Genomic DNA, 226,561 nt, shown 5'->3' on the forward strand with positions numbered 1-226,561 from the left:
AGAAAGAACTTTCTTATGTTATTACGCATGGACAAGCAAATGGCAATTTAGGGATTGAATTAGGTGACTATAGCGATCTTATTATGGAAAAGATGGAACGAAAAATTAAACATATGTTAGTTATCATTCAGCCTATTTTATTTACATGTATTGGAGGAATCGTTGTCCTTATGTATTTAGCGATGATTATGCCGATGTTTCAAATGATGAATTCTATTTAGGGGGCATTTGTATGCAGAATGAGGAAGGATTTACTCTGTTAGAGATGCTATTAGTAATGGTTGTCATAACTATATTATTACTATTAATTATTCCAAATGTAGTTACACAGCGTTCATCGGTCCAAGGAAAAGGGTGTGCAGCTTACGTGAAATCTATAGAAGCACAAATACAAGTATATCAATTACAACATAATAAAATTCCATCGTTAAAAGAACTGGCAGATGAAAAGTATATTACAACTGATAAGTGTCCGAATGGCGAATCTATTCATATATCAGATGATGGCACAGTATCAATTAGGGCATTGTGAAACAACAAGGGTTTACTTTTTTAGAAATGTTACTCGTTTTATTTGTTATTTCTGTATTAAGTATAGTTACGTATTTTAGTGTTCATTCCTTATACGAGCGACAAAAAGTTGAACAATTTTTGAGACAGTTTTCAAATGATATTTTGTATATGCAGCAATTAGCGATAAACCATCAAAAGCACTACACATTACGTTGGCATAAAGATAGAAATATGTATGCTATAAAAGAGTCAGGTACAAAGTATTATATCGTCAAGCGAGAGTATGAAGAAGATATACAAATTGATTTGCATACGTTTCCAAATCCGATGACATATAACCCAAGTGGAAATATTAATAGAGGTGGTACGATTATAATTTCGTATAGAAATTATAAATATGAAATTGTATTTCAGCTTGGAAGAGGGAGATTTACGTATCGTGAAATGTCAAAAAGGATCCATAATGGCTGAAATGATTGTATCGTTAAGTGTTTTAATGATGGCTGTATCGTTACTACTACCGCAAACAGTATTAGTTATGCAAGAAAGAAAAAATATACAAATTCGTTATAAGGCAACTGGATTATTAAAAAAAGAAGCAGCTATATATATGTATGGAAATGAAGAAAAGCGAATAATAGAAAAGAATATAAATGGAATTGTGTATTACACATATTGGGGAGGCAATGAAGTTTGTACCATGTGGAAAGATGTGAAAGACAGAATGATGGAACAATGCTTTTATGTAGGAGAAAAAATAAATTAGAATTTGGTTTTTCATTAATAGAAATGATTGTATGTCTGTTTCTATTATCAATATTTTTTTTGCTCTTTCCCCGCCTACATTTCATTGAAATGGAAAATAAACAGTCGAAAGGGTTAAATGATTGGGAGTGGGATGTGTATTTAGGGCAAATGCAATTGGAGTTTCGTGAAGTATCATCTGGAGAACAGCTAGCATTTGAAAATGGAGAAAGTATTTTACAATTCCGATCGCGTAATGGGAGTGAAGTATCGTATGAAAAAGAGAATAGTCGTCTTATAAGAAAGGTAAATAGGCGCGGGAGGGAAGTTGTTTTACAAAATATTGGAACGGTTTCTTACAAACTAACACCTCATGTACTCATTATAAATGTGAAAGATACTAGTGGGAAAATATATGAAGGTGTAGTTATGCGATATAGCGAAATAGGAATAAACGTATGAGAAAGCAAAAGGGATTTACAATGCCTGGAACGATTATCTTTCTTATTTTATTAACTTCTTTTTTTATATACGAAACAAATATGTTGTTTACAGATAAAAATTTTTATATAGGAATAGAACAAAAATTTTTATTGGATGAATTACTTAACCGATCTATTACAGATATAAAAAAAGACTTACAGCAAAAAGAAAAAGAAGGTACATTTTTCTTTCAGTATGAAAAGGGAGAAGCGAGTGGAAATTATGTCTTTGAAAATGATTTAATTCTCGTTGCTTTGCAGTGTACACTCAAACAGGAAGCTTTCTATACGGTGAGTTTTCGGTATAGAAAAAAGGATGGGAAAATAGTCGATTGGATAGAAGGATAATATGTAAAATATATATATAGATAAACCAGGATTTCCTATTGTAAATTGAATTGATTTTTTAGAAGAAATGGATAAATATAATGATTAAAAGTTTAAATTTTCTCAAAAAAGAGAAAGGTAGAAAGAATATGATATATTCATGCTATCCAATCATTATTTTTAGGGAGAATAGGGAAATGACAAACAACAATCAAATAGGTGAAAATAAGGAACAAACTATTTTTGATCATAAAGGAAATACGATTATGACAGAAGATAGAGAAATACACATTATTTCAAAATTCGAAGAACCTCTTATTGTCGTATTAGCAAATGTACTAAGTGATGAAGAGTGTGATGAATTAATTGAAATGTCTAAAAATAAAATGAAACGTTCTAAAGTTGGTTCAGCACGTGATGTAAATGATATTCGAACAAGTAGCGGTGCATTTTTGGAAGACAATGAACTTACTTCAAAGATTGAAAAACGAATTTCATCTATCATGAATGTTCCTGCGTCGCATGGTGAAGGATTGCACATTTTAAATTATGAAGTGGATCAACAATATAAAGCACACTATGATTATTTTGCGGAACATAGTAGATCAGCTGCTAACAATCGTATTAGTACGCTTGTAATGTATTTAAATGATGTAGAAGAAGGCGGAGAAACGTACTTCCCAAAATTAAATCTTTCTGTACACCCTAGAAAGGGAATGGCAGTATACTTTGAGTATTTTTATCAAGATCAATCATTAAACGAGCTTACGTTACACGGAGGGGCACCTGTAACGAAAGGCGAGAAATGGATTGCAACGCAGTGGGTGAGAAGAGGCACTTATAAGTAAAAGCGAGTGTTACGTTTTGTTCTTCATAGTATAAGAACAAAACGTTTTTTTATTAAACAAAGTAGCATCTTTCGTTATAATAACAATTAATAAATGACGATTGAGAGGACAAGAAATGAAATCTATATACATAACCGGCTACATGGGAGCAGGGAAAACAACAATTGGAAAAGCGTTAAGTAAAGAACTTCAAATGGATGTTGTAGATACTGATCAAAAAATCGAAGAGAAGCAAGAGAAGGCAATTCGAAAAATTTTTGCCGAAGAAGGCGAAATGGCTTTTCGGGAATATGAAAGCGAAATGTTACGTGCGCTACCAGTCCATAATGTTATTATTACAACTGGTGGGGGAATTATTGAACGAGCGGAAAATCGCAAGTGGATGAAAGAGAACGGAACTGTCGTGTATTTATATTGTGATCCGCATGTAATTGCAGAAAGGCTTCGTGAAGATACGACACGTCCACTATTTCAAAAGAAAGATATAGATGCATTCGTAAAGAAATTTGAATCACGCCGAGCTTATTATGAAGAGGCTCATATTCATATCGATACGACAAATAAGTCTGTAAAGCAAATTATGAATGAATTAAAGGAAAAGATTAATGTATAAAAAAGTGGACATACTAATCAAGTAGAGGTGATGATAATATGTCTACTAATGATTATGTTCGCTTTGTGACGCAGCAGTTTGTGTCGTATATGGATGCTCCAAAAGAAGATCGAAAACAAAAGAAAGAACAACGCCGTGCTGAAAAAGAGCCATTTATGAATAAGTGGTTTGGTGTTATGCCGCTGAGTGCTGCTTTGTTTTACCGAAATGTAAAAAGTAAAAGAAAAAAATCAAGTTAAATTTTAGTCATATGTTTAACAAACCAAAAATCCCCTAGTGTCGTATTACACTAGGGGATTTTTATTTACTGCACGGATTCTTGTTCTTCCGTAACGGCATGTATTTTATTATTTACCCAAACAAATCCAATTCCGATACAAATGGAAATGCCCCATCCAACAGCGGTCATAATCGCTCTCATTTCACCATAGCCATCTACACCGAAAACAGAGATGAAATAAATTTTTAAGAAGCTTTTTAATATGAATTGTAGACCGAAAAATAGCGTTAAATATTGTAGTGCTGGATAAATACGACTATCACGATAAAGCTCACGACTTTTATCACGGTCATGGCCTTGCAGTGCGGCAATATCCGCAGCGAAATATAACATAAGTGGTTTCTTTATAAAAATTGTACATATGACGATAATACCGAGTACGATGTGATAATATGCATCATTCCACAACATTCGTTCAGCTGACCCAGATAATAAATCTACCGTTGTATTAGAAATGAGTGTAATTAAAATAAAGAACCCTGTCACGTTAAACTGTTTTTCTTTTTTAAAGGTATACAGTGTATAAATAATCCCCGGAACAGAGGAAAGTAACATCGCGTAATAAGGATCGATATAAGGTTTTGCAAATTTCCAAATGAGGAATGGGATTACGAGATAAAAGACAAGATCTAATATAGCTTTTTTATTTTGATTCATACAAAGCCTCCTTAAGTCATACATATATTTTATAATATAATTTCTGAAAATTGTATAAGGTTTAATGGGAAAAGAAAAAATATATCAATTTTCGAGGGGAGAGTAGATTGAAAAAAATTGCCCCTAGCGTAGTAAGTTTTTTTAGTATATAATAAAGGAAACGCTTTCATTTTTAATTTGTTCACAAAATGGACGGAAAATCACATATTTACTATCGATATGTTGCTTTATAATGAAACTAATTAAATATACATGCATACAATATTGTGAAATAAATAACATAAATAATCTATATAAATGTAAACGTTATCAAAATAGAGAGGTGGAGACAATGAGTAAATTTTTCTTCAATCATAATCCAGCAACAGTAGAGGATGGAAGGCTTGTTAAATATGCTGAAATTATTTATGGAGAAGGTGGCCGTTCTGTATTAGAAAATTTAATGGTGAAGGCATCTATCAGATTGCGTGATCGTTATCCGAATAAATCTGACGAGCAGATCTCGAACCTAGTAAATAAAGGCATCCATGATATGTTTCAAAAATATGTGAGCGAGTAAGAGTGGCCAATGGCTGCTCTTATTTTTTTGTATAAGGATTGTAACTCTAGCTGAAAATAAACATGTATTCTGAAAAACGTAAAAAGGAGTGGGAAAGATGAGCAATGGAATTGGACGTTCGAAAGAAAATCTTCCAACTGATGCAAATCATGTGAGCGCGAAGGATCGTGCGTATCAAAAACGCATGGCAAAGCAAAAACAACAAGAGCGTAATGAGGATAGAGAATAACTCGAAATAAAGCTCCTTCTAAAGCAGAAGGAGCTTTATTTCGATAGAAAATGATTCGCGGTAACATAAAAGAGTCCACCGTTAATAATTTGCACTGTAATACGTGGTTCATACTGTTCTTGCAGAGCTTGTTTTTCAATTTCATAGCTCTCAGGAAGTTCGTCACTTTCTTCATAAAAACGGTTTAAAAGGTCTAAATCATGATTCCAACGCACTCTTGCTTCTTTTGCCCACGTATGGTCATCTTCTGCAATTATATTTTTTAAAGCGTCTTCTATGCGTTGTAAACCACTTTGAGGTTTAATGATGGGCGAGAGCGTAAAACAAAAATCAGGTATTTTTGGTGTAAGTTTAATGTTTGTTAATGTTTCATGAAAGTTTGCCATCATTGTTCCAGAAATGAGATGAATACCAATCGAGTGAAGGATGTCTTTTTTTCGATCACATTGATAGGAAACTTTTATATTAATACCGAGCCAAGGGTGGAGCGGTGTATGTGTTGACCCATTATGTCTTACATCCTCATATAAACGTATGTATGAGCCTAATTCTTTTGTCGTTTGGAAAATTTGATGTAGACGTGGTGAACCGTAGTGAATAAGCTCACCATCATTTTCTTCATTTTCTGGATTTGTAATAAGAGTAAGGCGCATCGGATTCGGTACGCCTCCTGTTTTCTCAAGATAGTGCCAATAAAAAGGGCGATTCATTAATAATTTATCCATCTCAATTGTTAACTGTACATCTAATAAATGAGGAGAACGTTCTAAAATTTCACAGTTATTCGCCTCAAAGAAATTGTATAAGTAATTATGAATTTCATGTTGCTGCATAGCCTTGCACCTCAGCTTCATTTCGTTTCGCAAAGTCGATAATAGATGTTAAGTTTTCCATCTTAATTCTAATTTCACCTTCGCTCTTTGATTGCGCGAAAATTTCTTGAATGTGCGCGTCGATGTTTTTCATATTAATTCTCGTTAAAATTTCATCGAGTTCACCAATAACACGCTCGAATAAGTTGATTTTTTCATATAACAGTTTCAGAATATGTTCTTCAACAGTATGCTTTGTAGCTAAGTTATAAATATGAACATCATTTTTTTGACCGAGACGGTGAATACGTCCGATTCTTTGCTCAAGACGCATTGGATTCCATGGCAAATCATAATTGATCATATGGCTACAAAACTGTAAGTTAATCCCTTCACCACCAGCTTCAGTTGCAATTAATACTTGTGCGTGGTTTTGGAAAAGCTCCTTCATCCAATCTTTCTTCCCGCGTTTAAACCCGCCGCGGAATGGAACGGAAGAAATACCGTGTTGTTGTAAAAACCATTGTAAGTACATTTGTGACGCTCGATATTCTGTGAAGATAACGACTTTATCGTCAATTTCTTTTATAAGCTCAAGAGCTTTATTTGCTTTTGAGTTGAAAGGAATATGATTAATTTTGTCCATTAGCACATCGATATGTGGATCTTTTATATAATGTTCGTTTTCTTTCTGTTTTTTTTCTACATGCTTTTTCAATGAATAGTAAACAGCCTCACGACTACTACACGCTTCCCGTTTTAAAGTTAACGATGAGAAAGCAGATGTGAAGGCGTCTTGTCCTCGCCAATTTTCGATATCATTATATAGAGCTTGTTCTTGTTCATTAAACTCAACAAAAATTGTACGTACATGTCTCTTCGGCCAATCGATACCGGTATTATGTCGTCTATTTCGCACCATTACTTTATTAATGAGAGCTTTTAAGTCTTCATCTGATTCGGCTGAGCGATTTTTGGAAGCGTAATATTCTTCAAAGTTGGATTGATTGCCTAAATGTCCTGGTTTTAATAAAGAAACAAGGTTAAAAATTTCATCAATCTTATTTTGAACAGGAGTAGCGGTTAGTAATAAACAAAACTTCTTTTTTAATCGTTGTGCAAATTCATAGTTTTTTGTTTTATTATTTTTCAGTTTATGTGCTTCATCGATAATAATAAGGTCATATTCCAAGTTCAACACGATATCGCGATGTGGTGAACGTTTCGCAGTATCAATTGATGATACGATTACGTCAGCTTGTTCCCATGAGTAGCTTTTCTTTTGTGCTACAGCGGGAATGAAAAACTTTGTATTCAGTTCGTATGCCCATTGTGATACGAGAGAAGCTGGGACAAGTATAAGTACCTTTTTCACAAGCCCGCGGACCATGTATTCTTTCAAAATAAGTCCAGCTTCGATTGTTTTTCCAAGGCCTACTTCATCTGCTAGAATCGCTTTACCGTTCATTTGTTCAATCACATTTTGAGCGACTTCTAATTGATGCGGAAGCGGTGTGAAATGGGATAAATGTTTCGGTGCTTGTAGTCCATCAAAAGTAGGAACAAGTAACGATTTTTCTGTTTCATAAGCTAAGTGATATAAATCCCAGTTTGTCCAAGGACCATCTTCGTCAATTCTATTTAAAAAATTGTTTTGCCATGTCCGATCTACGGAAATATCGACATTCATTACAACTCTCCCACCTTTTATAAACTAAAGTAATTATTTTTTAATGTATGATGATTTGCCTTAAAAGAAGGCATAATTATCGTTATTAAAGGCTATATGATAGACAATAATAAAGTATTAAATCTCAAAAGCTGTATTTATTGTGTTTTAACATAAAAAATTCTAAATTATTTTTTATGCTAGAATATTGATGAAATATAGCGAATGATGTTAGGATAATGGTGTGAAATGTGTGGAATCTTTCGTATTTTATCCAAGAAAGTGATTTTTTATTTACGCTTTCATAAAAAAATATAATGAGATTCCGTATATCCTATCTTTTCAGAATGAAAATGTTTAGAAAAGGGAAGCAACTTTTATTGATTTGTCAAAGCATAAGGGGGAGAGAGCATGATTACATTACAACGTACACCGTTATTTGATGTATACGCGAAGTATGGTGGAAAAACAATCGACTTCGGTGGTTGGGAATTACCAGTTCAATTTTCAAGCATTAAAGAAGAACACGAAGCTGTACGTACAGCTGCAGGTTTGTTCGATGTGTCTCATATGGGAGAAGTTGAAGTAAAAGGTGTAGATAGTTTAGCATTTTTACAACGTGTTGTTACAAATGACGTATCTACCTTAAAGGTAGGGGGCGCACAATATACAGCTATGTGCTACGAAAATGGTGGTACAGTAGATGATTTATTAATCTACAAACGTGGTGAAGAAGACTATTTATTAGTAATCAATGCATCAAATATCGAGAAAGATTACGAATGGTTAGCAAGTCATGTAATTGGCGATGCGACAGTAGTCAATGTTTCTAGTGAAGTTGCACAGCTTGCAATTCAAGGACCAAAAGCAGAAGGCATTTTACAAAAAGTTGTGTCAGAAGATTTGAAAGAAATTAAGTTCTTTAAATTTAAAAACGATATTCTTGTAGATGGAATTCCAGCACTTGTATCTCGTACAGGTTACACAGGTGAAGATGGATTCGAAATTTACTGTAAGAGTGAAGATGCTGCAAAACTTTGGGAGAAACTTCTTGAAGTTGGAGCAGAAGAGGGCTTAAAAGCATGTGGTTTAGGTGCTCGTGATACACTTCGATTCGAAGCAACATTACCACTTTATGGACAAGAATTATCAAAAGATATTACACCGATTGAGGCTGGAATTGGCTTTGCGGTAAAAACAAATAAAGAAGCAGACTTCTTTGGAAAAGCAACGTTAAAAGAGCAAAAAGAAAACGGTGCGCCTCGTAAATTAGTCGGCATCGAAGTAATCGAACGTGGAATTCCTCGTACGCATTACCCTGTATTTATTGGTGAAGAAAAAATTGGGGAAGTAACGAGTGGTACACAATCTCCAACGTTAAAGAAAAGCATTGGTTTAGCACTAATTGATGTAAAATACGCAGCAGTTGATACAGAAGTAGAAATTGAAATTCGTAATAAACGCGTCAAAGCAGTAGTTGTTCCAACACCATTTTACAAACGTTCAAAGTAACGGGGAGAGGGGTAGATTTCATGTTGCATCGTTATCTTCCAATGACAGAAGAAGACAAAAAAGAAATGTTACAAACGATCGGCGTTCAAACGATCGATGAATTATTCTCTGATATTCCAGAGAGTGTTCGTTTTAAAGGGGATTTAAAAATTAAAGAAGCAAAATCAGAGCCAGAGCTTTTAAAAGAGCTATCTCAAATGGCTAGTAAAAATGCTAACTTAAAAGAATACGCTTCTTTCTTAGGAGCAGGCGTATACGATCATTATGCTCCAGTAATTGTAGATCATGTTATTTCTCGCTCAGAATTTTATACAGCTTACACACCATACCAACCGGAAATTTCACAAGGGGAATTACAAGCAATCTTTGAATTCCAAACAATGATTTGTGAATTAACAGGAATGGATGTAGCAAACTCTTCTATGTATGACGGGGGGACAGCTTTAGCTGAAGCGGCAATGTTAGCAGCTGGCCATACTCGCAAAAAGAAAATTCTTGTATCTAGCGCGGTTCATCCAGAATCAAGAGCAGTACTTGAAACGTATGCAAAAGGTCAAAATCTTGAAGTTGTTGAAATTAATCATAAAGATGGTGTAACAGATTTAGACGTATTACAAAGTGAAGTAGATGATACAGTTGCTTGTGTAATCGTTCAATATCCAAACTTCTTCGGACAAGTTGAAAAATTAGCTGATATTGAAAAAATCGTTCATCAACAAAAATCATTATTTATCGTTTCTTCAAATCCATTATCATTAGGCGCATTAACACCACCAGGGAAATTTGGTGCTGATATTGTAATCGGTGATGCACAACCATTCGGTATTCCAACGCAGTTTGGTGGACCGCACTGTGGTTACTTTGCAACAACGAAAGCATTTATGCGTAAAATTCCAGGACGTCTTGTTGGACAAACTGTAGATTCAGATGGTAAACGTGGATTTGTATTAACGTTACAAGCACGTGAACAGCATATTCGTCGTGATAAAGCGACATCTAACATTTGTTCAAACCAAGCGTTAAATGCACTAGCAGCTTCTGTTGCAATGACGGCACTTGGCAAACAAGGTGTGAAAGAAATGGCACGTCAAAACATTTCTAAAGCACAATATGCAAAACGTCAATTTGAAGCGAAAGGCTTCACAGTAACATTTGCTGGACCATTCTTCAATGAGTTTGTTGTAGATTGCAAACGTCCAGTGAAAGAAGTAAACGATGCATTATTACAAAAGAATATTATCGGTGGTTACGATCTAGGCCGTGATTATAAAGAGCATGAAAACCATATGCTTGTAGCAGTAACTGAGCTTCGTACAAAAGAGGAAATTGACACACTTGTAAACGAAATGGGGGCTATCCAATGAAGAACCAAGACCAAGCACTTATCTTTGAAGTGAGTAAAGAAGGACGCATAGGATATAGCTTACCCAAATTAGATGTAGAAGAAGTGAAACTAGAAGATGTGTTTGAGAGCGATTATATTCGAGTAGAAGATGCAGAGCTACCAGAAGTATCTGAACTTGATATTATGCGCCACTATACAGCACTTTCAAACCGTAACCACGGTGTGGATTCTGGATTCTATCCACTTGGATCTTGTACGATGAAATATAATCCGAAAATTAATGAGAGTGTAGCTCGTTTCGCAGGATTTGCAAATATTCATCCGTTGCAAGATGAAAAGACAGTACAAGGTGCAATGGAATTAATGTACGACTTACAAGAGCATTTAATTGAAATTACAGGTATGGATACTGTTACTTTACAACCAGCAGCTGGTGCACACGGAGAATGGACAGGTTTAATGTTAATTCGTGCATACCATGAAGCGAATGGTGACTTTAAACGTACGAAAGTAATTGTGCCTGACTCTGCTCACGGAACGAACCCAGCATCTGCAACTGTAGCTGGTTTTGAAACAATTACAGTAAAATCAAATGAAAATGGCCTTGTTGACTTAGAAGACTTAAAACGTGTTGTAAACGAAGAAACAGCAGCACTTATGTTAACAAATCCTAATACATTAGGTCTATTCGAAGAAAATATTTTAGAAATGGCAGAAATCGTCCATAATGCAGGCGGTAAATTATACTATGATGGTGCAAACTTAAATGCGGTATTAAGCCAAGCACGCCCAGGAGATATGGGATTTGACGTTGTGCATTTAAACCTTCATAAAACATTTACAGGTCCTCACGGCGGTGGTGGCCCAGGTTCTGGTCCAGTAGGTGTGAAAGCTGATTTAATTCCGTACTTACCAAAACCGATTTTAGAGAAAACCGAAAATGGTTATCACTTCAACTACGACCGTCCAGAAGCAATTGGTCGTGTGAAACCATTCTATGGTAACTTCGGAATTAACGTTCGTGCATACACGTATATTCGCTCTATGGGTCCAGATGGATTGCGTGCAGTAACTGAGTATGCTGTATTAAATGCGAACTATATGATGAGAAGATTAGCGCCATTCTACGATCTTCCATTCGATAGACATTGTAAACATGAATTTGTATTATCAGGTCGTCGTCAAAAGAAACTTGGTGTACGTACATTAGATATTGCAAAACGTCTGCTTGATTTCGGTTATCATCCACCAACAATTTACTTCCCATTAAATGTGGAAGAATGTATTATGATTGAGCCGACAGAAACAGAATCAAAAGAAACATTAGATGGTTTCATTGATAAGATGATTCAAATCGCTAAAGAAGTAGAAGAAAATCCAGAAGTTGTACAAGAAGCACCGCATACGACAGTCATTAAACGTTTAGACGAAACGATGGCTGCACGTAAACCAGTTTTACGTTATGCGAAGCCAGCTCCTGTACAAGTTTGATTAAAATAACAAAAGAAGAACTCGCTGAGGCGGGTTCTTTTTTTGTATGGATAATTTGTCCCGCATTAACGGACAGTAAACTCTCAACTCAAAACTTAGCTGGTGCAAAGAAGCCAGGTGGGAGATAAACTGTCCGTAAATGCCCGATTGGTTCAACTAATAATCAGTGGGAATGAACAAAAATCCCCACTGATTAAAGTTTCACTTTATGCAGAAATAGTGAAGAAAATGTTAAAAAAATATGTTTTTTGTTTCCTAATGGTGTAAAGGTGTAGTTTTATAGGTAGTTTTGTTGAAAAAGTCGGTTTGATAAAAGTATTTATTTTTGTTAGAATTTTATTGAAATTAAGAAGATGTGATGAGGCAAAGATTACTCATTTTTATGTATATGTGAAAAAACGAACAAGACGGGGGTGAAATTTTGGGATATCGATGTTATAGAATGGTATACCATTTAGAAAATGGAGAAACAATTAAAGATGTAAAAGAATTTTGCTATCGAGACCAAGGAAAAGTGTTAGAAAGAGTAGCAAATCGTGTAATGGATAATAGAGAAGTGACGGCGATTGATAAACAAGGAACAATCATTTCAATAGCATGTGAGGACATTGTAAAGGTGGAACTTGATTACATAACAGAAAGTTAACCTTGAGTCATATCGAATTATTCGATAAAATAAACTGTTGAATGGTGAAGTGAGAAGAGAGGAGTTTATCATGGGTAGTACAAGACACTTTTATATGTTTATCTTAGCGTTTGTTCTTGTTGTGGCATTAACGATTTACTTAATCGTTGACAGCAGCTGGTACAACACAGTTCATCCGGCATTCCTTCTGTTTATGTATATAGGAATTGCAGTAGTAAGTTTCGGAATGAGAGACGAGATGTTAGATCGCTTTGAAAAGTGATACATATACGAAAGACCAACAGGAAAATGTTGGTCTTTTTTTCTTGGGGAAATTTCAAAAAGGCACCTTCTTCAATAACGACAATACGAGAGCAGTAGTTTATAAAAAGAAACGCTATTTGGCACATCTTTCGGAGTATGTAATATAAAGCTGAAAACGATGATGAGAATAAGAAATAGGAAAAATAAAAATAGGATTTGCTTATGTATAGAATTTTGCATATTATCCACTCCTTTTTTTGGGTAGTATGTCCAAAAGAAAGGAATGTATGAAAAAAATTGGAGGGGGAACAATGGGGAAACGAAAATTGTTATTTGAAATAGGAGTATTATTTTTGGCAATAGGTCTTTTGTTATCAAATTTTTATTCAGACATACCATCACCGTTTCCTAATTTGCATAAAGGAATTGGTATAAGTATTGTTATAATTGGTCTGTTTTGTCTTATCACATCTAACTTCTACAGAAAGTCTGAATGAATATAAAAAAGGACAGTTACTCTTTTTCAGAAGTACTGTCCTTTTTAAATAACTTATTCCATAGTTTGGCGATACTCCATATAATGACGATTGCAATGGAGGCGATAATGGACCAAACAATCGATATAATTTCAAGTGTCATGTTAGGAAGGAATGTGAGAATGGATAATACTTTATGAAACAATGATTCTATTATATGAAAACTTATTTGTAATAGAATGACGATACAAAGTGTGATCCATGCTAATATTTTCTTTCCTTGTTCTTTCCACATGACATTCACCTCATGTTAGCTTAATAGTTTTAAGCCAACAGCGCCGCATAAAATGCAGCTTAAGAAAGCAAGACGACGCCAATCCGCTGATTCTCGGAAAATGAGAATGCCTAGAAGTGCACTTCCAGCAGTTCCGATTCCAGTCCAAATTGCGTAAGCAGTTCCCATCGGTAATGTGTTCATCGCAAGAGATAAGAAGAAGAAGCTTACGCCGAAGTTAGCGATTAAAATAACTTTTGGTGCCCAGCCTTTCTTTTCAGTGGCTACTTTCATAAAGAGTACACCAATAATTTCACAAATACCAGCTAGAATTAAAAATACCCAAGCCATTTTATGCGGCCTCCTTCGCTTCTTTTTCTTCTGTTACTCGTTTTAAACCAATTACTCCGAAGAAGATTAAACCGATTAATAAAACTTTTACGATAGAGAAAGGTTCTCCGAAGATGAAAATCTCTGTAAGAACGATTCCACCAGCTCCGATTCCTGTAAAGACTGCGTATACAGTGCCGACAGGTAAATCTTTATAAGCTCTAAATAATAAGACGAAACTAATTGTAATTAATAGAGCAACACCAGCCCATTCAAGTGGTGCCTCTGCTTTTTTTAGTCCAATCACCCAAAAGATTTCAATAATACCAGCGATGATTACATAAATCCATGCCATATGTCATTTCTCCTTCCTACCAGTCGTTAGGTAAAGGGCTTAAAAACGACGCATTGCAAAGGGCAATCCGTCAGTTTGAAAGTCCGCGCCAAAATACTTTCCAAGAAGCGTCTAAACGTGTCTCAAAACGATTTAAACCTGCGTATAATAGTTCAACCATAAGACCGTCGAGTAAGCATAGAAAAGCCTCTAAGGCGTCTTTTACTTCAATGTTATGCAGCTCATCTTGTTCGCTTGCTCTTTTAAATACAGGGAATAAAAGTTTTCCGACGTTTTCAATGTGTACATTTGCTTTATTAATAATTTGTTCGCGAAATGCATCAGGCGGAAAATAAGAAGTTCGTAACCAAAACATTGATTCTTCACTTTCACCAAATCGTTTTGCATACCCTTTTAATAATTTTAAAAGCAATTCTTCAGTGGACGAATTGGAAAAGCTTTCGATATCGCCTGTGAAGCTCTGCAAATCTTTTTGAAGAGCAGATTCTAAGCATATGAAATATAGCTCTTCTTTTCCTTTAAAGTGTGCGTAAATCGATGGTTTTTTAATCCCAACTTCTTGAGCAATATTTGCCAATGAAGTTCCTTCATAGCCGTAGCGTGCGAAATGAGAAAGTGCTACAGCTTTAATGCGGTTTGCTGTCATTTTCATCCCCTACCTACCGTTCGTTAGGTTCATTATATGAGATGAAAAATATAATGTCAATAGGTGAAGAGCTGAAAAAGAGCGTTATAGGTAACGCTCTTTTTAGACAGTCTCTCGCTCAATTAAATGGAATGAAAGTTCTTTTGCACTGCCGACAATTTGCTCGCTTTGGATCTGCTTATGGAATAAAGAAAAAGCATGTGAGCCCATTGCGAGACCGGGATGTTCAATTGTGGAAATTTCTAATGCCTTTGAAATTTCATGATTATCAAATCCAAGGATAGCAAGGTCTTCAGGTACTCGAATACCATGTTTTCGAGCCTCTGTTAATAAACCAGCTGCAACTTGATCGTTCGCTGTGAAAATAGCAGTTGGACGATTTTTCATATTTAAAATACGATGGAGTATTTGTGCTCCGTCCTGCATTGTATAGCATTGGTGGAAAATCCATTCAGGATGCAACGTTTTCCCTTCGTTACGAAGTGTATCGGCGAACGCTTTTTCGCGCTCCATGGAATTTACACTTGTTTTTCTTGCTAAACAAATTCCGATTTTTTCATGGCCTCTACTTAGTAAATAGGCAGTACCGAGACGGAAACCTTCATAATGATCTACGTAGATGGATGAAATGAGGGGATGCTTCATTTTTTCACATGAAATAATAGGGGCAAATTTTGCAAAAGGTTCGATTTGTTCCCAAGAGCTCGTTCGGGAGCAAATAATCATCCCATCAAATTGTTTCATTTTCATCATTTCAAGAACACGAATTTCTTCAATGCTATCGTAATTCGTTTGACATAAATTAATGTGATATCCGGCAGCTAACGCTTCGTTTCCGATTCCTTCAATAATCGTACTGAAGTAGGGGAGGTTAATGAAAGGAAGCATAACGCCAATTGTATATGTTTTCCCTCTTATTAAATGGACAGCATTTATATTTTTTGCGTAGTTTAATTCTTCAACAGCATCTAGAACACGCTTACGCTTTTCTTCTTTTACGTAAGGGTGATTATTCAGGACACGAGAAACAGTTGATATCGATACACCAGCAGTTTTAGCAATTTGTTTTATATTGGCCATATGTATCACCTCTTTCCCTTATTATAAAGGGAAAATAATAAGAAAGAAAAAATCTTGACCTGAAAAGCTTTTCACAAACTATGGTATTAATAAGACTTCTTTTTATTCGCGTAACCTTTTCACTTGGGCGTAAGAATGATAGGGGTCTTTTTTGTTTGCAAAAAGTGTTGTCAAAATGTGTGAGAATAACGTGGAAAGTTTTCAAAGGTGGAGTTTGGTGACAAAGCGAATATGAAGAGAATATCAACGCTTCGTTCGTTAAGAGAGCGGTATGAAAGGGCGGAAACAAATTGAAAAAAAGAATCATTTGTTTCGTGTTTTCTAGTTTCATGCTTAGTTCGTGTTCGTTTCAGCAAACGATGCAAGAAGAAAAACACTTTGTGGGAACAACAGGAGGAGCTATGGATCGTGTTACGGATCCTATTCCGCTAAAGGAACTTCCAAAATATTTTCCGGTGAAGTTTAAAGTTCCAACGTTTTTACCGTACGACATTACAAGTGATGTGAAGGGGGAAGTAAGAACGCTTGGGAAAAAGAACACTGTCTTAACGATTAAATATAAACAGAAGGAGTCAGGTAGAAATGAGTATATTGAGTTAAATGTCGCGAACTTTCCTTATAGTTTTCCGGATCTTGTGGAAGAGAAGCGATTTCAAGAACAAATGAAACTGAATAATGGAACGTCTGCTTATTTTAAAAATAAAGATGATTATGAACGTGGTGACGAATTTGCTACGCTTATATGGAAAGAGAAAGGAATTGAATATCAACTGCTGTATCGGAATGTAGAAGAGAACGATGAAAAGGTAATCAAGCAGAATTTATTATACATTGCGAATAAGATGAAATGAAAAAACTAGCTGATTTATTCAGCTAGTTTTTTGTATGTTATTATTTCTTTTTAATTTTGCCTGTCCAAGATTTAAATCCACCTTGTAATTGGTAGAAATCTTTGTAGCCTTGTTTTTTTAAGTATTGCGCTGCACGACCTGTACGGAATCCGCTTTGGCAATATAAGTAAACAGGTTGATCTTGACGAAGTTCTTTATGGCGAAGGCGAATTTGTGATAACGGAATGTTACGTGCACCTAAAATATGCCCTGCGTTATATTCGTCTGCTTCACGAATATCGATAAGCTGTGCTTTACGGTAGCCAGCGCGAAATTCTTCTTCTGTAAGAGTTTTAATTAATTTTTTCTGATAGAAGTACATCCATACAGTGTAGCCGATAAATGCTACGATTACGGCTAATAAAATAATCCAAGTTGTTGACACGATTCTATCGCTCCCTTTTTTCTTATCCTACTTTCAATATTATAATGCCCTTATGTATTTATGCAACAGATTCATTTGCATATAAGAAGAAATTTCGTATTCTTTCACAAATTTTGTCGAATTTGGTAGACTAGAGAATGTGAAAAATAATTGGTTATATGAGGTGCAGGATGGGAAAAGAAAAATGGTGTTATATTAACTCTGGTCAATGTTCACCGGCATTTAATATGGCGTTAGATGAATGTTTATTAAATTGGCAAAGTGAAAAGAAAATGCCACCAACAATTCGTTTTTATGAATGGGAAGTACCAACATTAACAGTTGGGTATTTTCAACGTGTTGAAAAAGATATTAATATGGATGTAGTTAACGAAAAGAAATATGGATTCGTTCGTCGTCAAACAGGCGGCAGGGGTGTACTACATGACAAAGAGCTAACGTATAGTGTTATTGTGTCTGAAGATCATCCGAATATGCCGAAAACAGTTACAGAAGCGTATCGTGTTATTTCGCAAGGTTTATTAGATGGTTTTAAGGCATTAGGGTTAGAAGCATATTATGCAGTTCCAAAAACAGAAGCAGATCGTGAAAATTTAAAAAATCCACGTTCAGGCGTATGTTTTGATGCACCATCTTGGTATGAAATTGTAGTGGAAGGACGAAAAATTGCTGGTAGTGCTCAAACACGTCAAAAAGGTGTTATTTTACAGCATGGATCGATTCCATTAGAAATTGATTTAGATGAACTATATGATCTATTTTTATTCCCAAATGAACGTGTGAAGGAACGTATGAAGAGTATGTTCTCTTCTAAAGCAGTAGCAATTAATGAATTAACAGACCGTACATTTACGATAGAACAGTTAATTAAAGCGTTTGAAGTTGGCTTTGAAAAAGGATTGGATGTAGAACTTGTTCCATATGAATTAACAGAAGAACAGTTACATGAAGTTCAAACGTTAGCGAAAGAAAAGTATGAAAGTAATGAGTGGAATTATAAAAAATAAGAGGTGGCGATAGCCATCTCTTATTTTTTTATAGTAAATTAAGTACTTTTTCTACTTTGATTCCTTTATCTTGTAAAGAACGAAGGCGACTTACAACGTCCATAATTTCTTTGTCAAATGTAACGCTAATACCTTGGCTTTGTAGTTCTTCTTTTAAGCTTTCAATAGAATCATCTATGTCGATGCCAAGCTCGTAATCTTGACAAACTTCAATTGTCTTTTTCACGAGTTTAACATAATTTTCTTGTAGTTTTGAATTTGTTTCAGTCAAAGCAGGCTGCTTCGGTTTTGCAGGAGCAACCGGTGCTGTCTCTTGCTTTGTAACTGGAGTAGGGACTGCTTTTTTCACAGGCGCTGGAGTAACTAGTTCTACAGCTGCTTCTACGCTTACTGGCTTCGGTGTCGGTACCGGAGTAGGCTTAGGTGCCATAGCAGGTGTTTCCACACGCGTAACAGGCTTAGGAGCAGGCGTAATTGCTTTTGGAGCTTCTACAACTACTTCTTTTTTCGGTGCTGCTTCTACCTGTGTTTCTTCTTGCTCGGCAGCTTCTTTATTTTCTTTACTCCACATAACGCGTTCAATTTCTAGAGAAACATTGTTTTTGTTCATCGCTGTTAATGTAACTTTACCAACTTCAGCGTTTCCAGTGAAATCAACAATTTTATAAATAACACTCTTGTTCCAATCCACGTTTCCGCTCAAAAATAATTCTTCGTTACATTTCGGCGTTAAGCCCTCGATTTTAATTTCTGCGTTTACACCGTTTTCACTATATACCATAATTAGCGAAGCATTTACATCTTCGTCTGCTAACATTAGTTCACGTACCATTTTGCCGGTGCGTACTTGCGTTTTCTTCTTAACTGACATCTAATTTCTCCTCTCAAAAATTCAGTAATAATAAAAAAATCGTATAACGAAAAATAATTGCTCACGAAGATTTATGATACCGATAATAAAAGCATCACGTCAACAATTAACTTTAATTATTTTGCATTTTTCTTATTTTCTTTATGAAATTTTTCAATTTGTAAAATTAGACAGAAGAAAAAACAGCCTTTTGAAGGGCTGTTAAAATTTAGATGTTTTATATAAAAATTTGTACAAAATATAAAAAGAAAGTGTAATAAGAGCACCTTGCAAAATAGACAAATTATAAAATAAGTATGGTTTTGTTTTGAAAAATACGTTTGCAAAAACTGATAAGACAAAAGGTATAAATACCGATAATAAGAGAAGTGCTTTTTGTTTCCAGGAAACTAATATTGTAAAAGAGAAACGTCTAAATAAAGAAAAAGTTATGAAAGCACCAATTGTTAAAACAATAGCAGATAATATTGTTCCGGGAATACTAAATGGAATTCCTGAAGTGTTTGTATTTGAAAATAGTTTTTGCATAAGAGTAGTGAATGTATCGTATCCAATTTGAACAGCTAATAATAAACTAACTGCAAACCCAATAACGGCAGCTTGTTGGAAAGAATTTTGATGTTCCGAAGAGTTAATTAATTCATCGCAGTAAGCTTTTAAATCCTCTCCGAAAATATCATGCGCAGTTTTACCGTCTTCTTGCGCTTCTAAAAGATGATCCAATATTTCTAAAAGTAATTCTTCCATTTGTTTTTGTGGAACGCTAGTAAGGCGTAAATAAATAAGCATATCACCATAAGCAGCTTCGTTTTCAGGTGTTAATAACTTTCTTTTTTTATTGTTTAACTGAACCATTTCTTTTTCAGTCATGACCTCGTCACTCCTTTTTAAAGTCCAAGCATTCTTTTTTGAAGAAAAGTTTATATAGTACATAGCAAGAGATGGCAAGCAAAGTACCGGTCCAAGGTGAAACTTGTAATGTAGTATAGGGATTTTTTATAAATAAAAAGGAAATACCGATTAATAGCATCCATAGGCTATGACGTATTAAAAAGCTTCCTATATGCCTCCAAATAGTTGTTTTATTTTTAAATAAATCAGTGTTAATAAAATCGAAGACAAAACGTATCATAAGATGTACGGATAATGTAAATACAAGCAGATAAATGAAATCAATGTGTACAAATTTAAAACGTGCTTTATCTGCAAATAAGGGTAATACAAATGCAATTACGGACGAAATAGCAAAGTATATTGCTAGCAGGTAACAAGTTATAAATAAAGGAATTGATAATTGTTCCCATAAACTTTGCTTCGGTAGGGCGGCAATTAACTCGTCACAGTACGCCTGTAAGTCGTCTCCAAAAATATCATAAGCATTTTTTTCTTCTTGCTGGGCTTCAATAAGGTGATCTAGAATTTCAATTAGCAGTTCTTCTGCGTGGTATTCTGGCACTTTAGCTAAGCGGATGTATATTAACATGTCACTATAGGCGATTTCATTTTCTGTAGTTAATAATTTACGCTTTTGGTTATTTAATTCGATTAAATCTTTCGCCTTCATCCCCATCACTCTCCTTGTAATAAATTGTTTACGGTCGTTGAAACCATCCCCCAGCTTTGTTTAAATTCTTCAAGCTGTTCTAATCCTTTATCGGTTACGTGATAATATTTTCGCTTTGGACCGAGTGAGGAAGCTTTTAATGTTCCTTCAATCAATTTTTCTTTTTGCATACGTAACAATAATGGATATATGCTTCCTTCGCTTACAAATGTAAATCCGTGTTTATTTAATTTTGTACTCAGTTCATATCCGTACACTTCTTCTTGTGAAATGATGTATAGGATGCACCCTTCGAGCACGCCTTTTAACATTTGGCTGTGCATGATTTCACCACCTTTTATTCAGGTAACTTGCGTTGCAAGGTAGCTGGTATCCAAATTATAACATTCAGTAACTTGCAATGCAAGTTACTGGGGTGGAAAACTTTAATGTCCCCCATACTAACGAGAGGGCGAAAATTATATGAGACCGTTTATGCCAAAGCTCGTTTACTTTGAACGAAAGGCACTTGAATATCCACTTGGTTTTATAGTTGCGCCAATTTAAATGCATGAAGAATGGGAAGAAGGATACCGTAAACTATTTGAACGACAAAGATATGACGATACCAAATTTAACGTTTGAATTGATTCAGCATTGTTTTCCGAAACCATCGGAAAATATGTATATAAAAAAGATGATGCAGCAGTATTAAAAGAAACGATAAGAGGTTATAGAAATGAGTTTTTTCTTAATGCAGAAATACAATATTTTACTTAAGGGGAGTCTGTATGCAAATACAGATTCTTTTTTGTTTTATATATTTAGGCTCGTTTTCAACTTGTCACGTTATTCTTTCTGGTGTATCATTTTATTGATTGCTTCGTACGGAATAAGCAAAATGAACTTGGATGGAGGAAACCGATGCCTACCCCTAGTATGGAAGATTATATTGAACAAATTTATTTGTTGATTGATGAAAAGGGTTACGCCCGCGTATCTGATATTGCTGAAGCGCTTAGTGTACATCCATCCTCTGTAACAAAAATGGTGCAAAAATTAGACAAAGATGAATATCTAATTTATGAAAAATATAGAGGGCTTGTATTAACAACAAAAGGTAAAAAAATCGGAGAACGTCTCGTATATCGTCATGACTTGCTAGAGCAATTTATGCGTATTATCGGTGTGGATGAAAGTAAAATTTACAATGATGTAGAAGGAATTGAACATCATTTAAGTTGGGAAGCAATTGATCGCATTGGTGATTTAGTGGAATACTTTGAACAAGATGCAGTCCGAGTGGAAACACTTCGTGGTGTTCAAAGAGCAAATGAAGAGAAAAGTAATTAAGGGGAACGTATGGCGTTTCCTTTTTTATTTCAATTCGAAAAGGATGGGAGAATTATGAAAGCAATTATTTTTGATTTTGATGGATTAATTGTGGACACAGAAACGATATGGTTTCACTCTTTCAGAGATGCTGTTCGTGAATACGGCGGGGAACTACCTTTAGAGGAATTTGCGAAATGCATTGGAACAACAGATGAGGTACTTTATACATATTTAAATGATCAATTAAAAGAGAAGTTTAACAAAAGTGCATTAAAAGAAAAAGTGGCAACTTTACATAAAGAAAAAATGAGAATACCAGAAGCTCGTGACGGGGTAAAAGAATATTTAGAAGAAGCGAAAGAAATGGGATTAAAAATCGCACTGGCTTCTAGTTCTTCTAGAGAATGGGTTATTCATTTTTTAGAAGAGCTACAAATTAGAGAATATTTTGAAGTGATTAAAACGAGAGAAGATGTTGAGAAGGTAAAACCAGATCCAGCTCTTTATCGAGTTGCAATAGAAGAATTAGGAATTAAGCCGTCTGAAGCTGTTGTATTTGAAGATTCATTAAATGGATTGAGAGCAGCAGTTGCAGCGGGATTAACGTGCGTTGTGGTACCTAATGATGTGACACGGAATTTACCATTTGAAAATCATCATCTTCGAATTGAAAGTATGAGAGAGAAAAGTTTAAAAGAAGTGCTTCAAAGTATAAAAAAAGACCGTATTTCCTAAAAGGAAGCACGGTCTTTCTTTTTGCTTTTTTTGCCTTCAATGACAGTTAAATGAGACTGTTTTCTTTTTCGTTTCAAAGTGGAAGAATTCCCTTTTTTACTTTTGTCATTAGAAGTATTTGACTTAAAGAAAGAATTGCCTAGGGGTGCTACATTTTGTTTCCCATGTTTGCGGTTCGATTGTTTTGCCGCACGCTTATATGAGCTTTGTGAATTTGCAGAACCACTGGAATTTGTAAACATCTTGTATAGCAAGTAAAAGATACCAACAACAAGTAACATGTACCCGATATTTCTTAATACACCCATGGGATTTGTAATAACAGATGAAACAAGGCCGAATATTGCCAATCCGATAATAAGCACAAATATAGCGAAAGTAAACGAACGACCGTTCATAAGGGACACCTCCTAAAAACGTATATTAAAATTAGTATATTAACGATGAGGAAAGGAGTTGAACACCATTTTTAAATAATTATTGTTTGTTCTCTAAACGTAATAATTCTTCAAACGATGCAATTGCTACTTCCACTTGATCATCTGTTGGTTCTTTCGTTGTTAATAGTTGTAGCCATAATCCAGGATATCCAAGTACGCGTAATACGGGAATATCTCGTAATCGATTTGTAAATTGTAATACTTCAAAAGAAATACCAAGTACAACTGGAATTAATAAAATTCGGTTTATAACTCGTGCCCAAAGAGGATCTGTAGGGACTAGGAAATAAACGAACATTCCAATAATGACTGTAAATATAATAAAGCTACTGCCACATCTATAATGGAGACGAGTTTGCTTTTGAACGTTTTCTACAGTCAGAGGAAGGTTATTCTCGTAAGCATTGATTACCTTATGCTCTGCACCGTGATACTGAAATACCCGCTTAATAAGTGGGGTTAAAGAAATAAAGTATATATAGCTCAATAATAGCATGAGCTTAATGACACTTTCGACAATGATTTGCCCAGTATGAGACGGGAAAATCGGTCTTGTTAATTCAGCTAATAGTGCAGGAACTGCTGTGAAAATGACTTTACCGAATATAAAAGATAAAACGCCAACAGCTGCAACTCCTAATACCATCGTTAATTTTGATTGTTCTTCTTTTTTATTTGCAATTTGTTCATCATCTTCTGGGTGGACGTCAAATCGTTCTGAAGCGAAGTTTAAATGCTTTGCTCCATTCGCACTTGCATCCACAATAGCGGCAATCCCTCGTAAAAATGGAATTTTTTTTAGGGTAGATAGTACTTTATTACGAACGCGTGGTAATCGATAAAATTCAATCGATTTATCTTTACGACGAACCGCTGTAACAGTATATTCTCTACCGCCAAACATAACTCCTTCTATGACCGCTTGCCCGCCATATATTTGTTTTGACTCTTCTGCCATGTTAACACCAACCTGTATTTGTTTCTCTCTTATGTAGAAAAAGAGGCAATTGTCATACTGGGTTCTGTCGTTTTGAAATAAGACAATCACCGAGTTTCCTTTATTTTATCGGCAAATACAAGTAGATGACAAGGGAAAATGTTATGAGAGTCGGACATTTCTTATTCTTTTTATAGACAAATTTCGCAGGATTTAAACATGCTTCAAAATAGTTTCGGGCATACTATTGAGCGGAGGTGTCGATGTGAGTCAAGAACAATTAGGAACAAGGAATTTTGTGCAGATTGGTTTGTTTGGTGGAATCTTTTGGGGCGGGGTATGGTATTTCCTTCATATATTTTCATTCACGGAGGCGGGCCCGAATTATTTCCTTTTACCATTTGCGTTTGGAAGTTGGAAAGAGGGTGTATGGGGCAATGTGTTCGGAATAGTGTGTATGGGACTTCTTTCAATTTTGATTGCCTTTTTGTATAAAGCATTTTTTGCAAAGTTTGAAGGGATTATAGCGGGAATTATTTATGGGCTATTTTGGTGGGCACTACTGTTTTTGGGGATGGGTTTAATGGCTCCTGTTATTAAAAGTGCGCTCCATTTACCAAAAGAGACAATTGTGACGACAATATGTATTTTTATATTGTATGGTGTGTTTATAGCATATTCTGTTTCTTACGCAGTAAATAGCAATAAAGCAGAACAAGAAGGGTAAGAGAAGACGAACTATTCAAATAAGTAACTCCTATGTTAAAATATTGTATAGATATTTAATATTAAGGAGTTTTAAGAATATGAAAAAGTTACTCCTCGTAAACGGTCCTAACCTAAATCGCCTCGGTGTTCGTGAGGTAAATGTATATGGAAAGGGCACGCTAACGACACTTGAAGCAGATATGAAGCAAGAAGCAGAAACAATGGGAGTGGAGTTAGAATGTTTCCAATCGAATCATGAAGGTGCCATTATCGACATTATTCATGAAGCGGAAGATATATATGAAGGGATCATTTTAAATCCGGGAGCATTTACGCATTATAGCTATGCGATTCGTGATGCCATTGCGAGCATTTCGATTCCTGTTATTGAAGTACATATTTCTAACATTCATCAGCGTGAATCGTTCCGTCATGAATCTGTGACGGCAGCTGTTTGTGCAGGTCAAATTGTAGGATTTGGTTTTTATGGCTATAAGTTAGCGTTATTTGCATTAATGGAGAAATTGAGGGAGGCATAAAGTAATGGAGAAAATTGAAAGATTACGAAGTGCATTTGATGAGGCTGATATTGACGGTATTTTGTTAACAAATGAACATAGTCGTAGATATATGGCTAACTTCACAGGAACAGCAGGCGTTGTTCTTATTTCAAAAGATCGTGCTCAATTTATTACAGATTTCCGTTACGTCGAGCAGGCAAGTAAACAAGCGGTTGGATATGAGGTTGTACAGCACGCAGGATTGATCATTGATGAAGTGGCAAAGCAAGTGAAAGAGCTTGGAATTCAAAAGCTTGGTTTTGAGCAAGATACTCTTACATATAGTTCTTATTCAGTGCATAAGGAAGCGATTGATGCTGAATTTATCCCGACTTCTGGACTTGTAGAAAAGTTACGCTTGATAAAGACTGATTCAGAGATTAAGATATTAAAGGAAGCTGCACAGATTGCAGATGCTGCCTTTGAGCATATTCTATCATTCATTCGCCCGGGAGTATCTGAAATTGAAGTGTCAAATGAACTTGAATTTTTCATGAGAAAACAAGGAGCAACATCTTCTTCGTTTGATATTATCGTTGCTTCAGGTCTTCGTTCGGCATTACCGCACGGCGTGGCATCTGAAAAAGTGATAGAAACAGGAGATTTCGTTACATTAGACTTCGGCGCTTATTACAAAGGATATTGCTCTGATATTACTCGTACGATTGCAGTCGGTGAACCATCTGATAAATTAAAAGAAATTTATAATATCGTTTTAGAAGCACAACTACGTGGTGTGAACGGTATTAAAGCTGGTTTAACAGGTCGCGAGGCTGATGCGCTAACGCGTGACTACATAACGGAAAAAGGATATGGTGAATACTTTGGACACTCTACTGGTCATGGAATAGGTCTTGAAATCCATGAAGCACCAGGTTTAGCGTTCCGTTCTCATACAGTACTTGAACCAGGTATGGCTGTAACAGTAGAACCAGGTATTTATATTCCAGGTATTGGCGGCGTACGTATTGAAGATGATATCATTGTGACAAGTGAAGGTAATGAAGTAATTACGAAATCACCAAAAGAACTTATTATTTTGTAATACACAGGAGGATTTTTTTACATGATTTCAGTAAACGATTTTCGTACAGGTTTAACAATTTCAGTGGACAATGCCCTTTGGCAAGTACTTGATTTCCAACACGTAAAGCCAGGTAAAGGTGCTGCATTCGTTCGTTCTAAACTACGTAATCTTCGCACAGGTTCTGTTCAAGAGAAAACATTCCGTGCAGGTGAGAAAGTAGAAAAAGCACACATCGAAAACCGTCGTATGCAATACTTATACGCAAGCGGTGAGGCTCACGTATTTATGGATAACGGAACTTATGAGCAAATCGAACTTGGTGAAAAACAAATCGAGCGCGAGCTTAAATTCCTAAAAGAAAACATGGAAGTAGCAATCATGACTTACCAAGGCGAAGTACTTGGTGTTGAACTTCCAAACACAGTTGAATTACAAGTTACAGAAACAGAGCCTGGTATTAAAGGTGATACTGCTTCTAACGTAACAAAACCAGCTACATTAGAAACTGGTCTTGTTGTACAAGTACCAATCTTCATTAACGAAGGCGAAATGCTTATCATCAACACTGGTGAAGGTAAATACGTTTCTCGTGCATAGTAGAAAAGCACTCGTGATAATTCACGAGTGCTTTTTTTATAGGAAATAGGGTAGATAGTAAATAGCTGTTATTATAAAACTGACTAAAACAAGTGAAAGAGTACCCATAATAGATGGAGTCAAAACAATTTGAAATGGTTTTATTTCGCCAGTCTCAACGCCAGTTAATGTTTTACTTATTGCGTGATCTGTAATGTTATTTCTATGGTTACTCATAATAATTAACCACATAATTGCAAATATTGCTAAACTACCAAGGAAAAAGGTCTCTATAAATGACCAACCGACCAATAATGAAAAAAGATAAATAAGAGCTAATTCTACTACAACGGTTAAACTAACTTTCAATGCCTTCATATTTTTCCCCCTCATTCTGTAATTTCAACCAGTTTAAAAAATTTTCACGTGACACGACATGCAGAGAGCAAGGTGACTTTACTTCTTTCTCTAGTGCAGCGTGTTCGTCTGGAAACTTGTTTTCCACATGCAATGAAATATAAGGTAGTTTTTCTTGTGCTTTTAAAGAGCGGATATTATTCGTTTTAGCACCAGCAAATACGTAGGAAAGTTGTAAGTCTAAAAAGGCGATTTTAAAGATTTCTTTTTTAGCAGCCTCGTTATAGCCTTTTCCCCAGTACGGATAGCCGAGCCAACTACCAATGTGAGATTGCTTTTTCTCATTATTAATATGTTTAAGTGTGGTGAGGCCAATTATTTCATTTTCTTCATTCACAATCATTCTCGATAAGGATTTCTTTTGACGCTCTTCGTCTATTGCGAAAAGAAGAAATGTTTTCGTGTCTTCGATGTTTTCTACCGTTATCCCCAATGCATTTTTTATATGTGGATCACTTGATAGCTCGAAAATCACATTTGTATAGCATAAATCTAGTGGTAATAAAGTGACGTGCTGCATGGTTTAAACCTCTTTTAAACTAAATATACCATAATATACCATTAAATAATATGAATATTCAGATTGTAATTCGGAATTTAGAGAAAAATTATGTTTTTACTTCTGAAATAGACAACCTCTGCATATGGTTGTACAAATATATTCTTTTTTAGAATACGAAGTTAGTAACTGTTACGGGAGAAGGTGGAAGAATGAAACAGTGGCTAGCGGCAATGGAAACATCCGTGCTTGTTATGGGGGCACTTCGATTATTTTCAGGTAGTGCGGAGATATTTGCTGCTTTGCTTATGCTTTATGTGAATGATGCGAAGAAAGCGTTGTTTATAAATGGTATGTTGGCGTTTGTTGGACCTACCGTATTAATTTTAACAATGACAATTGGGATAGCGAGTGTAGCAAGTGAAATTTCTTTCTTGAAGCTCTTTTTTCTAGCGCTTGGAATTTGCTGTATTTTTATCGCATTACTGAAATAGTAAGTCGAGTATAGTGGGGAGAAGCCGATGAAAGAGGTATTAGAAGTTTTACCAAAAACGATGAAGTACTTAATTGAAGAATGTAAGCAATACGATGCTTTAGAGGAAATTCGTGTTCGAATTGGAAGGCCGCTAGAGTGTATTGCACACGGAAAGGTGTTTTTTTATGACTATATCACTACTGCAGAGGATGCTATTTACTTATTGAATAAGTTAAGTCAATTCTCAATTTATACGATGGAAGAGGAATTAAAACGTGGGTATGTGACGCTTCGCGGAGGGCATAGAATCGGGTTAGCAGGAAAAGTCATTACAGAAAAAAGCGCAGTGAAAATGATTCGTGATGTCTCTTCCTTTAATATTCGTATTGCTCGTCAAAAAATAGGGATTGCTGAACCGCTTTTGCCATATTTGTATGAAAAAAGGTGGTTAAACACGATGGTAATTGGCCCTCCCCAAACGGGTAAAACGACACTCTTAAGAGATGTAGCACGTTGCATGAGTCAAGGGGTAAGTGCTTCGGAAATTCCTTCCTGTAAAGTGGGGATCGTTGATGAACGGTCAGAAATTGCTGGTTGTGTGAAAGGGATCCCGCAATATGATTTTGGTACCCGAGTCGATGTGTTAGACGCATGTCCAAAGGCAGAAGGAATGATGATGATGATTCGTTCTATGAGTCCTGATATTTTGATCGTAGATGAAATTGGCCGTAAAGAAGATAGTGAAGCAATTATGGAGGCAGTGCATGCAGGTGTCCAGCTTTTTATAAGCGCACACGGATTTTCCTATGAGGATGTTGTGAGACGTCCATCGCTCAAGGCAGTGCTAGAGCTTGGTATATTTGATAGGTTTGTGGAGTTGTCAAAAGCGAGGGGTCCAGGAACGGTTATGCAGGTGAAAGATAAATATGGAAAATCAGTGTTATCAAATAGAAAGGCTGAGGGCGTATGGTGAAAATATTTGGTGCAGTGTTAATCGTTGCGGTCAGCACCTTTTTCGGGTTTTCGTACGCTAAAAGATACAGTGAGAGACCGAGGCAACTTAGGTTATTAAAATCAGCACTTCAATCATTAGAGGCAGAAATTATGTATGGACACACACCTTTATCTGAGGCTGCCGAGCGATTAGTTAAACAAATGCCAAAGCCATTAAATTGGATATTTCAAAGTTTCGCTAAAAAACTAGAAAGTGGAGAACAAACAGTAAGGGAAGCTTGGATAGATAGTTTGAAAGAGAATTGGAAGTTGACGGCTTTTCAACAAACCGAGTATGAAATACTGCAGCAATTTGGTGAAACGCTCGGGCAACATGATCGTGAATCACAACAAAAACATATTCGCTTATGTATTACACATTTGGAGAGAGAAGAAGAGGAAGCGAAAGCTTTACAACTGCAATACGAAAAAATGATTAAGAGCTTAGGGGTACTAGCAGGGCTACTTATTGTAATTTTACTGCTATAGGGGGGAGAAAGGCGATGTCCATTGATGTTGGATTAATATTTCAAATCGCCGGAATCGGCATTGTTTTAGCTTTCATTCATACTGTACTAAAAGAATTGAAGCGTGAGGATATTGCAAATTGGGTTATCCTTGTCGGTTTTGTCGTCATTTTATTTCATGTTGCATTTTTAATTAATACGCTATTCGACAAGATTAAAAGTGTCTTTCTCTTCCAGTAAAGGAGGCGGTTCGAATCGAAATTATACAAATTGTCGGATTAGGCCTCGTTGCTACGTTTTTAGCTGCTGTTTTGAACCAGCATAAATCTAGTATTACATCTTTATTTATTGTGTTCGTAGGTAGCGTGATGTTTCTTATTTTAATCGATCAAATTCATTCTATTTTACAAATGATTGAGAGAGTAGCGAGTGAAGCGAAAGTTAGCAACGTCTACGTGGAAACGTTACTAAAAATTATTGGAATTGCTTATATTGCCGAGTTTGGAGCTCAAATTACAAAAGATGCTGGTCAAGGTGCCATCGCTTCGAAAATTGAACTTGCTGGGAAAATCTTAATTCTCGTTATGGCAATTCCTATTTTGACGGTTGTAATTGAAACTATTCTCGGATTTTTACCGACGGGATAAGGGGGAGTGAATGTTGAGGAGGTTTGGAGCTAAGCTGCTATTTGCTTGCTTCCTTTTCTTTTCTTTACCGGTTGTTGTACAAGCTTCTCCTGTAGAAACAAACGTCGTTGATCAACAATTGGATAAGCTCGGAATTGAAGATGTGAAGCAATTTTGGGACGGGCTTGTTACAAAATATGGTGGCTATTTGCCAGAGAGTCAAAAAGGGAGTTTTATGGAGTTTGTAAAGGGAGAAAAAGAATTCTCTCTAAAAGAGTGGATGATAGGGTTATTAAAATATTTATTTCATGAGCTTGCAGCTAATGGAAAACTGCTTGGCACACTCATTATGCTCACAATCTTTAGTGCATTGTTGCAATCACTGCAATCCGCTTTTTCAAAAAGTAGTGTAAGTAAAATTGCTGATGCTGTTGTATATATGGTACTTATTATTTTTGCTTTAAATAGTTTTTATGTCGTTATGACATATGCAAGAGAAACGATACAAACAATGGTAGATTTCATATTAGCGCTATTGCCAATTTTATTGGCGCTTATAGCGACTGGTGGCGGGGTTGTATCTGTATCTTTCTTTCATCCGATTATCATTTTCTTAATGAATACAAGCGGGCTTCTTATGAATTATATCGTTCTACCGCTTTTATTACTGGCAACGATATTAAGTATTGTAAGTACAATGAGTGATCAATATAAAGTTACAAAATTGTCCAAGCTTCTGCAAAACGTTAGCGTTGGGATTATCGGTATCTTCTTAACGATTTTTTTAGGGGTATTATCTGTACAAGGAACAGCGACAGCCGTTGCTGATGGCATAGCTGTGAAAACTGCTAAATTTGTAACAGGAAACTTCATTCCAGTAGTTGGAAGGATGTTTACGGAAGCGGCAGATACTGTTATTAGCGCATCAGGATTATTGAAAAACACAGTCGGAATTATTGGGCTCGTCATTTTATGCTTAATTGTTGCTTTTCCTGCGATTCAAATTTTCTGTATTGCATTTATTTATAAATTCGCAGCAGCAGTATTACAACCGGTTGGCGGCGGAGCAATTATTCAATGTTTAGACATTATTGGAAGAAGCATCATTTACGTATTTGCTTGCTTAGCTATCGTATCATTTATGTTCTTTTTAAGTATTACAATTATTATTGCTGCGGGGAATATTACACTTATGATGCGGTAGGAGGTGAAGAGTATGCAATTTGTTACAGAGTGGATCAGAAATATTATCGTTTTTTTGCTCTTAGCGACAATGCTTCATCTTATTCTTCCAAATTCGAATTTGCAAAAATACGTTAAATTTGTTGTAAGTCTTTTGTTAGTCGTATTAATTTTAACACCCCTTTTTAAACTATTGCAGACAGATGTAAATGAAGTAATTGCAAATTTTAATGAAGAAAAGTACGTAGCAGAAGGATCTGTAAAAAATTCAATAGATTCGAAGAAAAAAGAAATACAAGCTCTAACACGTGCATATAGTTTAGAAGAGATGGCTACCAAAATGAAAAAAGAAGTAGGAAAAGAGTTTGAGAAAAAGTATGGTATGGCTGTCTCTGAAATACAAATAGTCGCAGCAGAAAATATAGAAGAAGTAAAGTCAGCGAAAGATATTCAATCTGTTGTTGTGACGTTGAAAGAAAAAGAACGTAGTAAAAATGATGCAATCGAAACAGTAAAGCCAATTGAAATTAACACGAAAGAGCCTCCAAAAAAAGTGGAAGAAACGAATGTAGAAATGAAAGATTTCTTTTCAAGCAGGTGGCAACTAGAGGGTAAACAAATCCAAGTTCAAATGGAAGGGAGGACAGGTAGAGTAAATGGACAATAAAGATAAAAATTCGAAGTTCTCATTTTTTCGAAACTTATTGAATGGGGATCAAAAAGAAAGCAACGAGAAGGGTAAAAAGGTAACACCTAAGTTTTTACTTGTCCTACTCATACTTGGAATTTTGCTTATGTTTTCTAGTAGTCTCTTTTCAAGTAAAAAAGAAGAAGTACCTGTATTTAAAGAACAAAAAACTCAAAACCAAGAAAAAGACGTACCAACTTTCGGACAAAAAAGTAATGATAGTATGTCAAATGTAGAAAAATATGAAAAAGCGTATGAACAAGAATTAAAAACTGCTTTAGAAGAAATAGCAGGAGTAAAAGACGTAACGATTAAAGTGAATTTAGATTCATCTGAAGAAAAAATTTTAGAAAAAAATACAGTGAAACGCTCACAAACAACAGGTGAAACAGATAAAACAGGCGGTAAGAGAGAAGTAGAGGACGAGTCTCTTGATGAAAAGACTGTCATTATACGTGAAGGGGATAAAGAAACTCCTGTTGTTTTACGAACAGAGAAGCCGAAAGTACGTGGTGTTCTTGTCGTAGCAAAGGGAGTGGATAATATACAAGTTAAAGCAATGGTAAAAGAAGCTGTGATAAGGCTGCTAGATGTACCGGCCCATCGCGTTTCAGTTTCACCGAAAAATTGATAGGGAGGAAATAAAGTGTTAAAAAAACAAACAGTTTGGTTATTAACGATGTTAAGTTTAGTTGTTGTACTATCTGTGTATTACGTGACAACTCCTGACAAAATGAATACAGCATCGCCAGCAACAGGTGAAAAGATTGGACAAGAAAAACAAGGTACTGATAAAGCAGTAACAAACGAAGCACCTAAAGAAACTCCGAAAAAAGAAAATACAAGCAAAGAAACAACAAATAAAGAAACAGACAAAAAAGAAAATGCAAAAAAAGAAACAAGTAAAAAAGAGGGCAATGTATCAGTTCAATCAAGTGATGAGAATTTCACAGCTTTACGTATGCAAATGGAAGATCAGCGTAGTGAACAAAAAGCAAAATTACAAGAAGTGATGAGTTCAACAAAAGCTTCAGCAACAGAAAAGAATAAAGCGAAAGAAAATTTTGATGCCATTACGACAATGGAAACGAAGCAAGAATTACTTGAGACAGTAATTAAATCTCAAGGAGGATATCCAGATGCTCTTGTAAGAGCTGATGGTACTGATATTAGAGTAACGGTTAAAGCGGCAAAACATTCACAGAAAGAAGCAAATAAAATTATTCAACTTGTAAGAAGTGAAGGCGGATCAAAAGATGTAGGTGTGAAATTTGATCCACCAGCGAAATAAGTGAAACTTTAATCCGTAGGGATTTCCCTACGGATTATTATCTTTTACTAAGCAAAGGGTATGCAAATAGTAAAAAGAGTATGTAAGTACGTGTGAATAGAAAAAAGCTATCATTTTCGATAGCTTTTTTCTATTGCGTCTTTGTAATTATTTTTACTATGTTCAGCTCGGAATGGAGAAACACGTTGTGAGTAAAAGATTAATGGTTCATGGTACTGATGATTACTTTTTCCGGATTTGACGTGGATGCAAAGAACGCATGCCCAAACGATTACAGCAGGTAAAAAGAGAATGAGCCATATCATATTTCCACACCTCGACACAATATATTTTCTACACTTTGAACATACTATTCTTATATGAAGGAATGATGAACGGTGTGTAAACAAAAAAAATATTTGGTAAAAATATGTTATTGACTATAGGTGTGGTGAAGAGGGAATGGCATGTTTGCTGTGTAACGTTTTGAAAAAGTAGTGAATGTTTTTTAAGAAGTGGTCTTGCCAATTTCGTGTGAAACTTGGTATTATTACTAGGTATTAAATTTTTATTGGAATAATATTTTTACAGGAGTTTCGATTTATTATAAAGAAATATAAATTGGAATGTTTAAAAAATTTATCGTAAGATGGAAATAGTAAATATTTCTATTAGTTAATGAAATATATTTTCTAATAGAATACATCGTATTTTTACAGTCAATCTAGTTTTCGTGACGAGAATCTGTAAAAACGGGACAAACAAGAGTATGGGAGTGGATTTTACATGTTTAAAATTCAAGAAGTTCGCGAATTAATTAAATTAATTGATAGCTCTAATATTGATGAATTTGAATACAAAAAAGACGGTACAACAATCAAAATGAAAAAGCGTGGTAATGAAGTTGTTGCTGTGCAAGCACCTGCAGCAAAACAAGCTATGCAACCAGTAGCGCCTGTTGAAGTTGAAACGAAAGTAGCAGCAGCACAAGCAGAAGCGCCAAAACAAGAAGAGAAGAAGGCTGTTCAAAATGAAAACCTACATAAAATCACATCACCGATGGTAGGTACATTCTATTCTTCTTCTTCGCCTGATACACCTCCATATGTAAGTGTTGGGGATAGAGTATCGAAAGATTCTATCGTGTGTATTGTCGAGGCTATGAAGTTATTTAACGAAATTGATGCTGATGTAGAGGGCGAAATTGTTGAAATTCTTGTTAATAACGGACAGCTTGTTGAGTATGGACAACCGCTATTTCTTGTAAAAGCGTAATAAGGGAGTCTTTGTGATGATAAAAAAAGTATTAATAGCCAATCGTGGGGAAATTGCTGTACGAATTATTCGTGCTTGTAAAGAAATGGATATTGAAACAGTTGCAATTTATTCAGAAGCAGATAAAGAGTCACTTCACGTACAGATTGCAGACGAGGCGTATTGTGTAGGACCAACGATTTCGAAAGAAAGCTATTTAAATTTGACGAACATTATTAGCGTTGCGAAGTTAACAGGCTGCGATGCTATTCATCCGGGATACGGATTTTTAGCAGAGAATGCAGATTTCGCAGAATTATGCCGTGAATGTAACTTGATTTTTATCGGTCCAAGTCCAGAAGCTATTTCAAAGATGGGCACAAAAGACGTTGCTCGTGATACAATGAAAGAAGCAGGGGTTCCGATTGTACCAGGTTCACAAGGGATTATTAAAAATACCGAAGAAGCGATCGAGCTTGCTAATCAAATTGGATATCCAGTTATTATTAAAGCGACTGCAGGTGGCGGTGGAAAAGGTATTCGTGTTGCACGCCATGAAGAAGAGCTTATAAAAGGAATTCAAATTACACAGCAAGAAGCTAGTACCGCTTTTGGGAACCCTGGTGTATACTTAGAAAAGTACGTTGAAGATTTCCGCCATGTTGAGATTCAAATAATGGCAGATACACACGGAAATGCCATTCATTTAGGAGAGCGTGATTGTACAATTCAGCGCCGTTTGCAAAAACTACTAGAAGAAAGTCCATCACCTGCACTTGATGAAGATATTCGCAAGCAGATGGGTGAAGCGGCAGTTAAAGCGGCGGTAGCGGTTGATTATACAGGTGCTGGTACGGTTGAGTTTATTTATGAATATAAAACGAAAACCTTTTATTTCATGGAGATGAATACGAGAATTCAGGTTGAGCATCCGGTTACTGAAATGGTAACGGGAATGGACTTAATTAAAGAGCAAATTCTTGTTGCTTCAGGAGAAAAGTTATCGTTACAGCAAGAAGAAGTACAATTTAATGGTTGGGCAATTGAATGTCGAATTAATGCGGAAAACCCTGCCAAAAAATTTATGCCATCTCCAGGTAAAGTAGAAATGTACTTACCACCAGGAGGATTTGGTATTCGCGTCGATTCAGCTGTATATCCGGGATATTCAATCCCACCTTTCTATGATTCGATGGTTGCTAAATTAATTGTTCACGGAAAAACACGTGAAGAGGCAATTGCAAAAATGAAGCGCGCACTTAGTGAATTTGTCATTGAAGGCGTACATACAACAATCCCGTTCCATTTGCAATTGCTAGATCATCCTGATTTTGTAAAAGGTGAGTTTAATACGAAATTTTTGGAAGAGCATGAACTTGTGACGCAGTGATACATTAAAGGAGGTTTTTTTCATGGCTGAACATATGTTAGATATGGGTCAAGATACAACTCTTGGTAAAGTAGAAATTGCACCAGAAGTAATTGAAGTAATTGCAGGTATTGCAGCTGCTGAAGTAGAAGGTGTAGCGGCAATGCGCGGTAATTTTGCTACAGATGTTGTTGAGAAGTTAGGTAAGAAAAATCATGGTAAAGGTGTAAAGGTTGAATTAGCAAACGAAGATATTATCGTTGACCTTTATGTTGTAATGTATTTTGGTGTAGCAATTCCAGTTGTTGCACAAAAGATTCAAGACAATATTCGCCAAGCACTCTTTACAATGACAGGACTTGAGCCAAAAGAAGTGAATGTTCACATCGTTGGCGTAACATTCGAAACACAAAAAACAGAAATCGAACCAGTGTAAGAATGAAAAGGTGCCTAGTAACATAGGCATCTTTTTTATCGTTTCATTTCTTCACAAATTACAACCCTCTAATTATTATACTATTTCAAAAAATAAGAAATAAACAAGAAAATGTGTCGTTTTTCCAAAAAACGTACATTGTGATAAGATATGGAACTTGAAGTTAATCTTTTTATTATTTTTCAGCCTTGTAACCCGTGTGTGAAACGATAAATTGTGTTATTATCATTGTATTATAAGGTTGGAAAATCAATGAAAACTGTAAGAGTAAGTGAATTGACGGCTTATAAATTATAATAATATAACAAAGTATAAGGAAAGACTTGAAGCATAAAGGAGAGTTACAATGAAACGTAGGACGGCTAGAGAAAGAGCAATGCAAGCATTATACCAAATGGATATTACAGGTGAATTAGAACCGAAAGTAGCAGTGGAAAACACGCTGGATGAAGGCGAAGAAACAAATGAGTTTCTAGAGTCACTTGTAGTAGGTTTTGTAGAAAATAAAGAAGCAATCGATGAAGCGATTCGTCAAAACTTAAAAAAGTGGAAGCTTGAGCGTATTAGTATTGTTGATCGCAGTATTTTACGTGTAGCTGTGTATGAAATGAAGTACATGGAAGAAATTCCACACAACGTAACAATTAACGAAGCAATTGAAATTGCAAAAACATTTGGGGATGAGGAATCTCGTCGTTTTATTAACGGCGTTTTATCTAATATAAAAGATACACTGTAAATTCTTTAAGGGGGAATCTTAAAATGGTAGCAGTAATCATCAAAGGAAATGAAGTTGCGGAGAAAAAACGAGCACAATTAACAGAAGAAGTTGTGAAGTTGAAAGAGCAAGGTATTGTACCAGGATTAGCAGTTATTTTAGTTGGAGAAGATCCAGCATCTCGTTCTTATGTGAAAGGAAAAGAAAAAGGCTGTGAACAAGTAGGGATTTACTCAGAGCTAATTGAACTTCCTGAAACAATTACTGAGGAACGTTTGCTTGCTGAAATCGATCGCTTAAATGGCGATGACCGTATTAATGGCATATTAGTGCAATTACCTTTACCAAAACATATTGAAGAAAAAGCTATCATTGAAAGAATTTCACCAGAAAAGGATGTAGACGGATTTCACCCAATCAGCGTGGGACGTATGATGACGGGACAAGATACATTCCTTCCATGTACACCGCATGGTATTGTAGAATTAGTAAAAGAAACAAATCTTGATATTTCTGGAAAACATGTAGTAGTAATTGGAAGAAGTAATATTGTCGGTAAACCAGTGGGACAATTGTTTTTAAATGAAAATGCCACTGTAACATATTGTCATTCTAAGACGCAAAATATGAAAGAGTTATCGAAGTTAGCTGATATTTTAATCGTAGCTGTTGGACGACCTAAAATGATAACAGCGGATTATATTAAAGAAGGAGCGGTTGTAATTGACGTTGGTGTTAACCGTTTAGAAACAGGAAAACTTTGTGGTGATGTTGACTTTGACAACGTGTTAGATGTTGCGGGTTACATTACACCTGTGCCAAAGGGTGTTGGTCCAATGACAATCACAATGCTTCTTCATAATACTGTTGAATCTGCCAAACGTGCAGGTGTCGTTTGTAAATAATTTGAGTCGGCTATGAGGAGAGAGAAATGGAGAAGCAATATTTAACCGTTACAGCGTTAACACGCTATATAAAAACAAAAATAGAATATGATCCGCATTTGCAGTCTGTTTGGTTAAAAGGTGAAATTTCCAACTTTAAAAATCATAGCCGTGGCCACATGTATTTTACATTGAAAGATGAAAATGCAAGAATCGCAGCGGTTATGTTTGCGGGCCATAATCGTAATATTAAATTCAAACCTGAAAATGGGATGAAGGTACTCGTGAAAGGGAAAATCTCTGTTTACGAGGCGAGTGGTTCTTATCAAATTTATATTCAAGACATGCAGCCTGACGGAGTCGGGAATTTACATTTAGCGTACGAACAGTTAAAAGTTCGTTTAGAAGAAGAAGGACTTTTTTCTCAAGTTTATAAAAAAGCGATTCCTTCTTACGCTAAAACAATAGGTGTGATTACGTCGCCAACAGGAGCAGCGATTCGTGATATTATAACAACGATTAAACGTCGTTATCCAATTGGGAATGTTATTGTATTTCCGGTACTTGTACAAGGGGAGTCAGCGGCTCCCTCGATTGTACAAGCGATTCGTACAGCGAATGAAATGGGAGAGATAGATGTACTAATCGTTGGTCGTGGTGGAGGTTCTATTGAGGAATTATGGGCTTTCAATGAGGAAATGGTTGCAAGAGCAATCTTTAAGAGTGAAATTCCTATTATTTCGGCAGTAGGCCATGAAACGGATTTTACAATCGCAGATTTTGTTGCAGATTTACGCGCGCCAACACCGACTGCAGCAGCTGAGCTGGCAGCACCTAACATTATAGAGTTACAAGAAAAGGTATTACAAAGAACTCTGAGATTGCAAAGAGCAATGAGAGAGTTAGTACATAAAAAAGAAGAAAAACTACAAGTGTTGCAAAAATCGTATGCGTTCCGTTATCCAAGACAAGTATATGAGCAAAAGGAAGAGCAATTAGATAGAGCGCTAGAACAGCTTGTTTTAGCGAAAGAGCGCTATATTGATAAAAAGGTGAATCAGTTAAAGCAACTTTCATTTTATTTAGAGAAGCACCACCCATCTCAAAAAATTATGCAAACGAAGGTAGCTGTTGAAACGTTGCAAAAGCAATTACAACGTGAAATGCAAACGTTACTTCAAACGAAAGAATTTGCCTTTGTAAGAGCTGCTCAAAAACTTGAAGCGTTAAGTCCGCTTAAAGTAATGATGAGGGGGTACGGGCTTGTATATGATGAAGAGAAGCAAGTGTTAAAAAGTGTGAAAGATGTAAGCCTTGGAGATGCTGTTTCAGTTCAATTACAAGATGGAATACTAGATTGTAGCGTATCAGGCATAGAGGAGCGTGAATTGAATAATGGAAAATAAATTAAGCTTTGAAGAGGCAATTTCGCAACTTGAGCATCTTGTTTCTAAGCTAGAACAAGGTGACGTACCTTTAGAAGAAGCGATTTCTTATTTTAAAGAAGGTATGGAATTATCTAAGTTTTGTGATGAGAAGCTGAAGAATGTACAAGAACAAATGGCAGTTATTCTTGGGGAAGATGGAGAGCTTGAACCGTTTACTGCTTTAGGAGATGAAGCATAGTGACGATTGCTTTTGATACTTTTTTGAAAGAAAGTAAAACTTTCGTAGAAGAAAAACTTGTAAGCTATGCAAATGAATTACAATGTCCAAATGTACTTCGTGAAGCGATGGCATATTCTTTGGAAGCGGGTGGAAAACGTCTCCGCCCGTTACTTTTGTTTGCAACATTACAAGCGTTTGGGAAAGAAAGAAATCTTGGAGTAGGTGCAGCTTGTGCTCTTGAAATGATTCATACATATTCATTAGTTCATGATGATTTACCTTGTATGGATGATGATGATTTAAGAAGAGGAAAGCCCACAAATCACAAAGTATTTGGTGAAGCGATGGCAGTTTTAGCTGGAGATGGCTTATTGACGTATGCTTTTCAAGTTATTATGGCATATGAGCAAAAAGAAATTTCTGCCGAAAAAAAAGTAAGACTTGTACTTGAACTTGCAAAAGCAGCAGGACCAGAAGGAATGGTTGGCGGACAAGTGGCAGATATGGAAGCTGAAGGGAAACGCCTTACGATTGATGAATTGGAGTACATCCATAAACATAAGACCGGAAAACTGCTTGAATTTGCTGTACTTGCGGGTGCGATACTTTCTGATGCGACAGAAGAGCAAGAAGAAAAGTTGCTTACGTTTGCCAAATATATCGGTCTAGCTTTCCAAATTCGAGATGATATTTTAGATGTCGAAGGAACTGAAGAAGAGATTGGAAAACCGATTGGTAGCGATCTTTCTAATGAAAAGAGCACATATACAACGTTGTTTACTGTAGATAGAGCAAAGGATATTTTAGAAGAAACAATTGCAGAAGCAAAAGGTGCGATTAGTTCCTTGCAATTACAAGATGAATATTTACTATCTATTTGTGATTTGATTGCAAAACGTAATAACTAATATAACAGCGTTTTCATTTGTTGAGTCATTCATCATTTTATGATATAAATGTAGGAAAAGGTTTTTCTTTTCTTGTTATTGGCAAAAATATATGTAGATTACATTGCCGTTATCACTTCGTGTTAGCGGCTATTTTTTTCATCGCCTAAAGAAATATGGTTTATAATAGGATTAGGGCGCAATAGACTGGTTAATAGCGGGACAAGACGAAAAATAGAAAAGAGAATTTCTTGTTTTGTGTAAATGTTTTTTATAATATTTGACATGTTGACAGATTATGAAATGAAAGTGAGTGATCCATGTGGATCTAACGCAAATTCAAAACCCTAGTTTTTTGAAAGATATGTCTATCAGTGAACTAGAGGGATTGAGTGAGGATATTCGTAAGTTTTTAATTGAAGAGCTCTCTCAAACAGGTGGACATATTGCACCTAATTTAGGTGTAGTAGAACTCACAATTGCTCTGCACAAATTATTTGATAGCCCGCAAGATAAATTTTTATGGGATGTAGGACATCAATCCTATGTACATAAAATTTTAACTGGACGTGCGAAAGAGTTTGGTACATTAAGGCAATATCAAGGTCTATGTGGTTTCCCGAAACGTTGCGAGAGTGAGCACGATGTATGGGAAACTGGTCATAGCTCGACTTCGTTATCGGCTGCAATGGGAATGGCTCTGGCACGTGATTTAAAGAAAACGAAAGAATATGTTATACCAATTATTGGAGATGGTGCTTTAACAGGCGGAATGGCTTTAGAGGCATTGAACCATATTGGACATGAAAAAACAGACATGATTGTTATTTTGAATGATAATGAAATGTCAATTGCACCAAACGTTGGTGCGCTTCATAATGTGCTCGGTCGTTTACGTACCGCAGGAAAATATCACTGGGTAAAAGATGAATTAGAGTATATATTAAAGAAAATCCCAGCAGTTGGCGGGAAAGTGGCTGCGACAGCAGAGAAAATAAAAGATAGTCTTAAATATTTACTAGTATCTGGTGTCTTTTTCGAAGAGTTAGGCTTTACATATTTAGGTCCAGTCGATGGGCATGATTATGAAAAGTTATTCGAAACGTTGCAATATGCAAAGAAAACAAAAGGCCCAGTGCTTGTTCACGTTATTACGAAAAAAGGAAAAGGTTATAAACCGGCTGAGAGTGACGTTATTGGAACTTGGCATGGAACAGGACCTTATAAAATTGAATCAGGTGACTTCGTTAAGCCGAAAGAAGTTGCACCAGCATGGAGTGCTGTCGTTAGTGAAACAGTACTTAAGCTAGCGAGAGCGGATGAGCGTATCGTAGCAATTACACCTGCAATGCCTGTTGGATCAAAACTTGAGAAATTCCAAAAAGAATTCCCAGATCGTATGATTGATGTAGGTATTGCAGAACAGCATGCTACAACAATGGCAGCAGGTATGGCAACGCAAGGAATGAAGCCATTCTTAGCGATTTATTCAACGTTTTTACAAAGAGCATATGACCAAGTTGTTCATGATATATGCCGCCAAAATTTAAATGTTTTCATCGGAATAGATCGCTCGGGATTAGTAGGAGCAGATGGTGAAACGCATCAAGGCGTATTTGATATCTCATTCTTACGTCACTTGCCGAATATGGTGCTTATGATGCCGAAAGATGAAAATGAAGGGCAACATTTAGTTTATACGGCGATGCAATATGAAGATGGACCAATCGCATTGCGTTATGCTCGCGGTAATGGACTTGGCGTTCATATGGATAAAGAATTAAAGGCGATTCCAATCGGTACGTGGGAGACGTTAAAAGAGGGTACACAAGCAGCTATTTTAACATTTGGTACGACAATACCAATGGCAATGGAAGCAGCTGAGCGTCTTGAAAAAGCTGGGGTTTCAGTGAAAGTAGTGAATGCTCGCTTTATTAAACCAATGGATGAAGCATATTTACATGATCTTCTAGGAAAGAATATACCGATTTTAACGATTGAAGAAGCTTGTTTAATCGGTGGTTTTGGAACAGGAGTAGTTGAATTTGCATCTGAAAATGGTTACCATAGTGCATTAGTTGAACGAATGGGTATTCCAGACCGCTTCATAGAGCACGGAAGTGTAACAAAATTATTAGAAGAAATTGGTTTAACGACAGATGCTGTTGTAGACCGTATTCATACAATGATTCCATCAAAACAAAAAAGGGCGTAACAAATGAGCGTAAAAAAAGAAAGAGTAGATGTACTATTAGTAGAGCGAGGACTTATAGAAACGCGTGAGAAAGCAAAGCGCGCCATTATGGCCGGACTCGTATATGCAAATGAGATGAGACTTGATAAGCCAGGAGAGAAAATCTCGCAAGATACTGAGATTACGGTGAAGGGACAAGTTATGCCGTATGTAAGTCGTGGTGGTTATAAACTTGAAAAGGCATTAGAGACATTTCATCTTGATTTACAAGATAAAGTTATGATAGATATTGGTTCATCAACTGGTGGCTTTACAGATTGCGCGCTTCAAAATGGAGCGAAATTATCTTATGCATTAGATGTAGGATACAATCAACTAGCGTGGAAATTACGTCAAGATGAGCGTGTTGTTGTAATGGAACGAACAAACTTCCGTTACGTGACACCAGCAGACTTAGAACGTGGTTTACCTCAATTTGCAAGTATTGATGTTTCATTTATATCATTAAAGCTTATACTGCCAGTTTTAAAAACAATGCTTATGCCTAACGGAGATGTAGCAGCGTTAATTAAACCGCAGTTTGAAGCTGGAAGAGAGCAAGTTGGGAAAAAAGGTATCGTTCGTGATAGAAAAGTACATGAAGCTGTTGTAGAAATGATTGTCGAGTTTGCTTTAAAAGAAGGCTATGATGTGGAAGGTTTAACATTCTCACCAATTACGGGTGGGGATGGTAATATTGAATTTTTAATTCATCTGAAATGGCATGGTGAACGTGAGAATGGCGAAAATCATTCTCCGATTTCTATAGAGCAAGTTGTTACAGAAGCGCATGACGTTCTAAAACAAAAAGGGAAAGGGGAATAACATATGTTGTTCCTCTTTTTGCTGTAATTGTATAATGATTGTAAAAACAATTGTGTACAAGAAACGAATTATAAGTTAACATAAATAAGTGAAGTATACCAATGTTTAAACTATGGTAAGAGATAGTGTGAGGTGCAAATGTATGAATAAAGGTCAGCGCCATATTAAAATCAGGGAAATTATTGCAAACAAAGAAATTGAAACACAAGATGAATTAGTTGATATTTTACGTAATGAGGGATTTAATGTAACGCAAGCAACAGTATCGCGCGATATTAAAGAACTGCACTTAGTGAAGGTGCCATTACATGATGGGCGCTATAAATATAGCTTGCCAGCAGATCAACGATTTAACCCGTTACAAAAATTAAAACGAAATCTAGTGGATTCATTTGTGAAATTAGACACAGCAGGACATATGCTTGTGCTAAAAACATTGCCTGGTAACGCTCATTCACTTGGAGCACTTATTGATCATTTAGAGTGGGATGAGATCATCGGAACCATCTGTGGTGATGATACTTGCTTAATTATTTGCCGTACACCTGACGATACAGGTGTTGTCTCTGATCGTTTCTTAAATATGTTGTAACAAAAAATCTTGTTTGCTTTCCATCGTAAAGTGGAAAGTGAACAAGATATTTTTATTGGTTAAAAATATGAATTTTCAATTGTAATATAATATTTTGTTTGCGTAAAGTTAAAAAATAGATGGATTGACCCGTAAAACAAATGTTTGGTACAATGAAGCGGGTTAGAAGAGTATATACATACAAATATATAGCATGATTATTTGAATGAAGAACTGAGAAAATCCTTTAGTAAGGGATTATTTTATAACGAGGTGAATGGGGCATTGTTATCGGAATTATCGATTAGAAACTTTGCTATTATTGAAGCATTAAATATTTCTTTTCAAAAAGGTTTAACGGTTTTAAGCGGTGAAACAGGGGCCGGAAAATCGATTATTATTGATGCAATTAGTTTACTTGTAGGTGGCCGTGGGTCAGCAGAATTTGTTCGATATGGAACAGAAAAGGCTGAGATTGAAGGGCTATTTTATGTTGAAGATGAGAAGCATCCATGTATTGAAAAGGCAGAAGAGTTAGATATAGAAATAGAAGATGGTATGATTATTTTAAAGCGTGATATTGCTGCGAACGGGAAGAGTGTATGTCGTGTAAATGGGAAGCTTGTTACACTTAGCATATTAAAAGAAATTGGGAAAACACTTGTTGATATTCACGGACAGCACGAAACGCAAGATTTAATGAATGAAGAACGACATCTGTTTATGCTTGATCACTTTGATGGGGATCGAATCGTTAAACAATTAGACATATATCAAAACGTATACGCTGACTATGAAAAATTAAAAAAACAATTGAAATCGTTAAGTGAAAATGAGCAACAAATGGCACATCGCTTAGATTTAATTCAATTTCAGCACGAGGAAATTCGCAAGGCGGATTTAAAGATGGATGAAGAAAATGAATTAACTGAGGAACGATTGCAAATTTCTAATTTTGAAAAGATTTATAAAGCGTTAGGTGATGCATATCGTTCTTTAAGTGCCGACGGACAAGGATTAGATAATGTAAGAAGTGCAATGGGGCAAATGGAAAGTATTACACATTTAGATGAAGTGTATCAAGAGAATCATGATTCAATTGCAAATAGCTATTACTTATTAGAAGAGGTTGCCTATCAACTGAGGGAAAAGCTCGATATGATGGAATATGATCCAAATCGTTTAGATGAAATCGAAACACGTTTGAATGAAATTCGTATGCTAAAGAGAAAATATGGAAATAATGTAGAAGAGATTTTAGCGTATGCTGATAAAATTGAACAGGAAATTTTTACGATTGAAAATAAAGACGTTCATATTGAAACGACGAAGAAACAGTTGAAGGAATTAGAAAGTGTTATTATGAAAGAAGCAACGTTGTTAAGTAATATGCGTCATGAGCTTGCAGAACACCTTACAAATGCAATTCATCAGGAATTAAAAGAATTATATATGGAAAAAACGAAATTTGAAGTGAGAATTATGAAGAGAGAAGGAAATGCAGAAGAGCCCCTTGTGGAAGGTGCGCCGGTAAGACTTACGGCGGATGGTTACGATCATGTGGAATTTTATATTTCAACGAACCCAGGAGAGCCGCTAAAACCACTTTCAAAGGTTGCTTCTGGCGGAGAGTTATCTCGTATCATTTTAGCTTTAAAAAGCATTTTTTCTAAGCATCAAGGGGTTGCATCTGTTATTTTTGATGAAGTGGATACGGGTGTAAGTGGCCGGGTCGCACAGGCTATTGCGGAAAAAATTTATCGAGTATCAGTAAACTCGCAAGTACTTTGTATTACGCACTTACCTCAAGTAGCTTCAATGGCAGATTCACATTTATTTATTCGAAAACAAGTAGCGAATGATCGGACAATTACATCAGTTACTGTTTTAACTATGGAGGATAAAGTAACAGAAATAGCTCGAATGATTTCTGGTGTGGAAATCACAGATTTAACGACAGAGCATGCGAAAGAATTACTTACGCAAGCGCATCATTTTAAACAGACAGCAGAGGCTATCCAGTAATGGATAGCTTTTTTTCTCAAATGACGATTTCTTAATTCTTCCGGTTATAAATAAAGCACTGCAAGGAGAGATTAAAAAGTGAAGCCAAGAGGCTGAATGTGGGGTAGGAGCGAGGAGAGTGAACAAGTTGAAATTAGAAAAATTTCGAAAAATAATAGGTCTTTGTCTCCTTGTTTCTTTAGTTTTTATTGGATGTTTTAAACCGCTTCGAACGTTTATTTCATCACCGAAACAACTTGTTGTTTTTGAAGGACAACAATCAGAAATATCATCATTACCAGTTTTCAAAGCTTCATCCACAAATCGTCATGTATTTACAGTGAGTTCGAATGAACAAAAACAAGGACTTATGGTAAATTCTCATCAAAATGGTGAAGCTGATATGGTATTTCAGCTTGCTGGTTTTCCAGTGAAAAAAGTAAATGTGAAAGTGTTAAAAGATTTTAAAGTGATTCCAGGTGGACAATCAATTGGTGTGAAATTAAATACAAAAGGTGTACTTGTTGTAGGCCATCATTTAATTCAAACTGAAAAAGGTAAAATATCTCCTGGTGAAACAGCAGGTGTACAAATTGGAGATATGATTACTGAAATTAATGGTAAAACAATTGAAAGAATGAGTGATGTAGCACCGTTTATTCATAATAGTGGAGAAACAGGTGAACCGCTTAATCTTGTATTGTTAAGAGATGGAAAATATATTCGTACGAAGCTAACTCCACAAAAAGACAACGGTGAATCGTCTTATCGAATTGGCTTGTATATCCGTGATTCGGCAGCTGGAATTGGAACGATGACATTTGTTCATCCAGATTCTATGAAATATGGGGCACTTGGTCATGTTATTTCTGATAATGATACGAAAAAGCCGATTCAAGTCGAAGATGGACAAATTATGCGCTCGACAGTTACATCAATTGAAAGAGGTAGTCATGGGAATCCAGGGGAGAAATTAGCAAGATTCTCACCAGACCGTGAAGTGATTGGCAATATTACAATTAATAGTCCATATGGTATTTTTGGAAAATTAAATACGAATATGAAAAACGGTATAATGGATAAAGCAATGCCTATCGCATTATCTCATCAAGTAAAAGAAGGACCGGCAAAAATATTAACAGTTATTGATCAAGATAAAGTAGAAGCGTTTGATATTGAAGTTGTTAGTACAGTGCAGCAAAAATTCCCAGCCACAAAGGGTATGGTAATAAAAGTAACAGATAAACGTCTATTAGCGAAAACGGGCGGTATCGTACAAGGAATGAGCGGAAGTCCAATTGTACAAAATGGAAAAGTAATTGGTGCTGTTACACATGTATTTGTAAATGATCCAACATCAGGATATGGTGTTCATATTGAATGGATGTTACATCAAGCTGGAATTAATATTTATGATCAAGAGAAAAAAGCGAGCTAATATATATTATTAGCTCGCTTTTTCTGTTGAAAAATTCGTTGAAATTTTGTAAAAGCTCCGCAAGAGGTGTTTTTTGTTGTAAAATAAAAGGAAAGGGTTGAACGTTTCGTTGTATTTCTATGATGGAATGTGTTGCGAAAGGGAATAAATGAACGATAAACATATTTTTTTGTGATTTTATCGGAAAGTAAGAAACTTTAAAAGGGAATTTTCACACAATTGTCGAACAATTCATGTAGCCTAGAAGGATACACATGTCGGAGAATCGATTCGGTAAGGGAGGAAAAGCTGTGGAGAAAATTAAAGTATGTCTTGTGGATGATAATAAAGAACTAGTATCAATGTTAGAGAGCTATGTAGCCGCTCAAGATGATATGGAAGTAATCGGTACTGCTTATAATGGTCAAGAGTGTTTAAACTTATTAACAGATAAGCAACCTGATGTACTCGTTTTAGACATTATTATGCCACACTTAGATGGTTTAGCTGTATTGGAGAAAATGCGACATATTGAAAGGTTAAAACAGCCTAGCGTAATTATGTTGACAGCATTTGGCCAAGAAGATGTGACGAAAAAAGCAGTTGACTTAGGTGCCTCATATTTCATATTAAAACCATTTGATATGGAGAATTTAACGAGTCATATTCGTCAAGTGAGTGGTAAAGCAAACACTATGATTAAGCGTCCACTACCATCATTCCGATCAGCCACAACAGTAGATGGAAAACCGAAAAACTTAGATGCGAGTATTACGAGTATCATTCATGAAATTGGTGTACCCGCTCATATTAAAGGATATATGTATTTACGAGAAGCAATCTCCATGGTATACAATGATATCGAATTATTAGGATCGATTACGAAAGTATTGTATCCAGATATCGCAAAGAAATATAATACAACAGCAAGCCGTGTGGAGCGCGCAATTCGTCACGCAATTGAAGTAGCTTGGAGCCGTGGGAATATTGATTCTATTTCGTCCTTATTCGGTTATACAGTATCCATGTCAAAAGCAAAACCTACGAATTCTGAGTTTATCGCAATGGTTGCGGATAAGCTGAGACTTGAACATAAAGCTAGTTGAGAGTAAAAGTAGTAAGGGATTTAAGCTTTAGTAAAGCTTAATAATTCTTGAAATTGATACTCGATATCAAATTTAAAACCAATGAACTTTTTATTTAAAGACCAATGAATGTTATAATTCGTTGGTCTTTTTATTTTGTTGAGAAAAAGAGATTATTTGATAGTATGGAAAATAAAACCTATTTTTAGTAATATTACATGTAAGTGAGTTTTTTATAAGGCAATAAAATAGATATAGATAGGGAGAAGGGGAATGGAAAATAAAATTTCAACTTGGCTAGGAATAGTAGCAGCTATGGGAGTTCTTGCTATTGCAGTTACATTTGGAATGTTAGAACTTGCAGATAATCCCGTAGATAAAGAAGTGAGTGCTCAAATAGATAAAAAAGAAGACCAAACAATAGTAGGTAGAGAGGTAGATGGGGTCGTTGTTGATGTGTATGTTACTGAAAATTCTACTGAAAGCGAAGTCATTACAGCGATGCATCGCATGACTCATCAAAAAGTGGTGGCAGAACGAAAATCGGGCTCTATCCCAATGATTCAAAGTAATACTAAAAAATTAAAAGAAATTATAAATAAGAGTAGCTTTGCGAAGAAAAATGAACTTTTAGCAATTGCTGATAGATGGGCGAAAAAAGATTTTAGTAAAATTGTAGAAGATCACAATTATTTCTCAGATGCTCAAGAAGATAGCGTTTGTAAAGCAACTAGAGCAATGGATGCGTTAGAAGAGCAACATTATATTTTAACTACATTCGGGGAGGAAAAAGCGAAAGAACTATACGAATCAGGGGATGCTCCGCACGTTCAATAAAAAACAATATAAAGGGCTTCTAGTTTTTTATGATCGTGTTTTTAGGACGCAATGGGGACTTATAAATAAATGGTCTGCTTTCTTTATGACGTGTAACAAAAAAGAAAAGATGTGATTCATTATTAAATGATGAAGGAACGGCTAAATCACATCGTAGTACATCTGTTAAAGGATTTTAGTAGGAAAGGCATCCGTGATATAATAGAAAATAATAAAAAGTCCTGCAAAAAACAGGACTGTATTATTCTTCGTCTTTATTTTGTTTTTCTAATTCAACTAGTTTTTGAATTAAAATGTGCTGCGGCATATGCATGAGTTGTTCAAGTGGAACACCTAGTGCTTTTGATAAGCGGACTGCAGTATCTGGAGAGATTTGTAATGGTCTCATAGAAGTACCTCCTTTTTCGTATAGTATAGCATAAGATTGGGGGAGTGAGGATGACTCTTATATTTGCACATCGTGGTGCGGCTGGAACGTACCCAGAAAATACAATGATTTCATTTGAAGCAGCTGAGTCTTTTAGAGCGGATGGAATTGAACTTGATGTTCAATTAACGAAAGATGGAAAAGTTGTCGTCATTCACGATGAAACGGTGGACCGGACAACAAATGGAAAAGGTGCGGTTCGGAATTATGTATATGAGGACTTATGCAAGTTAGATGCAAGTTATAAATTTGGTGATAAAGTAGGTTTTTGTAAAATACCACTTTTAGAAGAGGTATTAGAATGGCTTGAACAAACGAGTTTGCTACTTAATATTGAACTTAAAAATAATAAAATTCCATACAGAGGTTTAGAGGAAGAAGTTATAACGCTTGTACGGAAATTTAGTCTAGAGGATCGTGTTATATTTTCTTCGTTTAATCACTACAGTATGAAACGGTGCCATATGATGGCTCCTGATATTCAAACAGCAATTTTATATCGCGAAGGTTTGCATAGTCCGTGGGCATACGCGAAAAAAATGGGGGCTACAGCAGTACATCCGAATTATCGTTATCTTCAAGATGCTATTGCCGAACTAACGATGGAAAGTGGTGTAGAAGTTCGCCCTTATACAATTAATGAAGAAACGCTTATGCGTAAATATTTTGATATGAATATATCGGCGATTATTACTGATTACCCTGAAACGGCAAGAACGTTATTGCCAATAAAAAAATGAGACCGCGTGTAACGGTCTCATTTTTTTATTTATAAATAGTGGGGCATTCCTATCTTCTAAAGCGAGCTTGTACTTTATTTCGTTTGCGATCTCGGTGCAAGACGAAGCCACCAAAGATATAAAACCCGAGCGCGAAGCAGAGAGCGCCGATTAAAAATTGTAACCACAGTATGGAAATTGGTGGAAATGGAATCCCGAATACAGTATCTCTCATTAACTTTATACCAAACACAGCTAATGAAATAGGGATGAGTGCTAATAGTAGAGCAACGTAACGCTGCATACATAACGCTCCTTTTCAGATTATTTCGTATATTTTAATGATGTTATACGGAAAGGGGGTTTGTCAAGAGGGTGCTGAACGAGTAAGATAAGGGTGTGAAAAAAATTGCAGAGTTACTTCGAGAGGAAGTGTAATATATGAAACAAAAAGTATTAATTGTTGGTGCAGGTGAAGGCGGGAGCGCGCTGCTGAATCTGTTACAAAGTTCGAATATATTTCAAATTATAGGGATTATTGATATAAATCCGTTGGCAAAAGGACTACAAATTGCTAAGGAATACGGGATTACAATTGGAGAAAGTGTAACTCCATTTCTTTCTATGCATATCGATGTAATATTTGATATGACAGGTGAAGATGATGTACATAAAGTTTTATTAGAAAAAAAGAAAAAAGACACTCTTCTTATACCAGGTGATATCGCAAAAATTGTTACAGGATTAGCGCATGAGAAGGAAGGGCTAATTGGGCGGTTAGAGGAACAGACGCAACAAGGAGAATTAATTTTAAATTCTACACATGACGGCATGATTGTAATTGATCGAGAGGGACAAGTTCGTCTTTTTAATAAAAGTGCAGAGCGTATTATCGGATATAAAAAAGAAGAGGCGATAGGAAAGTATATTTTAGAAGTCATTCCAACTAGTAAATTACTTCGCATTATACGTACGAAACAAATAGAAGTAAATTATGAACTGACATTAGAGAATGGAAAGAAAATTATTACAACGCGTATTCCGATATTAAAAGAAGGAGGAGAGGTACAAGGGGCATTTGCAATTTTTAAAGATATAACAGAAGTTGTAGATCTTGCGGAAGAAGTTACAGACTTAAAAGAAATTCAAACACTATTAGAGGCAATTATTAACTCATCTGAAGAAGCGATTTCGGTTGTGGATGAAAAAGGAAGAGGTTTAGTCATTAACCCAGCATATACGAAATTAACGGGTTTAACAGAAGAAGATATTATTGGGAAGCCTGCTACAACTGATATTGTAGAAGGCGAAAGTATGCATATGAAAGTACTTCGAACGCGTCGTGCGGTGCGCGGAATACATATGAAGATTGGGCAAAAAAAGCGAGATGTAATTGTAAACGTAGCACCAGTTATTGTGGATGGAATATTGAAAGGAAGCGTCGGTGTTATCCGTGACGTGTCGGAAATTCAAAAATTAACAAATGAATTGAATAGAGCAAGGCAAATTATTCGTACATTAGAAGCGAAATATTCATTTGATGATATTGTCGGAAATTCAGATGAAACAACGGCAGCTATCGAACAGGCGAAGCTAGGAGCGAATACACCAGCAACAGTACTGTTACGCGGGGAATCTGGGACTGGTAAAGAATTGTTTGCACATGCAATCCATAATGGAAGTAATCGAAAATACAATAAGTTCGTCCGTGTAAACTGTGCGGCCATTTCGGAGACGTTGTTAGAAAGTGAATTATTTGGTTATGAGGAAGGGGCGTTTTCTGGAGCGAAAAGAGGCGGGAAACGTGGGTTCTTTGAGGAAGCGAATAACGGTAGTATTTTTTTAGATGAAATAGGGGAGTTGTCTGCAAATACACAAGCGAAACTCCTTCGTGTATTGCAGGAAAAAGAAATTGTAAAAGTTGGTGGAACGAAAGCGATACCTATTAATGTTCGAGTAATTGCAGCGACACATGTGAATTTAGAAAAGGCTATTCTAGAAGGGAAGTTTAGGGAGGATTTATATTATCGATTAAATAAAATTCCAATTCAAATTCCATCTCTTCGTCAACGTAAAGGAGATATACCGACAATTGCGGACAGATTGATTCAAAAAATTAATCAAGATTACGGTCGTAATGTAGAAGGGCTCACTGATTCAGCCGTTTTATATTTACAATCATACGAATGGCCAGGAAATGTGAGGGAACTTGAAAATATTTTGGGGAGAGCTATTATCTTTATGAATTATAACGAGACCTATATTGATGTACACCATTTACCGCCATTACATAACGAAGAGCAGGTGGAGTCAAAGCAATCTCATTTATTACCTGAATTAGAAGAAAAGCCACTTGAACATTTAGTGACAGAGTTTGAAGGGAATATTATTTATGAATATTTGGAGAGATTTGATGGGAATAAAACACAAACTGCAAAAGCGTTAGGAATTTCCGTTCGAAATTTATATTACAAGCTAGAAAAGTATGACCATGCAAAAAATAGCATGCAATAAATTGCGTACCGCGCAATTTATTGCATGGTATACAAAAAGCGACAAAATAAGACAGAATCTTTCGTTATTTTCCAAAGTATTGATTTTACTGCATTTTGAATGCGTTTTCATTATTGGTAAGACCACTTTTAAAAGTTGGCACGGTATTTGCTTTATAAATAGACGAGGGACGACGGAAAGGGTTGATTACAAAATATGAAGTTAGAATACTTAATTGATCAAGCAGCAGGAAAGCCTAAAAAAACTGTGGCTGTAGCAGTAGCTGAAGATCATGAAGTAATTGAAGCTGTAGCGAAAGCAATTAAATTACAGCTAGCTCAATTTCGTCTATATGGAAATCAAGAAAAAATAATGGGGATGCTACAAGAACATGGTTTACAAACTTCAGAACATGTTGAAGTGATTGCAGCAATGTCTAGTGCTGAAGCTGCAGAACTTTCTGTTAAAGCTGTGAGAAATGGTGAAGCAGATGTGCTTATGAAGGGGAACATCCCAACAGCGAATATTTTGAAGGCTGTGTTAAACAAAGAGTGGGGCCTACGTAAAGGTAGCGTACTTTCACATGTAGCAGCATTTGAAGTTCAAAATTACGACCGTCTTATTTTCGTTACAGATGCAGCGATGAACATCGCACCTGACGTAACACAAAAAGCTGCTATTATACAAAATACTGTAGAAGTTGCCCAGGCAATAGGAATCGACTTGCCCAAAGTGGCACCAATCGCAGCAGTAGAAGTTGTGAATCCAGCGATGCAGGCGACAATTGATGCAGCGATGTTAACACAAATGAATCGTCGCGGACAAATTAAAGATTGTATCGTTGATGGACCACTTGCTTTAGATAATGCAGTATCACAAATTGCAGCAGAGCATAAAGGCATAGTAAGTGATGTAGCAGGTAAGGCAGATATTTTACTCGTCCCAACGATTGAAGCTGGAAATGTGCTATATAAATCACTCGTATACTTTGCGGATGCAAAAGTAGGAGCAATGATTGCTGGCGCAAAAGCACCGATTGTTTTAACATCTCGTGCTGATTCAGCAGAAACAAAAGTATATTCATTAGCATTGGCAGTTGCGACTGCTTCAAAATAAACCAAAAAGGGTAAAACATTAGGGGGAAACGACAATGACATTAGAAATCTTCGAATACTTAGAAAAATATGATTATGAGCAAGTAGTATTTTGTCAAGATAAAGAATCTGGTTTAAAAGCAATTATTGCAATTCATGATACAACACTTGGACCGGCTCTTGGTGGAACAAGAATGTGGACATATGATTCTGAAGAAGCGGCGATTGAAGATGCATTGCGTCTTGCAAAAGGGATGACATACAAAAACGCAGCAGCTGGTTTAAACTTAGGTGGTGCGAAAACAGTAATTATCGGTGATCCTCGTAAAGATAAGAGCGAAGCAATGTTCCGTGCACTAGGACGTTATATCCAAGGACTAAACGGACGTTACATTACAGCTGAAGATGTTGGTACAACAGTAGATGATATGGATATTATCCATGAAGAAACTGACTTTGTAACAGGTATCTCACCATCATTCGGTTCTTCTGGTAACCCATCTCCAGTAACTGCATACGGTGTTTACCGTGGTATGAAAGCAGCTGCAAAAGAAGCTTTCGGTACTGACAATTTAGAAGGAAAAGTAATTGCTGTTCAAGGCGTTGGTAACGTAGCATATCACCTATGCAAACATTTACACGCTGAAGGAGCAAAATTAATCGTTACAGATATTAATAAAGAAGCTGTACAACGTGCTGTAGAAGAATTCGGTGCATCAGCAGTTGAACCAAATGAAATTTACGGTGTTGAATGCGATATTTACGCACCATGTGCATTAGGCGCAACAGTTAATGATGAAACTATTCCACAACTTAAAGCAAAAGTAATCGCAGGTTCTGCAAATAACCAATTAAAAGAAAATCGTCACGGTGACATCATTCATGAAATGGGTATTGTATACGCACCAGATTATGTAATTAATGCAGGTGGCGTAATTAACGTAGCAGACGAATTATATGGATACAATAGAGAACGTGCACTAAAACGTGTTGAGTCTATTTATGACACAATTGCAAAAGTAATCGAAATTTCAAAACGCGATGGCATAGCAACTTATGTAGCGGCAGATCGTCTAGCTGAAGAGCGCATTGCAAGCTTGAAAAATTCTCGTAGCACTTACTTACGCAACGGTCACGATATTATTAGCCGTCGCTAATCATTCATATATAACTTTTACAAAAGGCGTGGTTACCTCTTATGAGGTTTCCACTTCCTTTTGAATTTATTAGTGGAGGTAGCAACATTGTCTGTAAATCGAATTCTTGTTATTAACCCAGGTAGTACATCCACAAAAATTGGTGTTTTTGATAATGAAAGACCCGTTTTAGAAGAAACGATTCGTCATGACGTAGAACAGATTGGGAAATACAAGCGAATTATCGACCAATATGAGTTTCGAAAAGAAACGATTTTAGAAGTTCTACATTCTCATGGTATTAACATTTCAAAATTAAACGCTGTTTGTGGACGTGGTGGATTACTTCGTCCAATCGAAGGCGGTACGTATACAGTAAACGATGCGATGTTAGAAGATTTAAAAAATGGGTTTAGCGGTCATCACGCTTCAAACCTTGGAGGCATTTTAGCATATGAAATTGCTTCTGGATTAAACATTCCTGCATTTATTGTGGATCCTGTCGTTGTAGATGAGATGGAGCCAGTTGCTCGTATAAGTGGTATTGCTGGTATGGAACGTAAAAGTATCTTCCATGCATTAAATCAAAAAGCAGTTGCTCGTAAAGTAGCCGAACAGTTAAACCACAAATATGAGGATTTAAATTTATTAGTTACACATATGGGCGGTGGTATTACAGTTGGTGCTCATAAAAAAGGAAGAGTAATCGATGTGAATAACGGTTTAAACGGAGAAGGACCATTTAGTCCAGAGCGTGCTGGTACAGTACCAGTAGGGCAACTAGTAGAAATGTGTTTCTCTGGTGAGTATTACCGAGATGAAATGATTAAAAAGCTTGTCGGACAAGGTGGACTTGTAAGTTTAATCGGTACAAATGATGCGATTAAAGTAGAGAAAATGGTTGAAAAAGGTGATCCTGAAGCAACTCTTATTTATAAAGCAATGGCATATCAAGTTGCAAAAGAGATTGGCGGAGCTAGCGCTGTACTTCACGGGAAAATCGATGCAATCGTATTAACTGGTGGACTGGCATACAGTAAAATTCTTGTCGATGAAATAAAAGAGCGAGTGGACTGGATTGCAGATGTTATCGTACATCCAGGCGAAGATGAGTTAGAAGCGTTAGCAGAAGGAGCACTTCGTGTATTACGTGAAGAAGAAGCTCCAAAAGAATATGTTGTACGTGAAAAAGAAACGGTAGCTAGGGGTTGAGATAATGGCAAAAGAATATGATTTAGTCATCGTTGGCGGCGGTACTGGTGGATATGTTGCTGCAATTCGTGCATCACAACTAGGGTTAAAAACTGCACTAGTCGAAAAAGAAAATCTTGGTGGTACTTGTTTACACAAAGGATGTATCCCTAGTAAAGCTCTTTTACGTAGTGCGGAAGTATATGCAACTGCTAAAAAAAGCGAAGAGTTCGGAGTTATTGCAAGCAATGTAGAACTAAACTTTGCGAAAGTACAAGAGCGTAAAGAGAAGATTGTAACGCAGCTTCATAAAGGCGTTCAACACTTAATGAAACAAGGTAAAATTGATGTGTTTGAAGGTATTGGCCGTATTCTTGGCCCATCTATTTTCTCTCCGATGCCAGGGACAATTTCAGTTGAACTTGCAAGTGGAGAAGAGAATGAAATGTTAATTCCAAAAAATGTACTTATTGCAACAGGTTCTCGTCCAAATTCATTACCAGGTTTAGAATTAGACGGAGAGTACGTAATGTCTTCAGATCATGCCCTAAAAATGGAAACGCTTCCTAGTTCGATTATTATCGTTGGTGGCGGTGTAATCGGTATTGAGTGGGCATCTATGCTTGCTGACTTCGGTGTAGAAGTTACAGTATTAGAGTATGCAAAAACAATATTACCACTAGAAGATCAAGACGTTTCAAAAGAAATGCAACGTCTATTCAAGAAAAAAGGTATTAAAGTGGTAACTGGTGCAAAAGTATTACCAGAAACATTGGTAAAAGATAATGGAGTAACAATCCAAGCTGAACACAACGGTGAAAATAAAGAATTTAAAGCAGAAAAAATGCTTGTATCTGTAGGAAGACAAGCGAATACGCAAAATATTGGCTTAGAGAACACAGATATCGTTGTGGAAAAAGGATACATTCAAACAAATGAGTTTTATCAAACGAAAGAATCGCATATTTACGCAATTGGAGATGTAATCGGTGGCCTGCAACTTGCTCACGTTGCTTCTCATGAAGGAATTGCTGCAGTAGAACATATTGCAGGGAAAGAAGTTACACCAATTGATTACTCTATGGTATCAAAATGCGTATATAGCAGTCCAGAAGTTGCTTCTGTCGGTTTAACAGAACAAGAAGCGAAAGAAAAAGGCTATAAGTTAAAAGTAGGTAAGTTCTCATTCCGCGCAATCGGAAAAGCACTTGTATACGGAGAATCAGATGGTTTCGTAAAACTTGTAGTTGATGAAGAGACAAATGACATTCTTGGTGTTCATATGATTGGACCACATGTAACAGATATGATTTCTGAAGCGGGTCTTGCAAGAGTACTTGATGCAACACCTTGGGAAGTAGCACATACAATTCATCCGCATCCATCATTATCTGAGGCGATTGGTGAAGCAGCACTTGCTGTAGATGGAAGAGCGTTACACGCATAAAAATGTGGATTTAGGAGGTTATGAAAAATGGCAGAAGTAAAAGAAAAGCGCCATGAAGAGCTTGGCTTAAGTGATGAGCAAGTATTAGAAATGTTCCGTACGATGTTACTTGCACGTAAAATTGACGAACGTATGTGGTTATTAAACCGCGCTGGTAAAATTCCATTCGTAATTTCTTGTCAAGGACAAGAGGCTGCACAAGTTGGAGCGGCGTTCGCTCTTGATAGAGAGAAAGATTATGCATTACCATACTACCGTGATATGGGTGTTGTACTAGCATTTGGTATGACAGCTAAAGAGCTTATGTTGTCTGCTTTTGCGAAAGCTGGAGATCCAAACTCTGGTGGTCGTCAAATGCCTGGTCACTTCGGTCAAAAGAAAAATCGTATTGTTACAGGTTCATCTCCAGTAACAACACAAGTACCACATGCAGTTGGTATTGCACTAGCTGGAAAAATGGAGAAGAAAGATTTAGTAACGTTCGTTACATTTGGAGAAGGCTCTTCAAACCAAGGTGACTTCCATGAAGGGGCAAACTTTGCTGGTGTACACAAACTACCTGTTATTTTTATGTGTGAAAATAACAAATATGCAATCTCTATTCCAGTTGAAAAACAATTAGCATGTAAAAACGTATCAGATCGTGCGATTGGTTACGGTATGCCTGGATATACAATAGACGGAAACGATCCACTTGCAGTATATAAAGCTGTAAAAGAAGCAGCAGATCGCGGTCGTCGTGGTGAAGGACCAACTTTAATTGAAACAGTATCATATCGTTTAACAGCACATTCTAGTGACGATGATGATCGTGTTTATCGTGATAAAGAAGAAGTAGAAGAAGCAAAGAAAAAAGATTCAATTATAACATTCGCAGCTTATTTAAAAGAAGCTGGTGTGTTAACTGAGGAATCCGAAAAACAAATGTTAGACGAAATTATGCATATCGTAAATGAAGCAACAGAATATGCAGAAAATGCTCCGTATGCAGCACCTGAAGATGCATTGAAGCACGTATACGCAGAATAGGGGGGAACGTTTCATGGCTGTAATGTCTTATATTGATGCTATTACATTAGCAATGCGCGAAGAAATGGAACGCGATGAGAAAGTATTCGTTTTAGGAGAAGATGTTGGTAAAAAAGGTGGCGTGTTTAAAGCGACACACGGTTTGTATGATCAATTTGGTGAAGATCGTGCGCTTGATGCACCGCTTGCAGAATCTGCAATTGCTGGGGTAGCAATTGGTGCAGCAATGTATGGTATGCGTCCAATCGCTGAAATGCAGTTTGCTGATTTCATCATGCCAGCAGTAAACCAAATTGTTTCTGAGGCAGCAAAAATTCGTTATCGTTCTAATAATGATTGGACTTGTCCAGTTACAATCCGTGCACCATTTGGCGGGGGGGTTCACGGTGCATTGTATCATTCACAATCTGTAGAAGCGATGTTTGCAAACCAACCAGGTTTAAAAATCGTTATCCCTTCTACACCATATGATGCAAAAGGCTTATTAAAAGCAGCCATTCGTGATGAAGATCCAGTATTATTCTTCGAACATAAACGTGCATATCGTTTAATTAAAGGTGAAGTACCAGAGGATGACTACGTATTACCAATCGGAAAAGCAGATGTAAAACGTGAAGGTGATGATATTACAGTTATCACGTACGGATTATGTGTTCATTTTGCTCTTCAAGCGGCTGAAAAGTTAGCACAAGATGGCATCTCTGCACACATTCTTGATTTACGTACTGTATATCCATTAGATAAAGAAGCAATCATTGAAGCAGCTTCTAAAACAGGTAAAGTTCTTCTTGTAACAGAAGACAATAAAGAAGGAAGCATTATGAGTGAAGTGGCAGCAATTATCGCTGAAAACTGTCTATTTGATTTAGATGCGCCAATCGCACGTCTTGCAGGTCCAGACGTTCCAGCAATGCCATATGCACCAACAATGGAAAAATTCTTTATGGTAAATCCAGATAAAGTTGAAAAAGCAATGCGTGAACTTGCGGAATTTTAATCGGGGGGACTATACATGGCTGTAGAAAATATTACAATGCCTCAGCTCGGGGAGAGCGTTACAGAGGGCACAATTAGTAAATGGCTCGTTAATGTTGGCGATCACGTAAATAAGTATGATCCGCTTGCAGAAGTAATGACTGATAAAGTAAATGCTGAAGTACCATCTTCTTTCACGGGTGTTGTGAAAGAGTTAATCGCTGGTGAAGGTGATACGTTAGCTGTAGGTGAAGTAGTTTGTGTTATTCAAGTAGAAGGCGCAGATGAAGTAGCAGCAACAGCTGTTGAGGAAAAAACTAAAGAAGAATCAAAGGCAGAAGTAGCTACGTCTGAAAAAGCACCGAAAGTAAAACAACCAACTGATGGAAAACCACGTTTTTCACCAGCTGTGTTAAAGCTTGCGGGTGAGCATAACGTTGATTTAGATCTAGTAGAAGGTACGGGAGCAAACGGCCGTATCACTCGTAAAGATATTTTAAAGCTGGTGGAATCTGGAAATATCCCACAAGCAGGTGCGGCGAAGAAAGAGGAAGCTGTAGCGGCAGTAGTAGAAGCTCGCCCAGAAGCACCAAAAGCAGCACCAGTAGCGCAAAAAGTAGAAGCTGCGAAACCAGTTTCTGTACCTACAATGCCTGGAGATATCGAAATTCCAGTAACAGGTGTGCGTAAAGCAATCGCAGCAAACATGTTACGTAGTAAACACGAAGCACCACATGCTTGGATGATGATTGAAGTAGATGTGACAAACCTTGTGTCATACCGTAACTCAATTAAAGGTGACTTTAAGAAGCGTGAAGGCTTTAACTTAACGTTCTTTGCTTTCTTCGTAAAAGCAGTAGCACAAGCGTTAAAAGAGTATCCTCAAATTAATTCAATGTGGGCTGGCGATAAAATTGTTCAGAAGAAAGATATTAACCTTTCTATCGCTGTTGCAACAGAGGAAGAACTATTTGTACCAGTAATTAAGCAAGCGGACGAGAAAACAATTAAAGGCATCGCTCGTGAAATTACAGAACTTGCAGGAAAAGTACGTACGAAATCGTTAAAAGCAGACGAAATGCAAGGTGGAACATTTACAATTAATAACACAGGATCATTCGGTTCTGTTCAATCTATGGGTATTATTAATTACCCACAAGCAGCTATTTTACAAGTTGAATCAATTGTAAAACGCCCAGTAATTATGGATAACGGTATGTTCGGTGCTCGTGATATGGTTAACTTATGTTTATCACTTGATCACCGAGTACTTGATGGTTTAATTTGTGGTAAGTTCTTAGGACGTGTTAAAGAAATTTTAGAAAACATGTCAGAAAATAATACATCTGTATATTAATAAAAAGCTCGCTTATGCGAGCTTTTTATTATCTTATTTCTTCATCTACATCCTACTATATGTATAAATATCTTTCCCAGTAATCTTACAATAAACGATTATGTATTAGGAATTTACGAAAATACATTGCTGATATATGGTATATGGATATAAAATAAGAAAAGAATAATTTTTTTGGCAAATCTTACTGATGAAACTGTAGTATAATATATTGTATTGTATGAAAAAGAGAGTTATTCTATATAAGTGTTTTATAGATAATGTGTAATCAGTCGTCAAAACATGAAGAATGTTGACTCCTGGTTTTTTATTTTTGCCGTAACAATGTTTCAGGAGGATGTCATGAAAAGAAGTACCGAGTTTCTAAAAAGTTTAGATGTAAAATTAATTTTAATTTTGTGTGCACTATGTGTGACGAGTATAGCTGCTATATATAGCAGTCAGCAAACGGGACAGTATGGAGCTGCAAACTTTGCTATGAAACAAGGTGTTAACTACATAATTGGGGTTGTATTGTTACTTCTTGTTGCAAGCATCGACTTAGATCAATTGCAAAAATTATCTTGGCCGCTTTATATTGCTGGATTTGCTTCACTTATTCTTTTGAAAGTATTACCACCATCAGGTTTTACACCTGAAAAATTAGGTGCAAAAAGATGGTTTGTTTTCCCAGTATTTGGGCAAATTCAGCCGTCTGAGTTTTTCAAAATTGCATTGCTACTTGTAGTAGCGAGTATAGCAGTGAAACATAATGCACAGTATATGGCAAGGACATTCCAAACAGATTTAAAGCTAGTAGGTAAAATTATGCTAGTGTCACTTCCACCTATGGCGGTTGTATATAGTCAACCTGATACAGGTATGGTGTTCTTATATGCTGCTGCTATTGCATGTATTTTATTTATGTCAGGTATTCAAAAGAAATTGATAGCATTATGTACAGTTATTCCGTTGACCATATTATCTGCTTTAATATTTATTTTCTTTAAGTATCAAGACTTTTTCTATAATAATTTAGTTACTTTACTAAAGCCTCACCAACAGTCGCGTATTGTAGGTTGGTTAAATCCATTTGAAAATGCAGATCAAGGTTATCAAACACAGCAATCGATTTTAGCTGTAGGTAGTGGAGGAATGGAAGGTAAAGGGTTTGGGGGAGGAAGCGTCTATATTCCAGAGAAGCATACTGACTTTATTTTCGCTACAATTGCCGAAGAAGGTGGATTTATCGTAGCAGCCTTAGTTGTCTTCTTGTTCCTATTACTACTATATCGAACAATTATTATTGGTTATTCCGCTGATAATTTATTTGGTACATTATTATGCGCTGGATCAATCGGTATATTAACAGTTCAAATATTCCAAAACATCGGTATGATCGTTGGATTAATGCCTGTAAAAGGTATTGCATTACCTTTCTTATCGTATGGGGGAAGTTCCTTATTCTCAAATATGATTATGATGGGGCTCATATTATCGGTACGGAAAACGTATAAAAAATATATGTTTTCAGTTAAGTAAAAAAAGCTGGTTCGTTTTTAAACGAACCAGCTTTTTTACATATATGCTCATAAACGTTGCAAACTAAAACAGGATAGCAGTTTGAGACGGGTAAGGAGTGCAAAGTGATGCATATGCATATTTTTGAAGGAGCACGACATCTTTCTAATAGTGAATGGGTTATTCGGGCTATTATAGCATACATATTTTTAATATTAGTTGCGAAAGCGATGGGGCAAAGGTCTATCGCACAACTTCGTTTTTTAGATGTTGTATTAGTGTTATTGCTTGGTGGGAATATTTCTAACGCATTGTCTGATGAAAAAGTAGGGTTACTGGGATCGATGATTACAACGTTCATACTTGTTGTACTTCATATTATAAGCTCAGTTTTAATGCTGAAATGGGATAGATGGAGACGTTTTTTAGAGCCTGCACCTATTATTCTTATACACAATGGTTCCATTAATTTTAGCAATTTGAAAAAGGCGAGAATTACCTTGGAATATTTGTTTTCGGAACTTCGTATGCGAAATGTGAGCGATATTCAAACGATTAAATTAGCATTATGGGAAGCAAACGGTGTCGTTTCTATATTTCGGTATCCAGAATATGAAGCAGTTTCGCGGCTTGATCTTAAAGTGGCGGGAAAAAAATCTCCAGTTTCTTTTGTATTAGTAAAGGATGGGAGGATACAGAAAGATGTTCTTGCATTATTAGGAAAAACAGAAGCGTGGGCGAGAGAATTTCTAGAGGAGAGTACAGAAGTCGAATCTATTATGTTAGCTACAGTAGATGAATCACATAAAATAAATATTTTGTTAAAAAAATGAAAAATATACGCATTTTGTCGTTTCGTACATATGATACAATAGTGTGGACAACGAAAAAGGAGGCGATACGGTGGGATATGTAGAAGAATTACGAAAAATAGTTGGTCATCGCCCTTTAATTTTAGTTGGTGCTGTTGTACTCGTTATAAATGAAAATGGATATGTTTTATTGCAGCAGCGGACAGAGCCGTACGGAAAATGGGGGCTACCTGGCGGGCTAATGGAGCTTAGTGAATCACCAGAAGAAACAGCTTATCGTGAAGTATATGAAGAGACAGGAATAAAAGTGAAGAACTTGCGACTAATCAATGTATTTTCTGGAGCGAACTACTTTACAAAATTAGAAAACGGTGATGAATTTCAATCTGTAACAACCGCCTATTATACGGATGAATACGAAGGGGATTTTGTTATGAATAAAGAAGAAGCAGTTCAGCTTAAATTCTTTTCAGTAACAGAACTACCTGACTATATTGTAGGATCGCATAAAAAAATGATTGCTGAATATATGAAGATTATGGAAAAAAAGATATAATAATAGTGAAAGAAATACAAAAACACAGCTCTGGTTGGTAGTCCAGACGCATGATTTCATGTCAGTAACCTTCCCCTCCGGGATGTCCCGTATTTCTAATCTTTTAAAGGAGGGGCTGTCAATGGATTTGACAGTATATCACGATGGCCAATTTTTTGTTGGAATCATTACATGTAAAGAAAAAGGGAAATTGTATGGGGCGAGGTATATTTTTGGGGCGGAACCGTCAGATGAAGAAGTGCTTATGTTTGTGAATGGTTCACTTTTAGAGCATTTTCAGCACTTTGCAAAATGTGGTGTAGAAGTTAAAGAAAAACAGCGTCCTAAAAACATAAAGCGTATCATACGACAAGCAGCAAAAGAAACAACTATTAAACGTTTTACTAAGGCGCAAGAGGCGATTAGTTTATCTTATGAATTGCATAAACAAGAAAAGAAACTGCAGTCTAAAGAGAAGCGAGAAGCTGAAAAAGAAAGAAGACGTTTAATGAAAGTACAAAAAGCAAAGCAAAAACATCGTGGTCATTAAAGAAAAGGTGTTAGAGCAAGAGCTCTAACACCTTTTCTATACTTAAATACAAGTAAACTTACTTGTATTTCATAAACATTAACTGGTAAGATACAAATAGGTAGTTTTAGAGGAGGGAAAAGAGTGATTAATTTTAACTTTTTTATGAATGATGTTGTCCGCCAAGCGCGTGAAGAGATTGTCTCTGCTGGATATACAGAATTGACGACGCCGGAAGCGGTAGAAGAAGCGTTTAAAAGAAATGGAACAACACTTGTAATGGTAAACTCTGTATGTGGTTGTGCAGGTGGTATTGCTCGTCCTGCTGCTGCGCATTCCGTACATTATGATAAACGTCCTAACCACCTTGTAACGGTGTTTGCAGGTCAAGATAAAGAAGCGACAGCAAGAGCTCGTGAATATTTCGAAGGGTACCCACCTTCTTCTCCATCATTTGCTTTATTAAAAGATGGAAAAATTGTAACGATGGTAGAGCGTCATGAAATTGAAGGTCATGAACCGATGCAAGTTATTGCGAAACTACAATCATATTTCGAAGAGAATTGTGAAGAACTATAAAAAATAAGAGAAAAGGCGGCACGTCCACAATCAAGTGGATGTGCCGCCTTTTTTATTTATTATTAAAATTTCTGAGATATGCATAGTTATGTTATTTTATGCATCATTTTATACATAACAAACAGCGTTTATATTGTTTCGTTATTTATTTTTATTTTATATATTGCATAAAAATAAAAGTGCTGATACAATACAAACATCGAATAAATATTCTATTAAACTTTTAAATATACATTATTAGGGGGAAGAAAGATGAAGAAGTTAGTATCAATATCGTTTGCACTTATTTTAATTGTAAGTATATTCAGCGCTTGTAGTAATGGGGAATCGAAAGAAACAAAAGGAAATAAAAAAGTACTCGTAATGGGAACTTCAGCAGATTATAAACCTTATGAATATGTAGATGCGTCAAAGAGCGATGAAATTATTGGCTTTGATGTTGATGTTGCTAAATATATCGGAAAAGAACTTGGGTATGAAGTGAAAGTGAAAGATATGGATTTTGGTGGTTTATTAGCATCTCTTAGTTCAGGAAAAGTTGATTTCGTAATGGCAGGTATGACGCCAACTGCAGAGCGTAAAAATAATGTTGATTTTACAGATATTTATTTTGTTGCGAAAAATATGGTCGTTTCTAAAAAGGATTCTAACATTAAATCTGTAGAGGATTTAAAAGGGAAAAAAGTAGGGGTACAAACAGGGTCTATTCAAGAAGAGAAAGCTTCAGAATTTAAAAAACAAGTAGATTTCCAAGTTGAGGGACGTGACCGTATACCAGAAATCGTACAAGAAATTAAAGCTGGTCGTTTTGACGCTGCAATTATAGAAGATACAGTTGCTAAAAATTATTTAGAGAAAATGAAAGATTTACAAGGAATTGAAATTAAAGAAGCACCAGAAGAAGTTGGAGCAGCAATTGCCCTTCCGAAAAACAGTGATAAAACAGCTGAATTTAATAAAGTAATTAAAAAAATGCAAGAAAATGGAGAAATGGATAAATTAGTGAAGAAATGGTTTGGCAGCGGAAAATAAGCTGCCTTTCACTTTTCTGTGAGGGGAATGAAAAGAATGAACTTAGATTTTTCGGCGATTACGCCTTCGATACCATATATACTAAAAGGTTTAGAAGTTACTTTGAAAATTGTAGCAGTATCAGCTTTAGCAGGATTTATTTTAGGAACGCTATTAGCACTTTGTAAAATTGCTAGAATACGAGCATTAAATATAGCAGCAGATTTTTATACATCAATTTTTCGTGGTACACCCCTTGTATTGCAATTAATGATTATTTATTTCGGCGTCCCACAAATAATTGGTTATGAAATACCAGCATTCTTAGCTGCTGTACTTGCATTTAGCTTGAATTCAGGTGCATACATGTCAGAAGTAATTCGTGCTGGTATTCAAGCGGTTGATAAAGGACAAACAGAAGCAGCAATGGCTTTAGGGATACCGTACGGAAAAATGATGAGAAATATTATTTTCCCTCAAGCATTAAAAAATATATTACCAGCGCTTGTGAACGAATTTGCGACACTTACGAAAGAATCGGCTGTAGTAACAGTAATAGGCGCGACTGATTTAATGCGTCGTGCTTACATTGTAGGCGGTGAGACATTTAAATATCTTGAACCATTACTTTTTGTTGGACTGATTTATTATATGTTAGTCATTATTCTTACATTAGTCGGGAAGGCAATTGAAGGGAGAATGAAGAAAAGTGATTAAAATTGAAAACCTTCATAAATCATTTGGTAAAAACGAAGTATTAAAAGGAATTACAACAACAATTGAAAAAGGGGAAGTAGTCGCAATTATAGGGCCTTCTGGATCAGGAAAATCAACATTTTTACGTTGTATGAATATGTTAGAAGCACCAACGGATGGTCACATTTGGATTGGGACGGAAGAAGTAACGAATCCGAAAACGAATGTTATGCATGTTCGTGAAAATGTCGGTATGGTATTTCAACATTTTCACTTATTTCCTCATATGACTGTATTAGAAAATATTACGTATGCCCCTATCAATGTAAAAGGGGTAACGAAGCAAGAAGCTGAAAAGAAAGCTGAGAAACTTTTAGAAAAGGTTGGATTAGTAGATAAAAAAGATACGTATCCAAATCGTCTTTCGGGAGGACAAAAGCAACGTGTAGCAATTGCAAGAGCGTTAGCGATGGAACCGGAAGTTATGTTATTTGATGAACCGACATCGGCGCTAGATCCAGAGATGGTGAAAGAAGTGTTAGAAGTTATGAAATCGTTAGTTACGACAGGAATGACGATGGCTATCGTTACACATGAAATGGGCTTTGCAAAAGAAGTGGCAGATCGTGTTCTTTTCTTGGACGGAGGAAAGCTTGTAGAAGATAGTGCGCCAGAAGAATTTTTTGCAGCGCCGAAAAGTGAACGTGCGCAACAATTTTTACAAAAAATATTGTAATATGAAAAGGTTATGTGAATAATAAGTAGAAAAGGATGACATTGTGTCATCCTTTTTTTATACTAGCTGTAAATACGTTTATACATATAGGAGTAATGATATGTTTAAAATTGGATATCGTACAGTAAAAACAGCAATAGGGACAGGTGCGGCAGTTTTTATTGCTCAGTTATTAGGGTTAGAATTTTATAGTTCAGCAGGCATTTTAGTTATTTTATGTGTACAAAATACGAAGCGCAAATCACTTCAAGTGTCGTTACATCGTTTTCTAGCGTGTGTATTATCAATGGCATTCGCGTTTTGTATTTTTGAAACGATTGGCTATACACCACTTGCAATTAGCATATTGTTACTTACATTTATTCCGACTGCAGTAATGCTTAAAATTCAAGAAGGTATTGTCACGAGTTCAGTTATTGTTATGCATCTATATTCATTGAAGCAAATTACATGGCTTATAGTTGGAAATGAAATTGCTATATTAACGATAGGGATTAGCGTGGCGTTATTAGTAAATATGTATATGCCGAGTAGTGAAAATAAGCTAAAAGAGTATCAGGATAAAATAGAGAATAATTTTAAAACGATTTTGTTTGAAATGGTTGTGTATTTACGAAATCGAGAAAGTAGTTGGAGTGGAGCAGAACTCATTGAAACCGAGAATATGTTAAATGAAGCAAGAGATTTATCGTTTAAAAAACTTGAGAATGCATTTATGCGAGAAGATGATTATTACTATCGTTATTTTAATATGCGTATGCAACAATTCGAAATTTTAGAGCGAATGATACCACTAGCAGCTTCTTTATCGTGGACATATGAACAAGCTGACATGATTGCAGATGTTGTTGAAAACATTGGTAATGCTATTAGCCCTGAAAGTACTGGCGTTATTTCCTTAAGGCAGCTTCAAGAAATGAGGGAATTATTTAGAGACATGCCATTGCCAGCTACACGCGAAGAATTTGAGATACGTGCGAAACTTGTTCAACTTGTGTATGAAATGGAACAATATTTACTCATTAAAAGTCGCTTTAAGGGAAAGGATAATATAAAAGAACTTATATAGAAGGTAGGAATTATCTATGCCGTATCTTCTCTCTATCATATTATGTCTTTCTTTATCACCGATTTGGCCTCTTGGGGATAATCCACGTGCCGGAGATCCTTTTATTATTGTAAATAAAGCAACGAATAAATTAGCTTACATTGACGATGGAAAGATTCAAAAGGTTTTTCCGGTAGCGACAGGGAAAACGAATGAATTAACTCCAGAAGGAACTTTTGATGTTGTAATGAAAGCAAAGGATCCGTATTACATTGCGAAGGATATTCCAGGTGGATCGCCAAAAAATCCACTTGGGTCAAGGTGGATTGGATTTAATGCAAGAGGAACTGATGGAAGTAAATATGGAATACATGGAACAAACCAACCGAGTTCAATTGGAAAGTATATTTCACAAGGGTGTATAAGAATGAAGAAAAACGATGTGGAATATTTGTTTGATCGCATTCCAATTGGAACGAAAGTATGGATTGTGAAATCGAAAAAATCATTTCAGCAATTGGCAAAAGAAAAAGGAGCCGTTGCATATGAAAAAGCCAACGAAAAGGGTGGCTTTTTCTATTATAATAAGTTGTCTTGACATGTGTACATAACCGTGCGTTAATGAGAGTATAGAAAGATAAAATTAGATAAAGGGGTTGCTCATATGTACTTGAATCCAAAACTTTCGTATATGCAGTTTTTTATGGGATTTCTATTTGTTATTACATTCATATTGGCAACTTTTAATATATGTTCTTATCTTGTAGCGATTGTATGTATGGCATTACTTAATCTCACTTTTGTTATCGGGGCATTTCAGCAGAAACAATATACAAGTTTTGTAATAGCGCTTGTAATGTCATTTTCCTTTAGTATTGTAGCGATTGTGTTTTATATAAAATAAACCATCTCGATGTCGAGATGGTTTATTTTGTTATGTGTAAAAAGTAAAAAAAGGACGAACACATCGCCCTTTTTACCAAAACATACTCGCGCCAGCAAGTAATGTTGTTACAAGCATAGAAATTAGCATCACATAAACCATAACTTTTTGAGCTTTTTTATGCATCGTTATACCTCCTTGCAAATCAGTACAATTTCATTGTAACGAGAAATGAAATTATGGACAAGGGGAGAGTGAGGACAAAATTCGGGAGGGGATTGCAAAATATAACAGGAAATTTGAGAGTGTGTAGAGAATATAGTAAAAGGGTATATTGTTAATTTTTAGTTGGGCAAGCTGAAGAATGGAGATACGATGATGAAAATATACGAAACAGATCGTTTATACTTAAGGGAAATTGATGAGTCGTATGCTGAAACAGTTCTTCAATATTACGACAGAAATCGTGAATTTTTAAAAGCTTGGGAAGAGTATAGACCGGATGATTTTTTTACGCTAGATTATCAAAAGAAAAAGTTGCAAAAGGATAGAAAAGAGTTCGAAGAAGGGAAAATCATCAGACTATGGATTTTTAAAAAGGGTGATGATACGAAAATAATTGGGTGTATTTCATTTAATTTAATCGTTCGTGGCATTTATCAATCTTGTGTACTCAGTTATAAATTAGATAAAGCAGAGTTAAACAAAGGGTATACGACAGAAGCGCTTAGAAAAGCAATTCAAGTTGCTTTTGGGGAATTTCAGTTACATCGTATAGAAGCTCCGATTATGCCTCGTAATTTAGCATCTATACAAGTAGTAACGAAGATAGGTTTTCAATATGAAGGCGTATCTAGGAAGATGTTAATGGTAAATGGCGTGTGGGAAGATCATATGCGCTGGGTATTGTTAAATGAGTAATAGAAAGCAGATGGTTATCTAGACATGTAAACCATCTGTTTTTTGTCTTGTATTTCGAAACTTTTGCGAAATTCTGTTATAATTAATAGTGTTACATACATAATGGTAGTGCAGGAGGCGCAGTCTTATGATTAATCAAGAACGTTTAGTAAATGAATTTATGGAATTAGTACAAGTAGATTCTGAAACGAAATTTGAAGCAGAAATCTGCAAAGTATTAACGAAGAAATTTACAGATTTAGGTGTAGAAGTATTTGAAGATGACACAATGGCTGTAACTGGTCATGGTGCAGGTAACTTAATTTGTACTTTACCAGCAACAAAAGATGCTGTTGATACAATTTACTTTACTTCTCATATGGATACAGTAGTTCCTGGTAATGGAATTAAGCCTTCTATTAAAGATGGATATATCGTATCAGATGGTACAACAATTTTAGGTGCGGATGATAAAGCTGGATTAGCATCAATGTTCGAAGCAATCCGTGTTTTAAAAGAGAAAAATATCCCTCATGGTAAAATTGAATTTATTATTACAGTCGGAGAAGAATCAGGTCTTGTTGGTGCAAAAGCATTAGACCGTGAGCGTATTACAGCGAAATATGGCTACGCATTAGATAGCGATGGAAAAGTTGGTGAAATCGTTGTTGCAGCTCCAACACAAGCGAAAGTGAACGCAATTATTCGCGGGAAAACAGCTCACGCTGGTGTAGCGCCGGAGAAAGGTGTATCTGCAATTACTATCGCAGCGAAAGCAATTGCGAAGATGCCACTTGGTCGCATTGACTCTGAAACGACTGCAAATATTGGACGTTTTGAAGGTGGTACACAAACGAATATCGTTTGCGATCATGTACAAATCTTTGCAGAAGCTCGTTCTTTAATCAATGAGAAAATGGAAGCACAAGTTGCGAAAATGAAAGAAGCATTTGAAACAACTGCAAAAGAAATGGGCGGGCATGCAGACGTTGAAGTAAACGTTATGTACCCAGGATTTAAATTTGCTGATGGTGATCATGTTGTAGAAGTTGCAAAACGTGCAGCTGAAAAAATTGGTCGTACACCTTCTCTTCACCAAAGTGGTGGCGGAAGTGATGCAAACGTAATTGCAGGACATGGTATCCCAACAGTTAACTTAGCAGTTGGTTATGAAGAAATTCATACAACAAACGAGAAGATTCCTGTTGAAGAATTAGCAAAAACAGCAGAATTAGTTGTTGCAATTATTGAAGAAGTAGCGAAGTAATGGAATAGAAAAAGCGTGTAAATCAATTGTGATTTACACGCTTTTTATTTTGATTCGATTGCTTTGACAAGACGTATAAGCCAATATAAGAAAACCTATGGAAGTATATACGTTGTTGCTACATGTACTAGACGAAGGAATAATCCTAACGTATTCATATTGAAAATCGGAAGTAGTAAATAATTAATTGCAATGATTAATATAACTACAAGGAATGTATAATTGAGTTTATCCCGCTATTTGCCGGACAGTAAGCCCCCCCACCTCAAAATTCAGCGAAAGTAAAGAATTTAGGTGAGGGCTGATTAAAGTTTCACTTTATTAGTTGATCTCATCATAATCAGACCCTTTCACATATATATCCTCTTTATATCGATTATAAAAAAGAACAAGTAATTATTATAACTATTGTGCAAAATTTGATATAATGAAAGAACGAACGTTCTGATTAGGGAGTGAGTACTATGCGAGAAATGTATCCGAAAAATGGTCGTGTTATTTTACATGTAGATATGAATTGCTTTTTCGCATCTGTTGAAATTGCTCATGATCCATCATTACAAGGAAAGCCATTAGCGGTTGCTGGAAATGAAAAAGAGAGAAAAGGAATTATTATAACATGTAGTTATGAGGCGAGAGAATACGGAATACGTACGACGATGCCCCTTTGGGAAGCGAAAAGGTTATGCCCGCAATTAGTTGTAAGGCGTCCTAATTTCACATTATATCGCGAAGCTTCATTTCAAATGTTTCAAGTCCTTTCCCGTTTTACAGAAAAGATACAACCAGTCTCAATAGATGAAGGATATTTAGATATTACAGATTGCTACGCACTTGGTTCGCCTCTTGAAATAGCAAAGATGATTCAACAAGCACTATTAACAGAGTTGCAGCTTCCGTGTAGTATCGGAATTGCTCCAAATCTTTTCCTAGCAAAAACAGCTTCTGATATGAAAAAACCTCTCGGTATTACCGTACTTCGAAAACGTGATATTCCAGAAATGATTTGGCCACTTCCAGTTGAAGCAATGCATGGGATTGGAGAAAAAACAGCTGAAAAATTAAATGAAATTCATATACATACAATTGAACAGTTAGCGAAGGGAGACGAGCATATCATTCGCGCTAAAATTGGGAAGCACGGTATTGATTTGCAAAAGCGTGCAAAAGGTACGGATGATAGGGAAGTGGATCCGAGTCAAATGGGCCAACATAAAAGTGTCGGTAACTCGATGACTTTTTCAAAGGATATGGATGAAGAGAAAGAATTGCTTGATATGTTAGAACGTTTATCAAAATCAGTGAGTAAAAGATTACAAAAGCGAACCCTTGTCAGCTATAATATTCAAATTATGATTAAATACCATGATAGGCGAACAGTAACACGGAGTAAGCAATTGAAAAATGCAATTTGGGAAGAACGCGATATTTTTCAAGCAGCATCCCGTTTATGGAAGCAACATTGGGATGGTGATTCCGTTCGTTTACTAGGTGTTACAGCTACTGAAATAGAGTGGAAGACAGAATCGGTGAAACAATTAGATTTGTTTTCATTTGAAGAGGATGCGAAAAAAGAGCCACTACTTGCTGTCATTGATCAAATTAATGATAAGTATGGAACACCGATTTTACAACGAGGTAGTCAACTACTACGTAAGCAAGAGAAGTCGTTTCAACAAAAGTTAGAAAATAAGTTTATGTAGAAGGTGTCATGAAGTAGTAAAATCATGACACCTTTCCTATTATACAGGCACCAAGTGATACGAGAGCATTTGTCCGTAACCCAGCCATTCGGTGTCTCCATTGTCTTTCCATTCCAATGCAAGCTCCTACAATAATTGCGATAACTAATCTGAATACAATGTCGTACCATACCATCATGGTCACCTCCATATATAAATATGTGTTATGTTTTTTAGAATGAGCGGGGAATACCCACTCATTCTTATTTTTACAACCAGCTATGAAACTTTTTAATATAAAGCTTTTTTAGGAACTGTGTTAAAAAAGCGTAGCCTAATAGTATTCCTACTAACCAAGGGAAGTAGTTAAGTGGCAATGCTTGCAAACCAACGGCTGCACCAAGTGGTGAGAATGGAATATAAATCCCGATTGCCATAATAAGAGCGGTTAATAAAACGACTGGTGTTGATGCAGTGCTTTGAATAAATGGAATCTTTTGTGTTCTTATCATGTGAACAATTAAAGTTTGTGTTAACAATCCAACGACAAACCAACCGGACTGGAATAATGATTGCTCGCTCGGTGTATTTGCACCAAATACATTCCACATGACTACGTATGTGATAATATCAAATACGGAACTAATTGGGCCGATACAAATAATGAAGCTTCGTAAGTTTGCAGTATCCCATTTTCGTGGTTTTTCTAGAAACTCTTTATCCATTTTGTCCCATGGAATAGAAAGTTGTGAAATATCATAAAGTAAGTTTTGAATTAAAAGATGAATGGCAAGCATCGGTAAAAAAGGAATGAAAGCACTTGCTACTAACACGCTAAACACATTACCGAAGTTAGAGCTAGCTGTCATCTTAATATATTTTAAAATATTTCCGAATGTAGTACGTCCTTCTAAAATACCTGCTTCTAATATAGTTAAACTTTTTTCGAGTAGAATAATATCGGAAGCTTCTTTCGCAATATCAGTAGCAGTATTAACAGATATTCCGACATCAGCTTCACGTAATGCTACAGCATCGTTAATGCCGTCTCCCATGTAACCTACAGTGTGTCCATTTCCTTGTAATGCGTGTATAATACGAGATTTTTGCATTGGATTAAGCTTCGCAAATACAGTCGTTTCTTCAGCAAGTTTTGCTAATGCTTTATCTGGTAAAGAATCAATCTCGTAACCGAGGATTGGTTCGCCGATATCTAATCCAACTTCTTTACAAACCTTTCTTGTAACAATTTCGTTATCGCCAGTTAAAATTTTCACTTGTACACCATGTTTTTGTAATGCTTGAATTGCAGCTGCTGCAGATGGTTTCGGTGGATCTAAAAAGCCGATATATCCACTGAGAATCATATCAGTTTCGTCTTTTACTGCGTACTCTGTATCATTTATTCTTCTATCTTTTTTATAAGCCACAGCAATAACCCGCATACCTTCACTATTTAGTGTCTCACTTAGTTTTTTGACATTTGAACGTATTTCCTCGGTGAGTGGAACGATTTTTTCATCCACTTCAGTGTAGTTACAAATTGATAAAATTTCTTCTACGGCACCTTTACAAACCATTGTATGTTCACCTGAAATATCCTTTACGATAACTGACATACGCCGGCGGGCGAAATCGAATGGAATTTCATCTAGCTTTTGAAAAGCTGATGGATTAAATTTATTGTTTTCCTCTGTATGCTTAATAACAGCTTTATCTATTAAATTTTTCAATCCAGTTTGATAGAAACTATTTAAATAGGCAAATTGCAAGACGCGATTGCATTCATTTCCCTTGGGATCTAAGTGACGAACAAGGACCACTTTATCTTCTGTTAAAGTTCCGGTTTTATCTGTACAAAGAATGTTCATAGCACCTAAGTTTTGAATAGAATTTAGCTGTTTTACAATTACTTTTTGTTTAGACATGTTAACGGCACCTTTAGCTAAATTAGCAGTTACAATCATTGGTAACATTTCAGGTGTAAGGCCAACAGCAACGGCAATAGCGAAGAAGAAAGCTTCTTGCCAATCTCCTTTTGTGAATCCATTAATGAGAAGGACAATAGGTGCCATAATAAGCATGAATGTAATTAAGAGCCAGCTTACTTTGTTTACACCTTTATCAAAGCTTGTTTCTACACGCTTTCCAATTACCTTATTTGCTAAAGAGCCGAAATACGTATCGGTACTTGTTGAGATGACAACAGCTTTTGCGCTGCCACTTACAATATTTGTTCCCATGAAACAAAGGTTTTCCATATCGAGTGGATTGTAATTTTTTTTCATGTTTTTCGGTAAGATATGCTTATTTTCTATATGGTAGCAGTGTTCGTATTTTTCTACAGGAAGTGCTTCCCCTGTCAAAGAAGATTGATTAACAAATAAATCTTTAGCGGATACAACACGCACATCAGCTGGAACGATATCACCAGCTGAAAGGGAAATAATATCGCCAGGTACAAGTTCCTCAATTGGAATTTCTGTTGTGTAATTTCGGTTTAAATTCTTTACATTTTTTGTTTCATGTACAAATCCATTTATTCTAAATACGCTCGCAGTTGTTCGAACCATAGCTTTTAACTTATCGGCAGCTTTTTGAGAACGAAATTCTTGGGAAAACCGAATCGTTGCACTAAGTAGGACCATTACAGATACGACAATCGTTCCTTGCATATCATCTGTGAAAAAGGAGAGTGCTCCAAGAGCTAATAAAACGAAAATAAATGGATTTTTAAATGCCAATAGAAATTGAATGTACCACGGCGCCATTTTATTATGAGCTATTTCATTCGGACCATATAAAGAAAGTCTACGAGACGCTTCTTGTTTAGATAATCCATCTTGTGTTGTTTCTAAAAGTTTTAACGCAGAGCTTACATCTTGTGTTGCAACCTCCACTAATAATTCGTTATTTGTTTTCATGCTATCTTGCTCATAAGCATGCTTTGTTTCTTGTCTTTGTAAATTAAACATCGGTAGTTCCTCCTCTGTCATGAAGGAGGAAACAATCTGTTACCTAACTATTTGAAATGGTGAGGAACAGTTTCTTTCCTACCTACATGATGAAATATGAATGTAAAACGTATGGGTATCTGGGCCGAATCATCAATTGCCAACTGTTCCTCACCTCCGTACAATTTAGTAATTTCTGAATATGCTATGTTTGTTTCATAGTAAGGTGCATATAGACGTAAAAAGACCTTTACTCAAAACGAGTAAAGGTCTGAATTCGCAGTTAAAAGAGTCCACAACAAAGACTGTTAGTAGACATAAATAAAAACAGTTTTTGTGTATGACAAAATACATGCACCTCTCCCTCGTTGAGTTTTAGCACTGTATAGCATAGGTACTGAAACCAGCTACGTTAAAAAAGGCCTTCATTCCGACCTTTCCTGTTGACCCATTGGCGTCTCTCGACATTTTTGGGCAGCAGCGTTTCTCTATACAGGAGCCTCACCTAACAGAGACCATATTCAATTACATGTTGATGTTAGCACTGTAAAATCGTAGTGTCAATATCTTTTTTATCTGTGTTTTTAAAATATTAAATGGATTTATAATAGATATATGGGATGAAATGCATGATATTGATTATAAATAATATGGAAAATAAATATTTTTATAAAAGGGGAATTTGTAATGGTACCACAAAATTTTATTATAAATATTGAGAATCAAAAATGGTTGTTTAATGAGCAGGAAGATTTATGTTCTCATGGAGAAATATATTTAAATATGGCTGGAACGATTATTACGCAGGCAGGTATGGATGAGGAATGGGGAATAAGTGAATCAGCTTTAGCTTTGTTACGAACTTTAGATAAAGAATATATTTGTGATATTGAAAATGAAGAGGGGCTTATTTTGCACGGATGTGGCACTATGCTAATGTTAGGATGCCCAATTTCAATTCATTGGACTATAAACCATATAGGTAAAAACGTGATTTTAAAGGACTTTGTCAAAGTTATTTCTACTGATCAAAAGGCTATCTACTATGAAGGGCTTCATATAGAATTGAATGAAAATGAATATAGAAGACAAATTGTTTCTTTTGCATTACAAGCAAAAGAATTATTTAATAAATCAAGTGACAAGATAATTTTAGATGAGTTTGATCAAAGGATGTATACAAACTTTTGGACGGAATATGACGATTTACTAAATAAGTATAAATAAAAAAGCACTGTAACCAGTGCTTTTTTATTTATAGATTACGAGATTGTAGGGTTTTCAAAAATAACAATCTCTGAACTGTTTGTAGTTGAAACACGTTGGGCGTAATATGTTAAAGCTGAAGAAATATATGCTGGTAACGTATCATTTGTATGTGATGTTGTATATTCATGGATTAATTCCTTTAAAGTTGTCCATTCTAATTGTGCTGGGTGATCAGACACGAAAGAACTTACCCAGCGATCAAATGAAGATGAAAAATCAGTTTGTAAACGAAATACTTCTTTCATAATAAAACGCTCCCTTAAAATGTAGTATAATCATTTTACCATAAAACACGAACGATAGCTAATTTTTTTAAGTATAATGTTCGTGTTATATAGTTGTCTAGATGATTGGTTATGTAAATTCAATTTGCCATTTGAAATAACATTCCGTAAGATGAGAGATAGAGTATATTTAGAGCTGGAGGAAAGAAAGTGGAATTTGTATTTTTAGGAACTGGTGCAGGTGTTCCTTCAAAAGGAAGGAACGTTTCAGCAATTGCTTTACAATTGTTAGAAGAACGAGGACAAACTTGGTTATTTGATTGTGGCGAGGCCACGCAACATCAAATATTACATACATCTGTACGTCCGCGCCGCATTGAAAAAATATTTATTACGCATTTACATGGCGATCATATTTTTGGATTGCCTGGTTTATTAGGTAGCCGTTCATTTCAAGGAGGAACTACGCCTTTAACGGTGTATGGACCGAAAGGAATTAAACAATTTATTGAAGTGGCATTATCGGTAAGTACGACACATGTGAAATATCCACTTGAAGTTGTGGAGATAACAGAAGAAGGTACCGTATTTGAAGATAATGAATTTTATGTAGAAACGAAAAGATTGTCACACGGTATAGAATGTTTTGGATATCGTATTGTAGAGAAAGATATACAAGGTGCTCTTTTAGTTGATAAGTTACTTGAGATGGGTGTGAAACCAGGTCCAATCTTTAAACGTTTAAAAGATGGTGAAGCAGTTGAATTAGAGGATGGCACGATATTAAATGGAAATGAGTTTATCGGCCCACCTCAAAAAGGAAGAATTATTACTATCTTAGGTGATACGCGATATTGCGAAGCGAGTAGGGAGCTTGCGCAAGATGCAGATGTACTTGTCCATGAAGCGACTTTCGCAGCAGAAGATGAGCAACAAGCGTATGATTATTTTCATTCTACATCTAAGCAAGCTGCGAGCATTGCACTTCAGGCAAATGCGAAGCGACTAATATTAACTCACATTAGTTCTCGCTATCAAGGAGATACATATAAGGAATTATTGAAAGAGGCTAGAGAGTTGTTTTCTAATACAGAAATAGCAACGGATTTGAAATCATTCCCAGTAGAAAAATGATAATTTTATAAAAAATGGTAACGGCGGGTTACCATTTTTTTTTGTCTAAAAAAATTTAAAAATAAAACTGTTATTATTTTATACTTATACTTGGATGATACAGAAAATTAGGATGGTTTGAATATATAGGATAAAAATACGAAATAATGATTATTTAGAAAAACTGTTATATAAGTCAGATGACATACAAGTGATACAAATAGCAGAAACGGACTTTTATTCAGAACTTTTAAAATTCAACAAAAGTAAGCGTTTTATAAAAAACAAGCTATAATGAGGGCAGATTATAATTTATGATAAGTCACATGTATTTTAGTCATTATCGTAACAAGTGAAGTTGACTAAATCATGAGAGAGTAACACGAGAATTATAATAGGAAAGATATTACTATTATTTGTCATAAGTCTTTTTCACTTTTTAGCTAAACGATATGATTAGCGAGTGTATCTATTGCAAGTTCCTTAGTTGAAGCTTTTTATTAATAAGGTGGTGGAGATTTAATTGGTATACCACTCTTTAAAAGAGTTCAGAACATCAGCAGGTAGTCTAGGTGGAATAGCAGGTGCAAATTTAGTTGCATTAGCAATGGTTATATCACTTGTTTATGCTATGCTTGCAATGGCTTCTGTGTTAAACTTTGGATTGCTACCAGACTTTATTGTGGATTATCTTGTATCATTTTTAAATGAAAATAATGCTAAGATTCTTATGTATTATGATAACTGGTATTATTTCAGGTTATATTGGATTACTTTTATTCAAAAACTATCCAATTCGTATAGCAGAACAAATTCGTGGTACAACTGGAAAAGCGACAGATGTAGCAGCTTAATAGAATAGTAGAATAAATTTTTTTCATAGAGGTTTAGGGGGAGTTATGATGAAGTATCGCTCAGTATTTGATATTATCGGTCCAGTTATGATTGGACCATCAAGTTCACATACAGCAGGCGCGGCAAGAATGGGGCAAGTTGCTCGCCAGCTGTTTCGTCATGAACCAGAAAGAGTAAGCATTTCGTTATATGGATCATTTGCAAAGACGTATCGAGGGCATGGTACGGATGTAGCACTAATCGGTGGAATATTAGGATTTGAAACAGATGACTTACGTATTCCAGAGGCGCTAGAAATAGCAAAAGAGCGCGAAATTGAAGTGGAATTCATTGAAGAAGATGCCAATGCACCTCATCCAAATACAGCGAGAATTCGTTTGTATAAAGGTGAAGATGAAATTGAAGTTGTTGCTTGCTCAATTGGTGGCGGTAAAATTGAAGTTGTAGAATTAAACGGATTCGATCTTCAATTATCAGGCACGAGCCCAGCACTACTTATTGTAAATAACGATCGCTTTGGTGCTATTGCAGCGGTAGCTTCAATCCTTGCGAAACATGAGATTAACATTAGTACGATGAGTGTATCTCGTAAAGAAAAAGGAAGAAGAGCGCTTATGGTCATCGAAACAGATGAATTATTAGCAGATGAAGTAATTGAAGAAATAAAAGCGCAACAAAATATTTGTCAAGTAACTATTATGGAATAATTGCAGGGGGGACACACCATGTTTCGGAACGCAGCGGAACTAGTGGCGCAAGCTAAAGAACAAAATGTAAAAATCGCAGAAATTATGATTCAATGTGAAATGGAAACAAGAAGTATTTCACGTGAAGAAGTAATTGCTGGTATGGAAAAGAACTTAGTAGTGATGGAGCAAGCAGTAGAACGTGGTATTCGCGGCGTGAAATCACCAACTGGTTTAACTGGTGGAGATGCTGTAAAAGTTCAAGCGTATATGAAGAGTGGAAAAGGCTTATCTGGAGATACGATTTTGGATGCAGTAAGCAAAGCTGTTGCAACAAATGAAGTAAACGCAGCGATGGGAATTATTTGTGCAACACCAACAGCAGGGTCTGCTGGAACAGTGCCAGGTGTACTATTTGCACTAAGAGAAAAATTGCAGCCTACACGTGAAGAAATGATTGAATTCTTATTTACAGCAGGAGCTTTCGGTATGGTTGTTGCGAATAACGCTTGTATTTCTGGTGCGGCAGGAGGATGCCAAGCTGAAGTTGGTTCAGCAAGTGGAATGGCGGCTGCAGCTGCAGTTGAGATGGCTGGTGGAACACAAGATCAAGCAGCTACAGCGATGGCAATTTCATTAAAGAACATGCTTGGTTTAGTGTGTGATCCTGTTGCAGGACTTGTAGAAGTACCTTGTGTAAAACGTAATGCAGCAGGAGCTGCAAATGCGATGATCTCAGCAGATTTAGCATTAGCTGGTGTAACGAGTACAATTCCATGTGATGAAGTAATTGAGGCAATGTTTAGAATCGGACAAACGATGCCAGTAGCACTTCGTGAAACAGCAGAAGGTGGACTTGCAGCAACGCCGACTGGTCGTCGCCTGCAAGAAGAGATTTTTGGGAAGAACAATAACTAAGTGTAATTATAGAAAAAGGAGCTCAAATAAACTTGAGCTCCTTTTTCTATTTTTCTTTTGTTAGTTGTTCTAATGTTTTTCCAAGATTATGTGATCGTTTCGTTGCCTGTGTAATACAAGAAACAAGTGCTTGTTGAAATTTATGTTCTTGTAATACTTCAATACCTGCCTCAGTAGTTCCACCAGGAGAAGTAATTTCCTTTCGCAAAATAGAAGGGTGTTTGTCACTTGCTTTTAACATTTCAGCAGCACCAATCATCGTTTGAAGAATAAGTGATTTTGCAATATCTTCTTTTAAACCAATTTTTGTTGCAGCTTCTTCCATAGCTTCCACTACGTAATAAATATAAGCAGGTCCACTTCCGGATAATGCAGTGACAGCATGCATATCTTCTTCCTCTACAACAGAGACGAGACCAATCGTTTCAAATAAAGATGTTGCAGTGTGAATATGTTCCGCTGTTGCATGTTTTGAAGGGGAGATAGCGGTAGCTGATTTTAAAATGGCTGCGGATGTATTTGGCATTGCACGAATAATTGGAACGTCTTTTTGAAGTAGTTTTCTAATTGAGTGAGTAGAAACACCTGCTAGTAATGAAATAATAAGCACGTTATTATTTATGTATTCTTTAAAAGGGGTAAGCGCCTCTGCAACATCCTTTGGTTTCATTGCTAGAAAAAGAATATTTGCATCAGTAAGTAATTCTTTTTTATTATGAGTACCTTTGACACCGTATTTTTTATGTAGCTCTTGTAATCTTATCTCGTTAGAACGATTACTTACAGTAATTTGTTCACCTTTAACGACATTTGCATGTAACAAGCCACCAATAATAGCTTCGGCAATAGAGCCTGCACCGAGAAAGGAAATGTTTTGAATAGACATGATGTTCCTCCTTTAATTTTGGTTAGAAATTCTTATAAATGTACATACATTCGTTTTTTTATAGGAAACACCTCTTTTTATCTGAAAATAATGACAAATATATATAGAAGTTGTAAACTGAAGAAGTATTCATTTTTGAACCGGAAAGAGACAGGGGGGCTAAGCATGACGGCGATTCACCGAATGGAGATTCCTGTACCATTTGCAGTGGAAACTGTGAATGTGTTTTTAGTTGAGGGGGAGACATTAACATTAATTGATACAGGGACGAATACAGAAGAGGCAAGGAATGCGTTAGAAAGTCAATTAGGTGCATTAGGACATACGATAGAAGATATTGAAACAGTAGTCATTACGCATCATCATGCAGATCATTGTGGACTTTTAAATATATTTTCTGAGAAGACGAATATTATTGGACATCCTTGGAATGAGCCTTGGATCACACAAAATCCAAAATTTTTAAAGCGGTATCATGAATTTTTTAGAGAGACGGCCTTACAGTTTGGTGTGCCAGCAGCATTTTTGAAAGACGAGTCGTTATTGACGACGAGGACACTTAAATATTCTTGTAATAGATCGTTAACGCATACTGTGAGAGAAGGAGATCGTATTGATTCTTTGCCTGGATTTATAGTAATTGAAACACCAGGTCATGCTTCTACTCATATTTCTTTATATAGAGAATCTGATGGAATATTAATTGGTGGAGATGCTCTCATCAGTCATATTTCTTCGAATCCAATACTAGAACCACCATATGAAGGGCAAACAGAACGGGCACGCCCATTACTACAATATAATCAAACATTACAGCGTTTAAGCGAAATGAATATTTCACGCATTTTATCAGGGCATGGGGAAGATGTTCTAAATGTGAAACAACTTATTGAAACGAGATTACAAAAGCAAGAAACACGTGCTTTTAAAGTACTTGAGTTATTAAAGGAAAAACCAATGACAGCATTTGAAGTATGTGTAAAACTATTTCCGGTATTATATAAAGAACAATTACCACTTACTATTTCAGAAACGGTTGGACAATTGGACTATTTAGCATATAATCAACAAGTGATGATTGATGAGTCATCGCAACAATTGATTTATTATGCAAAGTAGGTGACAGCAATGACAGGACGTTTACAAAATAAAGTAATCGTCATTACAGGTGCTTCTAGTGGGATTGGTGAGCAAGTTGCAATGCAAGTTGCAGCACAGGGAGCGACTCCAGTATTAATGGCTCGAACAGAAGAGAAACTACAAGCGTTAGTAGACAAAATTAAAGAAACTTATAATACGCCTTGCTATTATTATGTATTAGATGTAAGTGAAGAGATGGAAGTACAGTCTGTTTTTTCAAAGGTATTACAAGAAGTAGGACGTATTGATATATTAGTAAACAATGCGGGATTTGGTATTTTTAAAACGTTTGAAGATGCGTCAATGGATGAAGTGAAAGATATGTTCCAAGTAAATGTATTTGGATTAGTAGCATGTACGAAAGCGGTACTACCTTATATGGTAAACAAGAACGAAGGACATATTATTAATATTGCTTCCCTTGCCGGAAAAATTGCAACTCCGAAATCAAGTGCGTATGCAGCAACGAAACATGCTGTATTAGGATTTACGAATAGTTTACGCATGGAATTAGCGAATACAGATATTTATGTTACAGCAATTAATCCAGGTCCGATAGATACAAACTTTTTTGAAATAGCGGATCAATCTGGTACATATGTAAAGAATATGGGACGTTACATGTTAAAACCAACATACGTAGCAGAACAAATCGTAAAGTCGATGCACACGAAAAAACGTGAAGTAAACTTACCGAAGTGGATGGGAATTGGCCCGAAACTTTATGCTTTATTTCCAGGTTTATTTGAACGTGTAGCAGGTAAATCATTAAGTAAAAAATAGGAGATTTCCACATGGAAATCTCCTATTTTTTATTGTTTTCCAGTCACATAATCATAAACAATATCCTCAATCTCCTCGTATAAATCAATTTCAATATTTGAATGAGTCATCGTTTGAATATGTTTCACTAGCATTTCCTGATCTTCTTTTGATATTGGACTGCATTGATATTGCTGAAAACTTTTTATAATCATTTTCTCAATTAATTTTTCGTTCATATTTTTTCCCGCCTGTATGTACGTATGTATTGTTTTATTGTACTTGAAGTGAAATAAAAAAACTACCATGCACTATTTTTGTATAAAAATTCGGTTGTGTGTAATATTTTTCTAGTAAAATTAAGTTTTTTTACTTTTAAAAATTTATAAATATTTAATTGACTCTATAAATATACAATATTATAATCATACTTAATTTAAAGAATCGATTTGAGGAGGAACTTATGAAAGTCGCAATTATTGGAGCCACTGGATATGGGGGCATTGAGTTAATTCGTTTATTAGAACAACATCCATATTTTTCTATAGCATCTCTTCATTCTTTTTCACAAGTTGGTGAGTGTATAACAAATGTATATCCGCATCTTCGGAATGTCCTCGTTCATACGTTACAAGAAATTGATGTGGAGACAATAGGGAAAGAAGCAGAAATCGTATTTCTAGCAACACCAGCAGGAGTATCGGCGGAGTTAACTCCCAAGTTATTAGCAGAAGGTTTAAAAGTAATTGACCTATCTGGAGACTTTCGTATGATAGATCCTTCGTCATATGAACTGTGGTATAAAAGGCCAGCAGCGAAAGAAGAAATTCTTAGAAAAGCAGTGTATGGGTTAAGTGAATGGAAAAGGACTAAGATTCAAAAGGCAAATTTAATTGCAAACCCAGGATGTTTTGCTACAGCCACATTGCTAGCGATAGCACCGTTAGTACGTAGTAGCAGGATTGAAGAAGATTCGATTATTATTGACGCGAAATCAGGGGTATCAGGAGCAGGTAAAACACCAACAACAATGACTCATTTTCCTGAGCTATACGATAACTTACACATCTATAAAGTAAACCAGCATCAGCACGTTCCAGAGATTGAGCAAATGCTTACAGAATGGAATAGTGAATTACAGCCAATTACATTTAGCACACATTTAATACCGATATCACGAGGAATCATGATTACACTTTATGCAAAAGTAAAACAAAAGATGGAAATAAAGCAACTTCAAAAATTGTATGAAGAAACGTATGAACAATCGCCTTTCATCCGAATTTGTACGCAAGGGAAATTTCCAAGTCCAAAAGAAGTGAGAGGCTCAAATTATTGTGATATTGGCATAGCTTACGATGAAAGAACAGAAAGAGTTACGGTCGTTTCTGTTATAGACAATATGATGAAAGGCGCGGCTGGGCAAGCGATTCAAAATGCAAACATAATAGCGGGACTAGAAGAGACAACAGGTTTACAACATATGCCGCTTTATCTATAAGGGGGACATGATGATTAAAGTAGCGTCTATTACAAAATTAGAAAATGGTTCAATTGTAACGCCGAAAGGCTTTTCGGCAATTGGTACTGCAAATGGTCTGAAAAAGGAGAAAAAGGATTTAGGGGCAATCGTTTGTGACGTACCAGCATCATGTGCCGCTGTGTATACAACGAATCAAATACAAGCAGCCCCTTTGCAAGTAACGAAGGATAGTATAACGGCAGAAGGGAAGTTACAAGCAATTATCGTTAATAGTGGAAATGCAAATGCTTGTACTGGAATGAAAGGATTACAAGACGCATACGAGATGCGCACATTAGGGGCGGAACATTTTGGATTGAAAGAAAATTACGTTGCAGTAGCTTCAACAGGTGTAATTGGTGTTCCGCTGCCGATGGATATAATCCGAAAGGGAGTTGCAACTCTTATACCGACGAAGGAAGAAAGTGAAGCATATTCTTTTTCTGAAGCAATTTTAACGACGGATCTCATAACGAAAGAAACTTGCTATGAAATGATTATTGATGGGAAGAAAGTGACGATTGCGGGTGTTGCAAAAGGTTCAGGGATGATTCATCCGAATATGGCAACGATGCTTAGTTTTATTACGACAGATGCTCATATAGAGCATGACGTATTGCAAACGGCATTATCCCAAATTACGAATCATACATTTAATCAAATTACGGTAGATGGAGATACTTCTACGAATGATATGGTCATCGTTATGGCAAGTGGATTATCAGAAACAAGGCCGATAAATATGGAACATACAGATTGGGAAACTTTCGTATGTGCTTTACAGAAGGTATGTGAAGATTTAGCAAAAAAAATTGCGCAAGATGGTGAAGGCGCTACGAAGTTAATAGAAGTAAATGTGCTAGGAGCTCAAACGAATGAAGAGGCAAAAAAAATTGCAAAGCAAATAGTCGGTTCGAGTCTTGTGAAAACAGCAATACATGGTGAAGACCCAAACTGGGGACGAATTATTAGCAGTATTGGACAAAGTGAAGTAGCTATTAGTCCGAATACAATTGACATTACTCTTCAATCTATATTGGTATTAAAAAATAGTGAGCCTCAAACATTTTCTGAAGAAGAAATGAAAGAGAGATTACAAGAAGATGAAATAGTCATTAATGTGTACTTACACTTAGGAGAAGAGACAGGATCAGCTTGGGGCTGTGACTTAAGCTATGAATATGTGAAAATAAACGCTTGTTATCGTACATAAGGAGAGAGAAGATGAGCGAATATATTGTAGTGAAATGCGGCGGTAGTATGTTGAATCAATTAAAAGCTGTGTTTTTTGAATGTATAAAGAAATTGCAACAGAAGTATAAAGTAGTGATTGTTCATGGTGGTGGGCCAGAAATTGATGCCAAATTAAAAGATTGTAACATCAACGTAGAAAAAAGAGATGGATTACGCGTAACACCAAAAGAAGTTATGGATGTTGTTCAAATGGTGCTATGCGGAAGTACGAATAAAAAACTCGTAATGAATTTACAAAAGCATAATTTACTTGCGGTAGGTTGTTCAGGATGTGACGGCAATTTACTTCAAGTTCAACCTGTCAGTGAAGAGATAGGATATGTGGGGGAAGTAAGTTATGTAGAAACAGCCTTATTAAAAGGATTAATGAATATGGAGTATATTCCTGTTATTGCTCCAATCGGGGTAAATGGTAATGAAGTTTATAACATAAATGCGGACAATGCTGCAGCTGGGATTGCGGCTGCGTTAGGGGCAAAAGAGCTTATTTTTATTACGGATGTAGATGGAATATTACATGAAGGGAATTTGGTAAAGGAAACGGATGAATCTGAAATTGCTACTTTTATAGAAACAGGTGTTATTACAGGTGGGATGATTCCGAAAGTACAGGCGGCACTAGCATCATTAAAAATGGGAGTGCAAAAGATAAGTATTGTGAATGGTACAAAAGATTTTACTGAGGTTACGGGAGAGTGTATTGGAACGACGGTAACGAAAGGTGTGAGTATTGCATGACGAGTCATCTTTTTCAAACGTATGGCAGAAGAACTATTGAGTTTGTAAAGGGAACTGGAACGAAAGTTATTGATAATAACGGTAAGGAATATTTAGATTTCACATCAGGAATTGGCGTATGTAATTTAGGACATTGTCACCCTACTGTTCTCAAAGGTGTACAAGAGCAACTTGATGATATATGGCATATATCTAACCTGTTTACAAACAGCTTGCAAGAAGAAGTTGCGTCATTATTAACAGAAAATAGAGAATTAGATTATGTGTTTTTCTGTAATAGTGGGGCAGAGGCAAATGAAGCGGCTTTAAAGTTAGCACGTAAGCATACTGGAAAATCTCTCGTCGTAACATGCCAGCAGTCTTTTCACGGTAGAACATTTGGAACGATGAGTGCAACGGGCCAAGATAAGGTAAAAGAAGGATTTGGTCCATTACTTCCATCTTTTTTACATATCCCTTTTAACGATATTAAAGCATTAGAGGAAGTAATGAATGAAGAAGTTGCGGCGGTAATGGTAGAAGTTGTTCAAGGAGAGGGAGGAGTAATACCTGCTGATCTATCTTTTTTGAAAGAGATTGAAATATTATGTAATAAGTTCGGTTCCTTATTTATTATAGACGAAGTACAAACGGGGATAGGAAGAACTGGAACACTATTCGCTTATGAACAAGTGGGAATAGAGCCTGATATCGTTACCGTTGCAAAGGCGCTTGGGAATGGGATTCCTGTCGGAGCGATGATTGGCCGGAAAGAGCTCGGAGCGTCGTTTCCTGCAGGATCACACGGTTCAACTTTTGGCGGGAATTACATCGCGATGGCTGCAGCGAAAGAAGTATTGCAAGTAAGTAAAAAACCATCGTTTTTAAAAGAAGTACAAGAAAAAGGCGAGTACGTATTAGAGAAGTTGCAAGAGGAATTACAGCATGTCGAATGTATTCAAAATATACGTGGTAAGGGGCTTATGATTGGGATTGAGTGTAAGCATGAAGTTGCAAGTTTTATAGAACAACTAGAAAACGAAGGACTTCTCGTATTACAAGCAGGTCCTAATGTGATAAGACTATTACCGCCACTCATTGTCACGAATGAAGAGTTAGAACAGGCAGTATATATAATAAAAAAAGTAGTTTGTACAAAAAACGTATCAATCATATAAGGGGGAAGTCTCATGTCAACTGTACAAGTACCGAAATTAAATACGAAAGATCTTTTAACACTAGAAGAATTAACGAAAGAAGAAATTATTTCTTTAATTGAGTTCGCTATATATTTAAAAAAGAATAAGCAAGAGCCTTTATTACAAGGCAAAATATTAGGGCTTATTTTTGATAAGCATTCAACTCGTACTCGTGTATCTTTTGAAGCAGGAATGGTACAGCTCGGGGGACATGGTATGTTTTTAAGTGGGAAAGAGATGCAAATGGGAAGAGGAGAAAGCGTTTCAGATACTGCGAAAGTATTATCGCAGTATATTGACGGGATCATGATACGTACATTCTCACACGCGGATGTAGAAGAGCTTGCAAAAGAATCGAGTATTCCTGTTATTAACGGTTTAACGGATGATCACCATCCTTGTCAAGCATTGGCAGACCTTATGACGATATACGAAGAAATAAATGCATTTAAAGGAATAAAATTGGCTTACGTAGGTGACGGAAATAATGTATGTCATTCATTGTTGCTAGCGAGTGCAAAAGTCGGAATGCATATGACTGTGGCAACGCCTGTAGGGTATGAACCGAATGAAGAGATTGTAAAAAAAGCGTTAGCAATTGCCAAGGAAACAGGAGCTGAAATTGAAGTTTTGCATGATCCTGAATTAGCGGTGAATGAAGCAGATTTCATTTATACTGACGTTTGGATGAGCATGGGGCAAGAGGGCGAAGAAGAGAAGTATACTTTATTTCAACCTTACCAAATCAATAACGAACTTGTTAAGCATGCGAAGCAAACATATCGTTTCTTACACTGTTTACCTGCCCATCGTGAAGAAGAAGTAACAGGAGAAATTATAGATGGACCGCAGTCTATCGTCTTTGAGCAAGCTGGTAATCGATTGCATGCTCAAAAAGCGTTATTAGTGAGTTTATTTAAAAATGTAGAAGAGCCTTCCTAAAAGGGAGGTTTTTTTATATTAAAATGTCGGATGTATATTTGGTTAACCATTTCGATATCATTTATAATAAAAGAGAAAACTAAATTTGTTTTTCAGAGTGTGTAAGGACATACTACATATAAAAATATAGTTAAAGAGATGATGAGGGTGAAAACAACTAAGAAAACATATTCGTTTTTCCAGCGGATGTGGAGAATATTAAAGTTTCAATATTATAAGTTGCTTCGATCGCCAGAAGGCGCAAAGAAAGTATCGTTAGGGTTTGCTATAGGATTCGGCTTAGAAATGTTAGTCATTTATACGGCATCGCTCGTATATGTAATATTTTATCCAATCGTCAGGTTAGCAAAGGGATCTTTTCCTGCGGCAGTTATTGGCAATATTATTGGGAAAATATCGTTTCTCCCAGTATTTTTATTTCCGCTTGCGTATGCGCTAGGAAAAATGATTTATCCATTTCATGTACAGAAAATTCATCATGAACCATTTACGATATCGGACTTGTTTTCAAGTCACATTTTTACGATATTAAAGAGCTTATTACAAAGTGAAGTGTATGTATTAATTGGAATGACGATTTTAGGAGTTGTGTTTGGTCTCATTTCATATTTCGTTGTGCATTATTTATACGAAAAGAACCGTAAGTTACGTTTGAAGAAAAGGAAGAAACGAGTGAGAGAACCACTTGTACAATTATAAACAATGTCACATTCATTTTCTCCTTTGAATATGTTTAAGAAAAAGGAGGAGAGGATAATGTATTATTATTACGTACCTCAAGTATATCCATATGTAAATTATTATCCGGTTTATGATACGAGTAGACAATACGAATTATATCGGCAACAACAATTACAGCAATTATCACAAATACCACAATTACCAACACAACAGCCTACACAGGAAAAAAAACCATATTTAACAACATGGCCATATTCCAATGTATACTATGGTAATTATTACGAATCATAAAGCTGCTTCTATTTAGAAGCAGCTTTATACGTTTGTTTTCAAAATTAAATTTTGAATGGTTTGAAGAGAATGAATGAGCTTTTCGCGCTCTTCCTCAGATAATGTTTGGAAATTTTCTTTTAGTTTGTCTAAAATGAATTGCTGATACTGATTTACTAATAATTTCCCTTCAGCTGTTAGGGAAATTAAAATGACCCGTCGATCTTTTTCGCTATAATGACGCTCTATTAGTTCTTCTTGAATAAGTTTGTTTAATAGAGGTGTCATGTTAGGCCGTGAAATCGCTAGCCGCTTGCCGATTTCGGAAACTGCTAATGTGCCGTTTTCATGCAAAAGCAGTAATACTTGTGTATGTGATGGCGGCATATGTCTTTGAGAAGAAAATTCTCCAGGAAGCATAAATTTGCGATAAAAAAGAGGCACTAGCGAAAGAAGATGATCAACAATACGTTCCCACTCGCGTGATTCCATATAAAGGCCCCCTTCCACTATCATTGTAACAAAAAAGACATGTTATAAAAATAGAATTGTTTTATGGTCGCTTTAATATTTGTAGGATAACACTTGCTTTGTAAATGTATTGGCAATAATTGCATAGCCGTTATCATTTGGGTGTACTTGGTCAAATAATAACTCTTTTTTATCATTCGATATTAATTTGCGAATTGGTAAAACGATAGATGGTTGATTTGCTTTGGAAATGGAATAAACAGATTCATTCCAGCCATCTAAAAACATATCTGCATAACTTGCGATGGAGTCATCGAGTTGTAACGGGTTATAGAGTTCTGAGAGAATGAGTAAAGCGTCCGGATTTTGATCTCGAACTGTCTTTACAATACTTTTTATATCCGCTTCAAAATGGGCTTTTTCTTTATTTAACATTTTTATACCATCTATAACACCAACATCACGATTTAAACGAAATAAATTATTTCCTCCAATATTAATTGTAATTATATTTGCTGCTCTAATTTTTTCCTTTACATCTTCTGATTGAACTTTTTTAGCGAGACGATCTGTTGTAAGACCGTTTACCCCAAGGTTTTCTACTGTAATTGGTTTATGAATTTGTGCTTCTATTTGCTTAGAAGCTAATTCAGCAAATCCACCTTGTGTCGATCCATATCCTTTAGCGAGTGAATCACCTAATACAAGATGATAAAAAGATTCGTTTGTTTGCTTATCAATCCAATTTGGGGCAGATGTTTTTTCTGTTTTTTCTTCAGATTCATTTTGTTTTGTCTCGTCGTTCTTTTCAAAATAAGAATAAGAAATGATCAGAAGGAGGAGACAAACAATTGTTAAGATGACTTTTTTCATAAATTCATCCTCCTTGTAATTGGTAATTGTATCATATTCAGCAGTATTAGCAATGTAAGGGCATATTATATGTTTATGAAAAGTTTATAATAACTTTACAGAAAATTTGTTGAAGTTTGTCAAAAAATATTGACGATAGGAAAGAACTTTATATATGATAATGTCAGATAAGGTGAAACTTTAATGAGTGGGAGCTTTATTTCCTATTAATTAATAGTCTTCATCAATCGGGCGTTTAAGGGGACTACTCGTTAGCGCAGGGTGAAATGAAAATTGTGTCTCTAATAGAAGAAAAAAGGTATGTGGTTAGAGACAGATAGGGATTCATTTCATTATTTCTGGTAATTGTATAAGGGGGATTTTTTGTGAAAAAGTCAAAAAAAATGCTAGCTGGAGCAACTCTTGCTATTGGTGTTATAGCGCCGCAAGTATTGCCAGCAACAGCTCATGCGGATGAGCAAACTAGGGAGAGTACAGTTAACTTACGAATTCTAGAAACATCAGATATTCACGTTAACTTAATGAATTACGATTATTATCAAACGAAAACAGATAATAAAGTAGGTCTCGTACAAACTGCAACACTCGTTAATAAAGCACGTGAAGAAGTGAAAAACTCTGTCCTATTTGATGATGGGGATGCATTACAAGGGACACCGCTTGGAGATTATGTAGCAAATAAAATAAAAGATCAGAAGAATCGTGTGGATCCTAGTTATACACACCCATTATATCGTGTAATGAATTTAATGAAGTATGACGTCATCTCTCTTGGGAATCATGAATTTAACTACGGTTTAGATTATTTAAAGAAAGTGACTAGTAAAACAAAAATTCCGGTTATTAACTCGAATGTCTACAGAGATGACCATGATGGTAATGATGAGAATGACGAGCATTACTTTGATAGACCATATCATATTTTAGAGAAAGAAGTAGTGGATGAAGCAGGCCAAAAACAAATAGTGAAAATTGGTGTAATGGGATTTGTTCCACCACAAATTATGAATTGGGATAAAGCGAATTTAGAAGGACAAGTTAAAGCGAAAGATATAGTTGAAACAGCGAAGAAAATGGTACCAAAAATGAAAGCAGAAGGTGCAGATGTTATCGTTGCACTAGCTCATTCCGGTGTTGATAAAAGTGGATACAACGTTGGTATGGAAAACGCGTCGTATTATTTAACAGAGGTTCCTGGCGTAAATGCAGTATTAATGGGACATTCACATACTGAAGTGAAGGATGTATTTAATGGTGTTCCAGTTGTAATGCCGGGTGTTTTTGGTAGTAACTTAGGTATTATTGATATGCAATTGAAAAAGGTAAACGGAAAATGGGAAGTGCAAAAAGATCAGTCTAAGCCGCAACTTCGTCCGATTGCTGATAGTAAAGGTAATCCATTAGTAGAATCTGATCAAAAATTAGTTAATGAAATTAAAGATGAACATGAAAAGACAATCGAATATGTAAATACACATGTAGGTGAAACGAAAGCACCAATTAATAGTTATTTTTCATTAGTACAAGATGATCCTTCCGTACAAATTGTGACAAATGCGCAAAAATGGTATGTAGAACAAGAACTTAAAAAACCAGAATACGAAAAGATTAAAGATATTCCAGTTTTATCTGCAGGAGCACCATTTAAAGCAGGTGGCCGAAACGGTGCGACATATTATACGGATATTCCAGCTGGAACGTTAGCGATTAAAAACGTTGCAGATTTATACGTGTATCCAAATACGTTATATGCTGTAAAAGTAAATGGGGCACAAGTGAAAGAATGGCTTGAAATGTCTGCAGGTCAGTTTAATCAAATTGATCCAAAGAAAACAGAAGAACAGCCGTTAGTAAATATAGGCTATCCTACATATAACTTCGATATTTTAGATGGCTTAAAATACGAAATTGATGTAACACAACCGGCGAAATACGATAAAGATGGAAAAGTTGTAAATGCAAATGCTAATCGTATTGTAAATATGACATATGAAGGTAAGCTAGTAGCTGACAAGCAAGAGTTCATCGTCGCTACAAATAACTATCGTGGAAGTAGCCAAACGTTCCCAGGTGTAAGTAAAGGGGAAGTTGTATACCAATCACAAGATGAAACACGTCAAATCATTGTGAAGTATATGCAAAAAATAGAAGATATTGATCCAGCAGCTGATCAAAATTGGACATTTAAACCGATTGTTGCAGATAAATTAAATACAACATTTGATTCTTCACCAAATGCACAAAAGTATATAAAGAAAGATGGAAAGATTTCATATGTTGGACCATCTGAAAATGAATTTGCGAAATATGCAATTGATATAACGAAGAAAAATGATGATAAAGAAACTGGTGAAGGAAATCCAACGACACCGCCAACAGGTGGTGGAGAAAATCCAACAACACCGCCAACAGGTAATGGAGAAAACCCAACACCACCAACAGAAGAAGGTAATAATGGTAATGAACCAAAACAAGATGGAAACAATACTGGATCTGGACAAACTACAACAGATGATCAAAATACAAAAGAAACAACAACAACTGTAAGTGAAAATAAAGAAGCTGAAAAAGATGAACGTGATTTACCGAAAACAGGTGCAAGTATTGCTTCTACAATTGGAGCTGGTCTTGCGTTTGTTGGAGCGGGATTACTTATGTTATTTAGAAAAAAGAAAGCGAATAGATAGTAGAGAAATATAAAAAGGATTACCAATTTGGTAATCCTTTTTGTTATATTATGAAACTGGTACTGCTTTTTCTTTTTTCCATGAAAGACCGAATCCAGTAAAGCCGACGATAATGGTTACGACTGGACACGCTAAACAGAAGATTGCGTATGGCAGGTAATCGAATGTTGGAACGCTAAGAACGTTTGTTAAGAATACGCCACTTACACCCCATGGTACGAGTGGATTAATTACTGTACCAGCATCTTCTAATACTCGTGATAAATTACGACGTTCTAAACCGACTTCATCGTATTTATTAGCAAATGCTTGTCCTGTTAAAACGATGGATAAGTACTGCTCACCGAGTAAGAAGTTTACACCAATTGCAGTTGAAGCAGTAGAAATAATTAAGCGTGTACTAGTTTTTACGAAGCTAGAGATAATATTCATCAGCTGCGCTATAATACCCATTCCTTGTAATAATCCTCCCATACAAAGAGCTAGAAAAATAAGAGCAATTGACATCATCATACTTTGCAGGCCACCGCGAGATAATAAGCTATCAATATCTTTGATACCAGTTTTAGAAACGTAACCGTCTTGCATAATTTTAATTAAATCAGCTAAAGAAGTGCTAGGTTTAAAAATAAAGAGAATAATAATCCCTACCACAATTCCTGCAAGTAATGTTGGAACTGCGGGTACCTTTTTAAATGCGAATAGGAACAGTAATAAAATAGGAATCAGTGTAACGATAGAAATCGTTGTATTTTTTTCTAATGTGTTAATAAATGCTGAGAAATCAACGTTTCCATCAGATCCGCTTCCTAAAATGAAAAATGCGATAAAAGCAATAATGAAAGCTGGCACTGTTGTCCAAAGCATGTTACGAATATGTTCAAATAAATCTACACCCGTTACAGCAGGCGCTAAGTTTGTTGTATCAGATAAAGGAGACATTTTATCTCCGAAGAATGCACCAGAAATAATTGCACCAGCAATAAGAGCTGGATCGTATCCAAGGGCAGTACCCATTCCCATAAAGGCAAGTCCTACAGTTGCAGCAGTTGTAAAAGCACTACCGATACTCGTTCCAACAATTGCACAAACAACAAAAACAGTTGGAACGAAAATTTTTGGAGATACAAGTTGGAAGCCGTATACCATTAAAGTCGGAATAGTTCCAGCTGCGATCCAAACGCTAATTAATACGCCTACAAGTAAGAAGATAAATATAGATGGAATACCAGCTGAAATACTACTAATCATCCCTTTCTCCATAGTAGACCAAGAGATTCTCTTCAAGAATCCAAATGCTAATAAAAGAACGATACCAAATAAAATTGGGATGTGTGGTGAAACTTCTAATTGAATAACACTAAAACCAATACAGAAAAAGATAAAAATTGTTAAAAGAACAGACTCAATTTTTGAAACCATTGTTTTCCCCTCCTAAGTAATATGAAATAGCTCTTTTTTATATAAAATTCGCCAATATTGTATATTTCCTTCTAAAATTTAGAATTTTGTGACAAATTACCGGTAATTGTTTGTTCTTCTATATGATACGGAAAAGATTGGATAAAAAAACGTCCCTGCATATAATTATGCAGGGACGAAGAAATCGCGGTACCACCCTAGCTTGTGAAATGAATGTATCACAAAATAAAGGGTCATATGATATGCGCTTATAAAATAAAAAACGCCCCTGCAATATATGCAGGGACGAAAAATTCGCGGTACCACCCTAAATTGTGAAACAGTGTCGTTTCACCACTCTTTAGACATAACGGTCTATAACCGTCTTTCACTACTCCTCACGTTTCGTAAAAGAAGCTCCAGGGGGTAATTCATAATTCGCTCTGTACTGGTTCGCACCGACCACCAGCTCTCTGAAATCAGAAATCGAAATACTACTAAATCCTATCAACGCCGATTCATATGATGTTAGTTAAATTTTTATCATATTTTCATCTTACATGTCAATAAAAATATTAAATGTTTTTTTAGGGAAATAAAGGATAATTGTTTTTAACGCTGTAAAAATGTACGTTATAATGAATTTGAAAGGGGGAGGAAAGAGTGAAGAAAAAAATAATTCTTTTTACCACTTTATTAGTTATTGGAGGAAGTGCTGGAATTTACACAGCTTTTGCGGCTGAATCAGAGCAGTTGAAACAAAAGCAAATACAACAGTCAGAAGTGAAGAAAGTAAAAGAAATAGAAGAGAAGAAATCAATGGAAAAAGCAGCAGAAAAACTAGGAGTTTCTACTGAGGGGAAAACAAAAGAAGAGGTTACGAAAGAAGTAAATACCGCTAGATTTGAGAAGCGTCATGATTTATTAATTGAGCACGCTAAGCAACTTGGAATTGATACAGCGGGGAAAAAAGATGAAGAAATTATTTTAGAAATTGGAAAGATACAGCATGGAAAGTAGAACAACTTATCGTATGATAAGTTGTTCTTTTTTAAGAACTATTTGATTTTAAAATAATTGACAGTCATTCGGATTTAATGTTAACTATATTTATAAACAAGTTAACATTAGGGGTGACAATTGTGACAATAAATAGTAAAACGATTGAAAAATCATCTTATACATATGAAGAATTAGCAGAGAAAAATAAAGCTTACGTATGGCACCCATTTACACAAATGAAAGATTATTTAGAAGAAGATCCTGTCATTATTGAACGTGGAGAGGGAAGAAAACTATACGATGTAAATGGTAATGAATATTGGGATGGTGTTTCATCTATATGGTTAAATGTTCACGGACATCAAGTACCGGAATTAGATGAAGCAATTCGTGAGCAATTAAATAAAATTGCTCATTCTACTATGTTAGGACTTGCTAACGTTCCATCTATTTTATTAGCAGAAAAAATTATTGAGGTTGTACCAGATGGATTGAAGAAGGTATTCTATTCTGATTCAGGTTCTACCGCTGTTGAAATTGCAATTAAGATGGCTTTCCAATATTGGCAGCATAAAGGGAAAACAAAGAAACAAAGATTCGTTACATTAAAAGAAGCATATCACGGTGATACAATTGGAGCTGTTTCGGTAGGAGCAATAGACTTGTTTCACCAAGTGTATAGTTCGCTCTTATTTGATGCGATTAAAATGCCGTATCCATATACATATCGTTCTCCTTACGGAAATAATAAGGAGGAAATTGTAAAAAGCCATTTAGAAGAAATGGAAGAATTGTTGAAAGAAAAGCATGAAGAAGTAGCTGCCATCATTGTAGAGCCATTAATGCAAGGTGCTGGCGGAATGATTACAATGCCAAAAGGATATTTAAAAGGACTGCGCGATTTATGTACAAAGTACAATGTATTATTTATTACAGATGAGGTAGCGACTGGATTTGGGCGTACAGGGAAAATGTTTGCGTGTGAACATGAAAATGTGACGCCAGACATTTTAACTGCTGGGAAAGGTTTAACAGGTGGATATTTACCAATTGCAGTTACGGTAACGACAGATGAAATATATAATGCCTTCTTAGGAGAATATGAAGAACAAAAAACATTTTTCCATGGACATAGCTACACAGGTAATCCGTTAGGGTGTGCCGTAGCAATCGCGAATTTAGAGCTATATGAAAAAACAAATTTAATAGAAGAAGTGGCACATAAAACGGATTATGTGGCAGCGCAATTAGAAAAGCTCTTTGCGTATAAACATGTAGGTGATATTCGTCAGTGCGGATTAATGGTTGGTATTGAGCTTGTGAAGAATAAGGAAACGAAAGAAGCGTTTGACTGGACAGAAAGAGTCGGTGTTCAAGTATGTAAACGCGCAAGAGAGCTGGGTATGATCTTACGACCGCTCGGTAATACGATTGTATTTATGCCACCTCTTGCTTCTACAATTGAGGAGATTGATGATATGTTACGTATTTTGTATAAAGCAATCTCGGATGTTACGGAGGGAGAATAATGAGCGGTTTTTTTATAACAGCAACAGATACTGAAGTGGGGAAAACTGTCGTTGCCGGTGCATTAGCCGGTGTATTTAGAGAATTGGGATATAACATCGGAGTATATAAACCGTTGCAAAGTGGGCATGTTGCATCAAACCCTGAGGGAGATGCGGCAAGGTTAAAAGCATTATCAGGTGTGCCGACACAAGAAAATGAAATTTGCCCTTATTCTATTGAAGAACCACTTGCTCCGAGACTTGCCATGAAAAGAGCTGGAAGAGTAGTAAAGTTAAAAGAAATTACTGATTACTATAATGAACTATTAAAAGAGTTTAATAGCTTATTTGTAGAAGGGGCAGGTGGGCTTGCTGTCCCATATACAGAAGATGCTTTAGTAATTGATTTTGCAAAAGAATTACAGTTGCCTCTTATTGTAGTAGCTCGTCCTACATTAGGAACAGTAAATCATACAGTGTTAACGATTGCTTATGCAAAGGCGCATGGCTTAACCGTAGCGGGTGTCATTTTATCAGGTTGCAAAGAATGTGAAATGGAAAGAGTGCAAGAAAATAAAGAGATGATTGAAGAGCTGAGCGGGGTACCAGTTTTAGGATTATTACCATTCTTTGAAGGTGAGTTTACGAAAGAAGAAGTATTAGAATCTGCAAAAGAACATATTATGATTTCAAAATTAGAGGAGTTTATCCAAAATGAATCAAACGTGGCGGGCGCACCTTCAATGTAAATTACAACAATTACATGAGCAAGGGCAGTATCGTGATTTGCATGTAACAGAGAAGGCAGAAGAGACTTGGCTTATTCGAGATAAAAAAAGGATGTTAAATTTAGCGTCAAATAATTATTTAGGGTTAGCTGGAGATGAAAGGTTAAAAGAAGCTGCTATTGCCTGTACAAAAAGATATGGAACTGGAGCGACTGCCTCTCGTCTCGTTGTAGGAAATCATCCATTATATGAAGAGGTTGAGAGAAGCATATGTGACTGGAAAGGTACTGAAAGGGCTTTAATTGTAAATAGTGGGTATACGGCAAATATAGGTGCCATATCTTCTTTGGCCTCTCGGCACGATATTGTTTTTAGTGACAAGTTAAATCACGCAAGTATTGTTGATGGAATCATATTAAGCGGGGCAGAGCATAAAAGGTATCGTCATAATGATTTGGATCATTTAGAGAAGCTGTTGAAAATGGCTTCGCCTGAAAGCAGAAAATTAATCGTAACAGATACCGTTTTTAGTATGGATGGTGATACTGCGTATTTGAGAGATTTAGTACAGCTGAAAGAGAAATACGGGGCAATCATTATAGTCGATGAAGCACATGCGAGTGGAATATATGGAATCGGCGGAGCTGGGTTATCTCATATAGAAAAAAATCTTGCTCAAAAAATTGATATACATATGGGGACGTTTAGCAAGGCTTTAGGGTGTTATGGTGCGTATTTGACAGGTGATGAAATTTATATAGAGTATTTACAAAATATGATGAGAAGCTTTATTTTTACTACAGCTTTACCACCAAGTACGTTAGGAGCAGTGCAAAAAGCAATTGAAATTGTAAAAGAAGATAACGAAAGAAGAGAGAACCTTATAGCAAACGGAGAATACTTCAGAACTAAATTAAGGGATGCTGGTTTTGATATTGGGAATAGTTCAACTCATATTGTACCGATTGTAGTCGGTTCAAATGAACATGCTTTACGATTTAGTAAAAGGTTGCAAGAGGCAGGGATTGCGGCCATTGCAATTCGTCCGCCAACTGTGCCGGTTCATAGTTCTCGAATTCGCTTTGCAGTTACATCGCAACATACAATAGCTGATTTAAAATGGGCTATTGATCGAATTATTCACATTGCGAAAGAAGAGGAGATTTTCGTATGAACGAGCTAAAGATTATTTTTATCCCCGGATGGGGAATGGAAGAGAATATTTGGGATTTAGTACTTCCGTATTTTAAAGGATATCCTGTTCAATGCGTAGATTGGCGTAATGTGAAAGAACGAAGTGAATTTGCGAAACGAATTATAGATGTAGCGCATAACGACAACGTAATTTTAGTTGGATGGTCACTAGGAGCGTTAGCAGCAGTTGAAGCTTATAAAAAGATTCAGGCAAAAGGCATCGTATTAATTGGTGGGACTGCTAAATTTACAAATACGAGCGACTATAGTAATGGATGGAATGCTTTGCATGTAGAACGGCTGAAAAGGAATTTGGCGAGAAGGAAAGAAGATACGCTCAAGCGGTTTTATGAAAATATGTTTACGAAAGATGAGCTAAAAGAGAATAAAAACTTTGAAGACATTGTAGACCGTTTTAAAGGTGATTCTATTCAGTCTTTACAACTAGGTTTGGATTATTTAATAGAAACAGATATGAGAGAAGAACTAAAAGAAATTAAAGTACCTATACTACTTATTCACGGAGAACAGGATGTAATATGCCCATTGTCTGCGGCACGTAGTATGACGGAGAATAGCAGCAGCGAGCTGAAAGTAGTAAGTGAAGCAGGGCATGCATTATGTGTAACGAATTTTGAATATTGTGCAAATGAGATAATTCAATTTGTAGAGGGGATACGACATGATCAACAAAACGTTACTACAAAAACGGTTTAATGGGGCAGCCGTATCTTACGATCGATATGCAAATGTACAAAAAAAGATGGCACATTCATTACTTTCAATCTTAAAGGAACGATATAGTGAAACGGCATCAATACGTATTTTAGAACTGGGATGCGGGACGGGGTATGTAACAGAACAATTATCAAAGTTATTTCCGAAAGCACATATTACAGCAGTTGATTTTGCTGAAAGTATGATTGCGATTGCGCAAACTAGACAAAATGTAAAAAATGTAACGTTTCACTGTGAAGATATTGAGCAATTACGATTAGAAGAATCATATGATGTCATTATTTCAAATGCTACATTTCAATGGTTAAATAATTTACAACAAGTGTTAAGAAATTTATTTCAACATTTGTCTATAGATGGGATATTACTCTTTTCAACGTTTGGACATGAAACATTTCAAGAATTGCATGCTTCGTTCCAACGTGCGAAAGAAGAAAGAAATATAAAAAATGAAACATCGATTGGTCAACGTTTTTATTCAAAAGATCAGTTGCTTCATATATGTAAGATAGAAACAGGGGATGTGCATGTTTCTGAAACATATTACATAGAGAGTTTTACAGAAGTTAAGGAGTTTCTGCATTCTATTCGAAAAGTAGGAGCAACTAATAGCAATGAAGGATCATATTGTCAAAGTCCCTCACTCTTTCGTGCGATGCTACGCATATACGAAAGAGACTTCACGGGAAATGAAGGGATAATGGCAACGTATCATGCTTTATTTATACATATAACAAAAGAGGGGAAGAGATGAAATGAAACAAGTACAAACAAAAAGGGATTGGAAAAAACTTGCATACGACGTAGTGGAAGAGAAAATGATTACGAAAGAAGATGCAATAGCGATATTAGAAGCTGATGATTCAGAAGTTTTAGAAATTATGAATGCAGCTTACATTATTCGCCATCATCACTTTGGTAAGAAAGTAAAATTGAATATGATTATTAATACGAAATCTGGATTATGTCCTGAAGATTGTGGATATTGCTCACAGTCTATTATTTCAGAAGCACCGATTGATAAATATGCATGGTTAACGCAGGAGAAGATTGTAGAAGGGGCACATGAAGCAATACGCCGTAAAGCAGGTACATATTGTATTGTAGCGTCTGGTCGTCGTCCGACGGATAAAGAGGTAAATCACGTAATTGGAGCAGTTAAGGAAATTCGTGAAACGACAGACTTGAAGATTTGTTGTTGTTTAGGTTTCTTAAATGAAGATCAAGCAGGACGTTTAGCGGAAGCAGGCGTGCACCGTTATAACCACAACTTAAATACACATGCAAATAATTACGATAGTATTTGTTCAACTCATACGTATGATGATCGTGTTGATACAGTTCAAAAAGCAAAACAAGCTGGTATTTCACCATGCTCTGGAGCGATTTTTGGCATGGGAGAAACAATTGAAGAGCGTGCTGAAATTGCATTTGAATTACAACGTATAGATGCAGATTCTATCCCTTGTAATTTCCTTGTTGCTGTAAAGGGGACACCTCTTGAAGGGCAAAAAGAGTTAACGCCAGTAGAATGTTTAAAAGTACTTGCAATGATGCGTTTTGTAAACCCAACAAAAGAAATTCGTATTTCAGGAGGACGTGAAATCAATTTACGTTCTGTACAGCCAATCGGTTTATTTGCAGCAAATTCTATTTTTGTCGGGGACTACTTAACGACAGCTGGACAAGAGCCGACTGCGGACTGGGGTATGATTGCAGATTTAGGATTTGAGATTGAAGAATGTGCATTATAAGATAGATGAAAAAGCAAACTTGTAAAAGAGTTTGCTTTTTTGTAAATAAAATGTAATAAATAGTTGTGAACGCTTGATATTATTGGTTTTTGAGCGAAAAAAAGAATTTTTGTGGACGAATTTTCCAAGCCCTAGTTGTACATAGTAAATATGTAATTTATATTGGGTTGGAGGATTTTACATGTACAAATACATATTAGCGATTATGACTTGTTTAATTTTAATAAAAGCAATAAGTTCTGATCCAGTTAAGGCTGCTGAAAATCCTGAACAAAAAGAGATGCAACAAAGAATCGAACAACACTTTCGAACGAAAGCTGAACATTTTGGATTGAAAACGGAAGGAAAAGATTTAAAGGAAGTTAGAAAAGAAATTACAATTATAGAAGAAGCGAAAAAAAGAGAGAATGTATGGAGAACAGCACAAGCTCTTCATATAAAAACAGAAGGAAAAACGATGAATGAATTAATAAAAGATGTACAAAAAAAGGTAAAAAAATAAAAAGAGGCCGCAGCCTCTTTTTTTTATGCCCATTGTTTTGATAAGTGAGCCATTTCAATTGCAGCAACAGCTGATTCATATCCTTTATTACCAGCTTTCGTACCTGCGCGTTCAATCGCTTGTTCAATTGTTTCTGTCGTTAATACGCCGAAAATAACTGGGATGTCCATTTGTAGTGATAAAGACGCAACACCTTTTGCTACTTCATTACAAACGTAATCGTAGTGCGTTGTAGCACCTCGGATTACAGTACCTAATGTAATAACAGCATCATACTTTCCGCTACTAGCCATCTTTTTAGCGATTAAAGGAATTTCAAATGCACCAGGAACCCAAGCAACATCAATATCATTTTCTTCTACACCGTGACGCTTTAATCCGTCTAAAGCGCCGCCAAGTAACTTACTTGTAATAAATTCGTTAAAACGTCCAACAACAACTCCAACTTTTAATCCTGTACCAACTAAATGACCTTCGAATACCATAATAAATCTCTCCTTTAATTATAAGTTTAGTAAGTGTCCTAATTTGTTTACTTTCGTTTGTAAATACGATTTATTCTCTTCTTTTGCCGGCATTTGTAACGGTACACGCTCGACTACTTCTAAATCGTAACCTTGTAAGCCAGCAATTTTTCTTGGGTTATTCGTTAATAATCGTAAGCTTTGTAAACCTAAATCTTTTAATATTTGAGCACCGATACCGTAATCACGAAGATCAGCAGGGAAGCCGAGTTTTTCATTTGCTTCTACAGTATCGAATCCTTCTTCTTGTAATTTATAAGCGCGAAGCTTATTAAGAAGCCCAATGCCTCTTCCTTCTTGTCTCATATAAAGAAGAACACCTTTTCCTTCACGCTCAATTTGAGCAAGTGCTGCATGGAGTTGTGGTCCGCAATCGCAGCGATGTGAACCGAATACATCTCCTGTTAAGCATTCAGAATGAACACGTACAAGTACCGGTTCACCTGTTGAAATATCACCTTTTACAAGTGCGATATGTTCTTTCGTATCTAATGAGTTAGAATAGCCAATTGCGTGGAAAGTACCGAAATCTGTAGGTAATGTAATTTCCACTTCTCTCGTCACAAGTGTTTCATGATGGCGGCGATAAGCAATTAAATCTTCTATTGTAATCATTTTTATATCAAATTGTTTTGCACATTCTATTAAATCAGGTACACGTGCCATCGTGCCGTCCTCATTTATAATCTCGCAAATAACTCCAGCTGGTTCGGCACCGCATAGCTTTGCTAAATCAACAGCAGCTTCTGTATGACCTGCACGACGCAGGACACCGCCTTCTTTCGCAATTAATGGAAAGATATGTCCAGGTCGATTGAAATCAGCGCCTTTTGATGCGGGGTTTAACAATTCTTGTATCGTAGTTGCACGTTCGTGAGCGCTAATCCCTGTTGTTGTAGAAACATGGTCAATGCTCACTGTAAACGCAGTATGATGTGAATCTGTATTATGAGATACCATTGGTTCTAATTGTAGACGTTCTGCGTACCCTGCTGTAATCGGTACACAAACGAGACCACGGCCATGTGTAATCATAAAATTAATTGTTTCTGGTGTAATGTACTCTGCTAAAGCAATAAAATCGCCTTCATTTTCTCGGTTTTCATCATCACATACGATAATGACTTTACCTTGTTTTAAATCTTCTAGAGCTTCTTCAATACGATGAAACATTGTGCTTCCCCCTTATAGAAATCCGTTTTCTTGTAAAAAGCTTTCAGTCATTGAACCTACTCGTTTTGTAGGTTTAGTAATAAAGCGTTCGATATATTTACCAATCATGTCACACTCAATGTTTACGATATCTCCGGCATTTTTTTCTCCAATGACAGACTCGCTTACTGTGTGCGGGATGAGCGAAATCGTTATGGAAGATTCGTCTATATCAAATATCGTTAAACTCGTTCCATCAACAGCAATGGACCCTTTCTGCAAACAATAGCGCAGCAGTTCATCAGAAATTGCTATTTTGTAATAGACGGCATTGTAATGTTGTTTTTTATTTAAAATCGTTCCGATGCCATCAATATGTCCTGAAACGAAATGTCCACCGAATCGTCCATTTGCAGCCATTGCTCGCTCTAAATTTACTTTAGAGTGCGGTTTAAGCATGCGAAGTGATGTCGACTGCATCGTTTCAGGCATTGCATCAACTGTAAATGAAGTAGTTGTAAAGTTTGTTACAGTTAAGCAAATACCGTTAACCGCGATACTATCACCTAAGTGAACATCTGATAAAATTTTCTTTGCATGAATCGTTAATTTCATCGCTTCTCCGCTTTGTTGCATGTTTGCTATCGTTCCTAATTCTTCTACAATTCCTGTAAACATTTCGTCACCTCGTTTCGGGCATTCGCAACGATTTTTATATCATCACCAATTTGTTTCATCTCTTGAATTTTCAAGGAAAGCGCATCTTGTAATTTTGAAAAACCATTTCCTCCAAATAAAGTAGGAGCATCTTTCCCACCAATTAATTTCGGGCTTATATAGGTTACAATTTCATTAAAATTGTTTGTTTTTAAGAAACTTGCATGAATCGATTGGCCACCTTCAACGAATAGAGAAAGAATTTGTTTCTCTCCAAGAAAGGAAAGAAGGTCCTCGATTTCTATATGCTTCGTTTCCATTTGGAATATAGCTATATTTTTAGATTCATAAGAAGATATCTTCTCTTTCTTTACATCCTTACCGACAATAATCCATGTCGGTGCTAAACCATCTGTTATAACATGAGAAGATGGTGGCGTTCGTAAATGGGTATCTAAAACAACGCGAATAGGATGTTTCCCACCATTTGGAATTCTTGTTGTTAAATGAGGATTATCAGCTATAACTGTATTCACTCCAACAAGAATTGCATCATGTGTATGGCGATATTGGTGAACATCAGCACGTGCTTCTTCACCTGTAATCCACTTACTTTCACCAGTTACAGTTGCTGTTTTTCCATCTAAGCTCATCGCTGTTTTGATTGTTACAAAAGGGCGTTTCGTTTTCATGTAGTGAAAAAAGTAGCGATTTAATAAAACTGCTTCTGCTTCAAGAACACCGGTAGTTACTTCAATTCTAGCTTCCTCTAATCTTCTTTTTCCGTTACCAGAAACGAGCGGATTACAATCGAGAGTAGCAATTACAACACGCTTAACTCCTTTTTCGATGAGCAATTCACAGCAAGGTGGTGTTTTTCCAAAGTGGCTACACGGTTCCAGTGTTACATAAACGGTAGCGTCTTTGGCGTTCTGACCAGCCATTTGAAGGGCATGAACTTCTGCGTGTTCTTCACCAGCTCGTAAATGAGCGCCCATACCAACGATGTTTCCATCTTTTACAACAACAGCACCAACCATAGGATTTGGACTTGTTTGTCCTGATGTTCCTTCTGCTAACTGCAGGGCAATCCTCATATATTCTTGATCTGTCATTTTCTTCACCTCTCCAAAAAAAATCAAAAAACCCCAAGGATTTAATATCCTTGGGGTTTGGGAGACGTGATTTCTAGAAATATAGTTTGAATACGAAAGCATAGGAAAGAAACCTAACGATAATTGATATTTCTGCATAAGGAAAAAACCTAGCAAAATATCGAATTTTTAAACGCTAGTTGTCTCTTTTTATTTCAGTATAAAAAATAAGTATAGAAAATTAAACATATATAAAGAATCAAAATGAATCTTTAAAAATATGCATACTGAAATAAAAGTGTATTCACTATATAAAAAACTAGAAACATATCCTTCTCCCATCCAGACTATACTGTCGGCCCTAGAGTTTCACTAGATCCACCGTTTTCGAGTTGAAAACGGGTCACGGACTTAGAAGTTTTCACTTCATCACCGCCGGTTGGGAATTTCACCCGACCCCGAAGGATGCTGTTTGCTCAAATTATAGCACAAAAAAAATAAAAGGCTAGTAAAAAATATTCGAATGTGAAGAATTGTGTGAAAATATATGCAGGCTGGAATGGAAATAAAAGTATTAGAAATGTTGTAAAGAGAAGGGATATAACGGAGTTGCTAAAAAGAAAAAACATGCACAAAAAAATGTGCATGTCACATGTAAAATTATTCTGCCTCTGGTGCTCTAACAACAGACTCGAATTTACCTTTATGCGAAGCGTCGCAATAAGGCATATTTTTTGATAAACCACAACGGCATAAAGAAAATGCCGGTTTTGCTGGGAATGCATTCCCTTGTGAGTCGACTAATTCCACGTCCCCTGTAACGCGAAAAGAGCCATTATCATTTACTTTAATTTGTACTTTTGCCAACGTTATCCCTCCTTCCCAAACGCTTAATTTCATCATATAATCAAGGGAAGTGCTTGGCAATATAAAGTGAAACTTTAATTAGTGGGGGAGGCATCCCCCACTAATTATTAGTTGAACCAATCGGGCTTTTAGGGGCAGTTAATCTCCCACCTAACTTCTTTGTTTCAGCCGAATTTTGAGGTGGGAGTTTTACTGCCCGCAAATAGCGGAGAAAAAAGAGCACTTTGTTTGAGAAAGAAGAGAGTGTTATAATAGTTTTCATAACTGACTAGAGTAAGGTGACGAGAGATGGATAAACAATTACATACATTACGAAACATTGCAAATGAGCGCACGTGGGCATCATTTTTGAATGATAATCATCCATATAGTTTGTTACATTGGTCCATTGCAGGTGTAGGGCAAGAGGCAAAGGATGTTTGGTTACTTCAAGATGAAGTAACATTTCAAACGACAGAATTCCCAACGTTAGATGATGCAATGCAATGGATTTCTGAAAATATGGAACAAGTTACAGACGTTTTAGCGCAATAAAAAACAGGCTTATGCAAGCCTGTTTTTTGTTTCTTTCACATATGTGTTTAAAAATTGATCGACGGCTGCTTCGTACTCTTCTTTATTTTCGTTATAAGAGCAAGCGTGTGCACCGTGTTCTGCAATATAAAGCTGCTTATTATTTTCTTTCGCTTCATATAACGCTTTTGTCATATCAGCTAAAATATAGTCGTCATCTTTACTATGAATAAAGAGAACGGGATTGTTAATGTTTTTTATACAGTCGATTGGTGAAACTTCACGAATTGTATAACCGTCACGAACTTTCAAAAATGCGTTTGCTAAAGGTAATAAAGGCCATTTTGGTAAATGGAATTCAACCTTTAAACGGTGCTGTAATTGTCCGTGAAAATCAGAGAAAGGACAATCTGCAATATAGAAATCAGCACCATCTTCTACAAGTCCTGCGTATTGAAGAAGTGTTGCAGCTCCCATAGATTCACCATGAATACCAAGTGTAATATTGGTGCCAAAACGGTTTTTTAGCCAGTCAACTACGGATTTTAAATCATGTTTTTCATAGTATCCATAGCTTGTTGTTTTTCCGCCAGTTTTACCATGACGACGATGATCGTAAATGAGGACGTTATATCCTCTTTTTAAGAATAAGTTTGCATATTTTACAGAGTTTATTTTATTTACAGTTACACCGTGGCAAAAAACCATAAACTTATTGGTGGAATGACCAGCAGGAATGTAATATCCGTGAAGGTCGTATCCAAATTGTGAAGGGATATGAATTTCTTCTTTATGAAGAGCATCAAAATCCTCTATACGAAAATGTTTTTTCGTTTCTCTTTCGAGTACTTCTTCCTCTGTTTTTTTCTTTAAGTACATCACTTTATTTGTAAAGAAAATCCCAAGGGCAGTTATTGCACCTAGTATAGTAAACAATGCTGCAAAAAAACGTTTCATACTTTACCTCATCCTCCAAATACCGTTACATGTGATACACTTATATTGTATCACAATGATATAAAAGGGGAGAAATAGGAAATGGTGCATATACAAAAAATTACGCCAGTGATGAAAGAAACAATCCGAATGTTCATGTGTGAGAACTGGGGAAGTTCATTGATGGTTTCACGTGGTAAGGGGCATCAATTAGAAGAGTTGCCAGGGTTTGTTGCGCTCTCAGATGACAGAATAATCGGAATTATAACGTATGAAGTGACCAGAAATATGTGCGAAATTGTATCGCTAGATAGCTTTGAAGAAAGAAAGGGGATAGGGACGAAACTTGTGGATTGTGTATTACAAGTTGCAGAAGAAGAACGGTGCAGACAGGTTTGGCTTATTACAACAAATGATAATATGAATGCGTTACGATTTTACCAAAAACGTAATTTTGTAATGACTAATTTATATGTGAATGCGGTAGAGGAGGCACGAAAAATAAAGAAAGAAATTCCATGTATTGGATATGATAATATCCCAATTTTACATGAAATTCAGTTGGAGTATCGTTTAGTGAAATGATGTAACAATTTTCAGAAATATGAGTTATTAATCTTGACGGATAGTTTAATTTAGGTTACCGTAAAATTGTAATCTATTACCATATTAAGGGGTGACGATGTGGCAACTATACGTGATGTTGCAAAATTGGCAGGTGTTTCAGTCGCAACCGTTTCACGAGTTATTAATGAAAAAGGATACGTTCATGAGGACACAGTAAAACAAGTAAAGGAAGCAATTGAAGAATTACGTTATAGGCCAAACAGTGCAGCGAAGCCACTATTTAAAGAGGATTCAACGATAATTGCATTACTTGTAGATAATTTATGTAACCAATCAAACATCACTTTGCTACATTGTATTGAGGAAATAGCATATAAAGAAGGTTATCAAATCATTATTTGTAATATAGAGAATAAAGATAGATACATACATATGCTGAAGCAAAATAACATTGCAGGTGTTATTTTGACAAGAGCAGTTTTTAAAAGTGTAGGAAAAATTCCATTTCCGTTTGTTGTGATCGATGAGCAACAATCACATGGAAATTATTATGAAAGTGGACAGAGAGCTGTTTCTGTATTAAAAGAGAAAGGGTGTCACTTTCTTGCATATTTCGGTGAGGGAGAAGAAAGTGCAGAAATGGAAGATCATATAGCAGGGTTTTTAGACGCTGTTTGGGATGAAGGAATCTCTTATCGAGAAGAATGTGTACAAGGGTATACAAATAAACAATTTATTACATTATTGCAAAACAATCCGTATGTAGATGGAATTGTAGCCTCAAGTGATCAGATTGCTATTGAGTTAATTCGGTCAGCGAGATTTCTAAATATACATATACCAGATAAATTAAAAATTGTTGGACCGAATGGGAGTATAGAGTGTGAATGGATAGGTTCATCACTACCGACAATTGAAAACTATGTCAAAGATAACGGAAAAGTAGCTTTTCAACAATTAAAAGGAAAAATAAAAAAGTAAAAGGTGCGTTTTATACGCACCTTTTTATAATGTAATTGCGGCAATAAAGCCAAATATAAGTAACGGTATATTGTAATGTAGAAAAGTGGGTACACATGTATCCCATATATGATGGTGCTGACCATCAGCATTTAAACCGGATGTTGGTCCAAGGGTACTATCCGATGCTGGAGATCCTGCGTCACCTAGTGCTCCGGCTGTACCGATAATTGCAATTGTGGCCATTGGACTAAATCCAAGCTGAATGCAAAGAGGTACAAAAATGGTTGTTAAGATAGGGATGGTTGAAAAGGATGAACCAATTCCCATCGTAACGAGAAGTCCAATAACGAGCATAAGAAATGCAGCGAGTGGTTTGTTATTTCCGATTATATGTGCACTCGTTTGCACTAGAGATTCAACATGTCCTGTTTTTCGAAGAACAGCGCCGAATCCAGCGGCAGCAATCATAACAAAGCCAATAAAGGACATCATACGCATTCCGCTTGTTAATATCGCATCTGCTTCTTTAAGTGGTAGACTGCCACTAACTGATAAGACGATAATACCTGCTAAAGCACCGAAAATCATTGATTCTGTTGTTAATTGAACAGTTAATGTAGCAATGATAGATAATAACCCGAAAGTAATGCTACGTTTTGTATAGGGAACGATTTCATTTTCGGTAGTATGAATTTGTTCTGTTTCATACGTACGAGGTTTTCGGTACGTAATGAATACCGCTACACATAATCCAATAATCATACCGATTGCTGGAATAGTCATTGCTTTTGGAATAAGTGCGACATCAAATGTAAGACCGCTTTGCGCAGCGTTGGTTTGCAATACGTCATGATAAATTTTTCCGAACCCTGCAGGGATCCACATATAAGGAGTAATCAATCCAAATGTAATAATACATGTGACAAGTCTGCGATCCACTTTCAGCTCAGTTAATACTTTTAAAAGTGCTGGAATTAAGATGGGGATGAAAGCAATGTGAACAGGAATCACATTTTGTGAGAAACAAGCCATCATTAAAATAATGAATAAAATAAGTACCTTAGAATAAACTTGTTTTTTCGTGTCTTGTTCATTGCCAATCCATTTTAATGCAGTTTGAATCATAGCATCTGGAAGTCCTGTTTTGGAAAGGGAAATAGCGAAACCACCAAGCATTGCATAACTTAAAGCGATTGGAGCACTGTTTCCAAGACCAGTTGTAAAAGTGTTAATCGTTTCTGAAATACCGAGTCCGCCGATAAGTCCGCCTGTTAAAGCTCCAACAATGATGGCGACAATGACCTGGACACGTAACAAACTAAGCAATAGCATAATTGCTACTGCGACGAGTACAGCGTTCATAATAAATGTAATCTCCCTAAATTTTTATTCTGTTAAGACAAGTACATATGAAACATTTTGCTATGTTTATACATACTTGCGACATATTATTATAAAATGTTTTCTATGAAATGTAAAAGAGCCTTTTGTGACTAATGCTGAAAAGCTAGCTCTTGTTTAATTGATTGCAAAGAATTGGCGAATAATTCTGGTTCTTCTAGATCAGGAGAATGTGCTGAGTTTGGGAACCAAATCATCTTTTTTATAGGCGCTTCAATAATATCGCAATATTCCTGAACGAGTGCATAAGGAGTTTGATAATCATAGCGACCAGAACAAAAATAAACTGGAATAGATAAACTTGAGATAGAAGAAAAGAAATCGATTGTCAGCATTTCTTCCCATAAAACGCCAGATTTTAAATTTCCTGCGAGAAACTTGAACCAATCTAATAGCGTGTACTCAGGAGAAAAGAAACCTTTTCGTATGAAAGAAAAGGAAGATCCATTTTGGATTGCGCCTCCGAATGTGCCAAGCCACTTTCTTTGAATAATGAGACGTCTCGTATCTAAAAATGGTGGCTTTCCTAATTTTAAAAGGGAAGCTAATGCTTTTTTATGATTATGTTTTTTTGCAGAACGAATTAAATGTTGATATAGCAATTCTTCATTTTGTTTCATATGTACAATTTGCCCAATACCGATGTAAGCCTCAATATACTTTGGATATTGATGTGCTATGTTAAGCCCAATAATACTTCCCCAAGAATGACCAGCGAGAAATAGTTTTTGTTTGTTGAACCTTTTAAGTACATATTGAATCACTTCTTTTGCATCGGAAACGAATTGTTCGATTGTGAAATTTGCTCCGAAATCTTTCAGTGAAAAGGATTTACCAGCCCCGCGCTGATCCCAATTAATAACAATAAATTGCTTCTCTAATTCTTTTTGAAAATGGCGAATAAATCCGATTTGTGCCATCCCAGGTCCGCCGTGACAGCATAATAAAATAGGTTGCTCTACGTTTTGTCCACGCATAAGGAGAGTTTGTTTTCGATTATTAATCATAACGCTTTCTATCGTAGCGATACTGTTAGGAATGAGTTGTTTGTTTTCATTATAGAACTGAGGGGTGTAGCTACGAAAAAGCATATTGAAAACCTCCTTTTGTGAAATCGTATGAATCGCACAGGCTATTCATTTTGCATATACTGTTAGAAAATCATTGTAACATACCATACTAGTGTCATTTCAACACGGGAGGAGGGAAATTGTGACGATTGGAGAAATTATAGATGGTTTAAATAGACGTGAACCCATCGCTATTATAGCAAAACGTCTTGAAATAAGCCCGTATACATTATCGAAGAAATTAAGATTGATTGGATACGAATATGATGGAGAGCAGAAGAAACGTATTTTTGTAGGAGATGGAGAAGAACCACGTCACTTACAACTCCAAGAAGCGACCGCCCTTCAATATGAGAAAACAGATTATCAATTGTTAATTTATGAGCAATTACAAAGCATTTATGAATTATTAAGAAAAAGAGAAGAAGTAATTGTACCAATTATGAGTAAAAGTACAGAGAAGAAGAGACGAACCTTTTCTATTAATACAGAAATATTATCACAATTGGACCTTATATCAGAATCGAAAGGAATTCAAAAATCTAAACTTGTAGAAGAGGCGTTGCACCAATTTTTACAGCAATATGAAGTTGACAAAACATCACATTTTGATAACTAAAGAAAAGGATACTATGTTCATTGGAAGAACGAGTATCCTTTTTATGATGTATATTACGTATAAAATAGAGGATCAGTATAAATCCTTTATGGCGTGAAAAATGAAATTTATTATTAGAGAAACACTTAATTTACTTTTTGAATTCTTCCATCAATAACTGGCTGAATTGGTTCTTTTAATTGTTTTACGTAATCGACTAACGCTTCAAAGTCGTTTGGACCAGTTTCTGCATTTTTACCATTTTTAAATGATACGAATCCGTCACCGCCAGAAGCTAAGAAGGCATTTGCAACTACGCTATACATTTTAGATGGAGATAATTCTTCTCCGTTTGTTAAACGTATATTTGTAACTTTTTCACCGTTTGGTTTATTTGCATCCCACGTATATTGAATACCTGAAATTTGAAGCATTCTTGTTGTTCCTTTTTGCCATTGCTGATTTAAAATATCGCGAATGTCTTGACCTGTTAAATCTACTTTAATTAATTGATTTCCAAAAGGTTGAATGCCGTATAACTCACCCCACGTAATATCACCAGCATCTAAGTCATTACGAATGCCACCAGGATTCATGAGGGCGATTTGAGTTTGCATCGTTTGACGCTGAGCATCGGCAACTAAATTTCCAAGAGTGGACTCACCAGCATCATTTTGTTTACGGTCGATAGGTGCTGTAGATTTTCCGACTACTTCATTTACAAGTGGTGCAATTTTTTCTTTATATTGATCTAGTTTTTTCTTTACTTGTTTATCAGGTTCTACACCTTCATGATACGTTGTAACAACTTCAGCTTTTTTCTTTACAATATCCTTTGTTTTACGATCAATTGTTACATCCACGTCTGAGAAAGCCGTTCCGTATGAATTTGCTTGGACAATTAGTTTATTATTTACTGTACCATTTACATACGTATGACTATGTCCACCGAAAATAACATCAACTTCTGGGTCTGTTTCATTTGCAATTCGAGTAAGATCGCCATTTGTTACCCCAGACTCATCGGTTGTTCCACCGACATGAGCAAGAACGACGATAGATTTAACGCCGAGACGTTTTAATTGTTGTGTTGATTTATTAATTGCTTCTACTTCATCAGTAATTTGTACATTGTTAAGCATCGTAGGCATAACGACATTTGGTGTATCAGTTGTAACAACCCCAATGAATCCTACAGGAACACCATCTACCATTTTTACAGTAAACGGTGGTAAAAATAAGCGGCCAGTTGATTTGTTGTAGAAGTTAGCAGCTACATAGGGGAAGTTAGCCCCTTTGAAATTCCCTGTTTTTTCATGATATCCACCGTAAATGAGGCGTTGCATTTCATCAATACCTTCATCAAATTCATGGTTTCCGATTGTACCGACATCAAATTTTAAGTCATTTAAAAATTCAATTGTCGGTTCATCTTGTAATAATGCTGAAACTGGTGGACTAGCTCCGACGATATCACCAGCATGTACGAGAAGTGTATTAGGGTTTTGTTTTTTACGTTCTTTTAAATAAGTAGCTAAGTAATCAGCGCCACCAGCTTCTTTATTATTGATTTTTTTAACAGTATCTAGTTGTCCATGGAAATCATTAATACCAAGCATTTGTACGTCTATGTAGCGGTTTTGTTCAGTTGGATTCTGAGATGGGGGAGCGGCAAATACGCTTGAAAAAGTAATGGTGCTTAAAACAGCAACGGCAGGAATAATTTTTTTCCACATAATATAATTCTCCTTTTTTTATAATCTGACATCATACGACATAATTTTAATAGATTCATAGGATTATAGCTACACAAAAATTTAGTCTTTTCGAAAAATTAACATATTTACAAAAAGTGAATAATAGAGTGAAGACCTTTTTTTATTGTCGATTTCATCGTGTATCTACTATAATGGAGAAAAAAGTAAAAGGTGAGTAGCATGAAGAAAAAGAAACAAAGACAAATACAAAGACAATCACAAGTGAATCAACCGAAGAAAGAAACACTTACATTAGGCGATCAATTAAATGATTCACTCATGCAACAATTAAAGAGTAAGAAGAAAGAGTTGCAAGTGAGGGAAGAGGAAAAAGAGGCAGCTGAACTGGAAAGAAAGCGCCAAGAACAAAAAGAACGTGAAAAGAATAAATCATTTGAAGAACTGCTAAGTGAAAGTAACCTTACTTGGAAAGACTTTAAATAATAAAAAATGATCAGTGGTATTTCACTGATCATTTTTTGACGAGCTTGTAAGAAAAGGGGAGTTAGAATGAGAAAAATTATCGTTGTTCCACATGAAAACCATTGGAGTGAAAAATTTCAAATGGAGGCTGAAAGATTAAAAACAGCGATGCCAGAAACGGTGAAAATTCATCATATTGGAAGTACGTCAGTGCCCGGACTGGCAGCTAAACCTATTATTGATATGATCATGGAAGTAGAAAATATCGAAAGAGTAGATGGGTGGAATGAACGATTTATAGAGCTTGGTTACATCGTAAAAGGGGAAAATGGTATTTCAAGACGCCGATATTTTATTCATGGAACTGAAGAAAAACGTTCGTATCATTTACACGTGTTTGAAAAAGGAAATCCAGAGATTGTAAGGCATTTAGCGTTTCGTGATTATATGATGGCTCATTGTGAAGAAGCAGAGGCATATGCAACCTTAAAGAGAGAATTAGCCGAAAAGTATACATATGATGGCACGTTATATACGGAAGGGAAAAATGAGTTTGTGCGCAATGTGGATGAAAAAGCGAAAGAATGGAGAGAAAATAACTTAAATGAATGAGTTCACGTTATTTTTTAGCTATATAAAAGTGTTATGTAAACTGTACGTATGTTTTGACTTTTGGGATGAATCTTGTTGAAATAAAGTTGTGGCTTATAAAAAATGTAACAATGAAAGGGAGACGACTGTGCATATTCCAACAACTACACTTCATAATGGCGTGAAAATGCCGATGATTGGTCTAGGCGTATATAAAGCGAAAGAAGGAGACGAAGTAAAGCAAGCAGTAAAAACAGCGTTAGAAGTTGGATACCGTTCGATTGATACAGCAACTGTATATGAAAATGAAAGCGGTGTCGGAGAGGCGATACGTGAATCAGGAATTCCAAGAGAAGATATATTTATAACAACAAAAGTATGGAACGACGATCAAGGATATGAGGAGACACTCGAGGCGTTTGAAAAGAGTTTGAAAAAATTACAAATGGACTATGTAGATTTATATTTAATACATTGGCCGGTAAGAGGGAAGTATGTTGATACGTACCGAGCTTTGGAGAAATTGTATGAAGAAGGTAAAGTGCGCGCGATTGGTGTTTCTAATTTTCATAAACATCATTTAGAACTATTATTACCAAATTGCAAAGTGAAGCCGATGGTAAACCAAGTGGAACTTCATCCGATGTTGACGCAATTTGAGTTGCGCAATTATTGTCAAGATGAGCAAATTCAAATGGAAGCATGGAGTCCGTTAATGAGGGGCGGAGAAGTATTCCAGCATCCAATCATTCAGGCTATTGCTAACAAATATGAAAAAACACCTGCACAAGTTATATTAAGGTGGGATATTCAAAGCGGAATTGTTACAATTCCTAAATCTGTTACACCATCTCGTATTGAAGAAAACTTTACTATTTTTGATTTTGCACTAACTGAAGAAGAGATACGTCAAATTAACACGTTGAATCGTGATTTACATGTAGGAACGAATCCTGATAAATATGATACGTTATAAAAAAGACTGTCTCCTAATACTGGAGACAGTCTTCTGTTTATCGGTAATTCGATATTTTTAACGATGCAAAGCATATGTGTCATATTTAACAATCTTTTGAAGTTGTATATATTCTTCTTTCGTTAAAGGTAACTGTTGGCTAGCTCGTATATTTTCCTGTAATTGTTGAAGCGAGCTTGCACCGGGTATAACAGCTGCAACAGTCTTACTATGTAAGCAATATTGAATAGCTGTTCCTGTTAAAGAGCGTTCTCCAATCGTTTCTTTTACACTCGCTAGAGTTGTATGTAATTCATCGTAAGAATAAGAGAGATAATCCTTTTCCTTTACTCTTTCTATTTTTTTTGCATTGTTGTCAGTTAAAATTCCTTTTGCAAGTGGTCCGCGGGCAATGACGCTAATTTGGTGTTCATTCAGAAGGGGGAACCATTCTTCTGGACGACGATTTAAAAGGCTATATTCCATTAGTACACTAACGATGTTTGAGCGTTTTGCATACTCACGAACGACATTTGGGCGTATAGAAGAAATACCGTAATGGCGAATAATACCTTCCTTTTTCAATTCTTCAAAAGCTTCAATTGTTTCATCTATTGGATCTTCAGTCGTTCCGCCATGAAGTTGGTAAAGATCAATATAATCAGTTTGAAGTCTACGTAAACTTTCCTTTACTTCAGTTTTTATGTAAGCTTTAGAAGGATCCCAAGACCAGCCATTTTTTTCTTCTGTCCAACGATTTCCAACTTTCGTTGTAAGAACAATTTGGTCTCTTCTTCCCTTCAAGGCTTTTCCAACAAATTCTTCATTTAATCCGTAATCATATAAATCTGCTGTATCAAAAAAATTAATTCCTAAATCGATTGCTTCATCGATAATACGCATAGCTTCTGTTTCAGATGTACCGAGAGACATACAGCCAAGGCCCATTTCTGTAACAAACAAATCTGAGTTTCCTAATTGACGTTTTTTCATAGGTCAACCTCCTTACCTTTATTGTACGAGAGGGAAAAGAGGTTGACAAACGTTTACTTTTCGTTTCGCATTAACTGCCCGTAAAAGCATGATTAATGTTTCACTTTATTTGCTGTAATCCACTCTTGTACAGTTGTATACTCTTTGCTATATTGCTTTAGCTTATGGCGAATTTGCCATGCTTTTCCGACTAAAGTGACGCGATTTGGTAAAATATAAACTTTCATTTCTATCACGCTCCTTTCAATGTGGTAAAATGTATGAGGAAAGAATAGGAAATAGAACAGGGAGATGAAGTAGTATGAGTAATCTTGCAGAGAGAACAGTAAAAACTGAGCCGATTTTTGATGGTAGAGTTATAAAAGTTCGTGTTGATGATGTAGTATTACCAAATGGAGCAATGAGTAAACGTGAAATTGTAAATCACCCTGGTGCAGTTGCTATTATTGCTATTACTGATGAGGGGAAAATTGTGCTTGTTGAGCAGTATCGTAAAGCGCTTGAAAAGGCGATTATAGAAATTCCAGCTGGTAAGTTAGAACCTGGTGAAAAACCTGAGGTAACAGCAGTTCGTGAATTAGAAGAGGAAACAGGATATGTATGTGAAAATATGGAGCTCATTACTTCTTTTTATACATCTCCAGGATTCGCAGATGAAATTTTATATGTATATAAAGCGACAGGTTTGACAAAAAAAGAAAATAAAGCTGAGTTAGATGAAGATGAGTTTGTGGAATTAATGGAAGTATCGTTAGAAGAAGCGATTACTCTTATGAAAGATCTTCGTATTCATGATGCGAAGACGATGTTTGCGGTACAATATTTACAACTACAAAAATAAACACTCGCCAAAGGCGAGTGTTTTTTAATTGATTTTTGCATATACACGTGCATCACGTAAGCTACCATCTGGTGCTAGGAAATCATTTTCCATTGTACCTTCTAGAATGAATTCTAGACGTTCTGCTAAGCTACATGCATTTATATTTGTTGCATCAGTACGAATTTCAATTCTTCTAGCGCCTAGTTTATCAAAGGCGAACTGAATTGCACCTTTAACAGCTTCGGTCATATAGCCTTGTTTTGTATAGGCACTATGTAGCCAGAAGTGAAGTGAAAACTTTGGAATATCCCAGTTTTCAGGCTTTAGTGTAATTGCTCCGATGAATGTACCAGATACTTTATCGTATAAGTGAAAATCAAGTGTTTCACGAAGTAAAAACTGTCCGTGAGCTTCGCGAACAATTTCTTCAGCACTCTCTTCTGTTTCAGCGTTAATTGGTATCCACGGTACTAAGTCTTCTAGAGAAGCTTGGATTGCTTCATATACTTCTGCACCATCACCTGGAAATGGTTTACGAACTTGCAAGCGTTCAGTTTGAAATAATGTTGGAAAATCTAATAATAATGGTTTCAAGAGAAATCCCTCCTATTCTCTACTTTTTAGTTTAGCAAAGTAGAGCGGAATTTCAATGTTAATTCGTCATACTTTTTTCTTTCTTTCATACATTTTTAATAAGAGTGTGAACGGAGGGAAGAAAAATGTGGCGAAAAAATTGGCAAGACCGTGTAATGTCTCACATACAGGAAAACTCTTCATTATATATATTTAACGCCGTTTTATTATTGATGGGAGTAATATTCGGAGCTATTCTGGTGAATAGTTTACAAATCAATCAAAAACAAGATTTATCATTTTACTTACAACGTTTTTTTGGACAAGTCTCTAAAGGAGAATTTGCCATTGCGGGCGAAATGTTTCGAGAAAGTTACTTTTCGCAATTAAAATACATCGGATTTATTTGGATTTTAGGGATTTCAATTATTGGATTACCACTTATTTTTATTTTATTATTTGTAAAAGGAGTTGTCGTTGGATTTACAGTTGGTTTTTTAGTAAGTCAGCATGGATGGAATGGACTATTATTAGCATTTGTATCTGTTTTGCCACAAAATTTAATTATCATTCCAGTCTTTCTCGTTATGACAACTATTGCTGCAAGTTTTTCTTTACGGATGATTAGGCATCAATTTATTAGAAAAATAACCGAGCCACTATTACCATTATTAATCCGTTATACATGCTTCTTTCTCGTAATTGGAGTGGTGTTAGCACTTGCTTCTAGTGTGGAGGCTTACGCATCACCAGTTTTAATGAAAGAAGTCGTTGAGGCTATTAATAAAAAATAAATACTTTTTGAGAATAATTATCAATTTGTTTTTATTGTTTTTTTCTTTTGACAGAAGCCCTTCTTCTGATATAATGGTGTAAGAGTGGCGAGGAGGGAGTAGTACCGAATGGAAGAAAGAATTGAACGAATTAAGAAGCAATTACATGCAGCGAGCTACAAATTAACACCGCAACGTGAAGCAACAGTTCGTGTGCTGCTAGAAAATGAAGAAGATCATTTAAGCGCAGAAGATGTTTACCTCCTTGTAAAAGAAAAGTCGCCAGAGATCGGATTAGCAACCGTCTATCGAACTTTAGAACTATTATCTGAGTTAAAAGTTGTCGATAAGATTAACTTCGGAGACGGTGTTTCACGCTATGACTTACGCCAAGAAGGTGCGCAGCGTTTCCACCATCATTTGATTTGTACACAATGTGGTGCTGTACAAGAAATACAAGAAGATTTACTTGGTGAAGTGGAAAGGAAAGTAGAACGAGACTGGAGCTTTAAGGTGAAAGATCATCGTTTAACATTCCATGGGATTTGTAAAAATTGTCAAGAAAATGAAACGGATGAAAAATAACCTTTTCCTATTTATCTAGGAAGAGGTTTTTTATTTGAATAAGGTATAAATTGGTGAAAGCTTGGCATATGTTGTAATAACTTATATTTTGGAGGAATTTACAATGCGCCGAGCTTTAAAATTAACTTTTGATGGAATAAAAGTATTTTTATTATTTACAAGTTGTACGATTTTGTTTTATTTCGCTATACTATGGATAAATGAAGAATATGAAAGCTATCATCGTTATGAAAAACCTAAAGAAGAGACTGTAGAAAAAGTATCAGGGAATGAAGAACCGGCAAAGGATGCTTTCGTAAATAGAATGATGTTTTTCTATGAAAATGGGGAGTAGTGTAGAGTGGAAGATCAATTAAAAGATTTTATTCATTATATGGTTGTCGAAAAAGGATTAGCAAAGAATACAGTAGTATCTTATGAACGGGATTTAAAAAGCTACGTAAAGTATTTGCAAAATGTGGAACAGACGAAAACTTTTCATGAAGTGACCCGTTTACATATTGTTAATTTTTTGCAGTATTTAAAAGAGAACGGAAAATCTTCGAAAACATTAGCGCGTCATATCGCATCAATTCGTTCGTTCCACCAATTTTTACTTCGTGAACGAGCGGTAGAACACGATCCATCCGTACATATTGAAACGCCACAAGGGGAACGGAAATTACCAAAAGTATTATCAGTTGATGAAGTAGAGGCGTTACTTCAAACACCAAAAATGACAAGTGCTTTTGGGATTCGTGATAAGGCGATGCTAGAGTTACTGTATGCGACAGGACTTCGTGTTTCAGAATTGATTGCACTCAATTTAGAAGATGTACATTTAACGATGGGATTTGTTCGTTGCATAGGGAAAGGGAATAAAGAAAGAATTATTCCACTAGGAAGTTTAGCAACGGAAGCGATTCAAAAGTATATTGAAAAAGGAAGAAGAGAATTAATGGGGAAAAAAGTAGTAGATGCACTCTTTTTAAACCATCATGGTAATCGTTTATCAAGACAAGGATTTTGGAAAATATTAAAACGATTAGCGAAAGAAGCAAATATTGAAAAAGAGCTTACACCTCATACGTTGCGTCACTCGTTTGCTACGCACTTATTAGAAAATGGAGCAGATTTACGTGCTGTACAAGAAATGCTTGGACATGCAGATATTTCAACGACTCAAATCTATACGCACGTTTCAAAAACTAGATTAAAAGATGTATATAAACAGTTTCATCCGAGAGCATAGTTACTATGCTCTTTTTTCATAGATTAAGAGGGGAAGACCGCTTCACAGAAACTTCACAAACATTTCGTATATTGTTTTCAGCAGAAGACTGGAATATTACAATGTATTTCCTCTATACTAAATAAAGTATAAAGGAGGAAATGATGATGAAAAAACTGATTATAACTTTATTTATCGCGATGCTAGCGTTGGCTGGCTGTAATACAAACAAAGAAGAACCGAAAAAAGAACAGAAACTTGAAGCTGTAAAAGTAGCAGTACAAACAAATCCGAAAGAAATTAAACCAGGTGAAAAAACAGAAGTACAAGCACTTGTTACACAAGGGAAAGAAAAAGTAACGGATGCCGATGATGTAAAGTTTGAAATTTGGAAAGATGGCGACGAAAAACACGAGATGTTAGATGGTAAGCATAAAGGAAAAGGTGTTTATGCAGTAGAGAAAACATTCGAAACGGATGGAGTATACCATATTATCGCTCACACAAATGCACGTGAAATGCACGTTATGCCAGAAGTAAAAGTTGCTGTAGGAAATGCGAAAGTAGAAGATGCGAAAAAAGAAAATAGTGACCACAGTGCAGGACATGGAGATCATAAAAGTGACACAATGATCCATCTTATGGCTGGAGACATAAAGGCAAATGCTGAATCTACAATGAAAGTTCATTTAAAGCAAAAAGAAGAAGCATTAACTGGTGCTGAAGTACAACTAGAGATTTGGAAAGATGGTGTTGAAAAACACGAATTTATTCCAGCGAAAGAAGGAAATAAAGGAGAGTATGAAACGAAACATACTTTCAAAGAGAACGGTGCTTACAAAGTGAAAGTACATGTAAGAAAAGGCGAATTGCATGAACATAAAGAAGAAACAATAGAAGTAAAATAAAAAGTAGCTCTTTAGAGCTACTTTTTATTTTTAATATGAAGAAATAAATCATAAAAAAATTAGCACTTCGTTGCAGAATGGATTACAATAGAAGTGTGAAGAAAATGAGAAATTCTACGAAAATGTATTAAAAAGAAAGCGTAAACATGTTATGATATCAGTATCAGATGTCTGACATCTGACTTAGAAAAAACTAGAAATGTTTTTGAATCGTTTCAAGTAAACGAAATAGGTTAGAAAATGATTTAAAGAAGTACTGTTTAACAATGAGAATTCTTTTTGATAACAGTTTCACTTTATAGCGTTTTGAACATACTACAAGAAGTAGAACTGAACTTATAGGAGGTCGCAGTTATGAATAAATATAAACGTATATTCCTAGTCGTAATGGACTCTGTGGGAATCGGTGAAGCACCAGATGCTGAGCAATTTGGTGATTTAGGATCTGACACAATTGGTCACATTGCTGAACATATGAATGGGTTACAAATGCCTAACATGGTGAAATTAGGTCTTGGTAACATTCGAGAAATGAAAGGTATCTCTAAAGTAGAGAAACCACTTGGATATTACACAAAAATGCAAGAGAAATCTACTGGTAAAGATACAATGACAGGTCACTGGGAAATCATGGGCCTTTACATTGATACACCATTCCAAGTGTTCCCGGAAGGATTCCCGAAAGAATTACTTGATGAATTAGAAGAAAAAACAGGCCGTAAAATTATCGGTAATAAGCCAGCTTCTGGAACTGAGATTCTTGATGAACTTGGTCAAGAGCAAATGGAAACAGGCTCTTTAATCGTTTATACTTCTGCTGATAGCGTATTGCAAATTGCAGCACACGAAGAAGTAGTGCCACTTGATGAGTTATATAAAATCTGTAAAATTGCACGTGAATTAACATTAGATGAGAAATACATGGTAGGTCGTGTTATTGCTCGTCCATTCGTTGGTGAACCTGGAAACTTTACACGTACACCAAACCGTCATGACTATGCATTAAAACCATTCGGCCGTACAGTAATGAATGAATTAAAAGATAGTGACTACGATGTAATTGCTATCGGTAAAATCTCTGATATTTATGATGGTGAAGGGGTAACTGAATCACTTCGTACGAAGTCTAACATGGATGGAATGGATAAGCTTGTAGATACATTAAATATGGACTTTACAGGTCTTAGCTTCTTAAACTTAGTTGACTTTGATGCATTATTCGGCCACCGCCGTGATCCACAAGGATACGGAGAAGCTCTGCAAGAATATGATGCACGTCTTCCAGAAGTATTCGCAAAACTAAAAGAAGATGATCTATTATTAATTACAGCAGACCACGGTAATGATCCAATTCACCCTGGTACTGACCATACACGTGAATATGTACCATTATTGGCATATAGCCCAAGCATGAAAGAAGGCGGACAAGAATTACCACTTCGTCAAACATTTGCTGATATTGGTGCAACAGTAGCAGAAAACTTCGGTGTGAAAATGCCAGAATACGGAACAAGCTTCTTAAACGAGCTAAAGAAATAGGGGGATAAACAAATGAATCGTGAACTTATTACAAAATCAGCTTCATACTTAAAAGAGAAATTTCAAGAGACACCACAAGTAGGACTAATCCTTGGATCAGGACTAGGTGTATTAGCAGACGAAATTGAGAACGCAGTAACAGTACCTTACAGTGAAATCCCTGAATTCCCAGTATCAACTGTAGAAGGCCATGCAGGTCAACTAGTATTTGGTACACTTCAAGGTGTAACAGTAGTAGCAATGCAAGGACGTTTCCACTTCTATGAAGGATACGACATGCAAAAAGTAACATTCCCAGTTCGTGTTATGAAAGAACTAGGTGTAGAAACAGTAGTTGTAACAAACGCAGCTGGTGGTGTAAATACATCATTTGAGCCAGGCGATCTTATGTTAATTTCAGACCACATTAACTTCATGGGTACGAATCCATTAATCGGACCAAATGATTCTGAAATGGGCGTACGTTTCCCTGATATGTCTACATCATATACAGTAGAACTTCGCGAAATGGCGAAACAAGTTGCAGCAGACTTAAATATTAAAGTACAAGAAGGTGTATACGTAGGAATGACAGGTCCTGTATATGAAACACCTGCTGAAATTCGTATGCTTCGTACACTTGGCGGAGATGCAGTTGGTATGTCAACAGTACCTGAAGTAATTGTAGCGCGTCATGCTGGTATGAAAGTGTTAGGTATTTCTTGTATTTCAAATATGGCAGCTGGTATTTTAGATCAACCACTTCACCACGATGAAGTAATTGAAACGACAGAACGTGTTAAAGCTAACTTCTTAGCATTAGTAAAAGCAATCGTAAAACAAATGAAGGGGTGACTTCACAATGAGAATGGTGGACCTAATTGCAAAAAAACGTGACGGACATGCATTAACGACAGAAGAAATTAACTTTATTGTTGAAGGATATACGAATGGTGATATTCCTGATTATCAAGTAAGTTCACTTGCAATGGCAATTTTCTTCCAAGATATGAACGATCAAGAGCGTGCCGATTTAACGATGGCAATGGTAAATAGCGGTGATACAATCGACTTATCAGCTATTGAAGGTGTAAAAGTAGATAAGCATTCAACAGGTGGTGTTGGTGATACAACGACACTTGTATTAGGTCCATTAGTAGCCGCTTTAGATGTACCAGTAGCGAAAATGTCTGGACGCGGTTTAGGACATACTGGTGGTACAATTGATAAATTAGAAGCAGTTCCAGGATTCCATGTGGAAATTGAAAACGATGAATTCATGCGTCTTGTAAATGAAAACAAAATCGCTGTTATCGGTCAAAGTGGTAACTTAACACCTGCTGATAAAAAGCTATATGCACTTCGTGATGTGACAGCAACAGTAAACTCAATTCCGCTTATTGCAAGTTCGATTATGAGTAAAAAAATTGCTGCTGGTGCAGATGCAATTGTTCTTGATGTAAAAACTGGAGCAGGTGCATTTATGAAAACGGATGAAGATGCAAAACGTTTAGCAGAAGCAATGGTACGCATCGGTAATAACGTTGGTCGTAACACGATGGCAGTTATTTCTGATATGAGTCAACCACTCGGTGAAGCTATCGGTAACGCATTAGAAGTTCAAGAAGCAATTGATACATTACAAGGTAAAGGGCCGAAAGATTTAGAAGAGCTATGTTTAACACTTGGAAGTCAAATGGTGTACCTTGCTGGACAAGCTTCATCTTTAGAAGATGCACGTGAAAAGCTAATTGAAGTAATGAACAACGGAAAAGCGCTAGAATCATTTAAAACGTTCTTATCAGCGCAAGGCGGCGACGCATCTGTTGTTGATGACCCTTCTAAATTGCCACAAGCACAATTTAAAATTGAAGTGGAAGCGAAAGAAGACGGATATGTATCAGAAATCGTTGCAGACGAAATCGGAACAGCAGCAATGCTTTTAGGAGCAGGACGTGCAACGAAAGAGTCTGAAATTGATTTAGCAGTTGGTCTAATGCTGCGCAAAAAAGTAGGCGATAGCGTGAAGCAAGGTGAATCTCTCGTTACAATTTACGCAAACCGCGAAAATGTTGAAGATGTAAAAGCGAAAATTTATGAGAACATGAAGATCTCTAAAGAACACGTAGATGCACCAACTTTAGTACACGGTATCGTAACGAAGTAATAAAAAAAAGCTGAGGAGATTTCTCCTTGGCTTTTTTTACTATTTTTTGTTTATAATAATAATGGGTGAAATTATGATTAGAATTTGTGCAGTAACAAAAACAGATGAAGTATTATATGATGTTTCTCTAGAAGAAACAAAGAAAGACCATATTGTATGGTATTGGCTAGATTTATATAAGCCAACGAAAGAAGAGTATACATATATTCTGCAAGACCATTTTAAGTTCCATCCCCTTGCAATTGAAGACTGTATAGAATATGTACAGAGGCCAAAAGTTGATTTTTATGATGGATATAACTTTTTAGTACTTCATGCATTTGGGGAAGATGGACTAGAACCGCACGAAATCGATTTATTTATTAGTGATCGTTATATTGTTTCTTTCCACTTTTCTCATAACAATGCAATCGAAAGAGTATGGAAAACACTTGGAGAAAAGAAGCGTATTAAAAATAGTCCTTTACACGTAGCTCATACAATTATCGACCAAATTGTAGATGACTATTTTGCGCCTGTATATTACATTGAGGATCATTTAAATGCAATTGATGATAATTTAACGGGGGAGACAGCAGGAAGTGTATTAGAAGAGGTATTTGATATACGTACAGATTTATCAAAGCTAAGGCGTACAATTATTCCGATGCGTGATTTATTATATCGTATTTTAAATTCGACTCGTTTTTACGGTATAAGCGATCATGAAATTTACTTTAAAGATATACATGATCATTTGCTTAAACTAACAGAAATGATTGAGGCAAGCCGAGAGTTAACAGCAGATATTCGGGATAGTTATTTTTCATTAAACTCACATCATATGAATAACATTATGAAAACATTAACTGTATTCTCGACTATTTTCATGCCATTAACATTTATTGCGGGAGTATATGGAATGAACTTTACGCATATGCCAGAGCTTGGTGGACAATATAGTTATTTTATTTGTCTACTTATTATGGCACTAATTGGCGGCGGAATGATGGCCTGGTTTTATAAAAAAGGATGGTTTAAGTAAAAAAACACCGAGGATTTCCTCGGTGTTTTTTTTAACCAATAGCATGTAATACAAACATAGCTAAGAATAAGCATGTAATGATATACATAGATGGTGCGACTTCTTTACGCTTTCCAAGAGCAACTTTTAAGATAGGGTAAGCAATAAATCCGAACGCAATGCCATCAGCGATACTATATGTGAGCGGGATCATAACGATAATTAAGAATGCTGGAAATCCTTCTGAAAAGTCATTCAGAGGAATTTGTTGAATGCTTGTAATCATCAGACCGCCAATAATAATTAAGATTGGTGCAATGGCACTATCAGGAATTAATTTGACAAATGGAAGAGCAAACAGTGATGCAAAGAATAGCAACCCAGTAACGATAGACGTCAGACCTGTCTTACCACCTGCAGTAATACCTGCGGCACTTTCTACTGTTGAAACGGTAGGACTTGTGCCAAATAGACCACATGTCATTGCTGAAATTGCATTGGCTTGGTAAGCACGTGGGAATTTACGATCATCTTCTAATAAACCGTGCAGAAGTCCCATGTTCTCAAAGATAAGCACCATGCTTAAAGAGAATGTTGCAATCCAAAATGGTAAGGAAGAAAGTTTCCCAAATGACATAGCTCCAAACACATCACCGTAATTAGCGAATGAGAATGAACTACTTCCCACTTGACTCGTATCCACAAGACCAAATAGCCAGGCGATACCAGTTCCTATTGCAATCGTCCATAAAAAGTTTCCACGTACGTTACGAATAAATAATACAAGTGCAATGATAAGAGTAAGTAATGTCGCAAGAACGACAGGATTACTTAATTTCCCCATTGCCACAGCAGTATTTGGGTTCGAAACGACTAAACCACCTTTTTGCAATCCGATAAACGCTAAAAATAATCCGATGCCGACAGTAATCGCTTCCTTTAATGACTTTGGAATTGATACTGATAGCACGCGAGCGATTGGTGTAAAAGCGGCAATTGCAAAAATAATACCAGAGATAAAGACAGCAGCCAATGCTTCTTGCCAAGTTAGTCCAAGCGTATGCACAGCTGTGTACGTGAAGAATGCATTTACACCCATACCCGGGACAAGAATAGCAGGTGCATTTGCCCAAAATGCCATGAGTAGACATCCGACAAATGAACTAAAAACAGTTGCTAAAATTCCAGCTTCAAGAGGAATGCCAGCATCTGATAAGATTGACGCATTTACAATCATAATATATACGATTGTGAAAAATGACGTAACTCCAGCTAATACTTCTTGTTTTGGTGATGTTTCGTGTAAACCTAATTTAAATGTTCTTTCAAGTATTCCTTTCATGTTAAACCTTCTTTTTCATATCCCTCTCCCACCCGTGATATCTCTTATGTAAGAGCTCACCGTTCTTTATTATATCAGAACATCATGTTTTTACAACAAGTAAAATGATAACGTTTACTTGTAAAGAGAATTCGTTATAAATACGTAAAAATAGCCCGTATGGATGAAATGATTTCTAATTCACCCGATTGAATGGGAGGGGCTGCTTGCGCATGTAAAGTAGCATAAGACGTAACCTCCCGTGGTAATTGGGCAGATTCTTCAACGAATGAGAGGGGAACAGGATTAATATTTAAATTATATGTACTCGCAATAGCACGAGCTTTTTCTACTGCTTGGTGCAGAGCTTGAATGAGAGCTTGCTCATAATATTTATTTGGATGAGATACTCGGAAACGTAAACCTTTTGCTACATTTGCGCCATTTGAAACGGCTATATCATATACTTCCCCAGCTTTTTGTACATTTAAAACGGTAATTTCATACAAATGCTCCACGCGGTATCCTTGTAGCAATGCTTTATCATTTACATATTCGTATTGAGGAGTAATTGTATAAGAAATCGTTTCTATATCTTTATCGGCAATACCAAGCTGTTTAAGTGCATCCAGCAATTGTTTGGATTGCACTGCATTTTCTTCTTGAGCCTGTTTTACATTTTTATCATCTGTTCGAATGCCAAGCGTTAATATAACAACATTCGGTTTTGCTTTGACAACGCCTTCGCCTTGTACAGTAATAGTAGCTTCTTTACCAGTATTAGCTGTGCGTACGTTGTGTAAATAAGGATTCATTCCACCCTGCATTTTCCATCACCATCCTTTTTATATGTATATGTGTGAACAAAAAAGAAATTTATATGAAAAAAGTTACATAAATGAGAATGTTGAGGAAAGAAAGCATGTACAACATAGGTATTTATAGATTATAATATGTGTAAATATGATAAAAAAGGGACGAGGCTATTGAACGAAAAAAGAGAAACACTGATTTTAGATTTATCTGCATCATTTCGAAAAATGATACGTTTATTACAAAATGATATTAATACACGTTTTGCAGAACATATGCCATATAATGAATTTTCTGTATTACGTGCGTTATTTTTAAAGAGTCCACAGATGGCTTCGCAAATTGCGAGTGAAGTAAACGTAACCTCCAGTCATATTACAGCTGTTACAGATCGTCTCGTACGAAAAGGATTAGTAGAAAGAAAACGTTCTAATTCAGATCGTCGAATCGTGTATTTAGAAATTACAGAGCACGGAAGAGAAGTAACTGAAAAACTTGAAGCTGTGCGTAAAGAATATTATAAAGAGAGATTTAAAGGTTGGAGCGACCAAGAAATAGAAATGGTCTTAGAACTATTTGGCCGCGTATTATAATAAATGAGGATAGGAAGCGAAAGCATTCCTATCCTTTTTCTTTTGAATAAAAATATTTTGAAACTCCGATACTTTAATTAAAAGATCGGAGGAAAGATTATGAAATATATTGCTGCACTTACCATTTTATTTGGTGGTTTTTTCTATTTTCAAACATTTACGTACGCAGATACGCCTATCCAAGTGGTGCGAAAAGAAGTGAAGTACATTGAAACCGATAATACAGTCTTATATTCGAAATTATGGGTTCGTTCTATGCAAAACGCAGTATTATTCCACCATAGCGATAATATTCGTAATCAGGACACATTACGTAATGTAACAAGTTCATCGCTTGTTAAAGCGAAGCAACTATCTTTTCAGAAAGCGGCCCTCTATATACCGAGATTATCGCAATACGTATCAAAAACAGGAAAAGAAAACATTCAAGTGTACTACATTGCGATTCACTATAATGTGAAAAAAGAAAATGCATATCAACTAGATGGCATGAACTATTTTCTACAAGTATTTGTGAAAGAGCGTGGGGAATGGAAAATTGCTGAAAGTGTAGTTGCACCGACAGAGCAAATTGTGCAAAATGGTGATGGATTTGGGATGAAAGAAGAGATGGTGTATGGGGATAGGAGAGAGAATGTGAAATAACCTCCTCATCGAGAGGAGGTTATTTTATTTAAAATTCCAAGAGATTTTCCATTTTAATATTTTAGGTAGGAAGAAATACGTAATGAAACTAGTTATTAAAAATCCGATGTAAAAGCTGGACAATGAGTGCGCTCGACTTAGTATTAAACCTCCAACGATCCCACCAAAGAAAATAGCGCATGCCATTACTAACTTTTGTAACTTTGGATATAATAGATAGTTACCATTTCGCTCATTGATTGAACGGGCATATAAATATATACCGAGTGGTAATAAAATAATGGTATGTGCGATAGGGCCAAGCAATGTTTTTGCCGGGGGAATTTTTGTAAAGTTTGGTTCGTTATGACGTACTCCATTTTGATCAGTATAAGCGCTTTGCGGATCATAATTAAAGTAAATATTAAAATCTTCTGCTGGACTAGAAATACGTATGTTTTCCATAACATCATGTATAATGCCATTGTTCTCATGAAAGTCGGCACTCGAGTGAACAGCAATGACTCCTGATATTAGAGATGGAAGTAACGCTGGGAAGATTAATATAGCTGCAGTAAGAAATCCTTGCGATATCACATTTCCAGCGATTGTTCCTATACATAAGGCAAGTGTATAAATAGCAATTAATACAATTAACATATATATAAAGTAACTATGAAAGGGCGAGAATACTTGATATTTATTATGAAAAGTCAACTTTTTCATAATAGCAAATAGTCCCCAGTTTAAAACGACAACAGCCGCGATATTACAGATTCCAAACAACCACTTTGTTATATACAGGTGCGAACGTTTAAAGGGCATAGACCATAACAAGTCGCTAGTGTTATTTTGTCTTTCCCATCCAATTAACGTACAAGCTAGAACGATTAGCAAACTACCTAACAGCATGATAGAATCTAGAAGTGTTAAATCAAAACTGTAATGATATATAGCTTTCCATTTTTTATTCATATTTAGAAAATATTGCTGTTGAATAGAAGTCATATAGTATTTATATGATAAAGTACAGAAGCTGACGAGCCAAAATAACCATATAACATATTTACTTTGTTGATACGTTCTTAGCCACAGTGCTTTTTGAAACATAGGATCTCTCCTTTAAAAAACTTTATAATTTGTTAAGCGTGATAATATAACATAAGTAATGATTCCAGCGAGAAACAAACTGATATAGTAGTTAGGTAAGAAAAAAAATTGATTGATTTTATAGCCACCTAGTAATGCAAAGTAAATGGTTGTCCCCCATATACATATTCGTAAATGCTGTTGGAAAATAAATATCTTTTGACTGTTTTCATTTGGCGATCGTTTATATAAATATGTTCCAAGTAGTAAGTAAACTATTGTATAAAAAATAGGGACTAACATCGATTTAGCTGAATAATAGTGATAAGATGCTGGATTTCTTAAAATAGTTGAGTCATTTTCTTTTTTACGTGATTCAGGATTATATTGGTAATAAATCGTGAAGTTATATATTGGTGCAACTATATTTGTTTTTTTATTGATTTCATAAAGTTGTTGATCTAATTTATTATTTTTAGTATTGGTAGCCTCTAAATGGTTTATCGTAAAAGTGTACACTAGTGGAATAAATGTAAGCCCCATTAGTAACCACGGAACACAAAAAACAACCTGCGAAACAACGCTTCCAGTAAAAGTACCGATGCATAGTGCAGCTGTATAGACTGCAACATAAGAAACAATTGCATAAAGAAAGTATCGATGAAAAGGACTAAATGATTGATAATCAAAATGAAAGGTTGTTCTATAAATAACATACATAAGGATCCAATTTATAAGTAACGAGCTCACAATACAGAAAGAACCGAAAGCCCATTTAGATAAGAAAACATGTTTTCTTTTAAATGGCATTGTCATAAGTAGTGTATTCGATTGGTTGCTACGTTCCCATCCTATTAATAAGCAGGCTAAAGCAATGATAAGAACAGTTAACCAAAAACTATTACCTTCTCCTGAAGAAAAGGCATAAAAATAATAATACTGTTTCCCCTTTTCTTGTAATTCGTAATACACATCAAGTTGTTGCTGAGCACTTCTATAGTAGCCAAAAGGTAACAAGTAAAGCGAACTAAAGAAGAATAGTAACACAGCATATTTCCCGCGCTTCCAATTCCACATCCACAACGCTTTATGAAACATACCCATCCTCCTCCAGTGTCGTAACGAAGACATCTTCAAGTGACATTGTTAATTCTTCAATAAGTATAGGTTGCTCTTTGTAAAACTTCTCCAGTGTTGTAGCCACATTTCCTTCGATTAAGATTGTATATACTTTTCCTGTTTGATTTAATATTTTAATATTGCTTAAGTTTTCTAGTTTTTGAGGTAATGAACGTTCATAAGCAACTTGTATTTTAGCAAATCGTGATTTTGCATCGTCTAGTGATGTAATAGACGAGATAGTATGGCCTTTTAATATAATAATTGTATCTGCAATTTGTTCTACTTCATCTAAATGGTGGGTGGAGATGAAAATGGTAATCTCTTTTTCTGCAACTTCTCCAACGAGAAACTGTAAAATTTTCCTTTTCACGATAGGATCAAGTCCATTTGTCGGTTCATCTAAAATGATATATTCTGCCTTTGTAGAAACGGCTAAAATGATGGCGAGCAGTGCTTTCATTCCTTTTGAATAACTACGAATTCGTTTATTTGGTAAGTTAAAACGTTCTAACAGTTCATAGAAATGTGTTTCATCAAATGCGGTATAAACTTCTTTATAAAACTTTACGATTTCTTTTATCGTATAGCCGTTCAGTATATTAGTAGAATCAGGAACATATACAATTTTTTGCTTTATTTCAGGAAACTGATGAATGTTTGTATCTTCATATGTAACAGTTCCCTCGTCTGGGTCTAAAATACCGACCATCGTTCGCAATAAAGTTGTTTTCCCCGCACCGTTTCTTCCGAGTAATCCGATGATACTCCCTCTTTGCAATGTGAAAGAAACATCGTCTAAAATTGTTTGATTATCAATTGTTTTCTTCAAGTTTGTCACTTTCAACATCCGTATTCCCTCCAATCTCTTTATAGTATGAATCTATCCAATCATGAATTTTATCTTTCGTAATACCAAGATAAGAGGCTTCTAATAGTAATTGATGAAATTGCTTTTCAACCATAGCGATTTTCCTTTCGTCTAATGTTGGGGTAATCGATTGGGATACAAATGTTCCTTTTCCTCGTAACGTTTCAATAATTCCTTGTCGCTCTAACTCTTGATACGCTTTACTCACTGTATTTGGATTTATAACGAGTAAAGAAGCGAGTTCGCGTACAGAAGGAAGTTTATCACTTGGAGCCAACATGTTTTTCAATACGAGTTCTTTTATATTTTGAACAATTTGTTCCCATATCGGAGTGTTGCTTCTTGGGTCAAGTTGAATATGCAAGAGCAATGTCTCCTTCCTCATATGTATTAAGTGTACTACTGTGTGTAATACACTTAATACAATATAGGGGACGAATGTATTTGTCAACTGAAAATGTTAGAAAAATTTGGTATTAAAAAAAGGTAAATTGGAAAAAATAGGTCTGATATAGAATGGAGGGTTAGTCATGAAGCGAGTTTTTGGAATACTTGTTTGTTTCATGTTATTGCTTTCTGGAACTTCAGTGAGTTTCGCACAATCTGAGAAAACGAAGCAGGAGAAAACAGAAGAAACAACACCGAAGTTAGCGGAACAAGCGTCGTCAGCAATCGTAATTGAGCAAGATACAGGTAAAGTTTTATTTGATAAAAACCCAAATGAAAAATTACCACCTGCTAGTATGACAAAGATTATGACAATGCTTTTAATTATGGAACAAGTTGAAAAAGGAAAACTAAAACTGACCGATAAAGTTAGAGCGAGCGAACATGCAGCTTCAATGGGTGGATCGCAAATCTTTTTAGAACCTGGGGAAGAGATGACTGTAAACGAGATGTTAAAGGGTATTGCAATTGCATCTGGAAATGACGCATCTGTTGCAGTAGCCGAGCATATCGCAGGTTCAGAAGAAGGATTTGTAAATATGATGAACAAAAAGGCGAAAGATCTAGGGCTGAAAAATACACATTTTCAAAACCCAACAGGTCTTCCGGCCAAAGACCATTATTCGACAGCAAATGATATGGCTATAATGGCGAGAGAATTGATGAAGTATCCACTTATTCGTAAATACACAGGTAAGTACGAAGATTATTTACGTGAAGATACGGATAAAAAGTTTTGGCTCGTTAATACGAATAAGCTAGTACGTTTTTATCCTGGCGTAGATGGAGTAAAAACAGGTTTTACGACAGAAGCGAAATATTGTTTAACAGCATCGGCTGAAAAAAATGGCATGCGTGTCATTTCAGTTGTCATGGGAGCACCAACATCAAAAGAACGGAACAACCAAGTGACGAAGCTTCTTGACTACGCATTTGGTCAATATATGACAAAGAAATTGTATACGCGCGGCGAAAAAATTAAGACAGTTCAAGTAGGGAAAGGGAAAAAAGAAAAAGTAGATTTAGTTGCATCAGATAATGTTTCTCTTCTTATGAAGAAGGGCGAGAATATGGACAAGGTAAAACAAGAAGTAATTGCTGAAAAGAAAGTAAAAGCACCGATTAAAAAAGGTGACGCGCTTGGTACACTTGTTATTAAAAAAGATAAAGATGTTTTATTAAAACAAACAATTGTAGCAAAAGAAGATGTTGCTGCAGCGAGCTGGTGGGAGTTATTTAAAAGAAGTTTTGGGATGTTTTCAACATCAAAATAGCGGCAAATATTTTGCCGCTTTTCTATTCGTATGTAAGTGAATAATGCTGAAAGGTTTCACTTTATGACGAAATAGTTCTTCTTTTGTCAGCAGGAAGGATTCTTATTTTGTATCACGAAAATCTTTATGTATGTGAATAAGTAAAGTTTGAGCATAAGGAGGAAATCGTGTGAGTCTTTCCATGCAATTAGAAGTAAAACGTGACGTCCTATGTGTGAGACTAGAGGGTGAATTAGATCATCATACGGCTGAAGAGTTGCGAACGAAAGTAACAGATATGATTGAGACACATGGTGTTCATCATATTGTTTTGAGCCTAGAGAACTTATCTTTTATGGATAGTTCTGGTCTAGGTGTTATATTAGGCCGATATAAACACGTAAAGGGATTAGGTGGAGAAATGGTTGTTTGTGCAATTTCACCGCCTGTTAAGCGTTTATTTGAAATGTCGGGCTTATTCAAAATCGTTCGCTTAGAAGAAAGTGAAGCGCACGCGCTCGCGACGTTGGGGGTGGCATAGATGAGAAATGAAATGAACCTTCAATTTTCAGCATTAAGTCAAAATGAATCGTTCGCTCGCGTTACAGTAGCGGCTTTCATTGCACAACTAGATCCAACGATGGAAGAATTAACGGAGATTAAAACAGTTGTGTCAGAAGCGGTTACAAATGCAATTATTCATGGATACGAAGGAAATGCAGAAGGTATTGTTTATATTTCTGTAATTTTGGAAGAAGCAATGGTGAAACTCACGATTCGAGATGAAGGGATTGGAATCTTTAACTTAGATGAAGCGAGACAACCCCTTTTTACAACTAAACCTGAATTAGAGCGTTCCGGAATGGGATTTACTATCATGGAAAATTTTATGGATGAAGTAGAAGTTATTTCAAACGAATCTTTCGGGACAACAATCCATTTGACAAAATACTTATCAAATAGTAACGCTCTATGCAATTAAGGAGAATAGCCTATGGACATAGAGGTCAAAAATGAGAAGAAGAAACCTCAGTTAAAGGACCACGAGCTAAAAGCGTTAATTCAAAAAAGTCAAGATGGAGATCAACAAGCGAGAGATACAATCGTTCAAAGTAATATGCGTCTCGTTTGGTCGGTTGTACAGCGGTTTCTTAATCGAGGATACGAACCAGACGACCTATTTCAAATTGGATGTATTGGGCTCTTGAAATCGGTAGATAAATTTGATTTATCTTTCGACGTGAAATTTTCAACATATGCAGTTCCAATGATTATTGGTGAAATACAACGTTTCTTACGTGATGATGGATCAGTGAAAGTTAGTAGGTCTTTAAAAGAAACAGGAAACAAAATTCGAAAGATGAGAGATGAGCTTTCGAAAGAATTCGGAAGGGCTCCAACGATTAATGAAGTGGCAGAGGCACTAGAACTAACGCCAGAGGAAGTTGTTCTAGCACAAGAAGCGAGCCGGGCCCCTTCGTCTATACATGAAACTGTATATGAAAACGATGGAGATCCAATCACTATTTTAGATCAAATTGCAGATCAATCTGAAACGAAATGGTTCGATAAAATTGCTTTAAAAGAAGCGATTAGAGAACTAGATGAACGAGAGCGCTTAATTGTATACTTGCGTTACTATAAAGATCAAACACAGTCAGAAGTAGCAGAGCGCATAGGCATTTCGCAAGTACAAGTTTCAAGACTTGAAAAGAAAATATTAAAACAGATGAAAGATCGAATAGACGAATAATTGTCTATTCGATTTTTTTATGCCGTTAATAGGAGAGAGATGTTAATTTTCGCAAAAATTAACAGAATTTATTGATAATTTAGTCAATTTAAAATATAATCCAAGTATGAACTTGTCATAAAGGGGGAAGGAAACATGGAAACGAGGCAACAATGGGGAACGAGAGCTGGATTTATTTTTGCAGCGGTCGGATCTGCCGTTGGATTAGGAAACATATGGCGTTTTCCTTATACAGCGTATGAAAATGGAGGAGGAGCATTCTTTTTACCGTACTTATTTGCATTATTAACGACTGGTATTTCATTGTTAGCGTTTGAGTTTGCCCTTGGTCATCGTCATCGTGGTTCAGCACCACTTACATTTTTCCGTATTAGCCCGCGTGCCGAATTTATTGGATGGTGGCAAATGTGCGTAACATTTATCGTTTCAACATATTATGCAGTGATTATTGCTTGGTCTATATCGTATACATACTTTGCAATTACTGGAGCATGGGGAAAAGACACGCAATCATTTTTATTTAAAGAGTACTTACATGTTGCAGATAAGCCAGGGCAATTTGGAGGACTTGTACCGGAAGTATTAATTCCATTAGCTCTCGTTTGGATTATTGTGCTTGGCGTTGCATTTAAAGGAGTTAAAAAAGGAATAGAAGTTGTTAACCGTATATTTATTCCTTTATTAGTTGTTATGTTCCTTATTATCGTCGTTCGTGCAGTGACGATGGAAGGTGCTATGCAAGGACTAGATGCATTCTTTAAACCAGATTGGAGTCGTATTTTTGATGGGAAAGTATGGCTTGCTGCTTATGGTCAAATATTCTTTAGTCTATCTTTAGCATTTGGAATTATGATTACGTATTCTAGTTATTTACCGAAAAACTCGGATACAACAAATAATGCCTTTATTACTGGATTTGCCAACTCAGGATTTGAATTATTAGCAGGTATTGGGGTCTTTGCAGCTCTTGGATTTATGGCGAATAATATGGGAGTACCGGTTGATAAAGTAGCAAGTGCTGGCGTTGGGCTTGCGTTCGTAGTATTTCCGCAAATTATTAATGAATTGCCGATGTCACCGTTGTTTGGTGTATTATTTTTCTTATCGTTAACGGTTGCTGGAATCACATCACTTATTTCACTCGCGGAAGTATGTTTTGCCGCTGTATCTGAAAAATTCAGTTTGAGTCGGGAAAAAACCATTGGAATTATGGGAACCCTTCTCGTGTTAGTTTCTCTTGTATTTGCAACACGTGGTGGGCTTATGTTCTTAGATGTTGTCGACTATTTCGCTAATAATTTCGGATTAATTACAATTGCACTTGCGGAAGTAGTGACGATAGGGCTCATTTTACGTCGTTTACCAGTTTATCAAAATCATGCAAACTTTGTATCTGATATTAAATTAGGAACGTTTTGGAGAGTAAGTTTACTCGTTATTACTCCGCTTATGTTAGGGTATATGCTAATTGATGGTACAATCCAAAACATTAAAAAGAATTATGGAGATTATCCGACTGAGTTTGTTGTAACGTATGGTTGGTCGATAGCAGCAGCCTTCCTTATCGTTGCGCTAATTATTAGTCTAAAGAAATGGAATGCACAAATACATTCGGATTCTGCCAAGCTTGAAAAAGAATGGAAAGATCGAGGTGTTTCATAATGAGTGGATCAGCAATTATGATGATGGTTATTGGAATAGTAGTCATTTGGGGAGGGCTTGCATTAAGTATTGCAAACTTATTTAAGAAAAAGGCATAAGTAAAAAACATCTGTACCGAAATGGTGCAGATGTTTTTTTATGAAAAAATTGTATTAGAAAAAAATTCAATAACCATACTACAACTACGAGGAAGAGTGAAGGGGTGAATGAAAGTTGGAACAAACGATTTATATTAAAATGCGCAATCGTTTAAAAGTTTCTCCTACTTATGAAGTAAAGCTGGGCGATGTTGCTCAACTTGCCGGAGATTCTTCCGTAGTTGAGTTGTTACAAAATGAGATAGTTTACAAAATAACAGCGCATGATAAGACGCATGTTGTAATTGATGTTATGAAAGTAATTGAGATTATTCAACAGAAAGCATCTCATCTACAAATTAATTTACTCGGTTCTGGACAAACTCTTGTTGAAATTATATACGAAAAAAAGAAGACACACCCAATTTTTTTCGGGCTTGTATGGCTATTACTTTTCATTGGAGCGGCCCTTGCGATCATTTATTTCCATGAAGATGTAAGTATGCAACAAGTACATCAACGGTTATATTACATGATTACTGGAGAATTTAATGCGCAACCACTTTTATTTCAAATTCCTTATTCTTTAGGTCTTGGTTTAGGGATGGTTTTATTCTTTAATCATGTATTTCAAAAGCGAATTAATGAAGAGCCAAGTCCGCTAGAAGTTGAGATGTTTCAATACCAACAGTCACTTGATCAGTATGTAATCGTTAATGAAAACAAGGATAATATGAAACAACTTACCGATGATTGAGTCTGGATTTGTTATTTTAATTGGTTTAGCTGGAGGGATTGCGGTAGGTAGCGGATATGTCGCATTTTTAGCTGTACTTGGTATAATCCCCCGTTTAGCCCAATTAACGAGAAGTGGAAAGCATATTCAATATTTTGAGTGGGCAGTCATTGCAGGTACTTTAACAGGGGCTTGGTGCAGTTTGAAAAACATTACATTTCAAACGTCGCAATATTGGCTCGTTATATTAGGGATATTTTGTGGCACGTTCATTGGAATGCTTGCTGCGGCATTAACAGAGGTGTTAAATGTTCTACCTATTTTAGCGAAACGAGTAGGGGTAGAGGGGAAGATTATTGTTTTACTCGTTGCTCTTGTACTTGGGAAAGTAATAGGATCGTTGTTTCACTGGATTTATTTCGTAAAGTAGGAGGCAGTATATAAATGACAAGTCAGAAATTGAAGGATGATTACATAAATAAAGTGAAGGAGTATCATCCAAAGCCAAACTATTTACTAAATTGTATCAAAGCATTTCTTGTAGGTGGACTCATTTGCACAGTTGGAGAAGTATTGATGAAATTTTATATACATTATTTTCACTTCAGTGAACAAGAGGCAGGAAACCCAACTGTTGCAACCCTTGTTTTATTATCCGCGATTTTAACAGGGTGTGGTGTATATGATAAAATCGGTCAATTTGCTGGAGCAGGATCAGCGGTACCGGTAACAGGATTTGCAAATTCTATGGCGAGCGCTGCCTTAGAACATAAGAGCGAAGGGGTTGTTCTAGGGATTGCTACAAATATGTTTAAACTGGCAGGAAGTGTGATTGTATTTGGGGTTGTTGGTGCATATATCATTGGGTTAATAAGGTATACCTTTAAAATTTTTATGTCTTAAAGGAGGGGCTAGTATGAGGTTGACCGGAAAACAAACGTGGGTATTTCAAAATGATATATATGTGAATGCAACGGGTACTGCTGTCGGTCCGAAAGAAGCTGAGGGCCCTCTTGGGAAAAAATTTGATATTTCATATGATGACTTGCATTGTGGAGAAGAAAATTGGGAGCTCGCCGAACGAAGATTAATGTCAGACTCAATTCAACAAGCAGTGCAAAAAGGGAATATAAAAACATCGCAAATTGATTTCTTTTTAGCGGGAGATTTATTAAATCAAACAGTGACAGCAAATTATGTTGCGCGTAAGTGGGGCATTCCTTTTTTAGGAATGTTTAGCGCTTGTGCAACGTCTATGGAGACTTTAGCAGTTGGCTCAGCTTTTATAGACGGTGGATTTGCAAATCGTGTCTTAGCTACAGTAAGCAGTCATAATGCAACGGCTGAAAGACAATTTCGCTATCCAACAGAGTACGGTGGGCAAAAACCAGGGACAGCAAATTCAACTGTGACTGGTGCAGGATCTATATTAATTAGCAATGAAAAAAGTGCAATTAAAATTACGTCAGCTACAATCGGAAAAGTGCAAGATTTAGGAATTACAAATCCTTTGGATATGGGGGCAGCGATGGCTCCAGCAGCAGCTCATACAATTCAACAACATTTTGAAGATTTAAGAAGAAGTGCCGATGATTATGATTTGATTGTTACGGGTGATTTATCAGCTGTTGGGACGCCGATTGCGAAACAACTTTTACTTGAGGAAGGTTATGATCTTGGGCATATATACAATGATTGTGGATTGATGATTTATGAATCAAGTCAAGAAGAAGTGTTTGCAGGTGGTAGTGGTTGCGCTTGTTCAGCAGTTGTTACGTATGGCCATTTATTACACGAGATGCAAAAAGGGAATTTACAACGAATTTTTGTCGTTGCGACTGGTGCATTATTAAGCCCGATGATGATGCAACAGAAGGAAACGATTCCAACAATTGCACATGGTGTCGTATTTGAGAGAGTTAAAGGAGAGTGAATTGTGGATTTTATATATGCATTTCTTGTAGGTGGAGCTATTTGTTTAATTGGGCAACTATTGTTAGATTTCGTAAAGTTAACACCAGCTCATTTAATGGCAACTTTTGTAGTCATCGGAGCAATTTTAGATGGATTTGGATTGTACGATAAACTAATAAAATTTGCAGGTGCTGGAGCGACAGTCCCTATTACAAGTTTTGGACATTCACTATTGCACGGAGCAATGCATGCAGCAGAAAAACATGGATATTTAGGAATTGGTATTGGCATGTTTAGTTTAACGTCTGCGGGCATTTCCGCAGCGATATTGTTTTCATTTTTTATAGCACTTATATGTAAACCGAAAGGATAAATCAAATGAGACGAAGGGTTGTTTTGGTCACAGATGGAGATGAATATGCAAAGCGGACAATTGAGCTTTTAACGAAGGAATTTGGGGGAAGGTGTATTTCAGCATCACAAAGTAATCCAACCAAATTGACAGGGAAAAAAGTTGTTGAGCTTATTATGCAAACGCCATATGACCCTGTATTTGTCATGTTTGATGACAGTGGATTTATTGGAGAAGGATCTGGTGAAAAGGCATTAAAATATGTGGCTACCCATAAACAAATTGATGTGCTCGGTATTTTAGCAGTGGCGTCTAATACGCATCATTGGGAATGGGCACGTGTAGATGTAAGTGTAGATCGGAACGGGAATTTAACCGAATATGGTGTTGATAAATTTGGACTTCCAGATGGTGAAATTGGCAGGATTAGTGGAGATACAATATATTGTTTAGACGATTTAAATGTTCCTGTCATTGTTGGAGTTGGTGATATTGGTAAAATGTGCGGAAATGATGAATGGGAGAGAGGGTCACCTATTACAAAGAAAGCAATTCAATTAATTTTGGAAAGGAGTGGTTTTTATGACGAAGCCTAAAAAAGTGGATATCCCTATATCAACTTTCATAAGTGACAATGAAAATTATTTAAAGCAGACAGTTGGACTAGGCGTTACATACGATGTTGGCATTCGTAAATTTCAAATTTTGAATAAAGAAATTGGTGTGTTATTTGTAAACGGACTTTGTGATACAAATTATATTATCCCTATTTTAGAAGAAGCGGTGGATACAAATGAGATAAGGGATGTAGAAGAAGATACAGTGAAGCTTTTAGAGAATCGCTTAATCCATCAACAAGTAAGTAAAGTGAAAACGATGGATGAGGTAATGCTCCAAGTATTATCAGGACTCATCGTGATATTTGTGGAAGGTGAAACGGAAGCGTTCGCGATCGATGTTCGTAGTTATCCAGGGCGAACACCGACAGAACCAGATACCGAAAAGGTAGTACGAGGTGCGAGGGATGGATTTGTTGAAAATATCGTTGTAAATACAGCGTTAATTCGTAGGAGAATTCGAGATCCACGTCTTCGAAATGAAATGGTTCGAGTAGGAGATAGATCGCAAACGGATATTTGTATTACATACGTTCAAGATGTTGCAAATCCAGATTTAGTAAAGATTATAAAACAAGAATTAAATAACATCGATGTAGATGGAATTACGATGGCGGATAAAACAGTAGAAGAATTTGTTGTAAAGCAAAGCTATAACCCATTCCCACTCATTCGATATACAGAAAGGCCAGATGTAGCAGCAAATCATCTACTAGAAGGACATGTGTTAGTACTTGTTGACACATCGCCAAGTGCTATGATTACACCGACAACATATTTTCATCATTTACAGCACGCGGAAGAGTTTAGACAAAATCCAGCTGTCGGTACATTTTTACGCTGGGTGCGCTTTTTAGGTGTTATATTCTCGTTATTTTTATTACCATTTTGGTTAGTGTTTGTATTTGATCCAACTCTTTTGCCAGCAAATCTTGCTTTTATTGGACCGACTAAGATGACGCATTTACCAATTTTATTACAGGTGTTAATGGCAGAGGTCGGACTTGAGTTTTTAAGGATGGCAGCCATTCATACTCCAACGCCGTTATCGTCTGCAGCAGGGTTGATTTCCGCTATATTAATTGGTCAAATTGCAATTGATGTAGGTTTGTTTGTGCCAGAAGTAATTTTGTATGTAGCAGTTTCGATGGTTGGTGCATATGCAACACCGAGTTATGAATTAGGATTAGGGAATAAGGTTGGGAAATTGTTTGTTATTATTTTAACAGGTCTCTTCCATGAGATGGGATTTGTAATTGGTATGACGATATTAATTTTATTTTTAACGTCTATAAAAAGTTTACAAACACCTTATTTATGGCCGTTTTTACCATTTGATTGGGGCGCGTTAACAAAAATTTTACTCCGTCCAACGATGTCTAGTTTAAAAGTACGACCAAGTATTGTAAGACCTCAAAATGTAAAAAGACAAAAATAAACGGGATTATACACCCGTTTATTTTTTTTAGCAAAAAATTTATTATTTTTTAACAAAAATCAAACATTTTTTGTGTACACTTAGAGTAGATATTGTGTATGAAAGGGGAAGAGGACATGATTAAATTATTTGTAAGTGATTTAGATGACACGCTCGTTTACGATGTGAATCATATGCAAAAAGAAGATGAACGTGCGCTGTGTTGGTTAGCTGAGAAAGGGACAAATATTTGTTTTGCCTCTGGCCGCTTTACACACAGAATTGATGAAGTTGTAAAAAGGTTTGCATTCCCATATTACACAACTGGCTTAAATGGAGCGACAATGTTACTTCCGGATGGAAATTTATTTCATGAATCGAGTTTTGAAAATGTGGTTGCCCAGGAAATATATCGATATATACATAAAAAAGGACTAGCGGATATTGTTTGTGCAAATGAGCAGCGATATACAAAAAGGAAGAATGAACATCACCATAATTTTGAAGCATATATGGGCGTGCATATCGCTGAAATTGAAGCGTTAGAAGAAGAGTTTGGTAAGACTGTACACCCTGCAAAATTGTTTGTTTTTGGAGAAGAAGAGAAAATTGTGACGTTAGATCAAGAGCTACGAGATACGTTTCAAGGCGAAGCGGAAGTTTTTATATCAGGTAAACGCTATGTTGATATTATGCCAAGAGGCGTGAGTAAGGGGAGTGCTCTAAAGCGACTAATGGATCATTTGCAAATTGAAGCAAATGAAGTTGCTTGTATTGGAGATTCTTTCAATGATATTTCTATGTTTGAAGTAACCCCACATTCATTTACTCTTCATCATGCCCATCCATATGTAAAGGAGAAAGCAAATCATATAGTGCGTTCGGTTGAAGAGGCTGTTATGAAATTACCGTTACTTGTATAAAAAAGAAGCCCGTCATTGGCGGGCTTCTTTTTTACTTGAATAAAGATTTAACAAAATCAATGATACTTGAGAAGAAATCTTTCACTTTATCTAGAAAACTTTGCCCTTCTTCAGATCCTAAAAAGGCAGAAACATGTTCTTTTGCTTTGTTTAATTGACTACCAACTTGATTCCAATCGATATTAAGATTTTTCATTTTATCAAATAACGATACTAAGTTATCTAACTGTTCATCTGTTAATGTAATGCCGAGTTGATCAGCAATTTTTTTAATTAATGAACGTAAATCTTCTGTTGTTTTTGGCTGTTCTTTTGCAATTTCTTCTTTAATTTTTGCAACAAGTTGAACTGCTTTTTCTTCACCAATTTTATCACCAAGCTGGGCTGTTTGTACCATTTCTTCATTCGCTACTTTTTTAACTTCTTCAGGAATTTGTTTATTGGACGCAGTTTCGTATGCTTTCATTAATCCAGTTAAAGCTGCAGTTCCTGAAACTTTAAAAGGTGCAGTAATTTGAATTTCTGCATCTTTTACACCTGCTGTAATCAAAGCGTTAGTGTACATTGCATCTGTTACCCAGTTAATGTTCTTTGATCGTACAATAAGACCAGATCCTGGTTTTGTGTATGTAATCATAGAAGAAGAAATTGCTCTCGTACCAATTTGTGCTTTTGGAACAATGCCTTCTAGAAATTTATGTTCTTCCGCATTAGATACAGTGATAATTGTAGCATCTTTTGGTGCTTTCATTTCTTTTAACAGATCTTGTTTTTGTTGTTCGGATAAGTTCTCTCCTAATGTAACAATTGATTCTCCCTCGATGATGTCTGCAAATGAAGCTGTTGGCATCATAAATACCGTTACAGCTAATAGCAGAGCTAATAATTTCGTTTTCACGAAAAATCGCTCCCTTTCTCTTTCTAAAATTTTCGGGCAACAAAGTTATTATAGTATATATTTCTTATTTGTCACCTAGCTTTTTCCACATTTCAAAAAAGAAGTATCTAGATTGTCGGATTCTTTTTGTTTCTAGTCATGAATGTGGTAATATAGTGCTGAGATAATTGAAAGGAGACATATACGCATGAAAACTTTAGGATACATATTAATGGAAAACGGTGAAAAAATCGACTTGGAATTTTTCCCAGAAGAAGCACCGAAAACAGTAGAAAACTTTAAAAAATTAGCAGAGCAAGGATTTTATGATGGTGTGACATTCCACCGTGTTATTCCTGGCTTCGTAAGCCAAGGTGGAGACCCAACAGGTACAGGTGCAGGTGGCCCAGGTTACTCTATTCCATGTGAAACTGATGGAAACCCTCATAGACACCTTGTAGGATCACTTTCTATGGCTCACGCTGGCCGTAACACAGGCGGTAGCCAATTCTTTATCGTTCATGAGCCACAACCGCATTTAGATGGTGTTCATACTGTATTTGGTAAAGCAACAAGCGGTATTGAAACAGTATTAAAAATGCGTCAAGGCGATGTAATGAAAGAAGTTAAAGTTTGGGAAGAATAAGGTAAGGAAAAAGAGAGCTTTTGCTCTCTTTTTTATTTTTAATGAGATTGAGTACTTCTTCTACAGCTCATCATACAAGTAGTATTGTTGCTAAAATATATTGCTTGTGAGAACAAACCTTTAACCAATTACATAGAATACATTACATTATATGTTTCAATAGATATTTTTTGTTATATTAATTTTGCTAGAATTGTGCTGCTTTAGGGTAACTATGAATGAAGTGGTGTTGAATGATATGTTTCTTTCCATTCCATATAAAATTTTCTTTTTTTAACTCTATTTATTAAAGGAATAGTGCTGAAACATAGATTTGACTTTCTTCTTTTCGCTTTGTATGATTATCAAGTTGTTTTAGACTCTTCTCACTCTGTTGAAAATATTGTAAAATGAATGTGATATGAAAAGAGTGATTGAGGGGATTACTAGTTTGTAACTTTTGTAAGAAGGGATAAGGGTTATGTTAATTCGTTTTAAAAAAAGTTATGAAAAAATTGCAATGGGGCTTCTTTCGTTTATGCCAACTGAAAAAGATGTGAAAACATTACAATTGACAATGAAAGAATATGAAGCAAAAGATGATTGGCAATTGTATTTGTGGAAAGAAAATGAAGATTTTGTTGGAATAATGGGGATTGTAAAAAAAGAGAATCAAGTATTAGAAATTCAGCATTTGAGTGTGAACCCGTCTCACCGTCATGTGGGGATTGGGACGAAGATGGTTCAAGAGTTAAAGAGTAAATTTCTTGAGTTTACAATTTGCGGAAATGAGCAAACGGCAAGTTTTTGCGAAAAATGTAAAGGGCTAGAACAAAATATACATTCGTGAAAGCAGAGATAAGTAGTTTATTATCTCTGCTTTCTTTTTTGTAATTGTTCGTTTCGTTCAGTAATGACCTCTGTGCGATCACGCATAGTGTGCTTGTTTATAATATATTCACCTGGGATAGCATTCAAGTCTTTCCAAGAGAGGTTTTGTTTTTGACATAACTCTATGCACTGCTTCTCTAACGATGGATCTGATAAGGGTAAAAATAAAGGTAAAAAACGTTCTTTTTTATGGATAGATTGCAATCTTTCATTGAGCAAGGAAAGAAGTTGTACTTGATTAATTCCTAAACGTTGTAAAGGCACACCGCTTTTTTCTAAAATTGTGATTGCGCTTTTCATCATTTTTGTGGAACCATTCCAATTAGCACGTCTTTGGTGGTATAAAGAAACTGCGATTTGAATGAGACCAACTAAGTAATAATCACGATTACCTCTTGGTTTTGTTTTCCAATACTCTTCTAGTATTTCGTGGCATTCAAAATAGTCATAATCTCCATGGAAATGAATTAAAAATTGTATGTATTCGGTAGGATACATGTTTTCTCGCTCCTATCTAACGGTTATACATATAAGTGTATCATAGAAATATGAACAATAAACGACTAGGAGGTTTCCCCCTAGCCGTTATTGTTCATATTAGCAGAAGCAAGCTGCTCCTACAATAATTAGTAAAATAAACAGTACAACAAGTAATGCGAACCCACCGCTAAAACCACAATCAACGTGACCCATAGTTTTTTGACCTCCTACATTGTTCTTACTACACTGTTATCATATGAAGTGGTGGGCATGATGACATAGGCATCGGTCTATTTTTAATTAAATTTCTTAAAAAGGTTGGATAGAACATGAGTATGCTCTATACTTATGTTGTTATAGAAAAAATGTGGTGGGATGCTTTGTGCAATATAATTTTAAAGTAGAGGCTTTTGAAGGGCCGTTAGATCTATTGTTACATTTAATACATCGTTATGAAATTGATATATATAATATTCCTGTAGCAGATATTACAGAGCAATATTTATCTTATGTGCATACGATGAAAGAACTTCAATTAGATGTTGCAAGTGAGTATTTAGTAATGGCTGCAACGTTATTACAAATTAAAAGTAAGATGTTGTTGCCGAAACACGAAGAAGATGTACTTGATAACGGTGATGATTTTATAGATGATCCTCGTCAAGAATTGATGGAGAGGTTAATTGAATATAAGAAATATAAGCAAGTTGCTACTGAGTTAAAAGAAAGAGAACAAGAAAGAGCACAGCTATATACACGTCCACCAATTGACTTTACATCGTTGCAACAAGAAGAGGAGACAAGCTTACCTCTTGATGTTACGTTATATGATATGCTAGCAGCATTTCAAAAATTAATGCGCCGTAAAAAGGCAAAAAAACCTGTAACAACACGTATTACTCGTCAAGAAATACCAATTGAACAGCGAATGACTGATATTTTAAAGCAGTTAAAAATAAAGGGTGGTCGCCAAAGCTTTTACGATTTGTTTGTTGATGCTGAACGTGAAATAATGGTTGTAACATTTTTAGCAGTTCTGGAACTTATGAAAAATCAACAAATCATAATTGAGCAAGAACATAATTTTGATGAAATTTTCGTATCAAGCTCTAATAAATCTGCATAGAGCAAGTATGTGAAAATGGGATACAAACATATCTCATGCTATGTTTTAATGTATCGTTTGGAACAAGAGAAAAAATATTGAACCGAACGCATTAATTGTGATTCGGTTTTTTGATGTGTATTTTTATGGGAAAATAGAAGGAAGGAGCTCGTGAAATGGATAGGAAAGAACAAAAGTCAATTATTGAAGGCCTTTTATTTGTTTCTGGTGATGAAGGGATTTATCCAGAACAAATAGCAAAAGTTCTTGAAATTGAAATGAATGAAGTAATTAATATTTTAGAAGAAATGCAACAAGAATGTGAAGGTGCAAACCGTGGTTTGCAAATTGTACAGTATGCAAAAGTATATCGTTTTGCTACAAAGAAAGAACATGCTTCATATTATCAAAAATTAATAGATACACCAACAGCTGCTTCACTCTCACAAGCTGCCCTCGAAACTTTAGCGATTGTTGCATATCGCCAACCAATCACAAGGACTGAAATGGAAGAGATTAGAGGAGTTAAAACCGATAAGGCGTTACAAACGTTGGTTTCACATTTACTTATAAAAGAAATGGGAAGAGCAGAAGGACCAGGGCGTCCTATTTTATACGGAACAACAAAAGAATTTTTGGACACATTTGGATTGAAAACATTAGATGATTTACCACTGCTTTCTGAAGAGAATGAACAAATGAATGAAGCAGATTTATTCTTCGGTTCCTTACAAGAGATATCGAAATAAAAGCTTAGCATTTTGCTAAGCTTTTTTTGTATATCAATTATTTACAGTGCCATACTAAATGAAAAAAGGAGACGAGTTATGAGAGGTATGCGGATTATTTTATTATTAGTTTCTGTTTTATTATGTTTTTCTTTAAATAGCGCATCAGCTAAAAGGTATATGATGTCCATTCATACTACGTCTCCTTTACATATGCATCGGCAACATCTTAGTAAAATGAAAGTGAGCTTTTTAAAAGTGGGGCAAGGTGACGCAACACTTATTATAATGCCAAATGGACAAACAATGTTAATTGATGGAGGACCTTATGAAGCAGGAGAGGTTATTATTCAGAAATTAATTGAGAAAGGGATTAATCATTTAGATGTAATTGTCAGTACGCATCCCGATATGGATCACATAGGGGGGTTAATTCCAATTGTAGAGCAAATGCCGGTATCGCTTATATTAGATAGCGGAAAAACATATAGTTCTCTTACTTATCATACGTATCGGAATAATATTAAAAAAAGAGGGATACCTTTCGTTTCAGTAAAGGAAGGACAATATATACCGCTGGATCCACATGTTTCTATACAAGTATTAAACAACGGGAAATCAAAAGATGAAAATAATGAATCCTCAATTGTTTTAAAGGTGCGATATGGAAAAGCGGATTTTTTATTAATGGGTGACGCGGATGTACGGACAGAACATGAAATATTAAAACAATTTGATGTCCATGCAGATGTGTTAAAAGTAGGGCATCACGGCTCATATACTTCAACAAGTGAAACGTTTATAAAAAAAGTGGAACCGCAGTTTGCTATTTTGTCGTACGGGAGTAGTAATCCGTATGGACATCCTCACCAAAGTGTAGTGAAACGCTTAAAAAGGCACGGTATAATGGTATATAGAACGAATAAACGTACAGTAGAAATGGAAACAGATGGTGAACATATTATGTTAGAGTCTAGCGGGTTAATGCCATTATTGAAGTGATTTCTAGATTAGGGGGCGATACTGTCCCTTTTTGGAAAAATGAATAATATATATTATAATTATAAGAGACGTAAGAAATTTCCTTTTCTGTTGAATAAAAAGGAAATTTCATTAGAATGTATAGACAACTACTCGTGCGTATATTAAGATGGAACTAGGCGAATAAGGTAATAATAAAAAGTAGGTAATTCATGGGAAAGGATCGATGAAAATGAAAACGCAAATTGTCATCAATGCCAAAATTTACACAGGTCAAGAAATAGTGGAAAACGGATTTATTCGTTACGCAGAAACCATTAAAGAAATTGGTTTGATGGCTCAATATGTACCACAAGAAAATGAAACTGTTTTTGATGCTACAGGGAAGATTGTAATTCCAGGTATGATCGATGTTCATATTCATGGTGGATACGATATTGATGCGATGGATGCAAATAGCGATGGGTTAGTAACTCTAGGTAAAGAAATGTTAAAAGAAGGGGTTACAACTTACTTCCCAACAACAATGACACAAGCTCCAGAGGCAATTGAAGCAGCGTTAACTGCTGCAAAAGAAGCAAAAGAAAAAGGAGCGCATTTCGAATATATTCACTTAGAAGGACCTTATGTTTCAAAGAAACGTGCAGGTGCACAACCACTTGAACATATCGTTCCTGCAAATATTGAGCAATTTAAACAATGGCAAGAAGCAAGTGGGAATTTAATTAAATTAGTAACATATGCACCAGAAGAAGAGGGAGCATTAGAGTTTGAACAATATCTTGCTGAAACTGGTGTAGTTGGCACAATGGGGCATACAGATGCAATTGATGAGCAACTAAAAAATAGAAAGATTACACATGCGACACATTTATACAATCAAATGCGTGGATTACATCACCGTGAACCAGGAGTTGTTGGTCATGTGTTATTAAATCCAGATGTAATGGTTGAAGTAATTACAGATGGCATTCATATTCACCCTGATATGGTGAAATTAGCATATAAGTTAAAAGGACCAAAAAAAGTAAGTGTTATCACTGACGCAATGCGTGCAAAGGGTCTTGAAGATGGATTATATGAGCTTGGCGGACAGCCAGTACATGTAAAAGATGGTAGTGCTCGATTAGAAGATGGAACGTTAGCTGGTAGTATTTTAAAAATGGATCAAGCTTTCCGAAATGTAATTGAATTTACAGGTTGTTCAATCGAAGATGCAGTACTGATGACATCAGTTAACCAAGCAGAAGAGTTTGGATTAAATAATAAAGGTGCATTAGCGGTAGGAAAAGATGCAGACTTTGTTGTGATGAATGAAGATTTACATGTATATGATACGGTTCGTTTAGGAATTCATATGAAGGAAGGGAAGTAATTAAATGAATATTCTTGTTGTAAAAACTCCAGAAGAACTAGCAGAAGCAGGTTATAAATTAATTGAAGAAGTTGTAAAAACAAAAGAAAATCCAACGTTAGGAATGGCTACAGGAAGCTCTCCATTAGGTATTTATGCAGAAATGCGAAAAAATAAACTTGATACAAGCCGTGTAACCACTGTAAACTTAGATGAGTACGTAAATTTACCACATGAAGATAAAAACAGCTATCACTATTTCATGCAAGAACAGTTGTTTGATCATCTTCCATTTAAACAAACTTATGTACCAAACGGGATGGCAAGTGATTTAGAGGAAGAGTGCAAACGTTACGAGAGCATTCTAGCTGCTAACCCAGTTGACCTACAGATTCTTGGAATCGGTGAAAACGGTCACATCGGATTTAATGAGCCAGGAACACCGTTTAATTCTCCAACAAACATTGTTGAATTAACAGAATCTACACGCCAAGCAAACCTTCGCTTCTTCGAAAAAGAAGAAGATGTGCCAACTCATGCGATTACAATGGGAATTGGAAGCATTATGAAAGCGAAACAAGTTCTACTTGTTGCTATGGGTTCTAAAAAGGCAGAAGCTGTTAAAGAATTATTGCAAGGTGAATATAGTGAAGAGTGTCCGGCTACAGTTTTACAACGTCATCCGAATGTAACCGTAATCGCTGATCAAGAAGCTCTATCTTTATGCAGTGAGGCGATTGCTGATGAACATCGACAAGTATTCACCATTTCCGATCTATTATCAGATTCAAGAGTGGGTGAAACAGCTAATTGAGGACGGCGAATGGAAGCCGGGAGATAAAATCCCATCTGAGAATGAACTTTGTGATAAGTTCGAAGTGAGTCGAATGACAATCAGACAGGCGATTAATAATTTAGTGGAACAGGGCTATTTATATCGGAAGCGTGGAATTGGAACATTTGTCCAACTTCCGAAAGTGGAACAAAAATTGCAAGGAATGACGGGATTCACAGAAGACATGATTTCTCGTGGGATGAACCCAAGTAGTCAATTACTTAGTTTCCGCCTAGTTCCAGCTACTGCGAAAATAGCAGACCGGTTGAGAATACAGGAGGGGGAATCGGTTTATGAAGTGAGGCGTATTCGCTTAGCTGATGATGAACCGATTGCTTTTGAGACGACATATTTGTCGCCAGCTCTTGTAAAAGATATTAACGAAGAGATATTGCAACAATCTTTATATGAACATTTAGAGAAAAAACTGGGCTTTAAACTTGTTAGCGCTACTCAGTCAATTGAAGCTTCCGTTGCGACGGAAAATGAAGCTGAACATCTGCATATTCCTAAAAAGGCGCCTGTACTTGTAATGCGTCAATGGTCATATTCAGAAGGTGAGGTACCGCTAGAGTACGTGAAATGTATTTATCGTGGAGATCGTTATAAATTTATTACGAATATCGCACGTAACAAATAGTATATTTCAGTTTGTGAAGTACAGTGGAATTGAAAATGGTTAACATGTAAAGAAATAAAAATACGACTCATCCTTATAAGGAATGAGTCGTATTTTTATTATGAGCAATTACGTGGTTAACAGCATCTTTGACGTGATTTACTACATAGTGAGCGTGATTTTTTACTGCATTATCTGCTTGTGACATAGCAAAACTGTGAGGAGTTAAAGAAAACATAGGAATATCATTGTAAGAATCCCCTATACAAGCAATTTCCTCAGGTTTTATTTGAAACTCATTTAATAAAACAGAAATGGCAGAGCCTTTACTAACATTCGGTGGCATTACATCTAAACATTGTTCTGCTGAGATGAAAGTACTAACTTTCCCGTGGAATTTTTCATCAATTTTTTTCTGAAGGAGTTGTAAGCTCTCCTTTGTTCCACCGACAGAAATTTTATTTGGGAAAATTGTATCATCAATCTTCTGTAGTAAGTTTGGTTCTTCAACAGAAGTCATAGTTACTTGTTGTTCAAGTTCTTGAATAAAAGGTGTTTTCTCTTCAATGTAATAATTATGCTCATCACTTACATAACGGAAATAAGGATCTTCATTCGTCATAGCTAACAAATCGGGAAGTATGCTGGAATCAAAAGTTGCAGATAATAGTTGTTTATTTTCATGTGTATATACAAAAACACCATTTACACTAATGCGATGAAAATTTGTATTTACAGCTTTCATTAAGTCTGCAATTTCATTATCAAGTCTTCCGGAAGCGAAGCAAAGAATAACATTTTGTTCGGCAAGGCTGCGTAGTGCCGCAACATCTTGTTCATCAATAAGACCTCCGTGTTGCATCATTGTACCATCGATATCACTTACAAACATTTTAATCATGCTGTTATCTCCTTTCTATGTACAGTTGCTCTTACATTATACGCATCATATATAAACATGTCTAAAAAATGAATTTTTATTAAATGGCAGATGTTTTACATTGACGACAAAGAAGAATATTCTGTAACATAAAAGTAGGCTATTTAAGTACGAGGGTGGTGTTATATGAGTAATTATCTAGAAATTAAAAAAGTTTTAAATAATAATGTCATCATTGCTAGCCATCCGGAACACGAGGAAGTAGTAGTGATTGGTAAAGGAATTGGATTTGGGAAAAAAGCGAAAGATGTATTGGAGCAAGAACAAATCGAAAAAATGTTTGTCTTAAAAAATGAACGTGATCGTGAACAATACAAATTATTAGTGCCGCATATTAGTGAAAAATTAATTGAATTGATGAACGATATTATGCTGTACATTCAAGAAAAAGCGAAATCTCCACTAAATGAACATATTCATATTGCGTTAACGGATCATATTTCATTTGCGATTAAAAGGTTAAAACAAGGACTTACAATTGATAACCCTTTTTTAGTTGAAACAAAAATGCTCTATCCAGAGGAATATGAAATTGCGGAAGGTGTTGTACAACTTTTAAATTCTCGTTTGCAAATTACATTGCCAGAAGGAGAAATTGGTTTTATTGCACTTCACATTTACAGTTCGCTTACAAATTCTGATTTATCTTCAGTTAATCAAAACTCCCGTCTCATTGCACAACTTGTATCTTTAATTGAGACAAACTTACAAATTACATTAGACCAAGAGAGCATTCATTATTTACGCCTTATTCGTCATCTTCAATATGCCATTGAGAGGGTGAAAAAAGGAGAAAAAGTAGAAGAATCGCAAAGTTTTGCTGATTTATTAAAGGCGGAGTATCCAGTTTGCTATAACTTGGCTTGGAAGCTAGTTAAGGTCATGCAAAAAGAGTTGCAACTACCTGTATATGAAGCTGAAAGTATTTATTTAACGATGCACTTGCAACGCTTAGTAAAGGCAGAGCATGTGTAAAAAGTCATATATTTTTGTCTAAAATGAAAACGTTAAAAAAAATGATTGAATCGCTTACAATAGTTATGTATAATAACTATTGCAAAGTTATACAAATTTCGACAAACACATTAAGGTGAGTAACGAAAACGTTTGCCTTAATTATAGTGAACTTATACGTAAACCTATTTTTGACACGTGTTACTGATTCGATCAGGCATGAGTGGAGAAAAGTAAGGAATGTAAGCTAGAGAAAGGGATATACTACCCTTTGTATAGCTATCGTTCTATCTTTTTTTCCTCATGTCTTTTTGGCGTTTGTCGGAAGGTATCAATATAGATAAGAGAGGAAGGGTTTCCATGTTTAAGAATATCTTTGGTGTTCTTCAAAAAGTCGGAAAAGCGTTAATGCTTCCAGTAGCGATTTTACCGGCGGCAGGTATTTTACTTGGATTTGGTAATGCATTTCAAAATCCACAGTTAACAAATGTTATTCCTGCTTTAAAAGCAGATTGGTTCGTAATGGTTGCAAAAATTATGGAACAATCTGGTGATATTATTTTCGCTAACCTTGCATTATTATTCGCAGTTGGGGTAGCAATTGGTTTAGCTGGTGGAGACGGAGTAGCTGGTTTAGCAGCATTCGTCGGCTACTTAATTATGAACAAAACGATGAGTGTGTTCTTAGAAGTAGATAAGCTAGTGAAAGTAACAAGTTCTGGAGCAGACCCAGTAAAAATTGGATTTGCAGATCCAGCGTATGCAAACGTATTAGGTATTCCAACGCTACAAACAGGAGTATTTGGTGGTATTATCGTCGGTATAGTAGCGGCATATTGCTATAATAAATACTTCAACATTGAATTACCATCATACTTAGGTTTCTTTGCAGGTAAGCGCTTCGTACCGATCGCAACTGCAACATTTTCTTTAATAGTAGGTATTATCATGTGCTTCATTTGGCCATACATTCAAGGTGGCTTAAACACGTTCTCACATCAAATGATTGATGCAAATAGAACAATCGCAGCATTTATATTCGGTTTAATTGAACGTTCATTAATTCCATTTGGATTACATCACATTTTCTATTCACCGTTCTGGTTCGAATTCGGTCAGTATACAAATGCAGCTGGCGAATTAATCCGTGGTGACCAAAAAATCTTTATGGCACAGTTAAAAGACGGTGTAGAATTAACAGCAGGTACATTTACAACTGGTAAGTATCCGTTCATGATGTTTGGTCTTCCAGCAGCAGCTTTAGCAATGTACCATGAAGCACGTCCAGAAAATAAAAAATTAGCAGCAGGTATTTTAGGTTCTGCAGCATTAACATCTTTCTTAACAGGTATTACAGAGCCACTTGAATTTTCATTCTTATTCGTAGCGCCAGTATTATTCGGAATTCACGCTGTATTTGCTGGTCTATCATTTATGACAATGCAAATTTTAGGTGTTAAAATTGGTATGACATTCTCTGGTGGTTTAATTGACTTCCTATTATTCGGTGTATTACCAGGCCGTACAGCATGGTGGTGGGTAATTATTGTTGGTCTTGTACTAGCAGTTATTTACTACTTCGGATTCCGCTTTGCAATTCGCAAATGGAATCTAAAAACACCTGGTCGTGAAGTGGCAAATGCAAATGACGGCGCAGGAAAAGCAGAAGCAGGCGAACTTCCTCGTGAAGTATTAGTAGCACTTGGTGGTAAAGAAAACATTGCTTCTTTAGATGCTTGTATTACTCGTTTACGTGTTCAAGTTAACGAACAAAAGAATGTAAACAAAGACCGCTTAAAAGAACTTGGAGCAGCTGGTGTACTTGAAGTTGGAAATAACATTCAAGCTATTTTCGGGCCGAAATCTGACACATTAAAATCACAAATTCATGATATTATGTCAGGTCGTACACCTCATGTTGAAAAAGAAGAACCTGTAAAAGTGGAAGAAACTCCTCAAAAAGTTGATGAAAATGAAACAATTGTATCACCAATCGAAGGAAAAATCTTACCAATTACAGAAGTACCTGACCAAGTATTCTCAGGAAAAATGATGGGAGACGGATTTGCAATTGAACCAACTGAAGGAACAGTAGTTTCTCCAGTGAACGGTGAGATTGTCAATGTATTCCCTACAAAACATGCGATTGGCATTCAATCTGAAGGCGGAAAAGAAATTTTAATCCACTTCGGTATTGATACTGTAAAATTAAATGGTGAAGGTTTTGAAGCGCTTGTAGCACAAGGTGACAAGGTGAAACAAGGCCAACCATTATTAAAAGTAGATCTTGCATTTGTAAAAGAAAATGCACCATCTATCATTACACCAATTGTCTTTACAAACTTACAACAAGGGCAACAAGTCGAATTGAAAAAAGATGGAAATGTTAAGAAGGGCGAAACCGCTATTATTGACATTCAGTAGGAATTTGACGCAAAATGTTTATAATTATAATAGGCGATGTGGTTGACCGAACATCGCCTATTATATACAATAGATGGTGTAGTACTCACGTCTATACAACTAAAAAATACTGTAATTTAAAGGAGATAAATTATCATGGAAAAAATCTTTAAAGTAACTAGCGACTCAGGAATTCATGCTCGTCCAGCAACTCTACTTGTAAACACTGCAAGCAAATTCGGTTCTGACATTAACTTAGAGTATAACGGAAAGAACGTTAACTTAAAATCAATCATGGGCGTTATGTCTTTAGGCATTCAACAAAACGCAGAAATTAAAATCACTGCAAATGGTGATGATGCAGCTCAAGCACTAGCAGCTATCGAAGAAACTATGAAAAACGAAGGATTAGGAGAATAATGACTCTTAACATTCAAGGGATCGCTGCATCAAGTGGGATTGCTATTGCAAAGGCTTTCAGACTTGAAAATCCTGAATTTAACATCGAAAAGAAATCAATTACAAACGAAGCTGCAGAAATTGCACGCTTAGACGCTGCGCTTGAGAAAGCAAAAACTGAATTAGAAGCTATTAAGGACCACGCATTTGCTGAGCTAGGTGCTGACAAAGCTGCGATCTTTGAAGCACATTTATTAGTGTTAAATGATCCAGAACTAGTAAACCCAGTAAAAGATAAAGTAAATAGCGAAAAAGTAAATGCTGAATTTGCAATGGATGAAGTTGCATCAATGTTTATTTCTATGTTTGAAAACATGGATAACGAATATATGAAAGAACGTGCTGCGGACATTCGTGACGTAACAAAACGCGTTCTTGCACATTTACTAGGAATTAACTTCTCAAATCCTGGTACAATTTCTGAAGAAGTAATCATCATTGCTGAAGATTTAACACCATCTGATACAGCTCAGTTAAACCGTAAGTATGCAAAAGGTTTCACTACTGATATCGGTGGACGTACATCTCACTCTGCAATTATGGCTCGTTCTATGGAAATTCCAGCTGTTGTTGGTACGAAAGTTGTTATGGAGAAAATCCAAAACGGCGATATCGTTATCATTGACGGTTTAGATGGAGAAGTAATCGTAAACCCATCAGAAGAAACTCTTCGTTCGTTTGAAGAAAAGAAAGCGAAATTTGAAGAGCAAAAAGCTGAATGGGCTAAATTAAAAGACCAAGCTACTGTAACAAGTGACGGACATCACGTTGAGCTTGTTGCAAATATCGGAACACCAAATGATGTACAAGGTATTATCGATAATGGCGGAGAAGGCGTTGGCTTATACCGTACAGAATTCTTATACATGGGCCGTGACAATCTTCCAACAGAAGAAGAGCAGTTCGAAGCGTATAAAGCAGTTCTTGAAGGTGTAAAAGAAGGTCAACCAGTCGTTGTTCGTACACTTGACATCGGTGGAGATAAAGAGCTTCCATACTTACATTTACCAAAAGAAATGAACCCATTCTTAGGATACCGTGCAATTCGCTTATGTCTTGATGAGCAAGATGTGTTCCGTACACAACTTCGTGCATTACTTCGTGCTAGCGTATACGGTAACTTAAAAATTATGTTCCCAATGATTGCAACTCTTGATGAGTTCCGTCAAGCGAAAGCGATTTTATTAGAAGAGAAAGCGAAACTTGTAGAAGCGGGTACAACTGTTTCTGATTCTATTGAAGTTGGTATGATGGTTGAAATCCCAGCTTCAGCAGTATTAGCAGATCAATTCGCGAAAGAAGTTGACTTCTTCTCTATCGGAACAAATGATTTAATCCAATACACAATGGCTGCAGACCGTATGAACGAACAAGTATCTTACTTATACCAACCATATAACCCATCTATTTTACGTCTTGTAAAAATGGTTATCGATGCTGCTCATAAAGAAGGCAAATGGGCTGGTATGTGTGGTGAGATGGCGGGCGATTCACTTGCTATCCCATTATTATTAGGATTAGGTTTAGATGAGTTCAGTATGAGTGCAACATCTATTCTTCCTGCAAGAACACAGCTAAGCAAGTTGTCAAAAACAGAAATGGAAACATTAGCAGAAAAAGCATTAATGATGTCAACTGCTGAAGAAGTTGTTGAACTAGTTAAAAGCATATAATCAATAAAAAAACCTGAGCCGATTTGAAATCGGTCTCAGGTTTTTTCTATGAGAAAAGTAAATCTTATTTGCTTACTATCGAGGATAAGAAACAGAATTAGATAGCGATTGCAACGATATCAGTTGGGCATACACGTAAAATACCAGTAAAAGTATTTCGATTTTGATTGTTCTTATCGTCTTTATTGTTATCTTTGTTATCTTTGTTATTACGAGCTAAAGCAGAGAAAAGAGCAACACCGTTAGCGAAACCTTCAAAAATTACATTATTGAAAGTGCCATTACCTCTAATGCTTAAAAGAGAAAGCTCTGTTCCAACTGAAATGCTAGCAAGTACGTTACATACAGCTGGTTGTTGTGGTCTAACTACTTCTCTCTCTTTCTCGCGATGTTCGCGATGGTCACACTCTCTTTCACGATGATGACAGTCTCTAAAGTTATCACAGCATCCAAATGATCCAAACATAATCCTCATCACCCCCTTCACACTTATAATCTATGTAAGTTCGGTAGTTAGTGACTGGACAGAGAGTGGAATTTTTTCTAGGGGATTTTCTCATTTTAAATGACTAGCTGGGTGTTTAGTATGGAATGATGTTTAAAATAGGGGGAATATAACAAAAAAATGTAAAAACCACCGAAATAAATGAAATGGGTAGCCTTTACACTTTTTTACTTTTATATAAAACGATGATATATACAGGAAGAGCTAGGAGTAGTGGCACAATGGATCGCGCAGTATGTTTTTCTGATTCTAATTGGAATGCTTCTTCTTTTGGAAATTGTAAAATGGAGATGTTTGCGGCATCACCAATAAAATATAGAAGCAGTACAGTTACTATGTAACATAAAAGTGCGATAAAGCTTCCGTATGAACTCAATGAAAATCCCTCTCTTGTTATCTATTTGTTATCATTGTATCACAATTGTAACAAAAATACACGGGTATATTTCAACACCTTAACAAAATTCGACACGAAACGTCACGTTTATTTATGAGGAGGGAATAGAATATACTTTCCCATAAGTATAAATGTCGAATGATTTGTAGTAATATTACAAAAGTATGACAGGAAATAAAAAAACGAAGGCAACGTAGTTACCTTCGTTTTTTATTATTTTGCCCACTCACTCACTTGCTCTACGCTCATGCGAGGTGCAGGGTGGCCTTTTAAAGTTGATTCACCAATTGTAATAAGCATAATTGGAACGTAACGAGATGAAACGTTAAATTCGTCGGTCAGTGCTTGTGGATTGAAGCCACCAATAGCACAAGTATCCCAACCAGTTGCTTTAGCTGCAAGCATAAGTTGCATTGCTGCTAAAGATGCATTTGAAAAGGCAGCATCTCTTGGGAATTGTTCACGAGCATATGCAGATTCAATATTTTTAGCTAAGCGTTCTTTTGCTTCTTCTTTCATAAATCCTTGTTCTACAATTGGACCATATACCGGCTCAACATTTTTATAAGCTTCTAAATCGCCTAAAATAGCGACTACTGCAGAAGCATCAAGAATTTGTTGTTGGTTATAAGCTATTGGGTGTAATCGTTTTTGTACATCTTCACCTTGAAAAACAAGGAATTTCCAGTGTTGTAAGTTCCAAGCGGAAGGTGCTTGTGCTGCGGCTTTTAAAATCTCATGTAATTCTGTAGATGAGATTTCTTTATTTGGGTTGAATGCACGTGTAGATGTGCGTTCATATAGAACATCAAAAAAGTTGTCGTTTGTCATTGTATATCCTCCAAATTGTATATCGAATTATTTTCAAAAAAATAATATACACTACTTACATTTTGTAAGTTATCGAATTTAAGAATATAATATCTTTATTTTAATTGTCAAGTTTTAAAATTTAGCTAGGGCATTCATACAAACGATACAATTCCTACAATCATACACTAAAAAAGGAATTTATAGAGTGAAAAGCGAAGATAACATTCTCAATTAGCTTGTTAATATGTATCTCTCACAAATTAAAGTTTATTGGAGACCAGTCTTTTAAAAAAGTTTGTGAGGAATTCAGTAGAACAAGATATATGAAGTGAGTGAAGACTAGTGATGAACATACTACATTTTTTATTAGAGAATACGGTTTTCCAAAATGTGTTACAAGATCTGCAGTTAAATGTCCTTTATATAGAAAATGGATGTAAGCATCAACAAACGGTAGAAAATATCCATCCAAAATGTATGTTTATAGCAAATAGTTTTGAAGAGGGCGAACTATTATTTCAAAGAACGAAACCACACATTATCATTACGTATGTAACAGATTATTCTCAAATAAAATATATAAAGAATATGTATACTCCGCACAGTACATTCATTGTCATTTGGGATCAACAAATAACAAAAGAATTCACAGATGTACTTGCATTAGGAATACGTAATATTGTAATAGCTCCTGTAACTCCGCAAGCAGTGTTAGAGGAAGTGAATAAGAGTTTGTATCAACTTTCTTTAGTAAGGCAAGTTAGTTTGCAGCAGGAATTGCTTCAAACGATGTTTGATTTTCAAAATGATCTATTATTTATAGTAGAAGATGATGAAATAGTTGATTGTAATACAAATTTTTTAGCTTTTTTCGGATATGAAAATTTGTTTGCCTATCGTGAGCAACATTTAGTATTTGCTGAACATTTTATTAGAGAAAATGGATACTACTCGACGACGCATGATATAACATGGCTAGACGATACTTTATCTAGTGGTAGAAGAATTAAGATGTTAAATTATGAAGGGGCAGTATCTACTTTTCTATTACGTGCGACACCATTGCCAGAAGATTTATCAAGATTTATTGTAAAGTGCACGGAAATTACAGAATTAGATGAAATCTATCAAGAACAAGAAAGACTTGCTATGATAGATTCATTGACAGAGATTTATAATCGTTTAAAGTTTCAACAAATACTAGAGGTAGAATGGGAAAAGGTAATACGTAGTGATGAGAAAATAGCAATCATTTTATTTGATATAGATAATTTTAAAACAGTTAATGACACATATGGTCATGATTTTGGCGATTTAGCATTAATACAACTTGCAGAGCTTATGAAATCTAAAGTGGAGCAGCAACATGTATTTGCAAGATGGGGAGGAGAAGAATTCATTATATTAGTGACAAATACAGTAGAAAAGGAAGCATTTCAAGTTGCGGAGTCATTACGATTCTTTATTGAAACAAAGCAATTTACTGGAATTTCGAAGTTAACAGCTAGCTTTGGAGTTGCGTTATATGAACAAGGAACTACAAGAGAAGAATTAATGCAACGAGCGGACATTGCATTATATGAAGCGAAAAAAAATGGAAAGAATCAAGTATGTGTGTATAGAAAAGAAAAAATGTAATTTTTCGCAACAAATTGTTGCGATTTTTTTTTATTGTTTGATAATAGAATAGGGGGGATAATTTTTAGCGAAGGAATTATGGAGGATCAATATGATAAAAAAAGTAATGGTGATGGCTTCACTGTCTGCTATAGTTGGCGGCGGAGTATACTATTTTCTTGTTAGCCCCAATATAAAGGAAAACACTGTATTAACAACTAAAGTGAATCCTACTATTGAATCGGAAGTACAAGGGAATATAGAAGAAAAAGAAGAGCAACAAATTGATTATGCTAGCATATCTCAAAAATTAGATCAATATTTAGTCGGAAAGCAATTTAATGGAACAGTTTTGGTAACAGATAAAGAGCATGTTATATTGAATAAAGGATATGGGTATGCTGATGTTCAAAATAAAATAGAAAATACGCCTCAAACAAAATATCGTATCGGTTCTATTACGAAAACAGTTGTTGCCACATCTATTTTACAGTTGCAAGAACAAGGTAAATTGAATATTCAAGATAATGTAAATAAATATATTCCTTCATTTCCGGAGAATAAAAATATTACGCTATATCATTTATTAACGCATACCTCTGGTTTACCTGAACATGCGAAAGGAAATGTGAATGCTGCTTCCCGTTTACAGTTAATTAATTGGATTGGACGTCAAAATTTAGAATTTCCTGCAGGAACAGGTTGGAGATATACAGATTATAATTATATGGTTCTTGCTTATATAATAGAACATATCTCCAAAAAACCTTTAGGAGATTACATAAAAGAAAACATATTTATAAAAGCAGATATGCATGAATCCGGTATGGGAAATATGGTACCTGGAGATAAAAATTTTGCAAAGGGTTATGTGAAAAAAGATAAAGAGCTTGTACCAGCGCAGAAGTTAGGCATGGATTGGCTATATGGTTGTGGTGAGATGTATACGACAGTTGGAGATATGAAGAAGTTAGACGAAGCAATTATAAATGGAAAACTTCTTTCTGAACAAAGTATACAAGCAATGTTTTCGCCTTCAGCAGAACGGAAATATGCATTTAGTTTATATATATATCCAGATTATTTTCATAATCATGGTGTGTTATCTGGTTGGAACACTTTCAATAATTTTAATAAAGAAAAAGGAATTTTTGTTATGTTATTTTCAAATGTGAAAAATAGTATGGATGATGACTTTAATAAAGAGTTCCGAAAGATGGTAAATGATTTATTAGAACAAAGGGGATGAGAAAATGGAACATAAAACTGTATCAATAGGTTTCATTGGTATTGGCGTAATGGGAAAAAGTATGGTTTATCACTTAATGCAAGATGGTCATAAAGTATATGTATATAATAGAACGAAAGCAAAAACAGATTCTTTAGTGCAAGCTGGTGCAAATTGGTGTAATACGCCAAAAGAGTTAGTGAAGCAAGTTGATATTGTAATGACAATGGTTGGATATCCACATGATGTAGAAGAAGTGTATTTTGGTATAGAAGGAATTATAGAACATGCAAAAGAAGGTACGATAGCAATTGACTTTACGACATCTACACCTACTTTAGCAAAACGTATTAATGAAGTTGCAAAAAGCAAAAAAATATATACGTTAGATGCACCTGTCTCAGGAGGAGATGTTGGCGCGAAAGAAGCAAAACTCGCAATTATGGTAGGTGGAGAGAAAGAAATATATGATAGATGCTTACCTTTACTTGAAAAGTTAGGAACAAACATTCAATTACAAGGACCAGCTGGGAGTGGACAACATACAAAAATGTGCAATCAAATTGCCATTGCTTCCAATATGATTGGAGTATGTGAAGCTGTTGCTTACGCGAAGAAGGCTGGACTGAATCCAGATAAAGTGTTAGAGAGTATTTCAACAGGAGCAGCAGGTAGCTGGTCATTAAGTAATTTAGCTCCTCGAATGTTAAAAGGAGACTTTGAGCCAGGATTTTATGTAAAGCATTTTATGAAAGATATGAAAATTGCTTTAGAGGAAGCAGAAAAATTACAATTACCAGTCCCAGGCTTAAGTTTGGCGAAAGAATTGTATGAAGAGTTAATTAAGGATGGCGAAGAAAATAGTGGAACACAAGTATTATATAAAAAATATATAAGGGGGTAAACGAGGTGGACCTTCAAAAGTTTGATGAGATGATTGATACTGTACAGCGAGCTACTTGTATGCAAATTAATGAAAGACAAAAAGAAGCTTTTAAACAAAAATATGATTTTGAACCAGAATTTGAATATGGAAGAGATGAGAAGGGGCATTATGTAATTCGAACCTCAAAAAAGATGTTAGAAGAAATGGAGTTTTATTTAGCATTGAAATATGATCGTGATGGAGTGGATCTTTATATGCAAGCTGAGATTGACGGCATATTTTATGTATCTATTAGCTATGGTGAAGATGCCCTACATCTACAAGAATTGTTTCAATTTCTAGAAGAAAATAAATAAAAGTCCTCAAATGAGGACTTTTATTTATTTAGTCATCTTTAATTTTTATAATTATAAGTTAGAAGCCCGGCGGCATCGTTCAACCGGGAACGGGATAATTTGTGCGATGTGATTAGGGCCAAATTGTTTTGTACGAGCATGGCGTATTATATAAAAAGCACACAGAATTGAAACAGGAATAGCGCCGAATAAACCAAATAATAAAGCGCTTACACAAGATGCGACAAATCCTAAAACACCAATTTCTAACTCTTCCATAATAGCTCCTAAAATAACAGGAAATGCTCCACATGTAACTCCAAGTATAAGTGCGATAAGTAAGCTCATGATTATCCCCCTCTGTTTGCGATATTATTTTCCTTCTTAGTTAATTGTAGTATATCACATATAAAACAGAATTTTCAGAAAAAATTCAATAAATGTTCAACAAATGTTCGAAAAATGCACTTGAAAAATCAGGGTGTTAAATTTGTGATGAAATAGTACTTTCAAGTAAATAAAAAATCAGGCTTATTTCAAAATGAAATAAGCCTGTTCCATAGGAGGATGTATATATGTAGAGTGAATAAAAGTTTGGAAAAGGGGGTCCAAGTCCTTTTATTCAACTAACTACCTTAATAGATTGGAACCCAGCCTTCAGTTGTCACAAAAATACGAATAGCTACAACTTGGCGATCATCTTGCAAGGTAAAATAATGTCTTGCATTTTCAGGAACAGATATTAAATCGCCTGGCTCAAGTTCAACATCAAAGAATTTCCCATCTTTACCTTCAATAGCGAAAATGCCATGACCACTGACGATAAAGCGAACTTCGTCATCTGTATGATGGTGTTCCTTTTGGAAATTAATTAATAATTCGTCAAGGTTAGGGGTGCTATTTGAAAGTGAAATTACATCATGTGCTTTATAACCACGGCGTGCTGAAACATCAGCGATTTCTTTTGAAAACACAGCTAATATTTCAGCTTTGTTTTCATCTGTTAACGAATAATTTTCATTTAAATGAGTAGGAAGTTTAGAAATATTCCATTTCTCATATAAAACGCCTTCCTCTTGTAGAAATTTAGATACTTCCACTTCATTTTCAATACGAGTATTTACTTCATGAATACGAATTTGCGCCATTAGAAACGCCTCCTTGAATTGATAATAGTTTTATATGAAATTGGAATAAAAACTCATAAGCTTCTAATCTCTTCTTTGCATCAAAGCTATCTCGGCCCCATACAGTAATACCGTGGTTACGGATTAATACTGCACCCGAATCTCCTTGTATATGCTTTCGGAAGTTTTCTCCAAGCGTTGGGATATGGGCATGGTTTTCAATAATAGGAATTTGAATTGTTGCACCTTCTTCCCAAATATCGAGTGCTTTAATAATTTCTTGATTTTGAAGGGTGACTGCATCACTATATAAATTTGTGATGACATTATTATCAGTTGTATGAACATGAAGTACGCACCCGGCATTCGTATTGTTATAAATGTGTGTATGCAATATTGTTTCTGCTGAAGGGCGTAATTCAGTCTCTAAAACGGGAACTCCTACATGATCTACTAATAGAAAATCATCTGGAGTGGTTTTTGTTTTATCTTTACCGCTTGCTGTAATAAGAAAAGTAAGTGGTTCATGGCTAACCTTTATAGAAATATTACCACTTGTTGCTGGAAACCAATTTCGTGTTGTTAACTCTTTTTTTAACTCGCTTAAGTCATACCATTGACGAAAAAGTTGTTTCATGCCTTCACCTCCAACAAAAGTTTTAATTCAGCTTGCACATCTTGAAATGTTTCAAACGGTGTATAAGCAATATGATTTTCTTCACACTTTGTAATAAGAAAATCGCGAGCGAATACTTTATCAGCTTGTTTCGCGGCTTGTAAATCAGTAATAGAATCTCCAATTACAATATGAAAGTCATTTGTATCACTTAATTTACGGATTAATGATGATTTACATAATCCGCAATGATTTTGACAATGATCATCACAAGAATGAGGCCATTTAACTGTAATAAACTCTGCTGAAAAGTCTGTTTCATTACAATAAATTTGCTCTTTTGGAATGATTCCTTGTAAGAGTGGATAGACGAAGAAATCCATTCCACCTGATATCACGTAAAAAGAAATGTTATTTTCCTTTACGAATTGTATAAACTCATGAAAACCACTACGGATTTCAGCAGTTTCTATTAAAAATTGAATAATATCATCGTGCAGATTAGTAGGTATTAATTGAAATAATCGAGAAACACCTTCTTGGATGGATAGTTCTTGTGATAAAATTTTATTCTTTACTTCTTCGGCTTCTGGTGGTGCGAATTTTTCCATAATGGACATAATGTTATCATTATTTGTAATCGTGCCATCGAAATCACAAAATACTTGAATACTCATAATTTCACCTCATAAGAGGGATTTCCCCATATTTGTAGTGCACTATGCAAATTTATGTCGTCTACTTCATGGAGTGGTTTATTTTGCAAAGTAGCATCAATTGCAGTACGGAAAGCTTTACCGCCGCCTTGCGCTCCATTTGGATGTCCGTGTATCCCGCCGCCAGCATTAATAACAACATCTTTACCGAAATCTCGTACAATAAAGGGAACGAAACCAGGATGAATACCAGCAGACGGAACAGAAAAGCTCTTCTTGAAAAATGCATCGTCTTCAGTTAAATATTTTGAGATAGCAAGAGCCTCCTCTTTTTCTAGCGCAACACTTCCGTATGGAGATGGGAATAATGAAAAGTCAGCCCCAGCATAACGTAGTAGCTTTCCAAGTAATAATGGTGATGAAACTCCATATAACTTGGATGCTGAATAAGCACCACTTACAGCAGGATGTGCCATAATAGGAACTGGGATTTCATCATCTTCTGCAAGTGATTGTAGTACATCTAGTCCGTAAGCAAATACGTTAAATAATAGAATATCAGCTCCAGCTTGCACTGCACGTTTAGCATTTTCTTTTAAATCAAAAGTTCGTCCTGTTAAATTTAAGGCATATAACGTTTTATGACCGTATGTTTCGTAGACAGATTGTAAAACTTCTTTTCCAGATACAATGCGTTTCGTAAGTGGTGTTAATGCATTTTCAAATAATATTTCATCATCTTTTACTATATCTACACCACCAATTGCTTGATCGCGTAATTGCGTTTTTAAATACCCAATGTTTCGTCCAATCATTCCTTTAAAAATACTCATTAAAAGGGGACGATCATGCACTTGTAAAAGATTTCGAATACCATCTATCCCGAATTTTGGACCAGGAAAATGTTTTTTTAACTCGTCTGAAAAAGTTAAGTCAATTAGTTTTACTTCGCCATCAAGTGATAGCTTTCCAAATGTAGTCGTTAAAATCGCTGGTAAATCTGGACTGAAGTTTAATAGCGGATATTCGATTTTAATAATTCCGCGTTTTACTTTTTTACGTAAATACGAATTGGTATATTCATGTTCAGCTAATTCCTCAACATGAATGACGTTGCCTTTATGCTGCTTTAATTGTTCTTGCAATAAGTGTGGCAAATGAGTCCAAGAGCCAATTGTTAAACCGAGTGCAATTTGCTCAGCTTTTTTTTCTAAGTTATGTGAATCATCATGGATTAAATACGTCGCTATAATTCCGCTCATTGTTATAACCTCCTAGTTAAATAAAAAAACCTCTCAGCTAAGGAGAGGTTTTTTTACAACCAGCTCCTTATCTGTCAGCGTAATGCTGCGAGAATTAGCACCGTGTCTACAATTGTAGATCGGTTGCCGGGTTTCATCGGGCTCGTCCCTCCACCTGCTCTTGATAAGAAGTATTTAGAAATGTTTAAATTTTTAAGATAACTGAATTTTGTCAGATATTTTTCGTGTTGTCAATTACTTTTTGAAAAAATTTAATTTATCAATTCGATTAATGGCTTCTCGTAATCTATCTTCTGCATGCAAGAGACCAACACGGACATACCCTTCCCCATGCTTACCAAATCCAACACCAGGAGCAACTGCGACATGTGCTTTTTCTAGTAAAATATCAGAAAATTGCTCAGAGGTATATCCTTTTGGAACGGGAAGCCATGCAAAGAATGATCCTTTTGGAATGTCTACATTCCAACCAATTGAGTGACAGGCTGAAATAAGAGCGTTTCTTCGAGATTCGTAACTATTTACAAGGTCTATTACGCAAGACTGTGAACTTAATAGCGCTTCTCGAGCAGCATCTTGAACTGCACCGAATATACTAACATACATATGATCTTGTAATAGGTTAATTGTTTCAATCACACTTTCATTCCCTACAGCAAAAGCGATGCGCCAGCCAGCCATATTGAAAGTTTTTGATAATGTGTAAATTTCAATTCCTATATCTTTCGCACCATCTGCTTGCAAGAAACTAACAGGTTTTTGACCATCAAATCCGATAGCGCCATAAGCAAAATCGTGAACAACTAATATATTATGTTTATTAGCAAAGTGAATGGTTGCATCAAAAAAATCTTTTGATGCAGTAGCACCGGTAGGATTATTTGGATAGTTTAAAAACATTAATTTTGCACGCTCTGCAATAGAGTCATCAATGTTCGTATAATCTGGTAAAAAGTTATTTTCTGCAATAAGCGGCATTGTTTCAAAGTGTGCTTTTGCTAAAGCAACCCCGGATAAATAATCTGGATAACCTGGATCCGGAACGAGAATCGTATCACCAGGATTTGTAAAACAAATCGGTAATTCTACTAGTCCAGCCTTCCCGCCAAACAAAATAGCAACTTCAGTTTTTGGGTTTAATTCGATGCCGTATTCACGTTTATAGAATGTAGCCACGGCTTCCTTTAAGCTTTCATGTCCGCGAAATGGCGGATATTTATGATGAATGGTCTTTTCGGCAGCATCTTGTAAAGCTTTTACGATATGCTGCGGTGTTGGTTGATCTGGATTACCTTGACCTAGATTAATAACATCGTGACCAGCTGCAACGACTTTGTTAACTTTTGCAACAAGTGAAGCGAAAAATTGTGTTGGCAATGATGTTACTATCTCAGAAGGTTTAAATAATTTCATACTTTCCACCTCTTTTGAAAGTTGTTACAATTCTAGTGACAAATGATATAATCTTTCCAGTATTTTGTAAAGAAAAAAATAAGAATGGGGCTGAAAAAATGAAAGTCGCATGTATTCAAATGGATATTGTTTTTGGAGATGTAGAAAAAAATATTGAGAATGCTAAAAATAAAATAAGCGAAGCTATGAAGGAAAGGCCAGATGTTATCGTCTTACCAGAACTATGGACAACAGGATATGATTTAACGAGACTTTCTGAAATTGCAGATAGGGATGGAGTGGAAACGAAAGAAAAGTTAATAGAATGGGCGAAGCAATATGATATACATATTGTTGGTGGTTCTATAGCAAAGCAAACAGAGCAAGGCGTTACAAATACGATGTATGTTGTAAATAATGAAGGACAGCTAGTCAACGAATATAGTAAAGTACATTTATTTCAGCTTATGGATGAACATAAATATTTAATAGCCGGTAATGGTACGGGCGAATTTAAGCTAGATGATGTCGAATGCGCTGGAACAATTTGTTATGATATTCGTTTTCCAGAGTGGATGCGTGTCCATACTGCTAAAGGGGCAAAAGTATTATTTGTTGTAGCAGAATGGCCATTAGTTCGTTTAGCACATTGGCGTTTGCTATTGCAAGCAAGAGCAGTTGAAAATCAGTGTTATGTTGTTGCGTGTAATAGAGCAGGAAAGGATCCAAATAATGTATTTGCGGGTCATTCTTTAATTGTGGACCCTTGGGGTGAAGTTGTAGTAGAGGCGAATGAAGAGGAATCAATTTTATTTGGAGAGCTTGAATTCGAGAAAATTAAAGAAGTACGTAAAGGAATTCCAGTTTTTGCGGATCGCCGTCCAGAATTATACAAATAAAATGTTGACAAGTGATTTTTATTCTTGGTATAGTCTTCAACATAAAGTTAAAAATTCAAAAAAATTATACAACTCTTATCAAGAGCAGGTGGAGGGATTTGGCCCGATGAAGCCCAGCAACCGACCGTAATACCATTGTGAAATGGGGCGTTTATTACGCCAAAAGGCACGGTGCTAATTCCAGCAGAAAGTAAAACTTTCTGGCAGATAAGAGGGGAGAAGATAAACTTCAAACCTCTTTCTTAGTGGAAAGAGGTTTTTCTATGTTAGAAAAACCTCTGAATTTAAAAAGGGGGAGAAGACGATGGGATATTATTCATTAACAGAAATAACAGCTGTACAATATGCGAAAGATCATGGCTATTTTGAAGCGAAGGCAAATGTCGTTTGTCATGAAATTGGAGACGGAAACTTAAATTACGTGTTCAAATTAGATGATGGAGAGAAATCCATTATAATAAAACAAGCACTGCCTTATGCGAAAGTAGTTGGTGAAAGCTGGCCATTGTCTATAAAAAGAGCAACGATTGAAAGCAAGGCATTACAAATTTTTGCGCAGTATGTACCGGATTATGTTCCAGTAGTGTACAGTCATGATGAAGAGTTAGCGATAACGGTAATAGAAGACTTATCAAGACTAACAATTACAAGAAAAGGATTAATAGACGGAGAAGAATATCCGCTTTTATCCCAGCATATCGGCCGTTTTCTAGCACATGTTTTATTTTATACTTCAGATTTTGGTTTACAGTCAGAAGAGAAGAGGGTACTAGAAGGTACCTTTGTAAATCCGGACCTTTGTAAAATTACAGAGGATTTAGTGTTTACAGATCCGTTTGGACATTATGATACAAATGATTATGAGCCAGATTTACAGCTCGTGGTTGATGAACTTTGGAGTGATAAAACGTTAAAACTAAAAGTAGCACAATATAAATATAAGTTCTTAACAAGAAAAGAAACTCTTATTCATGGTGATTTACATACTGGTAGTATTTTTTCGTCACCTTCTGAAACGAAAGTGATTGATCCAGAATTTGCGACATATGGCCCATTTGGATTTGACATAGGTCAATTTATTGCAAATCTATTATTAAATGCTTTATCTAGAGAAGAAGAAAAAAGAAGTGTACTATTTTTCCATATAGAAAAGACGTGGAGTTATTTTGTAGAAACTTTTACAAAGTTATGGATTGGAGAAGGTGTAGAAGCATATACGAAAGAAAAACAATGGTTACCAATTATTTTGCAAAATATCTTTACTGATGCAGTTGGATTTGCCGGATGTGAACTGATTCGTAGAACAATTGGTTTAGCTCATGTAGCAGATTTAGATGAAATAGAAAATAAAGAAACAAGAATTCAAGCTAAGAAACAAGCGCTATCCTTAGGTAAAGAACTAATAAAATATGAATCTAAAAGTGCTGATATTCAACTGTTTCGAACATTATTTCAACAGACAGTTTCAGGGGGCGTAAAAGCGTGAGTACAATTGTTACTGTTCCGAGATCTGTAAGCTGGAAAGGTGATGCAATTGCGGTATTAAATCAAACGAAATTGCCGCATAGCACAGAATACAAAACATTGACGACTATTGAAGAGGTTTGGAAAAGCATCGTAATGTTAGAAGTACGAGGAGCGCCTGCAATTGGAATTGTAGCTGCATTTGGCTTGGCGCTTGCATCAAAAAAATATAACACTGTACATATTGAAGAATTTCAAAAGAAGTTTAATAGAGATTGTAATTATTTAGGAACGTCACGCCCGACAGCAGTAAATTTATTTTGGGCAATTGATCGTATGAGAGAATCTATTCGAGAGATTACTACAATAAAAGAAGCACAAAAAACATTAGAAGAAGAAGCGCTTCGCATTCAGCAGGAAGATGAAGAGGTGTGCCGAAATATTGGGGAATATGCGTTAACATGTTTTAAAGATGGCGATAATATTTTAACAATCTGTAACGCTGGAAGTATCGCAACTGCCAGATATGGAACTGCATTAGCTCCCTTTTATATTGGAAAAGAGAAAGGTGTGCGTTTACATGCATATGCGTGTGAAACGAGACCAGTTTTACAAGGTGGTCGCTTAACGACCTGGGAATTGAAGCAAGCAAATATTGATGTGACCCTTATTACAGATAATACTGCAGCTCATGCTATTCAAACGAAAGAAATAAATGCAATTATTGTAGGGGCGGATCGAATTGTCGCAAATGGAGATACGGCAAATAAAATAGGGACAATGAATTTAGCTATTTTAGCAAAGCACTTTAATATCCCATTTTACGTTGCTGCTCCACTGTCAACATTTGATGTTACGAAAGAAACTGGAGCTGAAATTATTATTGAAGAAAGAGATGAAACAGAAGTTACGAAAATCTTTGGAAAACAAGTAGCACCAATTGGAACGGATGTTTATAATCCAGCATTTGACATAACGCCGAATGAATTAATTACAGGAATTATTACTGAGAAAGGTATTATACGCGGGGACTATAAACGAGAAATTGCATCATTATTTGAAAAACAAGCTAATACATAATAGCTTGTTTTTTTATGCCTAAATGCAGTGTTTTCTCTTACTTATATAATGAAAGGAGGGGAAGAGGATGGAAGAGTGGATCAAGATGATAGGTAATGTAGGGTTTCCGATTGTTGTAACATTATATTTACTCCACCGTATTGAAAGTAAACTAGAGGGGGTAATTGTTGCAATTGAGAAGCTCCCGCGGCAATTACTAAAGTACGAAGATCCTCGGGAATAAAAATAAAGTTTGCTCTTCTTGAGCAAACTTTATTTTTATTGAGCGGTATAACCACCATCTATAACAACAGCTTGTCCCGTTATACCTTTAGCTTTTTCACTCGCTAAAAACATCGCATAATCAGCGATTTCTTGTACTTGTAATAAGCGCTTTTGTGGGACGAGTGGATAAATAACATCTTCTAAAACATTTTCAAGTGGTACATTTCGTGTAGTAGCTAAGTCTTGTAGTTGATTACGTACAAGAGGGGTATCGACATAACCAGGGCAAAGGGCATTAACAGTAATACCATGCGTAGCACCTTCTAAAGCAGCAACTTTTGTTAATCCAATTACGCCATGTTTTGCACTATTGTAGGCAGCTTTTCCAGCAAATCCGACAAGACCGTTAATAGAAGCGACATTAATAATACGACCATATTTTTGTTGTTTCATAATCGGAAAGGCATGCTTAATTGCGATAAACGGAGCAATTTGCATAATTTGAATTAGTAGCTCGAACTTTTCAGTTGGAAAGTCTTCAATGGGTGAAACGTGTTGCATCCCTGCGTTGTTAATTAATATATGTAATGAACCGAAATGATCAACTGTTTGAGAAATTGCTGCTGTAATTTCCTCTTCAGATGTAACGTCACATTTTAAACCGATAGCTTGAAAACCTTCATTTTGTAATTGTTCAGCAGCTTCTTTTGCACGTTCTTCAAGTCGATCGGTAATCACAACTTTTGCACCTTCTTTTGCAAAAGCCTTTCCCATTTCATAACCAATACCACTTGCAGCACCTGTTAAAAAGACAACTCGATTTGTAACCATGATGAAAAACATCCCTTCATAATAAAGTTTTCATAGTGCTCTATTTAGAGAAGCTATAATGAAATTCCTGCAAACATTTGGAAAAAAATATCGTTAGGAGGATTTAAATTATGTCGACAAGTCAAATGCTGAAAGGGATTTTAGAAGGATGCTTACTTGCTATTATTTCTGAAGGCGAAATATACGGTTATGAAATGAGTGAAAAGCTAGCGAAGTATGGTTTTACAATGGCGAGTGAGGGAAGTATTTATCCGTTATTAATACGAATGCAAAAAGAAGGACTAATAACAAGCGTAATGAAGGAATCTCCATCTGGTCCAAAGAGAAAATATTATACATTAACAGAAAAAGGCGAGGAAGCACTTGGTAAATTTATGGATCGCTGGGAAGCGATGCAAAGTAGTGTAGAGCGTCTACTTGAAGGGAAGGGGAGAAAAAAATAATGCTATCAAGTGAAGCGCGAAAGTTTTTGTTAAATATGAGATTATTTTTGACGGCAAAGAGTGTAAAAGAAAGTGATATTGAAAACTTTTTAGAAGATGCAGAGTTGCATTTAATAGAAGCTGAGAGTGAGGGGAAGAGTGTAGAAGATATTTTCGGAAGCTCACCGAAAGAATATGCAGATGAACTTGTAAAAGTGATGGAAAGGGATAGACAGGAAACGTGGAAGCAAATTGGTTTTACAGTAATGAATATCGTATCGTTTTGGATTATTGCTTCTATCTTAATGGTGAATCATGGAATGTTACAGATTTCACTTATTCAGTGTATCGGTTACAGTTTTTCATTTATTTTAGTTGTTATAGGTCCTAATTTTCTACTTCGCAAAATGACTTTTGTAACAAGTTTTTCAAAAACGTGGTTTTCTATGTGGTTTTTAGTAATGATAGCGCCAATGTTTTTAATGGGAGTTATTATGGTACTAGATGTGATATATCCTACAAAAATGTTTATATTCACTCAAATGCAAAGTTATTTATTGGCTGGTGGTATTTTTATCATCACAGTAGTGATAAATATGTATTTTGAAGGATGGTTTAAAAACTTATATTTAATCATTCCGCTTTCTATTATGTTAATGTTTAAAACATTTACATCTGAAGATCTCATGCCAATGTTATTTCAAATTATATGTTTATATGGAAGTTTATTTATTTTAATTTTTGTTGAAATTATGATGAAAACAAATAGAAGAGAAATGGTTAAATAAGGGAGGGGTTATAATGAAGATTTCTAAAGAAGGTGAAAAGTTTTTAATCGATACGAAAGTATATTTAATAACAAAAGGGATTAAAGAAGAAGATGTGGACGCTTTTCTAGAAGATGCAGAGCTTCATTTAATAGAAGGTGAAAAAAAGGGAAAGACAGTAAGTGACATATTTGGTGACTCACCAAAAGAGTATGCGGAAGAATTAGCGAAAGAGATGGAGAAGGATAAAAGCGGGAGCATAAAAAGTATTTTAGGGATGATTATTGGTATTGGTGGGTATTGGTTACTGACAAATATTTTATTTGGAAGCCCCGATCAACAATTTGCTTTAACAAATGTACAGTTAATTGGTTATCCTATCGTTTTAATCATTACGATTATTGGAACGATTGTTGCATTTAGAATGTCTTCTTTTAAAAGTAAATTAGTAGAATTTGGAATGATTTATGTAATAGTAATGGTTCCTATTTTATTATTGGTGTTATTGATGTTTATGAATAAATGGTATGGGACACCTGTATTGCAATTGGCGACAATGCAAACATATATATTAGCAGCAATTATCTTTTTATTACTTCTTATTGGTGAAGTATATGTTCTTGGCTGGATGGGTGTTTTTGTACTAATTGTTCCTCTTATGATTATGTTCTTATTTAAAGACTTAGAAGAAAGTAATGTATTTTGGGGAATTGCAAAGGTCTTACTTATGTATGGAAGTATATATGGATTAATGAAATGGTCTTTAAAAATTGAAGAAAGAAAAAGTATGAACTAGAAATTCAATAAAAAGCGGCTGCTCTGGATATACCAAAAATTATTTCCAAAGAAATATTATATAGGGATTTTTAGAGGGATTACATTTACATTTAGTTGTCTATTTTTATTTCTAGCAGCCGGGATTTGTTTTGTTGATTGGAATAAGTTGTTTTAAACAGTAACATGAGGGTTACTGTTTTTTTCTTTGTAATAAAGAGCTTTGTAAAGAGAGCGCTTTTTGTTCTGCTGTTAATAAGGAATGAATATGAACGTTTTCTGGACGAGGGACTATCGGATACATAAGATTTGTTGGAGAAGGGTGGTGCTCCGAGCCGGTTGGAGAATGAGGATCTGCATGAGTAAGTTTTCCATGAATACGTCTTGTAAATAAAATATGACCAATTTCGTGAGCGAGCGTATATATATTTTTCATAGGAGCAGCTGAATTTGTTAAAACGATATAGCCAGTAAGTTGCTGTTGTTTTGCTAAAGAATAAGCGCAGGCAATTACTGCTGTTTCTTTGAAATAATCACTGCCAATATAACAAATATAAAGGTCGCATTCAGGAGCTTCATTTACACATGTTTGGAAAAAGGATGCCAGTTTTTCTTGACTTTGAATGGAATTTTTATAACTGATTTCACGGTCAAAAAAACGGAAAAGTTCATTTAATACAATTACTTCTTGAATTTGAAATGTAATGGGATGCCAAATTGATTCTGCAACAGCTAAATCTTTTGCGATGCGGTCATCAGAAATATCGGCGCCGGGAGTAATGCAAATACATATATTGACGTATGGATCCATAAGGAACACCTCAAATGAAAAAAGTTCTTCCTATAATATATGTGGGAAAAAGATGTCATGTATGGATAAACGCCTTCTTTATTGAATATATAGATGACAAGTCGAAAAAATTTCATAGTTCTATAACATGGTGTGGTCGTCTTTTTGATATAGTAAAGGAAAGGGGGAGAATATATGTATACATTAAAAATCGTTTCAGACAGAGAAGCACTTTATCAATTTGCGAGTTATGTAAGAGTTGTACAAGGGGTTGAAGATGTATATGTAGAGGTGGGAGAACCTTTATATGAACATCCTTTAATGAAGTTTTATGTACATATTAAGCTGAAAGAAACATATGAGCAGCATAAAGCGTTACAGGAAATAGCAAGATTAGTAGAATTGGGTCGTTTTACATATGTCCATTATCGTAATGATGAAATTGAGGAAGCTTTTGAAGCTGTAAAATATGAAAGTTTTAAGAAATAAAGATGAAAAAACGGAGGCGAAAGCTTCCTTTTTTTCTTTAAAATTACATGAACAAAAAGAGAGAAATTTTGTTATGATAAGGGAGGTTAGGGAAAGGGGAATTTACATATGGGGTATATTGAAGAGTTACGAAAAGTCGTTGGTACAAGACCGCTTATTCTCGTAGGATCAGCAATCATTATATTAAATGATAAACAAGAAGTATTGCTTCAATATCGTTCAGATACATATGATTGGGGTGTACCTGGCGGGGCGATGGAACTGGGTGAAACGACAGAAGAAACGGCACGTAGAGAGTTATTTGAGGAAACGGGGTTAACTGCAAAAATAATGCAATTTCTTGGTGTTCTATCAGGAAAAGAAGTATATTTCCGTTATCCGAATGGCGATGAAATTTTCAATGTCATTCATCTGTATCAGGCACATCATGTGAGCGGGGAATTAAAGCTCGATCATGAAGGGTTGAAACTTCAATATTTTCCAGTAGATAAGTTGCCAAAATTGAATGAAACGACAGAGAAAATTTTGCAAAAGTTTTTATATGCACTGACAGAATAGAAGGTTAATTCCTTCTATTTTTATTATATTAAATATTTTGATTTTTTAGTATGTTTATAGTATGATAGTTATAGATATACATCTTATGGAATTTCACCTAAAAACTTACTAGGGTACATAAGAGAGGGGCAAGTACAAAATGCATAATGTTGTTATTACAGCTGCAGTTCGTTCGCCAATTGGAACTTTTGGAGGAGCGCTAAAAAATGTAACGCCAGTAGAATTAGCTGTTCCTGTACTTCAGGAAGCTGTAAAACGAGGCGGGGTAGAACCACATGAAGTTGATGAAGTAATTTTAGGTCATTGTATTCAAAGAACTGATGAAGCAAATACAGCGAGAACAGCTGCATTAGCGGCAGGATTTCCTGACACAGTTACGGGATATACAATCCAACGTCAATGTTCTTCAGGTATGCAAGCAATTATGTCAGCTGCAATGCAAATCCAATTAGGTGTAAGTGATGTTGTTGTTGCAGGTGGAGTAGAAGCGATGAGTTCGAGCCCTTATGCATTGAAACAGCACCGCTGGGGACAACGTCTACAGCACGGAGAAATTCGTGATACGGTGTGGGAAGTGTTAGAAGATCCGATTCACCATATTATGATGGGTGAAACAGCGGAAAATTTAGTTGAACAATATGAAATTACAAGAGAGGAACAAGATGAAGTTGCTCTTCGCAGTCATACATTGGCACTGAAGGCAATCGAGTCTGGACACTTTGACGATCAAATTGTTCCTATTACAATAAAAGAACGTAGAAAAGAAGTAGTATTTTCGAAGGATGAGCATCCACGTGCAGATATTACAGCGGAAAAATTAGCAGGGTTAAAACCAGCATTCCGTAAAGATGGGTCTGTAACTGCAGGTAATGCATCTGGCCTGAATGACGGAAGTGCAGTTCTAGTATTAATGAGCGAAGAAAAAGCGAAAGAAAAAGGCTTACAACCGTTAGCTAGAATTGTTGGATATTCAGTAGCTGGAGTAGACCCGAAAATTATGGGTATTGGACCAGCACCAGCAATTCGTAAAGGTTTAGAAAAAGTAGATTGGTCATTGGAAGATGCAGATTTACTTGAAATTAATGAAGCTTTCGCGGCTCAATATTTAGCTGTAGAGAAAGAGTTAGGCTTAGACCGTGAAAAAGTGAACGTAAACGGTAGTGGCGTAGGACTTGGGCATCCAATTGGTTGTACAGGGGCTCGTATTACAGTAAGTTTAATTCACGAATTAAAAAGACGTGGGTTAGAAAAAGGAATTGCCTCTTTATGCGTCGGTGGCGGTATCGGGGTTGCCTTATTTATAGAAGCACTATAAAAAAGAAGCAGCTATTGCTGCTTCTTTTTTTACGACTCAAATAGATGATGAAATAATCGATCACGATTTTCAAAGAAAAGTTTCGTCGTTTGGTAATGCTCAGTTTCTTCTAATGTGGATTCGTGAATCCCTTCTTGTGTTAAAGAATATATAGTGGATTCAGGGTAGGCCATTAAAATAGGAGAATGCGTCGCAATAACAAATTGTGAACCTTGTTCCACTAGCTCATGCATTCGAATAAGCATGGAAAGTTGTCTCATTGGTGATAAAGCTGCCTCAGGCTCATCTAAAATGTATAAACCTTGTCCTGAAAAACGGTTCATAAATAAGGAAAAGAATGATTCGCCGTGAGATTGTTCGTGTAGTGAAACGCCGCCGTAAGATTTTATAGCATCTATTTCATCAATATAAGAAGCAACGTTATAAAATGATTCAGCGCGAAGAAAGAAACCGTCGTTTGGTGTATTGAAACTTTTGGAAATTCGAAGGTATTCATGTAAAGATGAATGTGAATCGTTAGTGCTAAAGCGGAAATTCTTCGTTCCACCTTCTGCATTAAAGCCTAACGCAATTGCAATTCCTTCAAGTAATGTTGATTTACCCGTTCCATTTTCTCCAATAATGAATGTTACATTTGGATGAAAAACTAGTGATTGTAATGTTCGGATAGCAGGTAAGCAGTAAGGATATGCGGAAAAACTAGGGATATTTTCTTTTTTTAATGTAACATTTTGTAAAAAGGGTACGTCAATCAATATATAAACCTCAATTCATAACGGATTTTGATTCTAAAAAGGCGGCAAATACAAGTGTTAATGACACCTGAATTCCTTCCTTATTTTCTGAATATTTTATGTGGATTATATCATTTAAACTATCATATTCCAATGTGAAAATAAATATTGCATGAAGATCCACTCTCTCGTTATGATATATGGTATTCTATTGAAAATGTGAGAAGGAGTTAAAGTATGCCGTTTACATTTGCACATCCAGCAGCAGTTCTTCCTTTTGCGAAAAAGCATTCTAAACATATTTCAGTAACGGCTCTTATATTAGGTAGTATGGCGCCTGACTTTGAATATTTTTTACACTTTAGACCGTATGGTGTTATTGGCCATAAATGGCTCGGGTTCTTATATTTAAATTTACCGCTTGTATTTCTACTCGCATACATATATCACTACATTTTAAAAAAGCCGTTTATAACGCATTTACCTAAACCGTTTGCTGGTTATTATTCATATGCAATAGATGAGAGGTGGGGGCTACATACCTGGAAAGAATTCTTTGTATTTTGCTATTCTGCATTATTCGGTATGCTCACGCATGTTGTTTGGGATGCATTCACTCATAAGACAGGCTATTTCGTTATGAAAATACCATTATTACAAAGAGAATGGTACGGTATCTCTGTTTATAAATATATGCAACATGGAAGTACATGTATTGGTGTTCTACTATTAGTATACGTTTTACGGAAGTATAGAAATGAAATGGGTAAAGATCTTATTTTAGCTTCGGAAAAAAGAAAGTATTGGGTTTCAGTAATTGTTGTAGCAACTATTATATTTATCGTGCACGCGTTCCTAGATCCCTATTTTCATATTTTCCAAATTGGAGGTATAATAGTATCTGGACTGACAAGTTCATTTTGTGGACTTGTCATTGTTTCTATAGTTTACAAAGCCAGGGACTAATTTTATATTCATGAATGATAGCGTTAGGAGAAATGAAATGATGAAAGCATGGAAAAGTATTTTTGTTTTATGTAGTTTTCTTCTTATGTTAAGTGGTTGCTTCCATCAAGAAGAAAAGAAAGCTGAACCGAAGAAGAAAGAATCTATTCCTGAAACAAAAGAATATGGTGGGCGTGAGCTGAAAAAAGTAGGACAAAAAGTGAAAGAAACAGGATGGGGTACTTTTAAGTTAGAGCAGATGCATTCTGTGAATCAAACATTTGAAGTAGCGCCAATGAAAATTCACGTACAAGATGTGAAAGTAATTTCTTTATCACAGATGAGTGAAAAGGCAAAAAAAACATTGAAAGTATACACGGCACTAACCCCTGAAGAAGTAAAACGGAGATTAGGGGATAAAGTAAGCCAAGAAGATGCAGAATTATATGCATCGCTAAGTGGAACAGAGATTAGTAATACAATTCGTTACGTTGAGATTACATATAAAGTGGAGAATACCGGAAATAAAAATATGCAATTTTTCTCTATGAATGATGTTATGATTAATGGTAAGCAACATTTTAAAGTAGCCACTCAAAACTTTTTATATGACGAAGATACGTTAGTTGGTACAAAAAATGTATCAAGAGAAGACTATAAGCCTGGTGAAACAAGAGATGGTATTATTGGTTTAATACTTGACGATGGAAAAGACAAGGTAAAAGATATTCAGTTTACAACTGATGATTTACTTGCAGGAGATTCAGAAACACAAGATGTTGTAAAAGAGCCACAAACGTTTAACATCTCACTAAAATAATGTAAGGCAAAACAGTCAGCATTCAAATATTATGCTGACTGTTTTTTTATTTCTTTTATGTATGAATCTACATTTTGAAAAGGCACCTTAATTTTAAACGCATCTTTTTGTTCATTAAATTGCTTTTCATTGTAGGGACCGAAACGTTTATTGTGCTTTACGTCAATAATCCAATAATGTTCACTTTTTTTATTTGCAATTGCTGCGTCAGGGTTATTCGGATCTGATTTTTCCTCGGTTTGTTTTGCAATAATGTATTTATCATCCCAAGCAATGTCTGTAATTTTTGCAGGGATGTATTGTGTGGCATATACAGCATCTTGCGAGGGGAAAAGTTCAAATGCATTTCCAGAAGTACGTATGAGTTCGTATTCATCGTTAACCGTATAAGTTAAGTGACCTGTGTTTCCTGCACAACCAGTTAATAGGAAGGCGACGAATAGGATTATCCATTTTTTCAATATGGGAACCTCCTTTATAATGCTATTGTAACAAATTGTACAAGAAAAGTAAGAGAAAGGCTAGTTTACAATGTTTTTTAGAAGTGGTACGATGAGACGGGTAAAGAAGGATATGAAGGAGTCGACATAAAATGAAGTTAAAGATGCATCGTCCAGCGCTTGTAATGAATCGCATAGGTGCTTCCCTAATTGACATGTTTTTAATCTCGGTTATGTATGGTGTAGTAGTAGCTATTATGACCGGAAACTATAGTGCTATGTTTAAGCGCTTTAATATAAGCTTAGGTGATTTTAGATATGATTTCGCAGTAGTTTTTATATTAATGGCGATATATTTTATTGTGTTACCCTTTATTTGGAACGGTGTTACACTTGGAAAAAAGGTAACGAGAATAAAATTAATTTCATTGAAGAGTGAAAAGCTAACGTTGCAAACATTAATTATAAGATTTTTTGTAGTGTTATTACCGAACGTATTGCTATTAGGAATTCCATTAATATGTAATATATATATGATGTTGTTCCGCAAAGATAATTGTGGTTTTCAGGATTTAATTACAAAAACGAAAGTAATAAGTCTTGTATAATGAAAAAAAGACCTTTTTATATATAAAAGGGTCTTTTTGATTTTATAAGTATATGGGGAATGTTTACAGTAAGGAAAAGCTAAAATGTGTTAATTCTATTTATAATAGATTGAAAATTAAGAAAATTATATAATAATTAAAAATAATATCTTTATTCCGCCATATTGGGGCTGATTAAAATTTCACTTTATATAATAAGGGGGAGATTAAAATGACTGGAGGTAGTGTAATCTTTTGGGGGATTTTAATTTTCATCGGTTTAGTTTTCGATCAGCGTAATAATAAGAAAAAAGAAGGATAAAAAGTAAACGTTTACAAGTAAAATAGCAATTTTTCTTGCTTGCAGATTAATCTTATAAAGGAGTATACTGAATGACGGTAAGACTTATAGAAGGGGTAATGAAAATGAAGCTTGCAGGAAAAGTTGCTATCGTAACTGGCGGTGGCATCGGTATTGGACGTAATACAGCTCTTTTGTTGGCTAAACAAGGCGCAAAAGTTATTGTGACGGACATTGATCAAGAGAGTGGACAAGCAACAGTGGAGGAAATTATGAATCTAGGCGGAGAGGCACTTTTTGTATCCTATGATATGGGAAAGCAAGGAGATTGGCAACGCGTTATTAGCATTACTTTGAATGCATTCAGTCGCATTGATATGCTTTTTCAAAATGCAGGTTTATATAAAATAGATTCTATTTTTTCTCGCCAACAAGAGAACGATTCCAATGTACTTTGTATTAATGACGTTTGGATAGAGATAAAACAATTAACGTCATCTTTTATGAAACAGCAAGAAGAAGTGGTGCTTAGTGATTTACCGATTTTCGGTATTATTAGCACAAAAGGACAATCATTTCATACAGTAGAAGCCCTAGTATAATAATAAAAACCGCCCTCAATATATGTGGACGGTTTTTTTGTATGTGTATAGTAAAGATAAATTTTTTAGCGAATACGTTGTTCAGTTTGGTTATCAAAGAAATGTGCTTTATTCATATCAAATGCTAATTTAATTTGATCACCAGGTGAAAATGTATGTCTTGCATCTACACGTGCTGCAAAATCTTGATTTCCAAGTTTCATATATAAAATGGATTCAGCACCTAATAATTCAGCGACTTCAATTTTTGTTGTGAAGGCAGTAGATTGCGAAGCTTCTAAAAATAGTAGTTCATCATGAATGTCCTCTGGGCGAATACCTAAAACAATTTCCTTATTTACATAGCCTTGTTCACGTAGCATCTTCATTTTTCCTTCAGATACTTTAATTTTTATAGTATTGTCTATAACGAAATCGGTTTCAGTCAATTTACCACGGAAGAAATTCATCGCTGGTGAGCCGATAAATCCACCCACGAAAATGTTTTCTGGCGTTTCGTATACTTCTTTTGGAGTTCCAATTTGTTGGATTTTTCCATCCTTCATAACGACAAGACGCGAAGCCATAGTCATTGCTTCTGTTTGGTCATGTGTTACATAAATTGTTGTTGTTCCAAGGCGATGATGTAGCTTAGAAATTTCTGAGCGCATTGCAACACGGAGTTTAGCATCTAAGTTTGATAATGGTTCATCCATTAAGAAAACTTTTGCATCTCGAACGATTGCTCTACCTAACGCAACACGTTGGCGCTGTCCACCTGATAATGCTTTCGGTTTTCTATCTAAATATTGTTCAAGTCCTAAAATTTTTGCTGCATCTTTCACACGACGATCGATTTCATCTTTTGGTATTTTTCGAAGTTTTAATCCAAATGCCATATTATCATATACACTCATATGTGGATAAAGAGCGTAGTTTTGGAATACCATAGCGATATCTCGATCTTTTGGAGGAACATCATTCATTAGTTTACCATCAATTGAAAACTCGCCTTTTGAAATATCTTCAAGTCCAGCTACCATTCGTAATGTTGTAGATTTTCCGCATCCAGAAGGACCGACAAATACAATAAATTCTTTATCTTGAATGTGTAAATTAAAATCAGTTACAGCTGTTACGTTATTATCATATATTTTATAAATGTTTTCTAAATTAAGTTCTGCCATGGTATTTCCCCCTAGAAATAATTATGCAAACGTTTTCTTTGAGTTCATTATAAACGAATAGATTCAAAAAATAAATAAAAAAATAAAACGTTTTCATTTATTGGAGATTTATTAGTGGTTTTCATATGTTTTCTTAGAAAAAGAACAATAAAAATTGTAAGCGCTATTTTAAATTGAGATAGAATCTGTTATCATTCATTAATGAAAACGTTTGCGCCTTAAAAAAGAGAAAAATGAATGATGAATGAAATGGGGTAGCATAATGGAAAAACAATGGTGGAAAGAAAGTGTAGTATATCAAATTTATCCTCGTAGCTTTATGGATAGTAATGGTGATGGTATAGGAGATCTTCAAGGGATTATTTCAAAGCTAGATTACTTAAAAGAGTTAGGGATTGATGTGATTTGGTTATCACCAGTCTATGAATCTCCAAATGATGATAATGGTTATGATATAAGCGATTATTGTAAAATTATGAACGAGTTCGGAACAATGGAAGATTGGGATGAGCTATTACATGAAATGCATGAACGTAATATGAAACTTATGATGGACTTAGTTGTTAATCATACTTCGGATGAACATAATTGGTTTATTGAATCACGTAAATCAAAAGATAATAAATATAGAGATTACTATATATGGCGCCCTGGAAAAGAAGGGAAAGAACCGAACAACTGGGGAGCTGCTTTTAGTGGATCTGCATGGCAGTATGATGAAATGACGGATGAATATTATTTACATCTGTTTTCTAAAAAACAGCCAGATTTAAATTGGGATAATGAAAAGGTAAGACAAGATGTTTATGAAATGATGAAGTTTTGGTTAGAAAAAGGAATTGATGGCTTCCGTATGGATGTTATTAATTTTATTTCTAAAGAAGAGGGATTACCAGCTGTTGAAACAGAAGAAGAGGGGTATGTTTCAGGTCATAAGCATTTTATGAACGGTCCAAACATTCATAAATATTTACATGAAATGAATGAGGAAGTATTATCGCATTATGATATTATGACGGTTGGTGAAATGCCTGGTGTAACGACAGAAGAAGCGAAATTGTATACTGGAGAAGAACGAAAAGAGTTGCAAATGGTATTCCAATTTGAACATATGGATTTAGATTCAGGAGAAGGTGGAAAGTGGGATGTAAAACCATGCTCACTTCTTACTTTAAAAGAGAATTTAACAAAGTGGCAAAAAGCATTAGAGCATACCGGATGGAATAGCCTTTATTGGAATAATCATGATCAGCCTCGCGTTGTATCTCGTTTTGGTAATGATGGAATGTATCGCATTGAATCAGCAAAAATGTTAGCGACAGTTCTTCATATGATGAAAGGAACGCCATATATTTATCAAGGAGAGGAAATTGGAATGACGAACGTTCGATTCCAATCAATTGATGAATATCGAGATATTGAAACGTTAAATATGTATAAAGAAAAAGTGATAGACCATGGTGAAGATATAGAAAAAGTAATGGAATCTATTTATATAAAGGGTCGTGATAATGCTAGAACTCCGATGCAGTGGAATGATCAGAATCACGCTGGATTTACAAAAGGTGAACCTTGGATTACTGTAAATCCTAACTATAAAGAGATTAATGTGAAACAAGCAATCCAAGATGAAGGTTCAATTTTTTATTACTATAAGAAATTAATTGAACTACGCAAAAATAATGAAATAGTTGTGTATGGATCATATGATTTAATATTAGATAATGACCCTTCTATTTTTGCTTATGTAAGAACATATGGAGATGAAAAACTACTTGTCATTGCAAACTTTACTGCGGATGAAAGTGTATTTGAAATGCCTAAGGATATTAGTTATAGTGAATCAGAGTTATTTATACACAATTACGATGTAGAAATCGGATCAATAGATAACATTCCATTACGTCCGTATGAAGCGATAGTGTTCAAATTGAAATAAGAAAAAGCCTTATGCCATTTCGAACTTGGCATAAGGCTTTTTTGGATTACCATTTTAATATGGAGAATCCATATGGAGGAAGTGTAACTTGTAATACACTTGCTTCCGCTGAAAATTCTTCGTTTGTATAAATGTTAATTATTTTCTTACCAGTAACATGAAGAGGGAGTGAAACTGTAACTTCACTATTAGTAGGGTTTAAAACGAAAAAGATAGTTTCATCCTCATATGTTTTCGTATAAGAAATATAATTATGTTCATCATTTGCTTCGATGAATTGAAAAGTACCATGTCCTCCAAATGCTTTATGTTGTTTACGTAATAAAATCAATGTTTGTATATGGGTAAATAATGCATGATCTTGTTCTTTAGTATCCCAAATCATACATTTACGGCAATCAGGGTCCATGCCGCCATCCATACCAATTTCATCCCCGTAATAAATACAAGGAGAGCCGATGAAAGAAAGATGGAATACATAGAGCAATTTCAACTTATTTTTATCTCCGTTGCATGTTGTTAAAATTCTTGGAGTATCATGGCTGTCTAATAAATGAAATGCTGCTTCATTTACATTCATAGAGTAGGAATGTAGAGATTCTGTAATTTGCTTCATGAATTCACTTGCTTTAATGGAATCGTTAGCAAAGTAAGAAAGTAGAGCATTTGTAACAGGATAGCTCATGACAGCATCAAATTGATCGCCTTGTAGCCACGGAAGGGCATCGTGCCAAATTTCTCCCAAAATATATACTTCAGGATTTAGTGTCTTTATTTCAGTTCGGAATTCTCTCCAAAAGTTGTGATCGACTTCATTGGCGACATCAAGGCGCCAGCCATCTATATTGAATTCTCGTACCCAATAACGTCCTACTTCAAGTAAGTATTCTTTTACATCTGGATGAGCTGTATTTAATTTAGGCATATACGGTGTAAAGGCGAAAGTATCATAATTTGGAAGTGGTTCGGTTATAATCGGAAATTCATGAATGTGGAACCACTCTTTATATGCGGACTTCTCACCATTCTCTAGTACGTCTTGAAATTTCTCGAAAAAGTATCCACTATGATTAAACACAGCATCGAGCATTACTTTTATACCGTGCTTATGACATTCTTCAACGAGCTCTTTAAAAGTTTCTTTCGTCCCAAATTGTGGGTCAATTTCCATATAGTCAATTGTGTCATATTTATGGTTTGAATGAGCTTTGAAAATAGGTGTGAAATATATTCCGGAAATGCCAAGCTTAACAAGGTAATCAAGGTTTTGAATAACACCAGAAAAATCTCCGCCGAAAAAATTAGTTGGAGTTGGATTCGCACTTCCCCAAGGAAGCGTGTTTTCTGGATTCAGCGTACTATCGCCATTAGCGAATCGCTCAGGGAAAATCTGATACCAAATGGTGTCTTTAATCCAAGATGGTGCTTTGAATACATCATCTGCATGAATAAATGGAAAACAGAAAAAGTTACCAACATCATCATTTGGAATGCTAGAAAAGAATCCTCGCTCTGCATAAATAAGAGTGTCTGTTTCAGATTTTAATTCAAACCCATAACGTAAGCGCTTAAATTTTGGTTCAATTGCAATGGACCAATAATCAAATAATGCAGTAGAACCCGTTTTGTTCATGGGTGTACTTGCTGATATCCATTTCCCGTCTTTCCATTCGTAAGGATCACCGTAAATAAGATCGGCGCTTTGAATATCATCTCTCTTAGTACGTACTCGGATGTGAATTGTTTGTTCATCATAAGCGTATGCATAATTATCTTTCGGCCTATGATAAATGGCTTCTTTAAACATATAGAAAATCCCCCTTCAATATCTCTATACATAGTATTCCCTTAAGTGTAATAATAAAGCCTGTATTGCAAACGATTGCCTTTCTCGTAGCTTTAATATTGCTTATAAGAGTAGTATTCATTTTATATAAAGTCAATGTATAAAGAGTATAATGACATAATTTTTAAATTAATATTTGCAAAATGAATAAAAGAATGTATAATGATAGACAAATAGCGCAAACGTTTTCATAGATTGAGATATTGTTTGCGCTTCAATTAAACTATTAAATGCAAACGTTTTCAGTTACTGAGGTACATAGACAATTTAGGGAGGTTTTTGGGATGAAGAAAGCATTATCATTATTAACGGTTTCAGCATTATCTATTGGTATGTTATCTGCATGTGGACCGAAAGATTCAGGGAAAAAAGAGGAAAGTAAAGCGAAAAAAGACTATGATCTTCTTGTTTGGGAAGATGATAAAAAAGGTGTTGGTTTAGAACCAGCAGTGAAAAGCTTTGAGGAAAAATATAAAGTAAAAGTAAAAGTTGTTGAAATGCAAATGACAGATCAAGTGAAGAAGTTACGCCTTGATGGGCCAGCGGGGACTGGACCAGATGTTGTAACATTGCCACACGATCAAATCGGAAATGCAGTAACAGAAGGTTTACTTTCTGAAGTGAAAGCAGATGATGCTGTAAAGAGTAAATTTACTAATTCATCAATAGAAGCACAGACATATAATGGAAAATTATATGGTTTACCAAAAGCAATTGAGACACCAGTCTTTATTTACAATAAAAAACTAATGCCAAAAGCGCCAGAAACGATGGACGAGCTGTTTAACTTCTCAAAAGAATTTACGAAAGATGGCAAGTACGGATTTTTAGCATTAGGAGATAACTTCTACTTTGCTAATGCATTCATGGCAGGTATGGGCGGTTATGTATTTGGTGAAAAAGATGGAAAGCCAAATGCAAGTGATGTTGGATTAAATAATAGTGGAGCAGTACAAGGTGCTGAATATCTTCAAAAATGGTACAAGGAAAAATTATTCCCAAAAGGTATTATCGGTGAATCAGGTGGGCCTGCTGCTGATGGACTATTCAATGAAGGAAAAGCAGCTTCTATCATGAATGGCCCATGGGCGTTCCAAGCAATGGAAAAGAACGGGATTGATTATGGCGTTGCTCCAATGCCGAAATTACCAAATGGTCAACCAATGAAAACGTTTGTTGGGGTTAAAGGATGGCATGTAACAAGTTTCTCTAAACAAAATGATTTAGCTACAAAATTCACTGAGTGGGTAACAAATGAAGAAAACGCAAAAATTCGATTTGAGAAAACAAAAGAAATTCCTCCAGTAAAATCAGTAATGGAAGATCCAATTATTAAAGATAACGAAGCTGCAAAAGCAGTTGCAACGCAATCTGAAAATGGAATTCCAATGCCAAACATTCCAGAAATGCAAGAAGTTTGGAAACCAGCTGGAGATGCGCTTCAATTAGTTGTTACAGATAAAGAGGCACCAAAAGCGGCGCTTGATAGTGCAGTGAAACAAATTAAAGGTAATATTGAGGCAAATCATAACAAGAAAAAATAAGGTGAAATTCGTGCCTCTAATATGAGAGGCACGAATTCTCTCCCTTCCATGTAGGAAGAAAAAAGGGGGAAGGAACATGCAAACATCTATGGAACCAGCAAATGGGTTAAACCATTCAAAGCATAGGAAAATGGCAACCATGTTATCAATCATTCCAGGCGTGGGCCAAATGTATAATAAACAATTTGTAAAAGGTCTTATTTTTCTAGTATTAACAGGTTCTTTTATTGTAGCCTTTGCTGATTTATTAAATATGGGATTATGGGGTATTGTAACGCTTGGTACAGAAGTTCCACGTGACCATTCTGTCTTTCTATTAGTAGAAGGAATCTTGGCCCTTATCGTTATCGCTTTTGGGCTAGGCATATATGCATTTAACTTATATGATGCATACCAAAATGGAAAGAAACGTGATAGCGGAACACCGTTAAATTCTGTAAAAGAGCAATATCGTAATTTGTTAGATCAAGGTTTTCCTTATTTAATGGTTTCACCAGGTTTTCTACTACTTATCTTTGTGGTCGTATTTCCAATCATCTTCGTAATTTTAATTGGATTTACAAACTATGATTTATATCATTCTCCTCCAGCTAAATTAGTAGATTGGGTGGGCTTTAAAAACTTTATTGATATTTTCACTTTACCGATGTGGAGAGAGACATTTGTAAGTGTATTCTCTTGGACTGTCATTTGGACATTCGTTGCAACAACATTACAAGTTGCACTTGGTATTTTCTTAGCGATTATCGTAAATCAGCCTGGTATTAAAGGAAAGGCGATTATTCGAACAATCTTCATTTTACCGTGGGCGGTTCCAGCATTCGTATCTATTCTTGTTTTCTCTGGTATGTTTAATGAAACATTCGGAGCGATTAACAATCAAGTATTAGCTTTATTCGGAATTGAAAAGATTGCTTGGATGACAGATCCATTTTGGGCGAAGATTGCTTTAATTATGATTCAAACGTGGCTTGGGTTCCCGTTTATCTTTGCGATGACAACAGGTATACTGCAATCGATTCCGGGAGAATTATATGAAGCGGCTACAGTAGATGGAGCGACAGCTTGGCAACAGTTTCGTAAAATTACATTGCCACTTGTGTTATATGCAACAGCACCAATATTAATTACGCAATATACGTTTAACTTTAATAACTTTAGTATCATCTATCTATTTAATGGTGGAGGTCCTGCTGTAGCTGGACAAGACGCAGGTGGAACGGATATTTTAATTTCATGGATTTATAAGTTAACGATGACTTCAGCGCAGTACGGAAAAGCAGCAGCTCTTACAATGATATTATCGTTAATTGTTATTACAGTTGCGTTATGGCAATTTAAGAGAACAAAATCATTCCAAGAAGAGGATATGATGTAAATGAATATTAAAAGACAGAAGATGTTACGTCTCTCATTAAGTTATTTAGTTATTTTCGTAATGTGTGCCATCATTTTCTATCCGTTATTATGGATTATTGGCTCATCGTTTAATCCAGGTGATAGTTTATCTGGATCAAGTATTATTCCACAAAATGCAACGTTAGATCATTATCGTAAGTTATTAGATCTAGAGAATAGTAATTACTTACTATGGTATAAAAACACATTAAAAGTAAGTGTTTTAACGATGATTTTCTCAGTGTTAGCAATTAGTTTTACCGCTTATGCATTTTCGAGATATCGTTTTGTTGGAAGAAAAAATGGTTTATTAACATTTTTAATTCTGCAAATGATTCCAAACTTTGCAGCGTTAATTGCTTTATACGTATTAGCTCAATTAACAGGATTAATTGATACACACCTTGCATTAATTTTAATTTATGTAGGCGGGGCTATTCCGATGAATACATGGCTTATGAAAGGGTATTTTGATACGATTCCGAAAGAACTGGATGAATCAGCTCGAATGGATGGAGCAGGACATTTTCGTATTTTTTGGCAAATCATTATGCCACTTGCAAAGCCAATCGTAGCGGTTGTAGCGTTATTTACTTTCATTGGTCCATTTACAGATTTCATTTTAGCGAGTATTATTTTGCGAACACCAGAAAATTATACTTTAGCAGTTGGATTATATGAAATGGTTGCGAAGAAATTCGGTAATGAATTTACAACGTTTGCAGCGGGTTCTGTGTTAATTGCGATCCCAATTTCAATTTTATTCCTATCACTACAAAAATACTTTATTTCTGGTTTAACAGCTGGAGGTACAAAAGGATGAAAAATGGGACATTACGTCCCATTTTTCTTTTCATCTCCCTATAAATAAGTTTATAGGGAGATGAAAAGAGATTTGACATCACATGTGAAAAGAAGTGAAATAAATAGTATATTATAGTATAGGAAAAAATAGCTATATCCCTTACAATACATGAAGAGGGAGAATAGGATTAGTTTTGCAAGATATAAGAAATGAAAGTTTATGACTTGCAATGAGTGCGAGATAAAATATATGAAAAATGGCAGAGAAATGAGAGGAGGGGGATTTTTATGACAGTTACAATTAAAGATGTGGCGAAGCAAGCGAATGTTGCACCATCAACAGTTTCTCGTGTAATTGCTGATAATCCAAGTATAAGTGAAAAGACAAAGCGCCGTGTTAGGAAAGTGATGAGTGAATTAGGGTATCATCCCAATTTAAATGCGAGAAATCTTGCGAACCAAACGACGAAAACACTTGGTCTTGTTATGCCAAGTTCTGCAAGTAAAGCTTTTCAAAATCCATTTTTCCCAGAAGTTATAAGAGGGATTAGTTCATTTGCACACGTAGAAGGTTATGCGCTTTACATGTCGACAGGTGAAACGGAAGAAGAAATTTTTAATGGTGTCGTAAAGATGGTACAGGGACGCCAAATTGGGGGCATTATTCTTTTATATTCAAGGGAGAATGATCGGATTATTCAATATTTACATGAACAAAATTTCCCGTTTGTTTTAATAGGAAAACCATATGATCGAAAAGATGAAATTACATATGTAGATAATGACAATTATACAGCTGCAAGAGAAGTGGCAGAATATTTAATTTCATTAGGGCATAAGCAAATCGCGTTCATTGGTGGTGGATCAGATTTACTTGTAACGAGAGATCGTTTAGCTGGTATGAGTGATGCCTTGAAATTAGCAGACATTGTATTACCAAAAGAATATATTTTACATTTTGATTTTTCGAGGGAAAGTGGTCAACAAGCTGTTGAGGAATTAATGGGACTGCAGCAACCGCCAACGGCAATTATGGCAACGGATGACTTAATTGGACTTGGTGTGTTAAGTGCTCTTTCTAAAAAAGGATTCGTTGTACCGAAAGATGTTTCTATTGTAAGCTTTAATAATGCTTTATTATCAGAAATTGCGAGCCCTCCACTTTCGACAGTTGATGTGAATATTTATCAGCTAGGATATGAGGCAGCAAAAGCTTTAGTTGATAAAGTAGAGAATGCAGAATCCACTGCAAAGTGTATCATTATTCCTCATAAATTACTAAAACGTCAAACTTGTGATCATTATGCATAAAAAAGCTAAGAGTTTAACTCTTAGCTTTTTTCATTAGAAAGGCTTCTAATCGGTCGCAGCCTTCTTTTAAAGTTTCGATACTATACGCATAGGACAAGCGAAGGTAGCCTTCACCGTATTCAGAGAATGCTGTTCCAGGAACTACAGCTAGTCCCGCTTCTTTGACAAGATCAAGTGCAAAATCAAATGATGAAGATGTCAAATGACCAACATATGGGAATAAGTAAAATGCACCTGTTGGCTTTTCAACTGTTAATCCCATTTGAGTGAGTCTATTATATACGTAATCACGGCGTTTTTTATATTGGTGGCGCATCATTTTTGGTGCGTCTTTAGCTGCTGTTAATGCTTCAATTGCAGCGTATTGAGCGATTGAAGTAGCACACGTTACATTGTATTGATGAACTTTTAATATGTGTCCTGCTAAATAACTTGGTGCAAATAAAAGTCCAACACGCCAGCCAGTCATAGAATGTGATTTAGATAAACCGTTAATGACAATTGTTTTTTCACGCATTTCTGGGAAATGAGCGATAGATGTATGCTTTTGTTCATATACAAGCTCGCTATAAATTTCATCTGAAAGGACGAAAATATTTTTATCTTTTAAAACATCTACAATATCTTTTAGCTCTTCTGTTGATAAAGTTACACCGGTTGGGTTAGAAGGATACGGTAGTACGATACATCTTGTTTTTTCTGTAATAGCATTTTTAAGCGCTTCAGCTGTTAAACGAAATCCAGTTTCACGAACATCTACAAAAATAGGCGTTGCACCGCATAATCGAATAATAGGTTCGTAGCCTGGATAAATAGGAGCAGGTAAAATTACTTCTGTTCCTGGCTCTAAAATCGTTCGGAATGCAACATCAATTGCTTCGCTAGCACCGATTGTAACGATGGTTTCGTTTTCAGGTGAATAATGTAAATCGTAGTTATCTTTTACGAAGTTACAAGCTGCCTTACGTAATTCTAGTAAACCAGCGTTATGTGTATAGCTTGTATAGTTTTCTGTAATAGCCCGTTTAGCCGCTTCTTTCACGAGAGAAGGTGTAGGGAAATCGGGTTGTCCAATTGTTAAAGAAATCAAATTATCATAGTTTTGAATCATGTTAGAGAACTGACGGATTCCAGAAATTTGGATGTCCTTCACTCTAGGGTTAATGAATTGTTCCATTGTATCTCCCTTTCTTCCGTTTGAAAATTAAGTTCATTTTATCATATTTTCTATGATTACGCTTTGTATATGTTATTTAGAAAGAGAGAGAAAAGAGAAAAAAAGCCGCTATAAGCGACTTTTTAATATCCGTATTCCCAATCTATTTCATCTTCATTCCAGAGTACAGAGGATACCTTGCCAAGGTGAACGACTGATTCGTTTACAGCACATGTGCAGTTTTCATCTCCCGCTTTATGCTGTAACTCTTCATATACTGATTTTTCAACATTTTCTAGAACAACCAAATTTTCTTCTTTTAAAACAAGCGTAGTACCCGCCATATTTATCTTCCTCCTACTAAAGTAATGATCACTTATTTGTAAACATAGATAGTATGGATTATATGCTGTATTTTGCTATAATTGTCCGTCTAAAAAAGTATTTTTATATTTTCTTTGTAATCCGTATTCATTGTATACTGCACGAAGGAAATTTGGTACAGGGTTTACAATCATTTCGAAAATCTGTAACAATTATTATGAGTTGTTAACAAAGAATTAACAAATATGTTAAGAAAAATCAAAATTTTAAAACAAATACACCTATAAAATGATATAATCATATCAAAATACATATAGGGGATGAGAGGTTATGGAGCTTATCCGTGATTTATTGATTCAAATTGCCATCATAATTTTGCCACTATTTTTATATGAAGCGATTCGTTTAAATCGCTATCAAGAAATGCCTCCGAAGCCAAATCGTTACTTTATTATGTTTTTATCTAGCGTTACGCTCGTTCTCTCCATGACATACTCTATTTGTTTTGGCAATGTGTGTGGGTATAACTTTCACCCCATTCCAATTGTCAGTGGTTTTTTATATGGTGGGATTGTTGGTTTAATCCCAGCGGTTATTTTTGTTGCATATGAATGGTTACTAAAGGGAATGAGCTTTCTTCCAGTTTTAGAAGTAATATTTCTATTGATAGTTCCGCTATTTTTATCAAAGAAATGGTCTCTTTTTTCAAGGGATAAGAAATTAATTTTAGCATTTATGATTTCATCATTTTATGTGCTTGTTTCTTTAGTATTAGGCATGATTAATGTTCTTTTGGAAACAGGATTTACACCGTATATTTCGCAAATATATAGCGGATTTATATTTGCCTCGCTTATCATGGTCATGACAATGGTATTTCAGGTGTATTTAACTGAATATTTAAATGAAAATGCATTGCTACGTACAGAGATGCAAAAATCAGAAAAGCTTAATATTGTAAGTGAGTTAGCAGCAAGTGTGGCACATGAAGTTCGAAATCCACTAACTGTTGTTCGTGGATTTATCCAATTGCTAGAAAGTACGGAAGATGTGAAGAATAAGGATTATATGCGTCTTGTATTAGCTGAATTGGATCGGGCGGAACAAATTATTTCAGATTACTTAAATTTAGCAAGGCCGCAAATTGAGAAAAAAGAACACATTTGTTTATCAGCCCAATTAATAGAAATGACCACTCTTATGTCGTCATTTGCAGCGATGCAAGGTGTATATTTACAAGTTGAAATTTCAGAAAGTCTTTATACGATTGGTGATAAGACAAAATTGAAGCAAGCTATTATGAATGTTGTTAAAAATGGTATTGAAGCAATTCAAGGAAATAAAGGATATTTAAAAGTAACAGCTATTCAAAAAGATGAAACAATCATAATAAGAGTTAAAGATAGTGGTGTTGGTATGACGAAAGAACAGTTAGCAAGGCTTGGGCAACCATATTATTCTTTAAAAGAAAAAGGGACAGGATTAGGACTTATGGTAACATTTAGTATTTTACAAGCGCATAATGGTACATTGGAATATAAGAGTGAAAGTGGAAAAGGCACTGAAGCAATTATTATATTACCAGCTGTACAAAATAAGGAATAAAAGTTACCGATGAAAGGTAACTTTTTATTTTATATTGTTTATTCATTTGTTTTTTCTTGTTTTGCTCGGCTAAATAAACTTTTAAATGATTGAAAGAAGCTTTGCTCTTTTGAGGCAGCAACCATTCTTTTTGTTTCTTGAATTTCTCGAATAACTTGCATAAGCTGTGCATCACGGTTACTGTCTTTGTTATAAATTTGACTAACAAGTTTATTCATTTTTTCTTCCTGTTTGGATTCTCGTTTATACATATGATTCATTAATAAGTCCATCTTTTCTTTTTGCAGTGCATCTGTTTGAGCGGCGTGATCGACTAACTCTTGAAGCATTTTTTCTTGAGAGCCTTCTTTTACATAAACTTGTTGCATCAATTCGTCTAGTTTCTCATCCTTTAAACGATTTTGTGTAATTAGAGTAGAATTTTGATGAATAATTGCTTCATTTAATTGAGCTAGCATTTCAAGTTTTAACATGAACTCCTCAAAGTTACGCCCATCTTCTTTTTCTTTCGTTTGTATCTCTTGCTTATCTTGTATAACTGGTACAGGTGGGGCCTCTTTTTCTTTTAAAATAATCGGTATCGTTTCTGAAATATCTTCTTGTAATGTAGCAGCTCTTTCGTGTATAGATTTCAATAGTTTTAAATCATCAAGTTTATAAATACGAGCATCAGCTGTTTTGGAAATCATATAACCATGTTCCTCTAACAGCTGACTATATTTGCGAACTATATGTTTTGGGATGCCTGTTTTATTCGTGACATCTTTCGTTTTATAGGTAGCTTCCATCATATTTCCTCCCCAAAAAGTATCGTATATATCATTTCAATCTTTTATGAGGACTTCCTTTGAAAAAGAATGTCGGAAGGCTATTAGTTTTCTACAGCATTAGTGAAAAAATGAAAATTTTTGGCGGAATGGCAAGGAATAACTAAAATAATGTCTGAAAACATATACAGGAGAAGTTTGTTATAATAACGGAGGAAAAGAAACTGGTAGAAACATGGAGGTATACATGAAGCAATTAAAAGGTATTATCATTTCAATTATCGCAATTCTGTCTATTTTAGTAGCAGTTTATGAAGTACTTGTGCCAGAGGAAACAAGTGTAAAGAAAACGAATACGTATGATCAAGTGTTAGAATTTCCGAAAGAACGTTATCCAGAGACAGGAAAACATATTACGGATGCTATAAAAGAAGGGCATTCAGAAGTTTGTACAATCGATCGTGGTGGTGCTGCAGATAGAAGGAAATTGTCGTTAGCACCATATCCATCAAAAAAAGGGTATGATCGTGATGAATGGCCAATGGCGATGTGCAAGGAAGGCGGAAAAGGAGCACATATTGAATATATAAGTCCGGCGGATAACCGCGGAGCAGGCTCTTGGGTAGGGAATAAGTTAGATAAATACCCAGATGGTACGCGAGTAAAATTTGAAGTGAAGTAGTAGTTGTATATTTCATAATGAAGGAGAAGGGGAACTATGGAGTTAACGATTTCTTATTCGCAATTAATGTTGATGAACTATGACGGTGAGCAGCCTTATGTAGATTGGACTGATGAAGATTTTGAAAGAGGTTATGCTAAGGCAGATGGAACTGTTATTTTTGAAGCACTTTCTGATTATACTTGTGAAGTGAAAGTGACCCCAGGGAAACATATTGAAAAAGAAGAAGTAGTTAGAACGATTACGGTTCCTTTTACAGTTGAAAATGAAAGTATCGTTATAACGAGTATTCTTTCTAATAAATTTCAAATACCTATTCCAAATGGTGAGTATACAGTTGTATTACAAGCAATTCCTCTTGAAGAGCCAACGGATGATGAATTATATAAAATACAATATGAATTCTTTTTTGAAAGTAAAGAATAAAAAATGGGTTATCCTGAGAAAAGGATAACCCATTTTTGTTATGCGTTTGTTTTTAAAAGGGAACGAGCATCTTTCGCTGCTTGCACCATATGTTCTAAAGCTGGAATAACTTCTTCTGTTTTTCTCGTTTTTAAACCACAATCGGGATTAATCCAGAAATATTTAGGATCACATACTTCTAAAGATTGTTCTACGATTTTATACATTTCATCTTTACTCGGTACACGTGGGCTATGAATATCATATACACCTAGGCCAATGCCTTTTTCATATGTTGTATGTTTTAATGTATCAATAAATTCTCCGTGACTTCTTGATGTTTCGATAGAAATTACATCTGCATCTAATGCGCGAATCGCGTCAACAATATCTTCGAAGTTACTGTAACACATATGAGTATGAATTTGTGTTTCATTTGCTACAGAAGAAGTTGCTAAAAGGAAGGATTGTACTGCCCATGTAATATAAGCATCCCAATCTTTTTCTTTTAGTGGCATTCCTTCACGAAGTGCGGGCTCATCGACTTGGATTACTCTAATTCCAGAAGATTCAAGTAGTTCAATTTCGTGACGAAGAGCTAGTGCAATTTGATACGAAACTTCTTTTCTTGGAATATCATTTCGAACGAAGGACCAATTTAAAATTGTAACAGGTCCGGTTAACATTCCTTTTACAACTTTCTCTGTTAAGCTTTGTGCATAAACTGTTTCCTTAATAGTCATGCCGTTAATAAAGGCTACATCACCATAAATAACAGGTGGTTTTACGCAGCGGGAACCGTATGATTGTACCCAACCGTTTTTAGTGAATGAGAAACCAGCAAGGCGCTCACCAAAATATTCGACCATGTCAGTTCTTTCAAATTCACCATGTACAAGTACATCAAGCCCAATTTCTTCTTGGTAACGAATCCATTTTTCTGTCTCTTTTTCAATAAATTGTTCATATTGGTCATTTGAAATAACACCGTTACGCCATTCTTTTCGCGTTTGACGAACTTCAGTTGTTTGCGGGAAGCTACCAATAGTCGTTGTTGGTAATAGCGGTAACTCTAGAGCAACTTGTTGTAATTCGTATCGTTTTTCAAATGGAAGAGGACGTGAAAAATCTTCTTCTTTTAGTGCTGTTCGTGCTGCTTTGACATCTTCTCGGTTACGTGCAGCAGATGAACGAATTGTATGATGTACGTTTCGATATGTTTCCAGCTCATTACTAATGCTTTCTGTACCTTGAGTGAGAGCGGAATGAATAAGAACTAACTCTTCTAATTTTTGATTTGCAAATGCTAACGCATCAAACAGCTCAGTCGATAAGTGAGTTTCTTCTGTTTTATCGATTGGTGTATGCAATAAGCTACAAGAAGGCTGAACGATGATATCTTTCGTTTGGACTTGTTTTTGTAACGTTGTAAATAACTCAAGAACTTCATCAAGGTCAGCTCTCCAAATGTTACGGCCATCTATACAACCGACAGCTAAAGTTTTATCAGCTGGGAATCCATATTTTGAAATAGCATTTAGATTACCTTCTTTACCATGAATGAAATCTAATCCAATACCGGATACCGGGAATGTAATAATTTCTTCATAGTTTTCTTCTACGCTATCAAAATATGTTTGTAAAAGAAGAGTCGCATTTGGAACTTCTTTACGAATAGCTTCATAAATTTCTTTTGCTTGTTGAACTTCTTTTTTAGTTAAAGAAGCGAAAATCGGTTCATCAACTTGAATGGCTTGTGCCCCAGCTGCATGTAGTTCTGAAAGCAGTTGTACGTAAGGTGCAACTAACTGTTTTAAAATGTTAGGAAATTGTTCTTGTGTATAGCCTTTAGCTAATTTTAAGAAAGTATATGGTCCTAAAATAACAGGCTTTCCATCTACTCCTAATTCTTGTTTTGCCTCTTCGTATAAGCGAAGTGGGCGATTATCTTTTAAAGAGATTTGTAATCCCTCTTCATATTCAGGAACGATATAGTGATAGTTTGTGTTAAACCATTTTGTCATTTCGGAAGCTACGTGATCTTTAGAGCCACGCGCCATTGCGAAATATACATCAAGGTAAGATGTAAACTCAGAAAAACGTGATGGAATAAATCCTAGCATATAGGCAGTATCCAAAACGTGATCATAATATGTAAAGTCGCCAATTGGAATGAGTTCAATCCCTTTTTCTTGCTGTACTTTTACGTGTTGAAGGCGAATTTCTTTCATTGTTGTTAAAAATTGTTCTTCATCGATTTTATTGGACCAAAAAGCTTCCAATGTTTTTTTCCACTCTCGTTGTAGTCCGATACGTGGATAACCTAAGTTACTTGTTTGAATTGCCATTTTAAATTCCTCCCTAATTGAAAGTAAGCATTTCCGTTTACTAGGAAATACCTATAACAAAAAGTACAAAGACATAGAAAATAAGCCTTCCTTTTTGTTTTAACACCTCATCATCATCCGTGAATCTATCAGTGTTGTTAAAACAGGCAGGTCTCCTGACTTATGCTTCATATAATTTCTTTCACCTTCCCGTTTTCACAGTGGCACCAAAAAGAAATCTCAGCATTTACAGTGGCGGGACCGTGTTGGAGTTTCACCAAGCTTCCCTTTTAAACACGAAACGAAACTTTCGTGTACCTATTTTCCTTTTGAAAGGAATTTAACAAGCGATATGATATTGAAACAAATTCTAACACAATTTTTGGAATTTTGTCTACTGTTTTGAAATAAGAAAATTCAAAAGTTTTTATTTCTTATTATTATGACTTTTCATCCTGGATTAACTAATAATATTACAGTATAAAAAGAGAAATTGAGCTATGAAAGAAGTAGGGATGCCTTCTTTCATAGCTCAATTTTCATCTATAGCAACTTCTGAAAGTCGGCCTGCTATAGCATCTTTAAGGAGGGTGTTTAGCCATTGTAATTCAACTGTAATATGCTCAATTACACTTTGCAAAATATATAGTTGTGCACGTGGAACCTTTCCTTTATTACAATCATATATCGTTTGCATAGTATGTAAATATTGAAGAGTATCGTTTTTCTTTTTTTCTAAAATAGGAACTAATTCGTGATCATTGCTAAAGTGAGCGAAAGATAAGGCCGAATAAATAGGTTTATATATTTGGTTTTTGGCTTCGAATTGTTTTAATAGTAAAGTGTGGAATAGTTTTTTGCCTTCTTCTGTTATATGAAAAATCGTTTTGTCAGGTCGATTTGTGTCTCTAATTACATTTGTAATATGAATTGCGCCTTGCTTTTCTAATTGCTCGAAGGCGTAATAAAGTGATCCTTTAGCATATTTAATGTAACAATCCATTTGTCGTTCTTTCATAATATGCTGCACTTCATATGGATGTTTATCTCCTTCGAGTAGCAAGCCGAGAATGACTAATTTCATGCTCATGCTGTCTCAACTCCTGTATATAAAAACTTTATCTAGTAAGATCCCCACCCAAAAATTCAGCGGAAGCAAAGAAGTTAGGTGGGGATTAACTGCCCGTAAAAGCCCGATTGGTGAGGGCTAATAATCAGTGGGGGATGAACCCCCCCCCACTGATTAAAGTTTCACTTTATACATATTATAAACGGCATATCCTTTTTCATAAAGGAATATGCCGCTTCTTTTTTATATTAACTAACTTGCTTTTGTTTTTCTTTCTTTTTAGGGTCTGTAAAGAGGCGTTCATTTCCCATAAGTAAAATACAAATAATACTTAGTACAGCCGGGATGAGTGCCCAGAAGAATGTATTCGCAATAGATGTAGCGAGAGCTTCTTTAATACCCGCTAATATTTCAGCAGGAATTTTTGCGGTAGCGCCTGGTGATAATAAGAAACTTGTGTCTCCGCCTTTTGGAGCTAATTTTGCTAGTTCAGGGGGAAATACAGAGTTTAGTTTATCTGTAAAAATATGATTTTGAATTGTACCGAAAATCGTTACACCAAGAGTCATACCGAGTGATCGGAAGAATGAGTTTGTTGATGTCGCCGAACCACGGTCCCGCATTTCCAACTTGTGAATAGAAGACATACTTAATACTGAGAATGAGAAACCAACACCAAGCCCAGCGAGAATCATAAATAGTGTTACGAGTAAACGAGGTGTGTCCATTGTTAAAGTACTTAATAAATAAATACCAAGAACGAAGAAGACACCAGATACCATCATAATGTTACGATAGCTTGTTCGAGAAGCTAATTGTCCTCCTGTTTGACTTCCAATTACAGAACCAACCATCATTGGTGTTAAAATTAATCCAGCATTAGAGGCGGAACCTCCAAGAACGCCTTGAATGAAGATTGGAATATAAACTGTACAGATAATAAAAGCGGCACCATAGAAAAAGGCAACTCCTTGGCTAGCTGCGAATAAAGGTTTTTTAAATAGATGGAACGAAATAATAGGCTCGGTTGCTTTTCGTTCTACAAAGAAGAAAATAATAAGCGTAATAAATACTGTTGTAAATAAGCCAATAATTACAGTGGAATTCCAGGCATATTCCTTACCACCAAGTTCTAATGCGAACATTAAGCAAACGATACTTATGACAAGTGTAATAGCACCAGCCCAATCAATTTTTTGTTTTCTAAATTCTAGAGACTCACTGTAGTATTTAGTAATGAAGAAAAAGGAGATAAGTCCTAATGGAATATTAATATAGAAGACCCAATGCCAACTTATATAGTCAGTAATATAAGCACCTAATAAAGGACCGAATACACTAGATGTCCCAAAAACAGCACCGAATAGTCCTGTCATCTTCCCGCGTTTTTCTGGTGGGAAGATATCATACATAATTGTGAAGGCGATAGGCATAAGGGCACCACCACCGATACCTTGAATAGCTCTATAAATACTTAATTGCTCAATACTTGAAGCTGTTCCGCAAAGAGCAGAACCGAATAAGAAAAGAATGAGGCCACCAATATAAAAACGTTTCCGCCCGTACATATCAGAAAGTTTCCCGAAGATAGGCATCCCTGCCATTGTTGCTACCATATAAGCTGATGTGACCCAAACAAACTTATCAAATCCTCCTAGGTCTCCAACGATTGTTGCCATTGCGGTTGCAACGATTGTATTATCCATTGCGGCCATTAATATACCAAGCAGTAAACCAGCAACAACAAATTTTGTCTTGTTGGCGTCTTTTTTTAATGGTTGAGTTTCCAAATATAACCCTCCTTTAGAAATAAGTAAACTATATTAAGTTTTGAGTGCAGTGGATAAAAAATTTTAAATGTATAGTTGATTTTAATTCCTTTTCCATAAGTGCACTGATATGCCATAAAGAATATTATAGTCAAATTTGACTATAAGGCAAACTTTTTCTTCCGTCAAAATATTCTTTCGTATGAGTAGAGAACGAGTGAGCCATACTGAATATTGCTATAAAGGAAATGAAGTAAATTGTAAAAAAATTCCATAAAGAACACCTTCTGTTAATAGATGAAAAATGGTTTTTTCTTCATATTGTCGAATAGGATAAAAGGAAGAGAAATATTAAACATTGCTTGTAGCAAGCTTTAGTGATTTGGGGAATTCATTGTGTGTATGTTACATCTGAAATGAGGTGAATATATATTATGAAAATATGGGGACGAATTTCGGATACAGGAAAGTATTCAATACCGCTACAACCAGTATTGTGGATTGACGGATCGAAAAAGGAAAACGAATTTCCTCAAGTAGCCGTTACATTACAAATTGGTAGTATGTATACAGAACAGTTTTCGTATGAATTGACCTACGATGTAAACGACATACTTATTATGCGAATTGAAGTGGAAAATAAAGGGGTAGAAATGATTTCGAGAGTTGTTGTAAGTCATATGATTCGAGATTACTTTGCTTATATTCCTAATTCTTTAAAAGTTGATAAGGGGATAAGTGAGTTTTTATTCCAGCTTGTTAGATGGCGAATTGATGATTTGTTACCGAATGAGAAGGTGGAACTACGTTGTAAAATAAAAGCTAATAAAGATAAAGCTCTTAAACAAACATTCTTTCAGGCTACATATACATTTCAAGATAAAGAGATATCATATGGCCCACTGCAAACAAATGAAGTTGTTGTGCGTCAATGATAAAAAGGAACCTGTACAAAAGGTTCCTTTTTTAGTGAAGGTTGTGTTTTTTGAGTATTTTCTTTTGCTCTATTCCTTTTTTTCCTACATAGTTATTTTTGTAGCCAAAGTATAGAATAAATAAAAATGAAACAACATTAACAATAGCGTCGATTTGATCGTTTGTAATAAAGTGTATGCCGAAAGAGGTAAATAATAATTTTAATGATAATAGAAAACCAGCTAGTAAACGCATAGCATCTGATAGATTCTCTTTTTGTAGCATATAGATTACTCCTTTCTATAAAAGTTATATTATATATATATATGAAATAGAGTAGAAAAGGTATACAAGCTTAAGCAGAAATGTACATTGCATATGTACATTTTTTATTTTGTAGAAAAACATTATTGATATAGAAACATATATTGGTATAAAAGGGGGAAAAGTATGAAACATAAAGGGAAAATTAGTGGATTATTGCTTGGCAATACTGTGGCAGTTACAGAATGGATTGCACTTCAGGATGTAATTGCAAAACTGGATTCACGATCATTTTATACCGTCTTTATTATTTATATATTGCAAATGATACTAAGTTATTATTTTGGACATTGGTACGATAAAAGAGCGAACGAGCGTATGGGTATGGAAGTAGGAGGAATGGCAAGCAATGATTTTGTTGTTGATTTTTTTGGGAAAGTAGCTGCTTTATCTGAAAGAGATTCTCGTAATATTACAGTGTACATTCTTTCTGTAAAAGAATGGGAAGGATTAAAAGACACGTTGCAAGAAAAAAAGTTGGGAGTATTAGTACAAAAATTAGAGAGTACCATTGTAAAGACAATTCGGAAGGGCGATGTTGTTACAAAGTGGGATGAAAATAAGTACGTTATTGTAGCAATTGATAATGGTCATGAAACATCAACAATAACAAAACGATTAATGAAAAATATTGAAAGTGAAATAGAAGGTGATTTACTCAGTGTCACTCTTTTATTTGGAGCAGCTAGCTATCCAGTAGAAGGAAAAACGTTTGAAGAACTGTTGAGAAAGTCGCAAAATCAATTGTACCAGTATAGAAATTTGCAAGAAAATGAGTGAAGCTTTGATTTGAAGATATATGATAGGAAGATGTTTTATTTGTAACATTTTTTTGACTTTTATTACAAAAAAACGCCACGTTTGTAATAAAAGTCTTTAAAAATATATGAAATAAGCATATAATTATGATGGTAGTGTCAATGCAATTTGCACAGTGTGTTTTATTTTAAAAGTGTAGAGGAAAGCAAGCTCTACACTTTTCCTTTTTAGGAAATGAAAAGAATATTTGTAAGTTGTTGCGAGATATCGATTGTACTGTGTAAAATGAACAAAGAGATTAATTGATAGAAAGCTGGAAAGGGAATGATAGACGTGAGAGCGGAGCGATCACCTTTTATCAGGTGAACTATTATAGTCTTATTAAGACTGAGGTGAAATTCCGTGGACATTAAAGTAATACATAGTGTAAACAGGCCTTAAAAAACACGAAGTAGTATACTTAAAGATGGATATGGAATTGCTAAATAATTCAAAAAGAATAATGTAATATCAAGTAATAATTTGTACAAACAATATTAATGATCTTCGTAAAAAAGATGCGAGTGTATAGAACAATTACATATTTTATAACTTTTTTATATTACACGATGGTCGTTTATAAGTAGGAGGAAGAGATGTTGAAATATAGTAAATTAGCAATTGTAACTGCATTATCAATGATTTTATTAGCCGGTTGTTTCGGTCCGAAACCAGAAGAAGAATTATATGTAGCGTTTGAAAACGCTGCTAAACAAGAAAAAACAATGTTTGAAGATGCAAAAAAACTTGAGACTTTAGAGAAAGAAGGACAAGAATTATATAACCAGATTGTTCAAGAAGGAAAAGATAATAATCAAACTGTTAAAGAAAAACTGAATCAAGCAGTGAAAAATACAACTGAACGAGAAAAAGTGCTTGCAAAAGAAAAAGAAGTTTTAAATAAAGCGCAAGAAGAAGTGAAGTCAGCTGATAAGTATGTGAAGAAAATTGAAGATAAGAAATTGAAAGATCAAGCTGATAAAGTGAAAAGCACGTATGAGAAACGACACGATTCATTTAATAAAATGTATGACAGCTATGACAAATCTTTAAAACAAGAAAAAGAGTTATATACAATGTTACAAGATAAAGGTACTAAATTAAAAGATATTAGTGAAAAAGTAAAAGTAGTAAATCAATCTTATAAGGATATTGAGTCAGAAAAAGATAAATTTAATGAATTCACAAAGTCTTATAATACAGAAAAAGTAGCTTTTTATAAACAAGCAAATATTAAAATTAAAGAAGAGAAAAAATAAAACAGTTTGGCCTACACTTGGCCAAACTGTTTTATTTTTTTGTATAAGTACGACTATACCATGGAACAGGTTCACTTAATTTTTTTTCTTGTTTTAATGCTTCAGGACCAATATAATCTTGAATTGTTTTTTTTGCCACTGTTAAAGATAAGGTTGTTTTCGGATTTCGATAGGAGGATTCAAGATGACCAAGATGCGGTAGAATTCGAAAATCTTCTTTCGTAGGAGGGATGTGGAAAAAATAATCGCCTAAACGTATAAGGACATCAGATTGTTGTTGGCTGAAACGTGGGTTTCTAGAAAAATGTAATCCTTCTTTAATTGCTTTTTTTTCAGCAATCAAACGTTCTAAAGCTGTCTTTTTTAACCAGTATAAATATTTAGGATTAGTAGCTGCTTTAGCATGACGATTCACAACGAAAATAGATTGAGCTAGTCGATTAATAGAATGTTGGTTTTGTAATTGAGATTGTGGTTGTGAAGGTTTCATATTGAATCTCCTTTCAATTTTTCATTATTATACCATAAATAAAATAGGTATTTATTATACGCAAAAAGTGATTGTATATATTTTCAATATTAAAGCAATATTGTTACAAAAAACAACTATTTTGTATAATAGTAATAGAATATGTTTTTGAAATTTGATAATGAAAGAGTGAGAAGTTTGAAAGAAATATTAAAACAACAGTATGCCATTATAGATATTGGATCTAATACAATGCGTTTAGTTATTTATGAAAAGCAAAATGGAGGTTTTTATAAAGAGATTGAAAATACGAAAGTTGTTGCTAGGTTAAGGAATTACTTAATTGATGGTGTGTTGAATGAAGAGGGAATAGAAGTATTATTACAGACATTATTTCAATTTCAAGAAAGTACAAGATTCCATCAGTTGCATCATGTACTTTGTGTTGCAACAGCAACAATTAGACAGTCGGAGAATCAAGAGGAAATTAAAAAGCTTGTTGAAGGACAAACGGACTTTACTCTTAGAGTATTATCAGAGTATGAGGAAGCGCGTTACGGATACTTGGCGGTTATGAATTCTACATCGTTTTCAGAAGGAATAACGGTAGATATCGGCGGGGGAAGTACAGAAGTTACATACTTTAGAAATAGAGAGATTTTAGAGTACCATAGTTTTCCATTTGGGGCACTTTCTTTAAAGCAACAATTTATTAAAGGGGATATTCCTACTAAAGATGAGTTAGAGGGAATGCAACAGTATTTAGAGTTTCAATTTCGAACGTTACCATGGTTAATCAATAAGAAATTGCCTCTTATTGCAATTGGTGGTAGTGCTAGGAACTTAGTGAAAATCCATCAAAATTTAATATGCTATCCTATAGCAGGATTACATTTATACAAGATGAAAGAAGAAGATATTGAAAGTGTAAAAGATGAATTGGAAAAATTGTCGTACATAGAACTTCAGAAATTGGAAGGATTGGCAAAAGATCGAGCAGATACGATTATTCCAGCGGTTGAAGTATTTCATACACTTGTTAATGTTATAGAGGCACCGGCATTTGTATTAAGTAGAAAAGGGTTAAGAGAAGGTGTTTTCTATGAAGAGTTGACAAAAGATTTGGGGATTTCATATTATCCGAACGTAGTTGAAGAAAGTCTGCATTTACTATCACATGAATACGAAATGGACATGGAATTTGTTATTCAGCTTATTAAACATGGAAGACTAATTTGCAAACAACTTGAGGAAATAGGGCTTATTTCTATGTCAGTAAAAGACTGGGAAGTGTTCCATCAAGCAGCGAAAGTATTTAATATAGGCAAATATATAGACGAAGAAGCAAGTCGTTTACATACGTTTTATTTATTAGCGAATAAGACAATTGATGGCATGATGCATAAAGATCGAGTAAGGCTAGCGCTTATTGCATCGTATAAATCAAAAATGTTATTTAAACAACATTTATCTCCATTTGAAGGTTGGTTTGATAAAAGCGAACAAAAAAAAATCCGCCTGTTAGGAGCTGTTTTACAATTTTCAGCTACTTTAAATGTAAGGCAACGATCGCTTATTGATACCATATCTATAACAGAAAACGAAGAAGGATTAACATTTAAAGCTTTATGTGAACAATCGGCATTAGCGGAAAAAGTGCAGGCTGAAAAACAAAAAAAACAGTTAGAAAGAGTGTTAAAAACGAATATTAACTTGTTATTCGAACTAAAACATTAGGTTGTACGGATGTCTTTACAAAAAATTTACACTTTATAATATTGTAATTTGCTAAAATAAAAGTAACTAAATTATAGTGAAAAAGTTTCAAGGGGAAGTGTGAAGAGAATGGAATTATTGAAGGGGAATGCAGTAAATTTAAATGATACAGCTTATTACAATAATCGAGAGTTAAGTTGGTTAGCATTTAATGAACGTGTCTTACAAGAAGCGCAAGATGCAAATAATCCACTTTTGGAAAGATTGAAATTTATTAGTATTTTTAGTTCGAATTTAGATGAATTTTTTATGGTACGTGTAGCGGGATTAAAGGATCAAGTGAGTGCTGGATTTAATCAGCCAGAAAATAAAGCTGGCTTAACACCAAAAAAGCAATTAAATAAAATTGCGATAAAAGCCCATGCACTAATGACAGTACAATATGATACATTTAAAAATTATGTATTACCAGCGCTTGAGTTAGAGGGAATTGAACGTTTAACATTCAATGATTTGACGAAAGAGCAGCGAGAATTTATAGAAGAGTATTTTGATGAGCAAATTTTTCCGGTGTTAACTCCTGTAGCTATTGATGCATATCGCCCATTTCCAATGTTATTAAACAAAAGTTTGAATTTGGCTACTCTTTTATATGATGAGAAGCAAGCGGAAGAGGAAAACAGGACGAAGTTAGGAATTGTGCAAGTTCCTTCATTACTTGAGCGCTTCATAATTTTACCGAGCGAAGGGCAAAAGCATAAATTTATTTTATTAGAAGACGTAATTAGTAGCTTTACTCATAAATTATTTACGGGATATACAGTATCATCTGTTACTCGTTTCCGTATTACACGCAATGCAGATTTAACGATTCATGAAGAAGGTGCGAGAGATTTATTAAAGGTAATTGAAAAAGAATTAAAAAAGCGTAAGTGGGGGGCTGCTGTTCGTTTAGAAGTTGGGAAAGAACACATTGATGAAAGAGTACTAGCGTTATTATATGAGGTTCTGGAAGTAAAAGATGAAGATGTATATATAATGGATGGTCCATTAGATTTAACATGTTTGTTTTCTTTATATAAAAAACTAGCTCCTTTATATGAACATCTTGTATATCCGGCTCTTATTCCGCAACCACCTCAAGATTTAGGTGATGAAGAAGATGTATTTGAAAAAGCAATTGAGCATGATATTTTATTACATCATCCTTTTGAATCATTTCAGCCGGTAGTTGATTTTGTCCGTGATGCGGCGGACGATCCGAATGTACTTGCGATTAAACAAACGTTATATCGTGTAAGTGGTGATTCACCGATTATTCAGGCGTTAAAGATAGCGGCTGAAAAGGGAAAACAAGTGACAGTATTAGTTGAATTAAAGGCAAGATTTGATGAAGAAAACAATGTTCATTGGGCTAAAGAATTGGAACAGGCAGGCTGTCATGTTATTTACGGTGTAAGTCACTTGAAAACACATAGTAAAATTACATTAGTTGTAAGAAGAAAAAACGGAAAAATCGAAAGGTTCGTACATCTCGGAACTGGAAACTATAATGATGCAACAGCGAAGTTATATACTGATTTTGGATATATTACATCAAGAAAAGACTTTGGGGTTGATGCAACCAATTTCTTTAATTATTTAAGTGGTTATACAACAAAGCCACATTTTCATCATTTATCGGTTGCTCCATTTGATATAAGAGAGCAATTTATAGATTTAATAGATGAAGAAATCCGTTATCATAGGCAATATGGAAATGGATATATTATCGCTAAGATGAATTCATTAACAGATAAACCATTAATTAAAAAAATGTACGAAGCATCACAAGCTGGAGTAAAGGTAGAGCTCATTGTTCGAGGGACATGTTGTTTAAGACCTGGCATTCCAAATGTAAGTGAAAATATTCGTGTAGTTAGTGTTGTTGGAAGATACTTAGAGCATAGCCGTATTTATTATTTCCATCATAATGGGGAGGAGAAAATATATTTATCTTCAGCTGATTTGATGACGCGAAATATGGAGAAGCGAGTGGAAATATCTTTCCCGATATTAGATATTGAAATGAAGGCACGAATTAAGGCGATTTTACAGCTTACATTAGCTGATAATGTGAAAACACGTGAACAAAATAAAGATGGTGATTACTATTATGTTATTAATAGTAGTACAGAAGAAATTGATAGCCAAGTGAAGTTGTTTAAGATGGCATATCAAAATACAGACGCTGAATAATGAAAAAAGTAAAAACCTCTTATGTCAATAAGAGGTTTTTACTTTTTTCTACTCATATGCTCCAAAAATGGAAGGATGAGTAGAAACAATAGTTTTATTATAAGCGTGTAATGAGATGGCTCGTTGAGAGAATAATATTTGAAAGAATCGTTATTTTAACTTAGTAATAGTATGGTTGCTGACATGGTCCACCGTAACAAGGATAAGGTGCTGGCGGCGGGAAAGGTGGTGGATAAGGTGGATAAAATGGTCGAGGGCCGAAAGCTAATGCTCCGCCGAGCAATCCACCAGCAATTCCAGCTAGAAAGGGAACGCCAAAAAACGGGAAGAAGCGTGAGTCGCCTACTGGACCAATAGGTGCTGAACGGACTGGAATTGGTTGATAATATGGATACATGAACATACCTCCTTTATTGGACTCACTTTTATCATATGGTAAACAAAACGTGGATGAGCGCGTACAAGAAAGGATATGTAAGAAAATAGGCGAATTATTACGAATGTTGGAGTGTGAAAATTGTGATTTCAGGTTTTGACATAAAGCGAAATGGGACACGTGTTCTTCCCAGGCCTCGATTGACATAGAGAGTTAAATCCTGAATTGTATAGAAGCCTTCAATATAGTCTTTGGCGAGTGAAGGTGTAATAATAGCTCCTAAAAAAGGAATTTGTACTTGTCCGCCGTGACTATGACCAGAAAGTTGCAAGTTGATTGGATATTTAGAAACTTTGGGCGCGATATCTGGTTCGTGAACAAGAACAATGTTATAAGTACTTTGCCGTGCATGCTCTAATGTTTTCTCTATTTTTGGTTTGCCTAATAGTATATCATCGAGACCGAAAATAGAAATTTCACTATTATCCATTAGATGAATTCTTTTTTCACTATTGAGCAATAGCTCAAATCCTGATTCACGCATGATGTGCTCATAGTATTCAGTTCCATATCCACCGTGATCATGGTTACCATAAATAGCGAATTTACCAAAGGGGGCTTGTATATTTTTTAAAATGGATGCAACGAAAGGAGTGTCAGTATACGTTTGATAATTATCAATGAGATCTCCGGTAAAAAGGACAATATCTGGATTTACAGCATTAATTTTAGAAACAACTTTAGATAAATGTTGAAGCGAGAAATAGTATCCGAGATGTAAATCGCTGAATTGAAGAATTTTCATACCATGAAAACTTTTTGGGATGAGTTGTGATTTTAATGTGTGCTGTGTAAAAGAAATGAAATGGGGCTCTATATATTTAGCATAGTAGTATCCGATGCTACTGGTTATAAATGAATAGAGACAAGTACGCATACCAATTTTTAAAAAATTTCTTCTTGTAATGTGCTTCATAAAAATATGAGTATACCTCAATGTTTTCATTCCATTTATAGGCTACTCAAATCTCCTTTCAGTTTATTTAAAATATACTTTACATAATAAAAAGTAGTATAGATTACGAAAAAAAATGAATAAAAAGAAAGTTCTTTACGCTAAAATATCAGAAAAGTTTAAAAATATAAAGATTTCTATTAAATAAAGTGATAAAATGAATGTGTATTCATTTTTTGGAGGGGATGTATGTGAAAGAAAAGGTAGTTATTATAACAGGTGGATCGAGTGGAATGGGAAAAGGAATGGCGACTCGTTTTGCAAAAGAAGGGGCACGAGTTGTTATTACAGGACGTACAAAGGAAAAACTAGAGGAAACAAAGTTGGAAATTGAACAATTTCCAGGGCAAGTATTACCTGTACAAATGGATGTAAGAAATACGGATGACATTCAGAAAATGATTGAACAGATTGATGAGAAGTTTGGTAGAATTGATGTTTTAATAAATAATGCAGCTGGAAACTTTATTTGTCCAGCAGAAGATTTATCTGTGAATGGCTGGAATTCAGTCATTAATATTGTATTAAACGGTACGTTTTACTGTAGTCATGCTGTCGGAAAATATTGGATTGAAAAAGGTATAAAAGGGAATATCATTAACATGGTAGCAACATATGCATGGGATGCTGGTCCAGGAGTTATTCATTCGGCTGCAGCGAAGGCAGGAGTATTAGCGATGACGAAGACGCTCGCTGTTGAGTGGGGACGTAAATATGGAATACGAGTTAACGCTATCGCGCCAGGACCAATTGAACGTACGGGCGGTGCTGATAAATTATGGATTTCAGAAGAAATGGCTAAACGTACGATACAAAGTGTTCCGCTTGGAAGGCTGGGTACGCCAGAAGAAATCGCTGGTCTAGCTTATTATTTATGTTCAGATGAAGCTGCGTACATAAATGGAACTTGCATGACAATGGATGGAGGACAACATTTACATCAATATCCATTTTAAAAGGGATAAAAAAATGAATATTTGATTCATTTTTTTATGGCTAAATGTGACGGAATTGTGACATATGAAAGAAAAGTGTTTACAAGAGGTCATATATACGTTATATTTAAGACCTCTTTTTTCTTCATAGTAGAATTGCTAATTCCCCTTAGCATTTTACCCCTCTAATCCCTTCAGGAAAACTGAAGGGATTTTTTATTATTTTTCCGTAAATATCATGTTATAATTTTTGAAAAGTAAAGGGAGGGAAGCACGTTGATAGATGCATTAGATGTAATGAGTAACTTGGATAAAGTCCTTCCTTATTATCAAGCTATTTTTAGTGCTGATGAGCATACTGTAATTGGATACGAAGTAGTAGGACGTATTCAAACAGAAGAGGGCATACAAAGTTTAGCTTCTTTCTTTCACGATGATTCGATTCCAAGTGAATTTCAACTGGAAGCGGATAATATTATAGTAGAAAAAGCTTTAAATCGTTATTTAGAAAGCGATCAAAAATTATTATTATTTATACATCGGAATGCTAATGTATTAATGAATGATGATGATGAAAGCTTGCTTCAACTTTTATTGAGGTATGAAGAACAAGGTTTAAATTTAAAACAAATTGTTTTAGAGATTACAGAACATGAATGTAAAGAAGATATAGAGCAATTTAATCATTTGCTTATGTATTATCGTACATATGGTATTCAAATTTCGATTAATAAAGTCGGAACGGGCACAAGTAATTTAGAGCGTATTAGCGTGTTAGCACCTGATATTTTAAAAGTAGATTTAACGAACTTAAGGCAAACAGCACTTTTACAATCTTATCAAGATATTTTATATTCTTTATCATTACTTGCTAGAAGAATTGGTGCAACTTTGTTATATGAAGAAATAGATGCTTTTTATCAACTGCAATATGCTTGGAAGAACGGCGGAAGATATTATCAAGGTAATTATTTGAAAGAATGTTTACCTGATTTTATTGAAACGAATGTTTTGAAAGAGCGACTAGGTAATGAATGTCATCAGTTTATTCAGCATGAAAAGAAGAAGTTACAAAAAATTTATAATTTAACAGAGATGTTACGCGATCGCATTGGCGATGTTTTATCAAAACAAAAAAAGAATGAAGATATAAATGATTGGTTATTACAATTTAGTCAAAGTGTATCACAGTGTAGTTTTCGTATATTTATTTGTAATGAAGATGGTTTCCAACAATCAGGAAATGTTATGAAAAAAGATGGAGAATGGATTGTGATGCCGGATTATTATATGAAGAACTGGAGTTGGCGCCCGTATTTTCTCGAGAATATCATGAAAATGCGTTTTGAGAATAAGGCGAGGCTTTCAGATTTATATGCAGATATTGAAACGGGAGAAATGGTACGAACATTTTCTTTCCCGATTGATGATGACAACTTTTTATTTATAGATTTATCTTATGAATATTTATATGAAGAAGATGTTTTATTTTAATGCACGAAGAGATTCGTGCATTTTTTGTTTGTTTTTATCATAAATTGGTAATAGTGAAAATGGTGATGAAAATGCTGTCTATCGTTGTAAAGATTTTACGAACGAAATCTGTCCTGTCTTTGCATAATCATTGTTACAATGAATACTACAAAGACAAGTTCTTTTAAAAGGAAGGTGAAAAAATGAGGAAATATGGAATATGGCTTGTTCTATTTGTATGTGTTGCCTTTCTAGTTGGTTATAGTGTTACGACTGTTTTAGGAAAAGAGGAAGTGGAAGTCGATCGGAAAGAAGTATTTACAACGATACAAAAAGGCTATGAAACCCAGTTTTCAATTCGTGGGAAGCATTTGCCGATGAATAAGATGATAGAGACGTTATCACCGTATTTTACAGATAATTTCCTTCAAGTATTTACAGATGAAAATAGCAGAAGTGATAAACAAAGTGGTGAATATTTACTTCCGGCAAAAGAAGCACCGTTTTCTTTTAATTCAGAAACGAAAATGTCGTATGATGAAGAACATAAAAATTTATATGTATATGAGCGGACAAAAAGTGGACAGTATCAAATTGTAACATTGAAAAGGGATCAAGATAAATGGAAGCTAGCAGGATATCATGAAAGTCAGGAACTTTTAACTGAAATAAAAAGGTTGCAACAATTATAAAGTGAAACTTTTAATCAGTGGGAGGGATTACTCTTCCATCTAACTTCTTTGCTGTAGCTAAATTTGGGGTAGGAGTTTTACTACCCACAAATAGCGGGATAAGAATAGGAATAGGTATTTACCTATTCCTATTCTATATTGAGTAGTTGTTGTAACTTTTCAATTTGAAACCCTGCAACTACTTCGCCATCAATTACGACTGTTGGAGTTGAATAAGAATCATAGTCGTATAAAAGACGATTGCGAGCAGCAGCGTCTTTTTTTACGTCAAATTCTTCATATGCAACGTTATTATGCTTCAAAAATTCTTTCACAATAACACAGGGCGGACAATCGGGTTGTGTATAAACCTCAATTTTTTTCATTGTTATTCCTCCTTTTTTCTGTTTTTTATTATATTCTTCCAGTATAAAAACCGCAATAAAGAAGGGGAAATATGTTCTTTCTGTTTTTTCCTTCGCATTTCGACAAATTTTTAGTTGAGTTTCTGGCCAATAACCTTTATCCTAGAGTGTGGAACATTTTTTCTGTTATGACGGATAGAATGAGTATAGCTGTAAAACCTATTGGTAGGAAGATCAGAGAAAGGAGAGATTTCATGTCTCTACTCCAAGGAATTTTAACTCGACTTGTTAGTCTACAAGAACAAGCTGAAAGCGGTGAAGTAGCACAACGCTATTTTGAAGTGAACGGTGAGCGCAAATGTAGCGTGAAATTTTTCGATAAAAGTGAAATGTATGAGTTAGAAGTGTATCAACAAGGTGAAAAACCTCAAGTGTATCAATTCGATAATATCGACATGGTTGCAATTGAGATTTACGATATCATTTCTTGATACATATAAAAAAGGTACTGCCATGTGGCAGTACCTTTTTTAGTTCTATTACTTTCTAGTGGAATGTATAGAAGTTTTTTATTTTTCCTACAATGGTATTAAAATGAAATTTTAATCCGTGCAAGTTTGCTTATCCATGTGGAAAATGAGTCCCGTCAACCGGGTGAATATGTGAAGCTAAACTTCTCACAATCGCTGGGTTCTGCAAATAGCGGGAGAAATATAACTAGGAGGTTATCGTATGGAACGTTTACCAGTTGTGATTTGTCCTAATTGTCAAAGTTCTGCTGAGATTATTCATGTATTAACGGCTCAATCTAATCAAAATGTAATTTATACGTGCCAAGTTTGTCACTTTGTAATTCGAAATATTGAAACGAATAAAGGATAGGAAGTTATAATTTTAGTTTTTGTCCCATACAATGAGAATACGAAAAGTCTGTCTAATTGAAAGGACGTGACTCTGTGGACGGTGCACATAAATTTTACAATGTTTCAGAGAGACATTTAAATTTTGATATGGTCTTTAACCGTATTTGTAGTTTCATTGAAAAGGATCCGCGAAATTTATATCGATTATCCATTGGGACAGACTCACAAGCGCATCAAAAGGATACGAGGTTTATTACAGCAATCCATATTCATCGTGTTGGAAAAGGTGCCTGGGGCTGTTTACACCATAGATCAGTAAAAGATAAGCCGGCAACCTTACGTGAGAAAATATATTTAGAAACGCAGTTTAGTCAAGAAATCGCATGTCTATTTACGCCTACTCATATACAAACAATATGGGAGTTATTGCATCCTTATGCTCAAGATGGGGCTGGATTCATAATGGAAATTCATTTAGACATTGGGAATGATGGTTTAACAAAAGAATTTATTTTAGATATGACAGAAAAAATTCGAGCGATGGGATTAACTGCAAAAATTAAGCCAGATGCTTATGCGGCGTTTAGCTATGCAAATCGATATACGAAATGATTTTTTTTGTATGTATACGATTGCTACATATCTTTTAATAAAAACTGAATATTACATCTATTAAATAGGTTGAATTTTTTATATAATAAGAGTAACGATGCGAGTGTAAGGAGAGGGGTATATGCAAAGGGAAGTTGTTTTAACGAAGGAAGAAGAAAGTTTACTACTAGATATTTTATTTCAGCAAAATTACGCAAGTGAAATTTTAGCTGTGGAACTTACAGATATTGAGAATGGTTTGAAACAGACAGATGTGATGCAATATAAAAAAATCACAAGGTTATTTTACAGATTAAAAAATAAAGGGTATTAAGTGCTACCGGAATGGTAGTCTTTTTTTTGTGCTGTATGCTAAAATAGCTGTGTGATTGTATTTTTATTGAAATAAATTTAGGACAAAATAATAATATGAAAACGCTGTCATAAAATGTGAATAGAGTTGTGAACATAAGCAGGAAAAAGGGAAAATGGGGGATGTAATATGATTAGTATTCCGAAAGACGAATTTCAACAAATTCTTGTGAAGGATTTAATGATTTCATCGGAAAAAGTAGCTCATGTCCAAATTGGAAATAGTTTAGAACATGCTTTACTCGTTCTTGTGAAATCTGGATATTCGGCCATACCTGTCTTAGATCCAATGTATAAACTACATGGTTTGATTAGTACTGCCATGATATTAGATGGTATGTTAGGATTAGAACGTATTGAGTTTGAAAGACTCGATGATATGAAAGTAGAGCAGGTGATGAAAGAAGATATACCTGTTCTTAAATTAGACGATTCATTTGCAAAAGCTTTAGAAATGACAATTGATCATCCTTTTATTTGCGCTGTTAATGAAGAAGGCTATTTTGAGGGGATTTTAACACGTCGAGCTATTTTAAAATTGTTGAATAAGAAAGTAAGGCAACATAATCGATAACGTAAGAAAAGTGACTTCATAGAAACGAAGAAGTCACTTTTTTTTCGTGCATATCACTTGTGTATGTATTATATTTAAAAAGACATAAAACATAAGGAAAGTTTGCGCTGGACAATTGTATTTTCTGAATGAAAGCATTCGGGTAAATTAAGGATGAAAAGCTTATTGAAATAAGGTGTATGGAAGCTAAGGAAAGAGGGAGAAAGTTGCAAATTGATGATTTTCAAATGATGGTTGTGTTAGCTCAGGAATCAAATATGAGAAAAGCGGCGGAACGTTTATTTGTTTCCCAACCTGCGCTGAGTCAACGATTACAATCTATGGAGAAACAATGGGGAATGAAGTTTTTTATTCGCTCACAAAAAGGATTGACAATTACACCTGAAGGGGAAAAAGTTGCAAATTATGCTAAAGAAATGTTGCAAAGGGAAGAAGATATAAAAAGTGAGCTAGCTGTTTTCAGAACGGAAACTCATGGAACGTTAAAAATAGCTGTTGCATCAGTTATTGGTCAATATTGGCTCCCTCCTGTTTTGAAAAAGTTTGTGCATAAATATCCTTCTGTCAAGATATCGCTGTTTACTGGATGGAGTAGTGAAGTGCAAAAGCAGTTTTATGAAGGAGACGTTCATGTTGCTATACTGAGGGGAACACAAGAATATAAAGGTCAGAAGCAACAATTATTTGAAGATGAACTGTATTTAGTTGATAAAGAAATAAAAGATATTTCGATGTTAAAAGAAACAAATAGGCCGTTCATTCAATTTAAAAGTGATTCGACTTATTATGGACAAATACAAAATTGGTGGTATGGTTTATTTTCTAATCCGCCTAAGCGAACGATTGTAGTTGACCAAATTGAAACATGTAAACAACTTGTTTTAAATGGTATAGGTTATGCCCTTTTACCTTCTACTGTTTTAAAGGAAGTACAGGAAAATATGTATAAAACACCTGTTCAACTGACGAGAGAAACATGGTTGTTAACAAGTGACTCGGCAAGGCAGTTGAAGCAAGTACAAGCATTTTTAGAAATTATAGAAGAAATTCAAAGGGAAAAATAAGATTATTATCTTGCTACTCGCTCTTTCGTTTGGTAGAGTAACATTATAAATGGATTTAGGAGGCAACAAGAATGAAAATGATGGACGCTAACGAAATTATTTCGTTTATTCAAAAAAGTGAAAAGAAAACTCCTGTAAAGGTATACATAAAAGGGGATTTAAAAGAAGTAACATTCCCTGAAACAGTACAAGCATTTGTGAATAAAAAGTCAGGTGTATTATTCGGAGAATGGTCTGAAATTAAGACAATTCTTGATGAGAATAATAAGCACATCGTTGACTACGTTGTAGAAAACGATCGTCGTAATTCTGCAATCCCGATGCTTGATTTAAAAGGTATTAAAGCTCGCATCGAGCCAGGTGCTATTATTCGTGACCATGTTGAAATTGGTGACAACGCTGTAATTATGATGAATGCAACAATTAACATTGGTGCTGTAATTGGTGAAGGTTCTATGATCGACATGAACGCAGTACTTGGTGGACGTGCAACAGTCGGTAAAAACTGTCACGTAGGTGCAGGTGCTGTACTTGCAGGTGTTATTGAGCCACCTTCTGCAAAACCAGTTATCGTTGAAGATGATGTAGTAATCGGTGCAAACGTGGTTGTTTTAGAGGGTGTTACAGTAGGGAAAGGTGCAGTCGTAGCAGCAGGAGCTGTTGTAACAGAAGATGTGCCTCCATACACAGTTGTTGCAGGTACTCCAGCACGTGTAATTAAAGAAATTGATGAGAAGACAAAAGCAAAAACAGAAATTAAACAAGAGCTTCGTCAATTAAACCCAGAGAAATAAAAAGTAAAAAAAGCGTAAGAGCGTAAATGGGCTCTTACGCTTTTTATAGATAGAGGTGCAAAAATGACAGTAAGCAAATTTATCCAAATTCGTAGAGATTTACATAGAATTCCAGAAATCGGATTTAAGGAATGGAAAACACAACAGTATATTTTAGATTATATAGGAACACTTTCTCATGAATTTATGGAAGTGAAGACATGGAAAACGGGTGTAATCGTTAAAGTAAATGGAAAAAATCCCGAAAAAATAATAGGTTATCGTGCAGATATAGACGGTTTACCAATTACAGAGGAAACTGGATACGAGTTTGCTTCTATTCATGAAGGAATGATGCATGCATGTGGCCATGATGTACATACAACAATCGGTTTAGGCCTTCTAACGAAAGCTGTGAGCGAAAGAATAGATGATGACCTTGTATTTCTATTCCAGCCAGCAGAAGAAGGACCAGGCGGTGCTCTTCCTATGTTAGAAAGTGAAGAGTTAAAAGAATGGAAACCAAATATAATTCTTGGTCTTCATATTGCACCAGAATACGCTGTGGGGACAATTGCAACGAAAGAAGGACTGTTATTTGCCAATACTTCAGAATTATATATTGATTTAAAAGGGAAAGGTGGCCATGCTGCCTATCCGCATACTGCAAATGACATGATTGTTGCAGCGAGTCACCTTGTTACACAGCTTCAATCCGTTATTAGTCGCAATGTAAATCCTCTTGATAGTGCAGTAATTACAATCGGGAAAATTACAGGTGGTACGGTTCAAAATATTATTGCAGAAAAATCTCGTTTAGAAGGAACGATTCGAACATTATCAGTGGAATCAATGAAGCGTGTGAAAAGCAGAATTGAGTCAATTGTTGCAGGTATCGAAGCTTCTTTCCAGTGTGAGGCGATTATAGATTACGGAGCAATGTATCATCAAGTATATAACCATGAAGAGTTAACGAGAGAGTTTATGGAATTTGTACATAAACAAACTGATATGAATGTTATTACATGTACTGAGGCAATGACGGGTGAAGATTTTGGTTATATGCTTCGAGAAATCCCTGGATTTATGTTTTGGCTTGGAGTAAATTCAGAATATGGTTTACATCATGCAAAATTAAAACCAGACGAAGAAGTGATTGAAAAGGCAATCACATTTTTAAGCCAATATGTAAAGTGGAAAGGGAATAGAAAATAAAACTTCCGCTCTCTTGAAGGTTCCAAAAAACTTTTTGTTCTGAGGTGTAAGTAACGCTCGTATAGATTGATTTTAGACATTTACATACAAATGGAAGAATTAAAGTTAATTGTACTGTTTTAATAATGAGCAGGGGGTTTAGCCACTGCTCATTATTAATTATTTGACTAACTTATATATGTTTACTTTTAGTATGAAAAGTGTGTAAAATCAATGTGAAACATAGAAAAAAGGGTGGGGAATTACGTGCAAATTAGCAGTGCGATTTTATGTTTCGTCTTATATGCGTATGTTATTATTGCGGCGGTTTATTTTGGGATAAGTTTTTATGCCTATCGTCTAGTAGATAATAATGAATATGACGAAACATACAAATGGGTGAAGAGATATTTATCACCTGTACTAGAAATTATGAATGGGTTTGTGCTCTTTTTATTTATTGGATTAATTGCTTTCTCAACGAGTTTAGTAGGGAATAAAACTACGTTATTTGTATTGGGTATCATTATTTTTATGTTGTTAGGAATAAGGATTGGTAATACGGTCTTTTGGAATGAAAGAAAAGTAGATGGTTGGACGGGAATGTTAATTCCGTGCATGTTAGCTGCAATCGTGACAAATATAGAGCATGAATATTATCAATTACATTTTTGGCTTATTATCGTTTTAACAATTCTTTCTGTTTTGTATATAAGCACAGTAGTACTAACATATATTGCACATGAAAAAGGAGATGTTAAAGGCACTCGTTTCTTTAGAGGACGGGCATTATTTTGGAGTGTGCCGACGATGGCAGTTATCGCGCTTATTGCGATATTAGTAAATGGATATCAATTTTCTAATTGGCAACTATTTTTAGAAAATTGGTGGATCTTTATCTTTTCGTTTATTGCTTTTTTAGGTGCAACGCATTATTTATTCCATCAACATCATTACATATGGGCGTTGTTATTTGCATTCACACAGCTTCTATTTGCCTTTTTTGGTCAAGAAACATTATTATTCGTTTTTGAAACATTTAGTTCTTTTGGAAATATATTTGTATTTGCTATGCTACTTGTTGGTATCGCTTTTTACTTGCAACAATATTTTTATATACAAAAACAAAAATAAGAGCTAATCATAGTTTTTGTGACGCATATAAAGTGTGTTACACTGAAAATAAATAGTACTTGAAGTTATTGGAGGAATTCTTGTGGGTGAGAAAGAAAAAGAATTTGCTGTCATTGGACTTGGTCGCTTTGGTGGAAGTATTTGCCGAGAACTAGCTCAATTAGGTATGGAAGTAATGGCAATCGATTCAGATGAGGATAAAATTAATGAATTTGCAAATATAGCTTCGCATGCTGTAATTGCAGATTCAACAGATGAGATGGTATTAAAAAGCCTTGGTATTCGAAATTTTGATCACGTAGTCGTTGCTATTGGAGATAATTTAAATTCAAGTATTTTAACGACTTTGATTTTGAAAGAGTTGGGTGTAAAAAATATTACTGTAAAAGCTCAAAATGATTATCATGAAAAAGTGTTAAGTAAAATAGGTGCAGATCATATTGTGCATCCAGAACGTGATATGGGAAAAAGGATTGCTAATAATATTGCATCAAGCAATGTGCTAGACTACCTTGAGCTTTCAGATGAGCATAGTATTGTAGAGATTATTGCGAATAAAAAAATTGATGGGCACTCTTTAATTGAATTAGATATTCGTGCGAAGTTTGGATTGAATATTGTAGCAATTAAACGAGGCAAAGAAGTTATCGTATCCCCTCGAGCTACGGAGAATATTCAAGCAGGAGATATATTAATTGTCATTGGTCATGACGATGAAGTGGATCGATTTAAACACTTTTTAAGATAAGAGAAAAGAAAAGGACAATGCCTTCATGGCATTGTCCTTTTTCTTATATTTCCATAATGATTGGTAAAATCATTGGACGACGTTTCGTTTTCTCATATAGGAATGGGGCTAATGTGTCTGTAATTTCATTTTTAATTTCAGACCATTGTGTTGTTTTACGCTCCATTACTTTTTCTAAATGAGTTGTAATTAATGTTTGTGCATCATTGATTAAATCGCTGCTTTCACGCATGTAAACGAAACCGCGTGAGATGATATCAGGTCCTGCTGCAACTTTAAATTCTTTCATATCAATGCTTACAACTACAATTACAAGTCCTTCTTCAGAAAGGATACGACGATCGCGTAATACGATATTGCCAATATCTCCAATACCGTTTCCATCAATGTAGACCGAACCAGATGGGATTTTTC

Annotated in this window: 263 protein-coding genes, 3 pseudogenes, 5 riboswitches and 1 other annotated feature (2 of these 272 running past the window's edge); of the genes and pseudogenes, 187 read left to right on the plus strand and 79 right to left on the minus strand. The window is 35.4% G+C overall.

Annotated elements, in window-relative coordinates:
* The 9 genes from comGB to ES895_RS02775 all read left to right on the plus strand — a co-directional run.
* Nucleotides 1–221 carry the end of a competence type IV pilus assembly protein ComGB gene (gene comGB, locus ES895_RS02735; protein WP_000475192.1) on the plus strand. Its footprint begins 811 nt before the window's first position, so only the last 221 of its 1,032 coding nucleotides appear in the window; the start codon falls outside the window, past its left edge; the stop codon is at nt 219–221.
* Nucleotides 222–232: 11 nt separating this feature from the next.
* Nucleotides 233–532, plus strand: coding sequence for a competence type IV pilus major pilin ComGC (comGC, locus tag ES895_RS02740; RefSeq protein WP_001178686.1), 300 nt, complete (start codon nt 233–235; stop codon nt 530–532).
* On the plus strand, nt 529–984 hold the full coding sequence (gene comGD / locus ES895_RS02745; RefSeq protein WP_000813142.1) for a competence type IV pilus minor pilin ComGD: 456 nt from the start codon (nt 529–531) through the stop codon (nt 982–984). The genes comGC and comGD overlap by 4 nt, the downstream gene beginning before the upstream one ends.
* On the plus strand, nt 977–1,279 hold the full coding sequence (locus ES895_RS02750) for a hypothetical protein (protein ID WP_000829473.1): 303 nt from the start codon (nt 977–979) through the stop codon (nt 1,277–1,279). Before comGD ends, ES895_RS02750 begins: the two co-directional genes overlap by 8 nt.
* The gene (gene comGF, locus ES895_RS02755; protein ID WP_000923099.1) at nt 1,249–1,719 is read left to right on the plus strand and encodes a competence type IV pilus minor pilin ComGF; all 471 of its coding nucleotides are present in this window, start codon (nt 1,249–1,251) and stop codon (nt 1,717–1,719) included. Before ES895_RS02750 ends, comGF begins: the two co-directional genes overlap by 31 nt.
* Entirely contained in the window at nt 1,716–2,087 is a 372-nt protein-coding gene (comGG, locus tag ES895_RS02760) for a competence type IV pilus minor pilin ComGG (RefSeq protein WP_001231273.1), read from the plus strand. The genes comGF and comGG overlap by 4 nt, the downstream gene beginning before the upstream one ends.
* Nucleotides 2,088–2,263: 176 nt before the next feature.
* On the plus strand, nt 2,264–2,914 hold the full coding sequence (locus ES895_RS02765) for a 2OG-Fe(II) oxygenase (protein WP_000183862.1): 651 nt from the start codon (nt 2,264–2,266) through the stop codon (nt 2,912–2,914).
* Nucleotides 2,915–3,029: 115 nt separating this feature from the next.
* On the plus strand, nt 3,030–3,527 hold the full coding sequence (locus tag ES895_RS02770; RefSeq protein ID WP_000836650.1) for a shikimate kinase: 498 nt from the start codon (nt 3,030–3,032) through the stop codon (nt 3,525–3,527).
* 38 nt (nt 3,528–3,565) lie between these two features.
* Nucleotides 3,566–3,766, plus strand: coding sequence for a YqzE family protein (locus ES895_RS02775; protein ID WP_000106083.1), 201 nt, complete (start codon nt 3,566–3,568; stop codon nt 3,764–3,766).
* Nucleotides 3,767–3,831: 65 nt separating this feature from the next.
* On the opposite strand, the gene ES895_RS02780 is transcribed toward ES895_RS02775, so the two are convergent.
* Nucleotides 3,832–4,464: a VC0807 family protein gene (locus ES895_RS02780; protein ID WP_001073111.1), complete on the minus strand. Its 633-nt coding sequence runs from the start codon at nt 4,462–4,464 to the stop codon at nt 3,832–3,834.
* A gap of 141 nt (nt 4,465–4,605) precedes the next feature.
* Complete coding sequence (locus ES895_RS02785) at nt 4,606–4,722, minus strand: hypothetical protein (RefSeq protein WP_001987222.1); 117 nt, start codon at nt 4,720–4,722, stop codon at nt 4,606–4,608.
* A 73-nt stretch (nt 4,723–4,795) separates the two neighbouring features.
* On the opposite strand from ES895_RS02785, the gene ES895_RS02790 reads away from it, so the two are divergent.
* Nucleotides 4,796–5,023, plus strand: coding sequence for a hypothetical protein (locus ES895_RS02790; RefSeq protein ID WP_000032702.1), 228 nt, complete (start codon nt 4,796–4,798; stop codon nt 5,021–5,023).
* A gap of 97 nt (nt 5,024–5,120) precedes the next feature.
* The gene (locus ES895_RS29955; RefSeq protein WP_000064668.1) at nt 5,121–5,252 is read left to right on the plus strand and encodes a hypothetical protein; all 132 of its coding nucleotides are present in this window, start codon (nt 5,121–5,123) and stop codon (nt 5,250–5,252) included.
* 35 nt (nt 5,253–5,287) lie between these two features.
* Here the strand turns inward: ES895_RS29955 and ES895_RS02795 are convergent, their stop codons facing one another.
* Nucleotides 5,288–6,085: a YqhG family protein gene (locus ES895_RS02795; protein ID WP_001183966.1), complete on the minus strand. Its 798-nt coding sequence runs from the start codon at nt 6,083–6,085 to the stop codon at nt 5,288–5,290.
* Nucleotides 6,072–7,754 carry a DEAD/DEAH box helicase gene (locus ES895_RS02800; RefSeq protein WP_001100036.1) on the minus strand — a complete coding sequence of 561 codons (1,683 nt, stop codon included), beginning with the start codon at nt 7,752–7,754 and terminating at the stop codon, nt 6,072–6,074. Before ES895_RS02800 ends, ES895_RS02795 begins: the two co-directional genes overlap by 14 nt.
* Nucleotides 7,755–8,144: 390 nt before the next feature.
* Here ES895_RS02800 and gcvT point away from each other — a divergent pair, with 390 nt between their 5' ends.
* From gcvT to ES895_RS02840, 6 genes are all read left to right on the plus strand, one after another.
* A complete protein-coding gene (gene gcvT, locus ES895_RS02805) occupies nt 8,145–9,245 on the plus strand; it encodes a glycine cleavage system aminomethyltransferase GcvT (RefSeq protein WP_000631769.1) in 1,101 nt (366 codons plus the stop codon).
* A gap of 20 nt (nt 9,246–9,265) precedes the next feature.
* Entirely contained in the window at nt 9,266–10,609 is a 1,344-nt protein-coding gene (gene gcvPA, locus ES895_RS02810; RefSeq protein WP_000903240.1) for an aminomethyl-transferring glycine dehydrogenase subunit 1, read from the plus strand.
* Nucleotides 10,606–12,081 carry an aminomethyl-transferring glycine dehydrogenase subunit 2 gene (gene gcvPB, locus ES895_RS02815; protein WP_135238154.1) on the plus strand — a complete coding sequence of 492 codons (1,476 nt, stop codon included), beginning with the start codon at nt 10,606–10,608 and terminating at the stop codon, nt 12,079–12,081. The genes gcvPA and gcvPB overlap by 4 nt, the downstream gene beginning before the upstream one ends.
* A gap of 442 nt (nt 12,082–12,523) precedes the next feature.
* Nucleotides 12,524–12,727 carry a DUF3929 family protein gene (locus ES895_RS02825; RefSeq protein WP_000262496.1) on the plus strand — a complete coding sequence of 68 codons (204 nt, stop codon included), beginning with the start codon at nt 12,524–12,526 and terminating at the stop codon, nt 12,725–12,727.
* A gap of 70 nt (nt 12,728–12,797) precedes the next feature.
* Entirely contained in the window at nt 12,798–12,989 is a 192-nt protein-coding gene (locus ES895_RS02830; protein ID WP_000535933.1) for a hypothetical protein, read from the plus strand.
* A 292-nt stretch (nt 12,990–13,281) separates the two neighbouring features.
* Nucleotides 13,282–13,467 (plus strand): hypothetical protein, encoded by a 186-nt coding sequence (locus tag ES895_RS02840; protein ID WP_135238155.1) that lies wholly within the window; start codon nt 13,282–13,284, stop codon nt 13,465–13,467.
* Nucleotides 13,468–13,483: 16 nt separating this feature from the next.
* On the opposite strand, the gene ES895_RS02845 is transcribed toward ES895_RS02840, so the two are convergent.
* The 5 genes from ES895_RS02845 to ES895_RS02865 all read right to left on the minus strand — a co-directional run bounded on the left by ES895_RS02845 (nt 13,484) and on the right by ES895_RS02865 (nt 16,131).
* Nucleotides 13,484–13,741: a DUF3975 family protein gene (locus ES895_RS02845; protein ID WP_000265427.1), complete on the minus strand. Its 258-nt coding sequence runs from the start codon at nt 13,739–13,741 to the stop codon at nt 13,484–13,486.
* 15 nt (nt 13,742–13,756) lie between these two features.
* Nucleotides 13,757–14,071: a DMT family transporter gene (locus ES895_RS02850; protein ID WP_000312623.1), complete on the minus strand. Its 315-nt coding sequence runs from the start codon at nt 14,069–14,071 to the stop codon at nt 13,757–13,759.
* A gap of 1 nt (nt 14,072) precedes the next feature.
* On the minus strand, nt 14,073–14,405 hold the full coding sequence (locus tag ES895_RS02855) for a DMT family transporter (RefSeq protein ID WP_000312339.1): 333 nt from the start codon (nt 14,403–14,405) through the stop codon (nt 14,073–14,075).
* Between the two features lie 70 nt (nt 14,406–14,475).
* Nucleotides 14,476–15,057, minus strand: a complete 582-nt coding sequence (locus tag ES895_RS02860) for a TetR/AcrR family transcriptional regulator (RefSeq protein WP_002005730.1) — start codon at nt 15,055–15,057, stop codon at nt 14,476–14,478.
* A 96-nt stretch (nt 15,058–15,153) separates the two neighbouring features.
* The gene (locus tag ES895_RS02865; protein WP_001273982.1) at nt 15,154–16,131 is read right to left on the minus strand and encodes a LacI family DNA-binding transcriptional regulator; all 978 of its coding nucleotides are present in this window, start codon (nt 16,129–16,131) and stop codon (nt 15,154–15,156) included.
* Between the two features lie 314 nt (nt 16,132–16,445).
* On the opposite strand from ES895_RS02865, the gene ES895_RS02870 reads away from it, so the two are divergent.
* Complete coding sequence (locus tag ES895_RS02870) at nt 16,446–16,982, plus strand: hypothetical protein (protein ID WP_025966335.1); 537 nt, start codon at nt 16,446–16,448, stop codon at nt 16,980–16,982.
* 40 nt (nt 16,983–17,022) lie between these two features.
* Here ES895_RS02870 and ES895_RS02875 read toward each other — a convergent pair whose 3' ends face one another.
* On the minus strand, nt 17,023–17,406 hold the full coding sequence (locus tag ES895_RS02875) for a rhodanese-like domain-containing protein (RefSeq protein ID WP_000108653.1): 384 nt from the start codon (nt 17,404–17,406) through the stop codon (nt 17,023–17,025).
* A 170-nt stretch (nt 17,407–17,576) separates the two neighbouring features.
* Here ES895_RS02875 and ES895_RS02880 point away from each other — a divergent pair, with 170 nt between their 5' ends.
* On the plus strand, nt 17,577–18,413 hold the full coding sequence (locus ES895_RS02880) for a lipoate--protein ligase family protein (protein ID WP_000514081.1): 837 nt from the start codon (nt 17,577–17,579) through the stop codon (nt 18,411–18,413).
* A 28-nt stretch (nt 18,414–18,441) separates the two neighbouring features.
* On the opposite strand, the gene ES895_RS02885 is transcribed toward ES895_RS02880, so the two are convergent.
* The 4 genes from ES895_RS02885 to ES895_RS02900 form a co-directional block, all read right to left on the minus strand.
* Nucleotides 18,442–19,284, minus strand: coding sequence for a hypothetical protein (locus ES895_RS02885; protein WP_000111900.1), 843 nt, complete (start codon nt 19,282–19,284; stop codon nt 18,442–18,444).
* 201 nt (nt 19,285–19,485) lie between these two features.
* Nucleotides 19,486–20,154: a DUF1048 domain-containing protein gene (locus tag ES895_RS02890; RefSeq protein WP_000136527.1), complete on the minus strand. Its 669-nt coding sequence runs from the start codon at nt 20,152–20,154 to the stop codon at nt 19,486–19,488.
* A gap of 7 nt (nt 20,155–20,161) precedes the next feature.
* Nucleotides 20,162–20,848 carry a DUF1129 family protein gene (locus ES895_RS02895; protein ID WP_002103595.1) on the minus strand — a complete coding sequence of 229 codons (687 nt, stop codon included), beginning with the start codon at nt 20,846–20,848 and terminating at the stop codon, nt 20,162–20,164.
* A 5-nt stretch (nt 20,849–20,853) separates the two neighbouring features.
* Nucleotides 20,854–21,171, minus strand: coding sequence for a PadR family transcriptional regulator (locus tag ES895_RS02900; RefSeq protein ID WP_000556083.1), 318 nt, complete (start codon nt 21,169–21,171; stop codon nt 20,854–20,856).
* Nucleotides 21,172–21,361: 190 nt separating this feature from the next.
* Between ES895_RS02900 and ES895_RS29660 the strand changes: the two are divergent.
* The 3 genes and pseudogenes from ES895_RS29660 to ES895_RS02915 all read left to right on the plus strand — a co-directional run.
* Nucleotides 21,362–21,607, plus strand: a pseudogene (locus ES895_RS29660) (spore photoproduct lyase family protein); the annotation flags it as partial.
* A 144-nt stretch (nt 21,608–21,751) separates the two neighbouring features.
* The gene (mntR, locus tag ES895_RS02910; protein ID WP_001143083.1) at nt 21,752–22,180 is read left to right on the plus strand and encodes a transcriptional regulator MntR; all 429 of its coding nucleotides are present in this window, start codon (nt 21,752–21,754) and stop codon (nt 22,178–22,180) included.
* Nucleotides 22,181–22,234: 54 nt separating this feature from the next.
* Complete coding sequence (locus ES895_RS02915; protein ID WP_025966333.1) at nt 22,235–22,897, plus strand: HAD family hydrolase; 663 nt, start codon at nt 22,235–22,237, stop codon at nt 22,895–22,897.
* On the opposite strand, the gene ES895_RS02920 is transcribed toward ES895_RS02915, so the two are convergent.
* Entirely contained in the window at nt 22,894–23,295 is a 402-nt protein-coding gene (locus tag ES895_RS02920) for an SA1362 family protein (RefSeq protein ID WP_001014463.1), read from the minus strand. The genes ES895_RS02915 and ES895_RS02920 overlap by 4 nt on opposite strands.
* A gap of 79 nt (nt 23,296–23,374) precedes the next feature.
* Nucleotides 23,375–24,295, minus strand: a complete 921-nt coding sequence (locus ES895_RS02925) for a DUF1385 domain-containing protein (protein ID WP_000807121.1) — start codon at nt 24,293–24,295, stop codon at nt 23,375–23,377.
* Nucleotides 24,296–24,539: 244 nt separating this feature from the next.
* Here ES895_RS02925 and ES895_RS02930 point away from each other — a divergent pair, with 244 nt between their 5' ends.
* The 4 genes from ES895_RS02930 (at nt 24,540) to efp (ending at nt 27,166) form a co-directional block, all read left to right on the plus strand.
* The gene (locus ES895_RS02930) at nt 24,540–25,001 is read left to right on the plus strand and encodes a YqhR family membrane protein (protein ID WP_000076893.1); all 462 of its coding nucleotides are present in this window, start codon (nt 24,540–24,542) and stop codon (nt 24,999–25,001) included.
* 79 nt (nt 25,002–25,080) lie between these two features.
* Nucleotides 25,081–25,521 (plus strand): type II 3-dehydroquinate dehydratase, encoded by a 441-nt coding sequence (gene aroQ, locus ES895_RS02935; protein ID WP_000735147.1) that lies wholly within the window; start codon nt 25,081–25,083, stop codon nt 25,519–25,521.
* Between the two features lie 4 nt (nt 25,522–25,525).
* On the plus strand, nt 25,526–26,587 hold the full coding sequence (gene pepQ / locus ES895_RS02940) for a Xaa-Pro dipeptidase (protein ID WP_135238156.1): 1,062 nt from the start codon (nt 25,526–25,528) through the stop codon (nt 26,585–26,587).
* Between the two features lie 21 nt (nt 26,588–26,608).
* Entirely contained in the window at nt 26,609–27,166 is a 558-nt protein-coding gene (efp, locus tag ES895_RS02945) for an elongation factor P (protein ID WP_000626516.1), read from the plus strand.
* Nucleotides 27,167–27,202: 36 nt separating this feature from the next.
* On the opposite strand, the gene ES895_RS02950 is transcribed toward efp, so the two are convergent.
* Complete coding sequence (locus ES895_RS02950; protein ID WP_000645695.1) at nt 27,203–27,523, minus strand: hypothetical protein; 321 nt, start codon at nt 27,521–27,523, stop codon at nt 27,203–27,205.
* Complete coding sequence (locus tag ES895_RS02955; protein ID WP_001164984.1) at nt 27,504–28,082, minus strand: GNAT family N-acetyltransferase; 579 nt, start codon at nt 28,080–28,082, stop codon at nt 27,504–27,506. Before ES895_RS02955 ends, ES895_RS02950 begins: the two co-directional genes overlap by 20 nt.
* Nucleotides 28,083–28,273: 191 nt before the next feature.
* Here ES895_RS02955 and ES895_RS02960 point away from each other — a divergent pair, with 191 nt between their 5' ends.
* From ES895_RS02960 to ES895_RS03000, 9 genes are read left to right on the plus strand one after another with little or no spacing between them, the layout of a single operon-like run.
* Entirely contained in the window at nt 28,274–28,555 is a 282-nt protein-coding gene (locus ES895_RS02960) for a YqhV family protein (protein WP_000816050.1), read from the plus strand.
* A gap of 27 nt (nt 28,556–28,582) precedes the next feature.
* On the plus strand, nt 28,583–29,509 hold the full coding sequence (gene spoIIIAA / locus ES895_RS02965; protein ID WP_135238157.1) for a stage III sporulation protein AA: 927 nt from the start codon (nt 28,583–28,585) through the stop codon (nt 29,507–29,509).
* A complete protein-coding gene (gene spoIIIAB / locus ES895_RS02970) occupies nt 29,503–30,018 on the plus strand; it encodes a stage III sporulation protein SpoIIIAB (protein ID WP_000238702.1) in 516 nt (171 codons plus the stop codon). The genes spoIIIAA and spoIIIAB overlap by 7 nt, the downstream gene beginning before the upstream one ends.
* A 14-nt stretch (nt 30,019–30,032) precedes the next feature.
* Entirely contained in the window at nt 30,033–30,236 is a 204-nt protein-coding gene (gene spoIIIAC, locus ES895_RS02975) for a stage III sporulation protein AC (RefSeq protein WP_000020914.1), read from the plus strand.
* Nucleotides 30,237–30,259: 23 nt separating this feature from the next.
* Nucleotides 30,260–30,643, plus strand: coding sequence for a stage III sporulation protein AD (gene spoIIIAD / locus ES895_RS02980; protein ID WP_077393170.1), 384 nt, complete (start codon nt 30,260–30,262; stop codon nt 30,641–30,643).
* Nucleotides 30,644–30,653: 10 nt separating this feature from the next.
* Nucleotides 30,654–31,826, plus strand: a complete 1,173-nt coding sequence (spoIIIAE, locus tag ES895_RS02985) for a stage III sporulation protein AE (protein WP_000946110.1) — start codon at nt 30,654–30,656, stop codon at nt 31,824–31,826.
* Between the two features lie 12 nt (nt 31,827–31,838).
* On the plus strand, nt 31,839–32,471 hold the full coding sequence (gene spoIIIAF / locus ES895_RS02990; protein ID WP_001161033.1) for a stage III sporulation protein AF: 633 nt from the start codon (nt 31,839–31,841) through the stop codon (nt 32,469–32,471).
* Nucleotides 32,461–33,123, plus strand: a complete 663-nt coding sequence (gene spoIIIAG / locus ES895_RS02995; protein WP_000368890.1) for a stage III sporulation protein AG — start codon at nt 32,461–32,463, stop codon at nt 33,121–33,123. The genes spoIIIAF and spoIIIAG overlap by 11 nt, the downstream gene beginning before the upstream one ends.
* A gap of 15 nt (nt 33,124–33,138) precedes the next feature.
* Nucleotides 33,139–33,783 (plus strand): SpoIIIAH-like family protein, encoded by a 645-nt coding sequence (locus ES895_RS03000; RefSeq protein ID WP_000914710.1) that lies wholly within the window; start codon nt 33,139–33,141, stop codon nt 33,781–33,783.
* A 110-nt stretch (nt 33,784–33,893) separates the two neighbouring features.
* On the opposite strand, the gene ES895_RS03005 is transcribed toward ES895_RS03000, so the two are convergent.
* Nucleotides 33,894–34,088 carry a hypothetical protein gene (locus ES895_RS03005; RefSeq protein ID WP_002101315.1) on the minus strand — a complete coding sequence of 65 codons (195 nt, stop codon included), beginning with the start codon at nt 34,086–34,088 and terminating at the stop codon, nt 33,894–33,896.
* Nucleotides 34,089–34,548: 460 nt separating this feature from the next.
* Here ES895_RS03005 and accB point away from each other — a divergent pair, with 460 nt between their 5' ends.
* From accB to ES895_RS03085, 15 genes are all read left to right on the plus strand, one after another.
* Nucleotides 34,549–35,037, plus strand: coding sequence for an acetyl-CoA carboxylase biotin carboxyl carrier protein (accB, locus tag ES895_RS03010; RefSeq protein ID WP_000472859.1), 489 nt, complete (start codon nt 34,549–34,551; stop codon nt 35,035–35,037).
* 16 nt (nt 35,038–35,053) lie between these two features.
* Nucleotides 35,054–36,406 (plus strand): acetyl-CoA carboxylase biotin carboxylase subunit, encoded by a 1,353-nt coding sequence (gene accC, locus ES895_RS03015; protein ID WP_000592870.1) that lies wholly within the window; start codon nt 35,054–35,056, stop codon nt 36,404–36,406.
* A gap of 22 nt (nt 36,407–36,428) precedes the next feature.
* A complete protein-coding gene (locus ES895_RS03020; protein WP_000807630.1) occupies nt 36,429–36,821 on the plus strand; it encodes an Asp23/Gls24 family envelope stress response protein in 393 nt (130 codons plus the stop codon).
* A 346-nt stretch (nt 36,822–37,167) separates the two neighbouring features.
* Nucleotides 37,168–37,560, plus strand: a complete 393-nt coding sequence (gene nusB, locus ES895_RS03025) for a N utilization substance protein NusB (RefSeq protein ID WP_000830247.1) — start codon at nt 37,168–37,170, stop codon at nt 37,558–37,560.
* 23 nt (nt 37,561–37,583) lie between these two features.
* On the plus strand, nt 37,584–38,444 hold the full coding sequence (folD, locus tag ES895_RS03030) for a bifunctional methylenetetrahydrofolate dehydrogenase/methenyltetrahydrofolate cyclohydrolase FolD (protein WP_000226732.1): 861 nt from the start codon (nt 37,584–37,586) through the stop codon (nt 38,442–38,444).
* Nucleotides 38,445–38,470: 26 nt separating this feature from the next.
* Nucleotides 38,471–39,829 (plus strand): exodeoxyribonuclease VII large subunit, encoded by a 1,359-nt coding sequence (gene xseA, locus ES895_RS03035; RefSeq protein WP_000415254.1) that lies wholly within the window; start codon nt 38,471–38,473, stop codon nt 39,827–39,829.
* Entirely contained in the window at nt 39,819–40,049 is a 231-nt protein-coding gene (xseB, locus tag ES895_RS03040) for an exodeoxyribonuclease VII small subunit (protein WP_000428421.1), read from the plus strand. Before xseA ends, xseB begins: the two co-directional genes overlap by 11 nt.
* On the plus strand, nt 40,049–40,939 hold the full coding sequence (ispA, locus tag ES895_RS03045; protein ID WP_000150374.1) for a (2E,6E)-farnesyl diphosphate synthase: 891 nt from the start codon (nt 40,049–40,051) through the stop codon (nt 40,937–40,939). The genes xseB and ispA overlap by 1 nt, the downstream gene beginning before the upstream one ends.
* Before the next feature lie 301 nt (nt 40,940–41,240).
* Nucleotides 41,241–43,133 (plus strand): 1-deoxy-D-xylulose-5-phosphate synthase, encoded by a 1,893-nt coding sequence (gene dxs, locus ES895_RS03050; RefSeq protein WP_000366454.1) that lies wholly within the window; start codon nt 41,241–41,243, stop codon nt 43,131–43,133.
* A 3-nt stretch (nt 43,134–43,136) separates the two neighbouring features.
* Nucleotides 43,137–43,976, plus strand: a complete 840-nt coding sequence (locus ES895_RS03055; RefSeq protein WP_000111874.1) for a TlyA family RNA methyltransferase — start codon at nt 43,137–43,139, stop codon at nt 43,974–43,976.
* A 142-nt stretch (nt 43,977–44,118) separates the two neighbouring features.
* Nucleotides 44,119–44,568, plus strand: coding sequence for an arginine repressor ArgR (gene argR / locus ES895_RS03060; protein ID WP_001032580.1), 450 nt, complete (start codon nt 44,119–44,121; stop codon nt 44,566–44,568).
* A gap of 264 nt (nt 44,569–44,832) precedes the next feature.
* On the plus strand, nt 44,833–46,572 hold the full coding sequence (recN, locus tag ES895_RS03065) for a DNA repair protein RecN (RefSeq protein ID WP_000947765.1): 1,740 nt from the start codon (nt 44,833–44,835) through the stop codon (nt 46,570–46,572).
* 118 nt (nt 46,573–46,690) lie between these two features.
* On the plus strand, nt 46,691–47,989 hold the full coding sequence (spoIVB, locus tag ES895_RS03070; RefSeq protein ID WP_002000940.1) for a SpoIVB peptidase: 1,299 nt from the start codon (nt 46,691–46,693) through the stop codon (nt 47,987–47,989).
* 290 nt (nt 47,990–48,279) lie between these two features.
* Entirely contained in the window at nt 48,280–49,074 is a 795-nt protein-coding gene (gene spo0A / locus ES895_RS03080; RefSeq protein ID WP_021727703.1) for a sporulation transcription factor Spo0A, read from the plus strand.
* 252 nt (nt 49,075–49,326) lie between these two features.
* Nucleotides 49,327–49,890 carry a PRK06770 family protein gene (locus tag ES895_RS03085; RefSeq protein WP_135238158.1) on the plus strand — a complete coding sequence of 188 codons (564 nt, stop codon included), beginning with the start codon at nt 49,327–49,329 and terminating at the stop codon, nt 49,888–49,890.
* A gap of 241 nt (nt 49,891–50,131) precedes the next feature.
* On the opposite strand, the gene ES895_RS03090 is transcribed toward ES895_RS03085, so the two are convergent.
* Nucleotides 50,132–50,278, minus strand: a complete 147-nt coding sequence (locus ES895_RS03090; RefSeq protein ID WP_001247671.1) for a YycC family protein — start codon at nt 50,276–50,278, stop codon at nt 50,132–50,134.
* Between the two features lie 50 nt (nt 50,279–50,328).
* On the opposite strand from ES895_RS03090, the gene ES895_RS03095 reads away from it, so the two are divergent.
* Nucleotides 50,329–51,057: a glycerophosphodiester phosphodiesterase gene (locus ES895_RS03095; protein WP_000172580.1), complete on the plus strand. Its 729-nt coding sequence runs from the start codon at nt 50,329–50,331 to the stop codon at nt 51,055–51,057.
* 49 nt (nt 51,058–51,106) lie between these two features.
* On the opposite strand, the gene ES895_RS03100 is transcribed toward ES895_RS03095, so the two are convergent.
* Entirely contained in the window at nt 51,107–51,340 is a 234-nt protein-coding gene (locus ES895_RS03100) for a DUF2627 domain-containing protein (protein ID WP_016111657.1), read from the minus strand.
* A gap of 137 nt (nt 51,341–51,477) precedes the next feature.
* On the opposite strand from ES895_RS03100, the gene ES895_RS03105 reads away from it, so the two are divergent.
* The 19 genes from ES895_RS03105 to ES895_RS03200 all read left to right on the plus strand — a co-directional run bounded on the left by ES895_RS03105 (nt 51,478) and on the right by ES895_RS03200 (nt 70,108).
* Nucleotides 51,478–53,550 (plus strand): sigma-54 interaction domain-containing protein, encoded by a 2,073-nt coding sequence (locus tag ES895_RS03105; protein ID WP_087875716.1) that lies wholly within the window; start codon nt 51,478–51,480, stop codon nt 53,548–53,550.
* Nucleotides 53,551–53,745: 195 nt separating this feature from the next.
* Entirely contained in the window at nt 53,746–54,645 is a 900-nt protein-coding gene (gene yqiS, locus ES895_RS03115) for a phosphate butyryltransferase (RefSeq protein WP_000764670.1), read from the plus strand.
* A 34-nt stretch (nt 54,646–54,679) separates the two neighbouring features.
* Entirely contained in the window at nt 54,680–55,780 is a 1,101-nt protein-coding gene (locus ES895_RS03120) for a leucine dehydrogenase (RefSeq protein ID WP_000171357.1), read from the plus strand.
* Nucleotides 55,781–55,867: 87 nt separating this feature from the next.
* Nucleotides 55,868–56,971, plus strand: a complete 1,104-nt coding sequence (gene buk, locus ES895_RS03125) for a butyrate kinase (RefSeq protein WP_000115780.1) — start codon at nt 55,868–55,870, stop codon at nt 56,969–56,971.
* 4 nt (nt 56,972–56,975) lie between these two features.
* On the plus strand, nt 56,976–58,397 hold the full coding sequence (gene lpdA, locus ES895_RS03130) for a dihydrolipoyl dehydrogenase (RefSeq protein ID WP_001051289.1): 1,422 nt from the start codon (nt 56,976–56,978) through the stop codon (nt 58,395–58,397).
* Nucleotides 58,398–58,424: 27 nt separating this feature from the next.
* Nucleotides 58,425–59,426: a 3-methyl-2-oxobutanoate dehydrogenase subunit alpha gene (bfmBAA, locus tag ES895_RS03135; protein ID WP_000852551.1), complete on the plus strand. Its 1,002-nt coding sequence runs from the start codon at nt 58,425–58,427 to the stop codon at nt 59,424–59,426.
* Between the two features lie 13 nt (nt 59,427–59,439).
* Nucleotides 59,440–60,423, plus strand: a complete 984-nt coding sequence (bfmBAB, locus tag ES895_RS03140; RefSeq protein WP_000290071.1) for a 3-methyl-2-oxobutanoate dehydrogenase subunit beta — start codon at nt 59,440–59,442, stop codon at nt 60,421–60,423.
* Nucleotides 60,424–60,438: 15 nt separating this feature from the next.
* Complete coding sequence (locus ES895_RS03145) at nt 60,439–61,758, plus strand: dihydrolipoamide acetyltransferase family protein (protein WP_000257681.1); 1,320 nt, start codon at nt 60,439–60,441, stop codon at nt 61,756–61,758.
* A gap of 342 nt (nt 61,759–62,100) precedes the next feature.
* On the plus strand, nt 62,101–63,279 hold the full coding sequence (locus ES895_RS03150) for an FtsW/RodA/SpoVE family cell cycle protein (RefSeq protein WP_000831181.1): 1,179 nt from the start codon (nt 62,101–62,103) through the stop codon (nt 63,277–63,279).
* Between the two features lie 107 nt (nt 63,280–63,386).
* Complete coding sequence (locus ES895_RS03155; protein ID WP_000550964.1) at nt 63,387–64,091, plus strand: DUF421 domain-containing protein; 705 nt, start codon at nt 63,387–63,389, stop codon at nt 64,089–64,091.
* Between the two features lie 70 nt (nt 64,092–64,161).
* Nucleotides 64,162–64,626 (plus strand): NUDIX hydrolase, encoded by a 465-nt coding sequence (locus tag ES895_RS03160; protein ID WP_000542555.1) that lies wholly within the window; start codon nt 64,162–64,164, stop codon nt 64,624–64,626.
* 121 nt (nt 64,627–64,747) lie between these two features.
* Nucleotides 64,748–65,155 (plus strand): YjdF family protein, encoded by a 408-nt coding sequence (locus tag ES895_RS03165; protein ID WP_000366585.1) that lies wholly within the window; start codon nt 64,748–64,750, stop codon nt 65,153–65,155.
* 144 nt (nt 65,156–65,299) lie between these two features.
* Complete coding sequence (locus tag ES895_RS03170) at nt 65,300–65,713, plus strand: BrxA/BrxB family bacilliredoxin (protein ID WP_001979317.1); 414 nt, start codon at nt 65,300–65,302, stop codon at nt 65,711–65,713.
* A 252-nt stretch (nt 65,714–65,965) separates the two neighbouring features.
* A complete protein-coding gene (locus tag ES895_RS03175) occupies nt 65,966–66,745 on the plus strand; it encodes a transporter substrate-binding domain-containing protein (protein ID WP_000737676.1) in 780 nt (259 codons plus the stop codon).
* A 36-nt stretch (nt 66,746–66,781) separates the two neighbouring features.
* Nucleotides 66,782–67,441: an amino acid ABC transporter permease gene (locus ES895_RS03180; RefSeq protein WP_001046915.1), complete on the plus strand. Its 660-nt coding sequence runs from the start codon at nt 66,782–66,784 to the stop codon at nt 67,439–67,441.
* The gene (locus tag ES895_RS03185) at nt 67,434–68,156 is read left to right on the plus strand and encodes an amino acid ABC transporter ATP-binding protein (RefSeq protein ID WP_000590202.1); all 723 of its coding nucleotides are present in this window, start codon (nt 67,434–67,436) and stop codon (nt 68,154–68,156) included. The genes ES895_RS03180 and ES895_RS03185 overlap by 8 nt, the downstream gene beginning before the upstream one ends.
* Before the next feature lie 100 nt (nt 68,157–68,256).
* Nucleotides 68,257–69,225 (plus strand): aromatic acid exporter family protein, encoded by a 969-nt coding sequence (locus ES895_RS03190; protein WP_000472665.1) that lies wholly within the window; start codon nt 68,257–68,259, stop codon nt 69,223–69,225.
* A gap of 16 nt (nt 69,226–69,241) precedes the next feature.
* Nucleotides 69,242–69,802, plus strand: coding sequence for a L,D-transpeptidase (locus ES895_RS03195; protein ID WP_001146565.1), 561 nt, complete (start codon nt 69,242–69,244; stop codon nt 69,800–69,802).
* Between the two features lie 66 nt (nt 69,803–69,868).
* A complete protein-coding gene (locus ES895_RS03200; RefSeq protein ID WP_000281167.1) occupies nt 69,869–70,108 on the plus strand; it encodes a DUF3894 domain-containing protein in 240 nt (79 codons plus the stop codon).
* 72 nt (nt 70,109–70,180) lie between these two features.
* Here ES895_RS03200 and prli42 read toward each other — a convergent pair whose 3' ends face one another.
* Entirely contained in the window at nt 70,181–70,273 is a 93-nt protein-coding gene (gene prli42 / locus ES895_RS29150) for a stressosome-associated protein Prli42 (protein ID WP_000549040.1), read from the minus strand.
* A gap of 189 nt (nt 70,274–70,462) precedes the next feature.
* Between prli42 and ES895_RS03205 the strand changes: the two genes are divergently transcribed.
* The 3 genes from ES895_RS03205 to ES895_RS03215 all read left to right on the plus strand — a co-directional run bounded on the left by ES895_RS03205 (nt 70,463) and on the right by ES895_RS03215 (nt 73,957).
* Nucleotides 70,463–71,008, plus strand: coding sequence for a GNAT family N-acetyltransferase (locus tag ES895_RS03205; protein ID WP_001987197.1), 546 nt, complete (start codon nt 70,463–70,465; stop codon nt 71,006–71,008).
* Nucleotides 71,009–71,135: 127 nt separating this feature from the next.
* Nucleotides 71,136–72,254: a tripeptidase T gene (locus ES895_RS03210; RefSeq protein ID WP_098218197.1), complete on the plus strand. Its 1,119-nt coding sequence runs from the start codon at nt 71,136–71,138 to the stop codon at nt 72,252–72,254.
* A 464-nt stretch (nt 72,255–72,718) separates the two neighbouring features.
* Nucleotides 72,719–73,957: a DNA polymerase IV gene (locus ES895_RS03215; protein ID WP_001208856.1), complete on the plus strand. Its 1,239-nt coding sequence runs from the start codon at nt 72,719–72,721 to the stop codon at nt 73,955–73,957.
* A 40-nt stretch (nt 73,958–73,997) separates the two neighbouring features.
* On the opposite strand, the pseudogene ES895_RS03220 reads toward ES895_RS03215, so the two are convergent.
* A pseudogene (locus ES895_RS03220) lies at nt 73,998–74,132 on the minus strand (MgtC/SapB family protein); the annotation flags it as partial.
* Between the two features lie 73 nt (nt 74,133–74,205).
* Nucleotides 74,206–76,911, minus strand: a complete 2,706-nt coding sequence (gene mgtA / locus ES895_RS03225) for a magnesium-translocating P-type ATPase (RefSeq protein WP_135238159.1) — start codon at nt 76,909–76,911, stop codon at nt 74,206–74,208.
* A 331-nt stretch (nt 76,912–77,242) separates the two neighbouring features.
* A riboswitch (M-box (ykoK) riboswitch) is annotated at nt 77,243–77,410 on the minus strand.
* Nucleotides 77,411–77,577: 167 nt separating this feature from the next.
* On the opposite strand from mgtA, the gene ES895_RS03230 reads away from it, so the two are divergent.
* On the plus strand, nt 77,578–78,117 hold the full coding sequence (locus ES895_RS03230) for a hypothetical protein (protein ID WP_000249056.1): 540 nt from the start codon (nt 77,578–77,580) through the stop codon (nt 78,115–78,117).
* A gap of 35 nt (nt 78,118–78,152) precedes the next feature.
* Here the strand turns inward: ES895_RS03230 and ES895_RS03235 are convergent, their stop codons facing one another.
* Nucleotides 78,153–78,404 carry a DUF3932 family protein gene (locus ES895_RS03235; RefSeq protein ID WP_000665709.1) on the minus strand — a complete coding sequence of 84 codons (252 nt, stop codon included), beginning with the start codon at nt 78,402–78,404 and terminating at the stop codon, nt 78,153–78,155.
* Nucleotides 78,405–78,593: 189 nt separating this feature from the next.
* Here ES895_RS03235 and rnz point away from each other — a divergent pair, with 189 nt between their 5' ends.
* The 4 genes from rnz (at nt 78,594) to sdaAA (ending at nt 81,955) form a co-directional block, all read left to right on the plus strand.
* Nucleotides 78,594–79,517: a ribonuclease Z gene (gene rnz / locus ES895_RS03240; RefSeq protein WP_000397453.1), complete on the plus strand. Its 924-nt coding sequence runs from the start codon at nt 78,594–78,596 to the stop codon at nt 79,515–79,517.
* A gap of 556 nt (nt 79,518–80,073) precedes the next feature.
* Entirely contained in the window at nt 80,074–80,358 is a 285-nt protein-coding gene (locus tag ES895_RS03245) for a hypothetical protein (RefSeq protein WP_048567782.1), read from the plus strand.
* Nucleotides 80,359–80,398: 40 nt separating this feature from the next.
* On the plus strand, nt 80,399–81,058 hold the full coding sequence (gene sdaAB, locus ES895_RS03250) for an L-serine ammonia-lyase, iron-sulfur-dependent subunit beta (RefSeq protein ID WP_000877445.1): 660 nt from the start codon (nt 80,399–80,401) through the stop codon (nt 81,056–81,058).
* Between the two features lie 18 nt (nt 81,059–81,076).
* The gene (gene sdaAA / locus ES895_RS03255; protein ID WP_000489461.1) at nt 81,077–81,955 is read left to right on the plus strand and encodes an L-serine ammonia-lyase, iron-sulfur-dependent, subunit alpha; all 879 of its coding nucleotides are present in this window, start codon (nt 81,077–81,079) and stop codon (nt 81,953–81,955) included.
* Nucleotides 81,956–82,001: 46 nt separating this feature from the next.
* On the opposite strand, the gene proI is transcribed toward sdaAA, so the two are convergent.
* Nucleotides 82,002–82,841: a pyrroline-5-carboxylate reductase ProI gene (proI, locus tag ES895_RS03260; RefSeq protein WP_098279402.1), complete on the minus strand. Its 840-nt coding sequence runs from the start codon at nt 82,839–82,841 to the stop codon at nt 82,002–82,004.
* A gap of 165 nt (nt 82,842–83,006) precedes the next feature.
* Between proI and ES895_RS03265 the strand changes: the two genes are divergently transcribed.
* Together ES895_RS03265 and ES895_RS03270 are read left to right on the plus strand one after the other, a co-directional pair.
* Nucleotides 83,007–83,960 (plus strand): MBL fold metallo-hydrolase, encoded by a 954-nt coding sequence (locus ES895_RS03265; protein WP_135238160.1) that lies wholly within the window; start codon nt 83,007–83,009, stop codon nt 83,958–83,960.
* A 9-nt stretch (nt 83,961–83,969) separates the two neighbouring features.
* Complete coding sequence (locus tag ES895_RS03270; protein WP_000147791.1) at nt 83,970–84,764, plus strand: SDR family NAD(P)-dependent oxidoreductase; 795 nt, start codon at nt 83,970–83,972, stop codon at nt 84,762–84,764.
* 29 nt (nt 84,765–84,793) lie between these two features.
* Here the strand turns inward: ES895_RS03270 and ES895_RS03275 are convergent, their stop codons facing one another.
* Nucleotides 84,794–84,982 carry a YqzH family protein gene (locus ES895_RS03275; RefSeq protein WP_001003220.1) on the minus strand — a complete coding sequence of 63 codons (189 nt, stop codon included), beginning with the start codon at nt 84,980–84,982 and terminating at the stop codon, nt 84,794–84,796.
* 224 nt (nt 84,983–85,206) lie between these two features.
* On the opposite strand from ES895_RS03275, the gene argC reads away from it, so the two are divergent.
* From argC to ES895_RS03310, 7 genes are all read left to right on the plus strand, one after another.
* A complete protein-coding gene (argC, locus tag ES895_RS03280) occupies nt 85,207–86,244 on the plus strand; it encodes an N-acetyl-gamma-glutamyl-phosphate reductase (RefSeq protein ID WP_000861254.1) in 1,038 nt (345 codons plus the stop codon).
* 10 nt (nt 86,245–86,254) lie between these two features.
* Nucleotides 86,255–87,478, plus strand: a complete 1,224-nt coding sequence (gene argJ, locus ES895_RS03285; RefSeq protein ID WP_000598389.1) for a bifunctional glutamate N-acetyltransferase/amino-acid acetyltransferase ArgJ — start codon at nt 86,255–86,257, stop codon at nt 87,476–87,478.
* A gap of 11 nt (nt 87,479–87,489) precedes the next feature.
* Nucleotides 87,490–88,257, plus strand: a complete 768-nt coding sequence (argB, locus tag ES895_RS03290; RefSeq protein WP_000006080.1) for an acetylglutamate kinase — start codon at nt 87,490–87,492, stop codon at nt 88,255–88,257.
* Complete coding sequence (locus tag ES895_RS03295) at nt 88,254–89,414, plus strand: acetylornithine transaminase (RefSeq protein WP_000200558.1); 1,161 nt, start codon at nt 88,254–88,256, stop codon at nt 89,412–89,414. The genes argB and ES895_RS03295 overlap by 4 nt, the downstream gene beginning before the upstream one ends.
* A gap of 12 nt (nt 89,415–89,426) precedes the next feature.
* Nucleotides 89,427–90,377: an ornithine carbamoyltransferase gene (gene argF, locus ES895_RS03300; RefSeq protein ID WP_135238161.1), complete on the plus strand. Its 951-nt coding sequence runs from the start codon at nt 89,427–89,429 to the stop codon at nt 90,375–90,377.
* Between the two features lie 138 nt (nt 90,378–90,515).
* Nucleotides 90,516–91,076, plus strand: coding sequence for a DUF2062 domain-containing protein (locus tag ES895_RS03305; protein ID WP_002005691.1), 561 nt, complete (start codon nt 90,516–90,518; stop codon nt 91,074–91,076).
* A gap of 57 nt (nt 91,077–91,133) precedes the next feature.
* Nucleotides 91,134–91,349, plus strand: a complete 216-nt coding sequence (locus ES895_RS03310) for a hypothetical protein (protein WP_000291957.1) — start codon at nt 91,134–91,136, stop codon at nt 91,347–91,349.
* 24 nt (nt 91,350–91,373) lie between these two features.
* Here ES895_RS03310 and ES895_RS03315 read toward each other — a convergent pair whose 3' ends face one another.
* Together ES895_RS03315 and ES895_RS03320 are read right to left on the minus strand one after the other, a co-directional pair.
* A complete protein-coding gene (locus ES895_RS03315; RefSeq protein WP_000445819.1) occupies nt 91,374–91,820 on the minus strand; it encodes a MarR family winged helix-turn-helix transcriptional regulator in 447 nt (148 codons plus the stop codon).
* 72 nt (nt 91,821–91,892) lie between these two features.
* A complete protein-coding gene (locus ES895_RS03320) occupies nt 91,893–92,672 on the minus strand; it encodes a GDSL-type esterase/lipase family protein (protein ID WP_000755850.1) in 780 nt (259 codons plus the stop codon).
* Nucleotides 92,673–93,037: 365 nt separating this feature from the next.
* Here ES895_RS03320 and cpdB point away from each other — a divergent pair, with 365 nt between their 5' ends.
* Nucleotides 93,038–95,359, plus strand: coding sequence for a bifunctional 2',3'-cyclic-nucleotide 2'-phosphodiesterase/3'-nucleotidase (gene cpdB / locus ES895_RS03325; protein ID WP_135238162.1), 2,322 nt, complete (start codon nt 93,038–93,040; stop codon nt 95,357–95,359).
* 48 nt (nt 95,360–95,407) lie between these two features.
* Here the strand turns inward: cpdB and nhaC are convergent, their stop codons facing one another.
* Nucleotides 95,408–96,781, minus strand: coding sequence for a Na+/H+ antiporter NhaC (nhaC, locus tag ES895_RS03330; RefSeq protein ID WP_000253735.1), 1,374 nt, complete (start codon nt 96,779–96,781; stop codon nt 95,408–95,410).
* Between the two features lie 278 nt (nt 96,782–97,059).
* Nucleotides 97,060–97,280, minus strand: a binding site (T-box leader).
* Nucleotides 97,281–97,423: 143 nt separating this feature from the next.
* Between nhaC and ES895_RS03335 the strand changes: the two genes are divergently transcribed.
* The 8 genes from ES895_RS03335 to ES895_RS03370 all read left to right on the plus strand — a co-directional run bounded on the left by ES895_RS03335 (nt 97,424) and on the right by ES895_RS03370 (nt 104,186).
* On the plus strand, nt 97,424–97,780 hold the full coding sequence (locus ES895_RS03335; RefSeq protein WP_000726901.1) for a hypothetical protein: 357 nt from the start codon (nt 97,424–97,426) through the stop codon (nt 97,778–97,780).
* Between the two features lie 77 nt (nt 97,781–97,857).
* Nucleotides 97,858–99,291 carry an adenosylmethionine--8-amino-7-oxononanoate transaminase gene (gene bioA / locus ES895_RS03340; protein ID WP_002103558.1) on the plus strand — a complete coding sequence of 478 codons (1,434 nt, stop codon included), beginning with the start codon at nt 97,858–97,860 and terminating at the stop codon, nt 99,289–99,291.
* On the plus strand, nt 99,291–100,019 hold the full coding sequence (gene bioD / locus ES895_RS03345) for a dethiobiotin synthase (protein ID WP_000012496.1): 729 nt from the start codon (nt 99,291–99,293) through the stop codon (nt 100,017–100,019). The genes bioA and bioD overlap by 1 nt, the downstream gene beginning before the upstream one ends.
* A complete protein-coding gene (gene bioF, locus ES895_RS03350; protein ID WP_001077288.1) occupies nt 99,985–101,172 on the plus strand; it encodes an 8-amino-7-oxononanoate synthase in 1,188 nt (395 codons plus the stop codon). The genes bioD and bioF overlap by 35 nt, the downstream gene beginning before the upstream one ends.
* Nucleotides 101,169–101,909 carry an alpha/beta fold hydrolase gene (locus ES895_RS03355; protein ID WP_001004166.1) on the plus strand — a complete coding sequence of 247 codons (741 nt, stop codon included), beginning with the start codon at nt 101,169–101,171 and terminating at the stop codon, nt 101,907–101,909. The genes bioF and ES895_RS03355 overlap by 4 nt, the downstream gene beginning before the upstream one ends.
* Nucleotides 101,875–102,684 (plus strand): malonyl-ACP O-methyltransferase BioC, encoded by an 810-nt coding sequence (gene bioC, locus ES895_RS03360; RefSeq protein WP_000608908.1) that lies wholly within the window; start codon nt 101,875–101,877, stop codon nt 102,682–102,684. Before ES895_RS03355 ends, bioC begins: the two co-directional genes overlap by 35 nt.
* Nucleotide 102,685: 1 nt before the next feature.
* Nucleotides 102,686–103,684 (plus strand): biotin synthase, encoded by a 999-nt coding sequence (gene bioB / locus ES895_RS03365; RefSeq protein ID WP_000815847.1) that lies wholly within the window; start codon nt 102,686–102,688, stop codon nt 103,682–103,684.
* Between the two features lie 181 nt (nt 103,685–103,865).
* Complete coding sequence (locus ES895_RS03370; RefSeq protein ID WP_000280032.1) at nt 103,866–104,186, plus strand: hypothetical protein; 321 nt, start codon at nt 103,866–103,868, stop codon at nt 104,184–104,186.
* A gap of 23 nt (nt 104,187–104,209) precedes the next feature.
* On the opposite strand, the gene ribH is transcribed toward ES895_RS03370, so the two are convergent.
* The 5 genes from ribH to ES895_RS03395 form a co-directional block, all read right to left on the minus strand.
* On the minus strand, nt 104,210–104,671 hold the full coding sequence (gene ribH / locus ES895_RS03375; RefSeq protein WP_000230895.1) for a 6,7-dimethyl-8-ribityllumazine synthase: 462 nt from the start codon (nt 104,669–104,671) through the stop codon (nt 104,210–104,212).
* A gap of 18 nt (nt 104,672–104,689) precedes the next feature.
* Nucleotides 104,690–105,883: a bifunctional 3,4-dihydroxy-2-butanone 4-phosphate synthase/GTP cyclohydrolase II gene (gene ribBA, locus ES895_RS03380; protein WP_000468978.1), complete on the minus strand. Its 1,194-nt coding sequence runs from the start codon at nt 105,881–105,883 to the stop codon at nt 104,690–104,692.
* 12 nt (nt 105,884–105,895) lie between these two features.
* Entirely contained in the window at nt 105,896–106,540 is a 645-nt protein-coding gene (gene ribE / locus ES895_RS03385; RefSeq protein ID WP_000493901.1) for a riboflavin synthase subunit alpha, read from the minus strand.
* On the minus strand, nt 106,522–107,634 hold the full coding sequence (gene ribD, locus ES895_RS03390) for a bifunctional diaminohydroxyphosphoribosylaminopyrimidine deaminase/5-amino-6-(5-phosphoribosylamino)uracil reductase RibD (protein WP_000131988.1): 1,113 nt from the start codon (nt 107,632–107,634) through the stop codon (nt 106,522–106,524). The genes ribE and ribD overlap by 19 nt, the downstream gene beginning before the upstream one ends.
* Nucleotides 107,635–107,939: 305 nt before the next feature.
* Nucleotides 107,940–108,083: riboswitch (FMN riboswitch) on the minus strand.
* Nucleotides 108,084–108,273: 190 nt separating this feature from the next.
* Nucleotides 108,274–108,480: a CDGSH iron-sulfur domain-containing protein gene (locus ES895_RS03395; RefSeq protein WP_001151579.1), complete on the minus strand. Its 207-nt coding sequence runs from the start codon at nt 108,478–108,480 to the stop codon at nt 108,274–108,276.
* A gap of 288 nt (nt 108,481–108,768) precedes the next feature.
* Between ES895_RS03395 and ES895_RS03405 the strand changes: the two genes are divergently transcribed.
* Nucleotides 108,769–109,014 carry a DUF2552 family protein gene (locus ES895_RS03405; RefSeq protein ID WP_000360793.1) on the plus strand — a complete coding sequence of 82 codons (246 nt, stop codon included), beginning with the start codon at nt 108,769–108,771 and terminating at the stop codon, nt 109,012–109,014.
* Nucleotides 109,015–109,023: 9 nt separating this feature from the next.
* On the opposite strand, the gene ES895_RS03410 is transcribed toward ES895_RS03405, so the two are convergent.
* Nucleotides 109,024–109,950, minus strand: a complete 927-nt coding sequence (locus tag ES895_RS03410; protein ID WP_000819234.1) for an alpha/beta hydrolase — start codon at nt 109,948–109,950, stop codon at nt 109,024–109,026.
* An 81-nt stretch (nt 109,951–110,031) separates the two neighbouring features.
* On the opposite strand from ES895_RS03410, the gene ES895_RS03415 reads away from it, so the two are divergent.
* Both ES895_RS03415 and ES895_RS03420 read left to right on the plus strand, forming a co-directional pair.
* On the plus strand, nt 110,032–110,514 hold the full coding sequence (locus ES895_RS03415) for a GNAT family N-acetyltransferase (protein ID WP_135238163.1): 483 nt from the start codon (nt 110,032–110,034) through the stop codon (nt 110,512–110,514).
* Between the two features lie 99 nt (nt 110,515–110,613).
* Nucleotides 110,614–111,477 carry a LacI family DNA-binding transcriptional regulator gene (locus ES895_RS03420; RefSeq protein WP_000201341.1) on the plus strand — a complete coding sequence of 288 codons (864 nt, stop codon included), beginning with the start codon at nt 110,614–110,616 and terminating at the stop codon, nt 111,475–111,477.
* A gap of 24 nt (nt 111,478–111,501) precedes the next feature.
* On the opposite strand, the gene ES895_RS03425 is transcribed toward ES895_RS03420, so the two are convergent.
* Both ES895_RS03425 and ES895_RS03430 read right to left on the minus strand, forming a co-directional pair.
* Nucleotides 111,502–112,821 (minus strand): Na+/H+ antiporter family protein, encoded by a 1,320-nt coding sequence (locus tag ES895_RS03425; RefSeq protein ID WP_000994819.1) that lies wholly within the window; start codon nt 112,819–112,821, stop codon nt 111,502–111,504.
* 131 nt (nt 112,822–112,952) lie between these two features.
* Complete coding sequence (locus tag ES895_RS03430) at nt 112,953–113,951, minus strand: alpha/beta fold hydrolase (protein WP_000898967.1); 999 nt, start codon at nt 113,949–113,951, stop codon at nt 112,953–112,955.
* A gap of 121 nt (nt 113,952–114,072) precedes the next feature.
* On the opposite strand from ES895_RS03430, the gene ES895_RS03435 reads away from it, so the two are divergent.
* The gene (locus tag ES895_RS03435; RefSeq protein ID WP_000151926.1) at nt 114,073–114,549 is read left to right on the plus strand and encodes a ribbon-helix-helix domain-containing protein; all 477 of its coding nucleotides are present in this window, start codon (nt 114,073–114,075) and stop codon (nt 114,547–114,549) included.
* Between the two features lie 125 nt (nt 114,550–114,674).
* On the opposite strand, the gene ES895_RS03440 is transcribed toward ES895_RS03435, so the two are convergent.
* Nucleotides 114,675–116,264, minus strand: coding sequence for a bifunctional metallophosphatase/5'-nucleotidase (locus tag ES895_RS03440; protein WP_000265560.1), 1,590 nt, complete (start codon nt 116,262–116,264; stop codon nt 114,675–114,677).
* A 201-nt stretch (nt 116,265–116,465) separates the two neighbouring features.
* Between ES895_RS03440 and ES895_RS03445 the strand changes: the two genes are divergently transcribed.
* The 3 genes from ES895_RS03445 (at nt 116,466) to ES895_RS03455 (ending at nt 118,275) form a co-directional block, all read left to right on the plus strand.
* The gene (locus tag ES895_RS03445; protein WP_000727548.1) at nt 116,466–116,729 is read left to right on the plus strand and encodes a YqkE family protein; all 264 of its coding nucleotides are present in this window, start codon (nt 116,466–116,468) and stop codon (nt 116,727–116,729) included.
* 66 nt (nt 116,730–116,795) lie between these two features.
* Complete coding sequence (locus tag ES895_RS03450; protein WP_001226445.1) at nt 116,796–117,320, plus strand: GrpB family protein; 525 nt, start codon at nt 116,796–116,798, stop codon at nt 117,318–117,320.
* A 127-nt stretch (nt 117,321–117,447) separates the two neighbouring features.
* Nucleotides 117,448–118,275, plus strand: a complete 828-nt coding sequence (locus ES895_RS03455) for an aldo/keto reductase (RefSeq protein WP_000547991.1) — start codon at nt 117,448–117,450, stop codon at nt 118,273–118,275.
* Between the two features lie 57 nt (nt 118,276–118,332).
* On the opposite strand, the gene ES895_RS03460 is transcribed toward ES895_RS03455, so the two are convergent.
* Together ES895_RS03460 and mciZ are read right to left on the minus strand one after the other, a co-directional pair.
* Nucleotides 118,333–119,247 (minus strand): aldo/keto reductase, encoded by a 915-nt coding sequence (locus ES895_RS03460; RefSeq protein WP_000747227.1) that lies wholly within the window; start codon nt 119,245–119,247, stop codon nt 118,333–118,335.
* Nucleotides 119,248–119,339: 92 nt separating this feature from the next.
* Nucleotides 119,340–119,474, minus strand: coding sequence for a Z-ring formation inhibitor MciZ (gene mciZ, locus ES895_RS03465; protein WP_000870302.1), 135 nt, complete (start codon nt 119,472–119,474; stop codon nt 119,340–119,342).
* Nucleotides 119,475–119,548: 74 nt separating this feature from the next.
* Between mciZ and ES895_RS03470 the strand changes: the two genes are divergently transcribed.
* A complete protein-coding gene (locus ES895_RS03470) occupies nt 119,549–120,088 on the plus strand; it encodes an NUDIX hydrolase (RefSeq protein ID WP_000067041.1) in 540 nt (179 codons plus the stop codon).
* A 24-nt stretch (nt 120,089–120,112) separates the two neighbouring features.
* Here the strand turns inward: ES895_RS03470 and ES895_RS03475 are convergent, their stop codons facing one another.
* The gene (locus ES895_RS03475) at nt 120,113–120,664 is read right to left on the minus strand and encodes a GNAT family N-acetyltransferase (RefSeq protein ID WP_000803479.1); all 552 of its coding nucleotides are present in this window, start codon (nt 120,662–120,664) and stop codon (nt 120,113–120,115) included.
* Nucleotides 120,665–120,819: 155 nt separating this feature from the next.
* Between ES895_RS03475 and spoIIM the strand changes: the two genes are divergently transcribed.
* The 9 genes from spoIIM to corA all read left to right on the plus strand — a co-directional run bounded on the left by spoIIM (nt 120,820) and on the right by corA (nt 128,828).
* Nucleotides 120,820–121,437 (plus strand): stage II sporulation protein M, encoded by a 618-nt coding sequence (gene spoIIM, locus ES895_RS03480; protein ID WP_013142149.1) that lies wholly within the window; start codon nt 120,820–120,822, stop codon nt 121,435–121,437.
* A gap of 108 nt (nt 121,438–121,545) precedes the next feature.
* Nucleotides 121,546–122,001 (plus strand): ferric iron uptake transcriptional regulator, encoded by a 456-nt coding sequence (gene fur, locus ES895_RS03485; protein WP_000392657.1) that lies wholly within the window; start codon nt 121,546–121,548, stop codon nt 121,999–122,001.
* Between the two features lie 103 nt (nt 122,002–122,104).
* Nucleotides 122,105–122,335, plus strand: coding sequence for a YqzK family protein (locus tag ES895_RS03490; protein ID WP_001250432.1), 231 nt, complete (start codon nt 122,105–122,107; stop codon nt 122,333–122,335).
* Between the two features lie 6 nt (nt 122,336–122,341).
* Complete coding sequence (gene xerD, locus ES895_RS03495; protein WP_000390088.1) at nt 122,342–123,232, plus strand: site-specific tyrosine recombinase XerD; 891 nt, start codon at nt 122,342–122,344, stop codon at nt 123,230–123,232.
* Nucleotides 123,233–123,378: 146 nt separating this feature from the next.
* Nucleotides 123,379–124,119: a FixH family protein gene (locus tag ES895_RS03500; protein ID WP_000733456.1), complete on the plus strand. Its 741-nt coding sequence runs from the start codon at nt 123,379–123,381 to the stop codon at nt 124,117–124,119.
* 354 nt (nt 124,120–124,473) lie between these two features.
* The gene (gene deoB, locus ES895_RS03505; RefSeq protein ID WP_001046079.1) at nt 124,474–125,658 is read left to right on the plus strand and encodes a phosphopentomutase; all 1,185 of its coding nucleotides are present in this window, start codon (nt 124,474–124,476) and stop codon (nt 125,656–125,658) included.
* A gap of 12 nt (nt 125,659–125,670) precedes the next feature.
* Nucleotides 125,671–126,492, plus strand: coding sequence for a purine-nucleoside phosphorylase (locus tag ES895_RS03510; RefSeq protein ID WP_001078446.1), 822 nt, complete (start codon nt 125,671–125,673; stop codon nt 126,490–126,492).
* Between the two features lie 7 nt (nt 126,493–126,499).
* On the plus strand, nt 126,500–127,804 hold the full coding sequence (locus ES895_RS03515; protein ID WP_001243069.1) for a pyrimidine-nucleoside phosphorylase: 1,305 nt from the start codon (nt 126,500–126,502) through the stop codon (nt 127,802–127,804).
* A 61-nt stretch (nt 127,805–127,865) separates the two neighbouring features.
* Nucleotides 127,866–128,828: a magnesium/cobalt transporter CorA gene (corA, locus tag ES895_RS03520; RefSeq protein WP_002005674.1), complete on the plus strand. Its 963-nt coding sequence runs from the start codon at nt 127,866–127,868 to the stop codon at nt 128,826–128,828.
* A gap of 31 nt (nt 128,829–128,859) precedes the next feature.
* Here the strand turns inward: corA and ES895_RS03525 are convergent, their stop codons facing one another.
* Together ES895_RS03525 and ES895_RS03530 are read right to left on the minus strand one after the other, a co-directional pair.
* The gene (locus ES895_RS03525) at nt 128,860–130,149 is read right to left on the minus strand and encodes an NCS2 family permease (RefSeq protein ID WP_000676242.1); all 1,290 of its coding nucleotides are present in this window, start codon (nt 130,147–130,149) and stop codon (nt 128,860–128,862) included.
* 134 nt (nt 130,150–130,283) lie between these two features.
* Nucleotides 130,284–130,955, minus strand: a complete 672-nt coding sequence (locus ES895_RS03530) for an SIMPL domain-containing protein (RefSeq protein WP_001161448.1) — start codon at nt 130,953–130,955, stop codon at nt 130,284–130,286.
* Nucleotides 130,956–131,114: 159 nt separating this feature from the next.
* Between ES895_RS03530 and ES895_RS03535 the strand changes: the two genes are divergently transcribed.
* Complete coding sequence (locus ES895_RS03535; protein ID WP_001003305.1) at nt 131,115–131,534, plus strand: MarR family winged helix-turn-helix transcriptional regulator; 420 nt, start codon at nt 131,115–131,117, stop codon at nt 131,532–131,534.
* A 99-nt stretch (nt 131,535–131,633) separates the two neighbouring features.
* On the plus strand, nt 131,634–132,179 hold the full coding sequence (locus ES895_RS03540; RefSeq protein ID WP_000873786.1) for a hypothetical protein: 546 nt from the start codon (nt 131,634–131,636) through the stop codon (nt 132,177–132,179).
* A gap of 24 nt (nt 132,180–132,203) precedes the next feature.
* On the opposite strand, the gene ES895_RS03545 is transcribed toward ES895_RS03540, so the two are convergent.
* Genes ES895_RS03545 through ES895_RS03560 form a run of 4 tightly spaced genes read right to left on the minus strand, consistent with a single transcriptional unit; the run spans nt 132,204 to nt 135,601 of the window.
* On the minus strand, nt 132,204–133,268 hold the full coding sequence (locus ES895_RS03545; RefSeq protein ID WP_000486526.1) for an ABC transporter permease subunit: 1,065 nt from the start codon (nt 133,266–133,268) through the stop codon (nt 132,204–132,206).
* Between the two features lie 12 nt (nt 133,269–133,280).
* Nucleotides 133,281–134,345: an ABC transporter permease gene (locus ES895_RS03550; RefSeq protein ID WP_000468541.1), complete on the minus strand. Its 1,065-nt coding sequence runs from the start codon at nt 134,343–134,345 to the stop codon at nt 133,281–133,283.
* Nucleotides 134,335–135,216 carry an ABC transporter ATP-binding protein gene (locus tag ES895_RS03555; RefSeq protein WP_000922109.1) on the minus strand — a complete coding sequence of 294 codons (882 nt, stop codon included), beginning with the start codon at nt 135,214–135,216 and terminating at the stop codon, nt 134,335–134,337. Before ES895_RS03555 ends, ES895_RS03550 begins: the two co-directional genes overlap by 11 nt.
* Nucleotides 135,182–135,601 (minus strand): GntR family transcriptional regulator, encoded by a 420-nt coding sequence (locus ES895_RS03560; RefSeq protein ID WP_000548027.1) that lies wholly within the window; start codon nt 135,599–135,601, stop codon nt 135,182–135,184. The genes ES895_RS03555 and ES895_RS03560 overlap by 35 nt, the downstream gene beginning before the upstream one ends.
* 166 nt (nt 135,602–135,767) lie before the next feature.
* Here ES895_RS03560 and dacF point away from each other — a divergent pair, with 166 nt between their 5' ends.
* The 14 genes from dacF (at nt 135,768) to ES895_RS03635 (ending at nt 146,388) form a co-directional block, all read left to right on the plus strand.
* The gene (gene dacF / locus ES895_RS03570) at nt 135,768–136,958 is read left to right on the plus strand and encodes a serine-type D-Ala-D-Ala carboxypeptidase DacF (RefSeq protein ID WP_000831998.1); all 1,191 of its coding nucleotides are present in this window, start codon (nt 135,768–135,770) and stop codon (nt 136,956–136,958) included.
* 169 nt (nt 136,959–137,127) lie between these two features.
* The gene (spoIIAA, locus tag ES895_RS03575) at nt 137,128–137,478 is read left to right on the plus strand and encodes an anti-sigma F factor antagonist (protein ID WP_000059135.1); all 351 of its coding nucleotides are present in this window, start codon (nt 137,128–137,130) and stop codon (nt 137,476–137,478) included.
* Nucleotides 137,479–137,919, plus strand: a complete 441-nt coding sequence (spoIIAB, locus tag ES895_RS03580; protein WP_001243398.1) for an anti-sigma F factor — start codon at nt 137,479–137,481, stop codon at nt 137,917–137,919.
* A gap of 12 nt (nt 137,920–137,931) precedes the next feature.
* Nucleotides 137,932–138,690 (plus strand): RNA polymerase sporulation sigma factor SigF, encoded by a 759-nt coding sequence (gene sigF, locus ES895_RS03585; protein WP_000350729.1) that lies wholly within the window; start codon nt 137,932–137,934, stop codon nt 138,688–138,690.
* A gap of 135 nt (nt 138,691–138,825) precedes the next feature.
* Complete coding sequence (locus tag ES895_RS03590) at nt 138,826–140,352, plus strand: sodium-dependent transporter (protein WP_000450089.1); 1,527 nt, start codon at nt 138,826–138,828, stop codon at nt 140,350–140,352.
* Nucleotides 140,352–140,450, plus strand: a complete 99-nt coding sequence (locus ES895_RS03595) for a methionine/alanine import family NSS transporter small subunit (protein WP_000016826.1) — start codon at nt 140,352–140,354, stop codon at nt 140,448–140,450. The genes ES895_RS03590 and ES895_RS03595 overlap by 1 nt, the downstream gene beginning before the upstream one ends.
* Nucleotides 140,451–140,565: 115 nt before the next feature.
* Nucleotides 140,566–141,186, plus strand: a complete 621-nt coding sequence (locus ES895_RS03600; RefSeq protein ID WP_000438366.1) for a stage V sporulation protein AA — start codon at nt 140,566–140,568, stop codon at nt 141,184–141,186.
* Complete coding sequence (gene spoVAB / locus ES895_RS03605) at nt 141,179–141,595, plus strand: stage V sporulation protein SpoVAB (RefSeq protein WP_000572936.1); 417 nt, start codon at nt 141,179–141,181, stop codon at nt 141,593–141,595. The genes ES895_RS03600 and spoVAB overlap by 8 nt, the downstream gene beginning before the upstream one ends.
* Nucleotides 141,596–141,609: 14 nt before the next feature.
* Nucleotides 141,610–142,068, plus strand: a complete 459-nt coding sequence (spoVAC, locus tag ES895_RS03610) for a stage V sporulation protein AC (protein ID WP_000203810.1) — start codon at nt 141,610–141,612, stop codon at nt 142,066–142,068.
* Between the two features lie 13 nt (nt 142,069–142,081).
* Entirely contained in the window at nt 142,082–143,098 is a 1,017-nt protein-coding gene (gene spoVAD, locus ES895_RS03615) for a stage V sporulation protein AD (RefSeq protein WP_001241163.1), read from the plus strand.
* Nucleotides 143,099–143,101: 3 nt separating this feature from the next.
* Nucleotides 143,102–143,452 (plus strand): stage V sporulation protein AE, encoded by a 351-nt coding sequence (gene spoVAE / locus ES895_RS03620; RefSeq protein WP_000345904.1) that lies wholly within the window; start codon nt 143,102–143,104, stop codon nt 143,450–143,452.
* Nucleotides 143,453–143,457: 5 nt separating this feature from the next.
* A complete protein-coding gene (spoVAEA, locus tag ES895_RS03625; RefSeq protein ID WP_001254415.1) occupies nt 143,458–144,027 on the plus strand; it encodes a stage V sporulation protein SpoVABEA in 570 nt (189 codons plus the stop codon).
* Nucleotides 144,014–145,486 (plus strand): spore germination protein SpoVAF, encoded by a 1,473-nt coding sequence (spoVAF, locus tag ES895_RS03630; RefSeq protein ID WP_000165596.1) that lies wholly within the window; start codon nt 144,014–144,016, stop codon nt 145,484–145,486. Before spoVAEA ends, spoVAF begins: the two co-directional genes overlap by 14 nt.
* Before the next feature lie 98 nt (nt 145,487–145,584).
* A complete protein-coding gene (locus tag ES895_RS03635; RefSeq protein ID WP_001987215.1) occupies nt 145,585–146,388 on the plus strand; it encodes a Cof-type HAD-IIB family hydrolase in 804 nt (267 codons plus the stop codon).
* A gap of 31 nt (nt 146,389–146,419) precedes the next feature.
* Here the strand turns inward: ES895_RS03635 and ES895_RS03640 are convergent, their stop codons facing one another.
* Nucleotides 146,420–147,286, minus strand: coding sequence for a DUF1002 domain-containing protein (locus tag ES895_RS03640; RefSeq protein ID WP_000850515.1), 867 nt, complete (start codon nt 147,284–147,286; stop codon nt 146,420–146,422).
* A gap of 187 nt (nt 147,287–147,473) precedes the next feature.
* Between ES895_RS03640 and ES895_RS03645 the strand changes: the two genes are divergently transcribed.
* The gene (locus ES895_RS03645) at nt 147,474–147,911 is read left to right on the plus strand and encodes a peptidylprolyl isomerase (protein WP_000853782.1); all 438 of its coding nucleotides are present in this window, start codon (nt 147,474–147,476) and stop codon (nt 147,909–147,911) included.
* A 460-nt stretch (nt 147,912–148,371) separates the two neighbouring features.
* On the plus strand, nt 148,372–148,740 hold the full coding sequence (ribT, locus tag ES895_RS03650; RefSeq protein WP_000908401.1) for a GNAT family N-acetyltransferase RibT: 369 nt from the start codon (nt 148,372–148,374) through the stop codon (nt 148,738–148,740).
* Nucleotides 148,741–148,760: 20 nt separating this feature from the next.
* On the opposite strand, the gene ES895_RS03655 is transcribed toward ribT, so the two are convergent.
* Both ES895_RS03655 and ES895_RS03660 read right to left on the minus strand, forming a co-directional pair.
* The gene (locus tag ES895_RS03655; RefSeq protein ID WP_000283606.1) at nt 148,761–149,279 is read right to left on the minus strand and encodes a DUF309 domain-containing protein; all 519 of its coding nucleotides are present in this window, start codon (nt 149,277–149,279) and stop codon (nt 148,761–148,763) included.
* A 99-nt stretch (nt 149,280–149,378) separates the two neighbouring features.
* Nucleotides 149,379–149,474: a YjcZ family sporulation protein gene (locus ES895_RS03660; RefSeq protein WP_000510194.1), complete on the minus strand. Its 96-nt coding sequence runs from the start codon at nt 149,472–149,474 to the stop codon at nt 149,379–149,381.
* Nucleotides 149,475–149,643: 169 nt separating this feature from the next.
* Between ES895_RS03660 and scpA the strand changes: the two genes are divergently transcribed.
* The 6 genes from scpA to phnF all read left to right on the plus strand — a co-directional run bounded on the left by scpA (nt 149,644) and on the right by phnF (nt 154,904).
* Nucleotides 149,644–150,387 carry a segregation/condensation protein A gene (gene scpA, locus ES895_RS03665; protein WP_001199752.1) on the plus strand — a complete coding sequence of 248 codons (744 nt, stop codon included), beginning with the start codon at nt 149,644–149,646 and terminating at the stop codon, nt 150,385–150,387.
* 155 nt (nt 150,388–150,542) lie between these two features.
* A complete protein-coding gene (scpB, locus tag ES895_RS03675) occupies nt 150,543–151,115 on the plus strand; it encodes a segregation/condensation protein ScpB (RefSeq protein ID WP_000375170.1) in 573 nt (190 codons plus the stop codon).
* A 78-nt stretch (nt 151,116–151,193) separates the two neighbouring features.
* A complete protein-coding gene (locus tag ES895_RS03680) occupies nt 151,194–152,096 on the plus strand; it encodes a ComEC/Rec2 family competence protein (RefSeq protein ID WP_001214829.1) in 903 nt (300 codons plus the stop codon).
* Between the two features lie 211 nt (nt 152,097–152,307).
* Complete coding sequence (gene nagA, locus ES895_RS03685; RefSeq protein WP_002103552.1) at nt 152,308–153,450, plus strand: N-acetylglucosamine-6-phosphate deacetylase; 1,143 nt, start codon at nt 152,308–152,310, stop codon at nt 153,448–153,450.
* Nucleotides 153,451–153,454: 4 nt separating this feature from the next.
* Nucleotides 153,455–154,243, plus strand: a complete 789-nt coding sequence (gene nagB, locus ES895_RS03690; RefSeq protein ID WP_001024210.1) for a glucosamine-6-phosphate deaminase — start codon at nt 153,455–153,457, stop codon at nt 154,241–154,243.
* Nucleotides 154,173–154,904 carry a phosphonate metabolism transcriptional regulator PhnF gene (gene phnF, locus ES895_RS03695; RefSeq protein ID WP_021727649.1) on the plus strand — a complete coding sequence of 244 codons (732 nt, stop codon included), beginning with the start codon at nt 154,173–154,175 and terminating at the stop codon, nt 154,902–154,904. Before nagB ends, phnF begins: the two co-directional genes overlap by 71 nt.
* Nucleotides 154,905–154,977: 73 nt before the next feature.
* On the opposite strand, the gene ES895_RS03700 is transcribed toward phnF, so the two are convergent.
* Complete coding sequence (locus tag ES895_RS03700; protein ID WP_000594245.1) at nt 154,978–155,784, minus strand: Cof-type HAD-IIB family hydrolase; 807 nt, start codon at nt 155,782–155,784, stop codon at nt 154,978–154,980.
* Nucleotides 155,785–155,949: 165 nt separating this feature from the next.
* Here ES895_RS03700 and glcT point away from each other — a divergent pair, with 165 nt between their 5' ends.
* The 4 genes from glcT (at nt 155,950) to ptsP (ending at nt 161,312) form a co-directional block, all read left to right on the plus strand.
* Nucleotides 155,950–156,798, plus strand: a complete 849-nt coding sequence (gene glcT / locus ES895_RS03705) for a glucose PTS transporter transcription antiterminator GlcT (protein WP_000073854.1) — start codon at nt 155,950–155,952, stop codon at nt 156,796–156,798.
* 339 nt (nt 156,799–157,137) lie between these two features.
* A complete protein-coding gene (ptsG, locus tag ES895_RS03710) occupies nt 157,138–159,201 on the plus strand; it encodes a PTS glucose transporter subunit IIABC (protein ID WP_000475797.1) in 2,064 nt (687 codons plus the stop codon).
* Nucleotides 159,202–159,336: 135 nt separating this feature from the next.
* The gene (ptsH, locus tag ES895_RS03715; protein WP_000411080.1) at nt 159,337–159,600 is read left to right on the plus strand and encodes a phosphocarrier protein HPr; all 264 of its coding nucleotides are present in this window, start codon (nt 159,337–159,339) and stop codon (nt 159,598–159,600) included.
* The gene (gene ptsP, locus ES895_RS03720) at nt 159,600–161,312 is read left to right on the plus strand and encodes a phosphoenolpyruvate--protein phosphotransferase (protein ID WP_000174208.1); all 1,713 of its coding nucleotides are present in this window, start codon (nt 159,600–159,602) and stop codon (nt 161,310–161,312) included. Before ptsH ends, ptsP begins: the two co-directional genes overlap by 1 nt.
* A 97-nt stretch (nt 161,313–161,409) precedes the next feature.
* On the opposite strand, the gene ES895_RS03725 is transcribed toward ptsP, so the two are convergent.
* The 3 genes from ES895_RS03725 to ES895_RS03735 form a co-directional block, all read right to left on the minus strand.
* Nucleotides 161,410–161,778 (minus strand): DUF3915 domain-containing protein, encoded by a 369-nt coding sequence (locus ES895_RS03725; protein ID WP_000468039.1) that lies wholly within the window; start codon nt 161,776–161,778, stop codon nt 161,410–161,412.
* A gap of 196 nt (nt 161,779–161,974) precedes the next feature.
* Nucleotides 161,975–162,193, minus strand: a complete 219-nt coding sequence (locus ES895_RS03730; protein WP_000100485.1) for a hypothetical protein — start codon at nt 162,191–162,193, stop codon at nt 161,975–161,977.
* Nucleotides 162,194–162,427: 234 nt separating this feature from the next.
* Complete coding sequence (locus ES895_RS03735; RefSeq protein WP_000180372.1) at nt 162,428–163,045, minus strand: nitroreductase family protein; 618 nt, start codon at nt 163,043–163,045, stop codon at nt 162,428–162,430.
* Between the two features lie 327 nt (nt 163,046–163,372).
* Here ES895_RS03735 and ES895_RS03740 point away from each other — a divergent pair, with 327 nt between their 5' ends.
* The 4 genes from ES895_RS03740 to ES895_RS03755 all read left to right on the plus strand — a co-directional run bounded on the left by ES895_RS03740 (nt 163,373) and on the right by ES895_RS03755 (nt 167,114).
* Nucleotides 163,373–164,665, plus strand: a complete 1,293-nt coding sequence (locus tag ES895_RS03740) for a GGDEF domain-containing protein (RefSeq protein ID WP_001023189.1) — start codon at nt 163,373–163,375, stop codon at nt 164,663–164,665.
* 91 nt (nt 164,666–164,756) lie between these two features.
* Nucleotides 164,757–165,893, plus strand: coding sequence for a serine hydrolase (locus tag ES895_RS03745; RefSeq protein WP_116291427.1), 1,137 nt, complete (start codon nt 164,757–164,759; stop codon nt 165,891–165,893).
* A 4-nt stretch (nt 165,894–165,897) separates the two neighbouring features.
* Nucleotides 165,898–166,776, plus strand: coding sequence for an NAD(P)-dependent oxidoreductase (locus tag ES895_RS03750; RefSeq protein ID WP_000400473.1), 879 nt, complete (start codon nt 165,898–165,900; stop codon nt 166,774–166,776).
* A 5-nt stretch (nt 166,777–166,781) separates the two neighbouring features.
* A complete protein-coding gene (locus tag ES895_RS03755) occupies nt 166,782–167,114 on the plus strand; it encodes a DUF3909 family protein (protein WP_000365624.1) in 333 nt (110 codons plus the stop codon).
* A gap of 51 nt (nt 167,115–167,165) precedes the next feature.
* On the opposite strand, the gene ES895_RS03760 is transcribed toward ES895_RS03755, so the two are convergent.
* The 6 genes from ES895_RS03760 to ES895_RS03785 all read right to left on the minus strand — a co-directional run bounded on the left by ES895_RS03760 (nt 167,166) and on the right by ES895_RS03785 (nt 172,167).
* Nucleotides 167,166–167,441, minus strand: a complete 276-nt coding sequence (locus ES895_RS03760; protein WP_000054659.1) for a hypothetical protein — start codon at nt 167,439–167,441, stop codon at nt 167,166–167,168.
* 287 nt (nt 167,442–167,728) lie between these two features.
* Nucleotides 167,729–168,241, minus strand: a complete 513-nt coding sequence (locus ES895_RS03765) for a 1,2-dihydroxy-3-keto-5-methylthiopentene dioxygenase (protein WP_000057317.1) — start codon at nt 168,239–168,241, stop codon at nt 167,729–167,731.
* On the minus strand, nt 168,219–168,857 hold the full coding sequence (locus ES895_RS03770) for a methylthioribulose 1-phosphate dehydratase (protein WP_000811347.1): 639 nt from the start codon (nt 168,855–168,857) through the stop codon (nt 168,219–168,221). The genes ES895_RS03765 and ES895_RS03770 overlap by 23 nt, the downstream gene beginning before the upstream one ends.
* Nucleotides 168,854–169,513 (minus strand): 2-hydroxy-3-keto-5-methylthiopentenyl-1-phosphate phosphatase, encoded by a 660-nt coding sequence (locus ES895_RS03775; RefSeq protein ID WP_000027467.1) that lies wholly within the window; start codon nt 169,511–169,513, stop codon nt 168,854–168,856. The genes ES895_RS03770 and ES895_RS03775 overlap by 4 nt, the downstream gene beginning before the upstream one ends.
* Nucleotides 169,510–170,754 (minus strand): 2,3-diketo-5-methylthiopentyl-1-phosphate enolase, encoded by a 1,245-nt coding sequence (mtnW, locus tag ES895_RS03780; RefSeq protein ID WP_000014192.1) that lies wholly within the window; start codon nt 170,752–170,754, stop codon nt 169,510–169,512. The genes ES895_RS03775 and mtnW overlap by 4 nt, the downstream gene beginning before the upstream one ends.
* A 64-nt stretch (nt 170,755–170,818) precedes the next feature.
* Nucleotides 170,819–170,924: riboswitch (SAM riboswitch) on the minus strand.
* Between the two features lie 64 nt (nt 170,925–170,988).
* Nucleotides 170,989–172,167, minus strand: coding sequence for a pyridoxal phosphate-dependent aminotransferase (locus ES895_RS03785; protein WP_135238164.1), 1,179 nt, complete (start codon nt 172,165–172,167; stop codon nt 170,989–170,991).
* A gap of 14 nt (nt 172,168–172,181) precedes the next feature.
* Between ES895_RS03785 and ES895_RS03790 the strand changes: the two genes are divergently transcribed.
* The 4 genes from ES895_RS03790 to ES895_RS03805 all read left to right on the plus strand — a co-directional run bounded on the left by ES895_RS03790 (nt 172,182) and on the right by ES895_RS03805 (nt 175,812).
* Complete coding sequence (locus tag ES895_RS03790; RefSeq protein ID WP_000869881.1) at nt 172,182–173,045, plus strand: carbon-nitrogen family hydrolase; 864 nt, start codon at nt 172,182–172,184, stop codon at nt 173,043–173,045.
* Between the two features lie 72 nt (nt 173,046–173,117).
* Nucleotides 173,118–173,259, plus strand: a riboswitch (SAM riboswitch).
* Nucleotides 173,260–173,349: 90 nt separating this feature from the next.
* Nucleotides 173,350–174,531 (plus strand): S-methyl-5-thioribose kinase, encoded by a 1,182-nt coding sequence (gene mtnK / locus ES895_RS03795; protein WP_000542674.1) that lies wholly within the window; start codon nt 173,350–173,352, stop codon nt 174,529–174,531.
* On the plus strand, nt 174,528–175,589 hold the full coding sequence (gene mtnA, locus ES895_RS03800) for an S-methyl-5-thioribose-1-phosphate isomerase (protein WP_000104612.1): 1,062 nt from the start codon (nt 174,528–174,530) through the stop codon (nt 175,587–175,589). The genes mtnK and mtnA overlap by 4 nt, the downstream gene beginning before the upstream one ends.
* A 67-nt stretch (nt 175,590–175,656) precedes the next feature.
* Nucleotides 175,657–175,812, plus strand: coding sequence for a YvrJ family protein (locus ES895_RS03805; protein ID WP_000393337.1), 156 nt, complete (start codon nt 175,657–175,659; stop codon nt 175,810–175,812).
* Between the two features lie 35 nt (nt 175,813–175,847).
* Here the strand turns inward: ES895_RS03805 and ES895_RS03810 are convergent, their stop codons facing one another.
* Nucleotides 175,848–176,624, minus strand: a complete 777-nt coding sequence (locus ES895_RS03810) for a 3-hydroxybutyrate dehydrogenase (RefSeq protein ID WP_000258428.1) — start codon at nt 176,622–176,624, stop codon at nt 175,848–175,850.
* Nucleotides 176,625–176,734: 110 nt separating this feature from the next.
* On the opposite strand from ES895_RS03810, the gene ES895_RS03815 reads away from it, so the two are divergent.
* From ES895_RS03815 to ES895_RS29665, 4 genes and pseudogenes are all read left to right on the plus strand, one after another.
* Nucleotides 176,735–177,067, plus strand: coding sequence for a PadR family transcriptional regulator (locus ES895_RS03815; RefSeq protein ID WP_000107985.1), 333 nt, complete (start codon nt 176,735–176,737; stop codon nt 177,065–177,067).
* Nucleotides 177,067–177,834: a DUF1129 domain-containing protein gene (locus tag ES895_RS03820; RefSeq protein ID WP_000952895.1), complete on the plus strand. Its 768-nt coding sequence runs from the start codon at nt 177,067–177,069 to the stop codon at nt 177,832–177,834. The genes ES895_RS03815 and ES895_RS03820 overlap by 1 nt, the downstream gene beginning before the upstream one ends.
* 13 nt (nt 177,835–177,847) lie before the next feature.
* On the plus strand, nt 177,848–178,609 hold the full coding sequence (locus tag ES895_RS03825) for a DUF1129 domain-containing protein (protein WP_000703260.1): 762 nt from the start codon (nt 177,848–177,850) through the stop codon (nt 178,607–178,609).
* A gap of 12 nt (nt 178,610–178,621) precedes the next feature.
* Nucleotides 178,622–178,765 (plus strand): annotated as a pseudogene (locus tag ES895_RS29665) (DNA-binding protein); the annotation flags it as partial.
* Between the two features lie 15 nt (nt 178,766–178,780).
* Here the strand turns inward: ES895_RS29665 and ES895_RS03835 are convergent.
* A complete protein-coding gene (locus ES895_RS03835; protein ID WP_000371605.1) occupies nt 178,781–179,398 on the minus strand; it encodes an ImmA/IrrE family metallo-endopeptidase in 618 nt (205 codons plus the stop codon).
* A gap of 174 nt (nt 179,399–179,572) precedes the next feature.
* On the opposite strand from ES895_RS03835, the gene ES895_RS03840 reads away from it, so the two are divergent.
* The 3 genes from ES895_RS03840 (at nt 179,573) to ES895_RS03850 (ending at nt 181,739) form a co-directional block, all read left to right on the plus strand.
* Nucleotides 179,573–179,866, plus strand: coding sequence for a DUF3928 family protein (locus ES895_RS03840; RefSeq protein ID WP_000288330.1), 294 nt, complete (start codon nt 179,573–179,575; stop codon nt 179,864–179,866).
* A 108-nt stretch (nt 179,867–179,974) separates the two neighbouring features.
* Nucleotides 179,975–180,424 carry an NUDIX hydrolase gene (locus tag ES895_RS03845; protein ID WP_002005651.1) on the plus strand — a complete coding sequence of 150 codons (450 nt, stop codon included), beginning with the start codon at nt 179,975–179,977 and terminating at the stop codon, nt 180,422–180,424.
* A gap of 139 nt (nt 180,425–180,563) precedes the next feature.
* Entirely contained in the window at nt 180,564–181,739 is a 1,176-nt protein-coding gene (locus ES895_RS03850) for an acetyl-CoA C-acetyltransferase (RefSeq protein ID WP_000552075.1), read from the plus strand.
* A 29-nt stretch (nt 181,740–181,768) separates the two neighbouring features.
* Here the strand turns inward: ES895_RS03850 and ES895_RS03855 are convergent, their stop codons facing one another.
* The gene (locus tag ES895_RS03855) at nt 181,769–182,494 is read right to left on the minus strand and encodes an AAA family ATPase (RefSeq protein ID WP_000568010.1); all 726 of its coding nucleotides are present in this window, start codon (nt 182,492–182,494) and stop codon (nt 181,769–181,771) included.
* A 216-nt stretch (nt 182,495–182,710) separates the two neighbouring features.
* On the opposite strand from ES895_RS03855, the gene ES895_RS03860 reads away from it, so the two are divergent.
* Both ES895_RS03860 and ES895_RS03865 read left to right on the plus strand, forming a co-directional pair.
* Nucleotides 182,711–183,439 carry a DUF4184 family protein gene (locus tag ES895_RS03860; RefSeq protein WP_135238165.1) on the plus strand — a complete coding sequence of 243 codons (729 nt, stop codon included), beginning with the start codon at nt 182,711–182,713 and terminating at the stop codon, nt 183,437–183,439.
* Nucleotides 183,440–183,476: 37 nt separating this feature from the next.
* The gene (locus ES895_RS03865) at nt 183,477–184,238 is read left to right on the plus strand and encodes a hypothetical protein (RefSeq protein ID WP_000973895.1); all 762 of its coding nucleotides are present in this window, start codon (nt 183,477–183,479) and stop codon (nt 184,236–184,238) included.
* 29 nt (nt 184,239–184,267) lie between these two features.
* Here the strand turns inward: ES895_RS03865 and ES895_RS03870 are convergent, their stop codons facing one another.
* Entirely contained in the window at nt 184,268–184,699 is a 432-nt protein-coding gene (locus tag ES895_RS03870; protein WP_000758785.1) for a DUF3997 domain-containing protein, read from the minus strand.
* Nucleotides 184,700–184,830: 131 nt separating this feature from the next.
* On the opposite strand from ES895_RS03870, the gene ES895_RS03875 reads away from it, so the two are divergent.
* From ES895_RS03875 to ES895_RS03885, 3 genes are all read left to right on the plus strand, one after another.
* Nucleotides 184,831–185,286 carry an RDD family protein gene (locus ES895_RS03875; RefSeq protein WP_000769098.1) on the plus strand — a complete coding sequence of 152 codons (456 nt, stop codon included), beginning with the start codon at nt 184,831–184,833 and terminating at the stop codon, nt 185,284–185,286.
* 211 nt (nt 185,287–185,497) lie between these two features.
* On the plus strand, nt 185,498–185,587 hold the full coding sequence (locus ES895_RS03880) for a hypothetical protein (protein WP_000145650.1): 90 nt from the start codon (nt 185,498–185,500) through the stop codon (nt 185,585–185,587).
* Nucleotides 185,588–185,658: 71 nt separating this feature from the next.
* Nucleotides 185,659–186,168 (plus strand): SDR family NAD(P)-dependent oxidoreductase, encoded by a 510-nt coding sequence (locus ES895_RS03885; protein WP_000218410.1) that lies wholly within the window; start codon nt 185,659–185,661, stop codon nt 186,166–186,168.
* 65 nt (nt 186,169–186,233) lie between these two features.
* Here ES895_RS03885 and ES895_RS03890 read toward each other — a convergent pair whose 3' ends face one another.
* Nucleotides 186,234–187,334 (minus strand): ABC transporter ATP-binding protein, encoded by a 1,101-nt coding sequence (locus ES895_RS03890; RefSeq protein WP_135238166.1) that lies wholly within the window; start codon nt 187,332–187,334, stop codon nt 186,234–186,236.
* Between the two features lie 262 nt (nt 187,335–187,596).
* On the opposite strand from ES895_RS03890, the gene malL reads away from it, so the two are divergent.
* Nucleotides 187,597–189,273 carry an oligo-1,6-glucosidase gene (gene malL / locus ES895_RS03895; protein WP_000415178.1) on the plus strand — a complete coding sequence of 559 codons (1,677 nt, stop codon included), beginning with the start codon at nt 187,597–187,599 and terminating at the stop codon, nt 189,271–189,273.
* A gap of 46 nt (nt 189,274–189,319) precedes the next feature.
* Here the strand turns inward: malL and ES895_RS03900 are convergent, their stop codons facing one another.
* Nucleotides 189,320–191,080, minus strand: coding sequence for an alpha-glycosidase (locus ES895_RS03900; protein ID WP_135238167.1), 1,761 nt, complete (start codon nt 191,078–191,080; stop codon nt 189,320–189,322).
* 323 nt (nt 191,081–191,403) lie between these two features.
* Between ES895_RS03900 and ES895_RS03905 the strand changes: the two genes are divergently transcribed.
* The 4 genes from ES895_RS03905 (at nt 191,404) to malR (ending at nt 196,176) form a co-directional block, all read left to right on the plus strand.
* Nucleotides 191,404–192,663, plus strand: coding sequence for an extracellular solute-binding protein (locus ES895_RS03905; RefSeq protein ID WP_000709923.1), 1,260 nt, complete (start codon nt 191,404–191,406; stop codon nt 192,661–192,663).
* A gap of 76 nt (nt 192,664–192,739) precedes the next feature.
* The gene (gene malC, locus ES895_RS03910) at nt 192,740–194,041 is read left to right on the plus strand and encodes a maltosaccharide ABC transporter permease MalC (protein ID WP_001194996.1); all 1,302 of its coding nucleotides are present in this window, start codon (nt 192,740–192,742) and stop codon (nt 194,039–194,041) included.
* Nucleotides 194,042–194,884 (plus strand): maltosaccharide ABC transporter permease MalD, encoded by an 843-nt coding sequence (gene malD / locus ES895_RS03915; RefSeq protein ID WP_001022608.1) that lies wholly within the window; start codon nt 194,042–194,044, stop codon nt 194,882–194,884.
* Between the two features lie 269 nt (nt 194,885–195,153).
* Complete coding sequence (gene malR, locus ES895_RS03920) at nt 195,154–196,176, plus strand: maltose operon transcriptional repressor MalR (protein ID WP_000219053.1); 1,023 nt, start codon at nt 195,154–195,156, stop codon at nt 196,174–196,176.
* A 13-nt stretch (nt 196,177–196,189) separates the two neighbouring features.
* Here malR and ES895_RS03925 read toward each other — a convergent pair whose 3' ends face one another.
* Nucleotides 196,190–197,353 (minus strand): aminotransferase A, encoded by a 1,164-nt coding sequence (locus ES895_RS03925; RefSeq protein WP_000434578.1) that lies wholly within the window; start codon nt 197,351–197,353, stop codon nt 196,190–196,192.
* 122 nt (nt 197,354–197,475) lie between these two features.
* Nucleotides 197,476–197,676: a hypothetical protein gene (locus ES895_RS03930; RefSeq protein ID WP_000929277.1), complete on the minus strand. Its 201-nt coding sequence runs from the start codon at nt 197,674–197,676 to the stop codon at nt 197,476–197,478.
* Nucleotides 197,677–197,986: 310 nt separating this feature from the next.
* On the opposite strand from ES895_RS03930, the gene kinB reads away from it, so the two are divergent.
* Complete coding sequence (gene kinB / locus ES895_RS03935; protein WP_000420369.1) at nt 197,987–199,261, plus strand: sporulation sensor histidine kinase KinB; 1,275 nt, start codon at nt 197,987–197,989, stop codon at nt 199,259–199,261.
* Nucleotides 199,262–199,299: 38 nt separating this feature from the next.
* On the opposite strand, the gene ES895_RS03940 is transcribed toward kinB, so the two are convergent.
* Nucleotides 199,300–200,049, minus strand: coding sequence for a DUF3967 domain-containing protein (locus tag ES895_RS03940; protein WP_000388471.1), 750 nt, complete (start codon nt 200,047–200,049; stop codon nt 199,300–199,302).
* A gap of 226 nt (nt 200,050–200,275) precedes the next feature.
* Between ES895_RS03940 and nucA the strand changes: the two genes are divergently transcribed.
* Together nucA and comJ are read left to right on the plus strand one after the other, a co-directional pair.
* Nucleotides 200,276–200,710, plus strand: a complete 435-nt coding sequence (nucA, locus tag ES895_RS03945; protein WP_000811494.1) for a DNA-entry nuclease — start codon at nt 200,276–200,278, stop codon at nt 200,708–200,710.
* Between the two features lie 36 nt (nt 200,711–200,746).
* Nucleotides 200,747–201,136, plus strand: coding sequence for a competence protein ComJ (gene comJ, locus ES895_RS03950; protein WP_000424030.1), 390 nt, complete (start codon nt 200,747–200,749; stop codon nt 201,134–201,136).
* A gap of 38 nt (nt 201,137–201,174) precedes the next feature.
* Here comJ and metE read toward each other — a convergent pair whose 3' ends face one another.
* From metE to ES895_RS03965, 3 genes are all read right to left on the minus strand, one after another.
* Nucleotides 201,175–203,463 (minus strand): 5-methyltetrahydropteroyltriglutamate--homocysteine S-methyltransferase, encoded by a 2,289-nt coding sequence (gene metE, locus ES895_RS03955; RefSeq protein WP_001007603.1) that lies wholly within the window; start codon nt 203,461–203,463, stop codon nt 201,175–201,177.
* A 128-nt stretch (nt 203,464–203,591) separates the two neighbouring features.
* Nucleotides 203,592–203,779, minus strand: a riboswitch (cobalamin riboswitch).
* 195 nt (nt 203,780–203,974) lie between these two features.
* Nucleotides 203,975–204,532 (minus strand): PadR family transcriptional regulator, encoded by a 558-nt coding sequence (locus ES895_RS03960; RefSeq protein ID WP_000062063.1) that lies wholly within the window; start codon nt 204,530–204,532, stop codon nt 203,975–203,977.
* A gap of 227 nt (nt 204,533–204,759) precedes the next feature.
* Nucleotides 204,760–206,301, minus strand: a complete 1,542-nt coding sequence (locus tag ES895_RS03965; protein ID WP_135238168.1) for an MDR family MFS transporter — start codon at nt 206,299–206,301, stop codon at nt 204,760–204,762.
* 413 nt (nt 206,302–206,714) lie between these two features.
* On the opposite strand from ES895_RS03965, the gene ES895_RS03970 reads away from it, so the two are divergent.
* Nucleotides 206,715–207,215, plus strand: a complete 501-nt coding sequence (locus ES895_RS03970) for a hypothetical protein (protein ID WP_000708120.1) — start codon at nt 206,715–206,717, stop codon at nt 207,213–207,215.
* 31 nt (nt 207,216–207,246) lie between these two features.
* Here ES895_RS03970 and ES895_RS03975 read toward each other — a convergent pair whose 3' ends face one another.
* Nucleotides 207,247–207,480 (minus strand): SPP1 phage holin family protein, encoded by a 234-nt coding sequence (locus tag ES895_RS03975; protein ID WP_000939446.1) that lies wholly within the window; start codon nt 207,478–207,480, stop codon nt 207,247–207,249.
* Nucleotides 207,481–207,645: 165 nt separating this feature from the next.
* On the opposite strand from ES895_RS03975, the gene ES895_RS03980 reads away from it, so the two are divergent.
* Together ES895_RS03980 and ES895_RS03985 are read left to right on the plus strand one after the other, a co-directional pair.
* A complete protein-coding gene (locus ES895_RS03980) occupies nt 207,646–208,299 on the plus strand; it encodes a diguanylate cyclase domain-containing protein (protein WP_000680811.1) in 654 nt (217 codons plus the stop codon).
* Between the two features lie 614 nt (nt 208,300–208,913).
* Nucleotides 208,914–209,576: a YkyA family protein gene (locus ES895_RS03985; protein ID WP_000922482.1), complete on the plus strand. Its 663-nt coding sequence runs from the start codon at nt 208,914–208,916 to the stop codon at nt 209,574–209,576.
* Between the two features lie 31 nt (nt 209,577–209,607).
* Here ES895_RS03985 and ES895_RS03990 read toward each other — a convergent pair whose 3' ends face one another.
* Nucleotides 209,608–210,066 carry a YkyB family protein gene (locus ES895_RS03990; RefSeq protein ID WP_000804862.1) on the minus strand — a complete coding sequence of 153 codons (459 nt, stop codon included), beginning with the start codon at nt 210,064–210,066 and terminating at the stop codon, nt 209,608–209,610.
* Between the two features lie 141 nt (nt 210,067–210,207).
* Here ES895_RS03990 and ES895_RS03995 point away from each other — a divergent pair, with 141 nt between their 5' ends.
* Both ES895_RS03995 and ES895_RS04000 read left to right on the plus strand, forming a co-directional pair.
* Entirely contained in the window at nt 210,208–211,782 is a 1,575-nt protein-coding gene (locus tag ES895_RS03995) for a Ppx/GppA family phosphatase (RefSeq protein WP_050552234.1), read from the plus strand.
* A 108-nt stretch (nt 211,783–211,890) separates the two neighbouring features.
* Nucleotides 211,891–213,999, plus strand: coding sequence for a polyphosphate kinase (locus tag ES895_RS04000; RefSeq protein WP_000421677.1), 2,109 nt, complete (start codon nt 211,891–211,893; stop codon nt 213,997–213,999).
* 160 nt (nt 214,000–214,159) lie between these two features.
* Here ES895_RS04000 and ES895_RS04005 read toward each other — a convergent pair whose 3' ends face one another.
* Nucleotides 214,160–214,396 (minus strand): hypothetical protein, encoded by a 237-nt coding sequence (locus ES895_RS04005; RefSeq protein ID WP_000283738.1) that lies wholly within the window; start codon nt 214,394–214,396, stop codon nt 214,160–214,162.
* A 97-nt stretch (nt 214,397–214,493) separates the two neighbouring features.
* Complete coding sequence (locus ES895_RS04010; protein WP_033667426.1) at nt 214,494–215,351, minus strand: metallophosphoesterase; 858 nt, start codon at nt 215,349–215,351, stop codon at nt 214,494–214,496.
* A 230-nt stretch (nt 215,352–215,581) separates the two neighbouring features.
* Here ES895_RS04010 and fadH point away from each other — a divergent pair, with 230 nt between their 5' ends.
* From fadH to ES895_RS04025, 3 genes are all read left to right on the plus strand, one after another.
* Nucleotides 215,582–216,346 (plus strand): 2,4-dienoyl-CoA reductase, encoded by a 765-nt coding sequence (gene fadH / locus ES895_RS04015; RefSeq protein ID WP_000660913.1) that lies wholly within the window; start codon nt 215,582–215,584, stop codon nt 216,344–216,346.
* Nucleotides 216,347–216,601: 255 nt separating this feature from the next.
* Nucleotides 216,602–217,819 carry an EAL domain-containing protein gene (locus ES895_RS04020; protein ID WP_000564306.1) on the plus strand — a complete coding sequence of 406 codons (1,218 nt, stop codon included), beginning with the start codon at nt 216,602–216,604 and terminating at the stop codon, nt 217,817–217,819.
* A 182-nt stretch (nt 217,820–218,001) separates the two neighbouring features.
* The gene (locus ES895_RS04025) at nt 218,002–218,490 is read left to right on the plus strand and encodes a DUF3993 domain-containing protein (protein ID WP_001233804.1); all 489 of its coding nucleotides are present in this window, start codon (nt 218,002–218,004) and stop codon (nt 218,488–218,490) included.
* Between the two features lie 128 nt (nt 218,491–218,618).
* Here ES895_RS04025 and ES895_RS04030 read toward each other — a convergent pair whose 3' ends face one another.
* A complete protein-coding gene (locus tag ES895_RS04030) occupies nt 218,619–218,855 on the minus strand; it encodes a glutaredoxin family protein (RefSeq protein ID WP_000717875.1) in 237 nt (78 codons plus the stop codon).
* A 233-nt stretch (nt 218,856–219,088) separates the two neighbouring features.
* Here ES895_RS04030 and ES895_RS04035 point away from each other — a divergent pair, with 233 nt between their 5' ends.
* The 10 genes from ES895_RS04035 (at nt 219,089) to ES895_RS04075 (ending at nt 226,147) form a co-directional block, all read left to right on the plus strand.
* The gene (locus tag ES895_RS04035; protein WP_000055151.1) at nt 219,089–219,325 is read left to right on the plus strand and encodes a YkuJ family protein; all 237 of its coding nucleotides are present in this window, start codon (nt 219,089–219,091) and stop codon (nt 219,323–219,325) included.
* 241 nt (nt 219,326–219,566) lie between these two features.
* Nucleotides 219,567–219,716, plus strand: a complete 150-nt coding sequence (locus ES895_RS29155; protein WP_000440540.1) for a hypothetical protein — start codon at nt 219,567–219,569, stop codon at nt 219,714–219,716.
* A 74-nt stretch (nt 219,717–219,790) separates the two neighbouring features.
* Nucleotides 219,791–220,309: a ribonuclease H-like YkuK family protein gene (locus tag ES895_RS04040; RefSeq protein WP_000348489.1), complete on the plus strand. Its 519-nt coding sequence runs from the start codon at nt 219,791–219,793 to the stop codon at nt 220,307–220,309.
* Nucleotides 220,310–220,430: 121 nt separating this feature from the next.
* Nucleotides 220,431–220,622, plus strand: a complete 192-nt coding sequence (abbA, locus tag ES895_RS04045) for an antirepressor AbbA (protein ID WP_001188692.1) — start codon at nt 220,431–220,433, stop codon at nt 220,620–220,622.
* Nucleotides 220,623–220,790: 168 nt separating this feature from the next.
* Nucleotides 220,791–221,234, plus strand: a complete 444-nt coding sequence (gene cbpB / locus ES895_RS04050) for a cyclic-di-AMP-binding protein CbpB (RefSeq protein WP_000623579.1) — start codon at nt 220,791–220,793, stop codon at nt 221,232–221,234.
* Nucleotides 221,235–221,413: 179 nt separating this feature from the next.
* Complete coding sequence (locus ES895_RS04055; protein ID WP_001987174.1) at nt 221,414–222,298, plus strand: LysR family transcriptional regulator; 885 nt, start codon at nt 221,414–221,416, stop codon at nt 222,296–222,298.
* Between the two features lie 71 nt (nt 222,299–222,369).
* Complete coding sequence (dapD, locus tag ES895_RS04060; protein ID WP_000783241.1) at nt 222,370–223,092, plus strand: 2,3,4,5-tetrahydropyridine-2,6-dicarboxylate N-acetyltransferase; 723 nt, start codon at nt 222,370–222,372, stop codon at nt 223,090–223,092.
* 63 nt (nt 223,093–223,155) lie between these two features.
* A complete protein-coding gene (locus ES895_RS04065) occupies nt 223,156–224,286 on the plus strand; it encodes an N-acetyldiaminopimelate deacetylase (RefSeq protein ID WP_000218662.1) in 1,131 nt (376 codons plus the stop codon).
* Between the two features lie 246 nt (nt 224,287–224,532).
* Nucleotides 224,533–225,399: a cytochrome c oxidase assembly protein gene (locus ES895_RS04070; protein WP_001167321.1), complete on the plus strand. Its 867-nt coding sequence runs from the start codon at nt 224,533–224,535 to the stop codon at nt 225,397–225,399.
* A gap of 82 nt (nt 225,400–225,481) precedes the next feature.
* On the plus strand, nt 225,482–226,147 hold the full coding sequence (locus ES895_RS04075) for a potassium channel family protein (protein ID WP_000504032.1): 666 nt from the start codon (nt 225,482–225,484) through the stop codon (nt 226,145–226,147).
* Nucleotides 226,148–226,190: 43 nt separating this feature from the next.
* Here the strand turns inward: ES895_RS04075 and rnjA are convergent, their stop codons facing one another.
* Nucleotides 226,191–226,561, minus strand: partial view of a ribonuclease J1 gene (gene rnjA / locus ES895_RS04080; RefSeq protein ID WP_000670377.1) — the 3' end only. It continues 1,297 nt past the right edge of the window; only the last 371 of its 1,668 coding nucleotides appear in the window; its start codon lies beyond the right edge, outside the window; the stop codon is at nt 226,191–226,193.

The organism is Bacillus sp. 007/AIA-02/001 (assembly GCF_004634455.1).
GTDB classification, from domain to species: domain Bacteria; phylum Bacillota; class Bacilli; order Bacillales; family Bacillaceae_G; genus Bacillus_A; species Bacillus_A cereus.

Bases quoted from the DNA above. Each gene is read 5' to 3' on its own strand.
- ES895_RS03105 (WP_087875716.1), top strand. From the start codon at position 51,478: ATGAAACAAAAAGTATTAATTGTTGGTGCAGGTGAAGGCGGGAGCGCG.
- ES895_RS02955 (WP_001164984.1), bottom strand. From the start codon at position 28,082: ATGCAGCACGTCACTTTATTACCACTAGATTTATGCTATACAAATGTG.
- ES895_RS03295 (WP_000200558.1), top strand. From the start codon at position 88,254: ATGACGAGTCATCTTTTTCAAACGTATGGCAGAAGAACTATTGAGTTT.
- ES895_RS03645 (WP_000853782.1), top strand. From the start codon at position 147,474: ATGAAAACTTTAGGATACATATTAATGGAAAACGGTGAAAAAATCGAC.
- fur (WP_000392657.1), top strand. From the start codon at position 121,546: ATGGAAGAAAGAATTGAACGAATTAAGAAGCAATTACATGCAGCGAGC.
- mtnW (WP_000014192.1), bottom strand. From the start codon at position 170,754: ATGAGCGGAATTATAGCGACGTATTTAATCCATGATGATTCACATAAC.
- argR (WP_001032580.1), top strand. From the start codon at position 44,119: ATGAATAAAGGTCAGCGCCATATTAAAATCAGGGAAATTATTGCAAAC.
- ES895_RS03500 (WP_000733456.1), top strand. From the start codon at position 123,379: ATGAAAAAACTGATTATAACTTTATTTATCGCGATGCTAGCGTTGGCT.
- ES895_RS03850 (WP_000552075.1), top strand. From the start codon at position 180,564: ATGCATAATGTTGTTATTACAGCTGCAGTTCGTTCGCCAATTGGAACT.
- ES895_RS02750 (WP_000829473.1), top strand. From the start codon at position 977: ATGGCTGAAATGATTGTATCGTTAAGTGTTTTAATGATGGCTGTATCG.
- ES895_RS03555 (WP_000922109.1), bottom strand. From the start codon at position 135,216: ATGTTGAAAGTGACAAACTTGAAGAAAACAATTGATAATCAAACAATT.
- kinB (WP_000420369.1), top strand. From the start codon at position 197,987: ATGGAGCTTATCCGTGATTTATTGATTCAAATTGCCATCATAATTTTG.
- ES895_RS03415 (WP_135238163.1), top strand. From the start codon at position 110,032: ATGGTGCATATACAAAAAATTACGCCAGTGATGAAAGAAACAATCCGA.
- ES895_RS03985 (WP_000922482.1), top strand. From the start codon at position 208,914: ATGTTGAAATATAGTAAATTAGCAATTGTAACTGCATTATCAATGATT.
- gcvPB (WP_135238154.1), top strand. From the start codon at position 10,606: ATGAAGAACCAAGACCAAGCACTTATCTTTGAAGTGAGTAAAGAAGGA.
- comGC (WP_001178686.1), top strand. From the start codon at position 233: ATGCAGAATGAGGAAGGATTTACTCTGTTAGAGATGCTATTAGTAATG.
- nusB (WP_000830247.1), top strand. From the start codon at position 37,168: ATGAAACGTAGGACGGCTAGAGAAAGAGCAATGCAAGCATTATACCAA.
- nhaC (WP_000253735.1), bottom strand. From the start codon at position 96,781: ATGGTTTCAAAAATTGAGTCTGTTCTTTTAACAATTTTTATCTTTTTC.
- nagB (WP_001024210.1), top strand. From the start codon at position 153,455: ATGAATATTCTTGTTGTAAAAACTCCAGAAGAACTAGCAGAAGCAGGT.
- ptsG (WP_000475797.1), top strand. From the start codon at position 157,138: ATGTTTAAGAATATCTTTGGTGTTCTTCAAAAAGTCGGAAAAGCGTTA.
- ES895_RS04025 (WP_001233804.1), top strand. From the start codon at position 218,002: ATGAGGAAATATGGAATATGGCTTGTTCTATTTGTATGTGTTGCCTTT.
- ES895_RS02800 (WP_001100036.1), bottom strand. From the start codon at position 7,754: ATGAATGTCGATATTTCCGTAGATCGGACATGGCAAAACAATTTTTTA.
- ES895_RS03355 (WP_001004166.1), top strand. From the start codon at position 101,169: ATGAACGAGCTAAAGATTATTTTTATCCCCGGATGGGGAATGGAAGAG.
- ES895_RS03320 (WP_000755850.1), bottom strand. From the start codon at position 92,672: ATGAAAAAAGTCATCTTAACAATTGTTTGTCTCCTCCTTCTGATCATT.
- ES895_RS03450 (WP_001226445.1), top strand. From the start codon at position 116,796: ATGAGAAAAATTATCGTTGTTCCACATGAAAACCATTGGAGTGAAAAA.
- ES895_RS03550 (WP_000468541.1), bottom strand. From the start codon at position 134,345: ATGTTTCATAAAGCGTTGTGGATGTGGAATTGGAAGCGCGGGAAATAT.
- malD (WP_001022608.1), top strand. From the start codon at position 194,042: ATGAATATTAAAAGACAGAAGATGTTACGTCTCTCATTAAGTTATTTA.
- ES895_RS03995 (WP_050552234.1), top strand. From the start codon at position 210,208: ATGTTTTTGAAATTTGATAATGAAAGAGTGAGAAGTTTGAAAGAAATA.
- bfmBAB (WP_000290071.1), top strand. From the start codon at position 59,440: ATGGCTGTAATGTCTTATATTGATGCTATTACATTAGCAATGCGCGAA.
- ES895_RS03540 (WP_000873786.1), top strand. From the start codon at position 131,634: ATGAAATATATTGCTGCACTTACCATTTTATTTGGTGGTTTTTTCTAT.
- spoIIIAE (WP_000946110.1), top strand. From the start codon at position 30,654: ATGTTGAGGAGGTTTGGAGCTAAGCTGCTATTTGCTTGCTTCCTTTTC.
- ES895_RS02775 (WP_000106083.1), top strand. From the start codon at position 3,566: ATGTCTACTAATGATTATGTTCGCTTTGTGACGCAGCAGTTTGTGTCG.
- comGF (WP_000923099.1), top strand. From the start codon at position 1,249: ATGCTTTTATGTAGGAGAAAAAATAAATTAGAATTTGGTTTTTCATTA.
- ribT (WP_000908401.1), top strand. From the start codon at position 148,372: ATGTTAATTCGTTTTAAAAAAAGTTATGAAAAAATTGCAATGGGGCTT.
- mntR (WP_001143083.1), top strand. From the start codon at position 21,752: ATGCCTACCCCTAGTATGGAAGATTATATTGAACAAATTTATTTGTTG.
- ES895_RS03725 (WP_000468039.1), bottom strand. From the start codon at position 161,778: ATGTTTGGATCATTTGGATGCTGTGATAACTTTAGAGACTGTCATCAT.
- ES895_RS02845 (WP_000265427.1), bottom strand. From the start codon at position 13,741: ATGTGGAAAGAACAAGGAAAGAAAATATTAGCATGGATCACACTTTGT.
- ES895_RS03845 (WP_002005651.1), top strand. From the start codon at position 179,975: ATGGGGTATATTGAAGAGTTACGAAAAGTCGTTGGTACAAGACCGCTT.
- metE (WP_001007603.1), bottom strand. From the start codon at position 203,463: ATGGCAATTCAAACAAGTAACTTAGGTTATCCACGTATCGGACTACAA.
- argC (WP_000861254.1), top strand. From the start codon at position 85,207: ATGAAAGTCGCAATTATTGGAGCCACTGGATATGGGGGCATTGAGTTA.
- malC (WP_001194996.1), top strand. From the start codon at position 192,740: ATGCAAACATCTATGGAACCAGCAAATGGGTTAAACCATTCAAAGCAT.
- prli42 (WP_000549040.1), bottom strand. From the start codon at position 70,273: ATGCATAAAAAAGCTCAAAAAGTTATGGTTTATGTGATGCTAATTTCT.
- ES895_RS02770 (WP_000836650.1), top strand. From the start codon at position 3,030: ATGAAATCTATATACATAACCGGCTACATGGGAGCAGGGAAAACAACA.
- ES895_RS02915 (WP_025966333.1), top strand. From the start codon at position 22,235: ATGAAAGCAATTATTTTTGATTTTGATGGATTAATTGTGGACACAGAA.
- efp (WP_000626516.1), top strand. From the start codon at position 26,609: ATGATTTCAGTAAACGATTTTCGTACAGGTTTAACAATTTCAGTGGAC.
- ES895_RS03055 (WP_000111874.1), top strand. From the start codon at position 43,137: ATGAGCGTAAAAAAAGAAAGAGTAGATGTACTATTAGTAGAGCGAGGA.
- ES895_RS03265 (WP_135238160.1), top strand. From the start codon at position 83,007: ATGACGGCGATTCACCGAATGGAGATTCCTGTACCATTTGCAGTGGAA.
- ES895_RS03510 (WP_001078446.1), top strand. From the start codon at position 125,671: ATGAATCGTGAACTTATTACAAAATCAGCTTCATACTTAAAAGAGAAA.
- ES895_RS03005 (WP_002101315.1), bottom strand. From the start codon at position 34,088: ATGATATGGCTCATTCTCTTTTTACCTGCTGTAATCGTTTGGGCATGC.
- ES895_RS03020 (WP_000807630.1), top strand. From the start codon at position 36,429: ATGGCTGAACATATGTTAGATATGGGTCAAGATACAACTCTTGGTAAA.
- argF (WP_135238161.1), top strand. From the start codon at position 89,427: ATGTCAACTGTACAAGTACCGAAATTAAATACGAAAGATCTTTTAACA.
- ES895_RS02855 (WP_000312339.1), bottom strand. From the start codon at position 14,405: ATGGCATGGATTTATGTAATCATCGCTGGTATTATTGAAATCTTTTGG.
- ES895_RS03775 (WP_000027467.1), bottom strand. From the start codon at position 169,513: ATGAGTATTCAAGTATTTTGTGATTTCGATGGCACGATTACAAATAAT.
- ES895_RS03095 (WP_000172580.1), top strand. From the start codon at position 50,329: ATGACTCTTATATTTGCACATCGTGGTGCGGCTGGAACGTACCCAGAA.
- mciZ (WP_000870302.1), bottom strand. From the start codon at position 119,474: ATGAAAGTTTATATTTTACCAAATCGCGTCACTTTAGTCGGAAAAGCA.
- accB (WP_000472859.1), top strand. From the start codon at position 34,549: ATGTTTAAAATTCAAGAAGTTCGCGAATTAATTAAATTAATTGATAGC.
- spoVAF (WP_000165596.1), top strand. From the start codon at position 144,014: ATGACGAAGCCTAAAAAAGTGGATATCCCTATATCAACTTTCATAAGT.
- ES895_RS02850 (WP_000312623.1), bottom strand. From the start codon at position 14,071: ATGGCTTGGGTATTTTTAATTCTAGCTGGTATTTGTGAAATTATTGGT.
- ES895_RS03305 (WP_002005691.1), top strand. From the start codon at position 90,516: ATGATGAGGGTGAAAACAACTAAGAAAACATATTCGTTTTTCCAGCGG.
- ES895_RS03145 (WP_000257681.1), top strand. From the start codon at position 60,439: ATGGCTGTAGAAAATATTACAATGCCTCAGCTCGGGGAGAGCGTTACA.
- ES895_RS02790 (WP_000032702.1), top strand. From the start codon at position 4,796: ATGAGTAAATTTTTCTTCAATCATAATCCAGCAACAGTAGAGGATGGA.
- ES895_RS04030 (WP_000717875.1), bottom strand. From the start codon at position 218,855: ATGAAAAAAATTGAGGTTTATACACAACCCGATTGTCCGCCCTGTGTT.
- glcT (WP_000073854.1), top strand. From the start codon at position 155,950: ATGAGTAATTATCTAGAAATTAAAAAAGTTTTAAATAATAATGTCATC.
- ES895_RS02795 (WP_001183966.1), bottom strand. From the start codon at position 6,085: ATGCAGCAACATGAAATTCATAATTACTTATACAATTTCTTTGAGGCG.
- ES895_RS02785 (WP_001987222.1), bottom strand. From the start codon at position 4,722: ATGCATGTATATTTAATTAGTTTCATTATAAAGCAACATATCGATAGT.
- ES895_RS03515 (WP_001243069.1), top strand. From the start codon at position 126,500: ATGAGAATGGTGGACCTAATTGCAAAAAAACGTGACGGACATGCATTA.
- yqiS (WP_000764670.1), top strand. From the start codon at position 53,746: ATGAAGTTAGAATACTTAATTGATCAAGCAGCAGGAAAGCCTAAAAAA.
- ES895_RS04065 (WP_000218662.1), top strand. From the start codon at position 223,156: ATGACAGTAAGCAAATTTATCCAAATTCGTAGAGATTTACATAGAATT.
- ES895_RS03885 (WP_000218410.1), top strand. From the start codon at position 185,659: ATGACGGTAAGACTTATAGAAGGGGTAATGAAAATGAAGCTTGCAGGA.
- dapD (WP_000783241.1), top strand. From the start codon at position 222,370: ATGAAAATGATGGACGCTAACGAAATTATTTCGTTTATTCAAAAAAGT.
- dacF (WP_000831998.1), top strand. From the start codon at position 135,768: ATGAAGCGAGTTTTTGGAATACTTGTTTGTTTCATGTTATTGCTTTCT.
- gcvPA (WP_000903240.1), top strand. From the start codon at position 9,266: ATGTTGCATCGTTATCTTCCAATGACAGAAGAAGACAAAAAAGAAATG.
- ES895_RS03680 (WP_001214829.1), top strand. From the start codon at position 151,194: ATGAGAGGTATGCGGATTATTTTATTATTAGTTTCTGTTTTATTATGT.
- ES895_RS03930 (WP_000929277.1), bottom strand. From the start codon at position 197,676: ATGGCGGGTACTACGCTTGTTTTAAAAGAAGAAAATTTGGTTGTTCTA.
- spoVAC (WP_000203810.1), top strand. From the start codon at position 141,610: ATGACAAGTCAGAAATTGAAGGATGATTACATAAATAAAGTGAAGGAG.
- spoVAEA (WP_001254415.1), top strand. From the start codon at position 143,458: ATGAGACGAAGGGTTGTTTTGGTCACAGATGGAGATGAATATGCAAAG.
- malL (WP_000415178.1), top strand. From the start codon at position 187,597: ATGGAAAAACAATGGTGGAAAGAAAGTGTAGTATATCAAATTTATCCT.
- ES895_RS03745 (WP_116291427.1), top strand. From the start codon at position 164,757: ATGATAAAAAAAGTAATGGTGATGGCTTCACTGTCTGCTATAGTTGGC.
- ES895_RS02860 (WP_002005730.1), bottom strand. From the start codon at position 15,057: ATGAAAATGACAGCAAACCGCATTAAAGCTGTAGCACTTTCTCATTTC.
- bioB (WP_000815847.1), top strand. From the start codon at position 102,686: ATGAAACAAGTACAAACAAAAAGGGATTGGAAAAAACTTGCATACGAC.
- ES895_RS03490 (WP_001250432.1), top strand. From the start codon at position 122,105: ATGCGCCGAGCTTTAAAATTAACTTTTGATGGAATAAAAGTATTTTTA.
- ES895_RS03595 (WP_000016826.1), top strand. From the start codon at position 140,352: ATGAGTGGATCAGCAATTATGATGATGGTTATTGGAATAGTAGTCATT.
- nagA (WP_002103552.1), top strand. From the start codon at position 152,308: ATGAAAACGCAAATTGTCATCAATGCCAAAATTTACACAGGTCAAGAA.
- ES895_RS03835 (WP_000371605.1), bottom strand. From the start codon at position 179,398: ATGGATCCATACGTCAATATATGTATTTGCATTACTCCCGGCGCCGAT.
- ES895_RS03960 (WP_000062063.1), bottom strand. From the start codon at position 204,532: ATGAGCATGAAATTAGTCATTCTCGGCTTGCTACTCGAAGGAGATAAA.
- ES895_RS03900 (WP_135238167.1), bottom strand. From the start codon at position 191,080: ATGTTTAAAGAAGCCATTTATCATAGGCCGAAAGATAATTATGCATAC.
- ES895_RS03590 (WP_000450089.1), top strand. From the start codon at position 138,826: ATGGAAACGAGGCAACAATGGGGAACGAGAGCTGGATTTATTTTTGCA.
- ES895_RS03525 (WP_000676242.1), bottom strand. From the start codon at position 130,149: ATGAAAGGAATACTTGAAAGAACATTTAAATTAGGTTTACACGAAACA.
- spoIIIAB (WP_000238702.1), top strand. From the start codon at position 29,503: ATGGTGAAAATATTTGGTGCAGTGTTAATCGTTGCGGTCAGCACCTTT.
- ES895_RS02825 (WP_000262496.1), top strand. From the start codon at position 12,524: ATGGTATACCATTTAGAAAATGGAGAAACAATTAAAGATGTAAAAGAA.
- bioF (WP_001077288.1), top strand. From the start codon at position 99,985: ATGAATCAAACGTGGCGGGCGCACCTTCAATGTAAATTACAACAATTA.
- ES895_RS03270 (WP_000147791.1), top strand. From the start codon at position 83,970: ATGACAGGACGTTTACAAAATAAAGTAATCGTCATTACAGGTGCTTCT.
- ES895_RS04055 (WP_001987174.1), top strand. From the start codon at position 221,414: ATGGAAGCTAAGGAAAGAGGGAGAAAGTTGCAAATTGATGATTTTCAA.
- ES895_RS03820 (WP_000952895.1), top strand. From the start codon at position 177,067: ATGCTATCAAGTGAAGCGCGAAAGTTTTTGTTAAATATGAGATTATTT.
- ES895_RS03175 (WP_000737676.1), top strand. From the start codon at position 65,966: ATGAAGAAGTTAGTATCAATATCGTTTGCACTTATTTTAATTGTAAGT.
- lpdA (WP_001051289.1), top strand. From the start codon at position 56,976: ATGGCAAAAGAATATGATTTAGTCATCGTTGGCGGCGGTACTGGTGGA.
- ES895_RS03090 (WP_001247671.1), bottom strand. From the start codon at position 50,278: ATGAGACCATTACAAATCTCTCCAGATACTGCAGTCCGCTTATCAAAA.
- ES895_RS03085 (WP_135238158.1), top strand. From the start codon at position 49,327: ATGGAAAATAAAATTTCAACTTGGCTAGGAATAGTAGCAGCTATGGGA.
- ES895_RS29155 (WP_000440540.1), top strand. From the start codon at position 219,567: ATGGAACGTTTACCAGTTGTGATTTGTCCTAATTGTCAAAGTTCTGCT.
- ES895_RS03200 (WP_000281167.1), top strand. From the start codon at position 69,869: ATGTACTTGAATCCAAAACTTTCGTATATGCAGTTTTTTATGGGATTT.
- argB (WP_000006080.1), top strand. From the start codon at position 87,490: ATGAGCGAATATATTGTAGTGAAATGCGGCGGTAGTATGTTGAATCAA.
- ES895_RS03370 (WP_000280032.1), top strand. From the start codon at position 103,866: ATGTACAAATACATATTAGCGATTATGACTTGTTTAATTTTAATAAAA.
- spoVAD (WP_001241163.1), top strand. From the start codon at position 142,082: ATGAGGTTGACCGGAAAACAAACGTGGGTATTTCAAAATGATATATAT.
- nucA (WP_000811494.1), top strand. From the start codon at position 200,276: ATGAAGCAATTAAAAGGTATTATCATTTCAATTATCGCAATTCTGTCT.
- ES895_RS03190 (WP_000472665.1), top strand. From the start codon at position 68,257: ATGTTTAAAATTGGATATCGTACAGTAAAAACAGCAATAGGGACAGGT.
- ribBA (WP_000468978.1), bottom strand. From the start codon at position 105,883: ATGTTTCATCGTATTGAAGAAGCTCTAGAAGATTTAAAACAAGGTAAA.
- ES895_RS03875 (WP_000769098.1), top strand. From the start codon at position 184,831: ATGAAGTTAAAGATGCATCGTCCAGCGCTTGTAATGAATCGCATAGGT.
- ES895_RS03805 (WP_000393337.1), top strand. From the start codon at position 175,657: ATGGAAGAGTGGATCAAGATGATAGGTAATGTAGGGTTTCCGATTGTT.
- ES895_RS03925 (WP_000434578.1), bottom strand. From the start codon at position 197,353: ATGGAACAATTCATTAACCCTAGAGTGAAGGACATCCAAATTTCTGGA.
- ES895_RS03195 (WP_001146565.1), top strand. From the start codon at position 69,242: ATGCCGTATCTTCTCTCTATCATATTATGTCTTTCTTTATCACCGATT.
- phnF (WP_021727649.1), top strand. From the start codon at position 154,173: ATGAACATCGACAAGTATTCACCATTTCCGATCTATTATCAGATTCAA.
- spoIIIAF (WP_001161033.1), top strand. From the start codon at position 31,839: ATGCAATTTGTTACAGAGTGGATCAGAAATATTATCGTTTTTTTGCTC.
- ES895_RS03655 (WP_000283606.1), bottom strand. From the start codon at position 149,279: ATGTATCCTACCGAATACATACAATTTTTAATTCATTTCCATGGAGAT.
- ES895_RS03635 (WP_001987215.1), top strand. From the start codon at position 145,585: ATGAAAGGGGAAGAGGACATGATTAAATTATTTGTAAGTGATTTAGAT.
- ES895_RS03180 (WP_001046915.1), top strand. From the start codon at position 66,782: ATGAACTTAGATTTTTCGGCGATTACGCCTTCGATACCATATATACTA.
- ES895_RS03865 (WP_000973895.1), top strand. From the start codon at position 183,477: ATGATGAAAGCATGGAAAAGTATTTTTGTTTTATGTAGTTTTCTTCTT.
- spoIIAB (WP_001243398.1), top strand. From the start codon at position 137,479: ATGAGAAATGAAATGAACCTTCAATTTTCAGCATTAAGTCAAAATGAA.
- mtnK (WP_000542674.1), top strand. From the start codon at position 173,350: ATGGGATATTATTCATTAACAGAAATAACAGCTGTACAATATGCGAAA.
- bioA (WP_002103558.1), top strand. From the start codon at position 97,858: ATGTTAACTATATTTATAAACAAGTTAACATTAGGGGTGACAATTGTG.
- ES895_RS03860 (WP_135238165.1), top strand. From the start codon at position 182,711: ATGCCGTTTACATTTGCACATCCAGCAGCAGTTCTTCCTTTTGCGAAA.
- ES895_RS03815 (WP_000107985.1), top strand. From the start codon at position 176,735: ATGTCGACAAGTCAAATGCTGAAAGGGATTTTAGAAGGATGCTTACTT.
- ES895_RS02830 (WP_000535933.1), top strand. From the start codon at position 12,798: ATGGGTAGTACAAGACACTTTTATATGTTTATCTTAGCGTTTGTTCTT.
- bioD (WP_000012496.1), top strand. From the start codon at position 99,291: ATGAGCGGTTTTTTTATAACAGCAACAGATACTGAAGTGGGGAAAACT.
- cbpB (WP_000623579.1), top strand. From the start codon at position 220,791: ATGATTAGTATTCCGAAAGACGAATTTCAACAAATTCTTGTGAAGGAT.
- ES895_RS03970 (WP_000708120.1), top strand. From the start codon at position 206,715: ATGAAAATATGGGGACGAATTTCGGATACAGGAAAGTATTCAATACCG.
- ES895_RS03430 (WP_000898967.1), bottom strand. From the start codon at position 113,951: ATGCTTTTTCGTAGCTACACCCCTCAGTTCTATAATGAAAACAAACAA.
- ribE (WP_000493901.1), bottom strand. From the start codon at position 106,540: ATGTTTACAGGAATTGTAGAAGAATTAGGAACGATAGCAAACATGCAA.
- ES895_RS03310 (WP_000291957.1), top strand. From the start codon at position 91,134: ATGTATTATTATTACGTACCTCAAGTATATCCATATGTAAATTATTAT.
- ES895_RS02960 (WP_000816050.1), top strand. From the start codon at position 28,274: ATGAAACAGTGGCTAGCGGCAATGGAAACATCCGTGCTTGTTATGGGG.
- ES895_RS02900 (WP_000556083.1), bottom strand. From the start codon at position 21,171: ATGCACAGCCAAATGTTAAAAGGCGTGCTCGAAGGGTGCATCCTATAC.
- ES895_RS03890 (WP_135238166.1), bottom strand. From the start codon at position 187,334: ATGGCAGAACTTAATTTAGAAAACATTTATAAAATATATGATAATAAC.
- ES895_RS03230 (WP_000249056.1), top strand. From the start codon at position 77,578: ATGGTACCACAAAATTTTATTATAAATATTGAGAATCAAAAATGGTTG.
- ES895_RS03100 (WP_016111657.1), bottom strand. From the start codon at position 51,340: ATGCAGCGTTACGTTGCTCTACTATTAGCACTCATCCCTATTTCATTA.
- spoIIM (WP_013142149.1), top strand. From the start codon at position 120,820: ATGTCTCACATACAGGAAAACTCTTCATTATATATATTTAACGCCGTT.
- ES895_RS03165 (WP_000366585.1), top strand. From the start codon at position 64,748: ATGGATTTGACAGTATATCACGATGGCCAATTTTTTGTTGGAATCATT.
- sdaAA (WP_000489461.1), top strand. From the start codon at position 81,077: ATGTTTCGGAACGCAGCGGAACTAGTGGCGCAAGCTAAAGAACAAAAT.
- comJ (WP_000424030.1), top strand. From the start codon at position 200,747: ATGGAGTTAACGATTTCTTATTCGCAATTAATGTTGATGAACTATGAC.
- ES895_RS03905 (WP_000709923.1), top strand. From the start codon at position 191,404: ATGAAGAAAGCATTATCATTATTAACGGTTTCAGCATTATCTATTGGT.
- sigF (WP_000350729.1), top strand. From the start codon at position 137,932: ATGGACATAGAGGTCAAAAATGAGAAGAAGAAACCTCAGTTAAAGGAC.
- ES895_RS03150 (WP_000831181.1), top strand. From the start codon at position 62,101: ATGAAAAGAAGTACCGAGTTTCTAAAAAGTTTAGATGTAAAATTAATT.
- corA (WP_002005674.1), top strand. From the start codon at position 127,866: ATGGGTGAAATTATGATTAGAATTTGTGCAGTAACAAAAACAGATGAA.
- ES895_RS02950 (WP_000645695.1), bottom strand. From the start codon at position 27,523: ATGAAGGCATTGAAAGTTAGTTTAACCGTTGTAGTAGAATTAGCTCTT.
- folD (WP_000226732.1), top strand. From the start codon at position 37,584: ATGGTAGCAGTAATCATCAAAGGAAATGAAGTTGCGGAGAAAAAACGA.
- ES895_RS02880 (WP_000514081.1), top strand. From the start codon at position 17,577: ATGGGAAAAGAAAAATGGTGTTATATTAACTCTGGTCAATGTTCACCG.
- ptsP (WP_000174208.1), top strand. From the start codon at position 159,600: ATGACTCTTAACATTCAAGGGATCGCTGCATCAAGTGGGATTGCTATT.
- bfmBAA (WP_000852551.1), top strand. From the start codon at position 58,425: ATGGCAGAAGTAAAAGAAAAGCGCCATGAAGAGCTTGGCTTAAGTGAT.
- ES895_RS29955 (WP_000064668.1), top strand. From the start codon at position 5,121: ATGAGCAATGGAATTGGACGTTCGAAAGAAAATCTTCCAACTGATGCA.
- ES895_RS04005 (WP_000283738.1), bottom strand. From the start codon at position 214,396: ATGTATCCATATTATCAACCAATTCCAGTCCGTTCAGCACCTATTGGT.
- ES895_RS02780 (WP_001073111.1), bottom strand. From the start codon at position 4,464: ATGAATCAAAATAAAAAAGCTATATTAGATCTTGTCTTTTATCTCGTA.
- ES895_RS02895 (WP_002103595.1), bottom strand. From the start codon at position 20,848: ATGAAGGCGAAAGATTTAATCGAATTAAATAACCAAAAGCGTAAATTA.
- ES895_RS03765 (WP_000057317.1), bottom strand. From the start codon at position 168,241: ATGGCGCAAATTCGTATTCATGAAGTAAATACTCGTATTGAAAATGAA.
- bioC (WP_000608908.1), top strand. From the start codon at position 101,875: ATGATCAACAAAACGTTACTACAAAAACGGTTTAATGGGGCAGCCGTA.
- pepQ (WP_135238156.1), top strand. From the start codon at position 25,526: ATGGAGAAAATTGAAAGATTACGAAGTGCATTTGATGAGGCTGATATT.
- ES895_RS03460 (WP_000747227.1), bottom strand. From the start codon at position 119,247: ATGAAAAAACGTCAATTAGGAAACTCAGATTTGTTTGTTACAGAAATG.
- ES895_RS03530 (WP_001161448.1), bottom strand. From the start codon at position 130,955: ATGCAGGGTGGAATGAATCCTTATTTACACAACGTACGCACAGCTAAT.
- ES895_RS03785 (WP_135238164.1), bottom strand. From the start codon at position 172,167: ATGAAATTATTTAAACCTTCTGAGATAGTAACATCATTGCCAACACAA.
- ES895_RS03545 (WP_000486526.1), bottom strand. From the start codon at position 133,268: ATGTTTCAAAAAGCACTGTGGCTAAGAACGTATCAACAAAGTAAATAT.
- ES895_RS02840 (WP_135238155.1), top strand. From the start codon at position 13,282: ATGGGGAAACGAAAATTGTTATTTGAAATAGGAGTATTATTTTTGGCA.
- accC (WP_000592870.1), top strand. From the start codon at position 35,054: ATGATAAAAAAAGTATTAATAGCCAATCGTGGGGAAATTGCTGTACGA.
- spoIIIAG (WP_000368890.1), top strand. From the start codon at position 32,461: ATGGACAATAAAGATAAAAATTCGAAGTTCTCATTTTTTCGAAACTTA.
- ES895_RS03975 (WP_000939446.1), bottom strand. From the start codon at position 207,480: ATGCTACAAAAAGAGAATCTATCAGATGCTATGCGTTTACTAGCTGGT.
- ES895_RS03170 (WP_001979317.1), top strand. From the start codon at position 65,300: ATGAATGATGTTGTCCGCCAAGCGCGTGAAGAGATTGTCTCTGCTGGA.
- spoVAB (WP_000572936.1), top strand. From the start codon at position 141,179: ATGATTGAGTCTGGATTTGTTATTTTAATTGGTTTAGCTGGAGGGATT.
- ES895_RS03410 (WP_000819234.1), bottom strand. From the start codon at position 109,950: ATGAAACGTTTTTTTGCAGCATTGTTTACTATACTAGGTGCAATAACT.
- ES895_RS03740 (WP_001023189.1), top strand. From the start codon at position 163,373: ATGAACATACTACATTTTTTATTAGAGAATACGGTTTTCCAAAATGTG.
- malR (WP_000219053.1), top strand. From the start codon at position 195,154: ATGACAGTTACAATTAAAGATGTGGCGAAGCAAGCGAATGTTGCACCA.
- ES895_RS03215 (WP_001208856.1), top strand. From the start codon at position 72,719: ATGCGAGAAATGTATCCGAAAAATGGTCGTGTTATTTTACATGTAGAT.
- ES895_RS03760 (WP_000054659.1), bottom strand. From the start codon at position 167,441: ATGAGCTTACTTATCGCACTTATACTTGGAGTTACATGTGGAGCATTT.
- ES895_RS03735 (WP_000180372.1), bottom strand. From the start codon at position 163,045: ATGACAAACGACAACTTTTTTGATGTTCTATATGAACGCACATCTACA.
- ES895_RS03700 (WP_000594245.1), bottom strand. From the start codon at position 155,784: ATGATTAAAATGTTTGTAAGTGATATCGATGGTACAATGATGCAACAC.
- ES895_RS04000 (WP_000421677.1), top strand. From the start codon at position 211,891: ATGGAATTATTGAAGGGGAATGCAGTAAATTTAAATGATACAGCTTAT.
- ES895_RS02925 (WP_000807121.1), bottom strand. From the start codon at position 24,295: ATGGCAGAAGAGTCAAAACAAATATATGGCGGGCAAGCGGTCATAGAA.
- ES895_RS03750 (WP_000400473.1), top strand. From the start codon at position 165,898: ATGGAACATAAAACTGTATCAATAGGTTTCATTGGTATTGGCGTAATG.
- sdaAB (WP_000877445.1), top strand. From the start codon at position 80,399: ATGAAGTATCGCTCAGTATTTGATATTATCGGTCCAGTTATGATTGGA.
- ES895_RS03155 (WP_000550964.1), top strand. From the start codon at position 63,387: ATGCATATGCATATTTTTGAAGGAGCACGACATCTTTCTAATAGTGAA.
- ES895_RS04010 (WP_033667426.1), bottom strand. From the start codon at position 215,351: ATGAAGCACATTACAAGAAGAAATTTTTTAAAAATTGGTATGCGTACT.
- ES895_RS02865 (WP_001273982.1), bottom strand. From the start codon at position 16,131: ATGGCCAATATAAAACAAATTGCTAAAACTGCTGGTGTATCGATATCA.
- ES895_RS03980 (WP_000680811.1), top strand. From the start codon at position 207,646: ATGAAACATAAAGGGAAAATTAGTGGATTATTGCTTGGCAATACTGTG.
- comGG (WP_001231273.1), top strand. From the start codon at position 1,716: ATGAGAAAGCAAAAGGGATTTACAATGCCTGGAACGATTATCTTTCTT.
- xseA (WP_000415254.1), top strand. From the start codon at position 38,471: ATGGAGAAGCAATATTTAACCGTTACAGCGTTAACACGCTATATAAAA.
- spoIIIAC (WP_000020914.1), top strand. From the start codon at position 30,033: ATGTCCATTGATGTTGGATTAATATTTCAAATCGCCGGAATCGGCATT.
- spoIIIAA (WP_135238157.1), top strand. From the start codon at position 28,583: ATGAAAGAGGTATTAGAAGTTTTACCAAAAACGATGAAGTACTTAATT.
- ES895_RS03880 (WP_000145650.1), top strand. From the start codon at position 185,498: ATGACTGGAGGTAGTGTAATCTTTTGGGGGATTTTAATTTTCATCGGT.
- ES895_RS03405 (WP_000360793.1), top strand. From the start codon at position 108,769: ATGGATAAACAATTACATACATTACGAAACATTGCAAATGAGCGCACG.
- ES895_RS02765 (WP_000183862.1), top strand. From the start codon at position 2,264: ATGACAAACAACAATCAAATAGGTGAAAATAAGGAACAAACTATTTTT.
- ES895_RS03770 (WP_000811347.1), bottom strand. From the start codon at position 168,857: ATGAAACAACTTTTTCGTCAATGGTATGACTTAAGCGAGTTAAAAAAA.
- ES895_RS02890 (WP_000136527.1), bottom strand. From the start codon at position 20,154: ATGACTGAAAAAGAAATGGTTCAGTTAAACAATAAAAAAAGAAAGTTA.
- ES895_RS03425 (WP_000994819.1), bottom strand. From the start codon at position 112,821: ATGAACGCTGTACTCGTCGCAGTAGCAATTATGCTATTGCTTAGTTTG.
- deoB (WP_001046079.1), top strand. From the start codon at position 124,474: ATGAATAAATATAAACGTATATTCCTAGTCGTAATGGACTCTGTGGGA.
- ES895_RS03810 (WP_000258428.1), bottom strand. From the start codon at position 176,624: ATGGTTACAAATCGAGTTGTCTTTTTAACAGGTGCTGCAAGTGGTATT.
- ES895_RS03235 (WP_000665709.1), bottom strand. From the start codon at position 78,404: ATGAAAGAAGTATTTCGTTTACAAACTGATTTTTCATCTTCATTTGAT.
- ES895_RS03210 (WP_098218197.1), top strand. From the start codon at position 71,136: ATGATTAATCAAGAACGTTTAGTAAATGAATTTATGGAATTAGTACAA.
- xseB (WP_000428421.1), top strand. From the start codon at position 39,819: ATGGAAAATAAATTAAGCTTTGAAGAGGCAATTTCGCAACTTGAGCAT.
- proI (WP_098279402.1), bottom strand. From the start codon at position 82,841: ATGTCTATTCAAAACATTTCCTTTCTCGGTGCAGGCTCTATTGCCGAA.
- ribD (WP_000131988.1), bottom strand. From the start codon at position 107,634: ATGACAGATCAAGAATATATGAGGATTGCCCTGCAGTTAGCAGAAGGA.
- scpB (WP_000375170.1), top strand. From the start codon at position 150,543: ATGGATAGGAAAGAACAAAAGTCAATTATTGAAGGCCTTTTATTTGTT.
- ES895_RS04035 (WP_000055151.1), top strand. From the start codon at position 219,089: ATGTCTCTACTCCAAGGAATTTTAACTCGACTTGTTAGTCTACAAGAA.
- ES895_RS03940 (WP_000388471.1), bottom strand. From the start codon at position 200,049: ATGGAAGCTACCTATAAAACGAAAGATGTCACGAATAAAACAGGCATC.
- ES895_RS03840 (WP_000288330.1), top strand. From the start codon at position 179,573: ATGTATACATTAAAAATCGTTTCAGACAGAGAAGCACTTTATCAATTT.
- ES895_RS03120 (WP_000171357.1), top strand. From the start codon at position 54,680: ATGACATTAGAAATCTTCGAATACTTAGAAAAATATGATTATGAGCAA.
- ES895_RS03470 (WP_000067041.1), top strand. From the start codon at position 119,549: ATGAGTAATCTTGCAGAGAGAACAGTAAAAACTGAGCCGATTTTTGAT.
- ES895_RS02885 (WP_000111900.1), bottom strand. From the start codon at position 19,284: ATGTCAGTTAAGAAGAAAACGCAAGTACGCACCGGCAAAATGGTACGT.
- ptsH (WP_000411080.1), top strand. From the start codon at position 159,337: ATGGAAAAAATCTTTAAAGTAACTAGCGACTCAGGAATTCATGCTCGT.
- ES895_RS03275 (WP_001003220.1), bottom strand. From the start codon at position 84,982: ATGAACGAAAAATTAATTGAGAAAATGATTATAAAAAGTTTTCAGCAA.
- ES895_RS03990 (WP_000804862.1), bottom strand. From the start codon at position 210,066: ATGAAACCTTCACAACCACAATCTCAATTACAAAACCAACATTCTATT.
- ES895_RS03825 (WP_000703260.1), top strand. From the start codon at position 177,848: ATGAAGATTTCTAAAGAAGGTGAAAAGTTTTTAATCGATACGAAAGTA.
- mgtA (WP_135238159.1), bottom strand. From the start codon at position 76,911: ATGTTTAATTTACAAAGACAAGAAACAAAGCATGCTTATGAGCAAGAT.
- ES895_RS03660 (WP_000510194.1), bottom strand. From the start codon at position 149,474: ATGGGTCACGTTGATTGTGGTTTTAGCGGTGGGTTCGCATTACTTGTT.
- ES895_RS03440 (WP_000265560.1), bottom strand. From the start codon at position 116,264: ATGTGGAAAAAAATTATTCCTGCCGTTGCTGTTTTAAGCACCATTACT.
- ES895_RS03315 (WP_000445819.1), bottom strand. From the start codon at position 91,820: ATGGAATCACGCGAGTGGGAACGTATTGTTGATCATCTTCTTTCGCTA.
- gcvT (WP_000631769.1), top strand. From the start codon at position 8,145: ATGATTACATTACAACGTACACCGTTATTTGATGTATACGCGAAGTAT.
- ES895_RS02920 (WP_001014463.1), bottom strand. From the start codon at position 23,295: ATGAACGGTCGTTCGTTTACTTTCGCTATATTTGTGCTTATTATCGGA.
- ES895_RS03445 (WP_000727548.1), top strand. From the start codon at position 116,466: ATGAAGAAAAAGAAACAAAGACAAATACAAAGACAATCACAAGTGAAT.
- ES895_RS03205 (WP_001987197.1), top strand. From the start codon at position 70,463: ATGATGAAAATATACGAAACAGATCGTTTATACTTAAGGGAAATTGAT.
- argJ (WP_000598389.1), top strand. From the start codon at position 86,255: ATGATTAAAGTAGCGTCTATTACAAAATTAGAAAATGGTTCAATTGTA.
- aroQ (WP_000735147.1), top strand. From the start codon at position 25,081: ATGAAAAAGTTACTCCTCGTAAACGGTCCTAACCTAAATCGCCTCGGT.
- abbA (WP_001188692.1), top strand. From the start codon at position 220,431: ATGCAAAGGGAAGTTGTTTTAACGAAGGAAGAAGAAAGTTTACTACTA.
- ribH (WP_000230895.1), bottom strand. From the start codon at position 104,671: ATGGTATTCGAAGGTCATTTAGTTGGTACAGGATTAAAAGTTGGAGTT.